We start from the raw sequence: 230686 nt of genomic DNA on the forward strand, positions 1-230686 counted from the left end.
GATCACCATCGCGATCGGCGCGGGCAGTTTCTGGCTGATTCGTGCCGGAGATGATGCCGCTCCGGACATCACATTGAAACAGCTGAAAATCTCAACCCGATATGAAGACTCGATGATGAATAACCCGGCCGAACAAGGCACATATCCCGTCCAAAGCCTGTTATACGGAAGTCCTGACAACTATCGGACAGAATTTAACCAAAGCGGTTCCCTAACCACCCAAACGGTGGATGCGTCCAGGTATGTTGAGAGATGGTCGTCTTTGCGCACGAAGTCGCTTGGATTCGGACCCGAGGCCATGCCGTTAAACGGAAGAGTGTGGTATCCCGAAGGGGAGGGCACCTTTCCGCTTGTTTTGATTGTACATGGTAATCACTTAATGAATGATTATTCCGATCCGGGTTATGAATATCTCGGCAGGCTGCTCGCGAGCAAAGGGTATATATTTGTTTCCGTGGATGAAAATTTCCTCAATTTCTCCCCATATGAGGATCTATTCCTGATCAATCCGCTGCTAAAGGAAAACCCGGCAAGGGGTCTGCTGCTGCTGGAGCATTTGCAAACCTGGAAGGGCTGGAACAGCGATCCGGACAACCCGTTTTACCAAAAGGTCAATATGGAACGAATCGCCCTCATCGGTCATTCCCGAGGCGGCGAAGCGGTCGCGATCGCGGCAGCGTATAACAAGCTTAGCCGTCATCCGGACCATGGGGATATCAAGTTTGATTATAACTTCTCGATCCGCTCGCTCATTTCCATTGCGGGAACGGACGGGCAATATAAGCCGCAAGGCAAACCTTTGCCGCTGCAAGACGTAAATTATCTGGCTTTGCATGGAGCTCATGATATGGATGTCAACAGCCTGGACGGTGCGAAGCAATATCACCGGATTCGTTATACCAAGGGCACAAATTACATGAAATCGCTGATCTATATCTATGGAGCCAACCACGGTCAGTTTAACGGAGGCTGGGGCAGAGGGGATGGGGCAGGGTTGGGGAACCAACTGTTTAACCTACGTCAAATTATGCCACGGGATGAGCAGGAAACCATCGCAAAAGTGTTCATATCTTCGTTCCTGGATGCCACGCTGAAGGACCAAAGGCAATACAGGGAGGTGTTCAAGGATTTGGGTTATGCCAAGGAATGGATTCCCGACAATCTGTATGTGGGCAATTATTACGATTCGCAGATGACTTTGATCGCCAATTTTCATGAAGACATCGATTTGCAGAGCACCACACTTCCTGGCGGCAGCTTGCGGGGCGAGAACCTGCAGCAATGGAAGGAAGAAAAGGTTAAGACAAAATTAGGCGAAGCGGATTACAGCGCGGTTCGCTTAGGCTGGAATTCGGACGGTTCGTCCGAGCCTGCGTCCTATACGGTTACTTTGCCGGATAACGGGGTGGAAACAGGGAGGGATAGCTCGATCGTATTTTCGCTGGCAGATGCACGCAAAACAGAAGAAAGCGGCGACCCGAACGAGCTTATCAATTTTACGATTACGGTTGAAGATAGGAAGGGCCATCAGGCAAGTCTTCCCCTCAGCCACATATCCAAGTTGCCGCCTGTTATTGAAGGTAAACTGCTGAAATGGCCATTTTCGAATGCAGGCAATACTTCAGAACCCGTATTTCAAAGCTATGATTTCCAGTTAGACGATTATCACAAAATGAATCCGGACTTCAACCCGCTGCAGTTGAGCAAGATTCGCATCGAGTTCAATCTAACCAAGCGGGGAAGCATTCTGCTTAGTGATGTAGGCATTCGATCATAACATGTATGGTCTGATAGGATGACTTTGATGACTGCCAGTCGACAAGAACTCTATACGATGAAGAAGCCGCCATACTGGCGGCTTCCTTTGATTTAGGTTGGGTAGCGGGCTCAAACCGTTACAGCAAGCTGTGATACGTATCCGTTTTAGGAAAATGGATCGTGACCTTGGTATAAGCTCCCGCCTCCGATTGGATGGATAAATGATGGCCCAGCTTATGCACTAATTGCTTTGCGAGGTAAAGACCCATGCCGGTCGATTTGGCATGGCTTCTTCCGATGGAACCGGTAAATCCTTTTTCAAAGACTCGATGAAGATCTTCCGGCTGAATTCCGATGCCCGAATCTATAATATGCATCCTTTTTTCCTGTCGGTCCTCCTCGACCGTGAATGTGATGGTTCCGCCTTCATTCGTATATTTCAAAGCATTCGCAACGATTTGATCAAGGATAAATCCGAGCCATTTCCGGTCGGTATGAACCGATTGCCGAATGTCCTCCATATGAAAGCGAATCCGCTTGTTGATAAACGTTTTTGCGAATTTTTTCGCACAGGTTTTAATGATCGCGTCTAATGGTTCTTCCGTGATGAAGTAATCTTTGGAGAAGGAATCAATTCGAGAATAGTATAATGCCTGCTCCACATAATTTTCAATTTTGTCGAGCTCATCCTCAAGTTTATCGGCTAGGGAATCTGCTGTTTCCCCGGTGCTATTCTCCATTAGCAGACGACTTGCCGCTATCGGAAGTTTCACCTCATGAATCCAGGACAAGATAAATTCCTGATGATCGATCTTCTCTTCATTCAGTTTCCGAAGGTCGCGTTCATGTTGGCGATGCAATTTGGTGAAAAGCTCGAGATACAGCCGTTGTTGCAAGTTTTGTGGTTCAGGGGCAACGACAGTCCAATCTTCCCGGTCCAGATGGATCAGTTGCTGAAGCTTCAGGTAATAGGATCTTCGATAATAATAGCCAATTAGCAAGTAAGCTGCGACCAAGGCAAAGCAAACGATATGAATGTACAGCAAGTTGCCTGACACGAGGGCCGGGTTGAAGGATAAAGTCATGATTATTGAAATAAAGCCCATCATACCCGCGTACAACATCAAAAAATAACGTTTGTCCTTTATGTATTGAATGAAACTCATGGGACCATATAACCTTGCCCTTTCTTGGTAACAATCCAGTTTTCCTTTCCGATGCCGGCCAGTTTTTTACGCAAGCGGACGATGTTAACGGTTAACGTGTTTTCGTCCACGAAGCTTTCATCCTGCCAAAGATGACGCATGATTTTCTTACGGTCAACAACCTTTCCCTTTTGCTGCATGAGGATTTTCAGTATACTGACCTCCGTTTTGGTAAGCTCCGCTTTCCCTCCTTCATACGAGAGAATACCTTTCTCCGGATGGAACATGACCCCCTCATGTTCGAGCACATCCGATTGCATGTCCGAATAGGAATAGGTTCGGCGCAGCAGCGCATTAACTTTAGCGGTCAACACATCCATATGGAACGGCTTCTGAATATAATCGTCCCCGCCCATATTCACTGACATAACAACATCCATGGGCGAATCGCGGGAAGAAAGAAAGACCACCGGTACATTGGAAATTTCTCTTATCTTCTGACACCAGTAAAATCCATCATACGAAGGCAGGTTAATATCCATGATGACAAGATGGGGTTGGTTATGAATAAAGCACTGTACGACATGGTCAAAGTTTTCGACGATTACCGTTTCCAAGCTCCATTTGGTTAATGCTAATTGGATCATCCCCCGAATGGTCGGGTCATCCTCTACGATCATGATTTTCATAAACGATCCTCCCGGGCGTTACGAGCGGCAAATTAAACACATTGTATACGATCTTCCCGCGGCAGACAAGCAAGTATCCGGGGGTTCTTCCTTTGTCTAATGTGACAGGAATGTAAGGTAGAGGGGGAAGTTGTAAGCTAAAGTAAAGGTGAACTGTATTAAGATCAGGATAAGAAATACATGATGTCGAAATCGTGCTGATTGTTTCTATATTGATAACCAGGAAGGATAGATCAACATGAAAATGGTAGTGAACGCTTCTCAGATTAGAAAGGTTTATGGCGTAAAAGGAAATGTATATACCGCCTTGGATGATATCGATTTGACCGTGCAGGAGGGAGAGTTCGTGGGGATCATGGGGCCGTCCGGCGCAGGCAAGTCGACATTGCTCCATGTGCTTGCGACAATTGATCAGCCTACTTCGGGAGAGGTGATGATTGACGGGGTAGACGTACTGAAGATGGATGAGGAACAATTATCCGCTTTTCGCCGGGATAAACTGGGATTCATTTTTCAAGATTACAATTTGCTGGACACTTTAACGGTGAAGGAGAACATCTTGCTGCCCTTGGCGCTGGCCAAGATGAATGTCAAAGAACTGGAGCATAGAGTGGAGGAAATCGCGGACAAATTCGGCATCACCCCGATTCTGAACAAATACCCGTATCAGATTTCCGGAGGGCAAAAACAGCGGACTGCGGCTTCACGCGCCATGATTTCCGGCCCTAGTCTGCTGCTGGCCGATGAGCCGACCGGCGCTCTGGATTCGAAATCGGCGACCGCGCTGCTGGAGAGCCTGAAAGACCTGAATGAATATGATCAGGCAACGATTTTGATGGTCACTCATGACACGTTTGCGGCAAGCTACTGCACGCGGGTGCTGTTTATAAAGGATGGTCGCATTTTCACCGAACTGACTAGAGGAGATGCATCCCGCAAACACTTTTTCAAAAAAATATTGGATGTATTGACCGTTCTGGGAGGGGATGCAAGTGACCTTGTTTGACATCGTGAAAAAGAACATGAAAGGGAACTTCAAAAACTACACGATCTATTTCATTTCCATCCTGTTCAGCGTCATTATCTATTATACTTTTCTTTCTTTGCAATACAGCCAAGAAATTACGAATTCAATCGAATCATCGCAGAGCATGCGATCCGTTTTTATGATAGCATCCATCATTTTGATCGTATTTGTTACCGTCTTTATTATGTATTCCAACCGTTTTTTCTCCAGGCAGCGTAAAAAGGAAGTAGGCTTGTACGCGTTACTTGGTCTACCCAAAAAAAAGATCGGAAAAATGCTGTTTTATGAAAACCTGATCATTGGGGTAACTGTTTTAATCATAGGAATCTTGATTGGCACATTGTTGTCCAAGCTGTTCGCTATGATCTTAATCAAGCTGCTGGGGACGCCGGTACAGGTAGGCATGGCTTTCTCTCTTCGAGCTCTGATTCATACGCTCATCGTGTTCATGGTGATTATTTTGGCGACGTCGATCCAAGGCTATCGATTGATTTACAGCTTTAAACTCATCGAATTGTTTCGCGCGGAGCAGGAAGGGGAGCAAGAGCCGAAAGCGTCGTTTCTATCGGCAGTGGGTGCAGTTCTCTTTTTGACTGCGGGATATGGGTTCGCCTTCCGCGATTTTGCCGTCACCGAAGAAATTCTTGTCAATCTGAGCGTGATGACTGTTGGAATTATCGCTGGAACGCTTCTGCTCTTCTCCTCGCTGGTCATTGTCTTGCTGAGAACCGCCAAGAAGAGAAAACGAAGTTATTATAAAGGCATGAATTTGGTCATCACCTCTAATTTGGTGTACCGGATTAAAGGAAACGCTCGTTTGTTAAGCGTCATTTCCCTGTTATCCGCTGCGGCGTTGTGCGCCTTCAGCGTCGGTTTAGGCGCATACTATACGTTTGACAAAACATCGAAGCTTACCGCTCCATTTAGCTACATGTATATTGCCCAGGACAACGCCTTTAATAAAAAAGTAGACGAAATCATACGTGGAGATGAAGCGCATCCGATTATTGCGCAAATGACGATTCCGGTGCTGGAGACAAAAGGGGAGGCTTCCAATCCAGAGATCCTTCCGGAGAGAATGATCGAAGCAGACAAAACCCCGCTCAAAGTGGTCTCGATCGATCAATACAACCAGGTGGCAGCGGCGCTGCGCTTCCCTGTACTTGATCCGATCGAACAGGATGAAGCTATAGCGATCCGGCCCATGTACACGGACTATGAGTGGCCCGATTATGAAGGCGAAACGGTCGATATCGAATTGCCGGATCAACGGTTAACTCTTGCTTTTACGGGGATGACCGAAGAACGAATCATGAATTGGAGTTATCCGGATGTGATGATTGTTGTAAGTAACGGCACCTACGACAAAATGGAGGCGCAAGTTTCTCCGACCCGCTACGTCGGGTATGCCGTGCAGGAACAGAAGACGACGAAGCACACGGCTGATGCGCTGGCGTCGCTGAAGACACCGGAATCGAATTTATCTTCATATTATTCCGAATACCGTCTTGGAATCGAAGAAGCGGCCTTTAATGTGTTTATCTTAGGATTTCTTGGGCTCGTTTTTGTCATGGCAACAGGCAGCATGATCTATTTCAAGCAGCTGACTGAAGCAACAGCAGACAAACCACGGTACGATATTCTTAAAAAAATCGGTGTAAGCGGAAAAGAAGTAAGTGTGGCAATCATTAGGCAGAACGCATTTATTTTTGCTTTGCCGCTCATGATCGGCCTTGCACATTACATGGTCATCCTGCAATTGTTAAAAAGATTATTCAGCAATATGGCAGGCGCCAGTCTCATGCTGCCCATCCTGATCTGCGTTGCTGTGTTTTTCCTGATCTACACGGTTTATTATGTGCTCACGGTCAACTCCATCAGCAGGATCGTCAATGGAAGGTCTGCCCCCGTGGTTAGAATTGCGGCTATCGCAATCATGGTCTGTCTTCTGGTTCTGATTGGAATCTTCTTCAGCACGGAAACCCCTGCAACGCAGGATGAGAGGGGCCAGGCAGAGAAAATCCAATTACAGCTACCAGAACCTACTGGAGAATATTCTGTGGGGACGATGGAAATGCATTTCAAGGATGACAACCGGGTGGATCCATGGAAACAGGACAGAGACAGGGAACTCATGATCAGCATATGGTACCCCGCCACGGGAAAAAGCGAGCAGAAGGCAGTGTACATGCAGCCCGAAGCAGCAAAATATTATGATGAAAACACAATCTCGACGATCGGATTGGATCCCGGTCGGGTCGATCTCTCCGGTATCGGCACTCACGCTTGGTTAAATGCACCGCCGGCGAACAACGACGTTGGGTGGCCGCTGCTCATCTACTCACCTGGCGGGTCTGTTCCAAGAAACTTCGGGACGGCTGTAGTCGAAGACTTGGCCAGCAGAGGTTATGTGGTCGTTACAGTCGATCATACGTATGAAGCCTCTGCGGTCCAATTTCCCGATGGACGTGTGGCAACGGAGTCATTACCGCCTTTCAGTGCAGAGACGGTACTGAAGATGCTGGAGGTAAGAGTGGATGATATCCAATATGTGTTGGACCAATTCGAACTCATCAAGGAAAGCCGTCATCCAGGCGATCAACCATTGCCCGCTGGACTACAACAAACATGGGACCTGTCTAAGATCGGAATATTCGGACATTCCGCCGGCGGGGCTACTGCTGCTCAGGTGATGTACGAGGATGATCGCTTTGACGCTGGCATCGACATGGATGGAACGATGGGCCACATGCCCGATAATCCATTGCCGGTGGCGCAGCATGGTTTGGATCGTCCTTTCATGCTCATGAATTCAGGCTACAATAAGGATGGCGAGGTTGATTCCCATCTAACCGCGATGGACCGTCAATCGTTCTGGCAGCATTCGACCGGCTGGAAACTCGATCTAACTATTCCCGAGGGAGCACATTATACGTTTACAGATTATCAGACGCTGCTTCCACAGCTTCAAGATAAGCTGAGCCTATCGCCGCGAGTAGTCCAGCAATTTATCGGAACTGCCGACCCGAAACAGACAATCGCTGCCCATCGAGATTATGTCGCTGCCTTCTTCGATTTTCATTTAAAGGGTGCTCCACAGCCGCTGCTGACCTCTCCGTCCGCAGACTATCCAATGGTTGATTTGTTGAAGTAAAGACATGAAGATAAACCGCGACACAACAAAACAGGGATGATATCATCTCTGTTTTGTTCCCGTTCGAGATCACAATCATTACTTACAGTTATTGTTTTGTTTTTGCCACAATCTTGATCGCTTATCAATAGAAAAAACAGTATAATAAAAACAAACAAAGCTAAACAAAGACATTCGGATAAGGCGGTGGTAAGAATGAATCAGGAGTTTTTGCATCCGGCAGATCTGCTCCTTCAATTTATCAATCGTATTTATAACCATGGCATGACGACCACGTCCGGGGGTAATCTGTCTATCAGGGACGAGAACGGAGATATTTGGATAACACCCGCCGGGGTGGACAAAGGCTCCCTTACACGGGGAGATATGGTATGCGTGAAGGAGGATGGTACGGCCCTGGGAATTCACAAACCATCCAGTGAATTTCCCTTCCACAGGCTTATCTATCAAGCCCGTCCGGATTTGAAAGCAATCATTCATGCCCATCCGCCAGCGCTGGTTTCGTTCAGTATTGTCCGGCGCATTCCGGATACCAGGCTGCTTCCGAACGAACGGCAGATCTGCGGCGAGATCGGGATCGCACCTTATGCCCTGCCTGGAAGCGAGCAGCTCGGGGAGAACATTGCGGCTGTTTTCAAGCGCGGGATTGACACGGTCATGCTGGAGAACCATGGCGTTGTGGTCGGAGCCGGGGATCTTCCGCAAGCGTTTAACCGGTTTGAAACCCTAGACTTCTGTGCGAGATTGGAAATCGAGGCGCGGCGACTCGGAAATCCCGTCCTGTTGACCGATGAGGATTACGACATCGTCCGCAACAAAAGCACGCTGCAGCTGGATACGTATATTCGCGACACCTGCACGTCGGAGGAAAAAGAAATTCGCCGGGACATGTGCGCAATTATGCGGCGTGCGTATAAACAAGGTCTGTTTACAAGCACGCAGGGCACTTTTTCCCATCGTTTATTTGGTCATGATTTTATCATTACACCCTACGGCAAAGACCGCAACCATCTGGAGCCGGGTGACCTCGTTCGTATAGAGAACGGCAAAGCCGAGGCCGGCAAACAGCCGAGCAAATCCGTCTTTCTCCATGAAGCGATCTATAAAATGCAGCCGCATGTCGATTCGGTGATTATCGCGCACCCGCCTAACATCATGGCATTTGCCGTAACGGATACCGTATTCGATTCAAGAACGATTCCGGAGAGTTATATCTTGCTTCGCGGAATGCCCAAGCTTCCCTTTAATGCGGTTTACAATGAGCCCGAGCGTACCGCTTCGCTGTTTAGACCCGATACGCCGATCGCCTTCGTGAACAATAATTGCGTCATCGTTGCGGGCCAGAGCCTGCTCAATGCTTTTGATCGATTGGAAGTTGCAGAGTACAGCGCCAAGTCCATTCTGTCGGCCAGAACGCTTGGGAATGTCATACACATCGATGACGATCGGATTCGCGAGCTCGAATCAGCATTTAATCTGGAGTAGTATATGTATGGAAAATCTTCAGCTGTACCAAGGCTGCCGCAGGAATAGTGCGGCAGCCTTTCGTTTGTTCCGGCTTAGACATATCGACATCGGCCTTCACCGTTTTTTGGGGAATCCAGCCCCTTCTCGGAAACGATTCGATATGCGTGTTTTCAAGCTCCTGTTTACAACAATATTAATATTGTCTATTATATAGATAGATCGATCATGTTTATGTTTATTTATTAATTTAAATTAATGTGTTGAAACCTATAATAAATAGGCAGCTATGAGCACAGTTGGATTACGATTTAATTCTTTGGAAAAGAGGAGACGCAATGAATATACCTGCTTCTACAAATCATAAACCCGTGATTATTTCGGACAACTATGGGAAAGTGGATGGGCGATTCGCATATAAGACAGATGTAAGTGCACTATCTTTGGGATTGACCAAGCAGAACGGGGACGGTAGGGCGCATATTGCCGCCAAAGTATGGAGAGCCGCTGAGGAACAAGGGGCCGGTCCATCGGATGAGTTACCTCTTCATCGAATTCTGGATTTATCCATCCTCATTTGCAGTGCCCTGACACATTTTAGCGAAGCCTATAGATTTGAAGATTTATATGACCCGCAACATCCTGTGATCGACCGGATCGGATTGCAGGGGAACGCCATGACGGTAGCAGTATGCACGGATAATGAACAGATTCAGGAGGATATCAAGCTGTTCAACGAGGCATTGAGCGATAATGGTGAGATGATTGGTGAACGTCTGCGCACTTTGACGAGAATGTTAGAAGAATTGGGTTATGTACGGTGAGAAAGCTGCCGGATTGGGAGTGATGAACCCATTCCTGCGTTCAGAGTTAACGAGAGTTTGGAGGTGAGCGGTCATGAAAGACCAGCATGATAATGAATCTTACGTGCTGTCTCCTGGGAGAGTATTGACCGAGGAAGAAAAAAGTCTTGTCTGGAAAAAACCATTAACACATACAGCAAGCGAGGAAGAACGGCGAATCACGAATGAAATCAAGCGTAATTGGCACCGCGGCGAGATGAAAATCGCCACGATTTTATTGGAAGGGGATGCCGGCTCCGGAAAAACGCAGCTTGCCAAGGCGTTGTCCGCAAACTTCAGGTTACCCTATACCAAAGTAACTTGTTTTGCCGATATGGATAAATCGGATATCCTCGGAGCCATTTTGCCGGTTATTTCATCTGATCGAATGAAGCAGTTGGAATCAGCGGACCGAGCGGCCTTGAAAGCATTATACAAAAGCGACGGCTTTCGAAGCTCGACGGAGATTTTGATGGAGGCGCTGGAGATTACACAAGAGATGGCTTCCGCAAAATGAAGCAATTATTGAAGCTGGCCGCGAATATGGCTCAGGATGGAGCTGTAGAATATCGATTTTACGCTTCCGAGATCGTCCGAGCTTTTCAGAAGGGCTATCTGCTGGAAATCCAGGAACCGAACGTGATTCGGGATGCCGGCGTATTAATGGCATTGAATTCCGCATTGGAGCCGGGCGGCAGTCTTAATCTCCCAACGGAGATCGTGCAGCGGCATCCGGATTTCATAGCGGTGATCACGGCAAACCGCAGTTACGCCGGATCCAGGCCGCTTAACGAGGCATTGCGTGACCGAGTGCAGCATACGGAGAAGATGGACCTGCCGACCAAAGAGATTATGATAGAGCGAGCGATGGCCAAAACCGGCTATCAAAACGATGAAATGCTGGATGTGCTGGCAAGGGTCATTATCCTATTGGATAAAACAGCCCGAGCTAATGCCATTAAAGGCGTGGCTGGCATGCGCTCTTATTTCTATTGGGTGGATACCGTTTCGCAAGGTGCTTCTGCGAGGGAATCCCTTTATCATAAAGTGATTTACAAGATAACAACCGATTCGGAAGAGATCACACTGCTGGAAGAAGCGCTGAAAGGCGAAGGTTTGCTGGATATGTTGGAGGAAGTCCCGGTTGAAAAGAATAAAAAACGAAGCCCAGAGGCAGTGGAGATCGCGACATGGGAGAGCGATATAGAACTGGATTCCATGCCTGACGGGCAAGCTGAGGAAGAAGGGCTCCAGTTAAAGAAGTCCGCTGAAAGCGAAGACAGCACATCCATCCTCGCGGATGAGTCAGCGGATATGGAAAGCACGGATTCAGGAGAGGACGGATCACCGCAATATCATCAGGCCAATCCCGAACCCATGACAGAGGAGGAGAAACAGAAGGAGCGGGACTTCCGCAAAAAGCTGAATCAAGTCTCCAGGGCCATCGTGTCCGATTCGATTCATCAGGCTGTAAAGCTGATCGTTCACCGTCCTGATGTTGACCCGATCCAGCAGGAGGAATATCGGAGTCTGCGTAAGGACATTATGCCCATCGTGCGGGAAATCGCCAGACAGACGATGCCGCTGTTGGAGCACGAGATAACCACGGAATATGCCAAGAACCATTACTATGGTTCTAAGTTTCAGGCAGACAGCGTGGCTTACCGAGATTTCAGGTATTTTGCCAAGAAACGTCCTCCGACGGAATCCCCTGGTCTTGTCGTCGGTTTGAGGGTCGATGAATCAGCATCGATGGCTGCTTTCGGGAGACTCGAGGCGGCTAAGCGGGCGGTCATCGCGGTCTATGAATTCTGCCAAATTTGCCATATACCTGTTTTAATTTATGGGGATACTGCGGATGTTTCCCGTTTGGAGCAGATGTCCATCTTCGCTTATGCCGATTACGATCAACCGGATGTCCGCGACCGGTTCAGGCTGATGGGCATCCGGGCCAGAAGTAATAATCGGGATGGTATGGCTTTAAGAATTATGGCGGAACGGTTAGCAAATTCACCGAAACAAACGAAGCTGTTGATTAGCATCAGCGACGGGCAGCCTAAAGCCATGGATGACTATACCGGTAGTCTGGCGATTCAAGACATGCGGCAGACTCTATCCGAATACGAAAGAAAAGGAGTCAAATTTCTGGCGGCAGCCATCGGCCAAGACAAAGATGTCATTAGTCAGATCTATGGTGCCGAGAGGTTTTTGGATATGACCAACCTGAATGAGCTGCCAGCCAAGCTGGTGCGGATCATTTCTCGATACTTGTAACATCATCTTACCGAACAGCTTCAGCCTGCGTGTCATTGTGACATGCGGGCTTGTTTATTACTGATGTCTGTGAATACATGAACATATCTCCCCGTTCGTTCTTGGTAAACTGGACATGTGCCCTGTTCAAACATTATAGTTAAAAGAATGAAGAGCGCGTCGTTATGTCGGTTTTGTTCGGTGTCGTGAATCGATGCTCTGCTTTACAACTTGAATATGTATACATAAGTAAGGGAGGACATGTATGGAGCAACCCCGTATTTGGCCGGATCGGTTCAAGCGTTTTTTTCTGAACAATAAATTTGTGCTTCTTTTGCTTGTTCTGTTGCTGGTTGGACTCAATGTGTTGGTTCTAAGCAAAATTTCGTTTGTGCTGCATCCGCTCGCCGTGTTAATCAAGACGATCGTTTTGCCGATCATTTTATCAGGAATACTCTATTATTTACTGAATCCTCTGGTGGATGTGATGGAGAAATGGAAAATCAAGCGTGGATGGTCCATCCTGATCCTCTATCTGGTTATAGCCGGTATTCTAACGATTGTGGTGCTCGCGGTCATTCCGGTGCTGCGCAACCAGATTATGGGGCTGATTGATAACTTTCCGACATATAGCGAAAAGGTTAGACAGCAGTTTGAAGATCTAACGGGCAGCGAGTTGTATAACCAGATTCAAGAAACCATGAACATTAACTCCCAGGAATGGTGGACCACCGTCACGCAGAAGGCAACGGAACTTCTAAACCACACGTGGAGCAGAGTTGGCGGGTTTCTGGGTGCATTTACAGAGGTTGTGTTGTCGATCGTGACGGTACCTTTTGTACTGTTTTATATGCTGAAAGACGGCAAGAAGCTCCCTCTGAAAATATTGTCTTTCCTGCCGACGAAGAGTCGTTCCGGAATTTTGCATGTGCTTCAGGATATCAATCATCAGATCAGCTCGTTTATCCGCGGGCAGATTATTGTGAGCTTCTGTATTGGTATTCTGCTGTATATCGGTTACATGATCATCGGTTTGGATTACGCGTTGATTCTGGCGATTATTGCATCGTTCACCAGCGTGGTGCCTTATCTGGGACCCGCAATCGCGATTACGCCTGCGCTCATTGTAGCTCTGGTTACTTCTCCGGTGATGCTGCTGAAGATGGTGGCGGTATGGACGATCGTGCAATTAATAGAAGGGAAGTTCATCTCACCCCAAATCATGGGTAAAACGCTCAAGATTCACCCCATTACGATTATCTTTGTCATACTGACGGCCGGCAATCTGTTCGGTGTGGTAGGCATTTTGTTAGCCGTTCCCGGCTATGCGGTCCTTAAGGTTTGTGTATCGCATATCTTCGAATGGTTCAAGGACACGTCGGGATTATATGATCCTCGGAATAGCAACACGCCGAAATAGTCTTTTGGCTTGTGTCAATCCATATGATTAACTCTTGAAGTCGCCATGTTGGCGGCTTTTTTTTCAACCATATTCCTAATGAATCAGAAGGTAAGTGTAACCATGCTCCACCATGAAGCGTGGATTCATTGCAAAAGCAAATCCGAATTACTATAATGGATATCATAGGTCTATATAATTCGAATTTAAGGGGGGAACCGCTATACAGTTTTCCAAAAGCGTTGATTATGCTCTGCACGCATTAATCCACTTGGCTCATTCGGAGCGTGATCAGAACATCGGGATCAAGGAGTTATCTGCGACGCTGGGCGTCTCGGAAAGCTACTTATCCAAAATCATGTCTAAGCTGAGGCAGGATGGTATCGTGCGGGCTGTACCGGGAGTGAACGGAGGCTACGAGCTGGCCAAGCAGGCCGAGCAGATTACATTCCTTGAAGTGATACAGGTCATTGAAGGAAGACAGCAGTTGTTTGAATGCTCCAATCTCAATTCGCAGCAGCATCGCCTGCTAGCCGAAGAGAAGGCTGCCAAGATGCACGAGGATAATCCCCGTGAGTGCGTATGTCTGGTCAAACAGGTGATGGACGGCGCCGAACGGCAATTGTATCAATACTTGGAGGAGCAAACGATCCAGTCGGTATTGGATGCGGCATCGAAGCGTGGCAGCTGTGCGGAAAACAAGAAGTGATGAACTTCTTGTTTTTTTATATGAATAAGCCGAAAGTTTGGGAGGGATCGTAATCGATAAACTCTTTGAGAAATTAAGCGGGTTTGGAGAAAGAGAACATTGGCTTTTACTTCGTCAACTGCTAAATACTGCAATACACGATTCAACGAATGGTGAGCATGAAGATAGAGTGTTCGGTCAGAGATTGTATAATCTGATGGAAATGCACATAGATGCCGTTAACAACCAGCGACTGCAAGAAGAGGAACGTCAAACTCACGTCCATATTGTGTTCAGTCTCTCTGAAGCCGGTTCATTAAAAGTTGCCCTCAGTAAAGTTGGTAAACGGGAGGAATCTCGGGTAGGATTATCGCGCGTTTAAGAAGTCGCCATTGGCGGCTTTTTTGTTTTGATTTTGACCGTTCTTATCCCATCCAAGAAAAACAACTCGGATTTCATGCAATTTTATATTGACCGAATGTTCAGTCTTAAATTATATTAGAATCATAATCTGGATGTATCATCCATTGGAGAGAGGAGTTTTCAAATGGATTTAGCTTATCAAACTCAAGGCAGTGGGACACCTGTTGTGTTGGTACACAGTCCAGGTGTCGATTCAAGAGAATGGAACTATATTGCCCCGCATTTAGCCCGGAGCCATCAAGTCATCACGTATGATGGGCGGGGAACGGGAAAATCCCCAGCGCCGCAAAAACCAACGAGCTTGGTTGAAGACCTTCGGGCATTGCTCGATCATCTGCAAATTGACAGCGCTTCGCTTGTCGGTCATTCCATGGGAGGGCAGGCCGTTACGGATTTTGCCTTGACTTACCCTTCCAGGGTTGACCATTTAGTATTAATCGCACCATCGCTAACCGGTTTCGAGCACGCCCAGCCATTCATCGATTGGATGGCCCAAGTAAATGCATGCGCACCCGATGTCGACCGTCTGGTCGAACAATCGTTGAGCGGGCCTAATTATCGTGTGACGATGTCCAGCTCTGAACGGGACTTTTTGCGCGAGATGCACACGTTGTATATGACCAGAGTGTTTAGTGAGTGGAAGAGCTTCGAGGTGATATGGCCGATGCCGCCAGCGATCGAGCGGTTGGAGGAGCTTGCTGCAAGGGCGCTGTTTATTCAGGGAACGGTCGAATGGGAGGATATGCAACGAATTGCGGAACAGTTCAAGCGTGTGCAAGACATCCGTTTCGAGGTAATCGAGGGGGCTGACCATATGGCTACTCTGACACATGCAGACGAACTTGCCGGTTTGATTGCTGCTTTTTTAGCGAGAGGATAATGGAACACATCGCCGCATGAATTACAAGGGAATAAATAAATTTTTTGCTTGATATAGAGGCAAGGCATACACGCAAAAAGCCGCACAAATTGCGGCCTTTTTGATGATTTTATACAGTTAGAGTAGATGAAACGACATAAATTCATTGCGACTTGTTTTTCTCTAATAACGGTATGTGGGAGCGACACGGTTCCAAGCTCCCCGATCGCCTCGATTCCTCACTTTTTGTCTTTGTTCCCCGGTGCAGACGGTTGCTCTTTTTTAGGCGTTTCCTGGCTCGTCTCAAAGTTAATCGGAGGTAAGCCGTTTGCTTGCCACACCGTTCCTCTGCGCTCGTACTCGAATAACTTCTCTATAGCATTCGCAATCTGTGGTCCGACTTCACGCTCAACCAAATACAAGGCCACATCAAGTCCGGAAGTAACACCTCCGCCAGTTACCAAGCGTGGGCCATCTTCCACGATTCTTGCATCGACCGGAATTGCACCGAGAGCCCCTAACGCACCCATGCCTATCTGATTGGTGACAGCATATCTGTCTTTCAACAATCCATCCATAGCCAGCAGCAATGAACCTCCACACACGGTAGCCACCGTAACGTCCTTATTATTCATAGCTTGTTTCATCATCGTTGTTAACCCCGTATCCTTAGCCTGCCTCAATATGTTGGGAATAGCATCTGCGGTATTCCCCGCTGGCTTCCCCGAAGCACCAGGAACTACAATAATCCCGGGACGATTAGGGTCTAACATATCTTGCGCTTCGAGGGCAGGTCCATTCAGCCCGCTCGGTACCGAACGCTTGCCTTCTGCAGATACTAATTCTACAGTGATTTTTCCACCAGTGTACATTCCGGCAGCAGCAAATACTTCATATGGCGCTAAGGCGTCCAGCAGATCAAACCCATCGAATAATACGATTTGTACATGCACGCTTTTACCCTTGGATGGATCTGGGTTCTTGTTTCTTTCTGCGCTTGCTGCGGGGGCGAATAGACATAGAACGAGTGTTAACGACGTGAGTAAACTAAGTATTTTTTTCATCCTGATACCAATTCCTTTCGATTCGTTCTGATGATGATTTCAGGAATAACTAGCAGCAGCGCAATCGAGCCGTAAACGCCGATGGTGTAGCTAGTAGGGTAAACGTACCCGAATCCCTGATGAAAAAGAGAAGTAATGAGATGGATCAACATGTTTGTGAAGCAAAAGGCATAACTACGAATCATCCAGTTGCGATGTCGAATGATCCTTTTCCTCTTGATTTGCACGAGCGCCGTAATGGTGATAACCAGCCAGATCATATTCAGCAGATTGAATCCCATACTGCTTATTTTGCCGCCTGTCGCGTAGGGGGCCATATATCCGGAAGTTAACACAACCAGCAGTACGGATACGATATATACATAGCCGTTTATGCGATGCAGCCTGCGGCTTCTTTCAAATATTCGATTCGAAAAGTTAATCAGTCCCGATGCCATGGCCACACATGCGAATGCGACATGAACGTACATGACATTAAGCCAAACCGGGAGATTGAGCTCGCGCTTCAGCCCGGTCTTATGGCTTAAAAATCCCGAAGCACCTGGATCGATCCAATAGTTTTTCACCAAGGCGTGTAGTATAAATAGAATGCTGACACAGGCCAGCAATAGATATAACGATTTTCGTTTCTTCATCCGTTCGCAACTCCCGAAGCTCCATATTTGATACACACCATTTCTGAATACGGAAAAACACGATCGACATACATACCTGGAAGCCAGAGCGCGTGTATGCCGCGGATTTTCTTCTTACGATTAGGTAACCCGATTTCCTGTTAACTTGGATGCAGGCAGTAAGCCAGCTTTGGCTATACCGACCATGTGATCTCCATCGGCGACAACTTCAAACTTGAGATTCAAGCGCATGGGTTTCGTGATTCGTAGTGACCAGGCCAGCTTGTTATCCTGAATTACAGGGTTCATAAACTCAATGGTTTCATCGCCCTGCGTTGCCGTGCCCTGGATCAAATCGTCCCTTGTCAATATGGAGAGCTTGACCTCCATCTTCCCGACGGGCGTAGCGATAATGGTCTCCCAATCCCCGTCGAAGACCGATGCCTGTATGCTTTTGCTATGCTGGGAGCTGGGCGTGGGTATCATTGCTGTTTTGTTCACCGCGGCATTTGGTTCGTCGCTCGTCACTGATTTATTAACGTTAGGATTTATCCCTGTATCTTTCCAGACCGTGCCTCTTCGTTCATATTCGAATAATTGCTCAACCGCGTGGGCGATACGAGGCCCAAGTTCACGTTCCACCAGATATAGCGCTACATCGAGTCCTGAAGTTACGCCGCCACCGGTAACCAGATTACCGTCGTCCACGACGCGAGCCGAGACGGGAACTACCCCAGTTGCACTAAGTAAGGCCATGCCCAGATGGTTCGTTACCGCCGGCCGGCCTTCTAAGAGGCCTCCCATAGCAAGAATCAGGGAACCGCCACAGACCGTAGCGACTGTAATGTCTTTGTGCTGGAGAGCCTGCTTGATCAACCCGGTCAATTCGGTACTCATGGCTCGGCCCAGAATAGCCGGAACCGAATCGGGCCCATCTCCCTCGACGTCGCCGGACGCACCAGGTACGAGAATGATGCCCGCTCGTTCCGGGTCCAGTCTGCCACTCGCTTCAATCCTCAACCCGTTGATGCCGCTAGGCACGGATCTTGGTCCCTCGGCGGTGACCAATTCTACGTTTAACGCATTTTCAGCATTCATGGCTGCAGCACAGAAGACCTCGTAAGGCGCTATCGCATCCAGAAGGTCGAAGCCGTCAAACAACACAATTTGAACGTTAAGCATCCATAAATCCTCCTAGTCTCTATTTAGTCAAAAGATCTTTCAGCTTACGATATTCCTTCTCATCAATTTCACCATTGGCCATTCGGTTCTTCAGAATCATAGCGATGTCATTCTTTTGATGACCGTTTTTGTAACGATAACGAATCGCGTATACTCGAACCGCCAGGAAAGAAAACAGCGTGAGACAAAACAAAGCGCCGAAAGGAAAGAACGAGAAGGCGTTATTTTCCAAACCCATATGTATACCTCCTTTATCATGGTGTGCGGGACGATCACCCGAAGTTGGGGCTGGTCGTGTGCGCAAATAGAAGCATACCAAACGAATATCTCAAACAAAGATGAAAAAAGATCACAAAAGTATAAACAAAACATCACAATACATAAGCTCTCGTTAGTTCTTGTTAAAAAAAATGATAAACTAGGAAAGCAAAGGTGGGATAAACATGAGCGTATCAAAGACGATTCTGGTTGTAGACGATGACCAAGATATTGTTGAGCTATTAAGGGATTTTCTAGAGAATGACCACTTTCAAGTGAAAACCGCTTGCGACACCGCTCAAGCGTGGAACATATTTAAGGAAAGCTCTGTTGATTGTATTGTTCTTGACATTATGATGCCGGGACAAAATGGATTTGAGTTTTGCCGCCGGATTCGCGGGGAGAGCAATATACCAATCCTGTTCTTGAGCGCTCGCAGCGATGATGTGGATAAGATTCGAGGCCTTACCCTGGGAGGCGATGATTACATCGTCAAAACCGCTTCGCCGGGTGAGATCGTTGCCAGAGTAAAAGCCGTATTGCGGCGTTCCGCTTCCCCACAACAATTGGATAACAGGGTTTTGGATTACGGCCGCATTAAATTAAACCTGTCCACTAGAGAAGTACTAGTGGATGGAAACAACATCGTGCTCACACCCAGGGAATATGAGCTGCTGCGATTATTTGCCGAACATCCGAGACATGTTTTCTCCTATGAACAATTACTTTCGAAGTTTTGGGATGGGGTGGGCGACAGGCATACAATTCGGGTCCATCTTAGTCGGCTTCGCGAGAAAATCGAAGCTGATCCGAATAAACCGCTATTCCTGGTCAACGTATGGGGAGTAGGGTATCGCTTTGAGGGAGGGTAATATGAGGTCACTCCGCATTCGTACGTTTACCATGCTTTGCTTCTTCTTTATCCTCTTATTGCCATGGATCTTCTTTGTTACTGCGCACTTTATGGAAACCAAGACACTCAGCTTCGAACTAGGTCGGCTGCAAAACGAGACCCTGCAACGAAATATATCGGAAATGACGCAGCGAATTGAATCGGACACAGACCAATGGACAGATCCAGTCTGGCAAAACCAATTGTATTCCGCGCTGCGTGAAGCGAAGATGGATGTGCTCATTCAATCCGCAGAAGATCAGGAAATTTATCGTTCCAATCCTGACCGACGTGGCACTAATTTATCAACCGAGCGGTTCTCCGTCATCGAGGACGGCCAGTTGCTGGGAAGGGTTATTCTGTACTTACCTAAGTCTAATCAATTTCAAGTGATGTCGGCTTTTGTCGGGCTGCTGCTTGCGATCTTTGTTGTCGGCATGGAAATGAGGCGATTCGTTCTCAAACCACTCGAGAAGATGGGAAATGCAGCAAGACAAATTGCAACAGGGGATTGGGATGTTCGGTTACCCATGTCCAGGGTCACCGAAATCGCTGAAGTCCGCGATGGATTCGATGTTATGGTCAAGGGACTTGAGCAATCCTATCGAAAACAGGCTGAACTGGAAGAGGAACGCCGATTCGTCATTGCGGCTGTTGCGCATGATTTACGGACACCGTTGTTCGCTTTGCGAGGCTACTTGGATGGTCTGGAGCAAGGGATCGCTCAATCTCCGGAGAAAATAGCCCAATATGTTGCAGTCTGCAAAGACAAATCGGCCCAATTGGATCGTTTGGTAGAGGATCTTTTCACTTTTACAAAAATGGAGTATGTGGAGTCGCAACTGCATACTAAAACGGTGGATTATAACCAGGTCGTCCGGAACTCGATGGATAGTCTGAGTCCGCTGGCTCGGCAAAAAGGAGTTTCCATCTCGTTCCATGTAACGGATCGGTGCATCATCCATGGAGATATGCATTTATTAGAACGAGCCATGAACAATCTTCTGGATAATGCCGTAAGACACACATCTGCGGGTGGTGAAATCGAAGTCCAGTGTAATAGAGTTGGTGATAAAGTTAAGTTTACGATACGCGATACCGGGCCGGGCTTCTCTGGGGAAGAGCTTGAGCGTGTATTTGAACCTCTATATCGCGGGGAAGCATCCAGAAGTCGTTCAACCGGTGGCAGCGGATTAGGCTTAACCATTTCACAAAGAATTGTTAGGCAGCACGGAGGTGAACTTGCCGCAAGCAACCAACCGGAAGGTGGAGCACTGCTTGAAGGATGGTTACCTGCAGCAGCTTCAGGACAGTTGGAATCAAATGGTCTATAGTCGTTCATATTACTTATTGCACGTTGAAAAAGCCGCGAAAATGCGGCTTTTTTTTTTTGAAGAAATCAAATGTATGTTAGATCCGGATAATTCTCCCTTTACAATTGCAGCACCATGTTGTACAGTTGGTTATACGAGTAATCAACCTAACGACTAAGGGGATGATAACGGTCAGAAAGGAGGCTTCACCTTGAAAGCTTTGTTGGATGAATCCCAGCCCATTTTTCAACAAATTGCTCAAATGATTATCGATGATATTGTGGATGGTGTAGTGAAGGAAGGGGAGCGCGTCCCTTCTGAGAATGAATTGTCCCGATTTTATAACATTAACCGTGCCACGGCGCGTAAAGGGCTTCAAGCCTTGGTTGACCTGGACATCATTTACAAGCAGAGAGGAATAGGAATGTTTGTAAAGGAAGGGGCCAGGAAACAGGTGCTGCGTGACAAACAAAAGCATTATCGGGAGTATTATATTCGTCCGATGCTGGAAGAGGCGAGGCGAATTGGCATGACGGTCGAGGAGGTTATGGAGTGCATAGTGGAAGAGGAGGGGAACTTATGATTTCTTTAAAGCAGGTATCTTTTTCCTACGAAGATGTTCCTGTGATCAAGGAATTGTCATACGTTGAACAAAATCCAGTCATTACGGGATTATGGGGACGGAACGGTGTGGGCAAAACGACGTTGATGAAACTGATTGCGGGGCATCAGATTCCTAGTCAAGGCAACATTGAGGTTATGGGCCACCGGCCATACAATAACCAGGAAGCCCAACGACATTTGTGTTACATGCAGGAAGATCATCCGTTCAGTGATATTTGGACCATTCGCGATGCCTTGCGGTTTTATCAATATTTCAAACCGAACTGGAATCAGGAATTGGCAGAAGAGCTGCTGGAAACGTTTAAACTGCCGCAGCATAAAAAAGCCAAGAAGCTGTCGACCGGGATGAAAACGGCATTACAGGTTGTGATCGGTTTGGCCAGCCAGGCGGATGTTACGATCTTGGATGAACCGACCAACGGGCTTGATGCAGGAATGCGAAAAAAGTTCTATGAACGGCTGTTGGATAGCTATGATGCGTTTCCGCGCCTGATCTTGGTGTCGACACATCAAATCGAGGAATTACAACCATTGCTGGAATCCATCGTGGTTGTTCATGACGGAAAGCTGCTGTTACATGAGCCGATGGAAGAGGTGCGGGAACGGGGGATCTGGATAACCGGTGAACACGATCGAGTGAATCAATTAATCAGTAACCAAAAGATCCTAAATGAAAGCACCATCGGTTCCGTAAAGAAAGTTATGATTGATGTCCCGTTCTCCGACGAATGGAGAGAGCTAGGCCGCAGTAATGGAATTTCCGTGGAGAAAGCGCATCTTCAGGATTATTTGCTTCATATGACGGATAATGTGAAGGAGGGGGTACGATGAGCTCGACGCACGGCACGTTTCGTTTAATCTATGAAGATGCAAGCTGGTTCTTGGGGAAGCTGCTTCTGTTGTACATTACGCTGCCATTAACAGCAGCCTGGATTATGATCGGGACATCCTTTGATATGGATAAGACACTCAGTTCTATTTCAAGCCCCGCATATTTTTTCTTTATCCCGTTCTATGGGGTCATGGGGTTCAAAAGCCTTCTGCCTATTGCTGTCAGCCTTGGAGGCACACGAACTCAAATGCTGAAAAGCTTTTATGTCATCGGCGTTTCAAGTGTATTTGTGTATATGTTAGTCTTAAACCTCTTACAATGTTTATTATGGACATTATACGATCGCGGAGTCAGCTCGGTATCCATTACGCATGCGGGGATGTTTCATTCCAGTGAGTACCAATTTTTGCCTTACTTATGGATCGATCTCATGGTCGGACTAATCTTGTTCGGCGGCGCTTTTTTTATCTACTGCATAACGTATCGTGCGGGCATGACAAGGACATTAATCGGTATCATGATCATTGCCATCGCAGCCATGTTTCTCTACTACTCGGGAGTGCTTGAAGTACCTATAGCATGGTTGTCGACATTAAATATAAATGCAATGACCGGTTTCACGATAGCCGGAATCGCAGGTTTAGCAGCGCTGTTAACCACCTATCCGATGATGCGTAACGCCTCACTGCAACCGAAACAAAAGAGAGAGTAACTGCAGCAACCTATCCGTGAACATATCCGGATAATAAGGACGCGAATATGTTCCCCTTTAAGTAGACAGTGTGTGAAAGGCGCATCAAAGTCTATTGGAGGGGGTTTTTTCTATGAGTTCAATACAAATTCTTGTAATGTATTGAGTTCCCAATCAGCCGGATTTGGAAGAGCGAGGCCTTTTGATTAAAATAATCAACGCTAGAATCAAAGGGACCCAGATCTGGAAGATAGGAAAATGGTATTTCAAATTTTGAGCAAACCCGATCCAGATATGATAAATAAAGTTCGGAGAGACGAACGAAATGGTAAAGATGAAAGCACCCACGATCACGGTTGTTTTTTTATGGCTGACTTTGATCAGGCTGGAAAGACCGAGTACGGCGCCGAGGTAGAATGCGGTCATTTTAACGAATATGCCAATATAGATCAGCAAGATGATTAACGGGTCCAAACGCTCCAGAAAATCGGCGATTTCAATGAGACGAACCGACCGAAGCAGCGGAAAAGTCGATATGCTTGTTATGGTAGGATCCAGAATCGCAAGATTTAAAATATTGAATATCAATAAAAAGATACCTACGAATATATAGGAAGACAAGGATGCCTTGGACAGCGTTTTCTTGTCTTCGAGATGACTCCAAAACATGAGAAATACTACGACCTGACCGAACGGAAAACTAATCACCTCCGGCAACGATGTTCGCAGCACAGGCAGAATTCCGTTTTCTAATATAGGCATAAGGCGCTCAAGATGAATGATATTCGAACCGAGGAACATGAGAACGATCAGGATATACCCGATCAGCGTGAAAGGGAGCAGGAATTCGGTGACGCGAAAGAATACCTCAATGCCTTTCCATACGGCATAACCGGACAGCAACACCATTAAGAGAATCAGGAAGTACAGCGGTGTGCTGGGGAGAAAGGAGATATTGATAATGTCCGCGAACTCGCGGGTATTCCTCATGGATTCATACGCAAAATAAACGATATAGGCTGCAGTAATGATGGACCCTAAATATTTGCCGAAGTGCTGATTTAAAATTTGGGGAAGAGCATGCTCCGAATTTTGGTTCTGGATATATAAATAGATGAACAGCAGTAACATTCCCGTGATCATTGCAACCAGCACGACCAGCCACGCATCTTGTTTAGCTTCAATCCCCAGTTCATACAAAGGGGTGCTGCCGATCATAAACAAGATGGTCATGGCAATGATTTGGTATTTACCGATCTTCTCCATTTGGGACCTCCTTGTTATAGGTATCGATAGCGTTCTACTTATTGGGTTCAATCAAATTCGAGAAGGGTTTATTGATCATATTCGTGTGTTCAACGGTGACTTTTACATTCAGTTTGAGTTCCAGTTCCTGGAGCGGTCTCTCCGAATTTGTAAGGTGTTTGCTGGCTGCAGGATATTTTCTGTGAATCATATCCATGAAACCAACCACGTCCACATTCAAATCCTTCATGCTCTTCCACGCAGCCAGCACTTCATCCTTGATCTGCTCGGCAATCGTATCCTCGAGTTTCGAAATAACGTCCGGGTTCGTCAAATCCATCGTACAGCTGGTTTCATCAAGAGCCCCCACTGTTTGAATATGGATCATCATGTTGACCGAACCATTCACCATTTTGGGGTCCACTTGGGTCGATGATTGGATGACTCGGTAACTCGACAACCGGGAAGCGTCTCGATCGCTGCATGGGGTAACAATGATCAGGTTTTTGACGCTGTTCGAGAGCCAAGCGACGCCTCTGCTTTCTTTTCGCTTCATCCATCCCACCAGCTTGTCTCCTCGAAATACGCCCAAATCGCCAAGTTTGAGTACCGCTTGATTACGGGTTGACTTTAAGGCATCCAAGTTAGATTGTTCCGCTTGATTGCCGGACACCCGTAACTCTGGAGCCATGGCGCTTTTGTACGGATTGGCGACCATGGATGCAAAATCAATCAATTTAATATTTTTTACTTGGGACAGATTTTCTTGTCCTTGGGTTATGACCCGTTGAATCGCGTTTCCTGTTATTTTCTCTAACGGAATGAGCACTTCCAATAATTTGGAGGCTTTATCCTTGGTCAGGAGAACCGACATCGTTTCCCGACTTTCCACCGGACGGAGGAAAAAATCAAGGATTTGCCGTACGCCTTCATTCCGGACGACTTGTTCATTGATAATCAGTACGGAGTTATGGGCAAAAAACAGCGCACGCGGCGCTTCTAAATTCGCGTTCTGCATAGCTTCGCGAATGGTCTTGCCCCTGGTGGAGAAGATGGTGATCGGAGATTGGCTTCCCCCGGCTCCGCCGCCGGTCTGGGTGGCGATGGACTGCGGAATGACGACTTGGAAGGAGATGACCCATTCATCCTCGCTGCGGTCTATGGACGTCGCCGATACAATACTAAGCGAGTTTAACTCTTGACTATCCCAGCAACCATTGAGCAGCAGCGAGGCAGCCAACATGAGAATCAGGAGATTCAACTTCCGGTTCATCTGTTCTTCACCTCCAAGTTATACCGGTTAAATATTATTTCTTGCCATTGGAAGGCGATGGACGCTGGTTCATTTTTTGCCGTTTCGCGTTATTACGGTTGATAAGGGTCGGTCTTGTCAGCATGGCCCACCATGGAACACGGACCAGAACGTCTTTTTGGTCTGAAGGGATAAACGGAGCGAACGGAGTAAGATATGGCAAACCGAATGATCGCAAACCGCATAGGTGGATCAGCATGGCGATTAATCCTGCCATAATTCCAAAGAGCCCTAAAGTTGCCGCCAATATCATAAAACCAAAACGGAGCAGTCTGGCGGAGTTGGCTATGCTCACAGAAGGCGCAACAAAGCTTGCGATGGCGGTAAATGCAACGATGATAACCATGGCAGCAGACACTAGGCCTGCCTGTACAGCAGCTTGACCCAGAACCAACGCGCCTACGATGGAGATCGCGGAGCCCATCGCTCTAGGCATTCGAACACCAGCTTCCCTTAATACTTCGAACGTAATTTCCATCGCCAAGGCTTCGACAACGGCGGGAAAAGGGATGCCTTCCCGCTGTGCTGCAAGGCTGATCAGCAAGGTCGTTGGCAGCATTTCTTGATGAAACGTGGAGATGGCAATATATAGTGAAGGGAGAAGCATCGATACCATAAAGGAAATGATGCGCAACAGCCGCAAAAAGGTCGCGATATCGAACTTTTGGTAGTAATCCTCGCTCGATTGAAACAGTTTGAAGATGGTGATGGGGGCGATCAACACAAACGGTGTCCCATCAACCAAAACGGCAACTTTTCCTTCCAGAATTGCACCAGCGATAGCATCGGGGCGCTCCGTATTAGTCATGGTAGGGAAGGGGGTGAACGTTGTATCTTGTATAAACTCTTCGATATACCCACTCTCCAGGATGCTGTCGGTATCGATCTGGTCTAAACGATTCAATATTTCTTGCACGATCTTATCATTGGCGATGCCATTCAAATACATAACGGCAACATCCGTTTGGGTGACGCGGCCAATCTTGCGGTCCACGATCCAGAGGTCTGGGCTTTTAATCTTACGACGGATTAAGGCCGTATTCGTACGAATATTCTCGGTGAATCCTTCTTTCGGGCCGCGAACGACGGTCTGAGATTGGGGCTCTTCTACACCGCGTTCCTCTCCACCGATAGAGCTGGCGATAATGCCTCGGGATGAACCGTCTATGAGAATGACAGTATTGCCTTCTAGCATGGCGGAGATCAGGGATTCCATATGCTCCAAATCGCTAATGCTGCCTATGGATAAGAAACGGTTTTTGATGATGGACAAGATTTCTGCAGGGTTAGAGGCATGCAGTTTTTCTTCGTAATCCTTTGAGGTTAAGGAATCCATAATCGAGTGATTGATGGTGAGCGTATCAACCAGTCCATCGATATAAATGACGGCCAGGGTGCAATCGCTTCCGAACATATGACTTAGGGTCCGAATGATGATGTCCCTACTGTGGCCGGTTTGTTCTCTGATTCTATGTAAATTCTGATCCAAGCGGTCGGAGAGACGAGAGGATTCGGCGGTTTGCACCGTTTGCTCGTTATGATGAAGCAGTGCCGTTTTCGAATGGGTTCGCTTTGTTCGTTTAAAAAAGGGCATGGGATCAGCTCGCTTTGACAAGATTCATACGATCTAAAGTTCCCTATTTCGGGTTTAATATTCTTTGCATGGTGAGGACTTCATCCATATTTGGAGGGTAGGTTAGTTTAACTATAAATGTTTTGTAGACTGACAGATCGGCGAATCGGTGGTACCTTATAATTAGCTGATTTCTCGTTAATAAATGGATGAATGGCTTGGAGGCCTAGGGCAGTGAAAAATAAGCTTGAAACACGGATCGAAGGGGACCGCATTGTGCTCCGTCCCGTAAGGGAAGATGAATTTGATGCCTATTTCGGATTATTGCAGGATGCTGAGTCTAACCGATTAACGGGAACGCAGCAGGCGTTTACCAAGGATTCGATTGCGGCCTGGATTCATAAAATCGGATACGCTCATGAGGATCGACTGGATATGATGATTGCGGAGAAGGAAACGGACGGTTTAATTGGTGAAGTGGTCCTGAACGAAATCAACCCCAACAACCGCAGCTGCAATATCCGCATATCGATTTCCGGTCAGCACAGCAATAAAGGATACGGCACGGAGGCCATGAAGCTCATGCTGCGTCATGGTTTCGAAATTTTACGTCTACACCGTATAGAGTTAGGTGTATATGCGTTTAATCCTCGGGCCATACATGTCTATGAAAAGCTTGGTTTTAAACGGGAGGGCATTCTACGGGACTCGATATGTTGGGACGGAAGATTCCACGATATGATTTTGATGTCGATTTTGGAGGAAGAATATCGGCAACTGCCATAGTTATTCGTATATGCTTTATATCAACAGAACAAAATTACACAGGCTAAAGAAGTCGCCAATATCGGCGACTTCTTTTTTTGCTATTTTAAAAGGAGTTTCACTTTCTTAATGAAAGGTGACGAGAAACGAAACTTCATGGGGCTCAGCCCAACCAGCAGAATCAAGCTGTATGCCCAGAACAGCCAGGCTGCCAATAGGGGGAGGCTCTGCTCTGAGATTAATGGGAAAGCGACATCATGGAAAAGAATCGAAAAAATGTCTATGAACATACCAGGCAGAGCAATCTGGACGGAACGGCGGGTACGATCTGAATACGGAACATCAAGAAATGAGAACAACGGAGCGATGCATCCATAAATTAAAGGGATGGCGGCAGCAAAACTCAAGACGGTTCTAAACGGGTGCCTGATATCAATCAGCAGGTTCCCCCCATAATGAAAGATGATCGTGGCGATCAGCCAAAGGGCGAAACCCCATAATAAGAAGAGACCAGCATGCCGGTTTTTGATCCGTTGTGCGTTCATCGCTTCACCTCATTGGTCATGAAATCAAAAATCACCTGCAAAGCGGTAAAAACATCCTCCTTCGGAAACTCCTCGTCCAACAAAGCCTGCACGGCCAGCCCGTCTATTATAGCATTCATTAAAATTCCCCACTGATCCATGGATATGTTCTTTATGGGCGATTCCCCCCACCGGGCTGTAAGAATATCAGTCAGATGTTTGTTTTCTTCTTGAATCATGGAACCCATTCGATTGCGGTTCTCTTTGATCTGAAAGCTAGCAGCTAATGAAGAGAAAAACAATCGATGGTAAACAGAATGATAATCGCATCTTTCCTTGGCTTCTTGTATGGCTTCTTCAACTGATCGATTGTTTTGCTCCACTGAAACCCATGAAGCATTACATAGGCTCTCAACGAGTTCAATTATTAATTGCTCTTTGGTTCGAAAATGGTAATAGACCGTTCCCTGGCTGACATTTGCTTGATCGGCCACTGCTTTCAAAGTTAATTTATCCATACCTTTTTCTGCAACACACTTTTGGGCAGCTTCGAGCAGTTCTTGTTTGCTGATGACGTTCGGTTTCGCCATGACCGTTTCACCTTCCTTGGATGTGAGTTATTCAAACAACTAACTCTAATGTATAAAAAATAAACTCGATTTGTCAAATGGAGGAATCGGAATTCGCTCTGTCTATTCGGGCGGAGGGTACAACGATCATCACTTGTATATTGTCTGCAATCTTCATTAATTTGCTGTATAATAACGTTTCGAGTATCACTCGCATGGCAAAAGAACGAAGCTATCAGCTACCGTGATGACTCCTGCAACTTGGCTGAGCTTAATCTAAGAAGTCCAATACAGGATGATAAACTTCATCCTTTACACGATCGAGAATAAATAACATTACAATAAACAGTAGTCAAAGGAGCATTATATATGAAGCGTTATACTTCTGACCGAATTAAAATCCCGCCGGGATTATGGGAAGGAATACACCAATTAGGCATTGCCGCCCAAGACGTGGCTCGCAAAGCGGAATTGCCGCTCGCCGTCATTACTGAGCCGGAAGTCACCACCGCCCAATACTTCGCGATCTGGCAGGCCTATTCCGATCTCATGGGGGACACTGCCCAAGGCATCATCCAGCTTGCGACCGTCTTTGAAACGGCGAAGTACCCGCCGACCGTCTTAGCGCCTTACCACGCTCGTGACTATCGGGATGCTTTAAACCGAATGGCTCGGTATAAGCAGCTATGTCCACCCGAAGGCTTGCTAATCTCCGAGGAGGGCGAACGATGTACCATCGAGCTGGAATGGCTGAACCTAAGCGATCAACCTGGTCCGGCGCTGCTTGTTGGCATTACACTGGCATGTCTTCTGGAGCTTGGACGACGGGGCACAGGTCAACCGCTGACCGCGCAATTGGTTGAATTTTCGCAGCCTATGGGCGATGTACAAGCTCTTGAAGCTTATTTTGGCTGTCGCATCCGGATGGGTGCAAACCGTAATCGATTAACGCTCTATCGAAGAGATCTGGACCGACCTTTTATCTCGTATAACGAAGAATTGCTGGAGATTCTGACTCCAGCTCTGGATCGTTCGCTTGATGAACTACAGAGCCACCGCTCCATTACTGACCTGGTCAAATGGATCATGAAACGCAGTCTCACAGGAGGGCGCCCTGACATTCAGTCAGTGGCGAAGGAGCTTAATATGAGTGATCGTACGTTACAGCGCAGGCTGACGGATGCAAATGCAAGCTTCAAGCAATTGTTGACACAAGCAAGACATGAGCAGGCCATCGAGTACTTGGCAGACCCCTCGCTCGATATCAAAGAAATTGCCTTTTTGATTGGATATGAAGATCAGAACTCGTTCTACCGAGCGTTCCGTCTTTGGGAAGGAGATACTCCATCCCATTGGCGCACTGAACATTTTAATAGTCCTTCGCTGTCCGAACACCGACAGGAAATGTTGACCATGGGTTCATAGCGTTTGGACATCAAAACACAGGTTTCTTTGTCAATTACAATTGGCGTGTTAAACAAGTACTTTGGCGCGATAAACTAGTTACCCAGCTATCTATACAATGTAATATGAACACTATCCAGAGCACAAAGGAGATATGTTTATATTATGGATATGGGATTAAACAATAAAACAGCATTGGTTACAGGATCTACGAAAGGGATAGGCAAGGCTATTGCCATTGAACTTGCCAGAGAAGGTGTCCATGTTCTTATCAACGGACGAAATGATGAAGAGGTACAACGAACCGTTAATGAAATCAAGTCGGATTTCCCGAATACAAGTCCTCAGAATGCTACCGCCGATTTGGTGGATATCGGGCAAAGAGAGGCTCTATTTGATAAATACCCTCACGTGGATATTCTGGTTAACAATATGGGGATATACGAAATCATGCCGTACGAGGATGTTAACGATGAAGTTTGGGATACCTACTTCCGTACGAATGTGCTTGCAGCCAACGGATTAACCCAATTTTATTTGCCCGGCATGCTAAAGAACGATTTTGGACGTATTATCTTCATGGCGAGTGAAGAAGCCATGATGCCTTCTGGACAAATGCCGCAGTATGCCATGACAAAATCCATGCTGCTATCCTTGGCAAAAAGCTTGTCCAAATTAACGAAAGGTACCGAAGTAACAGTCAATACGATTTTGCCCGGCCCGACTCTCTCCGAGAACGTGCAGGATATTATCGAGGGAATATACGCCAATGAAGATATGACCTTTGCGGAAAAAGAGAAAGCTTTCATGAGTACAAACCTGCCTCAATCCGAAATTCAACGATTTATTAGGCCGTTCGAAATCGGTAGACTGGCTGCATTCCTATGCAGTCCTTATGCATCCGCGTTTAAAGGTTCACCAATCCGTATGGATGGGGGAATGGTGCCTACGATTTTCTAACCTTATTATATATATCTGCTTATATATTAAAAGCTTGGGATCTAAAAGAGATCTCCAAGCTTTTTTAGTATTCATACACAGCGTCCCTGATCCGAAGCTGGTTTTTACTCACCTATTAATTCCAGCCTGGTCAGTCTTTTCTGATATACAATTCGAGACAATCCAACGCTGATCTCATATAGAAGGAACAGGGGCACAATGACGAGGATGTCCGACACGAAATCCGGCGGTGTAATGGTTACGGCTGCAATCGTCAGCAGCAAATAGGAGATTTTCCGCATTTTAGCTAAGCGGAGCGGATTCAGAATGCCAATCGAGGTCAAGAACATGATAACGACGGGCATTTCAAACAGCACACCAAACGGTACGGTCATATGCACCATAAAACGGAAATATCTCTCGGCAGTATAAGCTGTTATGAAATGGTGCGACAGCGAATCCAGGAAGGACAGGACCATGGGATATATGACAAAGTAGCCAAAGGCCAAACCCAATAGAAAAAGGGCTCCGATCGCAGGGATGTAAGCCAGGGATGCACGCCGCTCAACAGTACTCAAACCGGGTACGACGAACCGCCATACCTGAAATCCGGCAACAGGCATCGTCACCGCAAGAGCTATAACGCCTGCAATCATGAAGTATACCCAAATCACGTCCGTTGGTCCCAGTATTTGAAGCTGACCCTCCACGTCGCGAGTCAGCATTTCATACAGCGGTTCAACATATAGAAAAGCGGCACAAAGGGCTACCAAAAAGGTGCCCAATGTGATGAGAATCCGCTTGCGGAGCTCTGTTAAGTGCTCTATTATATGCTGCTCCTGTTCTTGTCCCTGCTCGTGCTGGGTCATTTCAATTTATCTCCATCATGGATATCTTCGCTCGAAACCAGTTCACGCGTTGAGTTTTTGAACTCGCTTAGTGTTCGACCGAAGGCACGGCCCAGTTCAGGCAGCTTCGAAGGACCGAAAATAATCAAGGCGATCAACAGAATGAGGATCAGCCCTGTCACTCCGATGTTTCCCAGAGGCATATGATCAACTCCTTTATTTATTTTTTATCCGATGCCATATGCAGCAGCTCAGTAATATCTCTGGCGATCGACTCGTCGCGCGGCGCATCATGCAGCTTCGAGGCAATTCGGTCGATCAGCGCAGGAGCTTGAGGATTCGTTACCGTTAGAATTTGCACTTCTTCATTAAACATGTTCTTCACTTGCTCTTTGGCTTGCGACATATTATCGTTGTCCACGTTCTTTGCTCCGCTTACTCCTTCATCCGGCTCGCCTTTGCCTGACATTCCTTCCGTCTGACTTAACACCTTTTGCTGCATGTTGTCATAGTGGTTAGAAGAAACGCGTGATTCTGCACGTGCCAGAATAATCGTGTCATTGAGGACAAAAGCTTTCACTCCATCAATGCCCAGACCTGCAAGTCTTGACTGAACATGGGAAGAGACGCCGCCTTCATGCAGGCTGGATGAGCCGATCATGCTGTACACGGACATGCCCATCCCGCTTGTGGTATTGCCATGGACATTGGTTGTTTCGGTTTTCGGTCCATGATAGCTAGGGATCACGTCGGTGCTGTGCAAGTGAACGGCATCGGCATTATGCTGATCCACGGATTGCGCGTTTTGTTGATTGTCGTCGGTTTGATTTAAGCAGGCTGTTAAAGAAAGAAGCAGTGCCGAGCCCATAATCGGGCCTTTCCACCTGCTCCACAATTGATTCATGAGCATTCGCCTCCATATCGGTTAGTAATTTTATCATGCCCGGATGGAGAATAATGTATGAATGAAATTTTGATGGGGACAATACCCATTATTCAAAAATGAAGAAGAGTAGGGGTGCTGAGAGTTTGAGCGAACAAGACGAACAACAAACCAAACCATCGAAGCCTGACGGCTCGCAGACGATGACACGGCGGAAGTTTCTGAGAAACTCCGGTTATGCCGTGGGAGGTGTCGTGCTGGGCGGTGTACTCGGATATCTTTTGCCGAAGCGGGAAACCCCGCCTGCAGCACCGGCACCTGAACAGAATGATAACAACTACAACCAAGCATTAATGTTCTTTAACCAGGAGCAATACAGGATCACGGAAGCAGCCGTAGAGCGTATTTTTCCTGCGGATGAGAACGGTCCGGGCGCTAAAGAACTCGGCGCAGCCTTCTTCATCGACCATCAGCTGGCCGGTGATTGGGGGTTCAATGCAAGAGATTATATGCAGCCCCCATTCTATGTTGGAGAGAAAACGCAAGGTTATCAGGGCCGATTAAGACGACGGGAGATATTCTACATTGGTCTACGCGAGATTCAGAACTACAGCCAAAAGAAGTATCAGAAAGATTTCCCTAGCCTGTCACCAGAGGAACAGGATGCCGTGTTAACTGCCTTCCAGAACGATGAGGTCAAATTGACAACGATCTCGGCCAGCGGGTTCTTTAACCTGCTCCGCAGCAGCACATTGGAAGGGGTCTACAGTGATCCGTTGTATGGCGGGAACAAAAATATGCAGGGCTGGACGATGCGTCAATATCCGGGTAACCAAATGGCTTACACGAATATTATTGAGAAGAATTTCACCGTCATCCCGCCGAAGAGTTTAAAGGATCACCTATAACAGCTCATCTATAGCGAAAGGAGTACGCATATGGCCAAAAAATTACCGAAAACGGATGTTGTCATTATCGGCGTCGGCTGGGCTGGCGGGATTATCGCCTCGGAATTGACCAAGAAGGGTTTATCTGTCGTCGGTTTGGAAAGAGGTAAAGAAAGGGTAACGGAAGACTACTACATGGCTCACGATGAGCTCCGTTACGCGCTCCGGTACGATTTGATGCAGGACCTTTCCAAAGAAACGATTACATTCCGGAGCACCGAAAAAATACGTGCACTACCGATGAGGCAGTATGGATCGTTTCTGTTAGGGGAGGGACTTGGGGGAGCCGGCGTGCACTGGAATGGGCAAACGTTCCGTTTCCTTCCCTACGATTTTAAAATCCGGAGCATGACGGAAGAACGATATGGGAAAGATAAAATACCGCCGGAAATGACGATCCAGGACTGGGGTATTACCTACGATCAGCTCGAGCCGTTTTTTGATAAGTTCGAGAAGACGACCGGCATCTCCGGCGAGGAAAATCCCTTGGCAGGAAAACGTTCGAATCCTTACCCAACACCGCCTATGCTGCATACGCCATCCATGAAGATGTTTGCGGATGCTGCGAAAAACCTGAAACTCAATCCGTATACGGTTCCTTCAGCCAATCTGTCGGAAAACTATACGAACCCGGATGGCATTTCTCGAGCGGCTTGCCAGTATTGTGGATACTGCGAGCGGTTTGGCTGCGAATACGGAGCGAAAGCGGATCCTGTCGTTACCGTGATTCCTGTTGCGAAAAAAACCGGAAAGTTCGAAATCCGCACCCATTCCTATGTTCGTAGAATTCTGCATAAGGGTGGTAAGGCAACGGGCGTCATGTACACGGACCTAACGACCGGGGAGGAAATCGAACAGCCGGCCGATATCGTCGTCTCGACGGGATATGTATTTAACAATACCCGTTTGATGCTTCTCTCGAAAATCGGCAAACCATACGACTCGTCCAGCGGGACGGGCGTGATCGGCAAAAACTATGCCTATCAGGTGATCAAGGGGAATGCCGCCGGATTTTTTGAGGACAAATTCAATCTGTTTGCAGGTGCAGGAAGCCTAGGGATGAGCGTGGACGATTTTAACGGCGACAATTTCGATCACTCAGACCTGAAGTTCATTCATGGGGGGAATATTGCCCATACGGTAACCGGACAAAGGCCTATTCAAAACAATCCTGTTCCGGAGGAATCACCGCGTTGGGGCAAAGAATTTAAGGCGAATTCCTTGAAGTATGCCAACAGTGTACTGACCGTAGGGTCTCAAGGTTCTTCGATGCCTTATCGGCATCATTACCTGGATTTGGATCCCACCTATAAGGACGCATTCGGAGACCCGTTGATTCGAATCACGTTTGATTTCGAAGAGCAGGATCGCCAGTTGGCCAGGTATCTTTCCGATCGCTGCGCGGAGATTGTGCAGGAGATGGGGGGCCAGAATATCATGAAATTAAAGGAACTGGGACCTTACGAAATTACGACATACCAATCGACTCATAATACCGGCGGGGTGATTATGGGAGAGAACCCTGGCAATTCAGCCGTCAACAACTACATGCAAATGTGGGATATGGAAAACTTGTTTGTGGTAGGCGCATCCGCTTTCCCGCATAATAGCGGCTATAATCCGACCGGCACGGTCGGGGCTCTTGCTTATCGCACAGTGGATGGAATTATGGAATACAGCAAAAAGGGCGGGCTGTTAGTATAGCTTGCATTTTACAAAAGGAGGCAGTTTCAACCATGTTCAGAAAAGGATTACTGTTAGTATTGCTATTGACTTTTGCTCTTGCTGTGGTGGCATGTGGTGGTAATGATGCAGCAGATCCGGCTCCGGCTCCTGCAGAAAACGGCGGACAAGCACCAGAGGAAGGAGCAACCGGCGGGGATGCCAACAACGATGCAGCTATGACGCTGTACAATGCCAACTGCATGGCTTGCCATGCTACCGACTTAGGCGGGGGCGGAAATTTCCCCAGCCTTCAAAATGTAGGCTCCAAGCACGACGCTAGCGAAATTGCAGGTATTATTTCAAATGGGCGCAATGGAATGCCGGCATTCCAAGGCAGGCTGACGGAAGACGAAATTAATGTGCTGTCTCAATGGTTGGCTGCCAAAAAATAAGGTGAACCGGATATGAAATTAAGAGGACCCTCATGCTACAATGCAGATATAAATCGCGTTGTGGTTATGGGGGTTTTCTCACATGGTTACAGCGTAAGAATGGAATACTTTTGGAGGTGGATTGTGAAGTCATGACAGAAACGTTCGTATCCTCCTATAGCACATGCTCGATAAAGTGCCGGACGGTGGTGTGCTTTTTTGCCGGTGTCCTGACCTATCGAAATAATTTTGAAGATGCTGCAAGCGAGGTTGCCCGAAGATATCCGAATGCCAAAATCTTGATGATCTTTCCTTACGGGATGGCAATCGGCATATCGGGTTCCTCGTTAGTCCGTCTACTTGCCCGGCAGCTTACGCAAGTCGGCTATGATTTGGTTCGAGAGCAGTCTCAGCGGGTTATGGAAGCAGGACAGATCATCCATGAGCATGCAGCTGGTTCGGAGCAGCTGATCCTGATCGGGCACAGCGCCGGAGGCGTGATCGCTTATAAGGCAGGTCTTTATTTGGAGGAGAAGTTTAATTATCGGGGAATCCATGTGTTTGCTGTAGGATGTCCAAGGTTTTATTTGAAGGATATTCCTTACAATGACCGGTTTACATATATCACGGGTCAGAATCCGGACAGGATCACTAGAATTGGCAGTTGGCGCATGCCGGGTTCCAAGGTGTACCGTGGAAGGCCGGGGCGTGAGATTCAACTGGATTTTAATCCGGATCATCAAGGATGGCGGTTTCATGCCTCTTATTTTCTGAAATCAGCCTGGACGGATTCAAACGAAGCATTCCATACCAATTCAGTCGATCTTATATCCAAAATCCATGAATTGCACCCCGAAAGATAAACATCACGTAATAAATGTTATGTAAACCAAATGTACAAGCATCCACTGGCAGATAGAGTGGGTCCATGGTGTATTGTATGTACAAAAGAAACCGTTCCTCTCGTTAATGGTTTGGGTCGCCCCTCCATTTTACCAAAGAACGGTTTCTTTGCGTCTAGAAGTAAGCAATCTGCACGCGTAGCGGAGAGGACGAATCGATTCCGGACAAGCGTCAGCGCTCGCCTTTGCGCCCACATTTCATCCTTGCTCAGAACGTTGTTTACAGCTGTATATTCGTCTGATGAATTTTACGGAATTTCAGGGGAGTGAGACCGATTATGGTTTTAAACGTGCGACCGAAATGGGTTGAATTCTCGAAGCCGACGCTTTCGGCGATATCTGAAACTTGCATATTGGATTCTTTCAACAAATGACACGCTTGCTTGATCCGTACGTGATTCACATACTCGATCAGGGTAAACCCCGTCGATTCCTTGAAGGTTCGGCTAAGATGGGAGGGACTTACATGGAACCGGCTGGTGAGTTCCTCTAAAGTGAGGCGCTGGTCGTAGTGGTGATTGATAAAGTGAGCTATATGGGAGATACGCTGATGAACCTGGTTGGTAGAGATAGTTATGTATTGGCGGCCGCTGTTCAGAATACGGTGGATGAACACCAAAAGCTCGGATAACAGGATTTTGAGATAGAAATTCGACTCTGGGGATTCGTTAGCCGATTCGGCGGCCATCCTCGCAAAGAGCCCTTCGACATACCCCTGTTCCTGACCCTTTAAACGGATGGAACCGGAACCTGCTTGGAAAGGGGAGAGGGGATGAAAAGACGGATCCTCGGTCAACAACCTGCCTAAAAACTCTTCTTGAAAGAGCAGGGTTACTCTTTCGAATGGGGCACCGTTAGGATTGATCAGACGGTGTCCGTCGTTCTTGCGAATGAGCAGCATAGAACCGCCCACGAGCTGAAACGGCTGGCTTCCAATACAATAATGCAGCTCGCCTGAGACAATGTACAGAATTTCATAAGCGTCGTGATAGTGGAATGAAGGAATACTCGATCGGGATTTGCTCTCTCGACTGATATAAAAGGGATCGGAACAAAAAAAGTTGATGTCAAATCACCTCTCACGAAATCCGGTTAGGTCATGATGTCCTCATTGTACCCGAAGCCTCCTGAATTGTTAATCAAAATAACAGCAGGATATGTTGAAAATGGCCATTTTTAAATAAGATCCCGCGAGAATCCCGAGAAAACATGGGATATATTCAAGAAGGCGGGGTTCATATCGAATCCCCAAGCCAAACCGTTCATATTTGAACGGGAAAGGGGTTGCAAAGTCATGCGAATCAAGAAGAAAAGAGGACGGAATGCAAAGCGAATGTTCTTATTGTTTTTAGCATTATTGTTGATCCCCTGGACACTGCCGGCAAATTCTCATGCCGACTCCGTGACGTCCAAGCCCGAGCTAGCCTCTGATGGACCGGGGAAAGCGGCAGAAGCCATAATCGCCGAATGGGTCTTCAAGAACAAGGGAGAAGGAGGCATCCATCCTGCAACCGGAGGACTCAACAAGTCTTCCTCCATCCTCCAACAGGTCGGAGGATATTTTGAATACTACGACAGTAAAGCCCAAGACATCAGCTATCAGGGCTGGGACAATGGCCAGGGCAAGAAATATTGGTTGGCCATGGTTCCTACGTCAGCCTACAAGAATGTCAAACTATCCTCGGAGCAAAGCTCTTCGGGTTCTGCGCCTAACGATTTCAAAGTACAGGTAAGCACCGACCGAACGGTATGGACTGATGTTCCGGGAGGCACTGTACAGATGAATATCGTTTCGAGTTACAATTGTCCGAATCAAGCCTGCTTACTCCGCAACCTCCCCCTGCCGAATGCAGACGATAAGCAAATGCTGTATATCCGCTGGGTGGTTAACTCCAATAAGCCAACCAACCCCAAAGATAATCCGAATGGCATTGGATCGGGAGGTTCCAGTAAAATTCGGAACATTCGCGTAACCGGGGAACCGATATCCGGAACAACGCCTGAACAGCCTACCATCGACGTATCCTATGTGCCGGAACAAGGTGCCGAAAAGGTAGCCGTGACAACGCCGATTGAGGTTAAGTTCAACAAACCGATCACGGTAACGGCCAAACAGGACATCACGGTACGGGATGGCCAGAATCAGCCTGTTTCAAGCATTGCCGTCGAAGTCATAAACGAGACGACATTGCGTATTAGGCATAGCGGATTAGGTCAAGGGAAGAGCTACAGGGTAACAATACTCCAAACCGCGGTCCAAGGAAAAGACGGCTCCCCTCTGCTTCGAAATATCGAGTGGAGCTTTACGACTGTAGGAGCCGTCTCTCAGCCGAAACTTATTAACATGACCCTGAACGGAGATCCAAAAACGAGCATGGCTTTCGCCTGGTACACGGATACGTCGGCCGCAACGAAAGTCCAGGTTGCCGAATCAACGGGAACCGGAAACCTGTTTCCGAAAGAGGGATTTCTTGAATTCACCGGCTCCTCGGAGGAAATTTCGACGTATATGACCAAGAGCGACAGAACGACCGGAAAGAAGAAAAAGTTTTTCAGCCATAAAGCAAGCGCGAATGGATTAAATCCGGGAACGGATTATGTATTCCGGGTAGGCGATGGTTCAATATGGAGCTCCGTTGGATCGTTCACAACCGATACGGCAACACCGAAGCCATATCGGTTTATCGTGGGAGCCGACTCTCAAGCCTCAAGCAAATCAGGCTTTGAACCATGGGCGGATACCTTCAAGAAAGCCTACGAACATATGGGCAACCCCAAATTTCTGATCAATGCCGGCGATCTGGTCGATAATGGCGACTTGGAGGAGCAGTGGCAGTGGATGCTCGGACTCGCGCAGGAGCATCTGATGAAAGTGCCATTTGTACCCGTACTGGGCGGACACGAAGTATCGGATTGGGACGGGGATGCCACGACGCCGAATAATAACTTTTACAACCATTTCAATCTGCCGCGGAAAGTGGTGGATGCGACTCATGATGGGTCGGTTTATTCTTTTGAATACGGCGACGCGCTTTACATGGTGTACAACTCGCAGTTTGACGGCAAGCTGAATGAAGACGGCTCCGTCGATTGGGACGACGATCAGCATGAACAATTTTGGAACCAGATTGATTGGATGAGGAACACGGTGGCGAAGACCGACAAGAAGTGGAAGTTCGTCACGCTTCACAAAGCGCCTTATGCAGCCGGCGATAATTCCGCGCAATGGGAAGGGGATCGCGTTGAATTTTACCGGAAAAATCTGATTCCTGTTTTTGACGAGCTTGGCATCGATATGGTGTTCGAGGCTCACGATCATATGTACATGCGTTCCTTCCAAATGTATGGGGACAAGGTCATCGATCCGAAAAAACTGGAAAAAGACGAAGCAGGCAATGTCGTCAATCCTCAAGGAACGGTGTATCTGATGTCCAACGCGTTTGGAAACAAATTCTATTATAAAAACGAGCCGTATGACGACTACTTCGCAGCGATTAACAATCAGCCGAAGAAAAAAATGTTTACGGATGTGTCGGTTTCGGATCAAATTTTGAAATTCGATGCCTACACGGCTGCTATTGAAGATGAAGGAAAGAGCGGATATGGGAAAAATGGGCTGAAGGTGTACGATCATTACGGTATCAAACGAACAGACACCAAACCGAATCCGGTAGAGGGAGCACAGGTTAAGCTCCAAGGTGCCAAGGCTACGTTGACCTGGAAGACACCTTCTTCGAGCAATGAGCAGGTAAGAGGATTCCGCATTTATGAACAGGATGACAAGATCAGCAAACATTGGAGCCTTTATGTGCCAGTGAAGTCGGGAACGTCCCAGTACAGCGTCGTTATCGACAAATTGAATCCGGATATCCAATATAATCTGGTGATCAAGTCCGTTGGCAGAAGAGACAATTCAAGCCCAGTCACCGTAAGCACTTCGGATCATGCCGAGGGGAATGAACCTCCATCTGCTGTGGATGGTTTGGCGGGCAAAGGCGTGTCTCCTTTTCAAATCGACCTGACCTGGAGAGCACCTTCCGGCAAAGCGCCGGATCGGTATCATATATACCGCAACGATCGTCACGTTGGAACAACCAAGGAAATAACATATGCCGATACCGGGCTGACGCCCGAAACGGAATATCGGTACAAGGTGACTGCCGTCACTATGGGAGGCGTTGAATCACTGCCGACTGCAGAAATTCGCTTGAAAACGATGACTTCTTTGCAAGGCACCGGGCCTTACAAACCGTTCCCGCAGCATACAGCCTACAGCTCCGGCTCGATCAAGCCGAATCATGTGCAACAAGCGCAGCTGGATGCGACCGTTGCCCGGCTGTTTGATGAATGGAAGCAGAAATACTTGAAAAAGAAGCCGTATCTCCAATCTTCGGAGCCGGATCAGTACTACGTCTGGTATGCCGACGGGGACTGGTTTCAAGAGGAGTATGACGAGGAGCTGAAGGTCAATTATCAACCCATGACCGTTTCGGAAGCGCACGGATACGGGATGCTGATCACCGCACACATGGCGGGTCATGATCCTAAGGCCAAGGCTTATTTTGACGGACTATATCGATATTTCAGAGCACATCCGAGCAAGATCAACCCGGAGCTGATGGCTTGGAAGCAGGGCGACACAGGTCAGGCCGTCGTAAATGTCGGCGGTGTTGATTCGGCCACAGATGGTGATATGGATATCGCGTACGCTTTGCTCCTTGCGGATCGCCAGTGGGGAAGCGACGGTGAGATCAATTACCTGTCCGAAGCCAAAAAAGTAATCGATGCGATCATGAAGAGCGATGTCAATCACGCCGAGTGGACGTTGAAGCTTGCTGATTGGGTGAGCGACAACGATGCTAAGTATGGCAGCGCTACGCGTCCTTCCGATTTTATGCTTCAGCATTTGAAAGACTTCAAAAATGCGAGCGGTGACGCCAATTGGGATCGGGTCATCGACAAGACCTATTCCATCAGCGAAGGAGTATACAAAAAGTACAGTCCGAATGCGGGGCTGCTGCCCGACTTTGTGGAGAAGAAAAACGGCAGCTATGCACCGGCAGATCCGGAATTCCTGGAGTCTGAAACAGACGGGGATTTCAGTTATAACTCTTCGCGCATTCCTTGGCGGCTCGGCACGGACGCTCTTATGACCGGGGAAACCCGTGCGAAAGAGCAGCTAAATAAAATGACGTCATGGATTCGCCAAGTGACCGGGGATGATCCGGGAAAAATATATGGCGGCTACAAGCTGGACGGGTCAAAAGCACTCGTGAATTATACGGATACCTCATTTTCTGCGCCAATGATGGTCAGCGCCATGATTAATCCGGCGAATCAGCAGTGGCTCAACCGATTATGGGACCACAACGCCTCCATTTCTACGAACGATGACGTTTATTTTGGAAACACGCTGCGTCTTCTAAGCATGATTGTCGTTTCGGGTAACTGGTGGTCACCGACCATCGCGGATACCGAAGCGCCGATCCAGCCAACCATCGAAGAAGCGGTAGTCGTATCCGATTCATCCGTGGAACTGAAGTGGACGCCTTCATTCGATAATGCGGGAATTGCAGAGTATAAGGTTTATCGGAATAATACCGTCATTGGAACGTCGAATACGACGGATTATAAGGATAGCGGCTTGACGCCGAATACAACGTATCAATATTTTATCGTTGCGTACGATACCTCAGGTAACATGTCCAAAATCAGCAATGTCAGAATCGTCTCGACGGGGAAGCCATGAATGTAATGCGATGATGACCGTCCCAAAAGCACTGTACTCATATTAATCGCAAAAGCTGGCGGCAATCATATCGAGATGAATAAAGAGCCTGGGGCCACCCGGGCTCTTTATTGTCCGTTCTCGAAAACAATCTGTTAACCGTTGTTAAGGAATAAGAGGCATTAGAACGATCATGCTTCCTTCTTAACTTTGCGAATTTCTTAAGTTGTTTCCTTAGCAGAAAAGGTTATACTTATCAATAGGTTAATTTGAAAGTCATCAGGGGGATATGTTAATGGCAAAACAAGATGAAGTTTCATTACAGAAGAAATTGAGGCCAAGGCATATCAGCTTTATGGCAATGGGCGGTGTAATCGGCACCGGGATATTTAAAGGAAGTTCCGAGACGATCAGTCTCGCCGGTCCGGGCGTAATTTTCTCTTATATCTTTGCAGGACTGCTGCTTCTGGTGGTAATGGGAGCAATGACAGAAATGGCTACGGTGTATCCGGGCCGGAACATGAAAGATTTTGTACGGGAAGCCTTTGGAAAACGGGTTTCTTTTGTCATGGGCTGGATGTATTGTTTCATGTGGCTCTCGGTATGCGTGATTGAAGTGATTGCGGCAGGCAGCTTTCTGCAATACTGGTTTCCTGAGGTTCCGCTGTGGCTGCTCAGCCTAGCAAGTGCTGCGCTCATTATTTTAATTAATATGATGAGTGTTGGAAGCTTTGGCGAAGTGGAATTTTGGCTTGCCGGGATCAAAATCGCCATGATTATTAGTTTTATTGTGCTGGGAAGTTTTCTGATGTTTGGTATTATTCCGAGTTCAGACACCCCATACCTTCAAAATTTCACCGCTCACGGCGGTTTTTTACCAAACGGATGGTTCGCCATATTCTCGGCTCTGCTTGTCGTTACCTTTTCGTATGGCGGCTCCGAGCTGATCGGTCTCACATTAACCGAGACTGAGAATGCGGAGAAAATCCTGCCGAAAGTCGTGCGCAATTTTATTTTGCGGGTAATTTTGTTCTTTACGCTGCCGATTCTGATCATATGCGGATTGATTCCGTGGAATCAGCTCGGGGGAGAGGCAAGTCCCTTCGTTCAAGTGTTGTCCGCTACGGGATTGCAGGGAACAGCTCACATTATGAATTTTATTTTGGTGACGGCTGTGCTGTCGGCAGCCAACTCCGGTATCTATGGTGCGACGCGCATGATTTATTCCATGGCAGCTGCCGGGGAGGCTCCACGAAGCCTGGCCAAGACCACGAGCAAAGGCATCCCGCTTAATACGCTGAAACTCTGCGCGATCATACTATTAGCGGGTTCCTTGCTTGGATTGATTGCGCAAGACCAGCTGTTTCGGGTTCTGATGGCGGTGCCGGGGTTTGTCGTTGTGCTCGTGTGGATCTGCATTTGCTTCTCGCAGCTGAAGCTGCGCAAAGCTTATCCGATGCAGCCCAGCTTTAAGGTATGGGGGTTCCCCTATATAACCGGCGTAACTGCGCTCTGCCTGTCGGTGATCGCTGTCCTGTTTCTGATAGACGGACAGAACCGGGTCAGCATCAGCGTATGTCTGTCCGTCTTGCTGCTATTGGTTGTCTGGTCCCTCATGAAATTCAAAAAAGGGAACAGACGCGGATAACGGAGCGGATGTCGGGCTTCAACTTCACGGTCATCGGACAAGCATAAAAAAGTGTCATGATTCGATTGCAAGCCATATTGCAGCAATCAAGAAAAGAGAATATAGAAAGAGAAGGCGGCAGAGGAATCAATCCTCTGTCGTCTTTTTATATGCATGAGAACAAGTAAAGAAAGTGAAAGGAATGTAAAAAAGGAACAATTGATAGCGCTTTCTTATGGAAATTATAATGAATTATACATAAATTGGAGTCGCCTAGGTAGGGAGCGTGTTCATTAAATAAAGCTAATGATGAGGGTGCTGATGGGTATGATGGTACAGAAATTTTGCAGTCTGAAATGGCTGTACACAGCCGGAATCTTAATTTTGATCATCGTGACGGTCTTTTTAATCGCAAAGCCTGAATTTTCACAAACACATCCAGAGGACACTTATATCGCGACAGTTGACGGAGAAGTGATTCATGTGAGCGAATTTCAAAGAGCTATTCATGCCAATCGAGCTGAAATGATCAAGTATTTCCATGAAAAATATGATGCAGCGCAGTCGCCCGAATTTTGGTCCACGCCATACGGAAATGAAACTCCGCTTGAGTTGATCAAAAAGAAGGCGCTCGAAGACAGCATCCATCTTAAAATTCGACAGATCCTTGCCAAAGAGCAGGGCGTGCTTTCCGATATCAGTTACGACGGTTTTGTACAAAACCTCTTGCTTGAAAACGAGAGAAGGCAGCAAGCAATCAAGAACAATCAGGTTGTTTTCGGACCCGCTCAATATACGGAGGAAACCTATTTAGAATATGTGATGGGAAACACGGCCTTAGCGGTCAAAAACCATCTGATGGAGCAAAACTGGAAGCCGAATGAACAACAGCTGCTCACGTTTTACGAGGCGAATAAGAGACGGTTGTATCATGCGCCCGCAACCGTGAAGGTACGACAATTATCATTATCTTTTCTTGATGCCAATCGGAATGTCGATACCCTTCTCAAAACTCGGGAGAAAAGGAAATTGGAGACTGCTAGGCAGAAAATTTTATCCGGAATTTCATTTGAGCAAGCAGCAAAGGACATCCATCAAGATAGCCAGGTTACGGAGCAGTTATATAACTTGGATAGTCACAGGCACAACTCCAGAAGTCCGGTAGCTCTAGCTTCTGTCGACCTTCATCCAGGAGAGGTTAGCGAAATTATTGAAGAGAACGGCCGCTTCTATCTCATCCAATCCGTGGAGAAAGATCAGAGGGGAACCAAGTTTCTGGCATTTGACGGAATAAGAGAACAAGTGTTAAAGGACTACATCGATAACAAATATGAAGAGTACATACGTGAGCGAATAACCGATGCGCACGTTGTATTGAATGAGGAGTTGTACGGTAAATTTCAAATGTAACTGCCCATTTGGCATTACATAAATAAAAATGAAAGGAATGAAGATGATTGAGGCAATCGTTTATCAAAAAGTTGATCTGCATGGTTTCTATCTTTTCCTTGGTTTGCAATTGGGTTACCGCTTCACCGTCGGACGCTTTAGCTGCCGGAACCACTTATTATGTGGACAGTACAGGGGGCGATGACAGGAATAACGGCACAAGTCAAGACTCTGCGTGGAGATCGTTAGACAAAGTTAACGCGACTACCTTTGCCCCAGGCGACAAAATCTTGTTCAAAGCTGGGGAAATCTGGAATGGCAGGCTGTGGCCTAAAGGTTCCGGTTCAAGCGGAAATCCGATCATTATCGATATGTACGGTTCCGGAAGCAAACCATTAATCGCCGGGATTACGTCCGAACTGGAAGCCGTCTTTTTGAAAAACCAGGAGTATTGGGAAATCAACAACCTGGAGGTGACAAACAGCTCGCCGCTGCCTTTTGATCGAGATTGGGAGAATCCGCGGGGCCAAAGACGGGGTGTCTATATCTTGAATGAGGAAGCTGGTCTATTGAATCACATCTATATCCAAAACATGAACATCCATGATGTCGATGGATCATATACCACACGCTCCGGAGGCATTATTTTCGATTCGGTTGGTTCGACTACACCCAGCGCATTTAACGATATTCTCATTGACGGTAATATACTGACGGATGTGGATGCCTATGGCATTTACATTGGCTCTAATTGTATCTTGCGCTACGGAATGGGCGATTTATGGCCATGGGTACCTAAACCTTACGGGCCATGGACGCCGTCCACCCAAGTGAAAATATCCAATAATACCGTCATCAGAGCCGCAACCGGCGGGATCGCGTGGAATGTCACCGATGGAGCGGTGGTCGAGCGCAACACCGTCCAACAAGCTACCTATCTGGCAACCAATGCTTCCATTTGGTGGGCGTATGCGGACAATAACCTCGTTCAATTCAACGAATCGTTTGCCAGTGTGAACGGCGCGGAAGACGGGCATGGCTTCGACGTTGATGCAGGAAACATCAATTCGTTGGTTCAGTACAATTACAGTCATGATAACGCTGGCGGCTTCATGCTGTTCGTAAACGACACTTACAACACAATCAATACCATCGTCAGATACAACATCAGCCAAAACGACAGAAAAAGCATATTCCGATACAGCGGATCCATTGATAACGTCTACAACTACAATAATACGATATACGTAGGAAAATCATCAGGGAACCCGGTGATGAGCGATTACTTCACCAAGGCTTCGGGAGCCCCGCGCAACATTCATAATTATAATAATGTGTACTACAGCGTCGGCGATAAGGGATGGGACTTGACGGGTCAGACATTTGACTACAACGCATATTACGGAGGAAACACATTAGTGCAGGCTGATGCCCATAAGATAACGGACGATCCGAAATTGGTTGATCCCGGAAGCGGCGGCAATGGCATGGATACAGTGAACGGGTACCAATTGCAAGCGACTTCACCACTAATAGGCGCAGGCATACGCATAAACGATAACGGAGGAAGGGATTATTTTGGCAACCCGTTATATAATGGCGCTCCCGATATCGGTGCCCACGAATACGAGGGCAGTGTTCCACCAGCCGGGAACATGCCTGATCCGATCGTCATCGTTCCGAAACGGCCTGCCAGCACACCTGTCGACAATCTAGCTACGCAGGCAGCTGCAAGTACGACATTTCAAACGTCGTCTTCAGGACCGATTGAAAATATCATTGATAATGATTACGACACGGCATGGGAAACCGATACTTCGCCTTCCTTTCCGAACGATATCACGCTCGATTTTGGCGAGCAAACGCTTATGGCCAATCAATTGAAGCTTAATACAAGATACGGAAAGGATTTGGGTATTACGAACTTTGATCTTGAATACCGTAATGGTTCGGCATGGATTCCCTTACGCACCAATATCAATCTGACTTGGGATTTGAACACGGGCGCAAATGAGATCAAATCCGTGGAATTTCCACTTACTCGATTCTCTCAAATCAGATTGAAGGTCCATGACGGTGTTAACCCATCGGGGCGAATCGCACTGAACGAGCTTGAATTGTATAACAATCCTGAACTATCCAAAGATATGGTCACCACGACCTTTGCGACGGGGGCAGGCACCATTACTAACATCATCGACAACAATTTGAACTCTGCATGGGGAAGTACCGGAGATGTAACCTTTCCAGGTTATATTACTCTTGACTACGGCAATCATAGGGTACCGGTCAACAAGGTTACGTTAGTCACGTTTTTTGGGATCGGTCAGGGTATTACCAATTTTGATGTGGAGTATTTTGACGGTAGCCGTTGGGTGACGGCATTATCTGGCGCATCGGTGGAATGGAATCTGAACGACAGCACCAAAGAACGCCAGAGCGTTTCTTTCCCAACGGTAAACGCCTATAAACTTCGGTTAAAGGTGAATGACGGGAATCGGATATGGGGGAACATCGCGTTAAATGAACTCGTCGTTGAGCATATCGTTGATAACGTACCCGTTACTGGAATAATAGTGGATACACCGGAGCTTGTGTTTAATTCCTCTTCCGGCCGGAGTAGAGAGCTCCACGCAACGGTTATGCCGGATCATGCAACCAATAAAAATATTACATGGAGCACGAATCAAGGGCAGGTGGCAACGGTAGACGATCATGGCATCGTGACAGCCGTAGAGGAAGGAAGGGCTGTTATCACGGCAACGACGGAAGACGGCAATTTTCAGGCCTCCAGCCATATTACGGTGGACTGGACAGCTCCGGAGATCACGATATATCAAGTTGTAACATCAGAATATAACACGGGCGTGTTTCAACCCAAATTTGAAGTAGCGGACATTCTGTCAGGTGTCAACCATGCAAAAACCGAAGTCATCTTGGATGGAAACGTATTAACGGATTTAACTGATATTCCGTTATACAAACTTGAGCAGGGTACACATACGTTTACGATAAAAGCAATTGATTTAACAGGGAATTCATCTATACAATCAATAGACTTTCAGGTGAAAACAAGTTATGCCGCTCTTGAGGAGCTGGTTCAACGTTTCGCAGACGAGGGAACCATTGATAACAAAGGGATTGCTAACAGTCTGCTGAAAAAATTGCAAAAACAAAACCTAAGCAGTTTCATTTCTGAAGTCCATGCACAAAAAGGGAATCATATCTCCGCCGAGGTTGCGGAATATTTGTTACGCGATGCAGCGACGTTACAAGAGTTATAACCTAAACTTCCAATTGTTTATATCGCATTCTCACAGCTAGAACGGATTCATATAAAAAAGCCGGGTTTTCCTACATGAAGGAATCCGGCTTTCCTTGTTTGATCAGTGCGTTATTTCTTGGATGGCGTATCCGATTTGTATTCAATAACTTGTAATACTTTGGGTTCAATAGTTTTTAACATTTGTTCCATTGAAAGGTTGTTGCTTGGAATCTCCCCGTTAGCTTCACCTTGGATTTGTATATCAACCTGAGTTTTTGCAATGACATCCACAACTTGTTGTTTTGAGACATTTTTAGAGGCGGCGATCTCCACTACAGATCTACCTTTTGCTAATTCTTGTTTGAGTTCAATTGGGCTCATGTTTAGTAAAGAAAAGAGTTTGTCGTCATTCAAATAGGCATCTGCAAAATAATCTGGCTTGCCATTGATAGTGAAGAAACCTTCTACTTTATGGTTTGCAGATTTCGTTTCACCTCCAATTAGAGAAACACTGATTGAATTGCCCTGAACGAATACCTGATATAAGGGTGTTTCTGATCCCTTTTGGGTGTAATTCAACATCAACGTTTTCTGATCCGGATTCTCCATTTTCTCCAAAGCAAACTCATACTCTTCCATGTTGCCATACATTTTATTCAGAAGATCATCAACCTTCGACTTGATGTCCTGATCCGTTAGAGCCGTGAGCGGCTTATCCTTAGGCTCCCAATTCTCTTGAATCACGTGTTCAATCTTACCCGTCTTGCTGTTGGTATGAAGGGTGATTTTTTTGCCAATTCCCCCTTTTTCCTGGAGGATGATGCTGGTTTGGGTACCTTGAACCGTGCTTGCCTCGATAATCTCAAACGATTTAGTTTCGGGAAATGCGCTGTACAGCTTTTCGAGTGTTGCTCTCCCAACTACATCCGACTTGACTTGTTCAGCCGTCATCGGTGTTCTAGTCAGTATTTCAATCAGGGTAGGGGCAGCAAACGCTGCGGTTGGAATCAAAATGGCAGTAGCAACGATGCCAGCAATAAAACGTTTTTTCATGGTTTTTCCGCTCCTTTGTCGTAGCACATATTGTGAATAGGATTGCTCTATACGGTTGGAAATGGCCGGAGGACAATCCAACGTTTCTGCTTCTTTGCGCAGATGCTCTCGGATTTTACGTTCAATAGTCATTGATCTTTTCCATCCTTTCCGGGGGGAGATTCCATATGTTTTTTCGGAGCGCCTGGATGCCCGCATGATATCTGGACTTGACCGTACCCAGCGGAATATCGAGTATGGTCGCGATTTCCTCCAGCGTGTAGTCGTGAAAAAAGCGGAGGATAATGACCGCTCGCTGTTTATCCGTCAGTTTTTGGATTGCCTGCGATATGAGTTGGTTCGTGCCGTCCATCAACACCGAAGGTTGATCCCAATGCGATTCTTCCCGGGCAAAGTCACGGATGCGCTCGAAAATTCGAAATCTCCGCCAGCGCTTGACCCGAAATCTCTGCACTTGACGGATGACCAAGCCGTGCAGCCAGAAGTGGAAAGGTCGATTCGTGTCGTAATTGGCAAGAGACGTCCACATTTGCATATAAATCTCATTCATGACATCTTCCCGGTCCTGCGGATGATCCACCAGAAAGGAAACGGTCCGGTAGACGTCCTGATAGGTGGCATCATACATCGTACGAAACGCCTGTTGATCACCGTCTTTCATTTGTTTGAGTAATTGAAACATGTATTCACTTTGCATTCAGAGGGCCCTCCTGGGTAAGCGGCTTACACCCTATATTGTCTCTCTATCAAAAAAAGGTTCGGTTTCTGTATTAATTTTTTTCGAGAACGAGTAGGACAACCCTGCTACTTTAACAGTCCGACTGCGTATGTCTTTCATTCGACTGTTCAGCTAGGTGGCTATGTCACAAAAGCCTTGTTTAGTTAGGAATTCATATTTCATACATATTTAAAAGAATCAAGCAGATTGACGAATAATAGCGAAACTAAAAAAACTCGTATCCTTTCACGGATACGGGTTTTTTAATCATGGAGAGTTTTCGAGGTGTCAGATACCTTTCAAAATCAATTACGTCATGCAGGTAATGGCGAGATCATTGCAGATCTCGAAGAAGTGTGTAGATTAAACGTTAATGGTTAATATCGCATTTGTTCATAATGAAGGAGATTTGATTCTCCAATCGGTTGAGTTGTTCCTGTGTTTCTTGGCCTTCCGTACCCTGTTCCCGCAGAGTGGCAAGCTCTTGCTTGAGCCGATGGAGATCGTCGCCGGCATTCGCGCAGTTGTAGTCGCTTTCCAAAATGTCGAGCATCATGGTTCCTCCTTGGTTGTAAGATGTTGTTCATCACTAGTATGGAGGATACTTCCAAAGTTATTCATGGCCCTCCGTTAAACGAGCTTTTTTCGAATCGCGCCCGAAATCAAGTCGATCAAGGTAATCATGACAATAATTCCGAGCAAAATAATGCCGACGCGGTCCCAATTTCGTGAGCTCAGCGCGAAAATAAGCGGTGTCCCGATGCCGCCTGCGCCGATCACGCCCAGGATGGTGGCGGAGCGGAGATTGATTTCGAAGCGGTAGAGGATATACGACAGAAAACCGGGCAGTACCTGTGGCAATACGGCGAACCGGACGATTTGCAACCGTGTCGCGCCAGCAGCGATCAATGCTTCGGTCGGGCCCGTATCGATCTGTTCCACCTCTTCGGAGAACAGTTTGCCAAGCATGCCTACTGAATGCAAACCGAGTGCCAGCACACCTGCAAAAGAGCCGGGGCCCACTGCCTTGATGAACAACAGTGCCATTACGATTTCAGGAAAGACGCGGATCAGACTGAGCAGCACTTTGCCTGATCCGGAGGCGAATATGGACCCGGTCATGTTGGCCGCGGCCCAGAAAGCGAACGGGATACAGATGACCGCCGAGATGATCGTCCCCAGAATGGATATAGCCAACGTATCCAGCAAGCCTCGCAGCAAATCCTCTCCGTCTGGTAAATAGACAAAATCCCAATCGGGTGAAAGCAAACCTGAGAAAATAGCCTTTGTCACCTGACCAGCCGTCTCCTTTATGCCAGAGTACGGAATACCGGAGAAGGCCCAGACATAAACGAAGGCCAGTATAACGTAGATGAGCCAGCGGAGCCGGCTTTTTTTCGGTTGGGGAACGATGTCGTTCCATGATTGGCTCATAACAATTTCTCCCGCAATTTCGCACTAAGATAGTCGATCAAGAGGACAACAATCAGGGTGAAGATGATGATCATGCATGTCTTGTCGTACTCAAAAAAACCGAGTGTCACTTCATAATAATGACCGATCCCGCCAGCTCCCACCAGACCGAGCACGGCAGCGGCACGGACATTGATTTCAAACGTGTACAGCGTATAAGAAGCGAAATGCGCCCGAACCTGCGGGACAGCACCGTACACGATCAGCTGTGGCAGATTTGCTCCGGCAGCGGTCATCGCTTCCAGCGGTCCAGGATCTATCGCTTCCAGCGCTTCATAGGTGAGTTTAGCTATCAGACCCAGTGAAAAGACGGATAAGGCAAAAATCCCCGGTAACGGACCGAGTCCTGCTATGGCAACAAATAAGGCGGCGAGCAGAAGGTCGGGAATCGCGCGGAGCAAGTTTAGCAGAAAGCGAACCGGATAGGTGATCCACCGATTCTTGACCATGTTATCTGCACAGAGCAGCGCCACCGGAACGGCCAGGACGGCGCCCAGCGTGGTCCCGATCAGCGCCATGCGTATCGTTTCCAGCATGGCTTCCAAAATGTTGTCGAGATAGCTCCATTTCGGCGGGAACATTTCCCGCAGCAGGTCGAGCATATTTGGCAGACCTTCTACAAGCTCCATGAAGGAAGCGTCCGTCTGCTGCGCACTGCCCCAGACGAGAAGCAGCAGGAAAGCCGTAGTCATGTATTGCTTCAGTTTGCCAGGTGGTTTCGGGCGAAGGAGAGGAGATTGAGCTGATGGTTTAAACGGCCCCGTTTCCATTTCCATCTTCATACAGCCGTTTCCTCCAGTACCTCATTCTTGCCGAATGGCCGTCCGTATATTTCCGTAAACCGCTCATCCGTCGCTTCCGATACAGGTCCGTCAAAGACTACTTCCCCGGCGCGCAATCCGATAATCCGCGTAGCATACTGCCGGGCAAGATCGATCGAATGCAGATTCACGATCGTCGTAATTTCGGATTCCGCGTTAATTCGTTTTAAATCATCCATGACCTGCTTCGTAGTCAAAGGATCGAGGGAAGCAACCGGCTCGTCCGCTAGTATGATCTTGGCTTCCTGCGCAAGCACTCGGGCAATCGCGACTCGCTGCTGCTGTCCGCCAGACAGCTCGTCGGCCCGGGCATACGCTTTCTGGACGATGCCTACCCGATAGAGTGCCTGAAAAGCGAGATCTACATCGGCCATCGGAAATCGGCCGAGCAGGGTGCGCAGGGTGGAGTGGTACCCGACGCGTCCGGCGAGCACATTGCGGAGCACGGAGGAGCGCTTCACAAGGTTGAAGCTTTGAAAGATCATGCCGATATCTCTTCGGATGCGCCGCAGCTCTTTGCCCTTGGCCGCTGTGATCGATTTACCGTCGATCACGATGTTGCCTTCGGTAATGTCGTGAAGCCGGTTCATCGACCGCAGCAGGGTCGACTTACCGGCGCCGGACAGCCCGACGATCGCCACGAATTCGCCGCGGCCGATCGTCAGATTGATATGGTTCAGTCCTTTGGTTCCATTGGCGTATGTTTTCGAAACGTTGCGAATTTCAATCATGGCACCCAGTCCCTTATCGTTTACTCGGTCTTAACCTTGTTGCCATATTCACGGACAATCTCGAAACGACTGTCATCGGATTTGACATAACCTTCATGCGTGTAAATTTCCGAGATAATCTTGTGGCCTTCTTCGTCCTGGCCGATCTCGATAAACGCGGTTTGCAGCTTCTCAATCCATTCCGGGCTCATATCGGAGCGCACGGTGATCGTATCGTTCGGAATTTTCTCCGTATAAGTCAGTACGCGTGTATCTTCAAATACGGTGGGGTAATCGTTCTTGACAACATTGCGGGCATCCTGGAAAATGGCAGCTGCATCGACATCGCCGTTCAACACGGCAAGGACGGCTTGGTCATGGCCTTTTACCGTAATCGGCTCGACGTCCTTCATCGGGTCGATCCCGTTATCCATCAAAACCGCCGCAGGCCACACATAACCGGCAGAGGATGAAACGTTTTGGTAGGCAATTTTTTTGCCCTTCAGGTCGGCTACGGATTGGATGGCAGAATCCTTTTTCACGATCATCATCGCCTTGTAGAAATCCACAAGCTCATCCGTAGGCTCGCCGGTTTCATCCTTAACGCCATAACGTTGGGCCTGCAGTATAACCTCAGCAGCGCCTCTCTCTTTGGCAAGAACATACGCGGTTGGCGGCAGGAAGCCAACGTCCACCTTTTTGGATGCCATCGCTTCTACAATCGTGTTATAGTCAGTCGATACGCTGACCGCAACGGGGATACCGATTTTGTCGGACAGCAGCTTTTCGAGCGGCTTGGCTTTGGCTTCAAGCGTATCGGCATTCTGGGAAGGAACGAATTGGACCGTCAGTTTATCAGGGACATACCCGGTAGATTCTGTGGTCGCGCTGCTGTCTGTATTTGTGCCTTGCGAGTTCTCCTGCCCGGCGTTCGCCGCGGCTTTGCCGCCGGTGTCGGTATTTCCGCCGCCGCATCCGCTGATGACAGCGACGCACAATAACAGGGGCATGGTGATTTTCATCCATTTTTTCAAAACAATGACCTCCATTTATAAGTTAATGACATGTCTTACCTGCTCCACTATACGGAGGGAGTGTTAATGGTCTGTCAATGAAATGATAACTCTTTGTAAAGTTTTGGAATTTTAATATAAAACTGCATTTCAGTTGATAGAATGGCTTGAATATGTTGTGAACAGGAGAGATGGTATGAATCCGACGAATAAAATGACGATTACCGTGCTGGCCACCAGCGACTTACACGGACATCTGTACCCTACGGATTACCGGACACGGGACGAAAGGGATATGGGACTCGGCAAGCTGGCGTCCCTAATCCGTGAAGAGCGGCTCATCCATCCGGATCTGCTGCTGATCGATAACGGAGATTTGATTCAAGGCTCTCCGCTGGCTTCCTATGCAGTTAAAAGCAGAACGGATATCCATCCGTTGATTGGTGCGCTGAATGAGCTGGGCTACGATGCAGCTGTTCCGGGTAACCATGAATTTAATTATGGTATGGAGACGCTTGAAAAAGCGGTGCAGGATTCGAGGTTTCCTTGGTTGTCAGCCGGAATCCGGTTGCAGGATAGCAAGGAGCCCGCCTTTGGTAAGCCTTATCTAATCAAGCACATCGGCGGCATCCGGGTGGCGGTTCTGGGTGTGACGACACACTACATTCCGAGCTGGGAGAATCCGTCCCACATTCAGGGTCTCGAATTCCAAGACGCATTGGAAACCGTGAAGGAATGGGTGCCGCGCATCCGTCTGGAGGAGCACCCCGATGTGATGATCGTGGCGTACCACGGCGGATTTGAGTGCGATATGGAAACCGGGGAGCCGGCGGAAAGCATCACCGGGGAGAACCAGGCTTATGCCATGTGTGCCGAGGTGAAGGGCATCGATGTGCTCATCACCGGGCATCAGCATCGGCTGCTGGCCGCGCAGGTCCACGGAGTGACAGTTGTCCAACCCGGCTTCAATGGACAGGCCATCGGCAAGATCCGTGTGGATCTGGTGAAGGCACAGGAACGCTGGATGGTTGTGGAGAAACGGGCCGAGTTGCTGCGACCGGACACTGGGACAACGACTGACACAGTGGTATTAGCTTCCAGCCAGCAGTTGGAAGAACGGACCCAGGCATGGCTCGACGAGCCGATCGGACGAGTCGAGGGTGACATGGGCATGAACGATCCTGCAGCCTGCCGGCTGGCGGAGCATCCTTTTATCGAGTTTATCCATCGCGTGCAGATGGAATATGCGGGTGTCAACGTTTCATGTACGTCATTACTCAGTGAAGATTCCAAGGGGTTCGGAGAGATTATCACAAGACGGGATATCCTTACGAATTTCATATACCCGAATACGTTGGTCGTACTTCGTCTGACCGGACTCGACATCCGGGACGCGCTGGAACAGACAGCCTGTTATTTTACGGTCGGCCCAGGCGGGACTCCTGCCGTGAATCCGGCATATATGAAGCCGAAACCGCAGCACTATAATTACGACATGTGGGAAGGCATTGAATATACATTAAACATTGCATGCGCGCCGGGATCAAGGGTCAGCAAATTGAAATATAACGGCGCAGACTTGCCGGGCGGGATGGAGCTGGATGTGGTCTTGAACAGCTACCGGGCCAGAGGAGGAGGGGATTACAGCATGTTCCAAGGGAAGAGAGTGATGCGGGAGATACTGATCGACACCGCGGAGTTAGTGGAACAGTATATCTCGGAGCGCGGAAGCATCCCAGCTGCTTGTAATCACAATTGGAATATTGTCATTGAGAGGCAATAGCTTGCTGGTGATTGTTAACTTAAGGAGAGGCTTTAAATCGATCAACATGTGTCACGGAACAGTCCTTACCATCGCGGCTTGCGTACAAATTTATTAGCCCTCTTGACTTTATACCTAACTAGAGAGTTTATACTCTAACCAATAAATCAAGATAGAGGGTGAAAGCATTGTTTAAAATCAGCGAGTTTTCCAGGCTGAGCCGAATTCCGTTACAAACTCTGCGCTATTATGATCAGCTCGGAATCCTGAAGCCAGCCATGACCGATGAATCGACGGGATATCGGTATTATTTCGCCGAACAACTACTGGAGATCAACCGTATCGTCATATATAAGGAATTGGGATTTACATTACAGCAGATCGCGTTGCTCCTTCATGAAGATATATCAACAGAACAGATTCGGGGCATGCTGAGGCTCAAGGAGAGTGAAATCGAGCGGCAGCTTGATATGGAGCGCTCTAGGCTTGTCCGGGTAAAAGAAAGAATGCAGCTCCTGGAACGTGAAGGAAAAGTAAATAATAAACAAGAGGTTGTCTTGAAACGCGTTGAAGCCATGCACATGATCACGTATGCTTCCCATGGCACCGTTGAGGATATCCCAAGCCTTTTCGAAATGTTCGATGGGCTGCATGATGGCCGAGCCAAGTCTCTATTATACGGTCCGCAGACGTTGTTGTGGAACGTATCCGGCAGCAAGGAGCATGTGTTTGAGTTCGAAGCCGGTTATGCCGTGAAATCGGACACCTTCAAGCTGCCGGAGCATCTCCAGTATCGATCCCTGCCTTCTGAGACCATGGCCACACTGTTATTCCGCTCGGATTCGGCGTACTCCGAATCGGCCTGCCTGGATCTTGCCGAATGGATTGAGCAGCATGGTTATCTCGTTCGAAGCGACCAGCCCGGAAGAGAAACCTATGTGCCTTTATCAGGTGAGCCGGGGGTTTGTCTCATCGAAATTCAATTGCCAATTGAATACGAAGAGGAACGAGCATGAGTAATAAATGGATCGTTTATTTGCTTGCCCTGGCCGTGTTTCTCATTGGAACGATCGAGTACATCATAAGCGGAATTCTTCCAATCGTAGCGGAGGATCTAGGCATTGCGACGTCCACCGCTGGATCATTCGTAACGACATTCGCCCTTTCTGCAGCGATAGGCGCACCCGTAGTGGTCGCCGCAACCATCCGGGTGGACCGAAAAAAAAATGCTTCTCGTCATGCTCGGCATATTTATTTTCAGCAGCTGTTTCGTCTATGTTAGTGACTCACTTGAAATGATGCTGATGACTCGAATGATCCAGGGACTCAGTGGTGGAACAGCCACGGTCATTGCTATGGCCGTAGCCACGCGCATGGTTGAAGAACGGAATCGGGGCCGTGCGATCGGCACCATATTGATGGGACTTAGCAGCTCCCTGGTGCTCGGCGTGCCGATCGGCACGTTCTTGAGCGAAACCATGGGATGGAGAACCTTATTCGTCATTGCTGGCTTGCTGATGGTGATTCCGTTCTTGGCGGTCGTTTCCAAAGTTCCGTCCATTACGGAGCAAAAAGCCATTACACTTAGAATGCAGCTGTCGATATTAAAAGATAAAAAAATGGTGCTGGCTGTAGTCATTACGCTGTTCTATATCGGAGGATACTCATCGCTATTTACGTATATATCCCCCTATCTTCAGCAGAATAGTGAGTTATCCGCAACGGCGCTTTCCGGTATTCTATTGATCTCGGGGATATGCAGCTTTGTTGGCTCCAAATTCGGAGGGGGGATAGCGGATACGAAGGGATCCAGATTCACGATCTACGCCGGTCTGTCCATCCAAGCGGGAACGTTGCTGCTATTGTCTTGGTTCAACGGCTCGATCTACGCTGTTGTTCCATTCATCATGTTATGGATGGCCGCCACATGGGCGACATCTCCAGCACAGCAGTTGTACTTAGTTACCCTGGTCCCGCAATCGCCGGATATTGCCTTAAGCGTCAACACTTCGTTTATCCAATTTGGCTTCGCCCTCGGCTCAGGAATCGGCGGATTGGTGATCAGCAGCTCCTCCATTGACAATCTGGGTTGGTCCGGATTTGTCATGGTTTTGGTGGCGCTCTTGCTTGCAGTTCGGTTGTTCGCTAATGATAAAAATAACTATGACAACCCTTGTCACTATTAGCAGATATGATGAACTTAAGGATGATCATCTTACATCCTATCCATCAAATATTGAACTTAGTTTCTTAGAAAGGGATGAATCAATCATGTATACAACCGTTTCTGATTTTATTACAGAATGGAAGAGGGAAGCTGAATTAACACAAAAGGTGTTAGACAGTTTGACGGATGAATCTTTACAACAGCAGGTATATCCTGAAGGCAGGACGCTGGGGAGAATTGCTTGGCATTTCGTAACGAACACCCCTGAATATTTGACTGAATTCGGGCTTGTTCTCCATCAGGTGCAAGATTCAGATGATGTACCGGCCGCGAAACAAATCGCCGAAACTTTTAGAAAAATAAGTTCAGAGGTAGCGACGGTTCTTGAAGCACAATGGACGGATGAAAGTTTAAAACAAATCCAAAATGCCTTTGGACGTCAGGAATCAAATGCTACCATCTTTATGGGATTGATTAAGCACATTGCTCATCATAGAGGGCAGGTCACCGTTCTTATGCGTCAGTCGGGATTGAATATCCCTGCGGTATATGGTCCTTCAAAGGAAGGTTGGATACAAATGGGAGTCGCAAACCCGCCGCTTTGAACATGAATGAACTCGGATATTAAGAACAAACACGCAATAAAGTCGCGAACAAACGCGGCTTTTTTGTTTTAACGATGTAATGGCATGAACATTTTCATCCCTGCGTTGCAGTTTTTATAGTAAAATGGAATGTGCGGGTTTTACCATAGATGAGTGTCGTGACTTTATGGAAGAGGAGTTATTGAGGCAAGTGAAAAAGTTATATTCAACATGGTTCGGAAGTTATTGGAGCCCTTATCTGGTTATGGCTCTGGCCGGTATTCTCAGCGCGGTTTACTTCGGAATCACCCATACGGTGTGGGCGGTAACCGGTGAGTTTACCCGTTTCGGGGGACATATTCTGGAATTCATCGGGGTAGATGTGTCGGATTGGGCGTATTTCGACCTCGTACATATGAACGGAACGACTTGGACGCGGACCGACGGCTGGATCGTATGGGGCATGTTTATCGGAGCCCTCATTACGATTCTGCTGAGCAGCAATTTCAAGATCCGAATGCCGAGACAGAAACGGCGGTACGTTCAGGGATTTGCCGGAGGAATCATCGCGGGCTTCGGAGCCCGGCTGGCTCTGGGCTGCAATCTCGCAGCCTTTTTTACCGGCGTCCCACAATTCTCCCTTCATTCCTGGATCTTTATCGTTGCTACCGGCGCGGGCACATTCTTAGGTGCTCGGCTGGTTAACACAAGATGGTGGAAAGGGAAGCCTGTCTTGAAAATGGGCGGTACCGTGTCTTTCCTTAAAACGGGTAAGAACCGGCAACCCCTATTGGGGGGTATGCTAGGTCTTGCGTACATCGCGCTGATCGTATACTTCTACGCAACAGGTCGCACGATGCTTGGGACAGCCGCCCTTTTCGGAGCGGCATTCGGTATTCTGATCGAACGGGGGCAGATCTGCTTTACTTCCGCTTTCCGCGATCTGTGGATCAGCGGCCGGGCTACGATGACAAAAGCGATTGCCGTCGGTATGGCAGTCAGCTCTGCCGCTACACTTATCGTTATTCTTGTATACGGTCTGGACCCGATTACAAAAATTGCCGCCCCAAGCACCTTTATCGGCGGATTGCTCTTCGGCTTGGGTATTGTTATGGCCGGCGGTTGCGAAACCGGCATGATGTACCGGCTGATGGAGGGACAAGTTGTCTTTTTACCCGTGTTTATCGGCAATATAATAGGTGCAACTGCTTTGGCATATGCATGGGATCATATGGGGATATTTAACCTTCTCGTGAAGAGCGGCTCGCCTATCAACCTGATCACCGTCATGGGTCCGGCGGGTGCATTGATCATTACGCTGCTTGTACTCGGGGGTGGATTCGCTGTCGCCGCATACTGGCAAAAAAACTACCGCTTCGGCGTTGGATTCAAGAAAGGGGATGCAACCCATGTCCGTTGATTTCACACTGGATCTCCGGGGGGAATCTTGTCCTTACCCGGTCATCTACACACTCGAAACACTCCGTGATATGAAAAAAGGGCAGACGCTTCAGGTCATTTCGGACTGTCCGTCCGCTTTTCGGAACGTGCCGGAGGAAGTCGTTAAACACGGCTATACCATGGCACAGGAACCGGTCAAAAACGGCCAGGAATTCAGCCTGTTTATCCAGGCGTAATACGATGATCATAATCGCGAATAAAGCCTCCCTCTGACAGGGGGCTTTTTTATGTGAGACTGTTCTGCGGCAACTGAAAGCAACATGAAATGTTATCCTTAATTACTGGTTTACTCGGAAAATGACTTTATAATGAGAACAAAGGATGTGATCGATATGATTAATATGAATTTGAAGAAATTGCGAAAGATGCACCGATTCACCCAAGAAGAAGTTGCCGAAAAGATCGGCGTTTCAAGACAAGCCGTGGCGAAGTGGGAAAGTGGAGAGACTGTACCGGATATTCAACATTGTACAGCTCTTGCGGATCTGTATGGCGTGGTATTGGATGATCTGGTCCATTATTCCGATAAGCATTCAGAAATCGGCCTGCGTCCGAAGGGAAAACATATTTTCGGCATGGTACGGGTCGGGGAACGTGGTCAGATCGTAATTCCCAAAAAAGCCAGGGATATATTCGATATACGCCCCGGGGATAGTCTGGTGGTTCTGGGAGACGAGGCGCAGAAGGGAATTGCCATTATGAAAAGCGAAGGCTTGCTGCAGTTTGCAGAGGATATATTAAATGCACAGACATTCAAGGAGGAAGATGAGTAATTGCCATCCAAACGATGAACGTTGCACGGGTCTGGGTGTCATGTCAAGGCGTCAGCTTTGGCCGGTTATATAAAAACTCAAGGGAACATCGCCATTTCAAGCTGTAGAGTTTGAAAGGCTCTCCAAGTTATTTTGAATGACTTGGAGCGCCTTTTTAATGTGGAAGATTACGTTGAATCAGAACTTGATTTTTAGTGTGTCACCATCAAGATAAACTCCGTCGGAACGCATAATCGGCAGCTTCTGTTCCGCCGAAAAGCCGATGGTTTCCCCGTCCCTTAGTGTGACGTTCTGTTCAACGATATATAAAGAAATATCCATCAGGAATTCACGAAGCTCGGCAGGTGTTACCTGGCTGTCCAGCACTTCGATCTCGTCTTTACCAAAGGCTCTGAGTCCATAGGTATAACCATTGACTCCGGATTCCGTGCGTACGAGCCCGAAGTATACGAGATTTAACAGCGGAAACAGATCGTCGGATTTCATGGTTTCAGCCATTTCCACAAAGAGCTCGGGCTGAAATACCGTGCCGGATGAATAGAGACCGACGGCATTAGGCAGTTTCAAACAGCTTGCCGCCAGCTTGGTGTACATCCTGCCGCTATCAAGCGGGGAGGCAGCACGCGAAAACACAGCCAGAATAAGCTGACTGACATGGGTTTTGGTTACCTCTACTGCCTCTGGCCACAGGTAGTTTCCTTGCGCGTAATGCTCAGCCTCGCCATCCGGTACCGGAGCATCAACGAAGCTGACCGCGACCATGCAGCCGTCTGCTTCAAAGACCAGAATACCTTCCTTTTCCTCTTCGGAGCTGCCATTCTCCGGGGAAGAGGAAATATTCCAATCGTGCTGAAGATTTGCTTTGATCTGCTCCAGGTCGCATTCCGATGAGTTCAACAGAACGAAGCCGTTAAATATACCGGAAGATTCGTTGGAGTCCGTCGGGTTATTCTCTGGAGCTTCCCCTGCCTCATAGAGTGCCGCCTGTTTCATCCAATACTCACGAATCATGTTAACCATGGCTACAGCTTCCTGTTCCGCCGTGGCAGAATGATAGGGCTGCATCTCACTGAATACATGTCCGCAATGCTCGGTGTCTGACGGATTTTCATAACCGCCACAGACACCGACCAGCCATTTGCCAAACAGGGTCTTTTTATATTTGAAAATATAATAATGCATGCCGTGAAGATCAAATTCCCCCGCTAATTCGATTTTGCTGGGATTATGACCGAGCTCTTGTTCATTTGCCAGCCATTCGATCATGGAATCCATTGCTGCTTGTTGTTGAACTGTCATTGTGTTCCTCTCCTTGTATATGTACGATAATATAACTGTTATATTCTACCAACCATCATGGGGTTGAGCAATACTAGAAAAAGGCAAATCATTACCAATGAGAGAATGATCCTCGACTGCCTTATTCTCAAATATGGGCAGGATCTATACACACCATGTTGAATATATTTTTACATCCATACAGAGATCAAGGAGGTGGGCAGGTGGAACTTTTAAAGGTTTCATATGAACAGAAAACAGGATTACGTAACCTCATGGAACTCTATCAATACGATATGAGCCAATACGAAGTTGAGAGTGAGAATGACGTTAATGAATTTGGCTTGTACGATTATAAGTATTTAGACCATTACTGGACGGAAGAGGGGCGGTATCCTTACTTTGTAATACAATCAGGGAAGCTGGCCGGGTTTGTATTGGTGAGAGAAATAAAAACAGCAAGAGATTTCACTCGAAACTACTCCATGGCGGAATTTTTCATCTTAAAAAAATACCGAAAGCAGGCAATTGGTAAGGAAGCAGCCTTTAAAGTATTCGAAATGTTTAAGGGCAAGTGGAGTATTGCCTGGTTGGAAAAAAATCGGTCAGCCCAAGCATTTTGGACAAAAATCATCTCAGAGTACACGATCGGCGAATATTCCGAAACAACGTTTTCAGGTAACCCTGCAATTGAATTTTATGCCTAACAGCTCGTTTGAAAATACGACGCATCCGCATGATGAGCCATTCAAATAAAAATGAAGAAGCTCGATATAAATCCGATCGGGACGGTCGCCTAACCGTCCTCCACTGAATATATCTGAAGTATCAGATGATTCAAGAGAGGATGTTGGCCTTGCAAGCTGTTTCTCATGATCTAGATCAAGGGTGGATCGCCTATACATCGAATCGTGCCGGATCGTTCGACATTTGGCTGTACCGACCGCAGGATAGACTTCATGTTCAACTTACCCGGGGACTTGGCGCGGAATTCTCCGTTCCCTATTGGTCGCCGGACAGTAGGAGGATTGCATTTATCGGAATGGGAAATGTGGTCCACTTGCTGGATACCGCCACGCTTACCGCAGCCAGAATTGACCAAATCGAACCTTACACGCTGTTGGACTGGTCTCCTGACAACCGGTCGCTGGTGTATGTTAAAAACGGCCTGATCGTCGTCTATGATATGTTCACCCATCGGAGCTATACCATCTCAGAGCCTGGAGCTAGCGATGTTCAATGGTTCCCTTCGGGTACAGAGCTTCTATTTGCGGCTCCGGATGCCAGCGGCATTACGCAGCTCTTCCGCATGCGGAGCGATGGCGAAAATCGGAGACAAATCACACGGAATATGAATGGACCGCTCCATAACGTTCGGATATCCCCGGACGGTGCCTTCGCACTCTATACATTCCCCGGTGCAAGTATCTCCATGATATCAACGGTTGATTTGGCAACCGGAACCGTCTATACGCTGGAAGGCGGACCGCTCGCCAAAAACTATTTTCCGTCATGGTCACCGAATTCCCGGAACATCGCCTACAGTGCAACCGCTTATGAAGAGCCAAATTATTATTCTCTTATCCAGATTGACAGCCGGACCGGTCAGAATCAACGAACGCTTGCGGTTTCCGACTGTTTTGCCACCCCTGTCGGGTGGTCGCCGGACGGTGCGAAAATCGCGTATTTGTCGGGATGCGGAGGTGTTGAAAGCGCTAGTCAGCTCTGGATCGTGGATATCAGGGAGCAGATGCCGGTGAACGTTGTCAGCGGCGGGCGTATTACCGCCGTGCAGTGGTCTCCCCGCGCCAGAAGGCTTCCGGAAAACATTTTCACCAGCCTCGTTTATCGGGTATCCTTTCCATATCCCGCAAACTGGCGTCAGGTAAGTGAAGAAAGATACGAAGGGGCCGACGGTTTTTTTCAGGTATCCGCGATTTCCTCGAGTGACCCTATTACCGAAGTATGCCACGCCGAAGCTTTTCATCCATTAATGCCTTACGGCTCATCACCAACGATTATCCATGTGAAGGTGCAACATCAAGACGCGTGTTTCATCTTCCCGTCAGCCGACCAGCCAGCCGAGATGAATAAGCAGTCCGCTCTGATCGTAAGATACCCCCGCCCTGTCCAGATCGGGGAAACATTCTACAATTATTTTATCTTGTTTGCGGACGTCAACCATATCCGTCAAATGGGTGCGCGGTTGTCTTTTTTATAATGCTGCGCATTTCTCCCTGGATGAACTTTATTTAATTCCTACTTGACAGGTGGAATTAATTGGTTTAATCTAGCCACAGGTATCACCCTTCAGTCATCATTAAATGATCATTCATTATCTTAGCATTGAAGGATAATGTCAGCCGATTGGTCCACCAAAGGCTCCTGTTTACTCCTCTGTCGTAAGTACGACGAAAGGGGGAGACTGGGGTCTTTCTGTATTTTCAAGTGTTAGCAATAGGGGATAAGGACCGGAAAACGGAGGTTCATGACCCGAGAAAGGAGCGACATGGAAGATAAGAATTGGGACTTGTTAGAGGAGGCCGATTGGCATTTTCGCAAAGTGGTACGCAGATTTGTCAAAGAACGTGACAAGATTTCGGTGGAAGGCATATCCTTGCCAGGCTTGTTGATTCTCAACACGATATTCCGGAATGGAGAGCAGAGGCTTGGCGAGCTGGCGGAACAGCTCGACTTCACATCCGGAGCTGTAACGGCGATATGCGACAAGCTGGAGACTTCCGGGTTCGCGATCAGAAGGCGTAGCAAGACGGACCGGAGAGCGATTGCCTTAGATATTACAGAAGCAGGAAGAGAGATGCTGCAGCGTAATGAAAATGTTGGCGGGTATATGATTGACCTCATCTTCGGCGCATTCTCGCACGAGGAGCTCAGGGAACTCATTCATTATTTTAAACAGCTCCATGAACATCTTGAAGGTTTCTCGGATTCCGTGCTTCAACAGTGTGCAATATTTACCGAGCCAAACGAAAGGAATGTTCAAGGTAATCGCGGCTCCGTGAAACGTTCAAACGCCTTTATTTCTTACTAAAAATCAAATTTGAAAGGAAGTTGTGACGATGGGACATCCGACGATTTATCCAACAGGTACAACGGTTTATAATCCGGAGAAGACTTGGAGCGGTTACACGATATATCAAGCAGCGGATACAGGAGCTCTCCTCATTGACATGAATGGGAGAGAGGTTCATTTGTGGAAAGGGCTTCGAGGATTTCCCAACAAGCTGTTTCCGGGTGGTTACGTGCTGGGAAGCACCTCAGAGCGCGACCCGAAATACGGGTTTCAGGATGAAACCAATCTGGTGCAGGTCGACTGGGACGGCAATATCGTCTGGAAATTTGACCGTTATGAATACATAGAGGATCCGGGGCATCCGCCCCAGTGGATGGCACGCCAGCATCACGATTATCAGCGTGAGGGCAATCCCGTCGGTTATTATGTTCCAGGGCAGGATCCGAAGGTGGATTCGGGAAATACGCTCATTCTGGCCCACAAGAACGTGAAGCGTCCCGAGATATCCGACATCGAGCTGCTGGATGATACGATCATCGAAGTGGATTGGGAAGGAAATGTGGTGTGGGAATGGGCCGTCAGCGATCACTTTGATGAACTGGGATTTGATGAGGATGCAAAGCTCGCATTATCCCGCGATCCGAACACCCGCGGCTTTGGAGCTCATGCGGGCGATTGGATGCACATTAATTCGGCTTCGGTGCTCGGGCCTAACCGATTTTATGATGCGGGAGACGAACGCTTTCATCCCGATAATATAATCTGGGATGCCAGGGAAACGAATATTATTGCCATCATTGATAAAAAAACCGGGGACATCGTCTGGAAGCTTGGCCCCGATTATTCCACGGAGGAAACGAAGCATATCGGCTGGATTATCGGCCAGCATCATGCACATCTCATACCGCAGGGCCTTCCGGGCGAGGGTAACATTTTGATTTTTGATAATGGGGGTTGGGGCGGTTACGGAAAGCCGAATCCGGAAGCGGCGGATGGCTTGAAAATAGCTCGGCGTGACCATTCGCGCATCCTGGAAATCAACCCCGTTACTTTAGAGATTGAATGGCAATATACGCCGACGGAAGCCGGATTCCAGGCTCCGCTTGACTCTTACCGCTTTTACAGCCCGTATATCAGCTCGGCACAGCGGCTTCCCAATGGCAACACCCTGATTACCGAAGGGGCTGACGGGCGAATATTCGAAGTGACACGAGAATTTGAGCTGGTGTGGGAATATATTTCGCCTTATAAGAACAGCCGCAACTCCAATATGGTCTATCGCGCATACCGGGTTCCATATGAATGGGTTCCTCAGCTTGAATTGCCCGTTGAGACGGAGATTGCCCCGCTGGATGTTGCCGATTACCGTCTGCCGGGGGCCGCGCCGAGAGGTGCCGTTACAAGCGTGGAAGTCGAAGGTACAATCTCATATGGTGAGGGCGCGCTTTGCGTGGCCAGAACAGATGAAGTCGTGCATAAAGAGAGGGATCGGGATGAGTAGACATCAATCTTGGAAGCAATGGAGTTTTTGGATGCTGTCGGTGATTCTTATCATGAGTATGCTAAGCGGGTGCGGCAATGCTTTGGGTGAGCAGCAGGAGAATCGGCTCAAACTGAAAATCGCGGACATTTCCACCAATACCGTGTTTCGTGTGGCAAAAAGCAAGGGCTTCTTCGACAAACACGGAATTGATGCCGAATTGGTAAACTTCGCTACGCCGGCTGAAGGCGTGAACTCCTTATTCATTAAACAGGTAGACGTTGCGTTCGGAGCGGACTTCCCGCTCCTGAACGCTGTCAGCAAAGGCGATTACTCCATCTTTGCTTCCTCAGGAACGGCAACGGATTTAAGTGCGAGCGAATGGAAGCTGTTCGTTCGTAAAGAGATTGGAAGCGCTGCGGATCTCAAGGGGAAAAGGTTAAGTTTCTCAAGAGGCACTTTCATCCCCTATCTGTGGGATGTGTATTTGGCCGAAAACGGAGTTGCGCTCTCGGATGTGGAGCTGATCGGACAGGGAGGTTTCGACGAGGCGTATGTAGCTCTCAAAAAAGGCGACATTGACGCCGCTTGGGTATATGGAGCAGTGCTGAACGAGAAGTTCGGTGCGCTTACCGAAGCCAAAGAATTGTCGGATATGTCCAAGACACCGGTAAGGCTTGGTACCGGATTGATCGCATCGAATGAAGGGCTCAACAGTAACAAGAAAGGTTTCGTAGCGCTGCTGAAAGCGCTGGATGAAGCGTCAGCTTATGCCCAGGCGCATCCGGAGGAAACGGCGGATCTGATGTATGAAGAGGTCAAGCAGCCGAGAGAAGCAACGCTAAAGGATCTGCCGAAGAATCCATGGAATCTTGGTTTTACGGAAAAAGCCTACGAAGGATTACAGGGACAGAAGGAATATATGGTGGATAACGGGATCATCGAAAAGGACTTCGAGCTGAAAGAAAAATTGAATCTGGATTTGGTGAGGGAAGCATTCCCGGATCGAGTCCTTGAACTGAAGTGAGGAGATGAAGACGATGAGAGCAGCGTCAAGGCAGAATGAAATCCACATTGAACAGTTGAATAAAAGTTACGCACAGCAAACCTCGTCAGGTGACTTGCACTATATTATCCAGGACGTCAATCTGGCGGTAAAAGGCGGCGAGTTCTTTGTTCTGTTGGGTCCAAGCGGGTGCGGCAAGTCGACGCTGCTGAGTCTGATCGCCGGCTTTGTATCCAAAACTTCGGGTCAGGTGAGAGTAGGCGAGAAGGAGGTGGACCGTCCGGGCCAGGATCGTGCCGTCGTATTTCAGCAAGCCGACTCATCCTTGTTCCCATGGCTGACCGTAAGAGAGAATGTGGAATTTGGACTTCGGATGAAGCGAATACCTCCCGCGAAACGAAAGGACATATCCAGCCAGTTTATTTCGCTAGTGGGTCTTGCGGGGCATGAGAGCAAATATCCACGCGAACTGTCAGGCGGTATGAAACAACGGGTACAGCTGGCAAGGGTATTGTCCAATGATCCAGCGATTTTGCTCATGGATGAACCATTCGGCGCATTGGATGCGATGACAAGACGGACGATGCAAAGAGAGTTGGTACGCATATGGCAGGACACGGATAAAACCGTCATCTTCGTGACGCACGATATTCAGGAAGCTCTTCTACTCGGAGGACGTATCGGCATCATGTCAGCGGGTCCGTCCTCAAAAATAACGGATATCTACGAGGTGCCTCTCGCCTATCCGAGAGATATATCTAATCCGGCTTTCCATGCGCTGTACAACCAAATCCAATCGCATTTTGACGAGTAGAGAGGAAGGGAACCCATGAGCAAGAAAATTAAGAAATGGTCGCTTCATATCCTGGTGTGGATTGCTGGTCTTGGCGTCTGGCATTTGCTTTCCCTTGCGTATGGGCCCGAAATTCTGCCAGGTCCAATCTATACCGCCAAGGGCGGATATGAATTGTTGATGGACGGCACCCTGATTCAGTATATCGGGATTAGTTCGTACCGGGTGCTGCTCGGATGGACCCTCGGCAGCCTGATTGCAATCCCGGCCGGACTTATCATCGGGAAGGTAGGGCCAATTCGCGCTTTTGCTGAACCGTTCCTCAATTTCATCCGGTTCATTCCGCCGATTGCCTTCATCACCTTGTTTCTGGTCTGGTTCGGCATCGGGGAAACATCGAAAGTTATGCTTATTCTGTATGCAACCTTCTTTATTGTGGTAATAAATACGTTGACGGGTGTGTTATCCGTAGAAGAGGATAAGATCCGCTCCGCCCGCAGCATGGGGGCATCCGAGTGGCAGATTGTGCAACATGTCATCATTCCTGCAACGATCCCATTTATGTTCACCGGCATCCGGCTTGCCATGGGAACCTCGTTCATGGCGATTATCGGGGCAGAGATGATTGCTTCGAATGAAGGCGTGGGGTATCTGATCTGGAATTCACGTTTGTTCTTCCGTACGGATTGGATTTTTGTCGGATTGATTTGTCTGGGATTGATGGGGTTCGTAACGGACCGTGCCGTAGGTCTGCTCGGGCGCAAGTTGTTGTCCCGTTACGGGGTAGTCAGTACGAACTCACTCCGTAGATGAACGTAGTGCTGTTATACGAAGCCGCAGCTCCCTCTTATGGAGGGGCTGCGGCTTTTTCATTTGGAATAATGGATCACCATACTTAACCGGTTCATGGAGGAGCCGGAGTTATGATAAACATGCGGTTTATCGGCCTTAAACCGGATGGATTCCCCTTGCTTTACCGTATATTCCTCATGATCGATACGAATGGTGATCTCCCCTTCGAATACGGTAATAAACTCCTCCGTCCCTTCGATATGAGCATCTGCACTTAAATAACCGCCACAGTCCATTTCTAACGAATACATTTCAAATCGCCGCCCTTCCTCAAAAGGGAAAAAAGGATAAATTCGAACTTTTCCGTGATCCTCCACCAGCGCTTGCACCTCTTCTTGGGATACCACGACCGTTTCGGATTGAGGCTCATTAATCAAAGACGTAAAAGAAAGCTTTAACCCGTTCGCGATTTTCCAGACGGTTGTTATAGAGGGACTCGATTCTCCTCGTTCGATCTGGCCCAGCATCGTTTTGCTGATCCCAGTCATCTCCGCGACTTTATCCAGGCTTAGCTTCCTTTGCTCTCTTAGCAGCTTCATATTATTCGCCAATATTAAATGAATCGGCTTCAACATCATACACCGCCTTTTTTAGATTGTGCGTTATAACATACATATTGTATAATCATAACGCACGGACGTTATAACGTACAATTATCACTACTATAACATACGCGAAAGGAGGGAGCGCGTGTTCATCGTTTCGCTGTTGACCTATGCGATTGTCGCGTCATTTACGCCCGGACCCAACAACATCATTTCGATGACGAATGCACGGAGCCACGGATTTAAGAAAACGATGCGCTTTATCGGAGGGGTAGCAGCTGGATGCTTGGTCATTATGCTGTTGTCCAGCTATTTCAATCTGGTATTATATCCATTCATCCCGAAGATCAGGTTTGTTATGAATATCATCGGATGCTTGTATCTGATCTATCTTGCCATAAAAATCATGCAGAGCAAGCCCCCTCATGCAGATGATAAGGCACGTGGATTCAATACCTTTTATTTCGGGTTCATCTTCCAGTTCATGAATCCGAAGGTTATTTTATACGGGATAACAGCTGTATCGACCTTCGTCATGCCGATCTCTACTTCCCATGCACAGTTGATATCCTACTCGTTATTGCTCACGATTGTCGGCATTTGTGCCAACATGACCTGGGCGCTATTCGGTTCGCTGTTCCAGCATCTGTTATCCCGATATGAGCGCCCGTTTAATATATCGATGGGATTGCTTCTGCTTTACAGCGCCTTTTCTATTTATGCCACGAACTGATTTGCTAGCTACAACGTAATGTCATCGCTCCTCAGCCAAAAGAACAAGGCTTCCCGAATCACACATCCGGAAAGCCTTGTTTTGTATTACTCTAAAATGTTGGAGATCTGCTCTTTCAGTTTGTTAGCAGATGCATGAAATTGGGTTAGTTCCTCGTCATTAAACTCGAGATTCAGAATTTCCCGAACGCCTGTACGATCAACCACACAAGGTACGCCTAAGTATACATCAGACACACCGTGGTAGTCCGTGAGCAGTGTGGATACATTGAGAACGGAACCTTCGTTTTGCAAAATGGAGACGATGATCCGATCGAGCGCCAATGCGATTGCATAGGAGGTGGAACCCTTGGCGTTAATGATTTCATAAGCCGCATTCTTGGTGCGGTCGAAAATATCTTCTTTTTCACCGTCAGTCAGATCGATTCCGATCCCCGCGATGTTGGCAATGCTCCAGAGCGGCAATTCGGAATCACCGTGTTCCCCGACGATATGGGCGTGAATGCTGCGCGGATTAATGCCTTTGTTTTGACCAATCAAATACCGGAAACGGGCGCTATCCAGCAAGGTGCCGGAGCCGATCACGCGATTGACTGGGAAGCCGCTCTTCTTCAACGTGACGTAAGAGAGAATATCCACCGGATTCGTAGCCACAAGAATGATGCCGTGGTCATTGTATTTCACGATGTTTTGGATAATATCGTCAAATATCGCCGTATTTCGCTTCAATAAGTCAATTCGCGTCTCGCCGGGTCTTTGGTTGGAGCCTGCGGCAATGACAATGATGTCTGCATCCTTGCAATCGCTGTAATCTCCAGCCCACAGCTTGACGCCTCCGGCAAAGGGGAGGCCGTGATTCATATCCAAGGCTTCACCAAGCGCTTTGTCATGGTTCGCATCGATTAATACCAGTTCAGATACTCTTTCGCGTAAGAATAAGGTGTACGCAGTCGTTGCTCCCACAGCTCCTGTACCGATGATCACCACGCGGGACGGACGCTGAGCTTCATTTTTTGTCATAAGTGTTTCGCTCCCTTGTACTGAGTTAATGAAATTTGGTGAATGGTATACTTCTGATGAATTACCCTAATAAAAGGCTGCCGGAACAGTGAATCCCTAACGCTTCATCGATAGTAATGATAACATATTCAGGAAGATTTAAGCAGCGGGATTGTGATATATTTCATCCTGTGTGTTCATTTTTAACTTTGACACTGTCAGAAACCATACACCTTCATCAGGGGAGGAGGATCACGCTTATGCCAAACGCGGTCACAGGTTATTATCGGCAATTCTATCAGATATAAACGAAGTAAGCAGTTGCCTTATTTCCTGAATCATGACCCTCTGATATTCATTACCGTCATGGTAGAGCTCTCCGATCTTCTTGTACGTTTGGTCCAGTTGTTCTTGATAGGATGCAGCTTGTTTATCGGGGGGGTTCCTCTTGAACTCGTCCATGACGTTCTGGATATACGCCGGACGAGCGCCCCAAGTTCCGAGTACTTCACCTGTGCTTGCATGGAGGAAGACAGCAATCGGCTGTGCGCGTCCGCCATCCGTTAGAAAAAGGTCCATTGTTTCCATATGATCTTCCATGATGAGCACGTCGGACGGAATTCGGCTATATTCCAATATTCTAAATAGGACAGGTACATTCCATATGACATCCGGGCACCAATCCGTACAGAGAATCAGGCAGTGCAGATGGTTGAATGGGTTTCGCTCAGAAGTGAAGAATCCCTCAGTCTCTTTGTTCTCCCACTGGAAGCGATCATAGACTTGTCTGAATAATTCCTTCGTATTTGGGATTCTGCTCAATTTCATTTCTCGAATCTTCATATTCTCCATGAATTGGAGAGGCGTTAAACCCAGGCCGATTTTATGTTGGAGATGGAGGGGATGAGACATAGGATCATACGTCCTTTCATAACGTAATAGATTCATATTGAGATACATCCAAGTTAACGTTAGCTTAAGACAAAACTGATCATACAGAAATGGTCAGTTATTATCTGTTTATGAAAGTCAGATGTACTGAAGGTTGTGTTACCGAATGAAGCTATTCGTGAATAGGATGCGCAACATAGGCTGAGTTTCATGTATAATTCATTAAACATACCTGCCATTACGACAGTAAATTTTATTAATATAATGCCTGAGGTGGTCCCACTTGTTTGATATTCTTCTACCCGAGCAAAGCGAGTTCCCATTATACCAGCAGTTATATCTGCAAATTCGTGAGGGTATCCGTAATGGGGTCATTCCCGACGGACAACGATTGCCTTCTGTTCGTGCCCTCCAGCTTCAGCTCAATATAAGCAAAACGCCGATCGAGACGGCTTATCAAATGTTAACGTCTGAAGGGTATGTGATCAGCAAACCGAGGTCGGGGCTATATGTCATAAATCCATACAAGGAACTATCTCACCATCATCAACAGCGGACCCCCTCCATAACAACGATGTCAGTTATGCATTCCAACGGGCACTTGAATCAAGGTCAAGGTGTTATTGACTTTAATCCCACTCGTTTAGATCAATCGTCCTTTCCAGTACGAACCTGGAATAAAATGCTCAAGGAAGCGCTGGAACAGCATGTGAGTGAAATGGGAATGTATGGGGATCCGCAGGGCGAATACGGGCTGCGCACCGTAGTTTCGGAATATCTGCGAAATTCCAGAGGGGTTATTTCAACACCTGATCAAATTGTGATCGGCGCCGGCACGGCCTATAGCATGGGCCTGCTTACCAGAGTACTGCCAGGACTTAAGCACATTGCGGTTGAGGAGCCGGGTTACAGCTTGGTACGAGATCAATTTCACTTGAATGGCTGTGATTTACTTCCGATTACGCTTAGTGATAAGGGAATCTCGCTTGACCAGCTGGAGAGCAGCCACGCACAGCTTGTATATGTAACACCATCTCACCAATTCCCGACGGGAAGCATCATGCCTTATCCGGAGCGGGAACGATTACTGGAGTGGGCCAATACCAGAAATGCATACATTATCGAGGACGATTATGACGGTGAGTTTCGTTACCAGGGAAAACCGATTCCTTCCCTGCAAGGGTTGGATCATAACGGGCGGGTCATATACGCCGGCACGTTCTCGAAAGTGTTGACTCCGACACTGCGTATGAACTATCTCGTTCTGCCACCGGCGCTGCTGAATCACATATCCCACAAACGTCAGGAAGTATTCTTTGCCCCTTCACGCGTGGAACAGTGGGCAATGACCGCGTTTTTTGAACAGGGGCATTGGTACCGTCATATTCGTAAAGTACGTAATCTGTACAGGAAGAGACATCATCAGTTGATTGAGTTGATTGAGGCTTATCTTGGCAGGTTTGTTGAAATTACGGGTCAGAATTCAGGCCTCCACATTCAGCTGATCGTCAAAAAAGAAGTGTCCTCGGAGGAATTGATTCAGAGGGCGGCGAACGTCGGGGTTATCGTGTACGACCTGCGAAAAATGTGGATGAACCACCAGCAAGATGCAAACCAGTTCCCGAGGTTATATATGGGATTTGCAAGCTTGAACGCAGCTGACATGGAAAAGGGGATACGACTTCTGCAGAAGGCCTGGAACATGGATTGAACACGGCTTGTTTATGCCTGTCTTTTATAAAATATTGAAACTGACCATTTCATAAGGGTCAGTTTCTTGTTTATGATAAGAAAAAAAGTAGGAGTGCGTGCTATGATCACCCAAAGTGAGGTAAGAGCATATTTAAACCGTTTAGGCATTTCGGATATTCAGGAACCGACAAAGGAACATTTGTTCGAGCTGCATAAAGCCCACGTGGCACGAATACCTTGGCAGACCTTGGATATTTTTGCTGGGAAACCGACATCCATCGATATACAGGAATCCGTACAACTTATGATCCATCATCGAAGCGGTTATTGTTTTCATCTGAATGGAGCCTTTACCGCTCTTCTTCGAGCCTTAGGTTATAAGGTATATTGGCATCGGGCAGGAGTACAGCCTTTAGGGCAAGAACCACGGATTAACGGCTTCCATCTCGGGATAACGGTAAGTTTATTGAATGAACAACTTGGGGAAGAAGAGCGGTGGCTCGTGGATGTCGGACTTGGCGATATGCCATGGGAACCGATCCCATTGAAATTCGGGGAATACATACAGGGACCTTTTCAATATGCGATTGAGCCGTCTCGCATAACGGATGATGGCTGGAGGCTGATCCATGATCCCCATTATTCATATGTAGGCGTAGATTATGCCCCTGATGTTGTGAACAGCTTGGAACTATTTAAATCAAACCATGAATTTTATAGCCGATCACCGGAATCCCCGTGGATGGAGCTGTTCATTGTTAGGCAACGGCACGAGCAGGGCATGAACGAGCTCAAAGGCTGCATATGGAGAAAGTGGAGCGGCAATACCCTGGATAAGATAGAGATTTCATCGAAGTCGGAATGGTTCGAGATCCTGGCGGACATATTTAATGAGCCGCTCGTCAACTATTCCATGATCGAACGGGACCTGATATGGGATAAGGTTAACAGGCAGCATCAGAATTGGAGGAAGCTTATGGAGAATGAGCAAGTATAGAAGGAACCGAATGATTCACTTTATTTCAGTTCTCCAACTGATCCTCAGCGGCATAGAACACGCTAAACTAATCTATCACTTGAGTAACCGGAAACGCAGATGATAAGATGGTACATAAAATTCGTGTTGTGAAGCATCGTCTTATTGCTTCATAACCTAGCTGTAAGGAGATCTATAGTCATGGCAACCATCGAAGATTTTACCAAGCTGGATATTCGGATCGGGACGATCGTGGAAGCAGAGCCATTCCCGGAAGCGCGCGTTCCCGCCATCAAAATGAAGATTGATTTCGGCCCGCTCGGGATCAAGCGCACCAGTGCCCAGATTACGAATCGATATGATGCGGACACCATCATAGGTAATCAAGTCGTCGCTATCGTCAATTTTCCGCCTAGACGCATAGCTGGCTATCAATCCGAGGTGCTTGTCCTCGGCGGGGTGCCGGAGCAGGGAGACGTCGTGCTTCTGAGACCGGATGTTGATCTGCCGAATGGCACTCCCATCGCTTGAACCTATTTCATCAGTCGGTCCGGTCGCTTGCGGCTTGGACCGACTAGATGAACCTCACCTCGCTGCGTCTCTTCAACAATTTAGCGGCTCCTTCCGCAATTTTCTGAACACCGATTTCGATGAGTTCCTCCTTCACCTGAGATACGCTTAGTCGTATCATGGATTCGTTCTTAAACTCAGGCAAGAACATGCTGCTGGCATCCTGAGCATATACGTTCTCATTCTCCAGATAGTGAACCAATTGATATGCTTTTAATGGTTCTGGCAGCTGGATCGTGGAATAAAATCCGGAAGGCGAACCCGTATAGGATAAGAAGGGCGGCAGGTGATTTTGGTAAGCCTGCTGGAGCAGAGCCCCTTTTTTACTATAGGTCTGCCTCATCCTCTGAATATGTGCTCGGAACATCCCGTTCTTCAGATAAATTTCGAGGGCGCCTTGCATGAGCACCGGACTGTGTATGTCCGCCGCGTGCTTCGCCCGCTGGAATATTTCACTCATCGCTTCGGGGATCACAGCCAAGCCCAGCCGTAGTCCGGGGAGCATGACTTTGGAAAAGCTCTTCGTGTAGATCACCCTGCCAGAGGGATCGAAGGCAAACATCGGATCATGTTTCGAATCCGGATCCAAATCTCCCATGTAGTCATCCTCGATGATATAGACATCATACTTCTGCGCAAGCTCTACTATCCTCTTCTTCTCCACATTGGTATAACTGTAGCCTGTTGGGTTATGGAACCTTGAGACCGTATAGAAAAACTTGATATCCCGAGTTTTAAAAATGTCCTCCAACCGCCCAAAATCGATGCCGTTCTTCGTAACCTCTATCCCGTATGTCACGGCTTGATGAATCTTGAGGGAGTCCATCATGCTAAAGTGCGTGGGCTGCTCCACGCAAATATTGTTCTTTCCGTTAGGAAAAGGAAGGGAGACCAGCAGATGCAGCGCTTGTTGCGAACCGGACACAACAAAGATCCTTTCAGGAGCCGTGAAGACCTGCAAGTCGATTAAATGCCGTGCTAACTCAACACGAAGTGACTGCAAACCCGGAATTTGGGAATAGGTGAATAACTCTTCTTTATATATTTCAATCGCTTGGTTCATGCAATGCTGAAAGTCTCGGTAGGGCATGACCCTTTTGTCAGGTCCCGCAGATCGAAAATCGATCACTTGGTCCGCTGGGTTCGAGAGGTTTATGTTTCCTCTGCCCTCCACGACATAGTAACCACTCTTGGGAACAGCATAGATAATATGTCTCTTTTCCAATTCAGCATAGGCCCGTATGGCTGTATTTTTACTGCATGAATAGGATTCTGTCAAAGCGCGGATGGATGGCAGTTTGCTGCCGGGTTTCAATAAACCATCCAGTATTTGGCGTTCAACTGACTGAATAATGTCGGTGTATTTCATATCTCGTTATACCTCCATTCGATCTGTACGGGTACAGAGCCGGAAAACATGCATTCTCACAACAACATGCTATAAGTATACTCTACAATACAGCAGGGGTTTGGTTCGATATTGTTTTAATTGAGAAGGTAGGGATCATGATGGAGGTTTCTCTGTGGAGCTTACTTGCTATTGCACTCATAGAAACCGGGATTGCGATTCAAAGGAAACAACATGCCAAGCTGTTGATGTTGATTGGGATGGATTGTGTGCTGATCATGATCATTTTCATCGTTAGGAGAACGATGTAATGACGATTAATACGGGGGTTGAGGAGTGGGATCGATGCATTTTAAATGGACATGGCTCTTCTTGTGCCTGATTGTGATGGTAATCCTTACGGGCTGTGACCGCATCAAGGAATCGGATCCGGGAGAGATTGTGAAACAGTATGTGGAATGGTGGGAGCAGGGCAGCTACGAATCGATGTATGATGTGCTGTCACTGGAGTCTAGACAGAAGATGACAAAAGAGGATTTTATAACACGATTTCGGAACATTTATGAGGGGATTGGAGCAGAAGACCTCACCATCACGACAGACTTTACGGCTCAGGATGCAAGCGAAACAAGGGATGAGCGAGTGTTCTATCCCTATCAAATCCAATTGGAAACATCGGCAGGTCGGGTGCAGGCAGAAGGTTCGTTTGAGCTATTAAAAGAGGAGGATCCAACCGAGACTAAGAAGCTGTCTTGGCGAATGGTGTGGCAACCTTCCTTGATATTGCCGGCTATGGATGCCTTGGATAAGGTGAACGTGCAGACGTTACCATCCAGCAGGGGCGAGATTTTGGATCGTAACGGTCACGGTCTGGCCATTAATGGCACGATTGAGGTCATCGGTATCGTTCCGGGTAAGCTCGGTGACGATGGAGAACAGACCTTGGTTGAATTAGCAGAACGGTTGGGAATTTCAACCGAGGTTATGAGGCGTAAGCTTGATGCGCCGTGGGTGAAAGACGATCTGTTCGTACCCATCTTGAACCTGAATGCCCAGCAGGGCAGAATGGATTACAGTGATCTGCCAGGCGTTGTAAAGAAGAAGGAACGTGCTCGAGTCTACCCTTACGGCGCGGCGGCAGCACATCTGACAGGCTACATCCGACAAGTGACAGAGGAGGATTTGGCCCATGCGCCCGAGGCGCAGTATGGACCGACTGAACTTATAGGTAAATCAGGATCCGAGCAGGTATATAATGAAGTGCTGCGTGGCCGGGACGGTAAGCGGATCTCGATCGTGGATTCCTCGGGTAAGGTCAAAGAAATCGTAGCCGAGAAGGAAGCGGTAGATGGTCAGGATATTCGTTTAACCATTGATGCTGAACTTCAAAAATCCATATTTGCTTCATTTCGTGAGGATGCAGGTACCGCAGCAGCCATCAACCCCAAGACCGGAGAAATCTTGGCATTGGTTAACAGCCCGTCCTATGATCCCAATGCTTTCATTGTTGGATTATCGACAGAGCAGTGGGATGAGTGGAACCACAATCCGGATAAACCGCTATTGAATCGATTTACGAAGCTGTATGCTCCGGGCTCGGTATTTAAACCGATCACGGCTGCGGTTGGTCTGAAGCTTGGGGTTACTACCCCTGGAAAGGTCAGGGAGATCCACGGCTTGCGTTGGTCCAAAGACCCGAGCTGGGGAAATTATTACGTGACACGCGTGAAGGAAGTACCCGTCCTGAATCTGAGAGATGCTCTTGTGTATTCAGATAACATCTATCTGGCACAGGAAGCATTGGAGATGGGTGCGGATCCTTTTCTGAAGGAAGCTGTAAAATTCGGGTTCGAAGAGGGATTGCCGCTTCCATTCCCTTTCCCGAAAGCAAGCTTGGCTAATGAGGGGATCAAGAACGAAATTCAACTCGCGGACTCCGGATATGGTCAAGGTGAAGTACTCATGAGTCCTTTACATTTGGCATTGGCCTATACTCCCTTCATTAATGGCGGGAAGCTGATTCAGCCTGTACTGGATTTATCAGAGCAGGAGAACAAGCCTCAGAAGACAAGAGAGGTGTTGGATTCGGACACTGCCGGAATCATCAAGCGTATGCTCGTCGATGTGGTTCAGGATCCAAAAGGCAGCGGACACGGTGCTGATCTATCGGGCATTGAGCTTGCAGGGAAGACGGGAACCGCCGAACTGAAAATCAGCAAAGGCGAAAAAGGACAGGAGAACGGATGGTTCGTTGCGTTTGACACGAGGGAGTCCAAGCTTCTCCTTGCGATGATGATAGAGCATGTTGAAGATCGGGGAGGCAGCGGGTATGTCGTGAACAAAGTCGCGCCGATCTTGCAAAAATATTACGAAAAAAAATAGCCTTGAAAATAAGCTGACGAAAAGCTCTTGTTATGCGAATTGGACGGTTGTAATATGGAATAAAACTAGTCGGAGATGATCTTATGAGTAAGATTCAATTCTCAGTCCAAGTTCGATTGGTATCCGATCTTACCCGTTCCAAACAGTTCTATGAAGAAGTGCTGGGTTGCGAAGTGAATGACGTATGGGCGGTCAGGGATGATTTTGCGCTCGGATTCAAGCTGATTCAGGCGGAATCCCGCGCTGATGTCACACCCAATCCAGCGGGGAAGGACCATGCGACGCGCTGGGATACATACGCTTACGTGGGTACACATTATGATTTGGATGCGTTGTATGAAGAACTGACCTCCAGGGGGGCCGAAGTGGCACAGGAACCTGTATTCATGGAAGCGGACTGGGGCGTGTGGAAGGATTTTGCGATTCAAGATCCAGACGGCTACGTAATTGGATTTGGCTCCGGGATAAAGGACTAGGTGGGTGCGATGTCGGACATTGATATGAAGCAGGTCCTTATCAGCAGCGACCCTTTGCTGTTGGATTTGGATGCCATTGTACATTTTTTGCGGCGAAGCTACTGGGCTAATGAGCGTTCTGACCAAAAAATCAAAACATCGTTAGAAGGTTCTACGTGCTTCGGGGCATATTACGCCAACCGACAGATCGGTTTTGCTCGCGTGGTAAGTGATGGCGCAACCGTCTATTGGCTGTGTGATGTATTTGTGGATGAGGCATATCGTGGAATTGGCGTGGGGAAGAAATTAATCGAAACGATTACGACCCACGAGGATTACCGAAATGTATTCGGTATATTGGCAACGCGGGATGCCCATGGTCTGTATGAGCAATACGGTTTTGTCCGCGATCATGGAAAAACATTGACTCGTATGCCGGATTTTCTGCGGAAGGATTAGTTAGAAGGGGGATTCCTCAATGATTATATGGGTTAACGGCGCATTCGGTTCGGGGAAGACCCAGGCTGCGCATGAGCTTCAGCGAAGAATCCCGAACTCGTACGTGTACGATCCGGAAAATGCAGGTTACTTCATTCGCGATAATGTGCCAAGAGATGCCAAACGCGATGACTTTCAGCATTATCCGATGTGGAGGGAGTTTAATTACTCCATGTTTAAGTATATGGACCAGGAATCGGATCAATTGATCATTGCTCCGATGACCGTTACAAACGCGGAATATTTCGATGAAATCGTTGGTAATTTGAGACGTGATGGCGTGAAAGTAGAGCATTTTACATTGTGCGCTTCCAAGGAAGTGCTCCTTAGACGGCTGCGGAGCAGAGGGGAAGGTTCGAATTCATGGGCCGCACAACAAATTGACCGGTGTATCAGCGGATTCTCGAATGAAGTGTTTCAGCATCATATCGACACGGATCATCTATCGATCGATGAAGTGGTCGAAACGATCGGTGCTTTGGCAAATGTGAAGCTGTTGCCTGATCATCGCAGCTCCGCCAAGAAGAAACTCGATCGAATCAAAACCAAATTTGCGCACATCCGATTTTTTGGATAACAAGTGGATGGATTTTCACATTTGAAGGTTTATTCGAAAGTTCGTAGTGTAGAGTTTTAGCGATAGCGGGAATATAACTAAAGAAAAGGCGATTTCTCATATTGGGAAGTCGTCTTTTTCTGTCTGTAAGGTAACAGAAAATCTAACCGCCAAAATATTTTATATGCAGCTAAATATTTTTCCTTAATGAAAAACAAGCTATATATATACGAATATTCTTAATGAAATCAAGAAAAATGGAGAAATTCATTAGAATGAGATCTGCGAAATTATAAAATTCCATTGACAAAATCCTGAAGATGGATTATTTTTTGTACATAGGAATTAAAGTTGCATTAGAGCAAAATAATTGGATCGCGGCAGGACGAGGTTTGAGAATGTCCGGGATCGTCTAAGGATTGAGCAAACTCATTATTGATGTGGAGTGGAGGAGAAGAAGAAGATGAAGAAGAGGACGAATAGAAACAGGATATTATTAGGGGCAGCCGCCATTCTGAGTTTGCTGCTGGTATTAACCGCTTGCGCTACGGGAGAAGTGAAGCAGGAAGGAACAGCCGGTGAACAAGGGGATAAGAAAATCCGAGTGGTTACAACCATTGGACAGATTGCGGAACCCATCTCCGTTATTGGGGGAGATCGGGTCGAGGTACTGAGCTTGATGGGGCCTGGCGTCGATCCGCATTTATATAATGCTACCCAAGGCGATATCAAGAAACTGGATAGTGGCGATGTTATTTTCTATAGCGGGCTTCATCTCGAAGGCAACATGACGGAAATATTCGAACAGATCGGTAAGAACAAACCTGTACTGGCGATTGCAGATGCCATCCCGAAGGATCAATTGCTGCAGGATGATACGCAGGCCATTGATCCCCATGTGTGGTTTGACATCGATTTGTGGAAAGTGTCTTTGGATTCGGCTGTAGAGGAGCTGAAGTCCCTTGCTCCGAATGACGCTGACTATTTTGAAGAGAACAAGCAGAAGTATTTTGCCCAGCTGGATGAATTGAAAGCCGAGGCCAAGGATAAGTTGAGTCAAATTCCGGAAGAACAGCGGGTGATGGTTACCGCTCATGATGCCTTTGGGTATTTCGGCCGTTTGCATGGTCTGGAGGTAGTTGGACTGCAAGGATTGAGTACGGAGGATGAAATCGGCCTCTCGGACATTAACGGAACGATCGATATCCTGCTGCAGCACAAGGTGCCTGCCGTATTCGTTGAGAGCAGCGTCAATCCAGCATCCATTAATGCCGTTATTGAAGGTGCTGCCAAGAACGGGCTGGATATAAAGCTTGGAGGAGAGCTTTTCTCCGATGCCATGGGCGAAGCGGGAACAACGGAAGGAACTTATATCGGAATGTATCGTCATAATGTCGAAACCATCTATCATGCATTAACAGGAAGTGGTGAATAAAATGTCTGTACTTCAAGTTCAAGACCTCAATGCATCCTATCGTAAAAATAAAGTGCTCCACCAAGTCTCCTTTCATGTGGAACAAGGCTCTTTAACCAGCATTGTCGGGCCAAACGGCGCCGGTAAATCAACGCTGTTAAAGGTCATGCTGGAGCTTCACCCCAAGCTGTCCGGGAATGTGTCATTCTTTGGATCAAGCTTAAGCAAAACCAAGACCCGTGTCGGCTATGTGCCGCAGCGCGGATCCGTGGACTGGGATTTCCCGACCGATGCACTGGATGTTGTCATGATGGGTCTATACGGCCGGGTGGGCTGGCTGAAACGACCGAACAAAAGCCATAAGGAAAAAGCGATGGCATCGCTGGATCAAATGGGCATGGCGGACTTTGCCGACCGCCAGATCAGCCAGCTCTCCGGCGGACAGCAGCAGCGCGTATTCCTCGCTAGGGCGCTTGTCCAGGATGCCGACCTCTATTTCATGGATGAACCGTTAGCTGGTGTTGATGCGGCAACCGAGCGGGCGATTATGACCACGCTGAAGGATCTAAAAATGGCCGGTAAAACGGTCATGGTGGTCCATCATGATCTGCAGACGGTTGAGGATTATTTCGACCATGTGCTGCTTCTGAACCGTACGGTCATTGCACATGGGAAGACGGAAGATGTATTCACGAAGGAACATGTATATCGCGCCTACGGTGGTTCGCTTCGCTGGATGAAGGAGGCGTAATTCATGCTGAATTCATTATTATCTCCGAACACGCAATGGGTGCTATTGAGCACATTAATTCTGGGCATGGCAGCCGGCATGATCGGCTGTCTCGCCTATTGGAAGCGGCAAAGTTTGATGAGTGACGCATTGTCTCATGCGGCTCTTCCGGGTGTCGTGGTTGCATTTGCATTGACCGGAAGCAAGAATCTGCTGGTGATGATACTCGGAGCTGCTGTCAGCGCCTTAATCGGAGCCTGGATGATCCAGTGGATCCGTACTTCCAGCCGCATTAAGGAAGATACGGCCATGGGCATGATTCTATCCGTATTTTTCGGACTGGGCATTATGCTGCTTACCATTGTGAACCGAACAGCGGGCGGGAATCAGAGCGGACTGGATAACTTTATTTTCGGTCAGGCTGCATCCATGGTTCGCAAGGATGTTTTTACGATGCTCATTCTGGCTGCTTTAGTTATTCTGGTTGTCTCGATTGGCTTTAAGGAATGGAAGCTATTCCTGTTTGATCCCGATTTTGCCCGGGGATTAGGGATGAATAGCCGTCTGATGAATTCCCTCTATATGGGGGTGCTTGTTCTTGTCATTGTCATTGGTATTCAGGCCGTTGGCGTCATTTTGATGGCGGCCATGCTGATCATACCTGCCGTAAGCGCAAGATATTGGACTCAATCCTTCAGAATGATGGTCATTTTGTCGGCAATATTTGGTGGCGGCTCCGGGTTTGTCGGCACCTTGGTCAGCACGATCGGAAAAGGATGGCCTACAGGACCGTTTATCGTTGTCGCCTCTTCCGTATTGTTCACGGTTTCTCTGGTCTTCGGTGCCGAGAAAGGACTGCTAATCCAGGCGCTGCAGCTCCGCTCTCAGAAAAAAGAACATATGGACTCCAATAACCCATCGGTTCTAAGTCCGCGGTTGTCCGAAAGGGGGAGCAATCAATGACCTATACAGGATGGATATTGCTAACGGCTTCTCTCGTCGGATTATCTTGCGGTATCGTTGGCGTGTTCCTGATACTGCGCAGAATGGCGATGATGGCCGATGCTATCAGTCATACTGTGCTGCTTGGGATCGTAACGGCTTTTATCGTCACAAGAGAATTAAGCGGACCTCATATGCTGATCGGTGCGATTATTGCCGGATTGCTGACAGCGGTTCTCGTTCAATGGTTTCATTCCCGGGGCGTTCAGCAGGATGCTTCCATCGGTGTTGTATTTACAACCTTGTTTGCGATTGGCGTCATCCTGATTGCAACCCAGGTTGGCAATGCCCATCTGGATACCAAGCATGCCCTCATGGGTGAGATTACGTTTGTGCCTTGGGATGTGATGTACGTTCCTCTATTAGGGGAGGTACCCAAAGCTACCTTTATGCTGGCAGCCGTACTCCTCGCTGTACTGATCGTCATCCTGGCGTTCTATAAGGAATGGAAGATTACGTCCTTTGATCCGGCATTGGCGGCCAGTATCGGCATTCCTGTCGTGCTCATGCACTATGTATTTATGTCGCTGGTCTCCATCACGACGGTTGCATCGTTTGATGCCGTGGGAGCGATCATGGTGGTGGCTATGCTTATAACACCTGCCGCAGCAGCCTATCTATGGACGGATAAACTCTCCATCGTGCTGGTGTTAAGCGGAGCCTTCGGCGTCATTTCTGCATTCATGGGTTACTATGTCGCGTTATGGCTGGACACCTCCATCTCAGGCTCTATGGCATTTGCTACCGGAATTGTATTTATTCTCAGCTTCCTGTTCTCTCCGAGACATGGCGTGCTTTCCCGTTATCTTCATAAATTTAATACACATGGCAGTGAAGAGAAACTGGACGGTGTATCCTGAAATAAGGGATGCTGCATGAAGCTTGGGCGATGAGATGCCCAGGCTTCTTTTTGTCTTCCAAAACATGGGGTGTGTTATAATCAGGAATTAATGCCGTGGTGTGAAGAAGGTTATTTCAAAGGAGTGAGTACATATGCAGATGGAGTCGACAAGACTGGTGATCCGGGATTTTGAGGAGGAGGATTTTGCTAGTATTCATGCCTATGCCTCTGACCCATTAGTGACCGAGTATACGATGTGGGGACCGAATACGGAAGAGGACACTTTAGAATATTTAAAGGAAATCCACCAAATGAAAGAGCAGAGCCCCCGTGACAGCTATGAACTGGCGATCGTGCTAAAAGATAACGGCCAGTTAATCGGCGGTGTAGGTCTTCACCGATCCAAGACAAACGCAGAGCTTGGGTACTGCTTGAATTCCGCCTATTGGCGACAGGGTTATGCTTCGGAAGCTGCTAGCGTGATGTGCCGTTTTGGTTTTCAGGAGCTGGGAGTTCATCGGATTTACGCCACCTGCAGGCCGGGAAACATCGGGTCAGCTGCGGTTATGCGCCATATCGGAATGAAGCAGGAAGGGCTTCTTCGTCAGCACCTATGGTTTAAAGGGGCTTACCATGATTCCTATTTATTCTCCATCCTCAAAGATGAAATCGAAGTTTAAATCTATCACATGGTTAAGGAGCTTCTGCCTGTATGGATAATACCCTATTGTTGATCCGTCATAACGGAATTTCGATTTACGAGGAAGCGTCAGGTAAAGTGTATTATACGAAAGAGAATCATGTGTCCGTTGTTGTTCTGGCTAAGCATGGCGATCAACTGCTGTTGATCCGTCAATATCGCGCCGCCGTGGATGACTACGTCATTCAGTTACCCGGTGGTGGCGTAAGCGAGGAGGAGGATCTGGAATCGGCAGCACGCCGTGAGATGCTGGAGGAAACGGGCTGCACCTGCGGCAAACTTCATTATCTGGGCAAGCTCTATCCGGCGTCCTGGAGATGCAATGAGATTGCCCATGTTTATTATACGGATGAGGTAATCAGTCAAGCGGATCAGCAGCTCGAGGGATACGAGAACATCGACGTAGTAAGAATGAGCGTAAAGGATTGCCTGCACCGGATTAAGGAGAATGAGCTTCAGGACTCCGAGCTGGTCTTTGCGATGATGCAAGGTCTGCTCAAGGGATTCATTCAGAATAATTAATGGAGGTTTCATATTAAATGGAGTTTGTTGTGATTTTCATGACCGTGTTAAGTATCATCGTTGCCATCATTGTCATTCGTTACGCGATCAATTCATCCAAAATCATCATTAGAATGGATGCCATGATACAAGAGATGAGAATGCTTCGAAAGGATGTAAATGAGCTTAAGGAGAACAAGCATATCGTGGATAAAAGAGTATAAGTCGATCTCGATCCACCATGAACTATAATCCGTATGAAGAGCCGTGCCGATACAGAACTTGTCTGTATGGGGCGGCTCTTTTTTTCGTGAATGATGGACAAATTCATCATTTATGCCGCGGTGACAAACTTGGCGGCCTTGGAACGAATATAATTCACTATGAGCATAAAGGAGTGTTCGACCCATGGGAAGGCATCTGCTGATCTATGATGTGGAGTGGTGGATTTTAGGTAAACATGCAAAGGTCATTCAACAGTTTCACCCATCCCTGGATCTGATGTCCATCGGGGAATTGGATCGGTATCTGGAACGGCACAGCAGTGAGGATATGAATCAGGCCTATGACCGAATCGGTGCAATGTGCTTGGGAATCGCAGCCTATTGTATTTTCAAGCATATTCGTATCGACGCCTCGGCAGCGGTCTCTTATTATTATTTCAGTCAGAATTACGAAACCTTTCGCGAATGGATCGGTGACGAACTGATCCCCGACCCGGAGTTTCTCAGGCTGGTCATTCCCCGAATCGGCGTAATCGGTGCGATGAATCAACAGCTGACCCAAGCGCTTAGACAGGTGGCTCCGGAGGCTAACGTGGAATATATCGGGCATTTTGTAGACCATCGATTATTCCAACCATGCAAGATATTGAACAGGGGTAGTGCTCCGTTTGTCATAGGCTGGGCTGGAGATCCTGCGAAACGATCCAAAAATTACGCTACATTATATAAGCATATCCGTGACCATTTCCGCCAAGATGAACGGATTCGATTTATTGAAACAGCCGGAGCTTACTCCTATGAAGAGATGCCTAAATTTTATCATCAGCTGGACCTGCTGCTCATCACTTCGGCAAATGAGGGCAGCGCAGCTCCTGCACTGGAGGCCTACGCATGCGGGGTACCCGTGTTAGGAACAAATGTGGGTAATATTAAAGCTGCGGCTCATCCGGATGCGCACGGCTTGATCTTGGACAGTGACAATCCGGAGAATTTTATCAACATGATCGATCAATGGATGGGAGAGCAGCGTAAGCTGGCTGACATCGGACAGCAGTGCAGACACTACATTGAGTCATATTGGACAATAGAACAAGTAATAGAGCGCTGGTTAAGGGTGTTATTCCAATGGGAGAAGCAGCCGTGAAGGAGGGGAGCCTGTGTTAGATCGAGTATCCGTGCTGATTCCGTATCAATCGGATGGAAACGGACCCAGAGATACAGCGTTTGAGTGGGTATTGGGCTTCTACGCACGGATGATGCCGGAAGTCGAGGTATGTGTAGGCGAAATAGCGGACGCAAGGGAGCTCTTCAGCAGATCCAGGGCGATCAATCGTGCGTATCACCAGTCTACCAAAGACATTATCGTGATTGCGGATAGCGATATCGTCTACGACCCGAATCTGTTGAAGGAATCCATTACTTACGTGAACAGCGGGCAGTGGGTGATTCCCTTCAGCCGGATCCTTCGTTTATCCAAAGAAATATCGCATTTGCTGCTGCAGCAAGAAAACATATGGCCATTGACCGTTAAAACTGAAACAGCCGCGGAGCAGGCGACCGCATTTGTTGGCGGATTTAATGTGCTTGGCCGCGAAGCCTATGAAACGGTAGGAGGATATGATGAACGATTTGTCGGTTGGGGCGGGGAAGATGAGGCTTTTGCCTATGCGCTGGATACTTTGGTCGGCAGCCATATCCGCCTGGAAGGGGAAATGGTTCATTTTTGGCATCCATTCGTAGGACCTGACGGGAATCCCAATTACGATTCCAATTATGCGCTGTATCTGCGCTATCTAAAGGCGCGCGGCAATCAGGAAGAGATGCGGCTATTGATTCAGGAAGCATCTTCTCAATAAGGAGGGGTGAATAGCTTATGAGGCTGTCAGTAATTGTACCGGTATTAAATGAAATCACCTTCGTTCCATTGTATATAGAAAGTGCGATCCGTTACGCGGATGAGATTATCATTGCCGACGGTGGCAGCACCGACGGGACCATTGAGGAGATCGAGCGCCTTCAGCAGCGCTATGCGATTCGACTGTTCCATGTCCAGCAGAGCGGAATGCCATACACCGAGGATTGGAACGAATCCGTGGTCCGTAATTTTTTGATTGATCAGGCCCAAGGAGACTGGATCATGAATCTGGATATCGACGAGCTGATGGATGATCGATTCGCTGATGTTTTGCCAGAGCTCGTGAACCGTCAAGACGTGGATATCTATCAGTTTCCCTTCGTTAATTTCTGGGGGGATCCGTGGACGATTCGGATGAATAGCCCTGGCGATGAGCGCTGGTCCAATGATATCACCCGAATGTGGAGGGCCAAGCAAGGAATACGCTATCGTGATGAGAAGCATCACTGCACGCTGGAAGCTGCGGATGGCCGGAGTATATGGAGTATCCCCCGCGGGCGATGCGATGTGAACGTGTATCACTACCACTATGCACTTGGCAACAAAATCAAGTACAATGATAACCGCCGAGGAGATGTCAATGTGCAGATGAATCTCGGACAGCCGGATTGGACATTCAAGCCTGAAGCCTATGATATCGTCACACAGCCTTATGAGGGCAAGCATCCTGAGGTTATCATGAACTATCTAAATCGGCGGGATGCTTTAGGATCTTAACCGAATAATCAAGAAATAACCCCTCCAAGACCTGATTGTAGAATCAGTCATCTTGAAGGGGTTACTTTTATTATTCCGTTGTCATATTGTTGAAGCGTGGACAGACGAGCATAAGTGGCTGACAGCTTGAGTTACCCCGACCCGGTCCAATACCTGCAGATTGGATATTTGAGTTAGCAAGGAATTGAGCTGCTGTTCATGATAGCTTAGGGAATCCACCCAATAATGATCGGAGTGGACCTGCGGGTGGACATCTGTAGAGCCGCAATATACGACTTGATCAAATCGAACCTCCGAGAACAGATCAATCCGGTTTGTATGATACAGCCGCGGGCCTATTTTTCGGGTTCCTACGATGAGATGGCCATGATATACATGGGTGTACACAATTACTAGCAGATTCTCGTTCTCGCTCAAACCCTTCACAATCTGCTGCCAGCGTCTGGAATTGGTCTCCCAAACGGTAAGACCGAGCACCAGCACCACTTTTGTTCCGGCTTGATTGACTCTAGATGCGATTTCATCCGGACGATCTACCATATGAAAAATGCTATCCGGTCCTTTTGGCGACCTCCACGGTTTGTTCCATTTTTGTTCATAATAGGCTTTATTCTTATTCCATAACTCGTTATAGACATGATTCTTAAGCTTCTTGATCGTAACGCTCCCGTGATGATAAACAAAGGCGTCTTCCACGATGGCCAGGCGGTACCCTGCGTTCCGGACACGTTCACAATAATCATCGTCTTCAAACATCCCGAGTCCATAAGCGGGATCCAGTGCCCCTACACGTTCCCATACATTCCGCCTAATGGCTACACAGAAAAATCCAAGCAGATCGGTATAACGGTATCTTCGCCGGTAATGCTCGTAGAATTCGCTAAGCCAGCGGGGGTGAGCGCCTTGAACAGCATCCCCTATAAAATGATCCAGCGCTTGATCGTTCCCCACGTGATTAGACATCGGACCCGTCATAGCTAACATTTCGTCTTTCTGAAAAGGTCTCAGCAGGCGCGAGATCCAGCTTCCATCCGGAACAAGCGTATCATTATTGAGCAGAATGATAAATTCTCCGCTTGATTGCGCGCATCCCAGCGTGTTGCCAGCGGCAAAACCGAGATTCGTAGGCGAGGTGATCACTTTGATCAGCGGATGATTTTGACTCCTGAGATAGGCGGATGTCTGATCATTTGAGGCATTATCTACGATGATTATCTCCAGGTTCGGATAATGACCCGGTTGAAGGAGTCGATGAAGGCATTGCTGTGTATAAGACCAGTTATTATGAACAACCAGGATTACACTGACTTTGGGGAACAGGTACTGCACGATATCACCATGAAGCACTTCATATCGATGATCCCAGTTGTTGAGCTCGGCAAACTGCTGGCGCTGTTCAATGACGCTATGCTCGGACTGTAGAAGGGCAGCTTCAATTGCCTCTTCAAATTGCGCGGGAGTATCCGCAATCGTGACCAGGTGATCTGCAACGGTTTTCACTTCAGGAAGTTCCGTTGAGATGACCGGCTTGCCTGCTGCCAAATATTCGTACAGCTTAACTGGATTGGTAGCTTGCGTCAGCTCGTTCTTCTTGAACGGAATTAAAGCGACCTGGAAGCGATGCAGATAAGCAGGGAGTTCATGGTACGGCTTCTCACCTAGCAATAATACGTTACTCAGTTCCTCGATCCCCGAGGTGTCACAGCCGAAAGTATTTCCAATGAGGACAAACGTCCAATCCGGCCGACTTCTGGCGAGTGACTCCATCAGCTGAATGTCAAACCAGTCGGATATTGCCCCGTAGTAACCAATTATCGGCTGATGAATAGACTCAAGCTCTGGCAGCGCCTCATCAGGCGGCTTCGAGAAGTGAGCAGTATCTGCTGCATTGCGGATAAGTACAGCCGAAGGATTGTACTGGGAGGCCCAGTCATGCAGATGCTGGGAGGTTGTTACCACGAGCCCCGCTTCTTGCAGCAGCTGTTCTTCCAGCAGAAGCATTGTCTTGTCGTTCGTTGAGAAACCTGCATGATGATCCATGCAGTCGTAGACGATATGATGCTGATCCATAGCGGTAACGAGTGGAGTCCAGAATGGAAGATCCACGATGGAGACCAGTTGGGATAATCCAAATTTATCCCTTACATGCTCTACCGACCACTTCAAATACTGGATATCCCAGTATTCCATTCGATCCCGGTACAAATTCAAAGGCTGATTGGCGCACAAGGTAACCAGCCATATATTACGATCAATATTTTTAACCTTAACCTGACGGCTGATTTCTTCTCTTGACGCTTCCTCTTTTCCTAACCCTACAATCTCGGGATTTACGTAGAACACTCGATGCCCCTGCTGAGCGAATTGCTCTGACATCTGCTGGGGGCGCTGCCATCGGAACTGCCAATCAATGACGGGAAACCGCATGATGTCGTACAACGGCATCGTACCAGGCTCGGGCTGCTCCCCAGCGGGCATGCTTACGTCCACGGCCTGGATAGGTGCCTGATCCATAAGTTGTATGGATCGCGGGTATGTCATTGGTAATGTGTACGCGGGAGTTGGAGGTGGAGCGGATCGCTTCCTTCGGATATATTTCAAAGCAAGTTGGCGCTGTTTCCATTGACGCAAGGCCGAGCGATGGGTTGAAGATTTACGTCGGCGGTAAGGCTTGATTTTATTCAAGGTTAGCCTCCTCTCTGGTGCAAGGGTCTATTTAACAAACTATGTATCATTCCAAATATCTGTATGGGTAGAACACCAGATGAAGGGGAAATACCGGGAAAGATTGGAAAGGGCACCACTGATTGCAGGCTTCCGGTGTCCAGGAATTTAGGCCATTTCCTTATCTTTGACCTTCCAGGTAGCCATTGTCCCGGCATTCACATAAGGTACCAATGACCAAACAAAGGGAGGGGCACTTGTGAGGAGATACTGGAACAGGAGTCTTGATGAGGGATGCAAAGAAATCACAGTCCGAAAAAAGAAAAAGCGTAAAAAGACCTCGTATTCGATATGGAGTAAATTTTTATCTCTGCGTCGAAAGCTCATCCGCAGTATTGCAGGAATCCGAATGCAGATTGCTCGATTGAATGAACGGCTAAATGCGCTTCAAGAGCAGGTGAACGGTTTACGAGGTGGAGCAAGTCCAGGTGCAGGTCCAGGGGCAGGTCCAGGAATAGGTCCAGGAGTAGGTCCAGGGGTAGGTCCAGGCAGCATCATCATTGCTTTTTTAAGAGGCAGGTTGAACAGCCGGGTTACAGTGGAAACAACGGCAGGTACCATATTCGGAACGCTGATCGCGATTGGAGAAGATTATGTTCAGATTGCAGAGCCGAGCGGTAGTATCGTCATAATCCCGCTCCGCAGTTTCTTGTCTATCGCTTGATAAAAGATGGGAGGAAGCAGATAGTATGGACTTTTCAGAAATTCTGGCTACTTTCGTGGGCAGAACGGTAGAGGTTGTTCAGGTCAATCAATTTCTGCAAGGTCAGTTACGATCCTCAGCAGACGGATTAATTACAGTGGAAGTGGTAAGCTCGAATTATATCCCTACCTCTCAAGTGGTCACTGTGCTTAATGAGAGTATTTCATTCGTGCGCATTCTGCCTCTCTGAAGGATGGCCATGTTTCAGTGTTTCGGTCTCGTCAATCATGGAATTCCTCCATTTCAAGTAATGATGGGGGTGTCGATGCGTCAAGCTGGTCATTCGTAGTCTTCGGTGGTATAGCGCCTCCGCCACGTGGCATAGCTTGTGTGTACCGGATAGCTTCATTAATTGTCCGATATCCTCATACAATCTCCCTTCAAAGAGAGTATGAGGATCCCAGCCGTCGACCTGCTTAAGTATGGGAACATTGAACATGCGCGGAGCTACGGCTGGGGCCTCGTGCAGCAGCACATAAGGAGACAAGGAAGAGGGCGCTGCTTTAACTCCTTGATACACGAGCTGTTTATTTGCGCGTTCCAGCCACTCCGTATGATTAGCATAAACGACGGCCGTATCCTGTTGGCTGCCAGCCTCCCTCAGGAGGATCTCCAGCGCATCAGGAGCAAGCCAGTCATCGGCATCCAGCTCCAATAACCAGGGGGCTTTTGCTATTTTCAATATTCTGTTCAGAGCTCGTGATTTGCCTTTATTCTCTTCTTGCCGAATCAGCTTAATGCGTGGATCCTGAGGCAGTCTCATCAGATAATGTGCGGTCTCTGCATCGGTTGACCCGTCATCGAGAATCACAAGCTCCCATGCCCCGAGGGTCTGCGCTAAAACGGACCGCACAGCCCAAGGAAGATATGCGCCATCATTATAGGTGCACAAAGCAATAGTCACCAGAGGAGGGCAGTCAATATCCGGTGGCTGTGATTGAGCTTGGGCACCAGCTTCGAGAAGAGGGAATAAGGCCTGCCATTCCTCAGCTTCTTTCATCCAGGAGGGCGTCTGGCGTTGAAGGTACAAGAATCCATCGGAATCAACTTCCGTCCATTCATACCGCGTGGATAACTCGAATTGTTTATCGATCAATACGTACCTCTGGAATGGCAACTGCTCTCTAGTTCTGAAACCCGGTGTCTGTCCTGTCATGACAGTCTTCGTGCGCCATAACAGCGGACCACGGGGAATGCGTAAAGGTGAAACGTATCTGTTCCTAGATGGTGACAACTGATCTATACTCGAAGCTGGATTCATGATATAGCCGGCAGAGTACTCGCTACAGGACCTTAGCCAACGTTCAATCTCTTCCTTGGCATGAGGCTGGACAGTATCTCCGGCATGGAGCGTTATGAACCACGGCTTAATCTCCCGGGCAAGTGTCTCATTTAGGATCGATGCGGTCACTTCTTCGCTAGGAATTATCACAGGAAGGGCATCGGGGCAAACGCGTTTTATCGAAGCTGCGGTATTCTCGCTTAAATGGGGATATAAACCTGGAAGAATAAACACCAGCATAACCGTTCAGTTCCTTTCTATCTTGTCTTGGCCGTTGTTAAACCCAATTCGTCAACCCAATCCTGTTTATCGTATGCCCGCAAGCGCTAGGCGGATACAACAGCCTATAACATTCTCTAAGTTGCGACGCTCTAGTAAATCGGGAATAATAGAACCTAGAGGCAAAAGCCGGAACCTTTAGATGGGGGAAAATAAATCAGATGAAATCGACTCATAGTCATATCATTCAGCAAGCTCAAGATTTTGCACGTTCCGTGCATGGACAAGATTCCAGCGGTCATGATTGGTGGCATGTTCAGCGTGTCACCCGCATCGCCCGACTCCTAGCTTATCTTGAAGGGGCGAATGCATACATATGTGAGTTGTCAGCCTACCTGCATGACGTTGCTGATGAGAAGCTGAATGAATCAAAGGAAGCGGGTTACGAGCGGGTTCAGCAATGGTTGAACCAAGCCGGTGTTGAAGCATCTGACCAGGAGAACGTGTTGGAGATTATTAGTACGATGTCGTTCTCAGGCGGAACGGGGAGCGCCATGCGTACATTGGAAGGGCGAATTGTACAGGATGCAGATCGTCTGGATGCGATTGGTGCAATCGGGATTGCCCGTACTTTCGCTTATTCCGGATGGAAGGGTCAAAGCATGTACGATCCATACATTTCCCTTCGGGAGCATATGACACAAGAGGAATATCGAAAAGGCAAAAGCACGGCCGTTAACCATTTCCATGAAAAGCTTCTGAAGCTGAAGGATAAAATGAATACGGAATCGGCAAGGCTGCTGGCAGATGGCAAGCATCAAAGTCTCGAGCTCTTTCTCCAGTTATTCGATAAAGAGTGGGCGTTGGGGAATGAAGCCTACCTGCACGAATCCCCGATTCATCGCCGGAATGTATCACGTGTCCATATTGCCTTCGATGATTCAACGGCAGGGTCGTTAAAGATGATGCTGCGCTCGAAACCGGGAGAGATCGTGGTTACATTGGGCGATAACCTTATGGTAGGGCCGCTTCCCAAAGACCATGATTTCTCCCGTTCGTTCTCTACCCGAAATAAGTGGTTTCAGGAACGATACAGCATTGCGCATGCGGAAGATAGAAAATTAACAATGCTGCAAGCCGCCTTCGATTGGCTGACCTGGCCCCAGCAGCTGACCGAGATGCCGTGCTTGATATGGGCTGGCGATTCCGCTTCGGAACAGCTAGGCTTACGCAGGTTGTTGTCTTTGATACCAGATCATCCAGATGTCATATTGGTAAATGCGACAAGCGTTCATCGTCAGCAGGATCCAAACAGTTGGTATCGGGGAACGTTTGAGATGACTTCAGATAAACTTCAAATCGTGCTGGATACAGCCGAGCAAGTTCCATTATCGCCGCAGGATCAGGCTGGCTATCGTGCGGATTGGCAGCGTCTCGTAAACGACGATGGGTTCCTTCGCGTCCTTCAAGGCGAGCGGCTGTGCACCGTTCCTGAATCTTACTATGATGCAGATATACTGCAAGCCGCTTATCGTCTTGAGGCCAGACATGGGTTCTTCAAGAAATCAGCCCGTATTATTGGCGAGGTGATCGGAATGGGTGAATTAACCGTTTCCGACTCTTTTATCGAATATCGGGTTCGTCACCTGATTCAGGAAGGCGCATTAACCTACTCCGGCGAGCTGGATGCCATGCGAAATTACAGCATATCACTAGTGGATGCATCGACTTCCGAGGAACACTGGAGCCATGAACAACGCTTGGCTAAGATCGTGAAGCTGAAGTCGCTGCTGCATGAGATGATGGAAATTAACATTGCAGAGAGTGGATTCATGGAAGAACTACGCCAATTGGATGCAGAGGGTCTGGGAGCATCTGTTTCCTCCAACCAGGAAACTGTTACGACCAGCATACAATCTCAAATCGAGGACTTTATGAGTTCGTATCAACATCATCAAGAACAACGTATATCCTTGATGGGTTCCCTGGAGAAGGTGTTAACCCAGATCGATGAAACGGCTCCGATAGAATAGATGAAACACATTCGAACAAGGCCTTAATTGTTATATCATTCAGACCGAGAAATGAAAGTGGAAAGCGGTGGAGTTATGTTATTTACAGCACAGCAGATTCAAACCATACGAGAACAAGCGCTTGGGATGGACAAGCGTCGACAAGTAACACCCGAAGTGTTGGCAGCAATATATGATCATCGTTTGTTTCACTTGTTTGTGCCCGATGAGCTTGAAGGAAGAATGACATCGCTGCCGGAGGCTGCGCGCATTTTTCAGGAGAGTGCCAGGATCGACGGCAACCTGGGATGGCTGGTTACGATTGGTGCAGGTGGAGGATTCTTCGCTGCGCTGATGAGCCGGGAGGTGAGCCGCCGCGTATTCGCGCACCGCGAAGCGGTGATTGCGGGCAGCGGGATGCCAACAGGTACGGCAAGACAGGTAGATGGCGGATATATTGTGAACGGCAGCTGGAAGTATTGCAGCGGTTCTACCTATGCTACGACCTTTACAGCCAATGCAGTTATTGAACCGGCTTCCACGGTAAAAGATGCAGCTGATGTACCGAATGCGGACCAGGACGAGTCTCATATTCGATCCTTTATTCTGAATCCTGATCAAATCGAGATTCTGGAGGATTGGAATGCCTTCGGACTGCGGGCAACGGCGAGTCATACGATATCTGCTGTGGAGGCGTTCGTGCCGGTGGAGATGACGTTCTCCCTTACGGAAATCCAAGCGTATGAGAACGAAACGATCTATCAATATCCCTTCCTGCCGTTTGCCCAAGTATCTTTTGCTGGCGTCGCAGCGGGCATCGCCGAGCATTTCCTTGAGGCCGCGGAATCGCTTGCGACACAGCGAGGAAGCTCTTCTCATGTGTTCAGCAAGCTGGAGGAGCGTAAGGCTGCTTTGGAGCTATCTGTTTCGGATTTTTATAAAACGGTGGAAAGCTCATGGGAGGAGCTGCTGCGTAATGGTGAAATATCAAATGCAACGGAAGTAGAGGTAACCGCCCGCAGCATAGCAGCAGCCCAAACCGCGTTATCCTGCGGCCAGCAGATGTTCCCGCTGTTGGGTTTATCCGCTGCGATGGAAGACGCCGATATCAATCGCTGCTGGAGGGATCTTCAGACGGCATGCTCGCATTCGCTGCTAAGAAACTTCTGATGGAGAAAAAAACCATGAGCTGCATACCAAGCAGCTCATGGTTTTTATGTTTCGGCATTGCCAGAGATATCTACATTCGCTTCATTTGATAGGATTTTATTTCGCTTATTCGTTAAACCAGGAAATAACGCTGCGATAAAGGCAGGTGGGAGGATGGGGCGCTTGTCAGCCTCTCGCCGTTAACGGTTACCGCATAAGTCACCGGATCGACCATAATTTCTGGTGTCTCACCATTGTGAACCAGATCGGCCTTTCTTACGGTTCGGCAGTTTCGAACAGGCAGTAGCTGTTTGCGCAATCCTAATGGATCAAGCGTACCCAGCTGCAGGGAGGACTGGGAAACGAATGTTGCGCTTAGTGCAGCCTGCGCTCCGCCATAGCTGCCGAACATCGGCCGATACATATAAGGCTGTGGTGTAGCGATGGAAGCGTTCGGATCGCCCATGACCGCGTGTACAATCATGCCGCTCTTCAGTACGATCTCCGGCTTGGCTCCGAAGAAGGCGGGTTTCCAGAGTACGAGGTCGGCCATTTTCCCGACTTCGATGGAGCCAACGTAATCGGATATGCCATGGGTCATGGCAGGGTTAATGGTGTACTTGGCGATGTAGCGCTTGATTCGGAAATTGTCCGATTTCGTATCAGATCCTAGCGAACCGCGCTGTTGTTTCATTTTGTCCGCCGTTTGCCATGTACGGATAGCGACTTCACCAACACGGCCCATCGCTTGTGAATCGGAGCTGGTCATGCTGATTGCGCCAATGTCATGGAGAATATCTTCAGCCCCAATGGTCTCTGCTCGGATCCTTGATGCGGCAAAGGCAACATCCTCCGGAATACGCGGATCAAGATGATGGCAAATCATCAGCATATCCAGATGTTCGTCAACCGTATTTACCGTATAGGGCATGGTCGGACTGGTCGAGGAAGGGAGGACATTCGGCATGGATGCTACCCGCAGCAGATCAGGGGCGTGACCGCCTCCCGCACCCTCGGTATGATAGGTATGAATCGCCCGGCCGTTAAAGGATCGCAAGCTGTCTTCAACAAAACCCGCTTCATTCAGTGTATCAGTATGGATGTTAACCTGCACATCCAGTTCTTCGGCAACATTTAGACATTTGTCAATCACATAGGGCGTGCTGCCCCAGTCTTCGTGAATTTTGAGTCCGGCCGCACCTGCATGGACTTGTTCCGCCAGCGCTTCCGGACGGCTGCTATTCCCGCGGCCCAGAAAAACCATATTTATCGGAAGAGCATCCGTCGCCTGCAGCATCCGCTGCAGATTCCATACCCCGGAAGTACAATTGGTTGCCAGAGTTCCCGTAGCAGGCCCGGTGCCTCCCCCAACAAAGGTAGTGACACCGCTTTGGAGCGCGATTTCGACTTGCTGTGGACTAATGAAGTGCACATGCGAATCCACACCGCCAGCTGTTACGATCATGTTCTCGGCGGAGATAACTTCGGTGCCCACACCGATAATCATACCTTCGGTGACCCCATCCATCATGAGTGGATTTCCCGCTTTTCCGATACCGCAGATGAACCCGTCCTTGATCCCGATATCCGCTTTAACAATTCCCCAAGTATCGATAATGATGGCATTCGTAATGACCAGATCCAGTGCGCCTTCCGCGCGGGTCGCGAGGGGATGCTGCCCCATGCCGTCACGTATCACTTTACCGCCGCCAAACACACATTCATCCCCGTAGACGGTATAATCCTTCTCGATCTCAAGCCAGAGGGAGGTGTCGGCCAGCCTAACCCGATCCCCAATTGTTGGCCCGTACATGCTGGCATAGGTAGCACGATCAATTGTTGTCATAAGCTCACCACCCCATTGATTTTCCCGTTCGTTAACCCTGCAAAACCGTGAATCTCCTGGGTGCCGCCAATTTGAACAAGTGTGACCTCCAAGGTTTCCCCGGGTTCGAACCTGGTCGACAATCCGGAAGCAATATCTAGCCTGTATCCCTGCGTGCCGTTCCGCTCGAATAACAAGGCGGGATTGCATTCGTAAAAATGGAAGTGCGACCCTACCTGAATCGGTCGGTCTCCACTGTTGGTGACTTCACGCGTAATGCGAGGGCGGCCGGGTACCAGCTCAATCGGCTCATCTCGCAGGTCGTATTCGCCTGCAATAATGCCGGGTGCGTCTGACGCGCCTTGAATCGGGTCATGAACGCTGACCAGCTTGGTACCATCCACAAAGGTGGCTTCGACCTGGACTTCCCTAAGCAAGTGGGCGACGCCGTCCATCACTTGATCCGCTGACAGCACATGACGCGCTTCTGCCATTAATTCGGCTACAGACTTACCATCACGAGCTCCTTCAACAACATAACCTGAAATGAGTGCGGCCGCTTCAGGGTAGTTCAATTTCAACCCGCGGGCTAACCTTTTCTGCGCTAATTCCGACGCGAGGAAAAGCAATAATTTGTCTCTTTCCTGGTAAGTGAGATGCATCCTGGCCACTCCTTCACATTGAATTTGTTAGAATACATTACACACAGAGTAGTGTGTATAAAGATAATGATGCATAATGGTGTTTATTTTGGATAAATGTAGCACTACCCAAATGAATAGTCAATATTAATGTAAGATATTATTACATAAACTTCACTTCGCGATCAGATTTACTCCAAGCGGGATAGAGGATTTCTTATAAGCACAAAAAAAAGACCCTGTTCGGGCCCTTCACAATTTATCGAAACTTGCCATAATCTTTAATATGCACTTCAACCAAACATTCCACCGGCAGCTTCTGAAGCTCCTGTCGCCAGTTCATCTTTTTCCATTGCGCGTAACCAACACGGTTACGGACAACCGTTCCTATTCCGAGGCTATCTACCTGATGCTGTTTCATGAGCGTAATGATGCGATCGCCTTTTTTCGAAATATATTTACTGATCCGCTTCTCCAGCTCATGCCGTTCCCGATCATTGCTCAACCTGGCATCGCCGATGTATTCCAGAACAGTGCCGGTCACTTTAATATGATACGTCACTTTGTCAACGCCCTGAGCTCCACGGGTGACTTTCACTTTACGTGAGCTGATCAATGAACTGAACATGACGTTTTCCTTCGTGTCACCGGGCTCCGCTAGTTCAATATTTATTTGGCCATCTCTGAATTTGCCTTTCAGAAAAGCGAAGATCAATGCATCCTGAGGTTCGATCTTCGTTACATAACGATCATCTCGAAATAATGCGATTCCATTCGTTGTAATGTAATTATTCTCATGCTTCTTAATAATCGGAGCAACGGGGTCTACACCCTGATCGAAAAAATCCCTGGCAAAGCTGAATAAAGTTACCTTTGGAATTGTCTGCCCCAGTGCTTCTTTTTCAAGCAGCATGTCGATATATCGCCCTGTACGCGGATGCTGCCTGTAATCGTCGATCAATAGCTCGCCTGCATGTCCTTCAACCACACTCACTTTGACCTGTGATGAAATGGAGGGATCTCTGAACAAGGTGTCCAGATGTCCATGAAGTCCATTTTTCGCCATCGAAAGGCCGAACAATACGTTGCGGATTTGTCCGCTTACCAGCAGCATCCCCGTTCTCCTGGACATGATCATTTTCGCTTCTTTGCTGCTCTCGGCGGTCGCCGTCAATACCTCCCGTTTAGCGGTGGTTTCCGGATCCGCTTGGGGAATCGAGACCGAGATGGCCAACTTGCCATCCGGCAGCAAATCATAACTGGTGGTCTGGATGAAACCCAGATCTTCCAGAATCCGCTGATCTCCGCAACCTGATAGAGGGATGATACACAGCAGGAGGAGCAAGCATGTACATTTTTTTAACATATCACATCACGCTGCCTTTTTTCGCCGCTGCCATAGCAGCAGAATGATTAGTATCACCGGTACAATATAGGCGAATCCGATCTGGATATAACCCAGATACAAAATCCATTCTCGGATGGTATTCAATACGGTTGGAATGTAGGATATGAGCAAGGCAAAAAGAATGATAAAGAAATAGTGAACATTGATTTTGATCTTCGGGAAAACTCGTTGGGTGCTCTCACCGGCTGCCCAAAAGTAAAGGACGAGGGTGATGATGGTGGTGAACAGAAAGAAGCCGTAGAAGAGATTCTCAATTCGCTCCATGAACGGCAGCTTGATATAAGCCAATAAATCGAGTAATGGAAACAACATAACCTTCAGCATATCGCTGCCAATGACTCCGAACGAGACAAAACCCAAGAGAACGTAGGATACTGTACGAATAAGATGACCGTAAATAACGGCCCTGAACAATTTCGTCTTCTTATCGGTGTAGGGAAAGAATAGTAAACACAGCTCATATCCCATAAATGCCAAATAGATATGAAAGAATCCTTCGGTCATATTGTAGCTGTCTTGAAAAATATAAGGCGTTAATCGCTCGAATCTGAATTCCCCAGAGTAGTAAATAAGCAGCAAACTCATCCAAATGGTGCACCAGAAGTAAACGGTCGAAGCCTTGGAGATGTTATAGAGCCCTTTGGTCAGCAGCATAAAGGCTAGAACATCGATCGCAATCTTGAACACCATCGGGTCGGTTGTCGGGAAGGCAAACATCTGAAAGATCAGCACATATTCCTTGGCAACAAGACAGCCGATTAGTGCCCATACCATGCTAAAAGCCAGATAGAAGGGGACCAGGATGAACTTGGGAATGCTTTTCTCCAGTATTTCAAAGATCGATTGACCTTTGCCCAGCCGATACACCCAATACATTAGGTAAATATTGAGACAGACCAGAATGGATATCGGGATCACAACAAGCCAGCCATTTGTCCCGAAATACTGGGCTTCGATCTGCGCGATGCTGAATACGTAGACGCCCGTTTGAATCATATAGATGAGGATCGCTGTATGAAATTGGGATAGTTTTTCTTTCAATTGTCCTCACCTCTTCATTTTTAACTTCACTTTGTTTCTCGCTCTAACTTGAGTCGGCCGCTTGGCCAGGGTGGAAAAAGGAAATCTCATAAATACGTCTTTCCAGTCATAGGGCTCAAAAGGAGCAATTGGCGACAAATAAGAGCTGCCAATACTCGTCAAACCGCTAAGGTGAACGACGATATACGCCAGTCCAAAGGCCAAACCCAGATTGCCCCAAAATCCTGCCATAATAATGAGTCCGAATCGGAGCAGGCGAAAAGAAGCGCTCATGACATAATTGGGAATAACAAAGGAGGCAATTGCTGAGGAAGCGACGGCGATAATCAGAATGTTACTGGTTAATCCTGCCTGCACGGCAGCTTGTCCTATGACGATACCGCCTACGATACCGATGGTCTGGCCGATCTTGGTGGGCAGTCTTGCCCCGGCTTCCCTCAGAAGTTCAATGGTTGTCTCCATCAGAAGCGCTTCAAAGATCGGGGGGAAAGGCACTCTGCTTCTGGACTCGGTTAATGTAAGGAGTAGATTCTGTGGAATCATTTCATAGTGAAAAGAGGTCACCGAGACGTAAAGGGCCGTCAATGTCACCGTGATGATGAGCGCTGCAAACCTCAGGAACAAGGTCGCTGTACCAATGCTCCATCTCTGGTAATAATCATCGGAGGATGAGAAGAACTCAAAAAAGTTGACCGGAGCGCTGAAGGCAGTCGGACTCCCGTCCATAATCCCGACGACTCGACCTGAAACCAGCTTGGATGCAATCGTATCCGGGCGCTCGGTGGTCAGAAATTGGGCGAAGATCGAATAAGGAGCATCATCAATGCACTGAATTAGCATATTCGTATCATGTATAGCATCGATTTCAATATCCTTAATTCGCTTTATCACTTCATTTACGTACTTCTCATTCGTGATGTCCTTGACGTACAGAACATACACATCTGATTTCGTGACTTCTCCCACGGAAAGTTTAATGACTTTGAGATGAGAACTCTGAACTCTCTTTCGAATTAAAGACAGATTCGTATAAGCCTGTTCGGTAAACGCCTCGTGCGGCCCGATAATGATGGATTCCGTTTCGGATTCTGCAACCGTACGGGACACCGGGAATATGACATCGATCATGAATGCATTTTCCTCGTAAAAGATAGCTGCCATGCCGCTAAGAATGCCTTCAACACATTTTTTGGTATCCGTTACTGGTTTAAATTGGGATTGCTCCGTTAACAACGCAAGCGGCGCTTCAGCGGTCAACACAGGGGGAAGCAGATCACGCTCCAGCCGATCCTCATTGACTAAATGACTGAAATACAGAACATGCAGACGTTCATTAAGATAGGATTTATGGACAAAATCGGCGGCATGATCAAATTGATCGATGATATGCTGCAGTGTCAGCGTGGCTCCCTCCTGGGGATGAGGGTCCTGTTGATTTTCTTGAGCCGGACCTTTATCGGCTTGCTCATGGTTGACCAGAAAGATGGATTTTAACTTCTGTTTCATTCCCACGTCTTTACACCTCGGATTCCTGCATAGTCTGTCATAGTGTGCGTACTTTGCCTTGGATCTATCCAACGAATCCCATATCGAATTAGGAAGACCGTTAGCGGGAAGCTTAGGCTTGAGAGACGAAGCGAGATTTTATCTAGAGGTGTAAAGAGGAGGTTTACTATGCTGGGCAGTATCTTAATGGCCGGGGTTATATCGCTTGGGATTAGTCCTGGTAATGATCAAGGCATTAACAATCTTCAGGATTCTTATGTTCAGCAGGGCATCTTTGAATCCGGTGGTGAGCTTGTGGAGGAGGCAGTGAGGGCGTGTGCGAAACATTTCGGTACAGCCGTCTACTTACCGCCGCAGTTGCCGCCCGTCGCTTTCACGCATCAGTATGGCCGCTGTTATGACATGGATGGGGGATTGGACGAGCATTTGGAGATTCATTATCTTAACCGATATAAACTTGATAATGACTACAAAATCGAATTATATCCGCTAGAGAATAAACAGCAGTTGAAACATCTATCATTTCAGGAATTGATGCTGACAGATCATACAACCGCAAAGTTTTACAAGGGGTCGACTAATACGCTGCAACTGTTCGTATTCGAAAAGGGGAACTGGCAATACCTTTTAACTGCTGCAAATGGTGCTTCTTCAGAAATCAGGCAGCAGGAATTGACAGAAATTGCAGAGTCCTTGATCCATGCGGTGAACAGCAAAGACCCTGCTTACGCCACGTGGGGAACTCTTGCCGTCACGGAAGCAAAGCGTAAATACAATATGGATGTAGTCGACTACCTCTACATGGGAAGAACCACGATCTCTAGTGAACTTGCGGAGGAGAAGTTTAAACTTTGGCTTAAGGAGGGGGCTCTTGAATTCGGCGTATATGTAACCGTTGCGTTTCATCCAACAACCCATCAGTTCATATCGATTCGGTACGAGGAAATCTAGCCAAAAAAACGAGCTTGTTAGCAGGAATAAACACGATTTCCTGAAAGAGAATCACGGTTTCTTTTTTTGAAAGTCGTGTTTTCCTGCTGTTCAGACGCATACATATGGTGTACCATATTTGGTGAAACTTGCCTCCGTGATTTCTACATTTTGCGCCAGTAATAGTGGTTTAGGAGTGATTCGCTTTGTCTTTTATAGTACTTAAGCTCCTATTTGTTCCATTGATATCGGTTTTTATTATGGTGTCATCGGTTTATCTTGGATATCAAACGTCAATCCCTATGATGCTGCTCACGGCATCGTTACTGTATGCATCCGTTATTTTTGATCGAAAGTTCGAATGGCTTCGCAATATTCAATTTCTCTTTCTCGGGGCGTTTCATTTTGTCAGCCATTTGAATTGGTGTATCTTGTTGTATTACATACTCATCATCAACCTCATTCATAAAAAAGAGCGTTTCATAGAATCGTTGCCGCTGTGCCTTCTTATGATCCTTCAATATTCCATCATTCGTCTGACTTATGTGCCGATTACAAAGTACAACATACTGGTCGCTGTATTTGATTGTTTGTCTTCCTTTGTCATCGTGGTTTCATTTCACTTTGTTAACTTTCTCGAATCGGAGAAGAAGAAGTTATATAAGCAAAACGATTATTTGACCTATCACGATCCCTTGACGGGGCTTCTGAATTATGATGGATATTTGCATAAAGTCCAGCATCTTGTTGAGTTGAACAAGCCTTTCCAGTTGGTGCTGCTGGACATCAACAATTTTAAATCGTTAAATGCGAAGGACATCTCCACAGCCAATGAGATTCTGATCAACTTCTCTCGTGCGCTGCGCATGCTGTTCCTGAGTGATATGCTGGCAGCCTCCCGATATGCAGGGGATCGCTTTGCTGTGCTGCTCCCCGAGCATGTCAACATCGACAGCAGCCTGTTCAATTTTGAAAGTATCGGCGTACAGGTGACCTATAGCATCACTTGTTACCCGCACGAAGCTTTAACTTATCAAGAGATGATCAGCACGGCAGAAGACCGGATATTTCAAATGCGGCGAAATTCCTGGATGCGAGGCCAGGAGGAAATGATCCGAACGGAAAAGATGAAGATGGTTGGGGAATTGGCTGCCGGAATGGCCCATGAAATTCGGAATCCGCTTACCTCTATTAAAGGTTTCATCCAACTCTCCAAAAATCAAGGTTATAACATTCAGCCGTGGTATGAGGTCATTATGGGGGAAATCACGCGGGTAGGGGAGCTGACGGCAGAATTTTTGCACTTTTCCAAGCCGCATGCCAGCAATATGAGGGTTGAATCCCTAACGGATTGTTTGACCCGGGTCTATTCCTTGTGTGAATCCGAAGCAGCTTCGCGCGGTCATTTGTTTAGGCTGGACTTACGTGATGAGCCGATTCAGATTGTCATGGACCGTGATAAGATCATTCAGGTGCTTATCAACCTGATCCGTAATTCTTTTCAAGCGATGGAGCACACCGGTACTGTCCGACTTTCGCTCAGGGCGGAAGAACGAATGGCTGTTGTGGAAGTTGAGGATACCGGAAAAGGCATTCCCGATGAAAATCTGGTCAAGATTTTTGATCCGTTCTATACAACCAAAGAAGAAGGGACCGGCCTTGGGCTGTCCCTGTGTCAAAAAATTGTAGAGGACCATGGCGGCAGAATAACGGTTCACAGCGAGCTAGGGATCGGCACGACGTTTACCTTGCGGATTCCACTGGCTTAGAAAATTTGGATGGCAATCGACCGAAATATATCCTATGATAGGATAGTTGTTTAGCAAATCCAACATGGTTTTGCAAAAATTTATACTCATGCATCAATGTGTTGCAAGAAAGGAAGTAACAGATCGTATGTCGATGTCCACGAAAGAAGCCGGTTCAACCATGGTTCTATCCCGCAGGAAGAGGCTTCAGTTTGCCTTGATTCTCGGATCTCTTTCGGCTTTCGGGCCACTTTCCGTTGATATGTATTTACCTGCACTGCCTAAACTCTCCGAGAGTTTGGGATCGCCAGCATCGTTGGCCCAATTAAGCCTGACGGCATTTCTACTTGGTCTTGCACTAGGACAGCTTGTAGCAGGCCCACTCAGCGATATTCGGGGGAGAAGAGCACCACTCATCATATCCTTGATTATTTATTCGATTACCTCTTTGCTGTGTGCGTTTGCCCCAAGTATATGGGTTCTGGTTGCGCTTCGATTTGTACAGGGAGCAAGTGGAGCAGCCGGTATTGTCATATCCAGGGCTGTCGTCCGGGATTTATACACCGGTTCGGAGCTGACCAAGTTTTTTACATTGCTGATGCTGATCAATGGTTTGGCACCCATTATCGCTCCAGTATTCGGTGCGTTTATCCTTGATTTTGTCTCTTGGCGGGGGGTTTTTGTTGTCCTGTTCCTGATTGGACTGCTTATGCTGCTCGCGGTATGGTTTGGTCTTCCGGAAACGCTCAATCGGGAGAAAAGGGCCAATGGAGGGATCAAACAAACCTTCCGTACCTTCGGTACGCTGATTCGGGACCGCGTATTTGTCGGTTATGCGCTCTCTCAAGCGTTCGTATCAGCCGCGATGTTTGCGTATATCTCAGGGTCACCATTCGTGCTGCAGGATATCTTCGGCGTATCCCCTCAAATGTACAGCCTGTTCTTTGCCGTTAATGGGGTTGGCATTGTGCTGTTCTCTCAAATCACGGGTAGATTGGCCTCTCGCACAGGGGAGTCCAAATTGTTGACAACGGGTCTCATCATTGCGGCCTTTGGCGGGACTTCGCTGTTCGCGATCACCTGGCTTGGCGGCGGACTGCTGCTGATTGCCCCGATGTTATTCCTGATTGTTTCTGCCGTCGGCATGGTCAGTGCAACGACAACATCACTGGCGATGCAGAAGCAAGCAGCCCATACATCAGGCAGTGCGTCCGCGCTTCTTGGATTACTGCCTTTGCTATTAGGCGCAGCCGCAAGTCCACTGGTGGGCCTGGGAGACGGAACGACTGCTGCACCTATGGGAACGGTCATCGGGATTGCAGAATTACTGGCTGTAAGCTCGTTCCTGTTCCTTGTTATGCCCTTTAGTCATAGGAAAGAGACGCCGGTCTCCTTGTAAAATAAAGACAGAACATATAAAGAAACTCGCACATACATGGTGCGGGTTTCTTTGGTTTATAAAACAATCTGAATGAATTACCTGTAATGCAATCATAATACCAGAGAGTAAACGAAACCGGACATATCACACGTAAACCGAAAGTAGAGAAAAACACAAGATAAAGCAGGTGAACCAGCTTGAGATGGATGTCAGTCTTCGGTCTATTGTTTATGCTCCTGCAAGGGGATGAACCGGAAAACAACAATTTAATGATAACGCAAGAAGGCAAAGTCATGGCCAGCGTGAGCCGAAGCGAACATGCACTTGATGTATTTCCGCTGCTGGATATGGATAAATACAATCAATGGGTGGATGCGCTTGATCGGAAAACCTATCTGGAAGCCAGGAATGCCCGGATTGGCAGCAGCGGCCAAATCATTCCGGGGCAGAATGGTCATAGACTGGATCGACGCAAACTGCTGGAACGATATTATTCGTATTGGTACGGGACTGGGGGCGCTACCGTCGAAGCGCCGAGGTATCCGATATATCCGAAGGTGGATACCGAGCTTCTTGCCTCCATTCGGGTTAAACCGATAGGTTACTATGTCACCTATTTTAATTCCAACAACAAAAATCGTTCCCATAATATAGCATTAGCTGCCCAGGCGATTGACAGTGCAGTCGTGTTCCCCGGAGAAACCTTCTCTTTTAATCAGGTGGTTGGCATGAGAACAGTGGACAGAGGTTACAGACGTGCCGGCGTTATCGTCAGAGGTGAGTTATCAGAGGGAGTAGGAGGAGGGATCTGTCAGGTTTCTTCTACATTGTATAACGCCATTGACCGTGCAGGCTTGCAGATTGTAAAGCGTTACTCTCACAGCCGGAACGTCCCTTATGTGCTGCCGGGGCGCGATGCTACGGTGAGCTGGGGAGGTCCGGATTTTGTTTTTGAGAACGCCTATAATCAGCCTATCCTCATCCGGGCATTCGGTAATGGAGGAAGAATGACCGTTGCCATCTACTCTTCCGAACTCATAGAATATAAGCCGCGCAATGTACCAAGCATATCTAACATGCTGCCGGAGGAGACGAGTGACACCAAGCACAATCCGGTAAACGGTGATTAATCCAAGGCTTGGAGGATGGATGCAGCAGGTCGCGGGCGCGCCGACTTATACCATTGCATACACAGCCAAAACACTAGAATGAGCTCAATCGCGTCGCCGCCGTAATACATCAGCATTCCGCCGAGCTTGGCCTGTTCCGAAGGGACGCCGTCTGGCGGATGGGCGTATATGTATTTGGAGAGTATTCCATGTCCGGCAATGGCGATGATCAGGATGATCGCACGAGCCTGGAAGCTGTGACGGTGCGGAGCCACATCTACGTAAATCATAGATACCGTAAATATATACCCGGCTGCAAAAACATGAAAATGCACCACGATATGAAGCAAAAGACTATGATGCATATCCATGAATAGGCCGGTTGTGTACAGGACCCATAGTCCACCGATATTCAACATGGCCGCTACTGCTGGATGAGCAACGATTTGAGCTGGCTTGCTCTTCAGCAAACGAGCGATCCGTCTAGCGAATAGTAATGGGGTAGACCTGAGCAGCAGCGTCATCGGAGCGGAGAATGCAATCAACAGCGGCCCCAGCATACCAAGCAGCAGATGTCCGAGCATGTGGATCGTGAAGTTCGCAGGGGCGAGTCGCGCCAGCGGACCGATCAGCGGCAAACCAACGCAAAGCATTCCCGCAACCCAGCACAGATAACGATAGACCGGCCATGTTCGGTAGTTTCGATTGGAGACTCTAGCAGCAACCATATACAGAAGAATGAGAAACGCGAAGATCAAGCCACCTATGATTAAATCCCAGGACGTCCATGAAGCAGAGGCTCCGGACATTCCAGCCCCATGATCAAACGAATGGTTACTCACCATAAGATCAGGCCTCCCTGGAAAGAGCACGGTTTTGAGTTCGCACGATGAGAATCACACCCACTATGATCATGCCCGCAGCAATCAGGTTCCAGACCCAATCGTAGGGACGGATATCGACGTTATAACGAATCTGGTGCAGACGCATCCATTTATGCTGAATGATGCCGTCATACAGCTGGAAGGCGCCGCCTCCAAGCAGGATACCTCCAATCCACCGTTTCAGCCAGAACGCATTTCGGCGGTGAAGATCGGCAAGCATGAACGAGGATCCGATGGTGGCGAACCAGCTGAAAGCGTGAAACAGTCCATCGGAGACAAGACCGATATCGCTTGTAGATTTATCATAGAAATGATGCCAATGCAGCAATTGATGAAACACAGCCTCATCGATAAAACCGACTAGACCTAATCCGAATAAGATGCCGGCCCATAAATTACGTGCGGAGTAACGTCTGCGCTGTAATTGGTGTTCTTTGGATTTTGTAGACTTCATTCGGTTCATCCTCTTCCATTTCATAAAAATTCGAAGTGTATTGTTTTAAAAGGGTTCTACTAACTAAGGTTACCCATTTTTACCATTTCAATAACTCCTGGGGCTTGGAATGAGGATTCCTTATTGAACTAAAAGATAAACGGCAATACGGTGAATAGTTTACATAATGTATAATATGTAATCTAGTGGATAAATTCTAACGATGAATTCCTGCCCGTTAGATGACTGTATCAAAAGTTCCTACTTCAATACACTTTGGTTGTCTTCTAAAAACACATGAAAAAGGCGAACCCCTAACAGGATTCGCCTTTTTCATATTGGCATTTATGTTGTTGAGCATCAGGCATGAAGTGAAATCGGAATCTCCTTCACACCGCGAACAATCATACCCGGTCTCCATTCAAGCTCATCGATGTCCCGTTGAAGCTCAAAATGGGGGTAGCGGCGGAGCAGCGTGTTGATTGCGATTTCACCCTCCAGTCTGGCGAGCGGGGCTCCCAGGCAGAGATGAATTCCTTTGCCGAAGGCTAAATGCTGGCTTTTCTCCCGGGTAATATCAAAGATATCCGGATTCTCGAATTGTGAGGCATCCCGATTTGCGGAGTTCAAAGCGATGACAACCAAGTCGCCTTTTTTCATGTGAACGCCATGAAAATCCATATCCTCCGCTGCCCAGCGGGATGTACTGAATTCAACGGGACCGTTGTAGCGAAGCATTTCCTCAATTGCGCCATGAATGAGTTCGGGTTGTTCCTGCAGAAGCTTGCGCTGCTCCGGATGCTCCAATAACGCAAGCACACCATTGCCGATCAGGTTCACCGTCGTTTCATGACCGGCTATGATCATCAGGGTGACGACGCCATATAACTCCTGTTCGGATAAGCGATCACCCTGATTCTCGGCAATGACAAGCTGACTGATCATATCATCGCCCGGTTGTTCGCGAACCTTCGCGAACCAATCCTTCAAATAAGCGATAAATTCATTCATATGCTGGACCACTTGCTCGTTCATTTCCTGGTTGGAGGCGCCGATGATGGAGTTGGACCATAACCGGAACTTGTCCTGATCCTCCGTAGGCACGCCAAGGATTTCACTTATTACGATAATGGGAAGTTTAAAGGCATAATCGTCAATGAGATTTATGGTGTCTCTGGAGGAGACAGCATCCAGCAGGTTGTCCGCGATCTCTTGGATATGGCCTCGCATATCTGCGATTCTCTGTGGCGTAAAGCCCTTTTGAACCAAACCGCGAAGCCGTTTGTGATCCGGTGGATCGGAGAACAGCATGTTGGTGCTGAATACGCTGGTCTGTTCCTGACCCATTGCTTTAGCGATGTCTTTGCTAAATCGGCCATCCTTGAGCGCTTCAACAGCTTGCTCGTAATTGCTGATCAGCCATCCGAAACGTCCATCGGGAAATTGCAGATTCAGAATGGGATCGCTCTGCCTCAATTTCTCGTATACCGGATAAGGGTTATGGGTAAATTCCTTCGTAAACAATACATTTTTCAGAGATTCGTTCGCATTTGTCATATAGGGGCTCCTCTCGAAAATGATAGGTTCATCTCCAGTATAAGGGAAGGAGGAGGAGATAACCAATTTACGGATGAAATGCCGACAGTATCCAAATGCTTGATCATACCAATTTGCGAGAAAATAGAACCCTGATTGACTCTTAAAGAGTGCCATTTGGTCTACTGACTATCCGTCGTTTTCTTTGTTATATTGGATCATATCTGAATAGTTGAAAGGGGGAATCAAGCGGTGAAATCCGTTTTCGGGGAGAAGGCAGCGCTGCTGGTTCGATTTTTTATACCGTATGCTGTCATTTTGGTGGGCTCCCTATTGGTTGGATGGTTTGCTTATGGGAAGACCGCAGAGCTTATCGAAAGCGAGACGGTGAGAACCACCTCCGCAGCTCTGCAGCAAATCCAGGAAGCGCTGGATCAGAGATTTGCTGAAATCGAGAACCTTGCACGGCAGATGTCGAGCGAATCGAAGGTGCTCTCTTTTCAATTTGAGAAAGAACCGTTTGCCGGTACGGGTCCCTATCGTCTATGGGATTTGGAAAAGAGTTTGTTTAATTACAAATTGTTCAATCACTTCATTGTGGATTATTACATCGCTTACAGAAACAGCAACATGATCGTATCACCTCGCAAGGTGTATACGGTGGACCAGTATTATCGAATGCAGCTGCACTATGACGACCAGCCATTAAGCGAGTGGAAGCAAGCCTTGTTTGGGCAGTATCATTATAAAACGTATGCCCCGGGCCATTCGGTTGTATATGAAGGGAAACCTTACTCGGTTGTCAGCTACATGCAATCCTTCGGGAATAAAAGGAGCAGCGGAGTGGTCACTGTACTGATTAATAATATGCAGATCCAGGACATGCTTCGTAAAGTCGATCCAGAACAAGAGGGTTTTGCCTACATTGCAGATCAGAACGGCAACCTGATCAGCTCCATTGGTTTGAAAGAACCGGATGTATTGAAAGCGCTTCCTAAAAAAGGAGGCTACTCCCATATTCGATTAGGTGGTCAAGAAATGCTGGTGACGCAATCCACGTCCCAATACAATGGCTGGAGCTATGTATCTGCCCAACCGAAATCCGTGGTTCTGCAAAAGGTAAATTATATCAAACAGCTGACATTGGCGATCTTTATCACGGCTCTTCTCCTAGGGCTTGGCATAGCCGGCTATCTCGCGTATCGAAGCAGCAGGCCATTCCTGAAGATTCTCCAGCTTCTACCCTCATCGCGCCGGGATGTAAAACATGCTATTGCTCGTAACGCTGTCGATTATATCGGTCATTCCGTGTCCGAGCTGATCGAAAGCCATCATACGCTGAAGGAGCGGTTGGAAGAGCAGATCCCGATGCTGCGAAATGTCGTAGTTGACAGGCTTCTGAAGGGAGGTTTCACCTCGATGCAGGAGATCGACGCTGCCATGGAACATGCACAAGTCCAACTTCGGGGCTCTCACCATGCGGTTGCCCTGCTTCATATTCGGGGATACCAGGAGCCGTTTATGGAAGAGATGCTGATGGAACTTGATATTGTAAAAATCAACATCCGCGACCGGATTCAATCGTTATGCGGGGAGGAAGTGCTGCTGCATGATTTTGGTGAAAACCAGTTGGTCCTGATCCTGTCCGGAACGGCGGCAGACAACGCGGATTTTACGACAAGGATGCGAGCGTATATACAGGGAATTTATGAGCATTTGAGCGCAATCCCGGATACGGGCTTGTATATAGCTGTAGGTGAATGCCAGTCCAGCATTGCTGAGCTATACCGTTCTTATGGAGAAGCCAGGTTTGTGCTTCATCACGCTGGATGGAGCGAGAAGACGCCCATCTTATTTCATGCGGAAATGGAAACGCCGCCCTTCACCTATTATTATCCGGCCGATGAAGAGATGAGATTGATTCAGCTTGTAAAAGCAGGCAATCTGGATGAGACCAAGCAGCTCTTATTGCAGATCAAGGAGAAGAATAGATCGGAGCGGCAATTGCCGATGGCTGTGGAGAAGCTCCTTGTTCAGGAGCTTAGCGGTACCCTGATGAAATGCTGCGAACAGACAGGAGATGATGGAAGCGGCAGAACGGAGGAAATGGATGCCGTCATCAGAGCTCTACATCCGGTGATGTCCCCGGCGGAAGCCATGAATATTCTTCATACCGCTTTCATTCGGCTCTGTCGGAAGAACGAAGAGAGGAAGAAGAGTCACAATGATCATTTAACGAACCGACTGCTAACCTATATCAAGGGACACTTTTGGGAAAGTGATCTCAGTTTGACCGCGCTTGCCCGGGAAACGCGCACCTCCGAAGCCTATGTTTCTTACTTTTTTAAGGAGCAAACAGGCTTGAATTTCTCGGATTACCTGGAGCAGCTCCGAATGGATGAGGCGAAGCGGGAATTGTCGTCTGGCGATAGGCCGGTAAGCGACATCGCTGCTTCTGTTGGCTATCTCTCACTCAATACCTTCAGCCGTGCGTTCAAACGAGTAAATGGCATTAGTGCTACCGAGTATAGACGCCTTCAACGTGAAGGAGAACATGCTTAATCTAAAGAAATGCGTAGTGCCTAATTGATGAATAACAGCCCATTCTAAAATTCTGAATAATGGACCGGAAACATGAAGATTTACGCAGATCCGCCCTTCTGTATATACTCCAATCACGAACCGCACCCGGGACGAATCCATTGAAGATTGGAGTGGTAGCCGCTGAGTGGCTGGAAAAGTTTCATCCGCAGCTGGCAGTTGTATGCGCTTTTTTTACTTCCGCTGCTGTACATCATTATTTTCAAGTATGTGCCGATGTACGGAGCGCAAATTGCGTTTAAAGAGTTCAACGTCACGAAGGGGATCAACGGAAGTCCATGGGTAGGATTTGCCCAGTTCGAACGTTTCTTTCAATCGCATGAATTCTGGCGATTGCTGAAGAATACGTTCTCCATCAGCTTGTATACACTGATCGCCAGTTTTCCGTTTCCCATTATGCTGGCGCTTGGACTGAATTATGTAAGGAACCGGCGATTCAAGAATACCGTCCAGATGGTTACATACGCGCCGTATTTCATCTCTCTGGTCGTGCTGGTGGGCTTGATGCTGCAGTTTATGGATCCCAGAACGGGACTCATCAATACGATGCTCGGCTGGATCGGCATCGGTCCGTTTCACTTCATGGCGGAGGCGTCCTGGTTTCAGTCGATCTATGTGTGGTCCCATATCTGGCAGAATGTCGGGTTTTCCTGCATCATTTTTTTGGCAACGCTTTCAGGTATTGATCCGGCACTTCATGAAGCAGCCGTCATGGATGGGGCCACGAAAATGCAGCGGATGCGCCACATTGACCTTCCGGGCATTATGCCCATCGCCATGATTTTGCTCATTCTGAATACGGGGCAAATGCTGGAGACCGGCTTCGAGAAAATTCTGTTAATGCAGAACGCACTGAATTTGCGTTCATCCGAAGTCATTGACACGTATGTGTACAAGGTGGGATTGGTATCCCAAGCGATGAATTTCTCATATGCCACGGCGATTGGATTGTTTAAAGCGATCATCGGTTTCGTGCTGCTGTTGATCGTAAATCAAACGGCCAAAAAGCTGAAGCAGGAGAGTCTATGGTAAGGAAGGGAGGAATCGTATGCAATCACCTGCCATGAAGGAATCCGGCTCGGATCGCGTTTTTACGGTGGTCAACTACGCGATGTTATCCATTTTCCTAATCGTTGTGTTATACCCGCTCATTTATGTAGTCAGCGCCTCATTCAGTTCCAGCAGTGCGGTTTTGTCAGGAAAGGTATGGCTGTGGCCCGTCGAACCGACGCTCGAAGGCTACCGTGCGGTATTCAAAAATACGATGGTTGCCAAAGGCTTCATGAACACACTGTTCTATACGCTGGCAGGCACTGTGATCAATCTCATTCTGTCCGTCATGGCGGCGTACCCGTTATCACGCAAAGATTTTCGGGGCCGCAGCGTGTTCATGCTGTTGTTCGTGTTCACGATGCTGTTTAATGGGGGGCTGATCCCAACCTATCTGCTGGTGAAGGACCTCGGCATGATTGACACGATATGGTCGATGCTGATCCCGGGGGCGCTGTCGGTGTGGAATGTCATCATCATGCGCACTTATTTCCAGACGACCATCCCACAGGAACTGCTGGAGGCTTCCCAGCTGGACGGCTGTACCGATTTTCGCTTCCTGTGGCGCATCGTACTGCCGCTTTCGGGTCCCATCTTGGCCGTTATTGCTTTGTTCTATGCCGTTGGACACTGGAATCAATATTTCAACGCCATGATCTATTTAAAGAGCGCGGATTTGTACCCGCTCCAGCTTGTGCTTCGCGATATTCTGGTTCAGAACGAGGTGAATATCGAAATGCTCGGCGACGCCAAAACCGCTGCGGCCCGGCAAGGGCTGCGGGAGCTGTTGAAATATTCGCTGATCGTCGTGACCTCGGTTCCGCTGTTGATCGTATATCCGTTTTTGCAGAAGTTTTTTGTTAAAGGAGTCATGATCGGTTCGTTAAAGGGATAATCCATCCATTATTCAGGAGGGCGGGACGTTATGAGAAAAAGAACGCGAGTTATTATGGGTGCTTTCACCGCATTCAGCATCCTTCTTGCAGGCTGTACGGGTTCACAGAGCCCGAAGGGCTCGGATGAAGCGCCAAATGCGGGTACCGAGCCAATCGCCTTATCCGAACCGGGGACCTATCCGCTGGTTCAAGAGAAAACCACTTTAAAGGTGATGGTGCGGGGAAATCCGCTGGTCGAGAATTTCGAAACGAATGATTTTACCAAGTGGTACGAAGAAAAAACGAATGTGCACATCGAATGGGAGGTCGTTCCGGAGCAGAGCATACAGGAGAAGTTGAATCTTGTTCTTGCCAGCGAGGATTATCCCGACGTCATTATGGGTTTAAATATTTCGCCGGCGCAGCAGATGATATACGGCTCGCAGGGTGCCTTTCTTCCGTTGAACGACTTGATTGAGAAGCAGGGGACGAATACGAAGAAAATGTTCCAGGACAATCCGGAGATCCAATCCGCGATCACGGCGCTGGACGGCAACATCTATGCGCTTCCGGAAGTGAATGAATGTTATCACTGTTCCATGAGCCAGAAAATGTGGATTTATGAGCCTTGGCTGAAAAAACTCAATCTGAAGATGCCGGAAACCACGGATGAGCTGTACGAGGTGCTGAAAGCTTTCAAAGAGCAAGATCCGAACGGAAACGGCATGCAGGACGAAATTCCTTTGTCGATTTCTCCGAAATCCTGGAGCTCCTCCATCGATGCGTTCCTATTAAATTCATTCATCTATAATCCGGTTTACGGCTCGAGTTATAAGCATATATTCATAAAAGACGACAAGCTTGACGTGGCCTTCAACAAACCGGAGTGGAGGGAAGGCTTGCGGTATATGAATAAGCTGTACGCTGAGGGGCTTCTCGCTCCGGAGTCGTTCACGCAGGATGACAATCAATTGATACAGATCGGCGAGAATCCCGATACCGTGCTTCTTGGCGCTTCAACAGGCGGCCACCAGGGTATATTTACCCAACTCCTCGGCGAAAGCGGAAGATGGTTGGAATATAAGACCGTGCCGCCGCTCAAGGGACCGAATGGCGTTCGATACGCTGCTCTGGATTCCACCGGAATGAATCCGGGTGCATTTGTCATCACGAAAAAGGCGAAGCATCCTGAGCTCGCCTTGCGATGGGCGGATGGCCTGTACGAGCGGGAGCATACGCTGCGAAGCGTGTATGGCCGCCCGGACCAGGAATGGCGTGAAGCGAAGGACGGAGAGGTCGGCATCAACGGGGAGCCTGCGGTCTGGTCTGAGCTAAAGTCTTACGGCACGGTGCAGAACATCGCCTGGATTCAAACCGGCCCGAGCTTGCGGACGAATGATTTCCGTCTGAGCGCCGTTGCCAAAGGGGACGACGATCTGGAGGTCGTTTTGTACAACGAGACGAAGAATAAATACGAACCTCACAAACCTACCGATGTCAGCACCGTGCCGCCGTTATTTCTGACCAACGAGCAGGCGTCCGAGGTTGCGGATCTGTCCAAAACGATCAATGATTACGTGGATGAAATGATGGCCCGCTTCGTGATTGGCGATGCCGATCTGGATAAAGACTGGGATGGCTACGTTCAGCAATTGGAGGCCATGAATGTAGCCCGCTATCTGGAAATCTACCAGGAAGCGTATGATGGAAGAAGCAAATAAAGGAGGGATCCTAGAATGAGGGTTGGTGTGAGCACCTACAGCTTGCTGCCGGCTATTCGAGCAGGTGAGATGACGGTGCTGGATGTTGTGGAATGGATCGCCGAGAACGGAGGACAGCACATGGAGATCGTACCCTATGGATTTACGCTGGAGGACAATCCCGAGCTTACTGACGCAGTGCGTGAGCGGGCGGCGGAAGTCGGCATCGCGTTGTCCAATTATTCCATGCCCGCTAATTTCGTCCAGGAGAGCCGGAACGACTTTGATTCGGAGGTGGAACGAATCAAGCGACATGTGGATACGGTCAACCGGCTGGGAATGAAGCATATGCGTCATGACGTGACAGCTTTCACGCTGCCGCCTGAGAAGATGGGCATTGATTATGTGGAAACCCATCTGGATAGGATTGTAGAAGGGTGTCGTCTTATTGCAGATTACGCAGCCGGGTACGGTATTACGACTACGATTGAGAACCATGGCGTGAGCGTACAGGCGAGCGACCGTGTACAGCGTGTGCTTCAGGCGGTCGACCGACCGAACTTCAAGACAACTCTGGATATCGGGAACTTTCTATGCGTTGACGAGCAGCCGCTGGTTGGCGTGAAACGCAACCTGCCGCTGGCCTCGCTCATCCATGTGAAAGACTTCTATTATCGTCCGTTTGATCAGGACCCGGGTGGGGGGAAATGGTTCAGAACATCCCATGGCAATTACCTCCGAGGCTCGATCTTCGGCCAAGGTGATATCGATGTTCGCCGGATTCTGCGTCTCATTAAGAACGAGGGTTATGACGGAGACATTACGCTGGAATTCGAGGGTATGGAAGAATGCCGGGAAGGAACCCGGCTGGGTCTAGACAATCTGAAGCGGTTATGGGACGAAGCGTAGAAGCTTCCTCCGAATCCATTGGATATTGAGTTGCTTCATAGTATATTGAATGCACAAAAGAAACCGTTCTTTTCGTAAATGGTGTGGGTAGCCCCGCCATTTTACCAAAGAACGGTTTCTTTACGTCTAAATAAGTAGCATTCTGCACGACATAGCGGAGAGGACGAATCGATTCCAGACAAGCGTAAGCGCTCGCCTTAACCCCGTTTTACTTTCCGTTTGAAATGATATAATATATAACGTGGATATTGTTTATCCGATTTAATCACGAATGGTTATATGAGTGTGTAGTTTAGATAATTTTCCTGAATGAGGTGCTGTTTATGCATATGAAAACCGGCGTGGAACAGTCGGTGTACGCCCTGGTTCTGCTGAATATGCTGCCGGACAAGGCCGTGCTGCCCGGGGAAGCGATCAGCCAACAGCTGGGGACATCGGCAACCTATTTTCAGAAACTGTTAAGGAAGCTGGTAACAGCAGACATCATCACGTCTGTTCCCGGTATCAAGGGTGGTTTTAGATTAAAGAAGAAACCCGAGGATATCCGTGTATACGACGTATACCTCGCGGTAGAAGGGCAGCAATCCCTCTATTCATCCCACGGAATACTGGTAGACATGCTGGACTTGGAAAAGGAAGAAAGCTGCTGCCTGTTATCCGATTTAATGAAAGAAGCAGAGTCATCCTGGAAGGCTGTATTAAAGCGAGAGACCATCGCTTCGCTGACGGAGGAGATGCGCGGTGAGCGCTTTAAGGACAAGGTGGCGGCTTTAGAGGAATGGATCAACAACAAAATGGTCATTTGACCGAGGAAGGGATGAACTCTCATGAGATTAAGCGTATTAGATCAGGCACCCGTAACAAGCGGCAACACAGCGGAAGGCGCCTTGAATAAAGCGGAAGAACTGGCTGTCTTGGCAGATGAATTGGGATACAGCCGAATGTGGATGGCCGAGCATCATGGCGGGAATACCTTTGCCAGCTCCGCACCCGAAGTGACGGCAGCCCGGCTTGCAGCCAAAACCGACCGGATTCGCATCGGCACCGGGGGTGTCATGATGATGCATTATTCGCCCCTTAAACTTGCGGAAGTGTTTAAGACGTTGAGTGCTTTTACCCCGGGAAGGATTGATTTTGGTGTAGGACGAGCGCCAGGCGGTGATACGAGTGCCATGTACGCTTTGTCTGAAGGACGGCAGCTGATGCTTCATAACATGTATGATAAGCTGGCCGTTACCATGCAGCTCCTTCGTGACGAGATCCCGGAAGATGAACTCTACGCCAAGAACGCCGCTGCTCCAACCGGAGTTGCCCTGCCTGAAGTGTGGCTGCTGGGCTCCAGCGGCAATAGCGCGTTAAAAGCGGCTCAGATGGGAGTCGGCTACTCCTTCGCGCAATTCTTTAACGGAGCGATGAGCAGCGAAATATTGGATCATTACCGCGATAACTACCAGCCGTCCATATTCATGGAAAAGCCTGAGATTAATGTATCTTATATGGTGACGACGGCCGAAACGAAGGAAGAGGCCGAGTATGAAGCGCTGCCGCAGGATATTTTCCGCTTGATGATGAGCAAGGGCCGGATTACGCAGGTGCTGACGCCCGAAGAGGCTCAGAATGTGTCCTTAACGGAAATCGACCGGATGGCTATCCAGGAAGGCCGCAAGATCCATCTTGTGGGAGCGGTAAAGGATATTGCGGCACGCTTACAGGAAGAGCAAGCGAACTACGGATTCCAGGAAGCCATGATATGCAGCATTCCGCATTCGCAGGAGAAACGGCTGGAGGTTTACCGACTGCTCGCACGCGAATTGCTGTAATATAAAGTAGATGAGGGATAGGCGGATGCCTGTCCTTTTTTTAAGGTGAAATTTCTTTGCCTCTTATGAGTACGAATCTGTTAGAATAGTTAAAAATTAGCTATGTTCAACATTCGCAGCAGTTAGGAGATCTTATGCCGTTTACGTTCGCTCATCCTGTCATCACGATGCCTTGGTGGAAGAAGAAATCGCTGCCGGTATCAGCCCTAATAATCGGCTGCATGGCACCGGATTTTGAATATTTCATCCGATTTCGGGCGTCTGGCTTATGGAGCCACGAGGGTCCTGGCATCTTGCTGTTCAACCTTCCCATGATCTTGCTCCTGTACGTTATTTTCGAGACGGTGGTACGACCCGTTCTATTCGTATATTTGCCTTCATGGTTTCCATACCGATGGGATCGGGCAGGGAAGGTGCCGGCCACTTTTAAAGGTTGGCTTGTCGTAATGATCTTGGGATTAGTGGGCGTTGGCACACATCTATTATGGGATCAGTTTACGCATAAAGGTGCCTGGATCGTGAATCAGATTCCTTTTCTTACCCATTGGATACATATCGATTCCGTACAAATTCCGGTATATAAATTATGTCAGCACGGCAGCAGTCTGATCGGGCTGGTCCTGATCGTATGGTGGATCCATCGCCATTTATATGTAGCACCAGCGCAAAGAGAACATTCAAATTCGGTTCTACCATTTTGGTGCGTATTTATAGTGATCTATATTCTGGTTATGCTCATGGCCATGCTGCCGGTTGTTGATGGTGAAGGGATGACGTTTGTATTACAGCTTGTCGTTCCGGCTATCAGCAGCTTCATGCTGGCCCTGCTTGTAACATGTCTTGCCTTTTGGCGGGCTGCAAGGGTCAAGTTGCAAAGCTAGTAATTAGAATCGGAATCGACAGGAGGAGCGTTATGGTAACCGTTGAGCAATTCACGCATAGGGGAATCCATTTCTTAAACGAAGATGCACTTGTCATAAACGAACGAGCCTCATTGTATGGCGTGTTAGATGGAGTTTCATCCATCGTTCCATACCTCAGCGACAAGAAGGAAACCGGAGGTTACATCGCTGCCCAAACCGTGAAGAAGTACTTCGAATCACTGGACCGGGTTGTACAGCTTACGGATCATGTTGCGGAAGCGAACCAAAAGCTAAGAGAACTTATGCTGCAAGCCAATATTAACATGAAGAATAAAGAGGGCCTCTGGGGCACTGCCCTTGCTCTTGTTCGAATTCAAGAGGACCGTATGGAATTTATTCAGACAGGCGACTGCATGATTCTTGCCGTCTACCAAGATGGGGAGGTTCGCCCGTTAACCTGGAGACAAGTCGCTCATTTGGAATCTCCGGCCATCGCAAAATGGGAGGAGGGCGTGATTAAGGGATTAACCAATCAAAAAGACCTCCACGGGACGGTTATTGATATCATCAGGGCGAATCGCTTTCAGAGTAATACGAATGGAGGCTATGGCGTATTGAACGGAGAAGCCCAAGCTGCCCATTTTCTCGAATACGGAAAGATCAACAAGTCACGCTTAAAACACGTGATCTTGTTAACGGATGGTTTATTTTGGCCTGAACGCGATGTCCCGAGTGATCGATCCTATTGGAGTTATATGGCGCAGTGTATACTCGAAAAGGGGCTTGAGCAGTATGCACATGAATTACTTGAGGTCGAAGAGGCTGACCCTGATTGCTTAACTTATGCAAGATTCAAAAAATCCGATGATAAAACAGGCATGGTGATTCACTTTAACAACTCCTAAATGGTCAATCGATAAAGCTTTATGACTTAACAGAACCCGTGTATATCGCGGGTTCTTTCTTTACTTCTGAGTGACTAGGCACCCTCACAATATGAGAAATCTTCCACCAAAACACTGACACATTGTCGTCAGTGTTTCGCTCTTATAATGAAGAAAAAATTGAGAGCGAGGTAATCCGATGGCTAACAATCATCAAGATACCATGTACCAAGATTCCGAAATCTTCATCCGCCCCTTTCACATCGACATTCCTCAACAAGACATTGACGATCTGCGAGCACGTATAGCTCATACCCGGTGGCCTTCCCAGTTACCTGGCGGTGATTGGAGTCGGGGAATTCCTGTTTCGTATCTTAAAGAGCTGGTGGAATATTGGCAGAATGAATATGACTGGCGTGAGTATGAGCAAAAACTTAATGCATTTCCGCAATTTATAACGGACATTGAGGGTCAGCAGATCCACTTTCTTCATGTACGATCTCCCGAGCCACATGCCTTACCGTTGATCATGACCCATAGTTGGCCGAATTCCATCGTTGAATTCATGAACATCATTGGACCACTAACCAATCCACGAGCCTATGGTGGAGATCCAAGCATGGCTTTTCATATCGTGGCACCTTCGCTTCCAGGATTCGCCTTTTCCACTTTTCCGGAGCCGGCAGATGAGACACCGTGGAGCATCAAGCGCGTAGCCAGTGTGTGGGCTGAGCTGATGCACAGACTCGGTTATGAAGCTTATGGAGCACATGGCAACGATGCAGGCGCATTAGTTTCCCCCGAGCTGGCTATCCTTGATGCTGAGCATATGATTGGTGTTCATATTACAGGAGGGCTGGGTATCCCCATGGGAGATCCGAGTGAACTGGAAGGGTGCAGCGAGGAGGAAATGGCCGAAATTACTCATCTAGCCGAGCTGTTTGAAGGTGGGAGCGGTTATGCACCGTATCTGTCCAACCGACCGCAAACACTCAGTTATGGGCTGCTTGACTCGCCGGTGGCTGGACTTGCTTACCTTGTTGAGCGGTTTAAAGAATTTGACGGATGGCCTAAAAACACGGAAGAGATTCCTCTAGAACCGATCCATAAAGATCTGCTGCTCACTAACGCAAGCGTTTATTGGTTAACGCAGACATTTGCTTCCTCGGCCTGGACCTATTATGAAGGAGCAGCTGGGATGCCAACCAATCAGATGAGAGTCCCGACAGGGGTTTCCCATGGGGGAGGTTCTGTATTCCGGCGTATTGCAGAAGCCAAAAACAACATTATCCACTGGTCGAATCGCGAAAGTGGCAGTCATATGGTTGCCATGGCAGACCCGGAATCACTTATTGAGGATATAAGAGCATTTTTTAGCAAGCTTACCCGATAGGACAAGAATCACGAATGCGATATAACCGTACTTTGCCTAACAACATTTTCATGTCGAATTCATATTTTATGGTAATGGCATGGAGTGGGAGGTATGTCGTATGGGCCAAGGAACGCAAAGAAAACGCAGACAACAAGCAGCTTCAAAAAAAGCTACGGTTAAGCAATTGGCGTTCATTGCAGCTATCTTAGTATTGATTGCCTCAGCTATAGGCCTTTACGTCGCATATGATGACTTGTTTGAGGATGACGATGTGGACGTTATCATCTAACCAAGATGTTATATACCAATATCAAAAATTCGCTTTATCATATATGCCATATGGAGCTTCCTCCAAATCAAAGGCAGCCGTTCTTGACGTTCTTTTATTAAAGAGTGTCAGGAGTCTGCTTCGTCTTTAGTCTTCGGTGTAATCGGACTATTATGATGAGGGAGCAGCTTCATGCCGGCGTGATCCAGATGGATTTCGACGTGAACTGTCTCCAGTGCGCTTGGATCGATCGCTTGAGCAGATGACTGATTGACTTTTTTCCAAAGCCGGGTGTTCCTCCTGAACAACACGTGCTCCAAGCTGAATAGGTCCGTTTTTGAAGCAGCCCCATTTTTAAACGTAGTCAAAATTTCCTCGCGTACCCCCTTAGCTGCCTGTAATTCAAAATCCGTTTTGTTCATATCATCGAGTGCTTCCACTACGTTTCCACTTAACTTGACGCTAACGCGGTATTTGGGCATGCCGTTGACAATGTTTAGTTTCACGCTGATTTTAGGGTTGGATAATACCGCGACTCCTGCTAATTCACCGTTCTGATTGGTAATCGGGATGTGGGAACGCTTAGTATCGGCTTCCAGCCAGCGCAAACCGGTAAGCTTGTCATTGGTGAATAAGCCATTGGATACCCCTTTGGATATAGCAAATACTCCGTTAATCTCTAACTTCGGATCTTCTTTTTGGTTACGGCTCCATGTCTTTGTATCGATCGTCAGATTTGGAAGCAAAACCGTCCAGCCTGGTTCTGTCATCAGTGCCATGAAATCGAAATATCTAATCGGTTCAATATAGGATCTCTGTTTATATTCCTCAACAGGTTCATGGGCTAATGTATTTAAAGGGGAGAGGTTGAAAAATGCCGGGATATTCATCAATTGCTCGATCGAATCCTTTGTGCCGAATACCCAAGGCGTCATGCGAACCTCCTGGTAGCGACCGATGGTATCCAGTTTCGATAGGACATTCGATTTCAACACATTTTCACTAATGATAATACAGGAAATATGACTCCAGATCGTACGTTCCTGCGCAGAGTCATAAATGCCATTGATCGCCAAGTCCAAGGTTTTTCCTTTTGTTTTGGACGTCCATATTTGTGAGGGTTTATCAGACTTTCCTGAATCAATTTTGGCTACGGAAGTGAAATCCATCAGCTGGGTGTAAACGACAAAGTTTCCGTCTTCTTGATCGATTCCGATGGCAGTAATGTAATTGATGTCTTGAATCTCTTTAATGTCCCAGCAGCCGGTTAACAAATGGAGTAATACGATTAACCACATTAATTTTATGATTCTGACGCAGGTTGTCATTTCATTCAGGTTCCCTTTCTTCAGAGGAGTCATCTATCGTTTGAAGCATTTGCGGTCGTTTTTTGTTGAAAGCCCATGGTTTTTTTAGGAGGGAACTCATCAGATCTTTGAACGTTAATGGCGATAGGGGAGCTAAGTACGGAAGTCCGAAGGATTCGAGAACAGAGAGGTATGCGACAAGGGTTAATATGCCAATGAAGAATCCGAGCATACCCAGCAAGGCAGACCAGATGAGCACATAGAGTCGAATAATGCTGACCGTCCCGCTTAGCGTCTGATTGACTAAAGTAAAAGTCGCGACCGCGGTTGTTGCAGAGACAACCAGCATGGTTGGTGAAGTAAGGCCCGCACGGATGGCAGCATCACCGATAATGAGACCGCCTAAAACCGCGATGGTTTGACCGACTGCTTTGGGCAGCCTGATGCCAGCCTCTCTGAAAAGCTCGAACATACCCAGCATCAATAAGATCTCCATGGGAGAGGAAAGCGGAAGCCCAAATCTGGAAACAGTGACGGTCGCAAGAAGTAGAAAGGGGAGCTGATCGATGTTATAGCTTGTGAGGGCAATCCAAAATCCCGGTAGCATAATGGCGAGAAAGAGACCCAGCAGCCTGAGAAGCCGTTCAAAGATTACAAAGTAGTAGGGGAAGTAGGAATCTTCAGGCGTTTTTAATAATTCCATCAAATTGCATGGTGCAATTAACGCCATTGGCGAGCCATCCACAAGTATAACAAAACGTCCTCGAAGCAAACACTCCACTACAAAGTCCGGTCTGCCTATATAGTCCATCAGCGGAAACAGGGAGAGGGTGGAATCGGAAAGAGCCTCCTCCAGTTGGCCACTGGTAATGAGTGCATCGACATGGATGCCTTTTAATCGCTCTTTAGCCTCGTTGACGACTTCAGGGCGTATGATATCGGAAATATATAGAAGTGAAACCCGGGTCTGGCTGCGCTCTCCGATGATCATTTGTTCATTATGGAGTGTGGCCGTGCGCAGCCTTTTTCGGACAAGTGCCACGTTCGTGGTGATATCCTCCGTAAAAGCGTCCCTAGCCCCTTTGATGGCCACCTCGGTATTGGATTCATCAGGCTGTCTATTTGGGCGTGCGGCAATATTGATGGAATAACAGCATTTTTCTGTTGTAAAAAACAGGATCATGTGCCCTTCGAACAAAAGCTTTACAACGTCGGCATGCTGGTTAATTTCACTCCATTCCATCGATTTATCCAATTCTCTGGTCAGTGCTTCCCACTCATTGAAGTGCTCCAGCTTTTCTTCCAGATCCGGCAGCACATATTGGGTCATCAGCGTGGGATCAACCATACCTTCGCAGTAGATGAGCAATGCAGGAAACGCACTAACCTTCTTTGCCGGAAAGGATTGGATGACAACGTCTGCGGAAGAGGCAAACATGGAACGCAGGGTGTTCTCATCCAATGTATCGAGAGCAGGCTTGCGGCGGTCAACTGCAAACTGAGCTTGTTTCGATTGTCGACGGAACATTCGATTTCGAGGTCTGTGATGTGTCATCGTCTACCCGCCCCTTTTGGTTTTAGGTTTAAATGTTACTAGGATCGCAATGAATAGCGTTAGCCCAGACAGGAAGCCAAGGAATGCAGCAGAGTATTTGCCGAGAACGAATAACTCGATTTGTCGATCGATTACCGGTATTAAAGAAAAGACAGTCAGTGCGGTACCCAACCCTAACAAATACCAAAGGCGTCGCCTGGATTTTTTAAATGAGATACCATCGGCCATAATAAGCAGGAAAAGAGAGATGCGGATTAATGTCCCTGATATCCATTGGTATAGAGCCAGAAAATCGACATGGGTTATATATTTCGTAATGGTGACCAGCATCCACTGTTCGTAGGCAGGGTAGCGGGATTCCATCGCGGGAACAGGACCGAATGTGGCGATCGCTCCCATCAATGGTCCCAGCGTGAGCCCGCCGAGAAGAACCGATAAAATAACAATCGAGAGGTAATTCATCTTTCGTTTCATATGATGCTGAAGAAAGATCAGCACAATCATCTCCATGAACCCGCCACCGGCTACGATCATGCTCTTGAGCATAGGAGTGTAACCTTCAACGAATAGCGGAGTTAACAATGAGTAGTCCTTATATTGAAGATTCGACACAGCTACAAAATGGCCCAGTACCCACACAACGGGGAGCAAAATGCCGGATATGATCGCTATCGAGCGAATCCCGTTATTGGCCACATATACGCATAGCAGAATAATGGTCAGCGAGACGACCGTTTTCGGCGTTTGCGGCAGGTAGGTAACCCGAATCCATGTCACCGTTTCTCTTAATATGACTATGGACATCCAAAAAAAGTAGAGTGACATGATGCATATAAATATCCAGCCGATGATCGGACCAAAACCATCTTTGAACCAGGCGAATATCGATTGTTGCTGCGTTCGTTTCATGATAAAAAACAAAATGTAGACCCAGCCTATATGCAGGATCATGGTCAGCAGGGTGCCCATCCATGCGTCGCGACCCGCGTACTGCAGAATAAGCGGAATCAGGATGACATGATTGGTGATACCCAAGGACAACAGCATGATGAAGTAGACCTCAATCAATGATATCTTTTTGCTAGTGGGCATTATACTAATCTCCATATGAGGGAATACATGCTAATCGATATAGTGAGTATTCACCATTTGCCGCATTTTATGTATAAGGGGAAGAGTTCGGTCTTCTGTCGAATGGATGTGGTTTTTGCGATTACCCAAGAAATAATCAGGAGAAATCATCTGGATGCAAGCTACCGAGACTGCGGAAATCGGGTGAGCTGTTGTGTGGAGGGAGAGGAAATGTGCTGGTTACGGAGGATGCATGGTGGAGATCATGGAGTGGTGAGTTTCTATTGCTTCTTGAATTAGGAGGATGATCGCATTTAATTAATGCTATTAATTAAAATAGTTAACTACATTAAATGCATACAGCGAATAGTGACCGTAAGATTAATTAACGGCATTAACTAACTATATTTAATGTCGTTAATTATCCCTCCTAAATCCCGTAACCACGGGGTGGGGAAGGATCTCCATTCCATCATAAAAAACATCGCAGATCCCAAGAAAATCGGACCTGCGATGCCCTTAATACATCTGTCACTTGTTAATCGAAAATCGTCATTTCTTGATTGGCAAGTTGTAGCTTTCGCGGATCAAGGAGAAATAATGATCCGCGCGAACGACTTTGAAATCTGCCCCGAGCTGTTCGGTCAGCGCCAGCGCATCGGACGGGGTCATGCTCCATGCGAGCATACCGAGCGAGACGAACAACGGTGATTTACCATCCCAATTCGCTTTGGCTTCATTGAGCACCTGCAATCCGTCTTGAACGGTGCTGATCCCCCGGATCGTAGACACGGGCAGGCTGTCGCCGATAATTTCAACCCCGTATTTGTCTTCATAACTAATAAATAAACCAGGTACGTTATATTCCTCCTCATAAGCTTTTGCTTTAAACGGTGATAACGGCACATTTTCGCTGTCGATTCGGTTCAGTACATAAGGGATTGTCATTCCTGTCTTTTTCATATACTTCTCGGTTTGCTGCAAAAATTCACGGAAGCTAGCGTCAGGCCATGGACTCGGATAGAAGTAACCGGCACCGGAAGGTCCGGCAATGAGCAAATCGTTCTCTGTTGCCGTGTTTAGATAGTAATTCAATATAGCAGGGGCACCTTCATAGAGCAATGGGCTTGAAGTCCAGTTTATCGGAACCTTGCCTCTGGCCGGGTCATCCCACATGACGCGCATGCGATGCTGGTTATATTGAAAGTTGTCGCCTTCCGTAAAGGTATAGGTCACATAAATTTTGTTCTCAAGCGCCGGTTGTGGAGGTGTTTTCGCCAGCTTGAACTTCGGCTTGGTTCCCGAAAAAACGGTCAGATTGCTGAACCAATCGGCTGCCAGCACATAGACGCCGTAACGGGAGGCTATCTCGACCGAGCTGAACTCGCCTTCCACATCGTTGCTGAACCAGCCGAGGTATGGGGTGCCCGGCTCCACATCGGACATGATTTTCTCGAAAAGCGCTTTTTGTTCAGGTACATTGGAATCGAGCCAGAATACCATCGCTTTATTGGCAACGGCATAATCTCTTAAATAGCCATAGGGCTCCTGCTGCTCTGCAGAAGGCGGACGGATATTCCCCGCCGAAACCTTGTACTGGTTCCACATATCAACTTCTGCGGTCAGTATCTCGGTTCCCGCAGGCGGAGTGAATTCATATACAAAATAACTGCCGTTATCGGCAAAGCGGTGACCGCCTTGGCCTTCACTGAACTTGGAGTTTTGCCGATCATAGAGATAAGACTCTTCTTCAGGCGTTCCTGCGATGAAGCTCGCTATCTCTTTGTCGTCAGCCTTGATCGTTATTTCATGAACCGCGGGTCCCCAGCCATCCTGGGTAAAAGCATCATCAAAGCGCAGATAAACGGATGCTTCTCCCAAGAGGGAGGAGAGGTCGAGGTTATAAGTATCACGGTTGCTCGCATCCCGCACCTGCTGCTTCTCTTCCGCAATCGTCACGAACGATTCAGGCATTCCGGAAGGAATACGAATCGCTGTATCCGGATCCAGCCCGATCAGCATCTGATGAGTTGTCTGCTCCCACAGATGCTCATATTGCCAGGTGTATGCTTCAAGTCGATTATCGAATTTACCGCGAAGATCGTCGAGGATCTTCAAGTCGAATGGAGCTTTAGACAATTTGTCGGCCAGCTCAGGGCTGGCAACGACCGCATTCTTCAAACCTGCGAGCGTGGTGGCGACATTAATCGTATCAGGAACTTCCGGATCATATACAATCATGCCTTTCGCCTCGCTGCGATATGCGGAGAACACGTCCCAATAGTCTTCATGAAGCGTGTAAGGAACATTGATATCGTTAAGCCAGGTCATTTTCCCTTCTTCCTGGGATTCAATCAAATAGATTCGGGGCTGTTCCCTGTTTACGATTCCCTGCAAGGTCCCTAACAACAATTTGATGTCACCTGGTGCATCATAAATATCTGCGACGTCCAGATGCTTAGGCTTCTTGAAACTTGGCAGTTCACGATGATTGGAGCTGTCAGTTTGCGCTGACTGTGGATTCGTTTCCGAAGCATAAGCTGCGCTGGTCGTTAATGAAAAAGCACATAGGATAGCTAAACAGAGAATCGTGAATCTACGAGCCATGGCGAATTCACTCCTTGTTATGATCTATGGTCAGAAATCAAAGCGTGTGTTCATCCGCAAACATCGATCCTCCTTTTTCGGCCCAATAGCCGGTCAACACTCCGCTTATCAACACATATTTAATATATTCAAGTATGGTTTTACAAGTAGTTCGACAAAACTTCCTATAATTCTTGAAAATCAGGCAAATTAAACATAGGTGTATCAAGAGTTTGTCGTTATAGTCTGGTGATCGACTCATGCTTGTTTATTGCGCTTGTATGTGTAAGGATATATTATATATTTCAAATATCATGAATGAATTGGTGATGTGATTAGAATGAGTGCAAACGATCGAATTCCGTTGTATCAGCAAATCCAGGACTATATAAGGCACGTCATAACAACAGAAAATATGAAGCCTGGGGACCGCATTCCGACAGAGAAGGAGCTGATGGATCAGTTTCATGTCAGTAAAATAACGGTTGCCAATGCCCTAACCGGATTAGCGAATGAGAAATTAATTGCCCGGGTGCCGGGCAAAGGCAGTTTTGTAGCAGAGGAGGCCGATTTCTTAACTGCGGGCCAGTCATCAACTGCGAAGCTTAAGGGAAAAGAGGGGAAGCTGGCTACGGGCATCATAGGCGTGATCATGCCCACCATCCATGATTATTTCGCCATCAGGCTCATTGAGGGAATCCAAGCTGCGCTGAATGACGAAGGTTATCGCAGCATGATCATGCTGACCGACGGCAAGCTGGAAAAAGAAAAGGATGCCATCAAAGAGCTGAAGGCTCTCGGAGCCGAAGGCCTGTTGATTTTCCCGGTAGACGAAGAGAACTACAACGAGGAAATACTGGGTATGAAGCTATCCGGGTTTCCTTTTGTGCTGATTGACCGGTATTTGCCAGGGGTCGAGACGCATTATATTGCGGCTGATGGAAGGCGCGGTACGAGGCTCGCCGTTGAACATCTATGGGAGTTAGGACATCGGGACATCGCCATATGCTCGGATTCTCCCCTGCAAACCGTCACGGTTCAGGAGCGGATCGAAGGCTATATTGATGCATTAAAGGACAAGGGCGCATTAATCAATCCGGCGCATATGATTACGGATTTCAAACCGCTGAGTGTGCTCAAGGATGCCGAAGCTCATCCATTGTACCGATATATCCGAAATCGCATGGTTACCGCCTATATCTCGCTAAACGGGAGATTGGGCGTCCAAATCTATCAGATGGCCAAGCAAGCGGGACTTCGCGTGCCCGAAGACGTTTCGATCGTCAGCTTCGACGATCCGACTTCTATCGTGGAGGAATTCAGCATATTTACCCATGTCAAACAGTTTGAATGGGATATGGGATACCAGGCTGCCGGTAAACTGCTCGAAGTATTGCGCGGTCATGGAGAAGTGAAGAGCTACAGCAAATTGCTGATTGAGCCGGAGCTGGTCATTCGCCAAACGTCGGGTCATGTTCCACAAACGTAATACTTACGCTAAGGAAAAGCCTTTTCCGTTAACTAACGGAGAGGGCTTTTTTTATTTCTCACTAAAAAACATATTGAATATATTAATATTATATATTATATTCTAGAAAATGATGGATACCCAAGAAGCAAGAGTGCATCTAACCAGAGCAGGGAGGTTTAGAACGTGCCAAGAGACCGCAGAGAAGAACGAACCGGTTTTCAGGAATCGGCCCCTTATCATCCCGACTATGATCTTCAGACTGACTTTGTGATGGTCTACGGAATTGATAAAACGATGCCGGAGCGCATTCAGAAATGGAAGGACAAAGGATATATCGTCCATCTGATGACAGGAGTCGCATGGGGGACATACAACAACTACCTGGACGGGGAGGTTGACGGCTTATCACATTGGGATGAAGCACAGACCGATCGTCACGGAGAGATGATCCTGCATGGCAAACAACCGGTTATTCCTTACATGGTGCCAACGATTTCCTTTGGGCGCTATCTAGCGGATCGAATACGCATTGCGGTTGATGCGGGCGTAGAGGCCATTCATCTGGAGGAGCCCGAATTCTGGGTAAATGGCGGTTATTCGGAAGCATTTAAGCGAGAATGGCTGCTGTATTACAAAGAGCCATGGATTCCACCGCACGTTTCCCCAGACGCACAATACCGGGCTTCCAAATTGAAAGCGTATTTATATACACGCGTGCTGGACCGGTTATGTGCAGAGATGAAGGATTACGCGCTGCATCGTTATGGCCGAGTCCTTCGCTTTTACGTTCCGACTCATTCCCTGATCAATTACACGCAGTGGCGAATTGTCAGCCCGCAATCCGGGCTCGTTGAGCTTCCGTCCATTGACGGGTACATTGCACAGATCTGGACGGGGACGTCCCGAACGCCGAATGTGTATGAAGGACTGCGCAAGGAACGGACGTTTGAAACTGCTTACCTTGAATATGGCGTGATGCAGGAGCTGGTCCGCGGAACCGACAGACGCATGTGGTTCTTGCATGATCCGATTGAAGATAACCCGAACCACACTTGGGCGGATTACAAACAGAACTACTTAAAGACCGTGGTCGCCTCACTGCTGCATCCCGGAGTGGCCCATTACGAAGTTTCACCCTGGCCGCGAAGAATCTTTAAGGGAACTTATCCATCTGAAGACGGCTCGGGTAAGGAGTCCATCCCGTCTGACTATGCAACGACGCTGCTCCAGGTCATGCACACGCTGGGTAACATGGACCAGGAAGTGATCGAATCGGCAGAAGATGAGTTGCAGGTTGGCGTTCTTATTGCCGACTCCGCGATGTTTCAGCGGATGAAGCCGGATCCGGAAGCGCCCGATGCCGGTAAATACGACGGTACGGACCCTGAAGGATTTCAGGCGGAAGGGGACACCGAGCTTCTCGATTTTTCCCCTTTCTACGGTCTGTCACTGCCGCTGCTGAAACATGGAATCCCGGTTCGTCCGCTTCAGCTGGATAATGTAAGGCGGTATCCGGGTTATTTGGCTCCATACCGCGTGCTGGTTCTGAGCTATGAGTTCATCAAACCGGAGTATCCGGACATTCATAATGCTCTTGCCCAGTGGGTGCAGGATGGCGGGGCGTTGATCTATGTTGGCGATGACAGCGATCCATATCACGGTATTCGTTCATGGTGGAACAATGACCGCAAGGATCAACCGTTTGGCTCGAAGTATAACTCGCCGCGGGAGCATCTGTTTGAGCAGCTTGGCCTGAAGGGGAAAGCGGAAGGCGTCCATCCGGTAGGAAAAGGCATCGTGTGCTGGTTGGATCAGCATCCGGCTGAACTCACCCTATCCAAAGCGGGGGCAGACCGGCTGCGGCAAGCCGTCCAATCCACGCTGGAAGCACATCATGGCGCAGAACGACCGTGGAATTCCAAACATTATTTCAAGCTCAAGAGAGGCCCTTATCTGATCGCTTCGGTTCTGGAGGAATCGATCTCCGCTGAGCCGTTGAATATCTCGGGCCCGATTGTGGACTTGTTCGATTCGAAGCTATCCGTTCTGGATCAGGTTACGTTAAGCCCCGGGAAACAGGTGCTGCTCTATGATGTTGAGGCCGGACGTCCTTCGGACGGCAAGGTGTCCGTCATTGCCGCTTCCTCCCGAATCGAGGATCTTGTCCAGACGGAATCAGGCTTCCGATTCATCGCGAGAGGGCCGTCCAATCTGCAGGCAAGCGCGAGATTGTATTGCCAAATGGAGCCGAAATCTGTACAGTACGTTATTCAGGATCAAGCCGTACCTGCTGAATGGGAGTGGGATCCGAAGTCGCAAACCGTGCTGCTGCAGTATGAACATGGCAGCGTGAACCATGCAGAGATCCAGGTGGATTGGACAGCAAGGAAAGCGAAGTTCATATCTGACTCTGCAGCCGATTGACGCACTAGAGAGGAGCAAATCATCATGCCATACGAACCGATAAGGCCGGAACGGTTAAAACAAATGTTAAACCAGCTTCGGGAAGCGATATATGAGCCGGTTGCCGAGTTGGAAGTGAAGGCATGGGTTACGCCCGAGCCCGTATCGTTCATGGATCGAATGACGGGTGCGCCAATGACGCTTGTCCACGGAGAACGATGGGGCAACCTGTGGGACTGTGCCTGGTTCCGATTTACCGGCAGCCTTCCGGAAAATAGCTGTAAGGAAGACCACGTCCTTTTACTGGACATTAACGGCGAGTTGTGTCTGGTGGACCGGGAAGGATCTCCGGTCCAGGGATTGACTACCGTGAATTCGGAATTCGATTTTTCATTAGGACTCCCCGGCAAGCGTGTTGTCCGGCTTCATGAGATGTACATGAGCGGATCTGACATTGAAGTATGGGCAGATGCAGGCAATAACGATCTCTTCGGCAAATACCAGGGAGGCTCTTTGAAAGAGGCTGTCATCGCAGTCTGCCGGGAAGACATTCGAGGCCTATATTACGATGTCGAAGTCCTCTTGGAAGCTGCCGAGCAGCTCCCTGCCGGAACCGCGCGCAAAGAGAAAATCTATCAGGCCCTCTATGACGTATCACTGAAGTTAACGGAATTCTCGCCGGAGCAGGTCAAACAAGCGAAGAAGCAATTGGATAAACAATTAAGCTTGCAGGGAGGCGATCCGGTCTTAACGATCAGCGCGGTGGGTCATGCGCATATCGATTTGGCCTGGCTGTGGCCCATCCGCGAAACGATCCGGAAAGGCGCCAGGACGTTCTCGACCGCGCTTCGCATGATGGAACGCTATCCGGAGTATGTATTCGGCGCAAGCCAGCCCCAGCTGTACGACTGGATGAAACAGCATTATCCCGCGTTATATGAACAGATCAAGGAGCGGGTACGCGAAGGCAGATGGGAACCGCAGGGGGCCATGTGGGTGGAGTCGGATACCAATGTGCCGGGCGGCGAATCTCTGGTGCGCCAGATCCTGTATGGCAAGCGGTATTTTCAGCAGGAATTCGGTTTGGAGATGAAATCGCTCTGGATGCCGGATGTTTTCGGTTACTCCGCTAGCCTGCCACAGCTGCTCAAGAAGTCGGGCGTGGATTACATGATGACCCAGAAGCTTTCCTGGAGCGAATATAACCGGCACCCTCACCATTCCTTTCTATGGGAAGGGATTGACGGCTCCGCCGTATTAACGCATATGCCGCCTGAAGATACGTACAACAGCCCGGCAGCCCCGCGTTCCATCGCCAAAGCGGAGCGGGAATATTTAGATAAAAATGTATCCAGTCATGCCCTGATGCTCTTCGGCATCGGGGACGGCGGCGGCGGTCCTGGTGAAGAGCATTTGGAGCGGCTTGCACGCGAGAAGAACCTGCTTGGTCTATCCCCTGTCATTCAGGAGCCCTCGTGGAAGTTCTTTGAGCGATTGAACGAAGAACGCGATTCATTCCAGACGTGGCGCGGTGAGCTTTATCTGGAAAAGCATCAAGGCACCCTGACCAGTCAGGCGCGAAGCAAGCGGTACAACCGGAAGATGGAGAAAGCGCTGCGTGAGCTGGAGTTTGCTTCCGTGCTGGCAGCCCGGTTAGGCAGGACATACCCGTCCGAGACGCTGGAGACGATCTGGAAAGAAGTTCTGCTGTATCAATTCCACGACATTCTTCCGGGCTCTTCCATTAAGCGGGTGTATGATGAGTCGTTAGAACGTTATGAAGAGCTGCTATCAAACACGGAAGCTATGATTGCCGAGACCTATCGCTATCTGGCAGATCACATTTCACACGATGCCAAAGCTTCTCCCGGAACGGTCGTATTTAATTCGCTGCCTTGGGAACGCCGGGAGTGGCTGCGCGCGAAAGGAAGATGGCATCACGTTGTGGTTCCATCGATGGGCTACACCGTCATATCGAATGACGCCGATACCGGAGCTGAAGATGAAGTAGCCTCAGGCATTGAAATGCTTTTGGAAACACCGGAAGCGGAATTAGACGTTACAGTTTCCGAGCGAAGCCTGGAGAACGACAAACTGATCGTGAAGTTTGATCAAAACGGGGGCATTCTATCGATCCTGGATAAGGCGGAAGCTCGCGAAGTCATCCAGCAAGGCCACTCGGGTAACGATCTTCGCGTGTACCATGACGAGGGGGATGCATGGGATTTCCGTCATGACTATTCGGCGAATCCGGGCAAGCCGTTAAACCTCCTCGCGATACAGAAGCTGCGGGACGGCCCGCGAATCGGGCTGGTCTTCGAATACGCATATGGCGAATCTGCGCTGACGCAGACCGTTGTGCTGACGGAGGGCAGCCAGCGTATCGATTTCGAGACGTCCGTCGATTGGAGAGAGAACGGCAAGATGCTAAGAACCTCGTTCCCGGTCAATATACGTACGGATCAGGTTCATTGCGAGATCCAGTTCGGCAGCTTGAGCAGGCCGACCCACCGCAATACGATGTGGGATTTTGCGAAGGACGAGATTTGCGCCCATCAATGGATTGATTTATCGGAGCCGGATTATGGGGTCGCGCTGCTCAATGATTGCAAATACGGCCATCGGGCGATCCATAACGTGCTGGATCTGCATTTGCTTCGCAGCAGCTCTTATCCGGATCCGGATGCAGACCGTGCGGAGCACCGATTCACATATTCGTTATATCCGCATCAAGGGAACCATGTTCAAGCCGAAATCTATCGACGAGGCAATGAGCTGAATATCCCGCTTCGGGCGATATCCTTGCCTTCCGTGCCTGACCAAGCGACAGGAAAGCTTCCGTCTTCCCAAGCATTTCTGCGGCCGGATCATCCGAACATTATGGTGGAATCCGTCAAGAAAGCCGAGGATGGCGACGACATCGTGGTTCGTCTGTATGAAACATCGGGAACACATGCCAGCACGACACTTCATTGTGGATTTGAAGCGGCCGAAGCCTGGACTACGGATCTGATGGAAAACATCCTTGCAGCGCTGCCGCTTGGCGAAGCATCCAACAAAATTACGCTATCCTTTACGCCATTTGAAATCATTACGCTGCGTTTGAGATTACCGCTAGGATAACCCGGGGCGGCGCGTCCGCCCCACTGAAAGGAGAGGTGGGAATGTGAGCAAGTCACGATTAACCAACAACCGATTCATGAAACGAATCTGGCAGCACAAGCTCTTTTACTTGTTCATGCTGCCAGGCATCGTCTGGTTTTTTCTATTCTCTTACGTGCCCTTATACGGAATTCAAGTTGCTTTCCGAGACTATACCTTCGTTGGCGGCTTCACCGGGAGTCCCTGGGCAGGGTTCAAGTACTTTGAACAATTCTTCAATTACTATCAGTCCGGTGACATCATTCGCAACACGGTCATCATCAGTCTTATGAAGCTGTTGATCGGATTTCCGATGCCGATCATTCTTGCGCTCCTATTGAATGAAGTTCGGAAGATGAAATTCAAGAAGACGATTCAAACGCTTTCTTATTTACCTTATTTCGTATCCTGGATCGTGGTTGTCACGCTGATGCAGCGTTTACTGACTCCATATGGCGGTCCGGTCAATGACTTGCTGGGATCGTTTGGGGTCGAATCGATCCAGTTCCTGAACAATCCTACCTGGTTCTATCAGATGATTGTCGGGTCCGATATCTGGAAGAACATCGGCTGGAATTCGATAATCTTCATGGCCGCCATTGCGGGTATCGATCAGCAGCTGTACGAAGCTGCCAAGATCGATGGCGCAGGACGCTTCAAGCAGATGTGGCATGTGACACTTCCTGGTATCCGCAATGTGGCCATCATCTTATTTATTCTCGCCGTGGGAAATCTGATGAGCGCCGGGTATGAACAGCTCCTTCTCTTGAATGGTCCTGCGACTGCCAGTATGGGCAGCGTGCTGGACGTGCACGCCATCAATTCCGGTATCCGGGAAGGGCGTCTCAGTTACGCCGCTGCGGTCGGCCTATTCCAAAGCATTATCGGGCTCATCCTGGTTCTGACCGTCAATCGCATCGCCCGTAAAGTCAGTGATGTATCCCTGTTCTAAGGAGGTGACGTAATGAAACGTAAATGGTCTTTTTTCTCGATGTTCAATTACACCGTTCTCGCCATCATCGGATTTTCGATGATCTATCCGTTTATTTACATTTTGGCGTATTCCCTTAACGACGGGAAGGATTCGATGATGGGGGCGATCTATTTTTTGCCCCGTAAATTCACGCTGGAGAACTACGCCCAGGTATTCGATAACGCCCGCATCTGGAAGGCGTACCAAATTACGCTCATGCGCACCGTGCTGGGTACATTCCTGCATGTTGTGCTGTGTACGCTCATGGCTTATGCGCTTTCCAAAAAGACATTGCCGGGCCGCTCCTTTTTCACCTTTTACATCTTTTTGCCGACGATTTTCAGTGCCGGGTTCATCCCGTTCTTCATCACGCTGCAAAAGCTGCATCTGATCAACAGCTTTTGGGTGTATGTGCTGCCGATGCTGTTCAATTTCATGCATATCGTCATCATCCGAACCTTCCTGCAAGGTATCCCCGAGGAGTTGGAGGAGTCTGCCCGCATTGACGGGTACGGCGATTTTCAAATCTTCGTGCGGATTATACTGCCGCTATCGGGGCCGGTGCTTGCCACTATCTCCTTGTTCATCGGGGTGGCCCATTGGAATGATTGGTTCTCGGGTGCTTACTATGTATCCAACAAAGATTTGATACCGGTGCAGACCCTTTTACAAGAAATGCTGACGGAAGCTGAAGCGCTGTCGAATTCGATGCAGCGAGCCGCGCAGCAGGGCGGACAGACGATTGGCGGAACCAGCGGTGTTGGCGCAACGCCGGAATCGCTCCGGATGGCCTTGCTTGTCATTACGGTCTTCCCGATCTTGTGCATTTATCCGTTCCTGCAGCGATATTTCGTAAAGGGGGTTATGATCGGTTCAGTTAAAGGTTAGGTCATCCTGACCCGGAATTTGTCCAAAGATTTACAAAGATCATTGATATCCATATTCCAGGAGGCGATTGGTTTGAAGAGGATTTGGTCGAAAGGCGTATCCGCATTGCTCGTGTCCATCATGGTTGGAGGTTTGCTGATCAGCTGCACGAATTCATCAGGGAACGGAGATAACGGAGAAGGGGCAGAAGGAGAGAATTCATACAAACTCAAAATACTACACAATTGGAATGGTTCCAACGGTTCTGATGCCATAACGCCCGTGGAGGAAGTCATCAAGGAGAAAACCGGCGTTACCCTCGAGTGGGAATATACAAAAGGCAGTGAGACGGAGAAGGTTAACCAGATCTTCGCCACGCAGGATTTGCCGGACATTTATACCGGGCCAGCCTGGGGCGGGGAATTGGATGGCATCATTAAGGCTGCCAAAGAGGGACAATTGGTGGATATATCGGACAAGCTGAAGGATTATCCAAACTTGTCCAAATCAATTGCGGAAGAAAATGTGCCGCCGGCATTATATGAGAAAGCGATAGACGCCTACGACGGTAAAAAATATTTGCTGCTGCAAAATCAGCCGGCCACGAACGAAGACGGCATGGATTGGCTTTATGGTTTCTATGTGCGCAAAGACATCGCCGAGAAAGTCGGCGTCGATCCGCAATCCGTTGTGACGAAGGAGGATTTCTACAACTTCCTCAAAAAAATCAAGGATGCCAATCTGCAGGAGAACGGCCAGCCGGTCTTTCCGCTGGGCGGTTTCAGTAACGGCTGGGCCGTTGGCATCGGCAACACCATGTTTTATTCCGGAGCGAGTTACGTCGACAAAGGCGACGGCACGGTTGAACATAACTTCTTCACCAAAGGCTATGAAGAATACACGCTGTTTTATCGAAAGCTCGTTGAAGAGGGGTTGATGGATCCTGAAGCCTTCACCCAGACAGACCCGATTGCCAAGGAAAAAATCAATCAAGGCCGCATCGCCATCCTGGCCGCGCACTATCCGGCCATCCTGGATGCTTCCAAGGAGTATGTCTCTTCGCATCCGGGCAGCGACTACATTCCTCTCGGCCCGTTGGAGCGCGCTGACGTTGAGCCGGACAGGCCCGTCGATCTGGGGATTCAGGGAAATAACGTAACGGCGATCACGAAGAACTGCAAAGGCGCTTGCGTTGACGCTGCATTGAAGTTCCTGGATTTCATGGCTTCCGATGAAGGCTTTATGCTGGCCCGGTACGGGGTGCAGGGTGTTCATTGGGACATGAAGGACGGCAAGCCTGTTGCCAATCAGGAATGGTTTGACAAATTCAGCACGGACACCAACATGAAGCTGCGGAAGAACGAAGGCATCAGCATCGGTCTGGAATCGCTGACAGGGCTTGACCGCATCAATTCCGCTGCGGGAGGAGACATCTGGGCGGAACAAGAAAGGCTTGAAGCGATGGAGAACGCTCGCAAAATCCTCCGTCCGAACGGCATTCACGTAATTACTGCTTATAACCCGGGTGATGTTATCACGAAGGCGCCGGAATGGGAAATGCTGAAGCCATCGATGGATCGAATGGGAGATGCGTGGAAGGAAGCGGTATTTGCCAAATCGGATGAAGCGGCGATGAGCATTATCAATGAACTACGGGAACAGCTCCGTAAAACCGGATATGAGAAAGCGATGCAGTTCACGAACGAAAATCTGAAGGGGAAAGACGTGGTAACCGTTCAGATGCCGAACTGATGACTTCCATCGTCAAGGGAGCCCGGTAAAACGAAAGGCTTCGCAGCACCTTGGCCATCAAGGGGGCGGAGCCTTTTGCTGTTCTCCTTGGTTTTTGTTTCCCCATCACAAGGATATAGAAGGCATTATCAAGAATAAACAAGACATGAAGGAGTTGATGTCAGATGACAACGAAATTCAGACCTCCATCCGTACCGCTGGTCACCGTAGATCCTTACTTCAGCGTATGGTCCGCTGCGGATCATCTCTACGATGATCATACCCGGCATTGGACGAACAAGATCCAAGGTATGGTCGGCCTTGCGATCATCGATGGCTTGCCCAGACGATTTATGGGGAGGGTAGCAGCAGCGGATTCAGCAGAGCATCCCGAGCTTGAAGTTCTTCAACAAACCGATTTGACGGTTGAGCCGGTAACTACCCGTTATACGTTCCAAGGGGAAGGCATTGAGCTTCAAGTTGAGTTCACCACGCCTTTATTACTGAATGATTTTGATCTGTTGTCCCGGCCCGTAACGTATGTGACAGTTCAGGTTCGTTCGATGGATGGGCGTGAACATGATGTCAAGCTCTACTTCGATGTTACAGGCGAATGGTGCGTAAATACACCGGATCAGCAAGTGACCTGGGAGCATCGCGTTATCGATGGACAATTGAATATGATGGCGATGGGTACTGTCGAACAGCCGATTCTTCAGCTTGCCGGAGATGATACCCGAATCGATTGGGGGTATATGGTGCTGGCGGTTCCCCGTACGGAACGTATCCAGACGGTGATTCATTCTGTGTCAAGCCGTGAGTTATATGTACGAACCGGTCAATTACCCCCGGAAGATGATCAGCAGAAGCCGCGGGCCGTATCCAATCATACCCCCGTTATGGCAGCCGAAATCGATCTGGGCCCAGTACGGGATGAATGGGTATCTGAGTATCTGATGCTTGCGTATGATGATATTCATGCCATCGAATATTTTAACCAGCCGCTGGATGCTTACTGGAAGCGAAACGGATTGACGTTCCATGACATGCTGTTACAATCCGCCGCCCAATATGAAGTCATCATGCAGCAATGTGAGAGCTTCAATCGCGAGCTGACGGCGGAGAGCCTTGCCGCAGGCGGTGAAAAATACCGGGATATCCTGGCCTTGACGTATCGACAGGCGGTAGCCGCGCATAAATTGGTTGCCGATGAAGCGGGACATGTGCTGTTTTTTTCCAAGGAGAATTTCAGCAACGGATGCATCGCTACGGTCGATGTCAGTTATCCGTCGATTCCATTGTTCCTAAGATACAATCCTGAGCTGGTCAAGGGGATGATGCGCCCGATTTATAAGTATGCCATGAGCCCTGATTGGCCGTTCGATTTTGCGCCTCATGACGTGGGAACATACCCCAGAGCCAACGGGCAGGTGTATGGCGAGAACAAGCTGGAATACCAGATGCCGATCGAAGAATGCGGGAATATGCTCCTAATGGCTGCCGCGGTTTGCAAATATGAAGGGAATACGGATTTTGCCCGGGAGCACTGGGAACCTCTTACTTCTTGGGCGGGATATCTACTGCAGCATGGACTCGATCCGGATAATCAGCTGTGCACGGATGATTTTGCCGGACATTTGGCGCATAATGCGAATTTGTCCATTAAAGCGATCTTGGGCATTGCCGCGTATTCATACATGTGCGACCTGCTGGGCTCACAGGAAGGGGCATCTTATCTTGCAGCCGCTCGGAATATGGCGAATGAGTGGATATCCATGGCCGATGCAGGTGATCATTATAAGCTTACGTTTGACAGCGCAAACGATACCTGGAGTTTGAAATACAATCTGGTGTGGGATCGCCTGCTGGAATTAAACCTGTTTCCAAAAGAAGTTGCTGCCCAAGAGCTGGACTATTATAAGTTGAAACAGAATCGTTACGGCCTTCCGCTGGATAGCCGCGATACGTATACAAAAGCGGATTGGCTGGTATGGTGTGCCTCCATGAGTGCCAAGCAATCCCAGTTTGAAGCCATGATTGCGCCCTTATGGGATTTCATGAATGAAACCTCTGCTCGCGTTCCGGTGACCGATTGGTATGACACGCTTAGCGGCAAACAGATGAACTTCCAGAATCGCTCCGTTGTCGGTGGTTTTTTCATCCAGTTGCTTATGTCCCGGTCTGAATGAAATCTGTGATAAGACAGGTGATGCATGTTGAATAACGTTAATGTTCAGGCAGAAATAGCCCACAAGGATCTAATGCAACTGAAGCAGCAATTCGAGAATCCGGATGCCACGTATCGCCCGCAGCCGTTCTGGTTCCTGAATCATGAGCTCACGAGGCCGGAGCTGGAAAGCCAGATCCAATCGATGTATGAAGCGGGTGTCGGCGGTGTTGTTCTGCATGCGCGCCATGGGATGCAGACCACGTACCTCTCGCCGGCATTTATGGAAGCGTTGGAGTTCTGCACCCTGGAGTGCAAGAGACGTAATATGGTCGTCTGGCTGTACGATGAGGACAATTGGCCAAGCGGAACGCTGGGCGGCAAACTAACACGTCAGCATCCGGAGTATCGCATGCGTTACTTAAGGGTTGAAGAGCAAAGATATATGCATGACGCACAGCAACAAGGATTGAAGCTGGATTTTGCGCGTTATGATCACAATGAGCTTATTGCCATCCTGGCTTATCGCGCTGCCATGCAGGACGGGGAATGGCTGCTCTGTGATGAACCGGAGGATCTTACGCATGTATGGGGTGGGGAATGGACGCCGACTACGGAGGATCCTTATATCGTGCTGGCCTGCTGGTCCTGCGAGATCGCGGAAGGGATCACGTTTGCCAATGGGTACTACTTGGATACGTTGAATCCGGAAGCCGTTCAGGCCTTCATCCGAATGTCCTATGATCCGTTTCAGTCCTTGCAGGAATACTTCGGCACAACGATACAGGGCGTTTTCACCGACGAACCCGGGCTAATGATCCACGATGGTTTCTTTGGGGTGGAAGCGATCCGGACGGCAGTTCACGATGTAGGCGCTACCCTGCCGGGCATGGTCTTCGCTTGGACGGAAGGGATGGCGGAGCGATATCGGCAAGAGAACGGCTATGATCTCATCCCGCGGTTAGGCGCCTTGTTATATAACATGGCTGATGGCAGCCGGTCAACGAAGCAGCAGTATTATGATACGATAACACGCTGGTATGTTGAGGGCTATCATCAAGCGATTCGTTCATGGTGTGAGCGGCATGGACTGCTCTACATTGGTCATACGCTCGAAGAGCCGGTCTGGGGACAGGCTAGATCGCAAGGCAATCAGACCCGGGTGCTGCAGCAGTTTCACTACGCTGGCGTGGATTATTTAACGCCCGGAATCGGCACGAAGGAGAATCCGCATCGGATCGTGTCGGTGAAGACGGCAGCTTCTGTCGCTCAGCTGAACAGCAAGGAACGGGTGATCTGCGAATCGTTTGGCGCAAGCGGTCACGGCTATTCCATGCGAGAGCGGCGACTGGATGCCAATTTCATGGCATTTCTGGGCGTTAACCTCTTCATCCCGCATGCGTTCTATTACTCGTTTGCCGGGTATCGGAAGACCGATTTCCCGCCGACGGAATTCAAGCATGCGCCTCACTGGCCGCATTATCGTGCTTTTGCCGACTATCTCGGTCGACTGAGTCTGCTTGGCGCGAGCGGTAAACGTACACCGGAGATTCTTCTGCTGTCACCTATCCATACGGTATACGAAAATATGTTCGTATCCGGTCAATCGAATAAATATCCCGCTTCCGATGCTCTATTCTCGCTCCTGTCGGATCGGATGCTTCGCAGATCCATTGATTACGACTATGTAGACGAATCTCAGCTTCGCGAAGCAAGCCTTATGGATGGAGAAGGGGTGCGATTTAACGGGTGTGCGAACATATATTCGGTTTTGATTATGCCGGAGATTGAGGTCATGTCGAAGGACATAGCCGAACAGCTCGTTTCGTATGTTAAGCAAGGCGGTACTCTCATTGCTGTAGGAGCGATACCGCGGCATAGCGAGTGCTTGCATCATGATCCGGAACTGGCGAAGCATATGCATGCGCTGTTTGGTTCGACTCCGCAGCATAATGAATTACGATCCATCGGCAAGGGGTATACTCTGTTTTATTCCCTGGAGAACTTGCCACTTGTTGATCCGATTGATTCGTTGTGTGAACGTGTAAGCGGGTTATTAAGGAAAAGTCCTGTTTTACGATGGAAGTTGATCGAAGGACAACATGAGGATTTGATTAGTGTAGAACGTGTGTTCGGGACTCGGGTATATGTGTGGCTGATGAACTGGTCGGAGAATCTCGTTTCCATGAAGCTTGATGCCATTGAGGCGAAGTACCGAATCGAAGAATGGGGCTTGGAAAGCGGGAAAATACGCCGGTTAGCCAGCGATTCCGTTCTTACCTATGCACCTGGGGAGCTGCGAGTGCTATCGGTTGTACCTGAGGAGAGCACAATTGGTTCAACGGAACAAATGTTCGATATGAAGCGGGATGCAGAGGATGTAACCCTTCTTGATAATCCATGGCGTTTCCAGACACTCGAACCTAATGTTTTATTACTCGACCAATGGCAGGTCACGCTGAATGACCGACAGTCCAGGATGAACGCTACGATGCCTGGGCAAGTGAACACGTATCGTACAACGTTTACCATGACGCAGGAACTGATCGAACGCTTGCAATCACCGAGCGGTAGGGGGCTTCCGGATCAATCCAATAACAACCCATCACCGAAGATCGAGCTCATTCTGGACGATGTGGAGCAGAAAATCCCTTCCCATATCGGCTTCCTGCAGCGCCGGCGTAACCTTGAAATCTTCGTGAATGGCGTAAGACAGAATGCGCTGCAGCCCTCTACTTGGCAGGATCAACACTATGCTAGCGTGGATATCACGCCGCATTTGTTAGCGGGCGAGAACGAACTTGAGATTCTGACGGTTTCATTGCTGGAGCCGATGCCGGCCATTTCATTTCCTGCATTTTTGATCGGACCCTTTGTTATAGAAGATCGGATGAGGCTAAACGCGAGTCCGGAACATATGTTTGGTTGTTGGGCTTCTGCCGGCTATCCTTATTATGCGGGAGCGGGAGAATATTCACAGCAAGTGGATCTGACCCAAGTTAGCTTGGCTCCAGATGAGGAATTATGGCTGGAGGCTGAAGATATAAGGGAGACAGCTTCTTTATATGTGAATGATATGGAGGTAGGGATTCGATTGTGGCCTCCTTATCACTGGGACATCACGCCATATGTTGAGTTGGGGAGCAATTGGATTACCATCCGGGCAGCCAATACGCTGGAGAACTTATATGGAAAGACTGCATTGCCTTCCGGGATGAATGGAAGGGTGAAGCTGGTGCGTCGAACTTTGTCTAAAAGATTGTAATCTTAAATGGATAGCTTTGAAAATGACTGCAGCCGAGGTTAGGTTGTAGTCATTCTTTTTAAAAGGTTTACATAATATTAAATATGTAACCAATAAAGTGTAGAACTTGTGTATTTCATGTTTCAAGGGTGATATTTTTTCATAGAGACATATTGAATAGGGAGCTTCATTCTTACACAATCAACGATTTACGATAACATTCTCTTCATCATGGAGGCTTACACTTAAGAAGTTTGACGAACGATATCAATTTGGAGGTGCCATGAAGTGCAGCTAAAGAAGAAAACCATCATGGTTTTGGCGCTCAGCTTGTCCATTTTTTCGCAAGGCATGATCGTTCATGCAAAGGAAGATGGGGCTAGGATTAGGCCGGAAGGAAGCGGCAAATGGATGACAGGGGAGTATCACTCGCATACGTATCAATCCGATGATGCCAGCCAATCCCTGCAGGAACTGCTGGACAACGGATTCCAGAAATATGGCTTGGATTGGATCGCGGTCTCCGACCATCTTAGAGTTTCTAAACGGGACGACGAGGGAAATCCTCTTGCCGGCGAATCTATTCCGTTCTCCATGGGAATGGCTCAATACCAGATTCCCAAGATTCAGCAGCTTCAGGAAGCAGGGAAATACAAGAACAAGATTATCTTCTCAGGCTTTGAGTGGGACATGCCTACATATGAACATGTGGGAATCGGTATTATATCAGGTAAATACGGTTCAGAATCGAGCCTCAAGGCAGCCCGTCAGTTCGAGTATCTGTTCACCGATCGGGATGAAGCGATGTTCGATCCCAAAGACGTAGCCGATTGGAATAAACAAGACAGCCGGGCCTATACGACTCCCGAAGATGCCCGAGCAGCACTGGCATGGCTTCAGAAAAGCTATGGAAACCGCAGTTATGCATTGCTCAACCATCCTTCCAGAAAAACCGTGTACACCATCGCGGATATCCGGGATTTCAACAATATTGCGCCAAACGTGGTGTTCGGAATGGAAGGCATGCCGGGGAATCAGATGGAGCCTGACCGCGGCGGACTAAACTTAACCACGCCGGAAAACAGAACGTACGGCGGCGCTGATTACATGATTGCCAAGGTTGGCGGCGTATGGGATGCGCTGCTTGGCGAAGGACGCGAATTTTGGAACTTTGCGAACTCGGATTCTCATTTTGAGATCAGTGAAAACCGTTTGTACTCCAGTGGATATTGGCCCGGGCAATACGCTAAAAATTACACTTGGGTGAATGGGGACGACATGCAAAGCGTACTTAACGGTATGCGTTCGGGTAAATCGTTCTCCGTCTACGGCGATTTAATTAACGCGCTGGATTATCGCGTTCGTCACGGGAACAAGCAGGCCGAAATGGGGAGTAACCTGCAAGTGAAGAAAGGGAACCCGATTGAAATTACGATCCGATTCAAAAGTCCGAGCAAAAATAACAACGGTGATCCTGTAACCGTAGATCATGTCGATTTGATCTCAGGCGACGTAACAGGTAAAGCGCAGCCAGGTACGGCGGCTTACAGCAGGAGCACTAACGATTCGACGAAAGTGGTTAAACGGTTTACGAGCAAGGATTGGAAGACCGATCGGGATGGATACAACGTCATCACTTATCGGACGACCGCAACGAAGGATCAATACTTCCGTTTAAGAGGGACTAATCTTGGCGTGAATGTTGCTGGAGAAACCAGCAATGGCGACCCACTCATAGATCCGAAAACGGACATCGAAGACAATGAGCAGCGGTTTGCGGAAATTAATAAACGAAACTACATCGACCTGTGGTTTTATTCTAATCCGATCTTTGTCAGCGTTGACGACAAGCCGGTTAAAGGCCCTAACAAACAGAGAAAGCATCAGTAGGATGCGAATCGCACTCGATTTATTTAGAAGACTGCCGGTGGTTCGGTAGTCTTTTTGTTTTTTTACACGAAGTATAATGATGCATTTCGTAATATAGCTGATGAGAAGTTGGTTGTATTTTGCTGCATATCCTATCATTTTATTGTGCAAATTTAACGAAGGGTATAGGCTGTTAAGGAGAGGAGAGATGATATGTTTACGATCGGTGAAATATCCAAGCTTTTTCAGATCGATATCCGCACCCTCCGGTATTACGACGATATTGATTTATTTAAACCGGCAACCGTGGATCATCTGACAAATTACCGTTATTATTCGGTCGATCAATTCGAGCAGCTGAATACCATTCTGTATCTCAAGGCGCTTGGCATCCCTTTAAAGGACATTAAGCTTTTTCTGGATGATCGGGAGATTGACAATATACTAACCCTGCTCAAGGAGCAGCAGCGCAGAACCGAAGAGAAAATTGAGGAATATCAAAGAATCCGGGCGAAGATCAAAAGCCGAATTGAGCAGATCGAAGATGCCTCGAATAAGGAAGAGCTCTACAAAATTCGGGAAGTCGAGTTTCCCGAGAGAGTGATGGTTTTGCTCAAACAGAACATACATAAAAGCGACAATCTGGATATGCCGATCCGATTATTGGAGAACAGCACCAAAATGAAGTCCACCATTTTCCTTGGCAAAGTAGGATTATCGATCTCGATTAATCGTTTAATGCAAAGTAAATTTGATGAATATGACTCCATTTTTGTCATTGTAGAGCAGGAAAGTGCGCGCAGCAGCACTGAGGTCGAAGAGAAGATATGGCCCCAAGGCACTTATATTACGATTCGGTTTGCCGGGACACACGAAGATGCAGCGCCTCATTATAGAATGCTCCTGGATTATATCGAGGAAAAAGGATACAGCCTGATCGAGGATGCGTTGGAGATCACATACATTGATTACGGGCTTACCGGTGATCCCTCTCAATTCGTAACCGAAATTCAAATGCTTGCTAAATAAACGATTGACCCTCCAGCTGCTGGAGGGTTTATTCTTTGTATCAAAACATATTTAGTAGGAGAGAACGACTGTGATTGGAACCATTGTAAACGTAACAACCATTGTTGTAGGCAGCACGATTGGAAATGTATTTAAGAAGGGGATGAGCGAAACCTATCAGGACATCCTGATGCAGGCGATGGGTTTGGCCGTCATGGCACTTGGTGTGAATTCAATCGTGAAGTATATGCCGGATAGCCAATATCCCGTTTTATTCATTATAAGTCTTGCCATAGGCGGTCTGATCGGGGAGAAGCTGAACCTGGAGCAGGGATTTAAAAAAGCGGTGTCGAGGTTCACCAAGGGTAATTTGGCTGAAGGATTAACAACGGCCATTCTGTTGTTCTGTATGGGAACATTGTCCATTATCGGACCGATCGAGAGCGCTTTGAATAATAATCATACCTATCTGTTCACCAATGCCATTCTGGATGGCGTGACGTCCATCGTACTGGCTTCAACCTTCGGCATTGGCATTGTTCTATCAGCCGTGGCCACATTTTGTTGGCAAGGGTTATTGTACGTGATGGCCGGCGCAGCCTCTGGCTTTATTACAACGGAGCTGTTAACCGAAATATCGATTATTGGCGCCATTTTAATTTTTGCTTCAGGCTTAAACATTTTGGGTATACGGAATTTCAAAACCATGAATCTCACGCCATCGCTGTTGATCCCGGTCGTATTCATTACGCTTAAAAACCTGCTCGGTTTTTAATACGAAACCCGGATTCAACCTTATCTTCATTTCAAGGATAGCCCGCCTACAGATGGCGGGTTTTTTTGCTGTTCTTCCATACCACGCTCGCGGAATGAACCATTGTTTACCTTGGCGCATAAGTTTTGTGACAATTTCAATAATATAGGAGAACCGACAGCAACGAAGAATTGGACTAGGTGGATAGACAGAAGGAGGCTTCATCGTTATGAATATAGCTGAACATAGACTGCTGGTCGCAGCCCTAGGCGGCGTTAATGAAATCGGAAAAAACATGTACTTCATTCAGTACGATCAAGATATCGTGGTCATTGATTGCGGCTCCAAATTCCCTGACGAAAACCTGCCCGGCATCGATTTAATTGTGCCTGACTTCACCTATTTGCTGGACCATGCGGATAAAGTCAAAGCTCTTATCGTCACCCATGGTCATGAGGACCATATCGGAGGGATACCTTATTTACTGAAGCAGCTCCCGATCCCTGTGTATGGGACGAAGCTCACGATTGAGCTGATTAAAATCAAGCTGAAAGAGCATCGCCTTCTGCGTGATTCCGAGCTCCACACGATTGATGCAAATTCCACCATTGAAGCGGGCGCCATCCATGCCTCTTTTTTTTCGACCAGCCACAGCATTCCGGACTGCGTGGGTATCGTCTTTCAGACGCCAGAAGGCAATGTTGTCCACACGGGGGATTTTAAATTTGACATGTCTCCTGTGAAGGGACCATATCCGGATCTGCATCGGATGGCTGATATCGGCAAGCAGGGGGTAAAGGTGTTATTATCCGAAAGCACAAACGCCGAGAGACCGGGATTTACGCCTTCGGAACGTCTCGTTGGCGGACATATCCTGGAAGCATTCGCACAGGCAAAACAGCAGGTATTCATCTCTACGTTTGCGTCGAACGTGAACCGTGTTCAGCAGATCATCGATGCCGCCGCTGAAACAGGGCGAAAGCTCATTCTGCTCGGCCGCAGCATGGTGAATGTCGTCACCGTATCCAAGGAGCATGGCTACTTAAATATCCCCGATGACTTACTGATTGATGCAGGCGACAGCGAGCGTTATCCACCGGACAAAATTGCCGTGCTATGCACGGGGAGTCAAGGGGAACCAATGGCAGCTTTATCACGATTAGCCAACTCCAAGCATCCCCATATTGAGATTTTGCCTGGCGATACCGTTATCATAGCTGCAGGGGCCATACCGGGAAATGAGAGGAACCTTGCTCATGTGATCGATAATTTGTATGTGCTGGGAGCCCAGGTCATCTATGGGTCCGGTTCTGCTTCAGGGATGCACGTATCCGGGCATGGCAGCCAAGAAGAGTTGAAATTAATGCTCACCTTGATGAAACCGGATTATTTGATTCCTGTTCATGGTGAATTCCGAATGCTGTATCAGCATCGTCAGCTGGCGGAATCCGTGGGGATCCCTAATGAGAATGTGTTCATCATTCAGAATGGCGACACGATCCAAATCCAGCAGGGAATGGCCTCCTTAGGTCCAAAAATCCCTTCAGGCAACAGCCTGGTGGACGGATTGATGATCGGGAACGTGGGCAACATCGTTTTGCGAGACCGTAGACAGCTGTCTTCCGACGGGATGCTTATTATCGTAACCACGCTCAGTAAAACGGAAAAGCAGATGGTAGCGAAGCCTGAGCTCATATCCAGAGGTTTCATCTTCGTGAAAGATTCGGAGGAATTCATGGGTCAAATCCACGATATCGTCATGTCTTCCATGAAGGATTTAACGGAAACCGGGTCCACCCAATGGAATCTGATCAAGCAGACCTTGAAAGATCATGTCGGGAAATTCATATACAGCGAGACAAAGAGAAGGCCGATGATTCTGCCCATCATTATCGAGGTATAAGCCTTTTGAATTATAAAAAAGCACAGCCTATTTGAGGCTGTGCTTTTTTCAGTGAGATTCGAAACATGGTCGTTGTAGGCATACACCCGGATGCGGGCCGCTGCATACACTGCCGATAAGGAATCGCTGAAGGTGTTGTTCTTCCATTCACGTCTGTGAAAAAAAGAATAACACATAATCCGGATTCGTCCACATAACCATTTACAGAATGGACATGAACGTCTTGTCCGATTACCGGAATGGATCCGGTTATTAACGAAAGGAGGAGGATCGGTTTGTCATCCACCCCAGAAGGGAAATGGACAGCGGAGCATGGAAAATGGGCTAAACGAAAGTTCAGATTTACGCGCAATGACTGGATGGGCTATCTATTCAGCGCCCCTCTCATTATCGGAGTCATCGTGTTTGCCATTTATCCTATGTTCGCCGCACTGTTTATGAGTTTTCATCAGACATCCGGGCTCAATTTATCCGGCACCTGGGTGGGCCTGAGCAACTACCAATACGCATTAGAAGATTCCTTATTTTGGCAAGCGCTTTCAAATACGTTTGTCATGGGGATATGGTCTGTACTGCTTGGAATCGCACTATCATTTGTTTTAGCGAGCTTAATTAATAATCTGAAATGGCATCTGGGACGTAATTTTTTCAAAGCGGTATACTTTCTGCCCAATGTCGTGTCAGGCGTTGCTACAAGCTTGTTGTTCTCCTTCTTGTTTTTTCCGTCCAAGGAAGGGCTGATCAACTTTGTGATTGGTTTGTTCGGCCTTGATCCAGTCGGGTGGTTCACGAACCCGGAAGTGGCCCGTTACAGTATCGTGCTCATGAGTTTATGGGGCGCGCTTGGGTATAACACCATTATTTTTCTGGCTGGTTTGCAGAGCGTTCCGCGTGATCTGTATGAAGCTGCAGAGGTGGATGGAGCCGGCACCTACCGAAAATGGTGGTATATTACGATTCCATACTTGCGTCCAATCTTTGTGTTCATGCTCATCATGGGAACCATCGGCGGAATGAAACGGTTTACGGATGTATGGTTAATCGGCGGAACCGCTGGCAATCCGGGGGGAAGCCTGATGACCGTGGTGCTGTATATTTATCGAAATGCGTTTCTCTCTTCGCAGATGGGGCTGGCTACGGCCGTATCCTATCTGTTATTCGTCATCATACTCATCCTAACCGTGTTCCTCATGCTGCTCAACCGCCGCAAAGACAGTTTGGACTAACGCCATTATCCATGATTCGTTCGTCGGGCCCGTAGGGGAACCTTATTCCAGAAGACAGGAGGTTAACTATGAGCAGTTCTGCCTTACCCAAAGAGCCTGTGCGCCGTAAACGAATTACGCTTCAACAGCTGATCCTAACGCTGGTTCTGTTGGTAGGTTCATTCATCATGATTGTGCCATTCTTATGGATGCTGGTAACGAGCTTCGATTGGGCTGCACGATTAAATATTTCATTCCCACCGAAAATATGGCCGGAGGAGCCGTCGATTCGAACATATGAAGCCGCCTTCACCAACATCAATATGTTCAGATATATCGGCAACTCCACGCTTGTAAGTGCAGGGGTCATCATCATCAGCTCGTTGTCTGCACTATTATCCGGTTATGCCTTATCCAAGCTTCGCTTCAAAGGAGCAAACTTCGTCCTGCTGCTGGCGCTAAGCACGATGATGATTCCGTTCGAAATGACGATGATTCCGCAGTATTTGCTGTTCAGCAAACTCGGACTGGTCGACAACTACCTGGCTTTTTATTTGCCGGCCATGAACTATGCGTTCGGTACCTTTTTAGCCAAAGCCTTCTTCGATCAATTACCCAGCAGTCTAAGGGAGGCGGCCGTTCTGGATGGCGCCAAGGAAATCACCGTATTCAGCCGGGTTTATCTGCCTCTGTGCACGCCCATTATCGCCACCATGGTCATTCTGCTGTTCTTAGGCGTATGGAACGATATGCTGTGGCCGCTGCTGATCCTGAAATCGGCTGCCAAGTACACCATCCAGATTGGATTGGCCATGTTTACGTATAACAACGGTATTAATCAACAGCCATCCATTATTATGGCGGCCACGACTACGAGCCTCATTCCGGTTATCGTCGTTTATATGTTCCTGCAGCGTTATATTATCGAGAGCATTGCGCTATCCGGTATCAAGCAATAATTCAGAATAAAGCTAAATTTATGCGGGGGTGTTGATGTGATGAAAAAAGCTGTACTGCTAATCCTGTCATTCGTGCTGGTGTTTACATTGGCCGCTTGTTCAGGCAGTTCGGGAAAAGATGTAACAGGCGGCGTTACAATTGAAAAAGTATCGGATATGAAAGGAACGGTTCGCGTTGCGCTGGCAGGTTGGCAGCTGGATAACGGAATTGATGCGCTGACAGGTAACCCGACCATCGGACTCAACGAATATTTGGATAAAACGTTCAAAAAAATGTATCCGAACATCAAGCTGGAGGTTTATCAAATTCCCTGGGAGAACGTAAAAGCCAAACAAACGGCCATGCTGCTCTCCGGCGATGCGGATGTCTTGTATACTGGCGGAGCCTTTGCATCGCAATGGTACCAGGAAGGGCTTCTGCGTGATCTGGACGACTTGATCGAAAAGGATACTTCGTTTGACCCGAGCATTTATCTGGAAGGCATTATGAACAACTCCTACAGCACCAAGTCGCCCGATGGAAGCAAGCAGTTTGGGATTCCTGCCGTTCTTGGCCGCCGGATGACCATTTATGATAAGAAGCTGTTTGAAGACTGGGGTGTTGAAACACTGTCGGCACAGCCAGGACCGGATGAAATTCTGGAGAAAGCCAAGCAAATGACCGGCAAAAACCCGAAAACCGGTGAAGACAATTTCGGTCTGTATTGGAGCGGCAATTCATTAAATGGTTCCACCTTTGTCGCATTAACCCTTGCTTATGGCGCCAAAGGAGCGGAAGGATCGCTGAAAGATATCAAGAACATTAAATGGCACTTGAATTCACCGGAGATGGTCAAAGTGCTGGAATGGCTGAAAGAAGCCGCACAACTGCCGCCGGCAGGATTCGTGAATGCCCAGGGAGCTGAGAACTTCGGTCTGGAGAAGAACAATATCGCCATTGCTCTTGATTCCACCGGCGGCTCTACGATGAGTGAATACCGATCGAAGCAGAATAAAGAGCTGCTGGACCGATTTGAGCCTGTGCTGAACATGGGGCCTAAAGGCGAAGGCTGGGTTGCGGTTGACCCGTTCATCATGGCGAAGAATGCGAAAGATGTGGATGCATCATGGGAAGTGTTAAAGTTTTTGACCAGCTACATGACGCAAAAATATATGTATGAAAACTTCTCCAGTACTCCGACACTTAAAAACGCTGATTTCGTAACGCCGGAAGACAAATTTGTGAAGAAAGCACTCGAAATCGCAGATGTTGGCCACTCGGAGCTCATGGATGAAGCCAATCCGTTCTATATGAGCGATATCGCTCCAGCCATTAACGGATTTATAAGCCAGGCTGCATCCGGAAACGCACCGGATATTCAGAAGTTTCTGGATGATCTGCAGGCTCGTGCTGAGAAATGGTCGGCAAATCTGAAGTAAATCAGGAGGGGACTGCACTGGGTGCGAATTGGCGTGGTTGTAACGTAAAGTCTACGGAATCGCGGGTTTTCCACCGCATGAGAAGACTTTAGAAAACCTTAGGTAATCCTATCCCTGCAGAGACGGGCCTAATCATGATGATTATATGAGTCAAACAACACAATATATTCCAGTATTATGTAAAACGTGCATGATCTCGATGCTGCCCGGAAAAAAACCGACCTATATGGCCGGTTTTTTTTGTGATATTTGGTATGTAGATTATTCCGGAATAAGGCGATCATGGAGTTCAAAGCGAATAAAATAGATATTGAAATCACACATGAAATAACAATAAATGGTAAATGATAAGAATATAGAAGGGAGGCAACGTGAAAATAACAAGGACAACAATGTCTAGGAAGTGCTAGGGATGAATTGAGTTCAGGGTTAACATGCTTATGGATTCAAGTTTGTAAGAAACCAACAATAAATAAACATCAAATCTAGATGATCAATAAATAAATAAATAAATCCATAAACGGTGTAAATGATAAACTTAATGTGAATGAATCTGGATGATCAGACGAATTAAGATTTTGTGAAAAATGTTTAAAATGACCGATGCGATGATCGATATTTATGATGATTGATTAAACCTAGGATTCAACCAGCAATTCAAATGAGACTTAAACGAATGAACTGAACGACAACAGATAGTGGATTAAAAACGAAAGAGAACGATGACTTAGGATGAGTAAATCTAATAATTGTAGAATAAGCAATAAATCAGAAAAATCAGTTAGAAAACCATTCTAAGGAGTTTTTACCTAACGTCTGTTTCACAAAACTCGTATTTTGTACATATGTATCTTAAAGGGTACTACCGCTGTCGCATGAATAAAATAAATCAATCATCCATATTTTAAGTGAGTCCCTCCACTTTCTTATTTAAGCGAAGTATGTCTCCACGGTCACCGTAAAAACAGATTCGCAAATACTCTCCAAACACTCTCGAGCGACCTATTGAACTGTGCATCCAGTTTTCTCTGTTAATCGTTTGGCCATTATAACTTGAATCAAAGCCATATGAAAAATAATTAATGTTTGGGGGCAAATGCTTCGCTAATGTACGATATTGTCTGCCTGCACCATGAGATTTGCATACAATTAGAAGTGACTCGATAGCGTCGAAGTTAAATACTTCTTTAGCGAATAAAACATTCTCTAACGTGTTCCTTGAGCGATCTTCGTACACGATTACATTTAAAGGAATACCTGCCTCAGTTAGTTTATTAACAATGACATGCGCTTCTGGTACAGTTTTATCTACCCAATTCTCATGCTTGATTCCTGTAGGGCTGACTCCTCCTGTGACAATAATAGTTCTTCCCAAGCCTCTTTTATAAGCGTCAATCGCGGCTTCCCAATGCCCTGGATGAGTACCTCCAAAAACAAAAATAGCATCGCAAGGTAATATTTCCTTAGATAAGAAAACGATATCAGTTAATTCTGTTATCTGTACTTCAGTTAATTTAGGGACTACAGGATCTTTAGGTATTTGAGGTTGCATATAACACCCTCCTTAATTCAAATCATTATTCTAATATATGCGTCGTATCTAATTAACTACTGACAATTTACATATTTCTGCCTTTAAAGTGAGCAATGACGCTTTTCAATTATCGATTAATATTTACTTGTGCGTGCAACCCTGTTGGTTAGATTAAATAAAAAGAGCAGCCATTGTTTCTGTCGGCTGCTTTCGTGCTTATTCATCAATAACAGGCTGTCTTCTAGTCTTTAATGAGCTGCCGTCTTCAGGAGAGTATCCAAAATCACTTCACTTTGTTTAAAGGAATCTCAGCAAGTGAATGTAACAATTTAATTTGGTGTATTATGCCCTGCTTATTATTTTTTATTAAATGGATAAGAGGAAGTGAGTTTTCTATAGCTAATCAGCCGCTAACTCTGGCCGGCAGCTTTTTTGTCATTATTGACCTATCGTTCTCCGTTAGCGTAATGCATTACGCTACTGTTCTGATTCAATCGTTTCCCATAACGAATCCCGTGACACATTTAAATATTTCAATTGCTTCATACCATAGAGGAAATCTGGCTTTCGATTGATCATGCTCATTCCTAAGTCCAAGATTCGCAGGTGCTTCAGCTTCTCTAGCTCGAGGGGTAGCTCATGGATCGAGGTGTATTGAATCGTAAGCTGCTCCAGTTGTTCCAACTTTCCAATCTCCGGTGGGATGCTGTTTAGGCTGATCTCTTCCTTCGGCTTAACCCGATACCCGGGAGCCGGCCGATCCGAGCTCGCACATTGGATGCAAAGCTCTCTCAGGTTCTTCAGTCTGGCTATTGATGCGGGAATACTCTCCAAATCAGCCGTCATGATTTTCAAGCGTTCAAGCTTGCTTAATTCGAACAGCCCTTCGGGTAGACGATAAAGATCCTGTTCAAAAATTTCTAGATCACGCATCTCTGTAAGCTCCCGGATTCGCTCAGGCAGCTCTGTCAGCCCATGTCCGCTTATATACAGCCGGTCGGTTTTATGCTTAATGGCATCATCTAGCAGACGATTCAGGTCCCAGTGAGAATTTAATTCCAAAAAAAGCCCTGTAATTCGATCCATCAGTTCGATTGCTTCTTCCTCAGTTACTTCCATACCATACATATGTTCATGGACAACCGAGTAAAGGTAGTCTCCGCCACCTTCTTTCAAGAAACACAAGTCTTCCGGCAAGCTAGGGTAAATCCAATCCGACAGGCGGTTTGCCATTTGCTTCAGCAAGTACCCGGTTTCTTCGCAGCATCTATAAAAATAGTAGGTTCCTGCAGTATAAAAGGCATTACTGCGATAGGTATTTCTTATTTGTGTAAACTCATCCCTATTATCACCTTGGATTATGATTGTTTTCACCAGATAAGGTTCCAACGCTTCCAATACGCTTGTGTAATGGCTCCTTACCGCATCACCCGGAATTTTCTCCCCAAGTACAAAACATTCCGAGTTCCGTATTGCCAAATCTATTACCTGCTCGTAAGCTTCACCTTTAGGGTCTGTATACATTCTCATCCCATAAGTCTCCATTCCCATTCAAAGTAATAATATTTCTAATACATAATACCATAAATTGGAACTATCCTGCCCGTTAGCTTAATGAAAATGGCAGGGACCTCTTGGCCGAACTGCCGTTGTGTCTATTCAGCTATAGTTTCCCGTTAGCGTAACAAAGGCAGGATTGTCACCCGACACCGATGTTTATATATATAAGTTAATTCTGTAAAAAATGCCCATGATCCCTTCTTTCTTGCGGATGAAAAAGGAGCTGCCTTAGGAAGCTCCTTCTCCTTCAACCTATTTTGAGTTTCTCATTTTGCTTCTGTATAAACTCATCTTTGGTTAAACCAAACAAAATAAAATCTAAATATTGACCATTTATATATACCACCTGTCGCCGTATACCTTCTTGAATGCAGCCAAGTTTTTGCATCATTTTCGAAGAACCTTCATTTCCTTCAAGAACATAGTCATTAAATTTATTAAGTCTTCGTTCCAAAAAGGCATATTTTAAGAGAATTTCCATAGCCCTTGTACCGTAACCCTGACCACGATACTCTTTATCTATCACTATTCCAATACTAAATGTCCCGTTTCTCTCGTCGATACTGTTTAAATTGATACCGCCTATACTTTCCCCATTCAGCTTATCAATGGTAAACATGATCCGTCCGTTTGTAGAAGAGAAATTAGCATTTTCCTCTACAAATTTTTTTGCCCCAGAAATTGTTGGTGGTAATTCAATAGCACATTCTAAAAGACGACGTGCCGGAGTATCAAAGTCGCTTATGTAACAACTTTCCCAATCTTCGGCCTGTATGGCACGCAATCTAACTTCATCATCTTGCCAGTAATAATTGCTATAATCTATACTTCTCATTATACCCACCCTCTCAAGAATAAAATGTGGTTCCAGTTTTCTAAAACCATATATTAATTTACTAAGCGGAGTTACAACCACATTGCTGTCTGTCAGCTAAACATCAACAGCGTTTTTAATTATGTATCTATACTCTGAGGGGATTAAACCATAGACCAATCACCTATCTAATCAAATCCTATCCACATCGAGAATTAGGTGCAAATACCTTCAAATCCATATTATCAGAAGGTCTCCTTATTCCGGGAATAAAGAATTTTTTAAATCAATTATTATCATCAAAACCTTAAACCCGTATTATGCAAATCTGCCCGTTAGAATTCCTGTAATACGAATATTTTGGAGATTGAACAAAAACGAGCGCCTCGGTACGATGGGGTTACACACGAGGTCATTGCCTCAAAAAGCCCATCCAGGAGGTCGCTCTACTATGAAGTTTAAAGCACAAGATAAGCAAAATCAACTCATTGAAAACATTACCGCTCATCATCTGGTCGTCGGAGTAGACATTGCTCAAGATACTCATGTTGCCCGGGCCGTCAGCTTTCGCGGGATTGCTTTAGGTGCACCGCTGGAATTCGGTAACCATCTTGAGGGTTTCAAGCTATTTGGACGCTGGATCCAGGATCTACTCCAAACCTACAAGCTTAACAAAGTCATTATAGGCATGGAACCTACAGGTCATTACTGGCTGAATCTTGCGCGCTGGCTCTCTTCTCAGCGCATTGAAGCCGTTCTCGTTAATCCCCATCTCGTTAAAAAGAATAAGGAGAACCGTGACAACTCGCCATCTAAAAGTGACCGCAAAGATGCTCTTGTCATTGCAGACATGGTCAAAAACGGGTACTACTCCCCTGTTCGTTTTCATCCAGAAGCCTACGAAGAACTGCGAATTCTCATGGCTAACCGAGACACGGTTACAAAACGGCTCAACAGTGCTGTTAACCAAATTCATCGATGGGTTGATATCGTGTTCCCTGAGCTGCGCCAGGTCTTTAAAACCCTTACCTGTACCAGCTCTATTGCTACGCTCAGACTCTTTCCCTTACCGGAGGAAATTAGTAGATTAACCACAGAAGAGGTTCTTACCGGTTGGAAACAATATGTAAAGCGTCATGCTGGAGTTAAACGAGCGGAACAGCTCATTGAACTAGCAAAATGCAGCATTGGCGCCACGCAGGCACTCCAAGCCTACAAGCTTCATCTGAGTCAACTACTAGAGGAATATGACTTGGCTCAGCGCCAACTTGAACAAATTGAGCATGAACTTCATCTCATCTTGAGGCGTATCCCCTATGCACAGAAACTGCTCGATATTCAGGGTTTGAATGCAACGAGCTTGGCTGGCATTCTAGGAGAAGCTGGAGATCTGAGCGGCTATGTACATGGAAATGCTTTATTACGACATGCCGGCCTCAATTTAACTGAAGCCAGTTCCGGAAAGTGGCGTGGTAAAATGGCGCTTAGCAAACGCGGCCGCCCTCGTCTCCGACGTTTTCTCTATCTCATGACGATGTGCATGGTCATGACCAATCCGGATATTAGAGCCCTGCACCACCATAATGTCGATGTGAAAAAACTCAAGAAAATGAAATCTATAATGAAATTGTGCGGTAAAGTCGCCCGTATGCTTGTTGGTCTGGCCAAAAGCAGTGAAGCTTACGACTCGACTAAAGTGTTTCCGCAAGCAGCTTAAGCAGTTTTTCTCACCAGCTCATGCATTCGCAGGATGACAAGAAGCACGAGGTATCGGGAGATATTAAACAAAAGGGCTCGGACCCGTTCCGTTAGAAAGACCGACCTCCACCCCTTAGTTAGATGTGACGAAGGAATGAAAGGGCTAAGACCCGTTGAGACATGGGAGTGAGAATCACTAGGGCAAAGTGGAGACGTGCATGATATGGAACAAAGTGGGTATTGGACACAACACCCTTGTTCCCGCATGCCCTTTCTACTGTCCCCAGCCACCGACTCCCCTGGATTCTCTTCTTTCATGTTTAGCTCAGGGTGAAATCCTGCGAATTCATGAGTTTGAGTGAGGAAATTGAATCACTTCGAGGGAGCTTAATGAAATAGCTGCAGAATTTTAATTAGATATGTATCTAATCGGTAATCGGCTCATATTCTTGTCCTTTACGGCAATCGGTACAAGTTCTTGTCCTCGACTCGGGACAAGAACTTGTGCCGATAAAACAAAAAAGCCGCTAAAGTAGCGACTTTCAATGTGACCATGTTCTTGTCCCTCGACAAATGCACTCATTCTGAATGCTGATTTTATTAAAAGTTATTGTTATTTTCTTCCGGATTTTAGGGATCCTCTTACAGTTCGTTTTTGAGCAATGGTTTCATTTCTTTTCATTAAGTACAGTCCTTTCTTTTTTGTTTTACTGTATAAACAAAAACTCGATATTTTATACACAATTCTATGTAGCGAACATGTGCAACAATTTGCTGATCATCTGAATTTGTCCAGAAATTTGCAATACAGTTCTCTGGCCCGTAAATTTCGCTCACTATTTAGCTATTCTTCCCAGTTAAACTCACCAAGAGCTCAATTCTCCGCTTTACCACTACTTGTGATACGGTTCTCCGCTCTATCTGTAACGCAAGTATTACGAAAAAGAGGGAGCGCTGTTATGCTCCCTCATATTCTTCAACTCATTCCAATTCCAAAATTGACTCACCACTAATTATTGTGCCATTAACTTTCCCCTCGCAAATTTCTTTCATTGAGCCCGGCTTGTCAAAATTAAACACATGCATTGGCAGATTGTAGTCTCTAGCTAAGATGAAAGCTGATTGATCCATTACCTTCAAGTTGTATTTTAAAACATCGTTGTAGTGAAGTGACCTGAACTTCCTTGCTTCTTTGTCGAACTTAGGGTCTGCATTGAGAACACCGTCCACCCCTTGTTTTGCTACTAACAATGCTTCACAATTAACTTCGATTGCCCTTTGAACGGAAGGGTAATCCGTAGTAACGTAGGGTTGCCCGTTTCCTCCTGCAAAAATTACTATGTAGCCCTTTTCCAGATGGTGAACTGCTCTTAGTCTGATGTATGGTTCTGCAACTGATGTAATAGGTATTGCTGTCATTACACGAACTTCTTTGTCTGTTTTGGCTTTAAGAACTCCTCGAAGCATCAAGCTATTAATAACAGTAGCAAGCGTCCCGATGTTGTCAGCTTCTTCTCTTTCTATTCCCCAGCTTTCCGCCATATTGCCGCGAAAAATATTCCCTCCACCTATAACTAATGATACCTCAACACCTAGATTTACAACTGACATAATTTCATTAGCAATATGGTCTAACGTTTCGGACTCAAAACCAAATTCCGTGTTTCCGGCCACTGCTCCACCACTTAGTTTAATAAGAACTCTTTTGTACCTTGTCAAATTAACACCTCCGCGCAAATAAAAAACACTAAAGCAACGAATGCTTTAGTGTCTTAATGGAACGTGAATATGAAATTGTAACAATCGACTTATCATAAGCCTTCCGTTTCCTCCTCATATTCCCACCCCTTCCAGTAATTTTTCATCAATTCATTCTATACTGTGTGAGGGTAAAATGCAACCGAAAGCGACAGGATTTCAACCATATATTAATTCCATGAGCACCTGATCTACGGGGCTATTTCTGTATCTTGAGGAGGTATTTATTTTGCGTATCATCGTTACGTGTCAGGATTTAAAATTGCTTCGGCACGCCAAAGCAATTCAACTAGTGCTCCTCGATCTTGTCCAAGAATACTTCAACCAACTAAGGGTCGAACTCGAAGACAAAGCTAAGGGCGAATTCCGCTTCTGCTTACATAGTTGTTCTTTTTGATTTTATGTAGTTCTAATGTGCTCGACTTTGCTAATTCTCTCTGAATAATTCGCAAGCAATAGGTCCAATAATCCATCCGGTACTAGTTTTTCCTGTTCATTATTTTCGAATCCATTAATTGATTTCCAAACTGCTTTATATGGAGTTATTCCTTCTATGCCTTCGATAACTTCTCTTTTGTATAAGTCATGATCAACAAGATCAGCTTCATAAATGAAATCTACTTCATGACCTATCTGATCCAAGTATGAAAATAGGTTTTCAATGACAAACTTTAGCTTGGGTTCTTGTATTTGGGAATCTAATTCTTCTTTTACTTCTCGAATTATCGTCTCTTTACTATTCTCTCCATACTCAACCGTACCACCAACCGGTCGATAAAAAGTCTTGTTTACTGCTTTATCATATGATTCTTCAACTAATATTTGATCGCCTCTTCGAATTAGACACAATGAAACGGTCCTAATGATCATTCAATGATTCCTTTCTATGTTTTTCTATGTATTATAGAGACTGTCGTATAACGTCTTATTCACTACTTCGTAAATAATTCCATATGAAGGGTATTCTCTAAACTTTTGAAAATATCCTGCCCGTTAGTTGAGAAGAAGCAGACGACCAAAAAGCCGGCTGCCTCTATATGTCTTCATTGAGCTATCGTTTCCCGTTAGCTTAACGGGCTACCGATCACCCCCACCACTTTCCCCACACATTATCCGTTGTTCAAATTCAATTATTTTATCTTCACAGCGTTTTGTAGCAGCATGATGATTAGTTTTCATTCTGTCTTGCTTTAGCCACTCTCGGTAATTGTTTTTCAAAAATGGATAATACATTTGAAATCAAATGTTCGCTCGGATTTTTGTTGTCTTTTAAAAGTGCATATATAAGGTTCAAGAAAGTCTTGGCATCTTTCTCTGTTAAACTTTTGATTGATTCCATGGTGCTATCACTTGGAAAATTTTCTTCCTTCGTCTCCATAACTATTCCTCCATCTTTAAATATCATTTATTCTTCCGTTACAAATCGTTGTTTCCAAGCCACCTCCCTTGATTAAAACGTTTCCAGTGGTTGAAAAGTTATTTTATGGTTTCCCGTTAGAATTCCTGTAATACGAATATTTTGGAGATTGAACAAAAACGAGCGCCTCGGTACGATGGGGTTACACACGAGGTCATTGCCTCAAAAAGCCCATCCAGGAGGTCGCTCTACTATGAAGTTTAAAGCACAAGATAAGCAAAATCAACTCATTGAAAACATTACCGCTCATCATCTGGTCGTCGGAGTAGACATTGCTCAAGATACTCATGTTGCCCGGGCCGTCAGCTTTCGCGGGATTGCTTTAGGTGCACCGCTGGAATTCGGTAACCATCTTGAGGGTTTCAAGCTATTTGGACGCTGGATCCAGGATCTACTCCAAACCTACAAGCTTAACAAAGTCATTATAGGCATGGAACCTACAGGTCATTACTGGCTGAATCTTGCGCGCTGGCTCTCTTCTCAGCGCATTGAAGCCGTTCTCGTTAATCCCCATCTCGTTAAAAAGAATAAGGAGAACCGTGACAACTCGCCATCTAAAAGTGACCGCAAAGATGCTCTTGTCATTGCAGACATGGTCAAAAACGGGTACTACTCCCCTGTTCGTTTTCATCCAGAAGCCTACGAAGAACTGCGAATTCTCATGGCTAACCGAGACACGGTTACAAAACGGCTCAACAGTGCTGTTAACCAAATTCATCGATGGGTTGATATCGTGTTCCCTGAGCTGCGCCAGGTCTTTAAAACCCTTACCTGTACCAGCTCTATTGCTACGCTCAGACTCTTTCCCTTACCGGAGGAAATTAGTAGATTAACCACAGAAGAGGTTCTTACCGGTTGGAAACAATATGTAAAGCGTCATGCTGGAGTTAAACGAGCGGAACAGCTCATTGAACTAGCAAAATGCAGCATTGGCGCCACGCAGGCACTCCAAGCCTACAAGCTTCATCTGAGTCAACTACTAGAGGAATATGACTTGGCTCAGCGCCAACTTGAACAAATTGAGCATGAACTTCATCTCATCTTGAGGCGTATCCCCTATGCACAGAAACTGCTCGATATTCAGGGTTTGAATGCAACGAGCTTGGCTGGCATTCTAGGAGAAGCTGGAGATCTGAGCGGCTATGTACATGGAAATGCTTTATTACGACATGCCGGCCTCAATTTAACTGAAGCCAGTTCCGGAAAGTGGCGTGGTAAAATGGCGCTTAGCAAACGCGGCCGCCCTCGTCTCCGACGTTTTCTCTATCTCATGACGATGTGCATGGTCATGACCAATCCGGATATTAGAGCCCTGCACCACCATAATGTCGATGTGAAAAAACTCAAGAAAATGAAATCTATAATGAAATTGTGCGGTAAAGTCGCCCGTATGCTTGTTGGTCTGGCCAAAAGCAGTGAAGCTTACGACTCGACTAAAGTGTTTCCGCAAGCAGCTTAAGCAGTTTTTCTCACCAGCTCATGCATTCGCAGGATGACAAGAAGCACGAGGTATCGGGAGATATTAAACAAAAGGGCTCGGACCCGTTCCGTTAGAAAGACCGACCTCCACCCCTTAGTTAGATGTGACGAAGGAATGAAAGGGCTAAGACCCGTTGAGACATGGGAGTGAGAATCACTAGGGCAAAGTGGAGACGTGCATGATATGGAACAAAGTGGGTATTGGACACAACACCCTTGTTCCCGCATGCCCTTTCTACTGTCCCCAGCCACCGACTCCCCTGGATTCTCTTCTTTCATGTTTAGCTCAGGGTGAAATCCTGCGAATTCATGAGTTTGAGTGAGGAAATTGAATCACTTCGAGGGAGTTGAATAAATAGCTATTCAACCCACTTCGGTATTTGTCGCCTAAAATACTTCCCAACCTTCTCTAACTCATCCATAACGAGCTTTATTTTATCGTCTTCTAGAAACCAGTTCTCTTTAGTTGTCCCTGATTTATCAATTATTGGACTAACATAAAAAATAGTCTCTCTAGGAAAATGAAATTGATAAGTTAGTAGTGCTCTTCGTGCATGATAATTTTTACAGACCAATAAAATTTTTTTAGGGTGAATCCCTTGTTGCTGTAATACTTCCAAAGAGAAGCGAGCATTCTCAAAGGTATTCGTTGCTTTATCTTCTTTAAGTATTGCTTTAGGATTAACCCCTAACGAAACACCCACATTTTGTAGATATTCCCATTCGGTTGTTTCTACATATGGGGTGGAACCTCCAGAAGGTAATATCAAGGAAGAGAGCCCTTGATGGTATAACGTTGCGGCTCTTTCCATCAACTGAGGTTGACTCGCGCCTGGGATTAAAATAACATCTGCGTGTCCGATCTCCGTTTCGAAAAACATAAAATCACTGATGCAATCAAATGGAAAAGACATTGAACCTCCTTACTGAATTGACATATGTATTCGCCGTTGTATCCCACCATCCTGCCCGTTAGCTTAATGATAATGCATGAGAACAGTTAGATACTTATCTAATCGGTAATCGGCTCATGTTCTTGTCCTTTACGGCAATCGGTACAAGTTCTTGTCCTCGACTCGGGACAAGAACTTGTACCGATAAAACAAAAAAGCCGCTATTTTAGCGACTTACAATGCGACTATGTTCTTGTCCCCCGACAAAACCATACTTTTGTTAAGACTCCGTTATCCATTATTTCCCAAAATGCACTAGCGCTTTTACCCTGCAGAGTACCACATGGGTTGGTTTCTCCTCTATTTCGTCCTGAGATACACACGACCTCACCTATAACATCATTACCTGGAACTTGCAGAGCTGTTAACCTTGTGGTTTCGTTGTAGACTTGATTACTTAGAAGATTGGTTGAACTAACACGTATCGCCGCAGCATCTACGTTATTCCCATAATGGGCTATACTACTAAAGGTACCAATATACGCATCGGACTGATATATTCCTGTACCCGGTTGTTTATACCAACAATGTGCTGCAGTCATAATATACGGGTTACCTGAAGAATCTAAGGCAGAATAACCTGTTGAACAATTTCCAGCTGTAGATGGTGCCGAATCAATAGTTAATCCCCCCTGTAAGGGTCTAATGCGATCCCTACGTAAATTATCCTCTGTCTTTGAAGTTGGGTCTGTAACTATTTTAAATAGGTTTTTATTTTGTCTAGTAATCTCACTGATTTTTTGGACTATTAAACCATCGGCATCATTAACTTCCTCTATAGTACCTATTTGAATTTCTTGATTAATAAAGTCAACATTAATATAAAGAAGGCTTGGGATTAATTCAGTTACTATTGAAAGATTGCTGCGTAGGAGATTGGCTGCATCCTCCATTTCTTTTTCAGAATACTCAGCTTCAAAAGTTTTAATTGGCAGAAAGCTATTAATGGAACTAGCCTCCAACATAGAAGTTGTATTTTCCTTGAATCCTATATTAATTGTACCTCCTGAAGCTTGGTCTATATACATTCCTAAATAGTTTTCGTCGAGGCTGTATAGGTTTCTGATTTCATCAGTCTTAACATCTTGTTCTTGTATTCTATTTATTAATTCTTGCTCTTCTTTTTGAAGGAGCTCGTATCTTTCATATAAGCCTGATCACCATGTCGGTTGAGTGTGCTATCTTGTGGGGTAATATTATATGCATTCGATACCCCTCCGAGAGAATCAGCAATGATATGTCCTTCATCTAAAACGTCACTTTCGACACCAGGAACCTTTGCCTCATCAGGGTAGTATCTGCCAGACGATAGTACAAGTTCGTTACGGTCGTCTTGTAGAATAATTTCATCAGCAATGACACGTACTAATTGCCCATCTTCATTAGTAAATGCCCAATATTCACGGTCTCCGTATCCAATGTCAACAACAACGTTAGGTTCACGATGCCCAGACAAATCACCACCATCGACTTCGATAAGCTTGTATCCTAAAAACAATTCGTTATTTGGTTGTGTTGATGTTTCCTCTCCTACTGGTTCATCAACAACCGCTTTGACAGCTGCTTTTTTTTCACTATTCTTAGTTGTTGTATCTGTGGTTATTTCTTGTGAATCTGTTTCTACATCTGTATTGGATGTATCTTCTATGTTGGTACAACCAACCATAAAGATGATCGTTAAAATTAAAATTAAATAGTTCATTTTCTTTTTCATTTTAGGACTCTCCTATAATTTCATACTGTTCATTCTAAAAACGACGACTTTAACTATATTTTCTTGTTCTATAATCTTACCATAAAAGACTAATATCCTATTGTATTACCCTGCCCCCGTTAGCGCAGCGAAGGCAGCCGATCTTAGTCGTCGGCTGCCTTCGGGTCATCATTAAGCTATAGTTATCCGTTAGCTTAATCATGACAATAGATCTCTTCGTTTAAAACGACCTCTCTTGAAATTTTGGGTTCCATAGGATAGCAGTGGATTTAATCTTGAGCTTCTGCGAATAACTCTCTGAGCATCCTATCCTTGTTATTCACAAACTCTTTCATAATCATAAAATGGTCGGTCTCTTCCAATACTTGGACCTCGATACCATTCGGCTTTAGATTGTAAATAATCGAATCTGGATATGCCATAAGGATTGGGGAATGAGTCGCAATAATAAATTGAGAGTTTTGCAAAACAAGTTCATGGATTCGTGTCAGCATCGCCATTTGGCGAAGGGGAGACAATGCAGCCTCAGGCTCATCAAGTATATATAATCCATTCTCCCCGAATCGATGAATGAAAGTGGAAAAGAACGACTCTCCGTGCGATTGCTCATGCAAGGACTTGCCACCGTACGAATCTTTAATAGGGCGACCGAATGAAGGTTGGCTGTCCAACTCATCGATCGTCGTGGCTAAATTATAATAACTTTCTGCCCGGAAGAAGAAGCCATCCCTCGGGCGTCGCGGACCTCTGATCAATTGTATATATTCATATAAGCTGGAGTGAGTAGCCTGGGTTGAGAAGGAAAAGTTGATCGTCCCACCCTCCGGGTTAAATCCCCATGCGACAGCAATGGACTCCATCAGTGTTGATTTGCCCATCCCATTTTCACCTACGATATAGGTTACCTTGGGGTGGAAATCAAGAGTATTTAGGCTTCGAATGACCGCCAAATCAAAGGGGTAACGATTATAAGCGGGTACTTGGTGCCTCTTGAGCTGAATTTGTCGTAAATAGGAATGCTGTACATTCAATATAGTTCACTCCCTTTTAAGCCTTTAATCGTTATCCTTTCCTTTGTTGGCCAACGCTGACTCATGTCTCACCCTTTAGTTTACTCCATCAATCAAATAATACCACATACCGAAACTATCCTGCCCGTAAGCGTAAGGAAACTGCAATCGATCAACTGGTCGGCTGCAGTTTTATCATTAGTGAGCTATCGTTTCCCGTTAGTTTAGCGAAGTTCCCACCACCATGTCCAAGTATTTCCTTAAGTCATCTTTGGCGTGTGAATTATTAGTCCAAGCTCCTAAATTCCAACTCATATATCTAAGTCCTAGGTAGCGAGAGGCGATTGCATACATTTGATTGAAATGATTATCTGAAAACTCCATAGTATTAGCAGCCAGTAACCCCCTATATTCCTCAATTTGTTCCGAGGTACCGCAGCGAAGAGGAATGTCTAGAAATAAAGAGCCATACCTAGCTTCTTCCCAATCAATAAAAATTACATCCGTATTGTTATGGACTAACACGTTTCCTGGATTAAGGTCGTTATGAATTAATGTTTGACTGCTCTCATCTTTTATTACGTATTGTATATCCTCGGAAATCGTATTTGCCACATCTTCTACTAAAGGTATGTATTCTCCGAAGGTTGCTCTAAACTGTTCGTTCCCCTTAGCTGCATGCCATTGGGGTTTCCACCGCTCGTATAACATCTTTTCAATATGGGAGCTGTCTACCTCAGGTAACCATGAAAGTTCTTTTTTTTGACCAAAGTTAGAGATGTGAATATGTGATAGTACACTCGGTTCACTTTTCTGAAGCAACCTAATATTTATAGTTTTATAATCCGTTTGATAATCAACATCCTGTAAACAAATAAGAGACCTTTCATCTACTTCAGAGCCATATGACAGAGAAAAAGGCACACTTGCTTTTTGTGAGTAAAGCCTTGTTAGTACCAGCCGTTCTATCCTGGTAGCATGTTTTGAAACAAGAGACAACTTTGAGGTTTCGTTAAGTATTTTTATTAGTACACTATGTCGCATTAACTCAACTGCTTGTAATCCCATATTAATCGCCTTGCTTTCAATGCTTAAAACTTCTGCTTTAGGATCTATAAATTTCTTCACAGTCTCTTGTACCAATTTTTGGACATTATTATTTATTAACGTCAAGTTACTCACCCACTCATGTAATACTTTACCGAATTATACCGCAGTTCTAAGCTTTAGTGTGAAAAAGAGTTTTAGACACTTTGTTCGACTATCCTGCCCGTTAGTTGAACAAAAGCTGCCGATCACATTGATCTGCTGCCTTCTTGTTTTTATTGACTTATCGTTTCCCGTTAGCTTAACGATACTGTTGTTCGTTTATTTCAAATTATTCCAGATTTAATCTTTCCGCGGTGCTTTCCAAACTACAAATAGAATCAATGACTGCGGTGTGCTCAGCTAATATTTGCAGCTTCAATATGTGGACTCCCCATCCCCTCTCTTAAAGGTCCCACTTGATTATTTAAAGTAAGTGCGTTTATTATATAAATAATTTCTTCTACATTACATAAGATTTTCAAAAAATCGATCTTCAATCACCGTTAATCTGAAGGAACTTTATTCAAATAACCTATACATTAAAAGGAAGCGATAATGTGGATCAGATCGATAAAAACATCCTGTTTCATATGGAAAACCAAGCCAGATTGTCCATGACCGAATTGGGAAAGTTGGTGGGACTATCACAGCCAGCCGTCACGGAACGAGTGAAGCGACTGGAAGAAAGCGGGGTGATTGAAGAGTATCGTACCGTTATAAATCCCAAAAAAATAGGAAAACAAAGTACATCCTATCTACTTTTTCGGACCAGAGAATGCAATGCTTTCCTTGATTTCTGCCGTTCTTCCCCCGAAGTTGTGGAATGTTATCGCGTAAGCGGGGAACATAACTATTTATTAAAAGTCATGACAGACTCCATCGCGGACCTAGAAGCGTTTGGAGATCAGTGTGACAAATTCGGAACCTACACTACACTTATCGCGATGTCTTCGCCTATTGCGCATAAAAACCTGATTGAAGGAACCAACCTCCTCATCTGAGTATTACGCATTTATTTAAAGACCGCCCATCTATCGGTTACATGGATGGGCGGTCTTTCGTATAAAGAATGAAGCCGTTTTAGAAGGGATTCCTAACAACTGATCTTTTCCGATATAAAAATCCGCTTTTAGCGAGATCTAGGAAATCCGTGATTTTGGGCGGTCCAAGCTATAATAAGGGTAATTAGCAACAAGAGAACCAATGAACCTGGTAGGAATCTGGCCCCGATCCAATCAAGCAGGATAGCCCCAACAATTCCTCCTGCACCGATTCCGAGATTCCACGCCGTTACTAGCATGGATTGAGCGATATCCGCACTTTGGCCACCTGCATGTGCAATGGCTGTCTGTAGTAATGTGGCTGCTCCGCCAAAGGTCATTCCCCATGCGATGACACCGAAGATGATGACGACCGGCTGATTTATCCAGATTTCCATTGCCGCTGAGGCAAGGGCAAATATCGCAATGCTTGATAAAACCAGTATTCTCATATAACGATCAATCAGCAACCCAATGATCCAAGTGCCGATTACTGAAGTCACACCGAATAATAGCAGAATCAGATCGACTCTATGGGCCAGTGCCGTGTCGGCCAGAAAAGGGGAAATGTAGGTATACAAAATATTGTGAGCTAGCACCCAGGCGAGAACCACAAACAAAATGGGCCGAATTCCAGGTATGAAAAAGATTTTATGCAATGGGAGTTGATGCTGAGCGGGCTCTCCTTCATAATCCGGCATATTCCAGAGCACCCATGCAATGAGGGCTAGCGTCAATATGGATACTGTTCCAAAGATCAGGCGCCAGCCTGCATACGTTCCGAAAAATGTTCCTATCGGAACCCCGAGCGCCAATGCCAAAGGTGTGCCTACCATAGCGACGGCCATGGCTTTTCCTTTTAACGACTCAGGCACCATGCGGCGTGCATAACCTGCAGTCATTCCCCACAACACCCCCGCTGCTACTCCTGCACAGAAACGTGCGATTAGCGTTATAGCATACACCGAAGATAAGGCAGTCACCGTGTTAAATACCAGAAAACCTATGATACATAGCAGCAAAAGCGGTTTGCGTCTCCACTCTCGTGTCGCCGTGGTCAGCGGAATGGCAGCCAGCAGGGAGCCCACTGCATATAACGTAACCAGTTGTCCGGCCAGCGCCTGCGTTACGCCAAGATCACTCGCAATCTGGGGTAGTAGCCCAGCAGGCAGACTTTCCGTAAGTATGCAGATAAATCCTGCCATAGCTAACGCCAGTAGACCTGCCCATGGAAGACTTTCTTTTTTGACATCGGTGTCATTTGTGGCAGAATACATTTCGTTCGAAATCACAAATAATGCTCCTTTATTCTGTATTTTGAGATAGCTAAAATGCTCACTTGCTATCTTTGATAAGCTTACAGAAATAAGCTCTCATTGTGCATACAGGATTAAAGGTAGTGGAACTTTATCACAAAGAAAATCCATTTATTTCGGAATGTTTACTTTTAATTTTAATGGTCATCTTATTCTAGCCACTATGACTGCACTAACCTGCCCGTTAGCTTAATGAATTGCATGGAAACCTAGTTAGATATTATCTAATCGGTAATCGGCTCATGTTCTTGTCCATTACGGCAATCGGTACAAGTTCTTGTCCTCGACTCAGGACAAGAACTTGTACCGATATCTTGTATCTCGACAATTTTGGCTTTCTCAAATATTAAAACCATTAATAAAAATATTGAACAACTATAAGACCGACAATAATAACAATAGTTAATACTAAAGTGCCTTTCCAACCTAAATCGACTATACTATACCGAGCCCTACTATTTCCGTGATTCATATGACCAAATGGATTATTTTCCAATTCTTCTTGTCTTAGTCTTTCTCTTGTTCTTTCAGGAGTTTCATAATCTTTGCTCATTGTTTACCTACCCCTAGGTTAATAATTTTAATTAGATATCCAATACCAATTTATTGATGCAGTAGTATAATAATAACATTTTTATGTATTCCACAACCTTCTTGCACTACCCTGCCTGTTAGTTGAACAAAAGCAGCCGATTACGTTGATTGGCTGCATTCTTGTTTTTATTGAGCTATCTGTATCCCGTTAGTTGAATTGTTTTTTATGAAAAATTGGATAGTATCGTTTTATTCCTAGGTACTGTACTCAATAAAAAGTCTTCTTTAGGTGCTTCTTTTAAGAGATTTTCTCCACGTATTCTTAGTTCCTCGTGTTGATTCCGTACGCGTTTAACATGCTCTTCATCACCTTTAACCTGGTTTTCTATATTTTGATATTCCTCAAGGCTCTTATATTCCCAAATCGCAAAGACTTCAATAGCACCTTCGATTTCTTCCGTCATCCACCGACCAACTAAACTTGCCCCATATTTGAGTTGTGTAGGTAAAAGAAATTCATTAAATAAATGATTAAATTCATCTATTCTTTTTGAATCTATTTTGTATGACTTCCTTCGATATATACTCAATTCTTTATCTTCTCCTCTGCTCGAAATGTCACTAAGTATTTATTCTTTAATGAACTTTATATCCCTGTTAAAACAATCCTGGAACTTCAACATTATTAAGCTAAACTGCCCGTTAGCTTAGTGAAATTGCATGGAAACATAGTTAGATACTTGTCTAATCGGTAATCGGCTCATGTTCTTGTCCTTTACGGCAATCGGTACAAGTTCTTGTCCTTGGCTCGGGACAAGAACTTGTACCGATATAACAAAAAAGCCGCTAAAATAGCGACTTTCCATGGGACAATGTTTCTGTCCTCCGACACTTCTTTATGGGTTGTGTCACATAAACGGCCGGTCAATCCGGACGTTTATTGCGGGAAACGTTAGCTCAATAAAATAGCGACAGTCAATTTTCTCGTCCTTGGCTGTCGCTGTTTCTTTTTCAAATTTAGTCTAAAACATACCCTGCTTTCAATCTTCAACTTTAGAAAACTGATGTTTAAAGAATTCCTTATATGTCATTGGTTTTCGGCCAATTAGACTTTCAAGATCCCCGGATGTCTCCGAAAATTCTCCAGTGTTGACTCCTCGCACCCAGCCTAATAAAAAATCAGTCATGAAAACAGGCAAGCCATTTGCTACCATAGAGTCTATATATTCTTTTTCGCTAACTGACTCATAAGGGATATTCATCTCACTAATCTCCGAGAGGGCTTCAGCGATGTCTGCAAAAGAGCTCCCCTCGCTGCCACTTAGAGTGTATGTCTTATTTTCGTACCCGTGTTGAGTGAGAACGGCTACGTTAGCTGCCGCCAAGTCATCCAGAGATGCAGCGGCAACTTTGCCGGAACCCTCTGGTACTCGCACGCCGGCTTTAAGCGCATCTCCGAAATACATATGCAAGGTTTCAAGGTACGGTGGATTCCGCAGAATGGTATAGTCTAATCCGGATGCTCTAAGCGTTTGTTCAGCAAATAAGTCTGACATCGTTACTTCGGGCAAAATAAGATTTGAATTTTCTTTTCGAATGATCGACGTGTAGATCACTTGTTTAACACCAGCCTCCTTTGCAGCTGCGATGACATTGAAATGTTGCGTATTACGGTCGGTAAATGCTTGCGCGGAGATAAGCATGACTTTGTCAACACCATTAAAAGCTCGCAGAAGGGAGTTATAATCGAAATAGTCGCCCTGATGGGCCTCCACACCTTCTTTAACAAACCTTTCGATTTTTTCAGATTGCGGATCACGTACCAATACAGCGGCCTGATTTGCCGGAACCTTTTTAAGAAGAAGGTTTAGCGTCCTGCTGCCAAGATTACCCGTTGCTCCAGTAATAAGTATTTTACCCATATTAGTAACCCCTTTGAACTTTTATTGATAAACCAGTTGCAGTATAGGATAACGTTATCGTACAGTGTATTGATCCAGCAGATTTAAATTCAATCCGGCGAGAGGTCCTCCTATTTGCTGCAGCAGACCGCCCTGGCTCAAGGATCCAAGATCAATACAGGCAAAGCCAATCTTCTCCCAAATTTCTTTCAAGACTTGTTTTACCTGGATGTCGTCACCGGACATGAACAGGACAGTCTTCGGCTTCTCTTCCGTGTAATCCTTAATCCATTCCATCGGAACACTGTTAAAAGCTTTAATTACATGAGCACCCGGAGCATATTGGGCTACGATTTCACTTGAATTCTTTCCTGACCATTCGCCAAGTAGAGGTTCCGTATTTTCAAAACGGTTGGTAGCATCAATAAGAACACGGCCTGTCCAGTCAGGAACCATTGACAAAGCAGCAGGCATTTGCGCCCACGTCACGCATAATATTACAAAGTCCTGCTCAGCTGCTTCTGACGGTGTTCCGGATTTTGCGCCAGCACCAAGCGAGCTTACCAGATCTGAGAGCGTTTCGGGACCACGACTATTACTGAGAATAACTTCATGACCGTGAAGCAATAGATGTTTCGCCAGCGTTTGAGCAACTGTTCCAGCACCAATAAAGCCAAATTTCATAACGCACCTCCAAAAACTTATCGATCTACATACGACTCCTTTTATTAATTCTTTGATTTTCTTCATGGCCATAAGTCTTATTATGATCCATCCATAACTTTTAAAATAGTACGTACTTTTATGTTATATAGTAACTAAAAAGTGATAATTGTGATGAAGTGCAGAATAAATGGATCAATGAAATTACTCTATTCTACATTTAATCTCCGATATTCATCCTTACTCAAGTTCTTCTCTGCATAATTTTGGCCCCAATCACAAAGAGCTCGCAAAGTGGGTTCAAGTGACATACCCATTTCTGATATTGAATATTCCACTTTTGGTGGTACCTGATTGTACATTTTTCTTATAATCAAATTAGCACTCTCCAACTCCCGCAACGACTGGACTAACATTTTCTGAGATATTGTGGGTATGAGCCTTCTCAATTCACCGGTCCGTTTAGGACCTTTTATTAAATAATACAGAATAAGAGGCTTCCACTTCCCGCCAATGACATTTAAAGTGATTTCCAGATCACAATAAAAAGTTTTCAATTTAAAAAACACTACCCTTCATTAAATTTCCATTATTATAATACATGATAACCCTATTACTTGTTGATCTAACGGGAAATGATAGTTGAACATAAAGGGTTTCACATATTAGTCATGACTAATATGTGAAACCCTTTAATATATCTATCTTTCTTAAATTTAGGTCTTGATAACCTAGTAAAATTAAGTATTAGACTGACGCTGCCTCACTAAGGATACAGGTAGGATAGCGCATAAGCCACTGGTATGTTCAGTACCTTACTCTAGATGCTAATTGCTCTTGGGCTTTTTCGATGGGCAACATTTAATAAAATAGGTCGGGCTCATCTGAGCCTGGCAGCCGGTACATACATAGACTGTTTCACCGTTATGTGTAAGCTTCCGAATTGGCTGGGTAGAGAAGAGGTTGGGCTCATCAATAAACTCTAGGAAGAATTGTTTTTGTAACTGCTTCCGGGTCTCCCATTCAATTTCTTGCCCAGGTAAGTAATTGTGCACGTCTCGAAGCCAAATCTCAAATCGGTGCATGATCTCGGTATAAGGACCTTCTCCATTCTTGATGCTTCCTTTTGTAGGATATGCAATGCCAAGCGAATCTGACCACTTCAGATTACCGTTTCTTCTGGCATAAAGACGACTACTCTTCTGACTCTTTCTTTGTATATCTTGACACAGGTTGCAAAGCTGCAACGAGCCATTCCGTTCAGCAAGCGCAATATCTTGGGGAAGTCTCGCGTAAGATTTCTTGCAGGCGGTACAATCCAATATATGTACGATCGGTGGGTCAGACTCTCTACGCTGTGAAGTGTTAATGAGATGAGCGGCTGCTCGAAGGTCCATCGTAACTCCTCCTAATGTGTACTGTCTACATGACACATTTTACACACCGGGGATTAAATGTGTCATGTCGATTGTACACAAAACTGCCGCGACTCAGATTTAGTCTATTTAATCTCTTCTTCAACCTCCACTTGCTAATAGTTGAAAGTCCTACAAATGATATTTTCTTTATATGGTCATTTGCTTTTCGTTAGTCTTCTCCGTTTACCTGGCGATTCTCTATTGTTTTATAGTAACTTGAATACGTTCGATCGCTATTCGATGATTTGAAACTCCGTAAACAATCATCTGCAGCCTGCGCTTTGCTTTTGATCAATAGCTTTAGACAGATACCAGTCACGAGCTCTCTCGTAGGGTAGTATGTGCGCTTATTCTAAATGATTTGATTTTTGGGGTTCAAGGTGTAGGATTTCTTTTGATAAGTAACGGTAATCTTGCCGGTCTTGCATCTTCGGTTCCGCCCAACAAGGCCATCAACTCTATCGACTCGCACAGGTTTTCAAACAAAGCCTCGGGTCAAGCCCGGGTCAGACGCTGCTTAAGCAAGAGGCTGATACTCCAGCCGACAGCTAGTGCGGTGGAGCTGTCTCCGCGCGCCAGCCGTTCCTGGGCCAGCACCATTTCATAGACGGAGGCTTCCTCTCCGCCAAATCGCTTGGGAACGGTTAGTTTTAAATAGCCTGACGCCTTGAGATCTTCAAAGTTCTCGTACGGAAACGATCCTTCCGAATCATGCTTGGGAGCTCTCTCCGCGAATATGGCGGCCAGCCGGTCTGCCCTCTCCGCAATGTTCACCTCGTGTTCATTTCGTATGAATGGATCTGCGACATAAGATCGGTTCAAGCTCGCCCCCTACTTTTCAATACCGTGTATTTTGGTAGTAATATAGAAATTGTTAGCAATCCGGATTTGGGGTCTCGATGAAGGGACGTTATGGCAAGTGAAGCTCGAAAACCTGCTCGACGTGGCTTACGCCCCACGCTTCGTTCGGACGCTCGCCGGTCTTGCGGAAACCGACGTTCTCGTACATCCGAATCGCATTTTCCTGATCCTCGGTCGTTTCCAGGAACACGTTCCGGTAGCCCTTTTCCCGGCAATACTTGACGGCCTCGTTCAATAACGTCTTGCCAAGTCCCCTTCCCCTGAAATCGGGGTGCAGGATGAACCATCTGAGCTGTGCTTTGTCCGGCGTATGCCCGACAATGGCGATAGCGCCGACGATGTGGCCGTCCGCCTCCGCCAGCCAGAACCGATCCTTCTCCCGGTCATAATGTTGGAAGAACTCATGAAAGGTCTTGCAAACATAGCCCTCAAATCCATGATTATAACCGCACTCCTCCGCGTACACCCAGCCGTGCAGATGGATCAGGACGCCAACGTCCCCCGACCGCAGCTCGGTGCGGATGACCACGCCCAGACCGCGATCCTCTTCGGTGGAGAGGGAGCTTTCAATGGCCGTCATGCTCTTCGCAATCAGCCCCTTTCTGTGCTCCGGTAGTCCCTCGATTAACCGGCGGATTTGCTCGTCGGATAGCGCATCGAGCTTGTGCAGCATTTCACGGCCCTGATCGGACAGGTAATGATAGTAGGATCTGCCGTCTTTATCGGATTGAACGCGGTAGGTCAGCCCAAGCTTATCGAATCGCTTTAAGATGCGGCTTAAATATCCGGCATCGATGCTCAGCTTGTCGATCAGCATTTTGGCTGTGCAATGCTCCGTATTCTGAATTTCGTAAAGCACCCTAGCCTCGGAGAGAGAAAAATCGCTGTGCAACAGATGTTGATCGAGGAGTCCGAGCACATTCGTATAAAAACGGTTAAAGCGCCGGATCGTCTGAATGATGGTTGCATCTGACATGATGAGTGAGCCCCTTTCTTTTTATTCGGATAGCAAAAAATTAACATTAATATTTGACTAAGTCAAATATTAATTTGACATAGTCAACTAAATGAACAGCGAAAAACACGGAATCCGCTTATTCCGTGTTTTTCCCATGGTAACCCATTACAACCACCTTGCTTAGTTGTGCAGGTCGACGGTTTTATTCAATTCGGAATCCTCTTCCTGACGCTGGCCGTTCATTTTCCGGAAGGCGCTGACAATGCAGATTTCCGTCGGGGTCCTAATTTATCAAAATAAGTGGAACACTCGAAATTTCCCAGTGAGATTAATACCCATCATTCTTAGGTCACATCCTTCTGTGCTAGCCTTCGAATGTCTTTGTAGCGTAGTAAGGCCCTTCAGTAGAGCAACACTCATGTATACATATGATTTGCCTCCTGTCCGTTTGTGAACAAAGGCAGCCGATCTCTTAGCGGTTGCCTTCGTGGTAGTGCCCAGAATAAACTGTTAGGATGGGTTTATCTAAGTATGTTTCTGTAGTAATAACCCAGGGGCCTTTAGTTGGTGTATAGAAATACGTTGCACTTGTAGTGTACGACTTTCTACCCTTAACATTATCGTCAGCTCTAATTCGTGAAAGTTCAAAATCAATACGCTTATCACTATAAAATTTTACAGTAACATTTAAAAGGACTTTCCCATTTACTTAATTCAGGGAATTTAAAGTGATTGTTACATCGTTACGTGCAATAGTAATTGGAAGTTTTTCGTAATTATCGATTTGAATATAGCGCCACATAAAAATGCGGATACGATTTTCAGTTTTTGTTTCATTATTTAATCCTCCAAATTAATATTCACCATCAACCTATCTGCTATATTAGCATCGTAGCATTACAAAATAGCAGTATGAATCATGTTCTTACGAATCACCACCCATTATATTGGACAGGAGCCACTGGAAAAACAACCTTCTACTATAACCTTGCTATAAATGATGTCCGAGCAAGAATTATTTCAATTGTTAATGCGAATAGAAGTACAATTATTAGCGGTAACGGTTATGCTACAATAAATGTTAGTATAGATGGACAAATGTACAGGTTGGTTGTAAGTAATTATAGAATAAATACATTTTACCTTATTGATTAAGTTACAACATACCTTTAGTTATTGGAGTAGTTTATGCTAAATATAACCACATACATTGAAAAGAAGACTATAGATTCTTTTTACTTTAGTCAAGATAATATTGAAGACTATTTTATTTCATTGAAAGATAGTTTATCAATCCAGGTGGCTAACAGACAATTAAACAAGCATAAAGGCCATAAGTTAGATGGTGTAGTAAATATAAAAACGTCTGATACTACAATCACCAACTTTATGGATTGGGATGATATTGACTTGATGTGGATCGGTGTTTTAGAAATGACTTTGGAATATAAAAAAACAGGTTTTGGAGAGCACATTATGGCCATGAATAGCCATGAGTGGAGTGTCAAAAGAATCATTACAAAACCAGAGAACAAGATATTATTTAGAGTAAAAAGAAATCCGTTGATTTTTGAAGGTACAAACCTTTACGAAGCTTACAAAGAGACGAAAAACATTGTTGTTGAAGAAGAATTTTTATCTGAAATTCTTAAGGCGGCTAATGAGTTTATTTCTTTTAGAGAAAAACTATTTAAAATTGATAATCTAGGCAGATTAAAAGCAGTATTGTCTGAAATACAATCTTATTAGGCCAACTAGTAGTTTTAATTTAACAAGTGGCATAAAAAGATCTCCCAATCTGAGCAATTCGGATTAAATCCGAATTGCTTTTTCTTATGGCTTTAGCCAGTTGAGTGCGTGAAACGCGCGAAACAAAAAACCACCCGCTATGCGGGTGGAGGGATTAAGGGTTTGACCACTGAGACCATTCCAATAAAATTGAGATGTTCAGGCTCAAAGAAAGGAATGGTCTCAAATGGCAACCAAGAGCTACAGCCTAGCTCACACAAAGTGGATGTGCAAATACCACATTGTATTTACCCCGAAGTATAGACGGAAAGAGATCTATAATCAAGTAAGAAGAGACTTAATAGAAATTTTCAAACGCTTATGTAAGTACAAAGGAGTAGAAATTATAGAAGGCCACATGATGCCCGATCATGTCCATATGTTGGTGGCTATCCCGCCGAAAATTTCAGTCTCATCATTCATGGGATATCTAAAGGGGAAAAGTTCGTTAATGATCTTCGAGAAGCATGCACAACTAAAATATAAATACGGGAATCGAAAATTTTGGGCAGAAGGATATTATGTGAGTACAGTAGGTTTGAATGAAGCAACAGTAGCGAAGTACATTCGTGAACAAGAGGCACATGATCAAGCCATGGATAAGTTGAGTGTAAAAGAGTACGAAGATCCATTCAACAGCAACAGGGGCAAAAAGAAATAAACCAGTTTAACTGGTAAGTGAAAGTGACAAATAACAATGAGCCTGAACAGAGTTATGGTCAGGCTAGCGTCTTTAGGCGCAGTTTGGCAACAAGGGGTTATACCCCAAGAGCAAACCACCCGTTGGACGGGTGGTCATGATTTTAAAAACTGTTCTCCGGTACCGCCAACGGAAAGGCCAAGCGATGTCAAACCGTCTTCATTTGCCGGATTTATCATTCATCCTGGATTCCCGGCAACTCATAACGTTGTTACAAATGGCAATCCTAAAACATCAGCTATTGTTCAGCGTTTTTATTAATTACTCCTTTAATCCTTCTAACTCCAGCAGCAGAAGATTGTTCTTTTTTAATACTGAACTTTCCTATGTTTGTTGTATCCTCTACATGAGGTCCTCCACATACTTCTCGACTCCAAACTTTCCCTTCATTATCTTTGATTGTATACACCTTAACGATATCCGGATATTTATCCCAAAAATTCCCTACAACATTACTTTCTTTTGCTTCAGTTTTAGGCATCTCTGAAATATAGGTAATTGCTTTTGACGAAATCGCATCATTCACATACTTCTCCACCGCAGCTATTTGCTCTGGCGTAAGTTTTTCATCATGGTTGAAGTCAAACCGTAATCGCTCTGAGGTAATATTACTTCCTTGTTGATGAACATGATCACCTAAAACTTCCCTTAAACCAGCAAGTAATAAATGAGATACCGTGTGCAGCGCTGTTGTTTCTGTTGAATGTTCAGCTAATCCACCTTTAAATTTACCCACAGAAGCAGTTCTGCTCTTTTCAGCATGTTTCTTTGCCGCCTCTATATAAGACGCCTTGTCCTCCATGCTATATCCATTTTCAGTTAGAAACTCTTCCGTCAACTCCAAGGGAAACCCATATGTTTCGTAAAAATAAAAGGCATCTGCACCTGTAACTTTACCCTTATTCTTAAGATGTTTTTGTATTTCAAATTCTCCTTGCTGTAAAGTTCTATAGAAAAGATTTTCTTCCTTATTTACTGTTTCGATAACTTTCTTTTTATTACCGATCAAATCTTCATAAGCTGTTGCTTCATCTATATAAACTTCAGACAACTCACCCACAAAACTTCCTTGTATACCTATTTTTTTACCTGCACGAATCGCCCTTCTTAATAACCTTCTTGTTATATACCCTGCATCACTATTAGCTGGCTCCGCACCATCATTAATTAGAAAAGTAGCCGCTCTCACATGATCAAGTATGATTCTAAACAACTTTAAATCGTCAGTATATTGTTTACCACTTAACTCCATCAATTTTTTCTTGGGATTAAGGAAGAAAGCCGTATTATAAATATCCTTGTCACCATTAAGGGCTGTTGCAACCCTTTCTAATCCGCCTCCATAATCCATATTGGGATTTTGCATTTTTACAAATCCTGTGCCTTCTTTTTTGTAACACATAAATACGTTGTTCCCAATCTCTAAAAACCTCTCGCTTTCAGAAGCAGGATGATCCAGTGAATCACCGCCTGGTTCAAGATCATAGAACATTTCACTATCAGGCCCACCCGGTTCACCAACAGGCATATCCAATGGACTTCCGGCTCGACTCCACCAATTTTCTTTTTCATCGTATAAGAATATTCTTCCACCTCTAGATGCTCCATATTGATAGGGATCATCTTCAATGATAGGTTCTACACCAACTGATTTAAATTTTTCTGACCAGATTTGAATGGCTTCCGTATCTTTCTGTATATTCAAATCATCACTTCCTATAAAAGCACTGATATACAGCCTGCCAGGATCAATTCCTAATTCGATAATATGCCAATTCCAAATGGCATCGATTTGCTTTTTCTTATAGTTATTTTCATTTGCTTTAAACTCCCATCGACCTATCATTTCAAAAAATGTCAGATGCGACGTATCTCCTACTTCATCAATATCCACTGTCCTTAAACACTTCTGAATATTAGCAATCTCATTACCTATCGGATGCTTTTCCCCCAATAAATATGGAACCATAGGTTGCATTCCACTTCCTGTAAACAACGTTGAGGAATCATTTTCTGGCAACAAGCTAGAAGAGGGCACTTGGCTAGCCCCTATTCCTTTCATAAAATCAATATATGATTTTCTTAACTCATCTGGTGTCATTTTCACCATGCTCAATACCTCCATTTCAATTATTAATTATTCTCGGAAATTACTTTGCAAATATTCAAACGAGAAGAAATAAAACAAAAAAGCCCTAAGCTGACCTATTTCTTGTCAACTTAGGGCGAACTATGATGTCCGTGTTACCACCTAATTTCAGATTTCTCTGCACTCTATCAATACGGGATATCTCCGATATTGTTTCCTGAATAACGGTGGAACTCCGTTGAAGCCTACTTAGATTCCTCTGTTCGGTTCACAGCTCCGAGACTGCTTCACTATTAGATCAATGAAGATTCGCACCAACCATCTTCTCTCTGTGAGATCCCTAATAGCTACTATTTCTCATCATAGCCTTTTCGTTTTAAGTTGAACCAATGCTATCACACTCAACTTGTTCTGTCAATTAATTCCACTATTTTTTATAAGGTATAAGTCTGTCGATTCTACCATCAGCTTTGGCAATTCGGTTGCTTCGCATCCTCTGACTTTAGCCAAATTATAATTCTCCCCAACCTCAATTCCACATTCCTGTTTACCCTGTGAAATAATCAGGAGGTACAACAAACTTGGGTGGGGAAGTATCGCTTCCGGAGCGGAGGTGATAACCCTTATGATATCCCTCCATACTTTTTGGGATAGTATGCCCATTGGAAATTGAACTATACTGCCCGTTAGCTTAACAAGACAGCTGATCGCTTAGTCGTAAAAGATTAAAACAAAAATTAACGTGAATAATCTGTCCTGATGGTACTATTTCCCAGCTCAAATGTACTTTTCATAAGTCTCATCTGTGCAGGATTGCCTAATGGGCTAGCGATTTGCATTGGCAATATTTACTCATTAAACTGTGTTCTCATCTTTGTTAAAGTGGATAAGCATTATGAAGACAAAGACGGGAGTTTTAATAGACATGAGCGTTCTCACCAAATCTATCATTGGTCTGCTTTGCGTGACGACATTAGCGGGCACCTATTTCAGTTATACGGAGCATCAGAATAATCGGCAATGGGAGCAGCAACAACAGCACAATACGCAATACTGGTCACATATGCAATTGATCTACCTGCGTGATTTCGACTATGCGCTTGCGGAGTCCCTTGCGGCATCTACGATTTCAGATCGGCAAGCAGCACTTCAATCTGCGATTGAAAATGCCAATTTTATCTTGCAATCTGTAAGGATCGGATCCGTTACAATGAACTTTCAATCTTGGTCATATGAGTCGTTTATCACAGAGGGCAGCCGCTACTTGGCCTATCCTGCCAGCGAGAAGGAAATCTCGCTTAACCCGGATCAATTAGAACAAATTCAGCGTTTGAGAACGTTCGCGAGGACCGCCCTACCTTATCTCGATCAGATGAGAAAGAAAGCTGTTGATTCCTCTATATCGGATATACAACAGATATCAACTGAAATGGAAGAGGCTTTGTCTCAACTCGACTCGGTCTCCACCTATGGAAATAAAGCCTTTAACGAGTTCCTGTACAACCAGAATCCATACATACCTCCGAAGCCAGGAACCGTTTTCGCCGGTGAAACCACTTATACGGCTACGGAGCTTGCGGCCAAAGCGAAAATTTTCATGGGCGAGGCTTGGAATAAAGGAGCAGGTAAGCAAATTGTCCACATCTCAGGCGGGAGCAGCCCCCAATTCGGAGAAGTCTTGGATTTCAAGTTATCGGACACCGATGGAAAATCAACCAACTCCTATATTGCAACACTAAGTAAAAGCGGACACGTGCTCCAAGTGAGACGCAAGAGCTCGATCTCTGAGAAAGGAGATGTAGAGCAAACTATCGACTTAAAGCAGGTTGTCGCGGTTACGGACACCTGGATGGCTCGCTGGTCTGACGAACGTCTGACATTAGTAGCGAAAGAGATAAACGATACTTCCATTTATCTCACGTATATTCCGGTCCGGGAGCAAGTTTCCATTCCGCAAATGAAAGTCGTATGGCGATTTGATCGCCGTACCGGTACGTTGAAGAGCTTTGATGCGTCTAATTATTATTCCCATTACAATAAAACCTTCCCCGTTCACCCGAGGCTGACAGCGGAGCAAGCCTCCGCGAAGCTTGGCCCAAAAGTAACCCCCTCGGGCAAGCCAAAGCTGGAAATCCACAACAGCCAGCTCGTATACGCATTTCCCGTCACTGGGATCGAAGGCGTTTCTCACGTATACGTAAACGCCCGCACAGGTGCTGGCGAAGGCATTAATTACAACCTGTAACCACAACAAATTTAGGCAGCCCCACGAACATCCTCGCTGCGGGCTGCCTAGATTTTGCGTGCCAACGTTGGGTCACCACTTTCCTTTTTAGTTTCTTACGTTTCTCCGTGACTAAAATTAAACTAACCTGCCCGTTAGTTGAACAAAAAGCAGCTGATCATGGCCAGCTGCTTTTCTATATTTATTTAACTATCGTTTCCCGTTAGTTGAGTGGCTTTACAACCATGTTTGAAAAGGCTTCAGTTTTTCTTGAGTTAGGAACTAGGGTTGCTCTTAACGTTTCGTTAACGTGGAGTTTTACATGTTCTTGTTTCTCGACAGCTCAAGTTTTCGGCTTAACTGTTATGCCCAACTTCTTAAAAAATGGTTGTATCTGCTGGAACATATAGCAAACAGATTTATTGATAATAGACAATACAGCAAATGATTAAATCATATCCAACTGTTTTGAAAAAGCGAGAGCAGGAACTAATCGCCATTACTAATTCTAAACATCGGAAAAGCAATAGAAGATAATATTACCGGATCTTCTGTGATGGCCAGCAATCGAGTTATATCGAACCTGACCGACGAGGTAAAATACGGGATGCAGTTTTCACTTACTACAATTCTTCAGAATAAAAAGCTTTAGATACGGATTCCGTAGCTTTATCAATAAAAGCTGCAATTTTATTGGGGCTTTCCTTCAGACCACTACTCACCCACTTTTTAATAATAGCTATACTGCCATGAGCGGTGAACGTATACCAGGACTCAAATAATTGTGGATCAAAATCTTTTAATTCCTGCTTCCATCGCTCAATAGTTAAATCGTGACTGATATAAAGGATTCGTTCTAGTAATTCTTTATCGCCATGCTCTGAGAACAGAACCTTACATATCGTTTGATTCGCTTTTATATACTTACATAATTCATAAGATAGCTTTTGAGGGTTTGAAGAACTCATCCCAACTTGCTTAATGTCTTCGTAAAGATCATTTCCAATCGTTGAAAGAAGCTCAAACTGATTCGCATAGTGTGTATAAAAGGTGTTGCGATTAATCCCTGCTTCTCTGCAAATGTCGGTCACTGTCACTTTATTGATAGACCGTTCTGTCAAAAGCTTCAGCAGGCTTTCTTTTACAACCATCTTTGTATATCTCACTCTGTGATCTGTTTTTTTGTCTGCCATAATATCCTCCAATTAGAAATAGCGAACAAATCTACTGTGGTTTGTATGATAACTAACATATCTCAATCGAACAGCCTGTTGTTTAAGTAACACAGTGAAATTATAATTTATTTGAACGTTCAATTCAATTTCAACTTAAATGGAGGGTAAAATGTGGGTGATATAACTGTGGTGCCTGTATGGATAATTCAAGATATTATAGTCTTAATTGCTGCTGTTCTAATGGTTTTCTATATCCTTGATAAGGAAACACATCCCAAAACGGTTCTACTGCAATTTATAGGTTTTGTGTTTTTTTACGCAGCTGTTTTTGAAATTACTGCTTCATCGCTTGGGGAAGGTTTTTACGCCTATGGGCGGAGTATTTTAATGTTATTTAATATACCGATTACTGTCCCTATTATTGAGTTTTTGATCATTTATTCCACTTTGCGTGTTCTAAAATCTGTAACTATACCGTCCTGGACTAAACCATTTATTACGGGATTAAGCGCTATGGTGTTTGACTTTTCATTGGACCCGGTGGCCGTTAAACAGATATTTCAGACTACGGATGGACTCATGGCAAGATGGACTTATTATCCGCTAGCCGGTGAACCTCAAATCTATGGGGAACCCGTGATGAATTTTACAGGATGGATTTATATAGCGGGATATTGGACAGTCTTTATACTAATTGGTGAATGGTGGCACAAAAAGAAAGGCTACAGTCAATCAATTGGTTATATCTATCCGTTTCTGGCGGCAATTGCGTCATTGGCTTGCATGTTCTCACCTTTATCTAACTTCTTTAATTATATGGGGCCGTTCTTCGCCAGAACCTCTAATATGCAATGGGTGATGTTGATTGCACTTTCTGTAATTACAGCAGGAGTTTTAGCATTAGCTTTTATAAAGTTCTGGGACCGGAAGGCTATTTATTCAATCACTCCCAAAAAAGATTTTCCTATCATGTTTACTTTCTTGGGGTTCCCCCTGGTGAATACTATATTTTGCCTTATAGGAGGTTACACAGAAGTATTGTGGCTGGTCGTTCTGGCTCAGATCTTATTAATGTTAGCCTGGATCGGAATTAATATTATGGGTAAAAAAGCAAGACCAATCACGAAATAACCATAAGCCTAAGCATGGAGGCAAAGACGCACTTTCATTAATATTCTTGTTAGGCATTTTTATTTTGGCGCTTCTTGCTTACATTGAAAAAATAGACCGCCCTCCATAAGGTAACGGTCCCGTTTGCTAAATTATTTGGAAACATATTTAGATGCTTATCTAATCGGTCTGTTCTTGTCCCCCGACATTTTCTTATGAGCGAATTGTGATGTGATCCCCGTTACTTCATCGAATTACTTAGAAGTCTGTTTTAATATTTTCATACATTAAATTTAGCCCTTCAAACTTCCTAGTGGGAGTCGAAGGGCCAAAAAGTTTGCTCTCTAGTTATCTAGGAGCTGTATAGAACTTTTAATTGATTCTTGGCGAGTTGCCTTTCCATGGCGAGCATATTAAACGATGATGAAGGTTCGTCTGACACTTCATGTCCATTGACACGAATTCCCCTCATGATAAATACAATTTCATCTCCCCTATATATTTCTTTACACGTTTAAGGTCAATCCCAGCCCCGATTTAGGGAAAACGGAGCTTTTCATTAAGTAACATTGTGACCACTCGTCCGGTTGAACTTCGATTGAAAGGGAAGGATCGAGCTCACCAGTGACTTTACATATTCGCTCTTCGCACACATAAAGTGGTTGCAATCAAGCTCTTCAATAATGACCCCATCCCTAAGAAAGGCTAAGCGATTACATAAATAGGCTACGGCTTGCAGATCATGCGCTATGAATAAATATGTTAATTGAAACTCCCTCTGGAGCTCCTTTAAGAGAGATAAAATTTGAGATTGCACAGAAACGTCGAGCGAGCTAATGGCTTCATCCAAAACAAGATAGCGCGGCCGCGTGGTCAAGGCACGCGCTATGCATACGCGTTGCAACTGTCCACCGCTTAGCTCATGCGGATACTTCTTTAGATAGTCAAGGGGCAACTCTACCCGCTCCATCAGCTCTGCAATAATCGCTTCATGGTCGGCATGAGCGTTTTTGCCGCTCCGTAGCATATAGAGTGGTTCCTCGATAATTTGCCGCAAGGTCCAGTTCGGGTTGACAGAGGTGCGATAATCCTGGAACACGACACTGAATTTCCCTTTGTTTTGCTTAAGCCACTTTTTATGTGGCACGCCATCTATCCGAATGGTCCCGCCGTCACTGGTTTCTAATCCAAGTAGGATCCGGGATAACGTGCTTTTACCGCTGCCGCTCTCCCCTACAATGCCCAGACAGTCTCCATCGTTCAAATGAAAGCTGACGTCGGTCAGTACATGCTTTTGGGTGTGATTCCGCAGCCCACGGTCAGCCTTATAGCTTTTCTGAAGATTCTCCACCGTAATCATACTCTTGGATCCCCCCGCTATGCATTGTGTTCATAAAGCTATCTGAAAGCTGCAGGCGCGTGCTAACTAAATATTGGGTGTAGGCATGTTTAGGCTCATTAAAAACATCAGTGACCGAGCCCTGTTCCAACACTTCTCCTTCTTTCATGACGATAACGCTGTCGGCCAACCGCTGCACAACTCCCAGGTCGTGGGAGATGAGGATCAGTGTGGTACCCGTCATTTCCTTTAAGGACTGAAATTGATTGACGACTTCCAATTGATTAATGGAGTCTAGAGCTGTTGTAGGCTCATCCGCAATAATAATGTCCGGCTTCAGCACAAGAGCAATCGCAATCATACAGCGTTGAAGCATCCCACCGGACAGCTCATGAGGATAACTCTTATAAACGGCAAGCGAATCCGGGAAATTCAATTTTTTCAAGCTTTCCAAACTCAATCGCTCAGCTTCTCTTCTGGATACCCTCAATACCTGCATAAAAGTTTGTTTCATCTGGAAGCCCATTTTCTCAATAGGATTGAAAGCCGTCATTGCATCCTGAAGAATCATATTGATTTTTTGACCCCGAATGGACCTCCGCTGTTTTTCGTTGTCCTTCAAAATGTTGCGGCCCTCGAAAATAATCTCTCCTTCAGATTGTATCCAGCGGGGATTTACACCTAAAATTTCCCGAACAGTCATCGTTTTTCCACTGCCGCTCTCCCCAACAATACCAAGGCAAGAATTTTTTTGCACCGAGAAGGATGCATCTTTTACAATTCTTCTTTGGGTCTTGAGATCAACAATATTAAGATGCTTAACGGTCAGTATGGTCACTTACCATCTTCCTCCCTTCACCCAAGCGGAATAGCTTGCGTTGTTGCTTCGGGCTTGCCATGTAGGATTTCGAGTTCATGGCCTGCTGCAGACTGTCACCGAGAAAATTTAGCGCGACGATGACAAGCAGAATGGTAATACCGGCAGGGATCATCTGCCAGGGATGGGTGAACAACACATTCTTCGCTTCATTCAGCATCATTCCCCATTCAGGAGCAGGAGGTTGCACGCCCAATCCAAGAAAGGAAAGAGACGAAATACTTAGAATCACCCAGCCCATCTCTAGGGTCGAATGTGTGGTTACTTCACCGGAGATCCCGGGAACAATATGCTTTCTCATAATATAGATTGGAGAAGCCTGATGGACTTGAGCGAACTTTACATAGTTTTTTGATCGATACTGCTGAACGCTGCTATAGATCATCCGTGTATACCAGGCCCACTTGGACAAAATATTCGCAATCACGATATTCATAATCCCGGGTCCCAATATGCCGATAATAGCCAGAATCATCACCTCTGACGGGAAGGACAGCATAGCGTCGCAGAAACGCAAAATGACTTCCCGGACTCTTCCGTTCGAATAGCCGGCTAGAATTCCAAATGCGACCCCGGAAAAAATCGTCACACTCATAGCGAGTAGAGCATAAAAGAACGTGGTGCGTATGCCGAATAAAACCCGTGAATATAAGCATCTTCCCAGATGATCAGTCCCGAGCGGGTACTCTGCGCTTGGCATGGCAAGCTTCATATCCACCTGAAGTAAGGTCGGATCATGCGGAGCAATTAGAGGGGCAAAGATCCCTGCAAGGGAGACCACGCCCAAAAATATCAAGCAAGTGATACCCAGCTTATCCTGTTGAAGACGCTTGAAAAAACTCATTTGGCTTCCCTCCGCAAACGTGGATCTATCATCACGACCACAATATCTACCAATAAATTGCAAACGATAAATAAAACGGCCATCATCAGAATATAAGCCTGGATCACAGGATAATCCGAGTTAAAAATAGCCTTGACGCACAAACGACCAATGCCGGGCCAGGCAAATATATTTTCAACAACAACAGTCCCAGCAATCAGACGCGGAATAGACATGCCGAACGCGGTAAGAGCCGATTGGATCGAATTGGAAAACACTTTCCACATTACAGTGCTCTGTTTGAGTCCGCGCAGCTTGGCATAAAGAATGAAATTTTCTTGCGTATTTTGAATCATATTATTGCGTATCAGTCTGACATAGGTGGATAAAAAGGTTAGTGACAAGGTGACGGCCGGCAAGATAATGGATGAAGGACCATTCTTCCCGCTTGTCGGAAGCCACCCCAGATAAACCGAAAAAGACCACATGAGCAGCAAGCCGATCCAGAAGCTTGGCATCGCTGACAGCAAAAAGATGAAGCCCCGCAAAAAACGATCCTGCCATCTATTCTCGAAGATGCTGCAGATTATCCCGATGGAAACGCTGAAAAGGACAATAATTATAAGTGTAGCCCCCGCTAATTCAAGCGTTGGAGGAATCGCTTGACGCATCTCTTCCAATACAGGCTTTTTATTGACGTAGCTGGTACCCAAATTCCCTTGAAAGCTGTCCATAATCCAGTTTTTATATCGGATAAGAAAAGGATCGTCAAGTCCGAGCTCTTCGCGCATGCTCTGGACCACTTCCTCGGTCGGGGTAATCTGATTTACACGCAGAGCAATCTCTGCCGGATCACTAGTTCTTAAATTAATTAGAATGAACGCCATGAAGGTAACCAGCAGCAGGAGCGGAACGGTACCTGCTATGCGTTTTATTACATACTGTCTCATAAAGGACTCACTCTCTGCTTACTCAAAATACATGAGCTCAAACGGGATTTCATATTGCGATACATTGAAGGAAACGCCCTTAAGCTGTTCGGCATGAATCGCTTTGACAACTGAATAAGTCAACGGCAGATACACAGCCTCTTCATTCACATAGCTGAATATTTGCTCATATTTCTCCGCCCGCGCAGTTTCGTCCTGCTCAACGAGAACATCACTGATCGTTTGGTCCAGCCATTTCTTCTTTTCCAGACCTGCCTGAGCCTGATAATCACCATGCGAAGGCACACGCCAGGTTGACACATAGGTTTGTGGATCATAAGGCAAGCCCCAGGATAAAGAGTATTGCAAATCGAAATCACCGGATTTTTGACGGTCGAAATAGGCTTGCTTTTCTTCACCCAACAGTTCAAGCTCAACGCCAATCGCTTTGAGATCATTTTGCATCGATTCCCCAATCGTTTTCTCCTGCGCATTATCAGAATTATAGGACAGCATCAGGTTAAGCCTTTTCCCATCCTTATAACGGTAGCCATCGTCTGATTTTGCCCACCCTGCTTGATCCAGCAAAGCTTCGGCCTTCTGGGTGTCGTAGGAACGAACCTTAAGCTCAATGTTGGCGTACGGAGTGGATTTAGACATTAGGACATCCGCAATTTGCTCCGTGTCGTTGAGAATGCCGGTCGCGATCGTTTGTTTGTTAATGGCATATTGCAATGCCTCGCGAACCAGTTTGTCAGAAGTTGCTTCTCGCTTGCTGTTCAGCAATATCGAGCGCGAACCGGATGGCGGACTGATCTTCGTTACATACTTGCCCTCGTCTTGCAGGGAGGAGAAGGCATTAGCATCTAGCATGTCGCCGTCCGCGCCAAATATGAGATCAATCTCGCCGTTCTGCAGAGCAAGTAGAATCGTCTGGTGATCCGGCATGACCTTCCAACGAACATGCTGAATCTTCGGTTTATCTCCCCAATAGTTCTCATTGACACTAAACAACGCGTATTGATTGTCTTTATGCTCGGCCAATATATAGGGTCCCGTGCCTGCATAACCATTGACGCCATTCGCTGTTGTTCCGTCGATGAAACATTTAGGGGAGATCATTCGGAAAGGACGCGTAAGCCCCAACTCCTCCAACGTCGGATAATATGGTGTTTTTAGTGTCAAGGAAAACGTATATTCATCGACAACTTTAGTTGAATCAATAACCTGCACCAGATTCAGCCAGGCATTCTTCTCATAGTTGGCTACGACGACATCAATATTTTTCTTGACGGCCTCCGCATTGAACGGTTCACCATCGCTGAATTTGATGTTTTTTCTTAAATGGAACGTATAGGTCAAACCATCCTCCGAGATCTCCCATTTCTCAGCAAGCTTGGGTTTAACGCCCTCCGGTGTATTCATGACCAGAGATTCAAAAACCATATTTTGTGCAGCGAGTTCGCCACCTGTCAGATGCGGATTAATATCGCGAATATCTTTGGTGCTGGCAAAGACTAGTTCGTTCTTGTCCACTGCTGCAGGGTTGCTCTTGGTAGCCTGGCTGCAGCCTGTTAATACAATCAGTAACGTAAACATAGCAAGTAAAAGTTTCTTTTTCATGAATCCTCCTGAATATAATTGTAGTAGATGTAATTAAGATGAGTATATCGACCGCTGTACTCTCCCGGTGTACATGGAGGTACAAACCGTACGCATCAAATGAAAGATAACGAAAGACAGCCATATGCCGTGACTACCCCACGACAACCCTGCTATCCAGTTAACGGGAATGTAGATGAGCAGCGATATAAAGATGCCGTTGCGAATGGCCCAAGCCTGTGTTACCCCTGAAAATATGCCTTCCAGTTGCAACCCCCAAACACCGGCTATACTGTATAGCGCGATCCAAAACATATGTTCCCGCACGGCCAACCGTACCTGTAGGTCGCCCGTAAACCATGACACAAAGTCTAACGGATCAACGATGAGCACAAGCCCCATCAACACGGCAAAGAGCGCTCCCCAGACTGCTGATAATTTCAACGCATTCCGATAACCATTAATATTTCCTTCACCTGCAGCCTGTCCAGCAACAATGCTGGAGGCATTAGCCAAGCCACTGAACACATAGGCTAGCAAATAATGGAGCTGCAGCAATATGGCGTTGGCTGCCAATACGGTTTCATCCATTCGAGCCGCTTGAACCATAAACAAGCTGGTCATCACCAATAAGCAAATCGTACGTAGGAAAAGGTCACGATTCACGATCACCATTTTTTTAATATGGCAAAGATCAAACAGTTCTCTGATCTGGAGATGAACTAGTGCGAATTGCTTGCTGTATCGAATGATCACGAAGCCAATTGCTACACTGATTATTTCTGACACCAAGGTGGCAACTGCAATACCCGCAACTCCCCAGTCCAACTGCAAGGCTAACCATATTCCAAGGAGCATATTTAGCACATTTGCGAACAATTGAGAAACCAAGGTCAATTTAACCTTCGACACCCCAATCAGCCAACCCGTAATGGTATAATTCAGAAGCGCGAAGGGAGCTCCCCAGATCCGTATGTCAAAATAGATTCCAGCTTGCTGGAGCACTGCATCGCTGCCCCCAATGAGGTGCATGGCAGCCAGCAAAATGGGCTTTTGTGCCGCGATGAACACCACGCCTAACAAAATCGCGATCAGCAGAGGTCTGATGAAGGCATATGCAAGCTGCTCGTCGTGCTTGGCTCCAGCCGCTTGAGCCGTAAACCCGGTGGTGCTTACTCTTAAAAAACCGAATAGCCAATACAGGTTGTTAAATATTAATGTTCCCACAGCTACTCCACCAATATAGGACGGATCCCCCAAACGACCTGCAACGGCTGTATCAACCGCTCCCAGCAAGGGGACGGACAGACCGGTTATAATGAGAGGAATGGAGAGCTTAAGGTACTGCCTGTGTGTCATTTTAGCTCCTTTATATGTAATTATTACGAAATTAAACACTGATGAATATCTATAGCCTTTACGCAAACCGTACAACCAGAAACTATACATATTTATCGTAATTGTTACGATTAGGATTATAATTTAGCTTTCTTTGAAATGTCAATGGAATAAAATAACTAAAATGGCCCACTCCGATCGACAGTGTTACCTTTTTCCCGTGACGAGCGGAAATGAACAGTGTATCCCCTTTTATTCGTACATTTTCAGTAAAAAAAGACAGCGTGATAATTCACTTCACGCTGTCACATATAGGCAGCCCTTTACGACTACTTTTTATAACCTAATCGTTTCTTGAACTTATCGACGCGACCGCCGATCTCAGTATTTTTCTGTTTGCCTGTGAAGAAAGGGTGAGACGCGGAGCTCGAATCTACGCGGATCACAGGATAGGTATGACCGTCTTCCCATTCCATGGTTTCTGAAGAAGTCTTTGTGGAGGCGCTAAGAAATGTATAGCCTACGCTTGCGTCCAGAAATATGACTTTCTGAAAATTGGGATGTATCCCTTTTTGCATCTGATGTCCTCTTCTTTCCGAGTCATTTGACTCTTTGCTATTGCTTATTCGTAAAAATTACGAAATGCTTCATAAATGAATAATAAAGTATTCATTTATATCTGTCAACTTTCAGGCTCGATGGTGATGGGAAAAACAACAACCTTAATATTTCACCCCGCCATCTAAAAAATAAGACTGTTCCATTACCCCCATCTCACTTAACTAGCGCAAATTACGATATGCCGTATCAAAAACTTGCATCCATTTCACACAACATAAAACGGCGCTTACCACAAAAAGTATTTATTACACTATAAATCGAGAGAAACCCAAATGGAACGAAAGATGTTGTCAATTGACTGCCATTCATGATTTAATGATAATTATTACGTATTAGGTGAAATACATATATGAAAATCGGTACATTATTACACTTCTCCAGCAGCTGTCTATAAATAGGAGGAACTGTTTTGCGTAAGTGGCTTTCAAAGTCCGGACTCAATCTGGTATTTGTCGTAATCGTTCTAAGTATCATCTATGTTGCATTATTTCCAGACGTCATCTCAAACTTAAGTTTTCCAGTCCCCAATATGGACAAAATCCAGACATTTAAAACGATGCTGATCAGCATCGTATTGGAGGCATTGCCATATATCCTGATCGGTGTATTTGTTTCGTCACTCATGCAGCTGTTCCTGTCAGAACAATGGATCGCTCGGTTCTGCCCGAAAAATCCGGTCCTCGGCATTATATTCGCCTGTACGCTAGGCATTCTCTTCCCGGTCTGTGAATGCGGCATGATCCCTATTGTGCGTAGACTCATGGTGATGGGGATGCCGCTTTATATCGGGATTGTTTTTATACTGGTTGGACCGATCGTTAACCCTGTTGTTTATGCCTCAACGTACCAAGCCTTTCGTTTACAGCCAGAGATCGTCTATTCCCGAATGGGCCTGGCTTTGGTCGTTGGTTTGATCATAGGGCTTGTCGTCTATAAATTTGTATCGGGCAATCCATTGAAAAATGCTCAAACCGCCCGTCTCTCCAATGCAAATGACGCTTCACACGGACAGTCCCAGAACAAATTCCTCTCCATGATGGATCATGCCGCTCACGAGTTTTTTGACATGGGGAAATATCTGATTATCGGCTCTATTATAACGGCAGCTATTCAGTCATTTATCCCCAGAGAACTTCTCATTCAACTTGGACAAGGTGAGTTAAGCTCCCATCTGTTCATGATGGTATTTGCCTTTATATTGTCGATTTGCTCTACTTCGGATGCTTTTGTAGCTTCTTCATTCCTGCAGACATTCTCCGCATCCTCTATCATCAGCTTCCTTGTATTTGGGCCTATGGTAGATTTCAAGAGTACATTGATGCTGCTGTCTGTCTTCAACAAACGCTTTGTCATATTTCTGATCGTTCTTACAAGCGTTATCGTATTTATTCTCTCGATTGCGCTTGGACAAATGATGTTCTGAAGGAGAAGTGTATTAAGTGAAACATCAGCGAAATGAAGCCGTCCATTATTGGATACGGGCGATCATCCTGCTCAGTTTTTTATGTTTTATTGTCTATCTCGTCAAGACGGGGACGTTAATGTATTATATTGCACCCAGAATGAAAATCTTTATCCAGTTAGCTGCAGTCGGGCTTTTTCTTCTCAGTGTTAGTCAATCATACCTGGCCATGCAAACTGCCCGAAAACGCAGTGTCATGTGTGAGTGCCAATGCAATCCGCCGAAATCCCTTAAATGGAATGTTGGGATTTATTCATTGTTCATCTTTCCGTTGCTGCTGGGAGTTCTCCTTCCCAATACCATCATGGCTAGTAATGTCGCTTCGATAAAAGGGATGAATTTAACCCCCGCTCGACTGGATGCGGAGTTGCAAAAAGACGTTCCGTCAGATGAACCCGAAGGAATGGATTCGTTCGATGCTGAACAAGAAATTCCGATGGAACCTGAACCGTTTCCCGAATATGAGCATTTAGAGGACTTTGCGGAGTTTGGCAAGAAAATCAACGAGCTTCCTTATATCACCGTAAATGACACTGGTTTTATGGAATACCTAACAACTTTCAGTCTATACGCTGACGCTCTTACCGGAAAGAAGGTTGAGCTTACAGGGTTTGTCTATCGGGAACCCGATATGGCCGCTAATCAGTTTATCCTCTCCAGGTTGGCCGTCCAATGTTGTTCTGCTGACGCCACTCCCTACGGGATCATCGTTGAAGATGATGCTGCTGCCACTTTGCAGAAAGACACATGGGTTCAAATAACGGGAACAATCGGAAAAACAAACTACAATAATCTTGACGTCGTGAAAGTGGATGGAAAATATATTCAACGGATCGATGCTCCGGAGACTCCTTATGTCTACCCTTACGTTGACAATTTTAACAACCTACTGGATTAGTAATACCGGTAAGTTGATCATCTATCATTTGAAATACACTAAAAACGAGCCCTTAGAGAATTTCTCGAAGGCTCGTTATGCGTTTATTATTTGAAGGAAGGTTGGTGCCCGGCCACAACCTTTCAATAAAGCACAGATATAATATATTCTATCTACTCTGTATTGACATCCCACATTTCCGCTGTTTTTTTGCACGTTTAAGCCTATAACCTCCATTAACGCCAGAAGTCAATTCAACCATTCCGGCCTTAACCAGGTTAGATAGTATTTTAGATAAGTATGATGGTGATACTCGCTGCTTTTCAGCGAGTTGCTGAACCCCTACTGGTTTGTCTAGAGGTGATATACTTAGAAACAACATCGTATGAAGAGCATAATTCGTCGCCTTGGAAAATTTCATTTAATCACCACTGGTTTCGTATTTGACGAAATCGCATCAGATTCAGACCCTGTCCTCTGGATGCATCACCAACATTGAATTAAGCAATTTTAAAGCAGCGGGGTGTGAAAACTGTTCGATTTTTTTGGCGTCTGCCTCGTCAACAATTGTACCTTCCTGCATAACCAGCAAACGGTCGCAGAAAAAACACGCGGCCTTAATATCATGAGTTATAAACAGATAAGAGATACCGAAACTATTTTTCAATTCATTCAACAAAGACAAAATCGCGGATTGCGTAATAACATCCAGGCTACTGATGGCTTCATCCAGTACGATTAATTTTGGGTTTACTGAGATCGCACGTGCGATCGCCAGACGCTGTTGCTGTCCACCACTAAATTGATGGGGATAATGATCAATAGACACAGGATCAAGACCTACTTTATCCAGCAACATGCGAGCATGCGCCTTTGCTTCTTTTCTATCCATTTTGACAAAGTTAAGTAAGGGTTCGACTACAATGTCTCCCGCCTTTAACCTCGGATTCATGGATGACAAGCTGTTCTGAAAAACGGCTTGCATGTATCTACGATATGGAAACCGCTGCTTTTGACTCATTTTGTTCCATTTTTTACTCATGAAGAATATTTCGCCGGAGTCCGGCTGGTCCAGTGCCAGAATTAATCTGCTTAAAGTGCTTTTACCGCATCCGGACTCACCCACCAGACCGACACATTCCTCCTCTTTAATCGTGAGCGAAGCTCGGTTAACCGCACAGAATCGTTTTCCATTGCTCCAAGGGCTTCTAGATTCCAGCTGATACGTTTTAGAAACTTCACTTACTTCTAAAACATTCATTCGTATCTTATATGCCTCCTATCTAAAGGTTAACAATCCAGCGAAGGCCTAAAGTCTATTCTGGCATGCAATAAACGTCGGGTGTATTCATGCTTAGGCGAATCAAACAGCTGTTTGCAAGGTGCCAATTCAACAACTTCTCCTTTCTGCATAACTGCCACCGAATCAGCCATTTCAGCAATTACGTCAAGATCATGCGTAACGATTACAATGGCCGCCCCCGTCTCTTGCCTTAAGACTGTCAACTCATTCAAAATAAGCTTGCGATTGCTTGCATCCAAACCGGTTGTCGGCTCATCGGCAATGATCAATTCCGGTTTCATAGCCATCGTTATTCCGATCATCACTCGCTGCAGCATGCCCCCGCTCAACTGGAACGGATACAGCTTCAGAATCTGCATAGGACGAGGCAGGCCGACCTTAATCAGATACTCTTCCGCTAATTGGGAGGCCTCTCGTTTATTCAATTTCATATGAGTCCTAAACGTTTCGATCATGTGTGCACCTATGGTTCGTAGCGGATTAAACGCAACCCTTGGATTCTGCATGATCATGGAGAATGTTGTTCCTCGAAGCCTTCGGTGTTCTCTAGCTGAGAGCGCAACAATATCCGCTTCCTTGAACCAGATATGACCTTTCGTAATCCGAAATTCTTCGGGCAAAAGTCCCATAAGCGCCATGCATAATGTGGTTTTACCGCTGCCGCTCTCCCCCACAATACCAAGTACGCTGTCCGCGGAAATTGATAGATTGACGTGATCGACAACCCGTTTGTGATATCCCTTCTTCATTTCGACGGATAATTGCTCGATTTTAATGGATGAAGCTGTTTCTCTTGATAAACCGTTTTGTATCATAATTTCTCCTTGGGATCGTACAACGTTCGAAGTCTGTCCCCGATTAGGTTAAAGGCAATAACAGAAAGCAAAATCGCTAATCCGGGATACATCATAAGCAAAGGATGGCGCCACACATAGTCTTTCCCTTCATTGATCATCATGCCCCATTCCGCTTGTGGTGCTTGTATTCCCAGCCCCAGAAACGTTAGTCCCGTCATGTCGAGGATGACGCCTCCCGTCTCCAGCAGCGCCAGCACTGATACAGGAATAACGATATTCGGAAGGATATGTTTCAATAGTATTTGCAGATAATTGGAACCAGACACGATGGCTGCTTGGACGAAATCGCTCTCTCTCAACGACAGAACAATCCCCCGAACGAATCGTGCATAGTAAATCCACTGTGAAAAAATCATGGCTATCAGCAAATTTGAGAACCCGGAACCCAACACGCCTACAAGTGCAAATGCTAACACTAGTGTCGGGAAGGCAAGAAAAATATCGCAACACCTTATGAAGGCACGATCCAGCCACCCTCCTTTTAAAGAGAAAAAAGCACCCATCACCGTTCCTGAAACAACACTGCATGTTACAACAATGAGTGCTCCACCCAAAGAATAACGTATCGCAATAAGAAGCCTGGAAAGAATGCATCGGCCCAAGTGGTCTGTCCCCAAAGGGTATGTCCAAGAGGGCGGGCTAAACTGGATTGATAAATCAACCAGATAAGGATCATGGGGGACAATCCAAGGAGCCAATGCTCCGGCAACCCCCATGAAAATCAAGAATAAAAATCCTGCACCAGCAAGTCCCAGGCGGATCCTTAGAGAAATGCGAGTTCCCGATGTAATCGAAATCATCTGTCAATCCCACGCTCCTCGCTTTGTTCCAATCTTGGATCAATCCATCGTTGTAGTAAATCGACCAATAAATTTATAAAGACATAGACAACAGCCATAAGCAAAACATAACACTGGATCACCGGATAGTCACGATTAGAAATGGATTCAATCAAGTATCGGCCCATGCCTGGCCAGCTAAACATTTGCTCTACGATAACCGTTCCCCCTAGCATATTCCCCAGGCTAATTCCCATTACTGCAAGCAAAGGTGAAAACGCATTACGTAACACATGATGAATAAGAATGAAGCCTTCCTTCAGCCCACGTACTTTTGCGTATAGCACGTAAATCTCTCGCAATTGATCGAGTAGCCGACTGCGTAACAAACGGGTGAACACTGCAGTTTGGGCAAGCGCGAGCGTAATGGATGGAAGAAGTAAATGCATTAAACCACCTTTTCCCTGGAAAGGCAGCCAGTCCAGCTTGAGCGAAAAAAAGTATATGAGGATGAAGCCTAACCAAAACCGCGGGATGGCAGTCCCGACATAGATAAATATGGCGGTAGCTCGATCGATCCAACGATTGGGAAACAATGATGATAGAAGGCCGAGTGGTAAACTGATCATCACCGTAAGTAGCATGGCCGACAACGCCAATTGTATCGTAGCTAGAAATTTCTCTGCGATTTCTGAAGAGATCGGGAGTTTACTTACATAAGATACTCCAAAATCCAGTTTCACTATATTAGAGATCCACATCCAGTACTGGATATATAAAGGTTGATCCAATCCAAGCTGGGAACGCACCTCGGCAATCGCTTCTTCAGTTGCATTCAGGTTAGATTGTCGAAGGATGACCTCAGCAGGCTCTACCGGTACAAGTCGGACAAGCAGAAAAGTTAGCACAGATACCCCTATGAGAATTAAAGGGAGTGCAGATAGTCGTCTCCAAACAAATCTCCGCATTAACTTCTCCGTCTATGGCCGCAGATCAATGGATTCAAAAGGAAACTTGTACTTTGAAGCGGTTGGTTCAACTCCGATCCATTTCTTTTGGTAAAGTGCAATATTGGCCTCATACGAAATAGGATAAAATACTGCTTCCTCGTGAATCTGGAATAAAATATCAGCATACATACTTCTTCGTTCTTCTTCATCTTTGCTTATAAGAACCTTATTAATCTCTTGGTCCATTTCCTGTTTCTGAGGCAGGTTTGAGAAGGCTTCAAAAATTCCGTCAGCCGTTGGATTCGCGATTACAGTAACAAAATTATGTGGATCGTTAGGCGCTCCGTAGCTGGACCAGAAATTCATATTGGCTTCTCCGCTTTTAAGCATTTGCAAGCCAAGCATGACTTCAACGCCTTGAATCTCCACCTTAATTCCTACCTTAGCCAAATCACCTTGGATTACTTCAGCCATCTGCTTCTGAACCGCTTCCGTGCTAATATAAACAAACTTCAATACCAATGGCTTCCCGTCTTTCATTCTCACTCCCGATGATGGATCAATTATCCATCCAGCTTCATCCAATAAATTGCCCGCTTTAGCCGGATCGTACTCAATCGGCTTCAGATCCAGGTTAGCATACGGAATATTTCTCCCGAGAGCTGTTTCAGCGTTAAGCTCCGTTCCCTTCGTCACGCTTTCAATCATCGAAGCCTTGTCAATTGCGTATTGAATGGCCTGGCGAACTGGCAGTTCCGAAGTTGCCCCTTTCAGCGTGTTTAAAATAATCGCACGGGTCGTCAGGCCATCCGAAAGAGAGACGCCGTACTTGCCGGATTCTTTCAAGTGAAGGAAGCTGTCTCTGCTGATGACGCCTCGTCCGTATATCAAATCGATATCCCCTTTTTCGAAAGCCAGCACAATGGATTCCTGATCCGGAATAATTTTGACCGTTATTTGCTCCAGCTTAGGTTTTTGTCCCCAATAATGTTCATTGCGCTTGAAAACCGCATATTCATCTTTTTTGTACTCTTTTAACGCCCATGGCCCTGTTCCTACCGGCTTAACAATGGTTTCGGATGTTTTCCCGTCAGCGGGGAAACCAGCCTCTCCCAGGAAACGAAACGGCCGAACAAAGGACAGATCCTGAAGAACAGGATAATAATAATCCTTCAAGAGCAGACGTACGGAAAGATCATCTACTTTTTTAACGTGATCGATATGCTTCATGATACCGATCCAACTGTGCCGACTTTTATTTGCCATTATGGCATCAAAATTACGAATGATATTATCGGCTGTCAGACTTGTGCCATCGGAAAACTTGACCCCTGGGCGAAGATGGAAGGTGTAAGTCAGTCCATCTTCGGAAATGTCCCAGCTCTCTGCTAGACTGGGTTTGATTTTTCCATCTTCACCATAAGTAACTAGCGAATCATAGATCATGGACTGAGCAAACATCTCGCTTGGTGCATATAAATGCGGATTGAGCGGACCAATATCATTAGGCCATGCCAAAGTAAGCGCTTTGTCGGACGATGTGGCTCCCTGACTTACAGATTGGGTTCCAGTGCTGGAACAGCCCGCCAAGAATATGACAGCGAGGAACAACACCAGTTTTTTCTTGACTCCTAACCCATGGTTTTTCATTTGATCAAAAACGTCCTTTCTTTCTTCTAGATTGGTGCTACAAAGCGAAATAAATAGGCCTCTTCGTATTCATATTGAATTCGGTCCCGGACGTTTCTGAAAAAACGTTCCTTGTTGGAAAGCTGAACATACATGTCGGGAGTCAGCCGTGTAATACCTACTTCAAAACCTTCTGAAAAGAAGGCTGAAGCAATATCATCCAGTGCATGAAGATTCATAGGTAGCATACTGTTACTGTCAATTTTCTTGCGCATATAAGGGAGGCTTGGATTCTTGCTGTAATCACTATAGCTAGCATAGTAGACTCCCCCGGGCTTTAAAGCAGCTTTGATTTTATATGCATGCTCCTGAAGGTCGGATATTAAGTAAATTACAGCTGTGCTGACGGCAAGATCAAAGCGATGACCCCACTGCTCAGGGGATGCCGTAGCTTCATATTGAAGGGGTAAATCCCCTTTGCGTTCATTAGCAACCTGAATTGATTCCTTTCCTAGATCTGTACCCACTCCTTCCCTGAAAGGATACTGTGAATAAAGATACCTGAGAAATCCTCCTTGATTACACCCGAAATCCAACACCGAAAAATCGTTGATCTTTTCCTTCTCAAGAATTTTATCGATTATCTTATTCCAGAAGGTTCGATGACTTTCTTCCATCAGTTGTTCGCTCTCGGTTGGCGCATTCCACCATTTGTTATACAACTGTTCCTTATTCAACACTCTCTCCTCCTTAATAGGCACTTAAATGTAATTATTACGATTATAGGCGACAACATATGCTTACATGGTGAGGTATTACGGAGTATGATCACCATCAAACTAATTTCGCTAGTATTATTTCGTCAACTATAATCACACCTCGTTGCTCTCATACGTTTTCAGTGTCAGGGTAAACTTTAATTTGCTTGAGTTTGTCAAACACAATACGCGCTACTGCATCGTGTTGATGAATGGATTCCTCATTACGGCAATCGATACTAAAATTACGAACCCAGTCCTTTTCATAAAGATCCGCCGCTACAAGCCGAACAATATCTTCCACAAAACGCGGATTTTCATATGCATGCTCTGTAACATGTTTCTCATCTGGGCGCTTTAAAATCGGGTGTAGGCAACTACTTGCATTGCTCTCTGCTGCTTCCAAAAGCTCTTCTTTCCACTGTTCGGGAAGTGACTCACCATCGTAGCCCTCCACCTCAATGCGTAATAAACCACGTTGGTTATGGGCACTATACTCGCTAATTTCTTTTGAGCAAGGACATAATGTCGTAATTTGTATCTCCAATTGGGCTTTTAGAACAGCTACATTGCCAGTCTCCCATTTCACAGTAACGGATGCTTGGGAATGGCTTAAACCCATTAACCCACTTACTGGTGCCTGACGTTCATAGAACCATGGATATGATACTTTCAATTCAGCTTTCCTTTGGTCCATTCTCTTCGAAAGACGTTTCGTCAACTCAATGAGATCAGGAATTTTGTCACTGAGTCCCAATTCTCTACTGTTCTGAAGTTGTTCAATGAGCCGGCTCATATTAATTCCTTTATTCTCCCTTTCGAGAGATGTCGAGAGTCGAAAATTTCCAATACTCGAAAATCTTTGAGGAGTTATGGAAGACACAACTTCAATAGGATATTTCAAATTATCGATTCCAACCTGCTCCAATTCAAACAAAAAATCGTTTCTGCTATTCTGTATATCCTGCATTTCTTCCTTGACCACGGGTTTCTTTCCTTTGACCGGATCCACTGTACCAAATAATTGAAGTCGTTCATGTTTCGATGGAAGTAAAAGAGAATCTCCTTTTTTATTCATTGTCATAATATCCCTACCTGGTTATTTATTTGGCACTGCAGGTTACACACTGTTCCAACAGCCCTTTTAGCTCATTCTTAGGAAACTGCTCTCCTATAAATACAGCTACATCTTGAACCTTTCCTTGCGGATTAATCGGAATAAGTTCTAACTGCCTGTATGCGAATTGAAACAACATACGCTGTCCGGTACCTGCCTCCGTAAAAATGCCTTTTGCACGGTAAACGCTCTCTGGAAGTTCTCTTATGATTTGTTCAAAACCACTCCTGTCTATGTAATTTTGAAAGTAATGCGTATAAACCATAACGTGATCGTAAGAATGATGATGCACATGAGCGGCATTTTGAGAATGCTGATCATGGTGACTATGGTTACATACAGATTGCTGATGTGTATTCTCTTGATATGATTCCTCAAGAGAAATAGGAAAAGTATCTTCTAGAAAAATTGTATCCAACACGGAATAATCGATTTGACAATGAACGGTATCATATAGTAATGCATTAGGATTTATTGATTCAATAATCTTTCTCAGCTCGTTCAAGTCTGAAATATGAATAAGATCCGATTTGTTGAGCAGTAAAACGGATGCACATCGGATTTGATCTCTCATGAGATGATAGGTCTTTCCAGACCCTTTCCGATACCAATGTTGAAAATGTCCGGCATCTAGCACTGTAATCATCGCGTAGATATCAATTGGAATCAATAGTGCTGCCTCTGTTACCGCCTCAAAGATATCGATCGGGTTCGCCACACCAGTAGCTTCAATGATGATTAGATCTGGCGACGATTCCTGCACCAGTTTTTGGATTTCCATTCCCAAATCACCACTTATTGTGCAGCAGATACAACCACTTAACATTTCTCGCAACGGAACATCCTCATTTACAAGCTGACCATCCAGGTTGACATCGCCAACTTCATTCATGATGATGGCAGGACGCACTCCTTTTTTCTCATAAAAATTTAGCAATTTAGATAGTAATGTCGTTTTACCGCTCCCCAGAAAACCAGACAAAACAACAACAGGAACCTTTTTCACCCATATCACCTTCTTAAAGTCATTATATTTTTTAATTATCAGCCGCTGGAGCTTTATCTTTACCTTTAACGGAAAGACCAGACGCAATGAATTTGCTGTCAAACGAATATACCTTGAGCTCCTCCAAACAATCTCCTGAAAGATGTCTTCGCACAAGCTCTCTGCCAAGGTCAGGGGTTATAGATTTATACCATGTTCCTTCTGGGTAAGCAATTACGACACAAGCGTCCGCACATCGACCATTACACCGAGTACGTGTAGTATGAATGAAATTGTCAGCTCCTAGCGTAGTAATTTCATCCCGGATTGCTTCCGTCACTTCTTCGGCATTCAGCTTCATGCAACTACCGCCATTACATATAAGTAAATGACAGCGAGTCTCATTTAAATTCCAAGTCGTCATAGAACATCTCCTTCTCTAGCGATACATATTACTGAGGAGGTTGAACACCTACCCTGTCTTAATTGTAATTATTACGATTATACACACGTATAAAGTATGTTTCAATCTTTAATTGGATCTTGTTATGAATCTGAAGAAGTTTTCAAAGTGCTGTTTGACAAAAGAAAAACGGAGTTCTATACTTGTCTTAATTGTAATATTTACAATTAAGATTTCTGTCTCGAGGAGTGATTCTTATGTCAATTCAACAGACCGACCCACGTATTCCCGTCACGGTACTGACAGGTTTTCTCGGAGCCGGTAAAACGACCTTACTAAATCATGTATTAACAGCGGAGCATGGCGAAAAAATAGCGGTCATTGTCAATGAGTTCGGTGAAGTTGGTATCGACAACCAACTTGTTGTAGGAGCGGATGAAGAAATCTTTGAAATGAACAATGGCTGTATCTGCTGTACGGTACGAGGTGATCTCATTCGTATTCTTAATCAGCTTAGGGATGCGAAGCTGGGTAATGGTGATCGCAAAGCAGATTTTGAACGTGTGCTCATCGAGACGACAGGTTTGGCAGATCCTGGCCCGGTTGCGCAGACCTTCTTTGTCGACCCTGAAATAGCTGATTTTTATAAGCTGGATGCGATTGTTACGGTTGTGGACGCAAAGCATGTTGAGCAGCATTTGGACGACGGACATGAAGCTCAGGAACAAGTCGCCTTTGCTGACGTACTTTTGCTGAACAAAACGGATCTTGTTTCAGAAGACGAACTACAGAGGTTGGAACGTCGCCTTCGTACCATGAACTCGGCAGCCAAGCTATATCATACCCAGCAGTCCAAAATTGACATTAACCAAATTCTCGGGATAGGTGCTTTTGATTTAGAGAAGAAGCTGGAGATCGAACCTGGATTTCTGGAAGAAGAGCATGATCATGAACATGACGATGAAGTAACCTCTATTTTCTTTCGGGAAACTCGACCTCTCGACTTAAAGAAAGTCGAACGTTTTCTCAATGAATGGTTGGTAGACCATGGCGTAGACACATTCCGATATAAAGGCGTTTTCAACATTAAGGGAGTCAAGAAACGAGTCGTTTTTCAGGGCATTCATATGCTGTTCAGTTCATATCCTGACAGGGACTGGAGACCAGATGAAGTGCCAACCAGCGAATTCGTGGTGATCGGTCGAAATCTTGACGAGAACTGGTTCCATGAACAGTTTGCTGGTTGTGTAGCCACTTAAGACATAATCGATTTAACCAAAAAGACCTCTCAGCCGTAGGTCTGTGCCATTTCCAGCTGAGAGGTCTATTATATTCATCAGGTTTTTTGTTGAAAAATAATTAATCCTAATTGTAACTATCCAGGGAGAGTGATGGAATTGAAAATGGACGAACTTTATAAGCAGCTTATCATCGATCATTATAGACATCCCCGAAATTATGGTGAAATAAACGACATGTCTTCCATTCGATTATTTTATAAAAACCCCACATGTGGGGATACGATTGTATTATATCTACTAGTCGATCAAGGGCAGATCCATGATATTAAGTTTGAAGGTAACGGGTGCTCCATTAGTATGGCCTCCTGTTCCATGATGACATCAGCTGTTAAAGGACGGTCTTTAGAGGAGGCGGAAAATCTCACCCGTCTGTTCTCCTCCATGATCACGATCGGGATCTCCCCGGAAGATGAGGCCCTGGAAGAATCACTTTCGTTACTAGGGGTTCATTCGTTTAGGGCTCGGCATAACTGTGCGCTAATGGGATGGCAGGCATTGCGCAAAGTTATTAATCAGTATAAGAATGATGACTCCCCACCACAACAAGTTTAAAAGCATGGTTCCTCGGACGGGACCATGCTTAATGAATATCATTTCTTCTATTCCATAGTCTCTTCTTTCTCCAGTGCCTGGCATACTTCACATATCCCATAGACCTCAAATCGATGTCGCAAGACTCTGTAGTCCCCAGGTAATTCAAGACCATGATCCATTGGGCAGTAGTCAAAGGGAAGCGTTTTTTCACAATTGACGCAAATCAGATGATGATGGTGGTGAGTCAGGCAGTTCTCTTTGAATTTTAAACCTCCGTCCATAAAGTAGAAATGTTCCAAAACCCCCATCTCACTTAACATACGAAGATTACGATAAACTGTATCCAGACTCATGCTTGGGTAATGAACGGACATTTGATCGTAGACATCTTTGGGCGATAAATAGCCATCGTGATCGGCGAAAATTTGGGCTAATGTTCTTCGTTGTTCCGTCACTCTCCATCCATTTCGCGCCATGGTATTCAACATATCTTTAACTTTGGTTTTGTTCTCCTTCATAAACATACGTTCCCTTCCTCAGTATACAAAACATCCAGCAAAATACCGTCGCTCCGTTTTGAAAAAGACTTATCTTTTTATTTTAACAAGAAAGAAGGAAAATGTCATATGTAGTGATTGGAGTGCAGGTGAAATTAGCCCCTCAGTGAGTTTATAACCAAACCACATGCGCTAATTTTTTTTGAAAATCATCTCTTCGGGCCTCCAATAGAGAAGCGCTGCCTTAAAACGATGTTTGTACAACAAAATGCCGTTCTCTTCCGTAACAAACTGTCTGAGAATCTTTTCCGTTGCTTTTCGGTCATAGTTAGCTTCCAAAATAACGCCTAAATTGTCCTTCAGCAGCTGTTCTTCATTCTCATAGCGATAGATTCTTTCCAAATTTACAATTTTGCAATTTACATCGATACCAAGTTCATACAGAAGATTGGTTAAATAGATATAGTCCCGTCGCTGAAATTTGACTTTGTAACCAAGCTCTTGATGGATCTCCCACAAATGTGGTTTTTCAGGCCCGGTTGTCAGCCCGATAATCGCCCACCGTTTGGAAGAGTTATTCATATTTAGAAGCGCCCGATCGATCTCCTGCATCCGATAATAACAATTGATCCCAAAAACAACATCAAACTGTTTTTTTGGTACAGAGTCTTCCCATTTAGAATGAATGAACCGTATATTTTGGTGACCTTGCCGCTTGGTATCCTTCTTTAAATGATTGAGTACACTACGTGAACTGTCCACGCAAACAAGCGAGGATGCTTTATCAGCAGCAGCAAAGGTATAGTTCCCCCATCCCGGTCCAATCTCCAAGACGTCATCGGTAGGCTCGATAAATTGAAGAAGCTCTCGCCGAATATCAGCTGCATAGTCATCCAATGCATCTGTTTTTTTGGGAATAAATCCTTCCCAGAAGGATTCCTCCTTGGCATCGTCGCTCATTCGCTCCGGCAGATTGCCGTTCCAATCCTTCATCCCTTCCAGCCATAGCTGCTTAAAATTCATATCAAAGCGGACGCCGTGATACATATTTAGTTTCCCCCTCTATTCCTCACTCGGTTAAGTCCATACCGGCTCAACCGCAGTCATTTTCAATCCGTATTTTGCAGAGGCAACCTCCACTTTTACGCCGTAAACCGTCTCCATATTTGTACAGGTAAACACCTCCTCAGGTCGACCGGAAGCATACACTTCCCCGTCCTTGAGCATGTATATTTCATCCGAATACCGAGCAGCCAGCTCTAGATCGTGTAAAATCAGGATCACTAGGATGCCCGAATGTTTTGAGAGCTTGCGTACTAGCTCCAACACTTCGAGTTGATGGCGAATATCGAGTGCTGAAGTCGGCTCATCCAGTAATAGCAAATCCGGCTGTTGTGCCAACGCGCGGGCTATCCAAACTTTTTGCCGCTCTCCCCCGCTTAGCTCGTCCAGATAACGCGTTGTATAGTGATCCAGATGAAGGTCGGACAGGAGGGTGCCCACAATATGAAGATCTTCTGATGACACTCCCCATCGAATGTACGGCTTTCGCCCGAGCATGACCGTTTCCATGACAGTCAGCGGAAAACCGGATGCCGTATGCTGAGGAACGTAAGCTTGAATTTTAGCCAAATCTCTGGGTTTGAGGGAATATACGTCTTTTCCCCTAAGCCAAACCGTTCCCTTCTTAGGCGGAAGAATGGAAGCGATGCTTTTGAGCAATGTCGTCTTCCCTGCGCCGTTAGGACCGACAATACTGACCACCCGGCCCTTTTCCAGATTCATGTGAATATTTCGTAATATGGAGTTTGAACGGTATCCAAATGACAAACCCGTTATTTGTAAAAACAAGACTTCCCCCTCCTAGGTCCAATACTCCCGGCGCTTCTTGACCAGTAAATAGATGAAAAATGGTGCGCCGAAGAAGGATGTTACAATTCCAACGGGGATTTCAATCGGCGTAAGGAGCAGCCGCGCCACCGTATCCGACGTAAGCAAGAGCAAGGCGCCGATCAAGCAAGAGCACGGTAATAAATATCTATAGTCGGTACCGATTATCATTCGGCTGATATGCGGGGCAACAAGCCCGATAAAACCGATAATGCCTGTAAAAGCAATGGTTGTTGATGCCAGAAGCGTCACCGTCACCAAGCAAACCCAGCGTATATGCTTCACTTTCACTCCGAGCGTGAGTGCTACCTCCTCCCCGGAGATGAGAGCATTCAAATCCCATGCATATTTCATCAAGACTAATAGCGCAAAGGCGGACAGCGGCAAGAGAATTTCCAGCACATGCCAACCGGAGCCCCAGAACCCCCCCATTAACCAAATAATCAGATCTTTAAGCGCATCGTTGTTGGAAAAATACTTAAGAGCCGATACGCCGGCCGAGAATAATTGACCAATCGCTACACCCGCGAGTAGCAAGACCGTAGTTGAGCTGTTTTTCATACGAGCAATACCGTATACAACTCCTACTGCCAAACACCCGAAGAGAAAAGCGTTAAAAGCAATCAGCCATGGTCCGCTGTGAACGAGGTTCATACCGAATACGCTAGTGCCCGCCACGATCGCAAGTGCGGCTCCGAAGGCTGCTCCACTTGAAACCCCCAGGGTAAACGGATCGGCTAGAGGATTACGCAGCAATGCCTGCATGATCGTACCCGCTGCGGCCAGCGATATACCGGTCACCACAGACATCAGGACTCGGGGGAGCCGAACCTCACGTACGATATACACATTCATTTCGTCAGCACCGGCGCCAGTCATCATTGCCCAGAGCTCTTGAAGGGGCACCGTCGCCGAGCCTTTGGTGATCGCTGCTCCTGCTGTAATGATCAATAAGATCAGAAGCAATATGAGCAGCAAGAGCTTACGTAATGATCTACCACGGTAAATCGATTCCATTTGACGATCTGAGGACATCGACTCCAATGGGATATCGTTGTGATGGATTGATTTTTCCATCATTCCGTCTCCTTAAACGAGTAGTACCAAATCCCTTGATAAGGAACATCCAGCCATTCTTCAAAATATTCCTTGGCATATGCTTCAGGATTAACATCTTCAAATAGGTCAGGATACAGCCACTTGGAAAGTTGCAAAACACCGATATATCGTTTGTCTGAACCAATAAAATTAGTATGAAAAAAATAAACTTCCCTGTCTTTGCCTGCATTCAACTTCTTCAAGGATGAAATTTTCATGATATTGGCGAACGCCTCATCAAGCGGTTTGGCATCCATCGTTTCGTACCCACCTAGCCAAGTACCATGTAGTGTAACGACATCAGGATTTCGTTTGAGCACATATTCTTCATCGACCATGATCGTTGTGGAAGCCTCCGCAGGATTCCATTGTAGATCGGCTGCATCTTTTCCACCCGCCAAAATTGTGGCGTAACCTTCACCTACGCCGGTCTTACCATCCAGTGACTGGCTTGGAAAAACTCGATAGCCGCCATTGGAGTTGAGAAAACCGGCTGACAGTGCCAGAACACTTTTTTTCTCACTTGTATCTATAGATTGAATTCGTTTTGCCGGAATACTTTCAATTTCATGCCTCCATTCCAGAAATTTAGCGGCCCTTTCTTCTTTACCGAACAGCTTACCCAGCAGTTTCCATTCTATATCCGTCTGCTCTGGCAAGTAATTGTTCATGCGTACGACCTTAATGCCAGCCGGCTCCAACTTTTCCTCCAGTTTTTGATCAGGCCGATTCGTGTAGGTGAATACCACTTCAGGCTTTAAGCTAAGTATCGCCTCCAAATTTACCTGTTCCGTTTCTCCAATGTCTGGCAATTTGTCAAAGCCAAGATAAGGATTGTGTTTGATCGTATTGTCACCAGTGGCCACTACGCGGTCTTCCGCTCCCAACAGTTTAATGGCTTCTGCTGTATTTCGATTAATAACGACGGTTTTCTGAACCGGGATATTTAGTGTAATTTCTTTGCCACTTGTATCGGTAAAGGTCCAACTTTTTAGTTCCGTATCTTTTTGTGAACTCAGCTGTTGACTTTCTTGATTTGTTACAATTGCATCATCATTATTGGTTGTCGAACATCCCGCTATAAGCAAAGTTAGAATCATTGCAAATGCGAGTCTAATGATAACGTTCGACAAGAATTTTATTTGAATAAACAAAGTGTGTCTCCTCCGGAATTTTAAATGTAATATTTACGATTAATGAACATCTAGCATGAAAAATAAATACTCTTAAGCATTCCTTTAACCTACGCTTTCCTTTCGATGACCAACCATAATCATTCGCGGTGAATGCCTCTTATCATAATGTTGTCCATCATAATTTCCGTAAATTATATCCAATGTAAGACCGACTTTTTTTAGCATATCTTCCAATTTCTCTGGACCATATAGCTTGACGCGTTCCGAATATCGACGAGTAAGATGGTTAGATCCTTGAACTACAATTTCCTTCATAACGAAACCGCTTAAAATGCGGCGGGTTTCCGAGATGAGGTTTCCCTCCTCTACCCGCTCCGAAAAAGGAACCAGGTGATCTGTTGTGTATTCTGCGTTTATATAATCGATAATGAACCGCCCTCCCGGTTTCAATGCCTTATGGATTTGCCGTAACACCGTTAACTGCTCGCTGTCCTCTTCAAAATAACCAAATGAGGTAAATAAATTGACAACGGCATCAAATCGCTCCTTAAACATCTTACTTTCTGGTAAAGCCCGCATATCGCATTCAACCCAATTTACAAGTTCATTAGGGTCGGAGGCCCTAGCTTCCTGGAGCAGCTCCGAGGAAAGATCCACACCTGTTACGCGATAGCCTGCACGTGCAAGTGACATTGCATGTCTCCCCATACCACAACATAGGTCGAGGATTTTACCTTGAGATGGAAGCTTCAGCCACTCCATCATTCTAAATACTTCTTTTTCAGCCTGGCGTCTATCCCTATGACGGTATATTAGCAAATAATCCTTGCCGAAACTCTCTTCGTACCATTTATGTAACGTCTTTTCCATTTATTCACTCTCCCTTGAGATATCAAAGTCACTTGTCATCCATACAAGGCCCCTTTATTCAGGCTAAACAAGATATCAGTTTCCTTAATTGTAATAATTACGATTAATTATCGAAAAAAGAATCGAGAAGACCTTGATTAATCGTAATATTTACAATTAAAGTCTACTTGCAATTTTATAATATGTCAACACTTCCCCCCTCATGAACACGTAGGGATTAAAAAAGCCTCCAAGCAGACATTCACATTGTCTGCCCGGAGGCGTTAGTATACAAACAGTTTGCTATAAGTCATTCTTCTTAATCGTGAGGACCCTCAAGTTCTCCTTCAAGCTCCAAAAAACGATCCCGTAACATGTTCAATTCTTCCTCTGTCGCCTTCCAATAGTTCCGTTGATGACTTTCTAGCAGCGTTTCCAACATACCAGAGTAGGCCCAGCTGTTATTTTCAGACATTTGCTTGCTGCGTTGTTCGTTGGCCACATATTCATGATGAACCGCTGAGAAAATCCAGGAGTCTACTTGGTTGGTCGTCGCTGCAAGCCCCAACAAGTTTTCTACTCGGTCTGCTGCTTTCTGGGCTCCATGATAATCATGCTTTAGCAAACCGTCTATCCATTTGGGATTGAGCAGACGGGTTCGTACTCCACGATGGACAGAGTTTCTTACTTCTTCAGTTAAGATTTGCTCCCGCGTGGTATCGCTAATATATATTTCCGCCTTGACGCCTTTGGTGATTTCTACCGATTTCGCCAAGCCTCCAAAAAACTCATAATAATGATCCAGATCGGTAATTTCATGTTCATGGTTGCTCCGAATCTGTGAAACAATATCAACGGCAGCCAAGTTCGCCGCATACAAATCATACATATCCTTGCCCCTGTAATCGGAGCTGTACACATGCTTCAGGCTGTTCATGAAAGCTGCGCCCAATTGGTCTTCTTCTTCCCACTGCTTGGTCTCGATCAGCTTTGTGACCGAGGTTCCATATTCTCCTGCGGCAGGCCCGTATATGCGGGCACATGCCAAGTCCCAAGCCTCGTCATGCTCTGCCCCGGCGCTGCGTAACTGCTGATACAACCTCTCCGAATGCTTTTTGAACCGGTTTTGATCAACCGGCTCCTCCAGCTCAGAAATTTCTTTAAAGAGACGGTGAAGCGTTGATAGCTGGTCCGGGAACATGTCGCGGAAAAATCCACAGATATGGACCAGGACATTCAGTCGCGGCCTCTTCAGCTCTGATAGCGGAATAATTTCATATTCCACCTGCTTATGGTGATCCTGGTCCTTAACTCTAACGCCTAGATAAGCCAGAATCTGCCCCAACGTCTCCCCTTGTGTCCGGGACGTTTCCAAGCCCCACATAACCAGCGCGGATGTTTCCGGATATGACTTATGCGCTGCATCATACAAATTCAAGGTGTTCTCCGCAATCCTCCAACCACTCGCAACGGCTGCACGGCTTGGTATGGACCTTGGGTCAAACTGTACCAGATTGTTTCCGGACGGCAGAACCTCGGGATTCCGAAAGCAGTCGCCTGCAAGACTAACCGGCATATATTTACCGTCCATGGCCCTAAGAAGATTCGTAAGCTCCAGATCTGCCTTCGTAGACTGATAAGCCTTTAAGCCGAGCTCCCAAATGTTCTGCCATTGTGATTGTTGATCGGCTGATCCTTGCGGTGGTTCAGGAACTTCCCGGGTTTGAACAAAGGTTAACACAGCTTTCTCCACATACTCATCCAGCGTTCGCAGCCTGCGGATATCCTGGGCTTCCAGCAGCTCATCATAATCCCAGCCCATCGAATGCGCATATAATCTCTGCAGCGATCCGTAGGTTCCCCGTTCATGGCCAAAAATCATGCTCATATGCTGCGCCGCCTGCTCATGTGTATACCCCTCGCCTAATATATGCAGGCCATCAGGAATCATGGATCTTTGGATTCGGTACAGCTCGGATTCCAGCGATTCAAGACTAGAGGATTCAAGAAAAAGCGCAGCTGCCTGCTCCTGCAACATCTCCCACAGATCAGGAAGTCGTGCAGGATTCAGCTGTTCCGCTTCCCGATACTGATGCAGCAGTGTTTCCAGGCCGGCGTATTCTCCGTATAACCCGGATACTGTGAATGGAGGGGATTGGTATCCTATCAAGGTAGCATGGGATCTTCGCTTCGCAATCATGGCTTCGGAGGGGTTGCCGACATAATACGCGTAAAAATGCGGAATATCCCGAATCAATGCATCAGGTAAACAATCCCCCGACATGCCGCTTTCTTTGCCTTCCAAAAATTCAAGCGTACCATGGGTTCCCACATGCAAGATCGCATCAGCCTTGAACTCATCACGAAGGTATTGGTAAAAAGCCAAATACTGATGGTGCGGAAGGAGACTTTTATCATGGTAAGCAGCCTCCGGATGCTCATGTACGCCCCTGCTAGGCTGGATACCGATGAACAAGTTGCCGATCCGAAGGCCGGGAATTTTGAAATCGCCGTCCTCGGTCGTCATGATGTCGCCTGGCACTTCGCCCCACTGTTGAACAAGCTCTCTCTTCCGCTTATTCAAGACCTGATTGCTCTGCTCATACGATGTATTTTTATAAGTCGGAAGATGATCGGGCCAGTTGTCGTTGGACCACACTGCGGAATTTATGGTTCCATCCTGTATGAAACGCTCTTTCAATTCGAAACCAGAGTATGTCTCGGTATCATAACCATGCGCCTTCATCGCCGTGAGGATGCGGGATATCGATTCGAAGGTATCCAGAAAGGAGGCCTGGAACAGATGTCCTTCCCCTGGAGGGTAGTTATAGCCGATAATGGCGATTCGCTTCTCGGATTGCTTCTTGGATCGGAGATTCAGGTACCGCTTTACACGACCGACCACCCGCTGCGCTCGATCTTCGATCATACGGAGCTCTTTGGCATCAAACCGCATGTCCTCGTCATATCCAAGGCTGGATAACGCGGCAACCGGATGCGTCTCAATGCTCCCGTCGAGCTCAGGCAGCATCATTTGAACCAGAAATTCGGAAGGCGTCAAGCCTTGTCTGGAGCTTTCCCACTCCTGCCGTTCCCGGCGCGTCAGGAAAAACGGATGGAACATCGGAGCGTCCACTTCTTTTAGTAACGCCAGGATTTCATCGCTCTTTCCCCCCGTAGGTCCGGCACCCAGGCGGAACGGAACAAAGTTTACGATCAAGTCTACCTTGCCTCCATGAACGCCCCCATGCATCAGCAAGGTTCGCAGCCGATTCGGTTCAACATCCGACAAAGAAGTGAATACGACAGGAAGAACATTGGCAAACTCTCGAATGCTCTGCATCATGCTGCTGACGATATCTCCGGTGTGGAGCGGGTAGCTGTGACCCATAAAAAGTATGGCAACTGTTGGATCATCCTCACGGGCCGGCATGGACGCCCGATAGGCCTCCAAGGATTCAAATGACTGCGGGTTAGAGGGATCATAGATGCTCAGCGACTTCAGGGCAAAGGGCGGCTCGACCGGCGGCCAATCCGTTTCCTTTCCGAAGCAGGTGGCAATGTAGCCAAGCATATGGTGTAAATTGGGAACCCCTGCATTTCTCCAATATGCGACCAAGGTCCGGTGATGCCTGAGATTATCTTGCTGCTCGGTCGATATTGAAGATGTAGAAGGATGTCCACTTGAGGTTGTTGACGGATGTCCACGATGGCCTGCGCCGGCAAGATCGTGATACCTCAATGAACCCAGCCTATATAAATCCTTAAGCCGCTCCCCTTCCCCTCCTACAATCACTTGCTCCGCTTTAAGACCGATACAAAGGTCATGAATACGGGAAACGGTCCGGGCAGGGCTGCCGTGCGGATCGTGGATGATAAAATCCGCTTGATTTACGGCTGTCTCGAGCCAGCTCCACTGTGCCTCCGACAAGGTTCCTTCTATATTAAATACAGATAATGAAAGGCGACTGCGCAAAGATGCATCCCACTTCTTCTTATATATGAACGATAAATCCTTCATGGCCGCATGGGATGTCGTTAAGACCGTGATCTTCATTCTGTTTTCCTCCTCCTATCCAAGAACGATAGAATCATGCTTGATTAGGGTTATCTAACCCAATATGGTTCGAACCGTGCCAGTAAATCCATCTTCGTTCAAGTGTTCGAGTACTCGATACTCAGCACCCAATGCTTCAGCCAATTCTTTAGAGCGTCCCAATTTAACAAAGCCCTGCTCCGTATCAATGACCAGACAGGAGATCCCGGCAAGCCGGATCCAGCTTGCGGCCTCCAGGCATTCATTCCAAATGTCCGAATAAACCGACAATCCTGAAGGACTTTGGTTCGCTCGGCCATCCGTAACGAATATCAACGTCGGTATCGTATCATGATTTCTTCGTTTCTCCGCTTGAAGCACCTTATAGGCCAGGTTAAGCCCGGCTGCCAGAGGCGTCCTTCCTCCAGTCGGAATATCGCGGAGATGCTTTGACGCTGTATCGATGCTGCGTGTAACCGGAAGCACAAGCTCAGCCTCGTCCCGTCTGAACGCGATCATGCCAATTCGGTCTCGCTTCACATAAGAATCCCGGAGCAGATGAAGGATGCCTCCTTTGACCGCTGTCATGCGCTTTCGGGCCAGCATCGAACCGCTGGCATCAACCACAAACAATAACGTAGACCCAACGCGATTCTCTCTTTTCTTGAGACGCAAATCATCGAGTTCAATGGCAAACGCGACGCCGTCCTTTTTGGTACGGATCAACTGATAGGGAGCCGCTGCGCGGATCGTAGCATCAAAAGCCACATCGGTTCGCTGCTTCCTGTTCGGGTATACAGCCCCTACCGATCTGCCTCTCTTCTGAACCGTACGCAGATCATGTCGCTTTCCCGAGCCCTCATATTCTAACTTACGCTTCATGTTCAACTTCAAGGGCTCGATTGGATACGCCTCGTCAGGAAACAGCACCTGATCATCCATTCGATCACTGGATACATTCTGAGGATCATTAGGATCCTCCACAACCAGCATTTCTGTTCTGCTTTGTTTGAAGGCGTCTCCCGCCTCATTCGTATTGGTCCTCCCATCCCCGTGATCGGGATGCTCTGCAGGGGAGTGGGAAGAATTCGTTTGATCGGGTGATGGATTCGTCTGATCGCCTGCATCCGGTTCAAGTGGATGACTCCCAGGGGCGTGGGGGTTCTCGAATGCAATTCGCATTCGATGAGGAAGAACATACTCGGCGATCTCTCGGATATCCTCCATGGTTACTTTGGTGCGCCCATCCCAGGCGGCTGCCGCTTTAGCCCCTTCAACAAGAGAGAGCTCGGCACGGGCGCTTGCAATCCCCGCTTCATATGCGGTTGAGGAGGCTAGCTGAATCATTTCAGCGCTTACCTCCATGTGAGGAATCAATTGTCCGGCCGCTTGGATTTGCAACCGGAGTGCATCTTCCTGACGCTGATATCGGCTACGGAAGGCATAGGGGTCCTGCTCGAATTGTAATCTTCGGCGTATTACCTCGGCTCGATCCTTGTGATCTATCAACTCGGCCAACGTTACACAGAATCCAAAGTGATCCAGCAGTGAAGGCGAAAGAACGCCGTCTCCCAAATCCATTGCCGCAAGCAGCATAAATCGGCTTTCTCGAATTTCTGATATCCCTTCTCGCTGCAGATAAACCCAGCCGCTCGAGCGTGTATTGACAATCTCTCTGATGAGCACTTCGGGCACTAGATTCATATGATCGGCCAGCAGCAGTTGACCATCGGCAATTTCTAACAAACCCGGGGAACGTACGAGCCTGCCGCGGTCGATGGCGGCCGTCATATCGAATGAGCCGAGAAGCCGATCCGCTGTGATGTTGACAGGTACGGATATTTTCAGACGGTCAGGGATCATCGAAGAAACTGCATGCAGCAGATGACTTTTACCTGATCCTCTAGAACCATGAATAAGAACTCCGCCAATCGCAGGATTCACAGCATATAGCAGAAGCGCCCGCTTCGCTTTCTCTTGTCCAACGATTCCGCTGAATGGATATACTGAAAGCTGCTCCATTTCCCCCACCTTCATCATGCCTGTACCATTGCTGTTGAACGCAGTAACGCATGTAATCGCTGTTCGATACCGCCGGACTCTTCAAACGGCTGCCGTCTCATCCGATGAGGCAAGACCAGGTATGCGACTTCCTGCATATGTTCATGGCTAATTGAATCTTGGCCCTGCCATGCTGCCAGGGTGAGCGCTGTTTTGATCAGGGTAATGTCGGATCGATGCCCCTCAACTTCCAGCGCAATTCCGATTTTTGCTGCCAGCTCCAGCATGTCGTCTGTAACGTCAATCTGATCCAATCGCTCCCTTGCCTGAAGGATCTGATTCAGAACGCGCTCCTGTTCGGCCTCATAATGCGCTGAAAATGATGCAGGGTCACGCTCAAAATCCATACGTCTGCGGATGACAAGGGCACGCTCGCGAACATCCTTCTCTCCGCCGATGTCGACCGACAGCGCGAAACGGTCCAGTAGCTGCGGCCGCAGGTCACCTTCTTCCGGGTTCATCGTCCCCACCAACAGAAATCGCGACGGATGAGAATAGGATATCCCTTCTCGCTCTACCGTGTTGATTCCCATTGCAGCCGCATCCAGCAATACATCGACAATATGATCGTCCAACAGATTGATCTCATCGATATATAAAATATGACCATGTGCCGCAGCCAGCAGACCCGGTTCGAATTTCTTCTCTCCTGTCTTGATTGCGTGCTCAATATCGAGAGCACCAACGACGCGGTCTTCCGTTGCACTTACAGGCAAGTTAATGACTTTTAGATCAGGCATGAGCCCAGCCAATGCCCGTACAGCTGTAGATTTTGCCGTTCCTTTCTCACCTCGGATCAAAACCCCCCCAAGCTTCGGATTTACGACGTTCAAAATGAGCGCCAGTTTCATTCTCGATTGACCTACAATGGCTGTAAATGGATATTGCTGCTCTACGTCTTTCAAACATCACAACTCCTTATGGCTTCATTAATCCCGATACTCGGGCCGTGACACGTTGGCGAAAGGTCCTGTGTCTCAATCCGATTCATGCCTTTTTCCTCCTTAACAGATACAGGAAAAAGGGCGCTCCCAGCACACCCATGATGATTCCGACCGGTAGCTCCATCGGGGAGAACATAATTCTTGCCAGCGTGTCGCAAATCGTCAGAACGGCAGCCCCTAACAGCGCTGTGGAAGGAATCAGAAACCGGTAATCCCCTCCGACAAGCAGCCGGGCGACGTGCGGTATGATCAGCCCGACGAATCCCAGAAGGCCTGCGATGCTGACGGCACTGGCTGCAAGCAGCGTTGCGATCGCAGTTATCCATAATCGGGAAAGTTCCACCCGTATCCCTAAACTCCGAGCCGTGGCATCTCCGAGCATCATAATGTTCATTTGCTTGGAGAAGAGCATCGAGAGAGCTAGACCGATTAAAGAGTATGGGAGGATGGTCGATAGGTCGGGCCAGCTTTTAGCTGCAAGTCCGCCTACCATAAAGAGCAAGGCCCCTTGCACCCTGTCGCTGTAAAAGGTAAGCATTGCTGATATCCCGGATCCCAAAAAGGCGGAGACTGCCACACCTGCAAGGACAATTCTGAGCGGGTTTACTCCGTCTTTCCAAGACAGCAGATAGATGATGAATGCGGCAAGCGTCGCTCCGATGAATGCGGCAGGCGTCAACAGATAATCATACTGCGGCATAACGACAAGCAGGAAAATTCCGAACAGCCCGGCCCCGCTAGAGACCCCAATTATATGGGGATCTGCCAGCGGATTTCGCATAATTCCTTGCAGCAAAGCTCCTGAAACGGCAAGGTTCGCTCCAACAAGCATTGCAACAAGCGTTCGTGGCAGTCGGATATTCCAGATAATCTCCCGGTTCACTCCGGGCAGATCATGTTGCAATACGGCCGCAGCAATATCTCGAAGCGGAACCATAACAGCGCCGGTGGCTATGCTAAAAAGGGAAGCTGCTATCGCTAAAACCATGAATATGATGATCACGGACACAGAGCGAATGGATTTATTCGGCATCACCGAAGATCTCCGGATACACCAGCTTGGCTAAATACTTCAGCGATTCATCATAGTGAAGGCCTGGATTCGTGAGGAATAAATCGGATGGTACGACAATCACTCGCTGTTCTTTGACAGCTCCTATAGAAGCCCATGCAGGATTGCTCTCGAGTTCCTCCTTAATTTTCTTATCCCCCACAGCCTTTTGTCCGTGGATGATCATAAAGATATAATCCGGATTCTGCTTCGCAAGCGTCTCCATGCTGTAAGGGGACGTGGTTGGACTGTCAGGCGATGATGCTAGAGTCTCTGCCACGTTGCTCAGGCCAAGCATTTTAGCTATCTCCAGTCCTGTTGTTCCGTCCTTCTGAATGGAAATTCCACCGGGGGTGACGTTTAGATTGATAAAGGTACGATGATCTCCCGGCAATTGCTGCAGAACTTCATTCACCCGGTCATCTAATGTCTTCAGCTTTTCCTGCAGCTGTTCTTCCGTCCCGGCAATCTTCGCCATCCATTCCGCCTTTGACTTCATATCCTCGTAGCTGGACATGCTCATTAGCGCCACGTCAATGCCACTGCTCTCCAGCGACTTTACAAGCTCCTTATGAAAACGTGCTTGCCCGATGACCAGATCCGGTTTTAAAGCCACCACCTGCTCCAAGCTAATCTGACTTACGGTTCCGACAGACGCTACCGCTTCTGCTTCTTCAGGGATCGAAACGCCCAGGGCTTCCATCCGCCCTACCGCTTGTCCTCCCACAGCATACAGCAGCTCAAGGAATTCGGGTGACAGCACGACGATTCGTTCCGGACGCTGTTCGAGCGTAATCGTACGATTCGTCGCGTCTTGGAAAGTGATATAAGCTTCGTTGACTGCTGGGGGCTCAGTTTCTGTTTCCGATGACTTCAGTTCTTTTTGGTCATGAGCTTCTGTCTCCTGGCTGCCTGAAGTTTCGGTTCCATTGCACGCTGACGCAACAAGTGCGAATACGACGATAATACAGATCGTCAAGATGTAATGTGTTTTTTTCTTGCTTAATTGCAAAGACATGGACTCGTTCTCCCCTTATGACTAAATCCTTTGATTTAGCAGCTAGTAACGACATTCTATGTAGAATGTAATTTTTACGATTATAGAAGATGCTTATTTGCTTACCGTATTAATGCAGAATTCTTTGGCATAATGATTCATTAAAGTACAGAATCTCCGATTGTGCCGAATAAAAAAGGAGGACAGATCATAGCGGTTCCTGGATGGCTCGTAAGTAACAAGCAAACGGTGTTTCATTCGCTCCATTGCGAACTCGATAAATGACTTTGCCTGCACCGAGGAGATGAAGGTGACATACGCATAGAGCGAGTGGTCTTCCGGCTCATCCAAGAGGCTGACTCCCGCGCAGGAATACTCTGTCTGTATCCCTGCTCGTTTGAAATACATATACGCAGGAAGAAGTTCTGCGTCAAGTTCTATGTTACCTAACCAGACTGTCTGCTTTTCCCGCATTCGCTGCTTGGACAGCTTCGCCCATTTCCCCAATTCCATCTCCCGGCGGTTCCACTGATCTTTGCTGTGCGTACTTATCACTCGTTCTGCTTCTTGATCGAAGATCCTAACCCTGTCCGCCATCTCTGTCCTCCCTGTCGGCCATGATGCTTGCTCAGTCATTCCATTCCGGTCTAGCGGGAGCATGTGTTTCTAATGAACTTTCACAATCCGTGCAGTAACCGAAAATATCAATTTTGTATTTCAGTGATCGAAACTGCTGGGGCTTGGGTAACTCCATCTCCTCTGGATCAAAGCTCATCGGAATGGTTTGTTTACAATCCATGCATATAAAATAAAGCTGCGGCTGAACATGATCGATTATGCGATACCGCAATTCATTATCCAACACGAAAATCTCAACGATCCGCAATTGCCTAAAAAGCTCAAGATTCCGATATACTGTACCGTAACTCAATCCATGAAAGGTTTTCTCCATGGCTTGGTATATCTCTATGGCTGAGAATGGACGGTTTAATCCTAAAATCAGATCAACAAGGAATCTTCGCTGCGTTGTAATTCGCACGCCATGCTCAACCAGGTAGTCAATCATTTTATCGAGCTGCATGCCAGGATTCAACCTGATCACCTGCCTGCTACTATCATGATATGATTTATGTTAGACAACTTTAGTACACAGCCCACGATCCTATACCCAGATGTTGCGTCTTACCAACTGGACTTTTTCACGCCTGGAATTTGTCCTTTGTGGGCTAGCTCGCGAAAGACGATCCGTGACACGCCAAACTTGCTAATATAGCCTCTTGGTCTGCCGCTAACCGCGCAGCGATTGTGAAGTCGTGTCGGGGAGGAGTCACGAGGAAGCTTCTGCAGTCCCTCATAGTCCCCTTTTTCTTTTAGCTCCCTGCGTTTTTCAGCATATTTGGCCACGACTTGCTGTCTTTTTCGTTCTTTAATGACTTTGGACTTTTTTGCCATCTAAAACAATCCTCCTCTATTCTTAAGATTTATTCATTTAAAGCAGCTTGCAAGGCTTGGAGATTTTGATGCATGATTGCAATGTAATCAAGTTCTTTTGCGATATCTTCCTCCGTCAAGCCTTCAATCGGATTCAGCACGGCTGTGGATGCTCCGATTTCAGTTGCGATCGTCTCTGCAACGTTTGAGGCGACGAGCGTTTCAAAAAATATAGTTTTTACATTGTTCTCCTTGGCAAATTCAATGATCTTCGCCATTTGCGAAGCCGACGGCTCTTGATCCGGAGACAACCCCGCGATCGGTACCTGGGTTAAACCATATTCATGGGCTAAATACCCGAAAGCAGCATGCTGGGTGATGAAGTCTTTTCTCTTGGAATCCTTCAATCCTTCGTTAAACTCCTGATCCAACGCCTCCAGCTTGCTTACGTAGGCATCTGCATTCGCTTTGTAGGCATCCTTATGCTCAGGATCTGCTTCAGCCAGGCCTTGTTCAATATTACGCACTTGCTGAATAGCAAGAGCAGGCGAAAGCCACACATGTGGGTCAAGACCACCGTGATCATGATGATGCCCACCTTCTTCGCCATGATCATGGGCATGTTCATCTTCGTGGCTGTGTTCATCCTCTGCACCATGGTCATGGGCATGTTCATCTTCGTGGCTATGTGCACCCTCTGCCCCATGGTCGTGCGCATGTTCATCCTCGTGGCTATGTTCGCCCTCTATGCCATGATCATGGGCATGTTCATCTTCGTGGCTATGTTCGCCCTCTGTGCCGTGGCCATGGGCATGCTCCTCTTCATGGCTGTGTTCGCCTTCCATGATCTCTATTCCTTGACTAGCCTCAATTACCTTTAGATCACGATCTTTGACGCTATCCAGTACCTGATCAATCCAACTCTCCATACCTGCACCGTTATACACAATCACGTCAGCATCAGCAATGCCTGCCATATCCTGCGGCGTAGGTTCCCAGTCATGCGGTTCAACCCCTGCCGGTACCAAATTCTCAACATCCGCCAAATCGCCGGCAACTTGGCGCGTAAATTCATACATCGGATAGAAGCTTGTTTTAATCTTTAATTTTGTTGCTGTCGATGTATCTGTTACTTGGCTATCTGTTGTATTCATGCTTCCATTGGATTCACTTGGCTTGGCAGAGCCGCAGCCCGCGACAGCCAATGCTGCGGATAATGAAAAAGCGGCAAAGATTCGTTTATAACTCTTAATCATGATTAATAACTCCTCTTACTTTCGGTTTGTTTATTTGTACAGCTCTTCGATTTCGCAATTGCAGCAGCTTCTGAATGAATACGGCTATGAGCAAGAACCCTAACAAAATGAGTGCAATCGTGCCACCGGGTGGCGAATTCAAATAGTAGGAGGCGGTTAACCCCGAGAAAACGCCAAACAATCCTGTAAGGACGGCTACTCCCATGGCAGCTAAAAATCCGGGAGCAATCCGGAGCGCTATCGAGGCTGGAAGTACAATAAGTGCCGATACTAGCAATACACCAACGATCGGCATGGAAGCAGCGACCGTCATGCCTGTGAACACGGCGAATGAAAACGATAGAATCGAAACCCGAGTTCCTGAAATTGCAGCAGTTTCCTCATCAAAGGCGAAGTTATACAGGGGCCGGCGTAAGGCAACAAAAAACACCAGCCCTAATGCGGTTACGATGGCAATCAGTCCTAGTTGTGTATCACTGACCGCAACGATGGATCCAAAAAGGTAGGAACTGAAGCTTTTGTTCAAATGCGCATTCAAACTCATCAGGACGACGGCCACTGCCAGTCCGGAGGTCATGATAATGGCTACCGGCACCTCGGTGTAGGTGCGGTATACCCTTCGAAGCTGTTCAATGACAAGAGCTCCGATAATGGCGATCACAAATCCGCTTATCGTCGGATTGAGTTGCAGGAACGATCCTAATGCCACCCCTGCCAACGATACATGGGAGAGGGTGTCAGCCATAAGCACCTGCCGACGAAGCATTAAATATACGCCGAGGATCGGAGCGATTACACCGATCAGGCCTCCTGCCCAAAACGCGCGCTGCATGAATTCGTAACCGAGCATCGCCATCCCGTATCCTCCTTTCGTTCCAGATGGACGACCCGGTCCAGGTAAGGATCGATTTCCTCCAATGAATGGGTAACCATGATAACCGTTTTGCCTCTATGTTTCACATAGTGATCCAGCAGCTCGTATAACTCTTTACGGCTCGCTTCATCCATCCCGGTTGTTGGTTCATCGAGGATCAGCGCCTCCGGCTCCTGAGCCAATGCTCTGGCAATACAAACCCGTTGCTTCTGCCCCCCTGACAATTCGCCAATCTTATGGTTGCGATATTCCCACATCCCCACTTCAATCAAGCTTTGCTTGACGGCCTCATGATCGCTGGCTGCAAACCGTTTGAACAACCCGAGACGATGATAACGGCCTGAACGAACGAGTTCGATGACTTTACTGGGGAAACCGGCGTTAAACGAAGCCACAAGTTGAGGAACATAACCAACCGTTATTGGTGATCCGTCCTCCGATACACGATTCATTTCAATCGTTCCGCTCCACGGCTTGATCAAACCCAGCATCAATTTAAGCAAGGTCGATTTCGCTGCACCATTGGGGCCTGAAATAACGATAAATTGCCCGGTATGGATATCCAGTGACAGGTTCTCGATGACGGTTCGATCTCCGTATCCAAACACGACGTCGCGCATGGAGGACATAATCATTTCTATCTCTTCCTTCCTCATGACAGAACATTCAACACTGTCTTGCGTAATAATTACGATTAATGACGCTGCTTATATTAACGTGTCTCACGATGTAACGTATATCTTTTCAATCTAGGGCAATACTTGCGCATTTCCAAACGCTCTGGATGATTTTTCTTATTTTTGGTTGTCGTGTAATTGCGATCTCCCGTTTCGGTGCATGCCAATGTAACGATGACTCTCATATTTTGCATCCTCCTTATTAGTAATGTTTACGATTAGTAATACTACCCTCTATGTGTATCTTTTGTCAACCCATCTATCGGATTTATGACATCTATTAATGAGCAGCGACGGTTATTGGATTATACTCTTCAATAGCGTTCTGCATATGCTTCATCTGAAGAGGCATTCGCTCAATAATCGCTTTTCGTTTTGCTTTTAGTACAATTTGTTCAATATCAGCAAAGCTGCACCTTGCAAGCTGCTGGCAAGTTTCAGTGAGAATTGACGGATCATATTCAAATTCGCCAATGAGAATTTCAATGTATAACTTCCTTTGCTCCAGCTCAGGCACGGTATAGATTAACTTCGTATCGAATCGGCGCCATATAGCCTGATCCAGATCCTTTTCTAAATTGGTGGCCGCCATAATAATGCTCCGGTCTCCAAAGTCATCCAAGCATTGGAGCAACGTATTTACAGCACGCGCCATCTCCTTGACTTCATCGTTGTTATCTCGAGTCCGGGCAATGGCATCGAATTCATCCAGGAACAGAACACACGAAAATGTGTCGGCATAATCGAATATTTTACGGATATTGCTTCCGGTTTCCCCCAAATGACTGTGGATGATCGCGTCCAAGCGAACCAAGACAAGTGGAAGTTCAAGGACCTTAGCCATGTAAAAAGCCGTTAAGGTCTTTCCTGTTCCTGGAGGGCCGTACATGACAATCTTGTTTGGAACCGGCACGCCATGCTGTTCAAACTCCTCCCTCATCCCTAAAATTTCAACAAATTCATTCACAATTCTTTGATTGATTTCTGGCAAAATGAGATGCTTTGCCTTTTTGGCACAGTCCTTGGGAGAATATAGGCTTGCCATGTCAATTCCCTTCGCACGAGGAAGACGCTGACTCGTATTACTTTTGCTCATCGATAGTTGTAGCTCCTTCAGTGTGTATATAGATGGATGTAACCCGGTTTAAGTAACCCATATAACCTCTTGGGCATCAATTTCTACCTGCTCCAGCACCTCTTCAAAATCATTGCTGGGATTAATAGACGAAACTGGAATCCATTCATTGCCGTTCGGCTTGGCATAGACTCTCCATGTACCTTTGTGGAAATGAAATTGCACTAGCTCGGTAGACATCCATTCCCGTCGATCCCAATCGGGTCTTTCTTCCGAAAGGATGACGGTATCTTCAAGAGTCCGATATGTTAGCCGAACAGACGCTCTAAGATCCGCAGGTACTTTCACGGCAATGTAACCCTCAAGAATTGCACAGATCCTTTTGTACGTAAATGGGTCCACGCTAAAATACCTCCTATTCCTCGGTTTATTCTTCTAGCGCGCTGTTCACGTAATTTTAAATCAATAGCCGCTCTATCAGTTATGCAATCCAAGGCAATGGATTCTCAAAGCGCGCCCAATTCAAGCTCATTTCCTCATCGGTAAGCAGACACTGATCCAACGCATCCTCAACATTCTCTCGATCCATGTCGATCCCGATCATCACCAACTCGGTTTGCCGATCTCCCCAATCGGTGTCCCATTTCGACCGAACATCCGCCTCGGTTCGTAAAATCTCTTCTCTTTCGGCTGCAGGAAGAGCGGCAACCCAATATCCAGCTGGTCCAAACTGAATCGAGGGGCCGGCTTGGCTTAAGCTTGCCGCAACATCTCCATCGGCAGCCAACCACACCAGTCCTTTCGCACGCACTACCTGTTCAGGCCATTCCCCCATGAATTCAGCCAACCGGGAAGGATGAAAGGGCCTTCTGCGACGATACACGAAGGAGCTTATTCCATACTCTTCGGTCTCCGGGACATGCGTTTCTTTTTGCAATTCCTGGATCCATCCGGCTGACATGCTTACCCGTTCAAAATCAAACAATCCCGTATTTAAGATCTCAGACGGATCGACTTGCCCATTCCGGGTACGAATGATCTTGGCGCTCGGCTGCAGCTTCCGAAGGACAGCTTCCAGCTTGTTCAATTCCTCGTCATCCACGAGATCACATTTATTTAGCAGCAGTACATCGCAAGTTTCGATCTGATCGATAAGCAAATCCAC

204 protein-coding genes, 4 pseudogenes and 1 other annotated feature (2 of these 209 running past the window's edge) are annotated in these 230686 nt (G+C 46.6%); of the genes and pseudogenes, 107 read left to right on the forward strand and 101 right to left on the reverse strand.

The genetic code is table 11. The features are described from left to right. Positions 1–1777, forward strand: partial view of a bacitracin amidohydrolase BahA gene (bahA, locus tag MKX98_RS15015; protein WP_339223844.1) — the 3' portion only. The gene continues 482 nt to the left of window position 1, outside the view; the window shows 1777 of its 2259 coding nt (coding positions 483–2259); the start codon falls outside the window, past its left edge; its stop codon occupies positions 1775–1777. 118 nt (positions 1778–1895) lie between these two features. Here the strand turns inward: bahA and MKX98_RS15020 are convergent, their stop codons facing one another. Both MKX98_RS15020 and MKX98_RS15025 read right to left on the reverse strand, forming a co-directional pair. Then, a complete protein-coding gene (locus MKX98_RS15020) occupies positions 1896–2924 on the reverse strand; it encodes a sensor histidine kinase (RefSeq protein WP_339223847.1) in 1029 nt (342 codons plus the stop codon). After that, positions 2921–3592, reverse strand: a complete 672-nt coding sequence (locus tag MKX98_RS15025; RefSeq protein WP_194542477.1) for a response regulator transcription factor — start codon at positions 3590–3592, stop codon at positions 2921–2923. Before MKX98_RS15025 ends, MKX98_RS15020 begins: the two co-directional genes overlap by 4 nt. Before the next feature lie 238 nt (positions 3593–3830). Between MKX98_RS15025 and MKX98_RS15030 the strand changes: the two genes are divergently transcribed. The 10 genes from MKX98_RS15030 to MKX98_RS15075 all read left to right on the forward strand — a co-directional run bounded on the left by MKX98_RS15030 (position 3831) and on the right by MKX98_RS15075 (position 15722). Beyond that, positions 3831–4598 carry an ABC transporter ATP-binding protein gene (locus MKX98_RS15030; protein WP_194542478.1) on the forward strand — a complete coding sequence of 256 codons (768 nt, stop codon included), beginning with the start codon at positions 3831–3833 and terminating at the stop codon, positions 4596–4598. Further along, positions 4579–7773 carry an FtsX-like permease family protein gene (locus tag MKX98_RS15035; RefSeq protein ID WP_339223848.1) on the forward strand — a complete coding sequence of 1065 codons (3195 nt, stop codon included), beginning with the start codon at positions 4579–4581 and terminating at the stop codon, positions 7771–7773. The genes MKX98_RS15030 and MKX98_RS15035 overlap by 20 nt, the downstream gene beginning before the upstream one ends. 195 nt (positions 7774–7968) lie before the next feature. Next, complete coding sequence (locus tag MKX98_RS15040; protein WP_339223849.1) at positions 7969–9258, forward strand: class II aldolase/adducin family protein; 1290 nt, start codon at positions 7969–7971, stop codon at positions 9256–9258. A 317-nt stretch (positions 9259–9575) separates the two neighbouring features. Next, a complete protein-coding gene (locus tag MKX98_RS15045) occupies positions 9576–10061 on the forward strand; it encodes a DUF6530 family protein (protein ID WP_194542480.1) in 486 nt (161 codons plus the stop codon). Positions 10062–10134: 73 nt separating this feature from the next. Then, on the forward strand, positions 10135–10596 hold the full coding sequence (locus tag MKX98_RS15050) for an AAA family ATPase (RefSeq protein ID WP_339223851.1): 462 nt from the start codon (positions 10135–10137) through the stop codon (positions 10594–10596). Next, positions 10593–12353 (forward strand): ATPase, encoded by a 1761-nt coding sequence (locus MKX98_RS15055; RefSeq protein ID WP_339223853.1) that lies wholly within the window; start codon positions 10593–10595, stop codon positions 12351–12353. Before MKX98_RS15050 ends, MKX98_RS15055 begins: the two co-directional genes overlap by 4 nt. 244 nt (positions 12354–12597) lie before the next feature. Next, positions 12598–13752, forward strand: a complete 1155-nt coding sequence (locus MKX98_RS15060) for an AI-2E family transporter (RefSeq protein WP_071221663.1) — start codon at positions 12598–12600, stop codon at positions 13750–13752. Between the two features lie 202 nt (positions 13753–13954). Continuing rightward, on the forward strand, positions 13955–14440 hold the full coding sequence (locus MKX98_RS15065; RefSeq protein ID WP_113060199.1) for an Rrf2 family transcriptional regulator: 486 nt from the start codon (positions 13955–13957) through the stop codon (positions 14438–14440). Between the two features lie 37 nt (positions 14441–14477). After that, entirely contained in the window at positions 14478–14801 is a 324-nt protein-coding gene (locus tag MKX98_RS15070) for a hypothetical protein (RefSeq protein WP_339223856.1), read from the forward strand. Positions 14802–14966: 165 nt separating this feature from the next. Beyond that, positions 14967–15722, forward strand: coding sequence for an alpha/beta hydrolase (locus tag MKX98_RS15075; RefSeq protein ID WP_339223858.1), 756 nt, complete (start codon positions 14967–14969; stop codon positions 15720–15722). Positions 15723–15940: 218 nt separating this feature from the next. Here MKX98_RS15075 and MKX98_RS15080 read toward each other — a convergent pair whose 3' ends face one another. From MKX98_RS15080 to MKX98_RS15095, 4 genes are all read right to left on the reverse strand, one after another. Next, on the reverse strand, positions 15941–16654 hold the full coding sequence (locus tag MKX98_RS15080; protein WP_339223860.1) for a DJ-1/PfpI family protein: 714 nt from the start codon (positions 16652–16654) through the stop codon (positions 15941–15943). Between the two features lie 107 nt (positions 16655–16761). Then, positions 16762–17400 carry a DUF2306 domain-containing protein gene (locus MKX98_RS15085; RefSeq protein ID WP_194542484.1) on the reverse strand — a complete coding sequence of 213 codons (639 nt, stop codon included), beginning with the start codon at positions 17398–17400 and terminating at the stop codon, positions 16762–16764. 120 nt (positions 17401–17520) lie between these two features. Beyond that, positions 17521–18561 (reverse strand): DJ-1/PfpI family protein, encoded by a 1041-nt coding sequence (locus MKX98_RS15090; protein ID WP_339223863.1) that lies wholly within the window; start codon positions 18559–18561, stop codon positions 17521–17523. A 19-nt stretch (positions 18562–18580) separates the two neighbouring features. Next, the gene (locus MKX98_RS15095) at positions 18581–18799 is read right to left on the reverse strand and encodes a hypothetical protein (protein WP_339223865.1); all 219 of its coding nucleotides are present in this window, start codon (positions 18797–18799) and stop codon (positions 18581–18583) included. A gap of 205 nt (positions 18800–19004) precedes the next feature. Between MKX98_RS15095 and MKX98_RS15100 the strand changes: the two genes are divergently transcribed. The 5 genes from MKX98_RS15100 (at position 19005) to MKX98_RS15120 (ending at position 23192) form a co-directional block, all read left to right on the forward strand. Then, on the forward strand, positions 19005–19691 hold the full coding sequence (locus MKX98_RS15100; protein WP_220685410.1) for a response regulator transcription factor: 687 nt from the start codon (positions 19005–19007) through the stop codon (positions 19689–19691). A gap of 1 nt (position 19692) precedes the next feature. Continuing rightward, positions 19693–21045 (forward strand): HAMP domain-containing sensor histidine kinase, encoded by a 1353-nt coding sequence (locus tag MKX98_RS15105; RefSeq protein ID WP_339223867.1) that lies wholly within the window; start codon positions 19693–19695, stop codon positions 21043–21045. Positions 21046–21235: 190 nt separating this feature from the next. After that, positions 21236–21607 (forward strand): GntR family transcriptional regulator, encoded by a 372-nt coding sequence (locus MKX98_RS15110; RefSeq protein WP_339223869.1) that lies wholly within the window; start codon positions 21236–21238, stop codon positions 21605–21607. Beyond that, entirely contained in the window at positions 21604–22479 is an 876-nt protein-coding gene (locus MKX98_RS15115) for an ABC transporter ATP-binding protein (protein ID WP_194542490.1), read from the forward strand. The genes MKX98_RS15110 and MKX98_RS15115 overlap by 4 nt, the downstream gene beginning before the upstream one ends. Then, entirely contained in the window at positions 22476–23192 is a 717-nt protein-coding gene (locus tag MKX98_RS15120; protein WP_339223870.1) for a hypothetical protein, read from the forward strand. Before MKX98_RS15115 ends, MKX98_RS15120 begins: the two co-directional genes overlap by 4 nt. A gap of 153 nt (positions 23193–23345) precedes the next feature. On the opposite strand, the gene MKX98_RS15125 is transcribed toward MKX98_RS15120, so the two are convergent. From MKX98_RS15125 to MKX98_RS15135, 3 genes are read right to left on the reverse strand one after another with little or no spacing between them, the layout of a single operon-like run. Beyond that, a complete protein-coding gene (locus MKX98_RS15125; protein WP_339223872.1) occupies positions 23346–24437 on the reverse strand; it encodes a GerAB/ArcD/ProY family transporter in 1092 nt (363 codons plus the stop codon). Positions 24438–24471: 34 nt separating this feature from the next. Next, a complete protein-coding gene (locus tag MKX98_RS15130) occupies positions 24472–25689 on the reverse strand; it encodes a Ger(x)C family spore germination protein (protein ID WP_339223874.1) in 1218 nt (405 codons plus the stop codon). A gap of 34 nt (positions 25690–25723) precedes the next feature. After that, on the reverse strand, positions 25724–27322 hold the full coding sequence (locus tag MKX98_RS15135) for a spore germination protein (RefSeq protein ID WP_339223876.1): 1599 nt from the start codon (positions 27320–27322) through the stop codon (positions 25724–25726). Between the two features lie 213 nt (positions 27323–27535). On the opposite strand from MKX98_RS15135, the gene MKX98_RS15140 reads away from it, so the two are divergent. Then, positions 27536–28087 (forward strand): GNAT family protein, encoded by a 552-nt coding sequence (locus MKX98_RS15140; protein WP_339223878.1) that lies wholly within the window; start codon positions 27536–27538, stop codon positions 28085–28087. A gap of 80 nt (positions 28088–28167) precedes the next feature. Here the strand turns inward: MKX98_RS15140 and MKX98_RS15145 are convergent, their stop codons facing one another. Together MKX98_RS15145 and MKX98_RS15150 are read right to left on the reverse strand one after the other, a co-directional pair. After that, positions 28168–28611: a DUF5367 family protein gene (locus MKX98_RS15145; protein WP_339223880.1), complete on the reverse strand. Its 444-nt coding sequence runs from the start codon at positions 28609–28611 to the stop codon at positions 28168–28170. Further along, the gene (locus MKX98_RS15150) at positions 28608–29180 is read right to left on the reverse strand and encodes a TetR/AcrR family transcriptional regulator (RefSeq protein ID WP_194542497.1); all 573 of its coding nucleotides are present in this window, start codon (positions 29178–29180) and stop codon (positions 28608–28610) included. The genes MKX98_RS15145 and MKX98_RS15150 overlap by 4 nt, the downstream gene beginning before the upstream one ends. Before the next feature lie 348 nt (positions 29181–29528). On the opposite strand from MKX98_RS15150, the gene MKX98_RS15155 reads away from it, so the two are divergent. Both MKX98_RS15155 and MKX98_RS15160 read left to right on the forward strand, forming a co-directional pair. Next, a complete protein-coding gene (locus tag MKX98_RS15155) occupies positions 29529–30584 on the forward strand; it encodes a helix-turn-helix domain-containing protein (protein WP_339223882.1) in 1056 nt (351 codons plus the stop codon). Between the two features lie 144 nt (positions 30585–30728). Continuing rightward, a complete protein-coding gene (locus tag MKX98_RS15160) occupies positions 30729–31523 on the forward strand; it encodes an SDR family oxidoreductase (RefSeq protein ID WP_194542499.1) in 795 nt (264 codons plus the stop codon). Between the two features lie 104 nt (positions 31524–31627). Here MKX98_RS15160 and tatC read toward each other — a convergent pair whose 3' ends face one another. From tatC to MKX98_RS15175, 3 genes are read right to left on the reverse strand one after another with little or no spacing between them, the layout of a single operon-like run. After that, a complete protein-coding gene (gene tatC, locus MKX98_RS15165; RefSeq protein WP_339223885.1) occupies positions 31628–32371 on the reverse strand; it encodes a twin-arginine translocase subunit TatC in 744 nt (247 codons plus the stop codon). Next, complete coding sequence (gene tatA, locus MKX98_RS15170) at positions 32368–32553, reverse strand: twin-arginine translocase TatA/TatE family subunit (protein ID WP_071221680.1); 186 nt, start codon at positions 32551–32553, stop codon at positions 32368–32370. The genes tatC and tatA overlap by 4 nt, the downstream gene beginning before the upstream one ends. A gap of 17 nt (positions 32554–32570) precedes the next feature. Next, on the reverse strand, positions 32571–33254 hold the full coding sequence (locus tag MKX98_RS15175; protein ID WP_339223889.1) for a hypothetical protein: 684 nt from the start codon (positions 33252–33254) through the stop codon (positions 32571–32573). Between the two features lie 182 nt (positions 33255–33436). Between MKX98_RS15175 and MKX98_RS15180 the strand changes: the two genes are divergently transcribed. The 4 genes from MKX98_RS15180 (at position 33437) to MKX98_RS15195 (ending at position 37139) form a co-directional block, all read left to right on the forward strand. Further along, entirely contained in the window at positions 33437–34141 is a 705-nt protein-coding gene (locus tag MKX98_RS15180; RefSeq protein ID WP_339224449.1) for a gluconate 2-dehydrogenase subunit 3 family protein, read from the forward strand. Between the two features lie 30 nt (positions 34142–34171). Further along, positions 34172–35884, forward strand: coding sequence for a GMC family oxidoreductase (locus tag MKX98_RS15185; protein WP_113060162.1), 1713 nt, complete (start codon positions 34172–34174; stop codon positions 35882–35884). Between the two features lie 32 nt (positions 35885–35916). Beyond that, positions 35917–36297, forward strand: a complete 381-nt coding sequence (locus MKX98_RS15190; RefSeq protein WP_071221684.1) for a cytochrome c — start codon at positions 35917–35919, stop codon at positions 36295–36297. 131 nt (positions 36298–36428) lie between these two features. Beyond that, positions 36429–37139 (forward strand): alpha/beta hydrolase, encoded by a 711-nt coding sequence (locus tag MKX98_RS15195; protein WP_339223891.1) that lies wholly within the window; start codon positions 36429–36431, stop codon positions 37137–37139. Between the two features lie 259 nt (positions 37140–37398). Here MKX98_RS15195 and MKX98_RS15200 read toward each other — a convergent pair whose 3' ends face one another. Continuing rightward, positions 37399–38244 (reverse strand): AraC family transcriptional regulator, encoded by an 846-nt coding sequence (locus tag MKX98_RS15200; RefSeq protein ID WP_339224451.1) that lies wholly within the window; start codon positions 38242–38244, stop codon positions 37399–37401. 267 nt (positions 38245–38511) lie between these two features. On the opposite strand from MKX98_RS15200, the gene MKX98_RS15205 reads away from it, so the two are divergent. From MKX98_RS15205 to MKX98_RS15220, 4 genes are all read left to right on the forward strand, one after another. After that, the gene (locus MKX98_RS15205) at positions 38512–42927 is read left to right on the forward strand and encodes a glycosyl hydrolase family 8 (protein ID WP_339223893.1); all 4416 of its coding nucleotides are present in this window, start codon (positions 38512–38514) and stop codon (positions 42925–42927) included. A gap of 274 nt (positions 42928–43201) precedes the next feature. Further along, positions 43202–44554, forward strand: a complete 1353-nt coding sequence (locus MKX98_RS15210; RefSeq protein WP_339223894.1) for an amino acid permease — start codon at positions 43202–43204, stop codon at positions 44552–44554. Between the two features lie 306 nt (positions 44555–44860). Further along, positions 44861–45943, forward strand: a complete 1083-nt coding sequence (locus MKX98_RS15215) for a peptidyl-prolyl cis-trans isomerase (protein WP_339223895.1) — start codon at positions 44861–44863, stop codon at positions 45941–45943. A gap of 80 nt (positions 45944–46023) precedes the next feature. Next, entirely contained in the window at positions 46024–49206 is a 3183-nt protein-coding gene (locus tag MKX98_RS15220; protein WP_339223897.1) for a discoidin domain-containing protein, read from the forward strand. 110 nt (positions 49207–49316) lie between these two features. Here MKX98_RS15220 and MKX98_RS15225 read toward each other — a convergent pair whose 3' ends face one another. From MKX98_RS15225 to MKX98_RS15255, 7 genes are all read right to left on the reverse strand, one after another. Then, positions 49317–50372: a hypothetical protein gene (locus tag MKX98_RS15225; protein WP_339223899.1), complete on the reverse strand. Its 1056-nt coding sequence runs from the start codon at positions 50370–50372 to the stop codon at positions 49317–49319. Then, positions 50362–50937 (reverse strand): sigma-70 family RNA polymerase sigma factor, encoded by a 576-nt coding sequence (locus tag MKX98_RS15230; protein ID WP_220685390.1) that lies wholly within the window; start codon positions 50935–50937, stop codon positions 50362–50364. The genes MKX98_RS15225 and MKX98_RS15230 overlap by 11 nt, the downstream gene beginning before the upstream one ends. Positions 50938–51328: 391 nt before the next feature. After that, positions 51329–51511 carry a DUF2524 domain-containing protein gene (locus tag MKX98_RS15235; protein ID WP_339224453.1) on the reverse strand — a complete coding sequence of 61 codons (183 nt, stop codon included), beginning with the start codon at positions 51509–51511 and terminating at the stop codon, positions 51329–51331. 77 nt (positions 51512–51588) lie between these two features. Next, positions 51589–52392 carry a phosphonate ABC transporter, permease protein PhnE gene (gene phnE / locus MKX98_RS15240; RefSeq protein WP_339223901.1) on the reverse strand — a complete coding sequence of 268 codons (804 nt, stop codon included), beginning with the start codon at positions 52390–52392 and terminating at the stop codon, positions 51589–51591. After that, a complete protein-coding gene (gene phnE / locus MKX98_RS15245; RefSeq protein WP_194542515.1) occupies positions 52389–53213 on the reverse strand; it encodes a phosphonate ABC transporter, permease protein PhnE in 825 nt (274 codons plus the stop codon). The genes phnE (MKX98_RS15240) and phnE (MKX98_RS15245) overlap by 4 nt, the downstream gene beginning before the upstream one ends. Beyond that, the gene (phnC, locus tag MKX98_RS15250) at positions 53210–53983 is read right to left on the reverse strand and encodes a phosphonate ABC transporter ATP-binding protein (protein ID WP_339223903.1); all 774 of its coding nucleotides are present in this window, start codon (positions 53981–53983) and stop codon (positions 53210–53212) included. Before phnC ends, phnE (MKX98_RS15245) begins: the two co-directional genes overlap by 4 nt. Before the next feature lie 20 nt (positions 53984–54003). Beyond that, positions 54004–55011, reverse strand: a complete 1008-nt coding sequence (locus MKX98_RS15255; protein ID WP_339223905.1) for a phosphate/phosphite/phosphonate ABC transporter substrate-binding protein — start codon at positions 55009–55011, stop codon at positions 54004–54006. Positions 55012–55171: 160 nt separating this feature from the next. Here MKX98_RS15255 and MKX98_RS15260 point away from each other — a divergent pair, with 160 nt between their 5' ends. From MKX98_RS15260 to MKX98_RS15290, 7 genes and pseudogenes are all read left to right on the forward strand, one after another. Continuing rightward, entirely contained in the window at positions 55172–56758 is a 1587-nt protein-coding gene (locus MKX98_RS15260) for a bifunctional UDP-sugar hydrolase/5'-nucleotidase (RefSeq protein ID WP_339223907.1), read from the forward strand. Positions 56759–56925: 167 nt separating this feature from the next. Then, positions 56926–57753: a MerR family transcriptional regulator gene (locus MKX98_RS15265; RefSeq protein WP_194544773.1), complete on the forward strand. Its 828-nt coding sequence runs from the start codon at positions 56926–56928 to the stop codon at positions 57751–57753. After that, positions 57750–58923 (forward strand): annotated as a pseudogene (locus MKX98_RS15270) (MFS transporter). Before MKX98_RS15265 ends, MKX98_RS15270 begins: the two are co-directional and overlap by 4 nt. 85 nt (positions 58924–59008) lie before the next feature. After that, entirely contained in the window at positions 59009–59509 is a 501-nt protein-coding gene (locus tag MKX98_RS15275; RefSeq protein ID WP_339223909.1) for a DinB family protein, read from the forward strand. A 166-nt stretch (positions 59510–59675) separates the two neighbouring features. Continuing rightward, positions 59676–60908, forward strand: a complete 1233-nt coding sequence (gene yedE, locus MKX98_RS15280; RefSeq protein WP_339223911.1) for a selenium metabolism membrane protein YedE/FdhT — start codon at positions 59676–59678, stop codon at positions 60906–60908. Further along, positions 60898–61125 carry a sulfurtransferase-like selenium metabolism protein YedF gene (yedF, locus tag MKX98_RS15285; protein ID WP_015735163.1) on the forward strand — a complete coding sequence of 76 codons (228 nt, stop codon included), beginning with the start codon at positions 60898–60900 and terminating at the stop codon, positions 61123–61125. The genes yedE and yedF overlap by 11 nt, the downstream gene beginning before the upstream one ends. A 156-nt stretch (positions 61126–61281) precedes the next feature. Then, positions 61282–61722: a helix-turn-helix domain-containing protein gene (locus MKX98_RS15290; RefSeq protein ID WP_339223914.1), complete on the forward strand. Its 441-nt coding sequence runs from the start codon at positions 61282–61284 to the stop codon at positions 61720–61722. Positions 61723–61899: 177 nt separating this feature from the next. On the opposite strand, the gene MKX98_RS15295 is transcribed toward MKX98_RS15290, so the two are convergent. Further along, the gene (locus MKX98_RS15295) at positions 61900–63021 is read right to left on the reverse strand and encodes a DUF4261 domain-containing protein (RefSeq protein ID WP_339223916.1); all 1122 of its coding nucleotides are present in this window, start codon (positions 63019–63021) and stop codon (positions 61900–61902) included. 203 nt (positions 63022–63224) lie between these two features. On the opposite strand from MKX98_RS15295, the gene MKX98_RS15300 reads away from it, so the two are divergent. The 7 genes from MKX98_RS15300 (at position 63225) to MKX98_RS15330 (ending at position 70126) form a co-directional block, all read left to right on the forward strand. Next, positions 63225–63707: a GNAT family N-acetyltransferase gene (locus tag MKX98_RS15300; RefSeq protein WP_339223919.1), complete on the forward strand. Its 483-nt coding sequence runs from the start codon at positions 63225–63227 to the stop codon at positions 63705–63707. 140 nt (positions 63708–63847) lie between these two features. Then, positions 63848–65221 (forward strand): hypothetical protein, encoded by a 1374-nt coding sequence (locus MKX98_RS15305; protein ID WP_339223921.1) that lies wholly within the window; start codon positions 63848–63850, stop codon positions 65219–65221. 288 nt (positions 65222–65509) lie between these two features. Then, positions 65510–66052, forward strand: coding sequence for a MarR family transcriptional regulator (locus tag MKX98_RS15310; protein ID WP_220687433.1), 543 nt, complete (start codon positions 65510–65512; stop codon positions 66050–66052). A gap of 28 nt (positions 66053–66080) precedes the next feature. Further along, positions 66081–67535, forward strand: a complete 1455-nt coding sequence (locus MKX98_RS15315; RefSeq protein WP_339223924.1) for an aryl-sulfate sulfotransferase — start codon at positions 66081–66083, stop codon at positions 67533–67535. Next, positions 67528–68541, forward strand: coding sequence for an ABC transporter substrate-binding protein (locus MKX98_RS15320; protein WP_339223927.1), 1014 nt, complete (start codon positions 67528–67530; stop codon positions 68539–68541). The genes MKX98_RS15315 and MKX98_RS15320 overlap by 8 nt, the downstream gene beginning before the upstream one ends. 13 nt (positions 68542–68554) lie before the next feature. Continuing rightward, complete coding sequence (locus tag MKX98_RS15325; RefSeq protein WP_339223929.1) at positions 68555–69334, forward strand: ABC transporter ATP-binding protein; 780 nt, start codon at positions 68555–68557, stop codon at positions 69332–69334. Positions 69335–69349: 15 nt separating this feature from the next. Beyond that, positions 69350–70126 carry an ABC transporter permease gene (locus MKX98_RS15330; RefSeq protein WP_339223931.1) on the forward strand — a complete coding sequence of 259 codons (777 nt, stop codon included), beginning with the start codon at positions 69350–69352 and terminating at the stop codon, positions 70124–70126. Positions 70127–70182: 56 nt separating this feature from the next. Here MKX98_RS15330 and MKX98_RS15335 read toward each other — a convergent pair whose 3' ends face one another. Further along, positions 70183–70737 (reverse strand): XRE family transcriptional regulator, encoded by a 555-nt coding sequence (locus tag MKX98_RS15335; RefSeq protein ID WP_339224455.1) that lies wholly within the window; start codon positions 70735–70737, stop codon positions 70183–70185. Positions 70738–70855: 118 nt separating this feature from the next. Here MKX98_RS15335 and MKX98_RS15340 point away from each other — a divergent pair, with 118 nt between their 5' ends. Then, positions 70856–71443 carry a LysE family transporter gene (locus tag MKX98_RS15340; protein ID WP_339223932.1) on the forward strand — a complete coding sequence of 196 codons (588 nt, stop codon included), beginning with the start codon at positions 70856–70858 and terminating at the stop codon, positions 71441–71443. A gap of 86 nt (positions 71444–71529) precedes the next feature. On the opposite strand, the gene MKX98_RS15345 is transcribed toward MKX98_RS15340, so the two are convergent. Next, positions 71530–72462, reverse strand: coding sequence for an L-lactate dehydrogenase (locus MKX98_RS15345; protein WP_339223934.1), 933 nt, complete (start codon positions 72460–72462; stop codon positions 71530–71532). A gap of 252 nt (positions 72463–72714) precedes the next feature. Further along, positions 72715–73293, reverse strand: coding sequence for a thioredoxin family protein (locus MKX98_RS15350; RefSeq protein WP_339223936.1), 579 nt, complete (start codon positions 73291–73293; stop codon positions 72715–72717). A 322-nt stretch (positions 73294–73615) separates the two neighbouring features. Between MKX98_RS15350 and MKX98_RS15355 the strand changes: the two genes are divergently transcribed. The 3 genes from MKX98_RS15355 to csaA all read left to right on the forward strand — a co-directional run bounded on the left by MKX98_RS15355 (position 73616) and on the right by csaA (position 76531). Continuing rightward, positions 73616–75043, forward strand: coding sequence for a PLP-dependent aminotransferase family protein (locus MKX98_RS15355; RefSeq protein WP_220685369.1), 1428 nt, complete (start codon positions 73616–73618; stop codon positions 75041–75043). A gap of 102 nt (positions 75044–75145) precedes the next feature. Beyond that, positions 75146–76021 carry an arylamine N-acetyltransferase gene (locus MKX98_RS15360; RefSeq protein WP_339223939.1) on the forward strand — a complete coding sequence of 292 codons (876 nt, stop codon included), beginning with the start codon at positions 75146–75148 and terminating at the stop codon, positions 76019–76021. A 180-nt stretch (positions 76022–76201) separates the two neighbouring features. Continuing rightward, entirely contained in the window at positions 76202–76531 is a 330-nt protein-coding gene (csaA, locus tag MKX98_RS15365) for a chaperone CsaA (protein WP_339223941.1), read from the forward strand. A 43-nt stretch (positions 76532–76574) separates the two neighbouring features. On the opposite strand, the gene MKX98_RS15370 is transcribed toward csaA, so the two are convergent. Beyond that, positions 76575–77939 carry a PLP-dependent aminotransferase family protein gene (locus MKX98_RS15370; RefSeq protein WP_339223943.1) on the reverse strand — a complete coding sequence of 455 codons (1365 nt, stop codon included), beginning with the start codon at positions 77937–77939 and terminating at the stop codon, positions 76575–76577. 137 nt (positions 77940–78076) lie between these two features. Here MKX98_RS15370 and MKX98_RS15375 point away from each other — a divergent pair, with 137 nt between their 5' ends. The 15 genes from MKX98_RS15375 to MKX98_RS15445 all read left to right on the forward strand — a co-directional run bounded on the left by MKX98_RS15375 (position 78077) and on the right by MKX98_RS15445 (position 89853). Beyond that, positions 78077–78229, forward strand: coding sequence for a hypothetical protein (locus MKX98_RS15375; protein ID WP_194542536.1), 153 nt, complete (start codon positions 78077–78079; stop codon positions 78227–78229). A 34-nt stretch (positions 78230–78263) separates the two neighbouring features. After that, positions 78264–80300 carry a penicillin-binding transpeptidase domain-containing protein gene (locus tag MKX98_RS15380; RefSeq protein WP_339223946.1) on the forward strand — a complete coding sequence of 679 codons (2037 nt, stop codon included), beginning with the start codon at positions 78264–78266 and terminating at the stop codon, positions 80298–80300. Between the two features lie 83 nt (positions 80301–80383). Beyond that, a complete protein-coding gene (locus tag MKX98_RS15385) occupies positions 80384–80776 on the forward strand; it encodes a VOC family protein (protein ID WP_194542538.1) in 393 nt (130 codons plus the stop codon). A 9-nt stretch (positions 80777–80785) separates the two neighbouring features. Continuing rightward, on the forward strand, positions 80786–81214 hold the full coding sequence (locus tag MKX98_RS15390) for a GNAT family N-acetyltransferase (protein WP_339223948.1): 429 nt from the start codon (positions 80786–80788) through the stop codon (positions 81212–81214). Between the two features lie 19 nt (positions 81215–81233). Further along, complete coding sequence (locus tag MKX98_RS15395) at positions 81234–81830, forward strand: AAA family ATPase (protein WP_339223950.1); 597 nt, start codon at positions 81234–81236, stop codon at positions 81828–81830. Positions 81831–82272: 442 nt separating this feature from the next. Beyond that, positions 82273–83244 carry a zinc ABC transporter substrate-binding protein gene (locus tag MKX98_RS15400; protein ID WP_194542541.1) on the forward strand — a complete coding sequence of 324 codons (972 nt, stop codon included), beginning with the start codon at positions 82273–82275 and terminating at the stop codon, positions 83242–83244. A 1-nt stretch (position 83245) separates the two neighbouring features. Beyond that, a complete protein-coding gene (locus MKX98_RS15405; RefSeq protein ID WP_194542542.1) occupies positions 83246–83974 on the forward strand; it encodes a metal ABC transporter ATP-binding protein in 729 nt (242 codons plus the stop codon). A 3-nt stretch (positions 83975–83977) separates the two neighbouring features. Next, positions 83978–84916 carry a metal ABC transporter permease gene (locus tag MKX98_RS15410; RefSeq protein WP_071220638.1) on the forward strand — a complete coding sequence of 313 codons (939 nt, stop codon included), beginning with the start codon at positions 83978–83980 and terminating at the stop codon, positions 84914–84916. Beyond that, positions 84913–85815, forward strand: a complete 903-nt coding sequence (locus MKX98_RS15415; protein WP_339223953.1) for a metal ABC transporter permease — start codon at positions 84913–84915, stop codon at positions 85813–85815. Before MKX98_RS15410 ends, MKX98_RS15415 begins: the two co-directional genes overlap by 4 nt. A 133-nt stretch (positions 85816–85948) precedes the next feature. Beyond that, a complete protein-coding gene (locus MKX98_RS15420) occupies positions 85949–86476 on the forward strand; it encodes a GNAT family protein (RefSeq protein WP_339223954.1) in 528 nt (175 codons plus the stop codon). 32 nt (positions 86477–86508) lie between these two features. Beyond that, positions 86509–87018, forward strand: coding sequence for an NUDIX hydrolase (locus tag MKX98_RS15425; protein WP_194542546.1), 510 nt, complete (start codon positions 86509–86511; stop codon positions 87016–87018). 17 nt (positions 87019–87035) lie between these two features. Further along, positions 87036–87221, forward strand: coding sequence for a hypothetical protein (locus MKX98_RS15430; RefSeq protein ID WP_194542547.1), 186 nt, complete (start codon positions 87036–87038; stop codon positions 87219–87221). A 184-nt stretch (positions 87222–87405) separates the two neighbouring features. Further along, positions 87406–88365: a glycosyltransferase family 4 protein gene (locus MKX98_RS15435; RefSeq protein WP_220685359.1), complete on the forward strand. Its 960-nt coding sequence runs from the start codon at positions 87406–87408 to the stop codon at positions 88363–88365. 13 nt (positions 88366–88378) lie between these two features. Further along, positions 88379–89077 carry a galactosyltransferase-related protein gene (locus tag MKX98_RS15440; protein WP_339223957.1) on the forward strand — a complete coding sequence of 233 codons (699 nt, stop codon included), beginning with the start codon at positions 88379–88381 and terminating at the stop codon, positions 89075–89077. A 17-nt stretch (positions 89078–89094) separates the two neighbouring features. Next, positions 89095–89853, forward strand: a complete 759-nt coding sequence (locus tag MKX98_RS15445; RefSeq protein ID WP_339223960.1) for a glycosyltransferase — start codon at positions 89095–89097, stop codon at positions 89851–89853. An 81-nt stretch (positions 89854–89934) separates the two neighbouring features. Here the strand turns inward: MKX98_RS15445 and MKX98_RS15450 are convergent, their stop codons facing one another. Beyond that, entirely contained in the window at positions 89935–92367 is a 2433-nt protein-coding gene (locus MKX98_RS15450; protein ID WP_339223961.1) for a glycosyltransferase, read from the reverse strand. A gap of 20 nt (positions 92368–92387) precedes the next feature. Here MKX98_RS15450 and MKX98_RS15455 point away from each other — a divergent pair, with 20 nt between their 5' ends. The 3 genes from MKX98_RS15455 (at position 92388) to MKX98_RS15465 (ending at position 93470) form a co-directional block, all read left to right on the forward strand. Then, positions 92388–92528 carry a hypothetical protein gene (locus MKX98_RS15455; protein ID WP_259445292.1) on the forward strand — a complete coding sequence of 47 codons (141 nt, stop codon included), beginning with the start codon at positions 92388–92390 and terminating at the stop codon, positions 92526–92528. A gap of 413 nt (positions 92529–92941) precedes the next feature. Then, positions 92942–93241 carry a hypothetical protein gene (locus MKX98_RS15460; protein ID WP_339223964.1) on the forward strand — a complete coding sequence of 100 codons (300 nt, stop codon included), beginning with the start codon at positions 92942–92944 and terminating at the stop codon, positions 93239–93241. Between the two features lie 25 nt (positions 93242–93266). Then, positions 93267–93470, forward strand: coding sequence for a hypothetical protein (locus tag MKX98_RS15465; RefSeq protein ID WP_071220647.1), 204 nt, complete (start codon positions 93267–93269; stop codon positions 93468–93470). Here MKX98_RS15465 and MKX98_RS15470 read toward each other — a convergent pair. Then, the gene (locus MKX98_RS15470) at positions 93444–94376 is read right to left on the reverse strand and encodes a glycosyltransferase family 2 protein (RefSeq protein WP_339223966.1); all 933 of its coding nucleotides are present in this window, start codon (positions 94374–94376) and stop codon (positions 93444–93446) included. The two genes, MKX98_RS15465 and MKX98_RS15470, sit on opposite strands and share 27 nt — an antisense overlap. A gap of 626 nt (positions 94377–95002) precedes the next feature. Between MKX98_RS15470 and MKX98_RS15475 the strand changes: the two genes are divergently transcribed. After that, positions 95003–96814, forward strand: a complete 1812-nt coding sequence (locus MKX98_RS15475) for a DUF3658 domain-containing protein (protein WP_339223968.1) — start codon at positions 95003–95005, stop codon at positions 96812–96814. A gap of 75 nt (positions 96815–96889) precedes the next feature. Further along, positions 96890–97963 (forward strand): acyl-CoA dehydrogenase, encoded by a 1074-nt coding sequence (locus tag MKX98_RS15480; RefSeq protein WP_339223970.1) that lies wholly within the window; start codon positions 96890–96892, stop codon positions 97961–97963. Between the two features lie 112 nt (positions 97964–98075). Here MKX98_RS15480 and ureC read toward each other — a convergent pair whose 3' ends face one another. The 5 genes from ureC to MKX98_RS15505 form a co-directional block, all read right to left on the reverse strand. Continuing rightward, positions 98076–99788: an urease subunit alpha gene (gene ureC / locus MKX98_RS15485; RefSeq protein WP_194542554.1), complete on the reverse strand. Its 1713-nt coding sequence runs from the start codon at positions 99786–99788 to the stop codon at positions 98076–98078. Further along, positions 99785–100429 (reverse strand): urease subunit gamma, encoded by a 645-nt coding sequence (ureA, locus tag MKX98_RS15490; protein ID WP_339223973.1) that lies wholly within the window; start codon positions 100427–100429, stop codon positions 99785–99787. The genes ureC and ureA overlap by 4 nt, the downstream gene beginning before the upstream one ends. 238 nt (positions 100430–100667) lie before the next feature. Next, the gene (locus MKX98_RS15495; RefSeq protein WP_194542556.1) at positions 100668–101774 is read right to left on the reverse strand and encodes a Ger(x)C family spore germination protein; all 1107 of its coding nucleotides are present in this window, start codon (positions 101772–101774) and stop codon (positions 100668–100670) included. 6 nt (positions 101775–101780) lie between these two features. Further along, on the reverse strand, positions 101781–102857 hold the full coding sequence (locus MKX98_RS15500) for a GerAB/ArcD/ProY family transporter (RefSeq protein ID WP_194542557.1): 1077 nt from the start codon (positions 102855–102857) through the stop codon (positions 101781–101783). Positions 102858–102863: 6 nt separating this feature from the next. After that, positions 102864–104363 carry a spore germination protein gene (locus tag MKX98_RS15505; RefSeq protein ID WP_339223976.1) on the reverse strand — a complete coding sequence of 500 codons (1500 nt, stop codon included), beginning with the start codon at positions 104361–104363 and terminating at the stop codon, positions 102864–102866. A gap of 168 nt (positions 104364–104531) precedes the next feature. Here MKX98_RS15505 and MKX98_RS15510 point away from each other — a divergent pair, with 168 nt between their 5' ends. From MKX98_RS15510 to MKX98_RS15525, 4 genes are all read left to right on the forward strand, one after another. Further along, positions 104532–105314, forward strand: a complete 783-nt coding sequence (locus tag MKX98_RS15510) for a YqzG/YhdC family protein (protein WP_339223977.1) — start codon at positions 104532–104534, stop codon at positions 105312–105314. A gap of 185 nt (positions 105315–105499) precedes the next feature. Continuing rightward, positions 105500–107062, forward strand: a complete 1563-nt coding sequence (locus MKX98_RS15515; RefSeq protein WP_339223978.1) for an ATP-binding protein — start codon at positions 105500–105502, stop codon at positions 107060–107062. Positions 107063–107189: 127 nt separating this feature from the next. Next, entirely contained in the window at positions 107190–108440 is a 1251-nt protein-coding gene (locus MKX98_RS15520) for a multidrug effflux MFS transporter (RefSeq protein WP_339223980.1), read from the forward strand. Positions 108441–108619: 179 nt separating this feature from the next. After that, complete coding sequence (locus MKX98_RS15525; protein ID WP_194542562.1) at positions 108620–109552, forward strand: VanW family protein; 933 nt, start codon at positions 108620–108622, stop codon at positions 109550–109552. Here the strand turns inward: MKX98_RS15525 and MKX98_RS15530 are convergent. The 3 genes from MKX98_RS15530 to MKX98_RS15540 form a co-directional block, all read right to left on the reverse strand. After that, positions 109549–110373 carry a cytochrome c oxidase assembly protein gene (locus tag MKX98_RS15530; RefSeq protein ID WP_339224457.1) on the reverse strand — a complete coding sequence of 275 codons (825 nt, stop codon included), beginning with the start codon at positions 110371–110373 and terminating at the stop codon, positions 109549–109551. The two genes, MKX98_RS15525 and MKX98_RS15530, sit on opposite strands and share 4 nt — an antisense overlap. Before the next feature lie 7 nt (positions 110374–110380). Next, positions 110381–110869 carry a DUF2243 domain-containing protein gene (locus tag MKX98_RS15535; RefSeq protein ID WP_339223982.1) on the reverse strand — a complete coding sequence of 163 codons (489 nt, stop codon included), beginning with the start codon at positions 110867–110869 and terminating at the stop codon, positions 110381–110383. 339 nt (positions 110870–111208) lie between these two features. Next, positions 111209–112405: a cytochrome P450 gene (locus tag MKX98_RS15540; RefSeq protein WP_339223984.1), complete on the reverse strand. Its 1197-nt coding sequence runs from the start codon at positions 112403–112405 to the stop codon at positions 111209–111211. 231 nt (positions 112406–112636) lie between these two features. On the opposite strand from MKX98_RS15540, the gene MKX98_RS15545 reads away from it, so the two are divergent. The 11 genes from MKX98_RS15545 (at position 112637) to MKX98_RS15595 (ending at position 124750) form a co-directional block, all read left to right on the forward strand. After that, positions 112637–114946 (forward strand): helix-turn-helix domain-containing protein, encoded by a 2310-nt coding sequence (locus MKX98_RS15545; RefSeq protein WP_339223986.1) that lies wholly within the window; start codon positions 112637–112639, stop codon positions 114944–114946. Positions 114947–115144: 198 nt separating this feature from the next. Beyond that, positions 115145–116017 carry an ABC transporter permease subunit gene (locus MKX98_RS15550; protein WP_220685343.1) on the forward strand — a complete coding sequence of 291 codons (873 nt, stop codon included), beginning with the start codon at positions 115145–115147 and terminating at the stop codon, positions 116015–116017. Between the two features lie 16 nt (positions 116018–116033). Next, the gene (locus MKX98_RS15555; RefSeq protein WP_194542567.1) at positions 116034–116930 is read left to right on the forward strand and encodes a carbohydrate ABC transporter permease; all 897 of its coding nucleotides are present in this window, start codon (positions 116034–116036) and stop codon (positions 116928–116930) included. 30 nt (positions 116931–116960) lie between these two features. Then, entirely contained in the window at positions 116961–118631 is a 1671-nt protein-coding gene (locus MKX98_RS15560) for an ABC transporter substrate-binding protein (RefSeq protein WP_071220663.1), read from the forward strand. A 15-nt stretch (positions 118632–118646) separates the two neighbouring features. After that, complete coding sequence (locus MKX98_RS15565) at positions 118647–119519, forward strand: sugar phosphate isomerase/epimerase family protein (RefSeq protein ID WP_339223988.1); 873 nt, start codon at positions 118647–118649, stop codon at positions 119517–119519. Between the two features lie 323 nt (positions 119520–119842). Beyond that, positions 119843–120325, forward strand: a complete 483-nt coding sequence (locus MKX98_RS15570; protein ID WP_194542569.1) for an Rrf2 family transcriptional regulator — start codon at positions 119843–119845, stop codon at positions 120323–120325. A gap of 21 nt (positions 120326–120346) precedes the next feature. Next, on the forward strand, positions 120347–121339 hold the full coding sequence (locus tag MKX98_RS15575) for an LLM class flavin-dependent oxidoreductase (RefSeq protein WP_339223989.1): 993 nt from the start codon (positions 120347–120349) through the stop codon (positions 121337–121339). Between the two features lie 134 nt (positions 121340–121473). After that, positions 121474–122220 carry a DUF4184 family protein gene (locus MKX98_RS15580; RefSeq protein WP_339223991.1) on the forward strand — a complete coding sequence of 249 codons (747 nt, stop codon included), beginning with the start codon at positions 121474–121476 and terminating at the stop codon, positions 122218–122220. Positions 122221–122252: 32 nt separating this feature from the next. Further along, positions 122253–123107, forward strand: a complete 855-nt coding sequence (locus MKX98_RS15585; protein ID WP_339223993.1) for a protein phosphatase 2C domain-containing protein — start codon at positions 122253–122255, stop codon at positions 123105–123107. A 178-nt stretch (positions 123108–123285) separates the two neighbouring features. Beyond that, on the forward strand, positions 123286–124479 hold the full coding sequence (locus tag MKX98_RS15590; RefSeq protein WP_339223995.1) for an epoxide hydrolase N-terminal domain-containing protein: 1194 nt from the start codon (positions 123286–123288) through the stop codon (positions 124477–124479). 100 nt (positions 124480–124579) lie between these two features. Further along, the gene (locus MKX98_RS15595; RefSeq protein WP_194542573.1) at positions 124580–124750 is read left to right on the forward strand and encodes a hypothetical protein; all 171 of its coding nucleotides are present in this window, start codon (positions 124580–124582) and stop codon (positions 124748–124750) included. Between the two features lie 107 nt (positions 124751–124857). Here the strand turns inward: MKX98_RS15595 and MKX98_RS15600 are convergent, their stop codons facing one another. The 4 genes from MKX98_RS15600 to MKX98_RS15615 all read right to left on the reverse strand — a co-directional run bounded on the left by MKX98_RS15600 (position 124858) and on the right by MKX98_RS15615 (position 131269). After that, positions 124858–126027, reverse strand: coding sequence for a Ger(x)C family spore germination protein (locus MKX98_RS15600; protein ID WP_339223996.1), 1170 nt, complete (start codon positions 126025–126027; stop codon positions 124858–124860). Between the two features lie 31 nt (positions 126028–126058). Further along, positions 126059–127591 carry a spore germination protein gene (locus tag MKX98_RS15605; protein ID WP_339223998.1) on the reverse strand — a complete coding sequence of 511 codons (1533 nt, stop codon included), beginning with the start codon at positions 127589–127591 and terminating at the stop codon, positions 126059–126061. A gap of 3 nt (positions 127592–127594) precedes the next feature. Further along, positions 127595–128683 (reverse strand): endospore germination permease, encoded by a 1089-nt coding sequence (locus MKX98_RS15610; RefSeq protein ID WP_339224000.1) that lies wholly within the window; start codon positions 128681–128683, stop codon positions 127595–127597. Positions 128684–129214: 531 nt separating this feature from the next. Then, positions 129215–131269 (reverse strand): GxGYxYP domain-containing protein, encoded by a 2055-nt coding sequence (locus MKX98_RS15615; protein WP_339224003.1) that lies wholly within the window; start codon positions 131267–131269, stop codon positions 129215–129217. A 319-nt stretch (positions 131270–131588) separates the two neighbouring features. Here MKX98_RS15615 and MKX98_RS15620 point away from each other — a divergent pair, with 319 nt between their 5' ends. From MKX98_RS15620 to MKX98_RS15690, 15 genes are all read left to right on the forward strand, one after another. Next, a complete protein-coding gene (locus MKX98_RS15620) occupies positions 131589–132737 on the forward strand; it encodes a GntR family transcriptional regulator (protein ID WP_194542577.1) in 1149 nt (382 codons plus the stop codon). Positions 132738–132902: 165 nt separating this feature from the next. Then, positions 132903–135143 (forward strand): hypothetical protein, encoded by a 2241-nt coding sequence (locus tag MKX98_RS15625; RefSeq protein ID WP_339224005.1) that lies wholly within the window; start codon positions 132903–132905, stop codon positions 135141–135143. A 24-nt stretch (positions 135144–135167) separates the two neighbouring features. Next, complete coding sequence (locus tag MKX98_RS15630; protein ID WP_339224008.1) at positions 135168–138245, forward strand: glycoside hydrolase family 38 C-terminal domain-containing protein; 3078 nt, start codon at positions 135168–135170, stop codon at positions 138243–138245. Positions 138246–138288: 43 nt separating this feature from the next. Further along, positions 138289–139215: an ABC transporter permease subunit gene (locus MKX98_RS15635; protein WP_113059944.1), complete on the forward strand. Its 927-nt coding sequence runs from the start codon at positions 138289–138291 to the stop codon at positions 139213–139215. Positions 139216–139227: 12 nt separating this feature from the next. Then, positions 139228–140124, forward strand: a complete 897-nt coding sequence (locus tag MKX98_RS15640) for a carbohydrate ABC transporter permease (protein WP_339224010.1) — start codon at positions 139228–139230, stop codon at positions 140122–140124. A gap of 72 nt (positions 140125–140196) precedes the next feature. After that, on the forward strand, positions 140197–141855 hold the full coding sequence (locus MKX98_RS15645) for an extracellular solute-binding protein (protein ID WP_194542580.1): 1659 nt from the start codon (positions 140197–140199) through the stop codon (positions 141853–141855). 164 nt (positions 141856–142019) lie between these two features. Continuing rightward, positions 142020–144023: a DUF4965 domain-containing protein gene (locus MKX98_RS15650; protein ID WP_339224011.1), complete on the forward strand. Its 2004-nt coding sequence runs from the start codon at positions 142020–142022 to the stop codon at positions 144021–144023. A gap of 24 nt (positions 144024–144047) precedes the next feature. Then, positions 144048–147266: a glycosyl hydrolase gene (locus MKX98_RS15655; RefSeq protein WP_339224012.1), complete on the forward strand. Its 3219-nt coding sequence runs from the start codon at positions 144048–144050 to the stop codon at positions 147264–147266. Between the two features lie 267 nt (positions 147267–147533). Then, entirely contained in the window at positions 147534–149135 is a 1602-nt protein-coding gene (locus tag MKX98_RS15660; RefSeq protein WP_339224013.1) for an S-layer protein, read from the forward strand. A gap of 192 nt (positions 149136–149327) precedes the next feature. After that, positions 149328–150143: a MerR family transcriptional regulator gene (locus tag MKX98_RS15665; protein WP_339224014.1), complete on the forward strand. Its 816-nt coding sequence runs from the start codon at positions 149328–149330 to the stop codon at positions 150141–150143. Positions 150144–150213: 70 nt separating this feature from the next. Further along, positions 150214–150897, forward strand: a complete 684-nt coding sequence (locus MKX98_RS15670) for a DUF554 domain-containing protein (RefSeq protein ID WP_339224016.1) — start codon at positions 150214–150216, stop codon at positions 150895–150897. A 208-nt stretch (positions 150898–151105) separates the two neighbouring features. Further along, entirely contained in the window at positions 151106–152779 is a 1674-nt protein-coding gene (locus tag MKX98_RS15675; protein WP_339224018.1) for a ribonuclease J, read from the forward strand. A 275-nt stretch (positions 152780–153054) separates the two neighbouring features. Then, positions 153055–154005, forward strand: a complete 951-nt coding sequence (locus MKX98_RS15680) for a sugar ABC transporter permease (RefSeq protein ID WP_216531627.1) — start codon at positions 153055–153057, stop codon at positions 154003–154005. 68 nt (positions 154006–154073) lie between these two features. Beyond that, positions 154074–154943: a carbohydrate ABC transporter permease gene (locus tag MKX98_RS15685; RefSeq protein ID WP_071220686.1), complete on the forward strand. Its 870-nt coding sequence runs from the start codon at positions 154074–154076 to the stop codon at positions 154941–154943. A 39-nt stretch (positions 154944–154982) separates the two neighbouring features. Beyond that, positions 154983–156362, forward strand: a complete 1380-nt coding sequence (locus MKX98_RS15690) for an extracellular solute-binding protein (RefSeq protein WP_339224021.1) — start codon at positions 154983–154985, stop codon at positions 156360–156362. A gap of 904 nt (positions 156363–157266) precedes the next feature. Here the strand turns inward: MKX98_RS15690 and MKX98_RS15695 are convergent. From MKX98_RS15695 to MKX98_RS15705, 3 genes are all read right to left on the reverse strand, one after another. Next, complete coding sequence (locus tag MKX98_RS15695; RefSeq protein WP_339224023.1) at positions 157267–157914, reverse strand: YdcF family protein; 648 nt, start codon at positions 157912–157914, stop codon at positions 157267–157269. Positions 157915–158373: 459 nt separating this feature from the next. Beyond that, entirely contained in the window at positions 158374–159426 is a 1053-nt protein-coding gene (locus MKX98_RS15700) for a leucine-rich repeat domain-containing protein (protein ID WP_339224024.1), read from the reverse strand. Between the two features lie 277 nt (positions 159427–159703). Beyond that, complete coding sequence (locus tag MKX98_RS15705; protein ID WP_194542618.1) at positions 159704–160291, reverse strand: GNAT family protein; 588 nt, start codon at positions 160289–160291, stop codon at positions 159704–159706. Positions 160292–160721: 430 nt separating this feature from the next. Between MKX98_RS15705 and MKX98_RS15710 the strand changes: the two genes are divergently transcribed. After that, a complete protein-coding gene (locus tag MKX98_RS15710; RefSeq protein ID WP_063477462.1) occupies positions 160722–161987 on the forward strand; it encodes an IS110 family transposase in 1266 nt (421 codons plus the stop codon). Between the two features lie 962 nt (positions 161988–162949). Here MKX98_RS15710 and pyrH read toward each other — a convergent pair. From pyrH to MKX98_RS15725, 3 genes are all read right to left on the reverse strand, one after another. After that, on the reverse strand, positions 162950–163687 hold the full coding sequence (gene pyrH / locus MKX98_RS15715) for a UMP kinase (RefSeq protein ID WP_194542619.1): 738 nt from the start codon (positions 163685–163687) through the stop codon (positions 162950–162952). Between the two features lie 438 nt (positions 163688–164125). Continuing rightward, complete coding sequence (locus MKX98_RS15720) at positions 164126–164596, reverse strand: NUDIX domain-containing protein (RefSeq protein WP_194542620.1); 471 nt, start codon at positions 164594–164596, stop codon at positions 164126–164128. A 298-nt stretch (positions 164597–164894) separates the two neighbouring features. Beyond that, a complete protein-coding gene (locus tag MKX98_RS15725; protein ID WP_194542621.1) occupies positions 164895–165104 on the reverse strand; it encodes a hypothetical protein in 210 nt (69 codons plus the stop codon). A 232-nt stretch (positions 165105–165336) separates the two neighbouring features. Between MKX98_RS15725 and MKX98_RS15730 the strand changes: the two genes are divergently transcribed. Beyond that, positions 165337–166602: an IS110 family transposase gene (locus MKX98_RS15730; RefSeq protein WP_063477462.1), complete on the forward strand. Its 1266-nt coding sequence runs from the start codon at positions 165337–165339 to the stop codon at positions 166600–166602. A gap of 379 nt (positions 166603–166981) precedes the next feature. On the opposite strand, the gene MKX98_RS15735 is transcribed toward MKX98_RS15730, so the two are convergent. The 5 genes and pseudogenes from MKX98_RS15735 to MKX98_RS15755 form a co-directional block, all read right to left on the reverse strand. Beyond that, the gene (locus MKX98_RS15735) at positions 166982–167536 is read right to left on the reverse strand and encodes a YdcF family protein (protein WP_194542622.1); all 555 of its coding nucleotides are present in this window, start codon (positions 167534–167536) and stop codon (positions 166982–166984) included. A gap of 224 nt (positions 167537–167760) precedes the next feature. Beyond that, entirely contained in the window at positions 167761–168603 is an 843-nt protein-coding gene (locus MKX98_RS15740; protein ID WP_339224027.1) for a S1 family peptidase, read from the reverse strand. A 110-nt stretch (positions 168604–168713) separates the two neighbouring features. Continuing rightward, positions 168714–169289 (reverse strand): annotated as a pseudogene (locus tag MKX98_RS15745) (hypothetical protein); the annotation flags it as partial. A gap of 269 nt (positions 169290–169558) precedes the next feature. After that, a complete protein-coding gene (locus tag MKX98_RS15750) occupies positions 169559–170320 on the reverse strand; it encodes an AAA family ATPase (RefSeq protein ID WP_194542624.1) in 762 nt (253 codons plus the stop codon). 198 nt (positions 170321–170518) lie between these two features. Then, complete coding sequence (locus MKX98_RS15755; protein WP_194542625.1) at positions 170519–171481, reverse strand: phosphotransferase; 963 nt, start codon at positions 171479–171481, stop codon at positions 170519–170521. Positions 171482–171945: 464 nt separating this feature from the next. Between MKX98_RS15755 and MKX98_RS15760 the strand changes: the two genes are divergently transcribed. After that, on the forward strand, positions 171946–172389 hold the full coding sequence (locus MKX98_RS15760; protein WP_194542626.1) for an Lrp/AsnC family transcriptional regulator: 444 nt from the start codon (positions 171946–171948) through the stop codon (positions 172387–172389). Positions 172390–172517: 128 nt separating this feature from the next. Here MKX98_RS15760 and MKX98_RS15765 read toward each other — a convergent pair whose 3' ends face one another. From MKX98_RS15765 to MKX98_RS15805, 9 genes and pseudogenes are all read right to left on the reverse strand, one after another. Further along, positions 172518–173705 (reverse strand): MFS transporter, encoded by a 1188-nt coding sequence (locus tag MKX98_RS15765; protein ID WP_194544782.1) that lies wholly within the window; start codon positions 173703–173705, stop codon positions 172518–172520. 394 nt (positions 173706–174099) lie between these two features. Further along, entirely contained in the window at positions 174100–174297 is a 198-nt protein-coding gene (locus MKX98_RS15770) for a DUF6366 family protein (protein ID WP_036662945.1), read from the reverse strand. A gap of 205 nt (positions 174298–174502) precedes the next feature. Further along, on the reverse strand, positions 174503–174868 hold the full coding sequence (locus MKX98_RS15775) for an NIPSNAP family protein (protein ID WP_233354872.1): 366 nt from the start codon (positions 174866–174868) through the stop codon (positions 174503–174505). A 450-nt stretch (positions 174869–175318) separates the two neighbouring features. Then, on the reverse strand, positions 175319–176200 hold the full coding sequence (locus MKX98_RS15780; protein WP_194542627.1) for an SDR family oxidoreductase: 882 nt from the start codon (positions 176198–176200) through the stop codon (positions 175319–175321). Positions 176201–176254: 54 nt separating this feature from the next. Then, positions 176255–176863: an NAD(P)-binding domain-containing protein gene (locus tag MKX98_RS15785; RefSeq protein WP_009594196.1), complete on the reverse strand. Its 609-nt coding sequence runs from the start codon at positions 176861–176863 to the stop codon at positions 176255–176257. Positions 176864–177051: 188 nt separating this feature from the next. Next, positions 177052–177399 (reverse strand): helix-turn-helix domain-containing protein, encoded by a 348-nt coding sequence (locus tag MKX98_RS15790; RefSeq protein WP_194542628.1) that lies wholly within the window; start codon positions 177397–177399, stop codon positions 177052–177054. Positions 177400–177669: 270 nt separating this feature from the next. Then, on the reverse strand, positions 177670–178239 hold the full coding sequence (locus MKX98_RS15795) for a hypothetical protein (protein ID WP_194542629.1): 570 nt from the start codon (positions 178237–178239) through the stop codon (positions 177670–177672). A 519-nt stretch (positions 178240–178758) separates the two neighbouring features. Next, positions 178759–179082: pseudogene (locus tag MKX98_RS15800) on the reverse strand (acyl-CoA dehydrogenase family protein); the annotation flags it as partial. Between the two features lie 88 nt (positions 179083–179170). Then, positions 179171–180097 carry a helix-turn-helix domain-containing GNAT family N-acetyltransferase gene (locus tag MKX98_RS15805; RefSeq protein ID WP_194542630.1) on the reverse strand — a complete coding sequence of 309 codons (927 nt, stop codon included), beginning with the start codon at positions 180095–180097 and terminating at the stop codon, positions 179171–179173. Positions 180098–181267: 1170 nt separating this feature from the next. On the opposite strand from MKX98_RS15805, the gene MKX98_RS15810 reads away from it, so the two are divergent. From MKX98_RS15810 to MKX98_RS15820, 3 genes are all read left to right on the forward strand, one after another. Next, on the forward strand, positions 181268–181828 hold the full coding sequence (locus tag MKX98_RS15810) for a hypothetical protein (protein ID WP_194542631.1): 561 nt from the start codon (positions 181268–181270) through the stop codon (positions 181826–181828). A gap of 226 nt (positions 181829–182054) precedes the next feature. After that, positions 182055–182528 (forward strand): IS200/IS605 family transposase, encoded by a 474-nt coding sequence (tnpA, locus tag MKX98_RS15815; protein WP_339217207.1) that lies wholly within the window; start codon positions 182055–182057, stop codon positions 182526–182528. A 54-nt stretch (positions 182529–182582) separates the two neighbouring features. Then, complete coding sequence (locus tag MKX98_RS15820; protein WP_339224032.1) at positions 182583–182828, forward strand: hypothetical protein; 246 nt, start codon at positions 182583–182585, stop codon at positions 182826–182828. On the opposite strand, the gene MKX98_RS15825 is transcribed toward MKX98_RS15820, so the two are convergent. Continuing rightward, positions 182806–184677, reverse strand: coding sequence for an alanine--tRNA ligase (locus MKX98_RS15825; RefSeq protein ID WP_339224034.1), 1872 nt, complete (start codon positions 184675–184677; stop codon positions 182806–182808). The genes MKX98_RS15820 and MKX98_RS15825 overlap by 23 nt on opposite strands. 108 nt (positions 184678–184785) lie before the next feature. After that, positions 184786–185029, reverse strand: a binding site (T-box leader). Positions 185030–185581: 552 nt separating this feature from the next. Between MKX98_RS15825 and MKX98_RS15830 the strand changes: the two genes are divergently transcribed. Then, entirely contained in the window at positions 185582–186901 is a 1320-nt protein-coding gene (locus MKX98_RS15830; protein ID WP_194542633.1) for a hypothetical protein, read from the forward strand. A gap of 602 nt (positions 186902–187503) precedes the next feature. On the opposite strand, the gene MKX98_RS15835 is transcribed toward MKX98_RS15830, so the two are convergent. Continuing rightward, positions 187504–188073, reverse strand: a complete 570-nt coding sequence (locus tag MKX98_RS15835) for a TetR/AcrR family transcriptional regulator (protein WP_199341197.1) — start codon at positions 188071–188073, stop codon at positions 187504–187506. A 153-nt stretch (positions 188074–188226) separates the two neighbouring features. On the opposite strand from MKX98_RS15835, the gene MKX98_RS15840 reads away from it, so the two are divergent. Beyond that, positions 188227–189186 carry a carotenoid biosynthesis protein gene (locus MKX98_RS15840; RefSeq protein WP_194542634.1) on the forward strand — a complete coding sequence of 320 codons (960 nt, stop codon included), beginning with the start codon at positions 188227–188229 and terminating at the stop codon, positions 189184–189186. Between the two features lie 538 nt (positions 189187–189724). Here the strand turns inward: MKX98_RS15840 and MKX98_RS15845 are convergent. The 7 genes from MKX98_RS15845 to MKX98_RS15875 all read right to left on the reverse strand — a co-directional run bounded on the left by MKX98_RS15845 (position 189725) and on the right by MKX98_RS15875 (position 196651). Next, on the reverse strand, positions 189725–190525 hold the full coding sequence (locus MKX98_RS15845; protein ID WP_339224037.1) for a dipeptide/oligopeptide/nickel ABC transporter ATP-binding protein: 801 nt from the start codon (positions 190523–190525) through the stop codon (positions 189725–189727). Continuing rightward, positions 190491–191342, reverse strand: coding sequence for an ABC transporter ATP-binding protein (locus MKX98_RS15850; protein WP_339224038.1), 852 nt, complete (start codon positions 191340–191342; stop codon positions 190491–190493). The genes MKX98_RS15845 and MKX98_RS15850 overlap by 35 nt, the downstream gene beginning before the upstream one ends. Continuing rightward, positions 191323–192225: a nickel/cobalt ABC transporter permease gene (opp1C, locus tag MKX98_RS15855; protein ID WP_339224040.1), complete on the reverse strand. Its 903-nt coding sequence runs from the start codon at positions 192223–192225 to the stop codon at positions 191323–191325. Before opp1C ends, MKX98_RS15850 begins: the two co-directional genes overlap by 20 nt. Further along, positions 192222–193154: a nickel/cobalt ABC transporter permease gene (gene opp1B / locus MKX98_RS15860; protein WP_220685296.1), complete on the reverse strand. Its 933-nt coding sequence runs from the start codon at positions 193152–193154 to the stop codon at positions 192222–192224. Before opp1B ends, opp1C begins: the two co-directional genes overlap by 4 nt. Before the next feature lie 18 nt (positions 193155–193172). Further along, the gene (gene nikA / locus MKX98_RS15865; protein WP_339224043.1) at positions 193173–194756 is read right to left on the reverse strand and encodes a nickel ABC transporter substrate-binding protein; all 1584 of its coding nucleotides are present in this window, start codon (positions 194754–194756) and stop codon (positions 193173–193175) included. 33 nt (positions 194757–194789) lie between these two features. Then, complete coding sequence (locus MKX98_RS15870) at positions 194790–196094, reverse strand: MATE family efflux transporter (RefSeq protein ID WP_220685294.1); 1305 nt, start codon at positions 196092–196094, stop codon at positions 194790–194792. A 308-nt stretch (positions 196095–196402) separates the two neighbouring features. Next, positions 196403–196651: a type B 50S ribosomal protein L31 gene (locus tag MKX98_RS15875; protein WP_113060141.1), complete on the reverse strand. Its 249-nt coding sequence runs from the start codon at positions 196649–196651 to the stop codon at positions 196403–196405. A 452-nt stretch (positions 196652–197103) separates the two neighbouring features. Between MKX98_RS15875 and MKX98_RS15880 the strand changes: the two genes are divergently transcribed. Further along, on the forward strand, positions 197104–198117 hold the full coding sequence (locus MKX98_RS15880) for a permease (RefSeq protein ID WP_339224045.1): 1014 nt from the start codon (positions 197104–197106) through the stop codon (positions 198115–198117). A 16-nt stretch (positions 198118–198133) separates the two neighbouring features. Further along, positions 198134–199054 (forward strand): TIGR03943 family protein, encoded by a 921-nt coding sequence (locus MKX98_RS15885; protein ID WP_194542642.1) that lies wholly within the window; start codon positions 198134–198136, stop codon positions 199052–199054. A gap of 193 nt (positions 199055–199247) precedes the next feature. Here MKX98_RS15885 and MKX98_RS15890 read toward each other — a convergent pair. From MKX98_RS15890 to MKX98_RS15935, 10 genes and pseudogenes are all read right to left on the reverse strand, one after another. Next, a pseudogene (locus tag MKX98_RS15890) lies at positions 199248–199454 on the reverse strand (Rrf2 family transcriptional regulator); the annotation flags it as partial. Positions 199455–199496: 42 nt separating this feature from the next. Then, positions 199497–200294 carry a dipeptide/oligopeptide/nickel ABC transporter ATP-binding protein gene (locus tag MKX98_RS15895; RefSeq protein WP_194542644.1) on the reverse strand — a complete coding sequence of 266 codons (798 nt, stop codon included), beginning with the start codon at positions 200292–200294 and terminating at the stop codon, positions 199497–199499. 29 nt (positions 200295–200323) lie between these two features. Further along, positions 200324–201151, reverse strand: a complete 828-nt coding sequence (locus tag MKX98_RS15900; protein ID WP_339224047.1) for an ABC transporter ATP-binding protein — start codon at positions 201149–201151, stop codon at positions 200324–200326. Further along, a complete protein-coding gene (locus tag MKX98_RS15905; protein WP_339224048.1) occupies positions 201148–201993 on the reverse strand; it encodes an ABC transporter permease subunit in 846 nt (281 codons plus the stop codon). Before MKX98_RS15905 ends, MKX98_RS15900 begins: the two co-directional genes overlap by 4 nt. Then, positions 201990–202880 carry a nickel ABC transporter permease gene (nikB, locus tag MKX98_RS15910; protein WP_339224050.1) on the reverse strand — a complete coding sequence of 297 codons (891 nt, stop codon included), beginning with the start codon at positions 202878–202880 and terminating at the stop codon, positions 201990–201992. Before nikB ends, MKX98_RS15905 begins: the two co-directional genes overlap by 4 nt. A 72-nt stretch (positions 202881–202952) precedes the next feature. Beyond that, entirely contained in the window at positions 202953–204572 is a 1620-nt protein-coding gene (nikA, locus tag MKX98_RS15915) for a nickel ABC transporter substrate-binding protein (protein WP_339224052.1), read from the reverse strand. A gap of 26 nt (positions 204573–204598) precedes the next feature. After that, a complete protein-coding gene (locus tag MKX98_RS15920; protein WP_233354874.1) occupies positions 204599–205291 on the reverse strand; it encodes a class I SAM-dependent methyltransferase in 693 nt (230 codons plus the stop codon). 148 nt (positions 205292–205439) lie between these two features. Further along, a complete protein-coding gene (gene folE2, locus MKX98_RS15925; protein ID WP_339224056.1) occupies positions 205440–206387 on the reverse strand; it encodes a GTP cyclohydrolase FolE2 in 948 nt (315 codons plus the stop codon). Positions 206388–206412: 25 nt separating this feature from the next. After that, positions 206413–207441: a GTP-binding protein gene (locus MKX98_RS15930; RefSeq protein ID WP_339224460.1), complete on the reverse strand. Its 1029-nt coding sequence runs from the start codon at positions 207439–207441 to the stop codon at positions 206413–206415. A 22-nt stretch (positions 207442–207463) separates the two neighbouring features. After that, a complete protein-coding gene (locus MKX98_RS15935; protein WP_259445283.1) occupies positions 207464–207835 on the reverse strand; it encodes a (2Fe-2S) ferredoxin domain-containing protein in 372 nt (123 codons plus the stop codon). Positions 207836–208071: 236 nt separating this feature from the next. On the opposite strand from MKX98_RS15935, the gene MKX98_RS15940 reads away from it, so the two are divergent. Together MKX98_RS15940 and sufU are read left to right on the forward strand one after the other, a co-directional pair. Next, positions 208072–209073: a GTP-binding protein gene (locus MKX98_RS15940; RefSeq protein ID WP_194542653.1), complete on the forward strand. Its 1002-nt coding sequence runs from the start codon at positions 208072–208074 to the stop codon at positions 209071–209073. Between the two features lie 144 nt (positions 209074–209217). Next, positions 209218–209667: a Fe-S cluster assembly sulfur transfer protein SufU gene (sufU, locus tag MKX98_RS15945; RefSeq protein ID WP_233355104.1), complete on the forward strand. Its 450-nt coding sequence runs from the start codon at positions 209218–209220 to the stop codon at positions 209665–209667. 47 nt (positions 209668–209714) lie between these two features. Here sufU and MKX98_RS15950 read toward each other — a convergent pair whose 3' ends face one another. The 21 genes from MKX98_RS15950 to MKX98_RS16050 all read right to left on the reverse strand — a co-directional run. Then, positions 209715–210173 carry a Fur family transcriptional regulator gene (locus MKX98_RS15950; RefSeq protein ID WP_194542655.1) on the reverse strand — a complete coding sequence of 153 codons (459 nt, stop codon included), beginning with the start codon at positions 210171–210173 and terminating at the stop codon, positions 209715–209717. Positions 210174–210338: 165 nt separating this feature from the next. Beyond that, positions 210339–211193: a class I SAM-dependent methyltransferase gene (locus tag MKX98_RS15955; protein WP_194542656.1), complete on the reverse strand. Its 855-nt coding sequence runs from the start codon at positions 211191–211193 to the stop codon at positions 210339–210341. A 30-nt stretch (positions 211194–211223) separates the two neighbouring features. Continuing rightward, positions 211224–211931 carry an ABC transporter ATP-binding protein gene (locus MKX98_RS15960; protein ID WP_339224058.1) on the reverse strand — a complete coding sequence of 236 codons (708 nt, stop codon included), beginning with the start codon at positions 211929–211931 and terminating at the stop codon, positions 211224–211226. Positions 211932–212009: 78 nt separating this feature from the next. Then, a complete protein-coding gene (locus MKX98_RS15965) occupies positions 212010–213116 on the reverse strand; it encodes an iron ABC transporter permease (protein WP_233354876.1) in 1107 nt (368 codons plus the stop codon). After that, a complete protein-coding gene (locus MKX98_RS15970; RefSeq protein ID WP_233354877.1) occupies positions 213113–214288 on the reverse strand; it encodes an ABC transporter substrate-binding protein in 1176 nt (391 codons plus the stop codon). Before MKX98_RS15970 ends, MKX98_RS15965 begins: the two co-directional genes overlap by 4 nt. A gap of 84 nt (positions 214289–214372) precedes the next feature. Beyond that, positions 214373–215140: a methyltransferase domain-containing protein gene (locus MKX98_RS15975; RefSeq protein WP_339224061.1), complete on the reverse strand. Its 768-nt coding sequence runs from the start codon at positions 215138–215140 to the stop codon at positions 214373–214375. 298 nt (positions 215141–215438) lie between these two features. Beyond that, positions 215439–219176 (reverse strand): cobaltochelatase subunit CobN, encoded by a 3738-nt coding sequence (locus MKX98_RS15980; protein WP_339224063.1) that lies wholly within the window; start codon positions 219174–219176, stop codon positions 215439–215441. 54 nt (positions 219177–219230) lie between these two features. Beyond that, positions 219231–221177, reverse strand: coding sequence for a VWA domain-containing protein (locus MKX98_RS15985; RefSeq protein WP_339224064.1), 1947 nt, complete (start codon positions 221175–221177; stop codon positions 219231–219233). A gap of 14 nt (positions 221178–221191) precedes the next feature. Continuing rightward, complete coding sequence (locus tag MKX98_RS15990) at positions 221192–222121, reverse strand: AAA family ATPase (protein ID WP_339224066.1); 930 nt, start codon at positions 222119–222121, stop codon at positions 221192–221194. Between the two features lie 82 nt (positions 222122–222203). Next, complete coding sequence (locus MKX98_RS15995; RefSeq protein ID WP_233354888.1) at positions 222204–223148, reverse strand: iron ABC transporter permease; 945 nt, start codon at positions 223146–223148, stop codon at positions 222204–222206. 34 nt (positions 223149–223182) lie between these two features. Next, positions 223183–224229, reverse strand: coding sequence for an ABC transporter substrate-binding protein (locus MKX98_RS16000; RefSeq protein WP_339224069.1), 1047 nt, complete (start codon positions 224227–224229; stop codon positions 223183–223185). A 93-nt stretch (positions 224230–224322) separates the two neighbouring features. Beyond that, on the reverse strand, positions 224323–224805 hold the full coding sequence (locus MKX98_RS16005; RefSeq protein ID WP_339224071.1) for a hypothetical protein: 483 nt from the start codon (positions 224803–224805) through the stop codon (positions 224323–224325). Positions 224806–224836: 31 nt separating this feature from the next. Next, positions 224837–225289, reverse strand: coding sequence for a transcriptional repressor (locus MKX98_RS16010; protein ID WP_194542664.1), 453 nt, complete (start codon positions 225287–225289; stop codon positions 224837–224839). 101 nt (positions 225290–225390) lie between these two features. After that, complete coding sequence (rpsN, locus tag MKX98_RS16015; protein ID WP_113059885.1) at positions 225391–225660, reverse strand: 30S ribosomal protein S14; 270 nt, start codon at positions 225658–225660, stop codon at positions 225391–225393. Positions 225661–225689: 29 nt separating this feature from the next. Continuing rightward, on the reverse strand, positions 225690–226895 hold the full coding sequence (locus MKX98_RS16020) for a metal ABC transporter substrate-binding protein (RefSeq protein WP_339224074.1): 1206 nt from the start codon (positions 226893–226895) through the stop codon (positions 225690–225692). Next, positions 226888–227751: a metal ABC transporter permease gene (locus MKX98_RS16025; RefSeq protein WP_220685272.1), complete on the reverse strand. Its 864-nt coding sequence runs from the start codon at positions 227749–227751 to the stop codon at positions 226888–226890. Before MKX98_RS16025 ends, MKX98_RS16020 begins: the two co-directional genes overlap by 8 nt. Beyond that, positions 227697–228404 (reverse strand): metal ABC transporter ATP-binding protein, encoded by a 708-nt coding sequence (locus tag MKX98_RS16030; protein ID WP_194542667.1) that lies wholly within the window; start codon positions 228402–228404, stop codon positions 227697–227699. Before MKX98_RS16030 ends, MKX98_RS16025 begins: the two co-directional genes overlap by 55 nt. 77 nt (positions 228405–228481) lie before the next feature. After that, positions 228482–228631 carry a 50S ribosomal protein L33 gene (gene rpmG / locus MKX98_RS16035; RefSeq protein ID WP_007127873.1) on the reverse strand — a complete coding sequence of 50 codons (150 nt, stop codon included), beginning with the start codon at positions 228629–228631 and terminating at the stop codon, positions 228482–228484. Positions 228632–228726: 95 nt separating this feature from the next. Then, positions 228727–229542, reverse strand: coding sequence for an ATP-binding protein (locus MKX98_RS16040; RefSeq protein ID WP_220685271.1), 816 nt, complete (start codon positions 229540–229542; stop codon positions 228727–228729). A gap of 48 nt (positions 229543–229590) precedes the next feature. Then, entirely contained in the window at positions 229591–229923 is a 333-nt protein-coding gene (locus tag MKX98_RS16045) for a DUF3024 domain-containing protein (protein ID WP_194542669.1), read from the reverse strand. A 79-nt stretch (positions 229924–230002) separates the two neighbouring features. Next, a protein-coding gene (locus MKX98_RS16050; RefSeq protein ID WP_339224080.1) for a GTP-binding protein crosses the window boundary here: on the reverse strand, positions 230003–230686 show its 3' portion. The gene runs 504 nt beyond the window's last position; 684 of the gene's 1188 nt are visible here — the last part of the coding sequence; its start codon lies off the right edge, out of view — the gene reads right to left on this strand; its stop codon occupies positions 230003–230005.

This window comes from Paenibacillus sp. FSL W7-1332 (assembly GCF_037969785.1).
Lineage (GTDB): Bacteria > Bacillota > Bacilli > Paenibacillales > Paenibacillaceae > Paenibacillus_AQ.

What these genes read in the sequence shown, in the direction of transcription:
- MKX98_RS15560 (WP_071220663.1), top strand. Translation starts at nt 116,961, where the DNA reads ATGAGAAAAAGAACGCGAGTTATTATGGGTGCTTTCACCGCATTCAGC.
- MKX98_RS15575 (WP_339223989.1), top strand. Translation starts at nt 120,347, where the DNA reads ATGAGATTAAGCGTATTAGATCAGGCACCCGTAACAAGCGGCAACACA.
- rpmG (WP_007127873.1), bottom strand. Translation starts at nt 228,631, where the DNA reads ATGAGAGTCATCGTTACATTGGCATGCACCGAAACGGGAGATCGCAAT.
- MKX98_RS15195 (WP_339223891.1), top strand. Translation starts at nt 36,429, where the DNA reads ATGACAGAAACGTTCGTATCCTCCTATAGCACATGCTCGATAAAGTGC.
- MKX98_RS15395 (WP_339223950.1), top strand. Translation starts at nt 81,234, where the DNA reads ATGATTATATGGGTTAACGGCGCATTCGGTTCGGGGAAGACCCAGGCT.
- MKX98_RS15765 (WP_194544782.1), bottom strand. Translation starts at nt 173,705, where the DNA reads ATGTATTCTGCCACAAATGACACCGATGTCAAAAAAGAAAGTCTTCCA.
- MKX98_RS16000 (WP_339224069.1), bottom strand. Translation starts at nt 224,229, where the DNA reads ATGTCTTTGCAATTAAGCAAGAAAAAAACACATTACATCTTGACGATC.
- MKX98_RS15980 (WP_339224063.1), bottom strand. Translation starts at nt 219,176, where the DNA reads ATGAAGATCACGGTCTTAACGACATCCCATGCGGCCATGAAGGATTTA.
- nikA (WP_339224052.1), bottom strand. Translation starts at nt 204,572, where the DNA reads ATGAAAAACCATGGGTTAGGAGTCAAGAAAAAACTGGTGTTGTTCCTC.
- MKX98_RS15380 (WP_339223946.1), top strand. Translation starts at nt 78,264, where the DNA reads ATGCATTTTAAATGGACATGGCTCTTCTTGTGCCTGATTGTGATGGTA.
- MKX98_RS15950 (WP_194542655.1), bottom strand. Translation starts at nt 210,173, where the DNA reads ATGTTTATGAAGGAGAACAAAACCAAAGTTAAAGATATGTTGAATACC.
- MKX98_RS15725 (WP_194542621.1), bottom strand. Translation starts at nt 165,104, where the DNA reads ATGGAGACGAAGGAAGAAAATTTTCCAAGTGATAGCACCATGGAATCA.
- phnE (WP_339223901.1), bottom strand. Translation starts at nt 52,392, where the DNA reads ATGAGCCAATCATGGAACGACATCGTTCCCCAACCGAAAAAAAGCCGG.
- tnpA (WP_339217207.1), top strand. Translation starts at nt 182,055, where the DNA reads ATGGCAACCAAGAGCTACAGCCTAGCTCACACAAAGTGGATGTGCAAA.
- MKX98_RS15475 (WP_339223968.1), top strand. Translation starts at nt 95,003, where the DNA reads ATGAAATCGACTCATAGTCATATCATTCAGCAAGCTCAAGATTTTGCA.
- MKX98_RS15450 (WP_339223961.1), bottom strand. Translation starts at nt 92,367, where the DNA reads ATGGATCAGGCACCTATCCAGGCCGTGGACGTAAGCATGCCCGCTGGG.
- MKX98_RS15220 (WP_339223897.1), top strand. Translation starts at nt 46,024, where the DNA reads ATGGTTTCTATCTTTTCCTTGGTTTGCAATTGGGTTACCGCTTCACCG.
- MKX98_RS15410 (WP_071220638.1), top strand. Translation starts at nt 83,978, where the DNA reads ATGCTGAATTCATTATTATCTCCGAACACGCAATGGGTGCTATTGAGC.
- MKX98_RS15210 (WP_339223894.1), top strand. Translation starts at nt 43,202, where the DNA reads ATGGCAAAACAAGATGAAGTTTCATTACAGAAGAAATTGAGGCCAAGG.
- MKX98_RS15555 (WP_194542567.1), top strand. Translation starts at nt 116,034, where the DNA reads ATGCAATCACCTGCCATGAAGGAATCCGGCTCGGATCGCGTTTTTACG.
- MKX98_RS15235 (WP_339224453.1), bottom strand. Translation starts at nt 51,511, where the DNA reads ATGCTCGACATTTTGGAAAGCGACTACAACTGCGCGAATGCCGGCGAC.
- MKX98_RS15175 (WP_339223889.1), bottom strand. Translation starts at nt 33,254, where the DNA reads ATGAATCAATTGTGGAGCAGGTGGAAAGGCCCGATTATGGGCTCGGCA.
- MKX98_RS15505 (WP_339223976.1), bottom strand. Translation starts at nt 104,363, where the DNA reads ATGAAACAGAAGTTAAAATCCATCTTTCTGGTCAACCATGAGCAAGCC.
- opp1C (WP_339224040.1), bottom strand. Translation starts at nt 192,225, where the DNA reads ATGAGTTTTTTCAAGCGTCTTCAACAGGATAAGCTGGGTATCACTTGC.
- MKX98_RS15620 (WP_194542577.1), top strand. Translation starts at nt 131,589, where the DNA reads ATGAGTGCAAACGATCGAATTCCGTTGTATCAGCAAATCCAGGACTAT.
- MKX98_RS15955 (WP_194542656.1), bottom strand. Translation starts at nt 211,193, where the DNA reads ATGTATCACGGCGTCCGCTTTGATATGAATTTTAAGCAGCTATGGCTG.
- MKX98_RS15205 (WP_339223893.1), top strand. Translation starts at nt 38,512, where the DNA reads ATGTTCTTATTGTTTTTAGCATTATTGTTGATCCCCTGGACACTGCCG.
- MKX98_RS15740 (WP_339224027.1), bottom strand. Translation starts at nt 168,603, where the DNA reads ATGTATATAGACCAAGCTTCAGGAGGTACAATTAATATAGGATTCAAG.
- MKX98_RS16010 (WP_194542664.1), bottom strand. Translation starts at nt 225,289, where the DNA reads ATGCAGCTCGATAAAATGATTGACTACCTGGTTGAGCATGGCGTGCGA.
- MKX98_RS15640 (WP_339224010.1), top strand. Translation starts at nt 139,228, where the DNA reads ATGAAACGTAAATGGTCTTTTTTCTCGATGTTCAATTACACCGTTCTC.
- MKX98_RS15665 (WP_339224014.1), top strand. Translation starts at nt 149,328, where the DNA reads ATGTTTACGATCGGTGAAATATCCAAGCTTTTTCAGATCGATATCCGC.
- MKX98_RS15870 (WP_220685294.1), bottom strand. Translation starts at nt 196,094, where the DNA reads ATGACACACAGGCAGTACCTTAAGCTCTCCATTCCTCTCATTATAACC.
- MKX98_RS15350 (WP_339223936.1), bottom strand. Translation starts at nt 73,293, where the DNA reads ATGGAGAATATGAAGATTCGAGAAATGAAATTGAGCAGAATCCCAAAT.
- MKX98_RS15425 (WP_194542546.1), top strand. Translation starts at nt 86,509, where the DNA reads ATGGATAATACCCTATTGTTGATCCGTCATAACGGAATTTCGATTTAC.
- phnE (WP_194542515.1), bottom strand. Translation starts at nt 53,213, where the DNA reads ATGAAGATGGAAATGGAAACGGGGCCGTTTAAACCATCAGCTCAATCT.
- MKX98_RS15480 (WP_339223970.1), top strand. Translation starts at nt 96,890, where the DNA reads ATGTTATTTACAGCACAGCAGATTCAAACCATACGAGAACAAGCGCTT.
- MKX98_RS15400 (WP_194542541.1), top strand. Translation starts at nt 82,273, where the DNA reads ATGAAGAAGAGGACGAATAGAAACAGGATATTATTAGGGGCAGCCGCC.
- MKX98_RS15085 (WP_194542484.1), bottom strand. Translation starts at nt 17,400, where the DNA reads ATGAAGAAACGAAAATCGTTATATCTATTGCTGGCCTGTGTCAGCATT.
- MKX98_RS15025 (WP_194542477.1), bottom strand. Translation starts at nt 3,592, where the DNA reads ATGAAAATCATGATCGTAGAGGATGACCCGACCATTCGGGGGATGATC.
- MKX98_RS15650 (WP_339224011.1), top strand. Translation starts at nt 142,020, where the DNA reads ATGACAACGAAATTCAGACCTCCATCCGTACCGCTGGTCACCGTAGAT.
- MKX98_RS15095 (WP_339223865.1), bottom strand. Translation starts at nt 18,799, where the DNA reads ATGGGTTTGGAAAATAACGCCTTCTCGTTCTTTCCTTTCGGCGCTTTG.
- MKX98_RS15120 (WP_339223870.1), top strand. Translation starts at nt 22,476, where the DNA reads ATGAGCTCGACGCACGGCACGTTTCGTTTAATCTATGAAGATGCAAGC.
- MKX98_RS15260 (WP_339223907.1), top strand. Translation starts at nt 55,172, where the DNA reads ATGAATCCGACGAATAAAATGACGATTACCGTGCTGGCCACCAGCGAC.
- MKX98_RS15180 (WP_339224449.1), top strand. Translation starts at nt 33,437, where the DNA reads ATGACACGGCGGAAGTTTCTGAGAAACTCCGGTTATGCCGTGGGAGGT.
- MKX98_RS15985 (WP_339224064.1), bottom strand. Translation starts at nt 221,177, where the DNA reads ATGGAGCAGCTTTCAGTATATCCATTCAGCGGAATCGTTGGACAAGAG.
- MKX98_RS15040 (WP_339223849.1), top strand. Translation starts at nt 7,969, where the DNA reads ATGAATCAGGAGTTTTTGCATCCGGCAGATCTGCTCCTTCAATTTATC.
- MKX98_RS15430 (WP_194542547.1), top strand. Translation starts at nt 87,036, where the DNA reads ATGGAGTTTGTTGTGATTTTCATGACCGTGTTAAGTATCATCGTTGCC.
- MKX98_RS15360 (WP_339223939.1), top strand. Translation starts at nt 75,146, where the DNA reads ATGATCACCCAAAGTGAGGTAAGAGCATATTTAAACCGTTTAGGCATT.
- MKX98_RS15145 (WP_339223880.1), bottom strand. Translation starts at nt 28,611, where the DNA reads ATGAACGCACAACGGATCAAAAACCGGCATGCTGGTCTCTTCTTATTA.
- MKX98_RS15320 (WP_339223927.1), top strand. Translation starts at nt 67,528, where the DNA reads ATGAGTAGACATCAATCTTGGAAGCAATGGAGTTTTTGGATGCTGTCG.
- MKX98_RS15595 (WP_194542573.1), top strand. Translation starts at nt 124,580, where the DNA reads ATGGGCCAAGGAACGCAAAGAAAACGCAGACAACAAGCAGCTTCAAAA.
- MKX98_RS15995 (WP_233354888.1), bottom strand. Translation starts at nt 223,148, where the DNA reads ATGGTTTTAGCGATAGCAGCTTCCCTTTTTAGCATAGCCACCGGCGCT.
- MKX98_RS15630 (WP_339224008.1), top strand. Translation starts at nt 135,168, where the DNA reads ATGCCATACGAACCGATAAGGCCGGAACGGTTAAAACAAATGTTAAAC.
- MKX98_RS15030 (WP_194542478.1), top strand. Translation starts at nt 3,831, where the DNA reads ATGAAAATGGTAGTGAACGCTTCTCAGATTAGAAAGGTTTATGGCGTA.
- MKX98_RS15215 (WP_339223895.1), top strand. Translation starts at nt 44,861, where the DNA reads ATGATGGTACAGAAATTTTGCAGTCTGAAATGGCTGTACACAGCCGGA.
- MKX98_RS15020 (WP_339223847.1), bottom strand. Translation starts at nt 2,924, where the DNA reads ATGAGTTTCATTCAATACATAAAGGACAAACGTTATTTTTTGATGTTG.
- MKX98_RS15535 (WP_339223982.1), bottom strand. Translation starts at nt 110,869, where the DNA reads ATGAAGTCTACAAAATCCAAAGAACACCAATTACAGCGCAGACGTTAC.
- MKX98_RS15785 (WP_009594196.1), bottom strand. Translation starts at nt 176,863, where the DNA reads ATGAAATTTGGCTTTATTGGTGCTGGAACAGTTGCTCAAACGCTGGCG.
- rpsN (WP_113059885.1), bottom strand. Translation starts at nt 225,660, where the DNA reads ATGGCAAAAAAGTCCAAAGTCATTAAAGAACGAAAAAGACAGCAAGTC.
- MKX98_RS15255 (WP_339223905.1), bottom strand. Translation starts at nt 55,011, where the DNA reads ATGGAGGTCATTGTTTTGAAAAAATGGATGAAAATCACCATGCCCCTG.
- MKX98_RS15695 (WP_339224023.1), bottom strand. Translation starts at nt 157,914, where the DNA reads ATGCAACCTCAAATACCTAAAGATCCTGTAGTCCCTAAATTAACTGAA.
- MKX98_RS15060 (WP_071221663.1), top strand. Translation starts at nt 12,598, where the DNA reads ATGGAGCAACCCCGTATTTGGCCGGATCGGTTCAAGCGTTTTTTTCTG.
- MKX98_RS15185 (WP_113060162.1), top strand. Translation starts at nt 34,172, where the DNA reads ATGGCCAAAAAATTACCGAAAACGGATGTTGTCATTATCGGCGTCGGC.
- MKX98_RS15420 (WP_339223954.1), top strand. Translation starts at nt 85,949, where the DNA reads ATGCAGATGGAGTCGACAAGACTGGTGATCCGGGATTTTGAGGAGGAG.
- MKX98_RS15570 (WP_194542569.1), top strand. Translation starts at nt 119,843, where the DNA reads ATGCATATGAAAACCGGCGTGGAACAGTCGGTGTACGCCCTGGTTCTG.
- MKX98_RS15155 (WP_339223882.1), top strand. Translation starts at nt 29,529, where the DNA reads ATGAAGCGTTATACTTCTGACCGAATTAAAATCCCGCCGGGATTATGG.
- MKX98_RS15615 (WP_339224003.1), bottom strand. Translation starts at nt 131,269, where the DNA reads ATGGCTCGTAGATTCACGATTCTCTGTTTAGCTATCCTATGTGCTTTT.
- MKX98_RS15295 (WP_339223916.1), bottom strand. Translation starts at nt 63,021, where the DNA reads ATGACAGTTCAACAACAAGCAGCAATGGATTCCATGATCGAATGGCTG.
- MKX98_RS16030 (WP_194542667.1), bottom strand. Translation starts at nt 228,404, where the DNA reads ATGATTATGTCCTCCATGCGCGACGTCGTGTTTGGATACGGAGATCGA.
- MKX98_RS15735 (WP_194542622.1), bottom strand. Translation starts at nt 167,536, where the DNA reads ATGTCTTTTCCATTTGATTGCATCAGTGATTTTATGTTTTTCGAAACG.
- MKX98_RS15075 (WP_339223858.1), top strand. Translation starts at nt 14,967, where the DNA reads ATGGATTTAGCTTATCAAACTCAAGGCAGTGGGACACCTGTTGTGTTG.
- MKX98_RS15050 (WP_339223851.1), top strand. Translation starts at nt 10,135, where the DNA reads ATGAAAGACCAGCATGATAATGAATCTTACGTGCTGTCTCCTGGGAGA.
- MKX98_RS15690 (WP_339224021.1), top strand. Translation starts at nt 154,983, where the DNA reads ATGAAAAAAGCTGTACTGCTAATCCTGTCATTCGTGCTGGTGTTTACA.
- MKX98_RS15590 (WP_339223995.1), top strand. Translation starts at nt 123,286, where the DNA reads ATGGCTAACAATCATCAAGATACCATGTACCAAGATTCCGAAATCTTC.
- MKX98_RS15100 (WP_220685410.1), top strand. Translation starts at nt 19,005, where the DNA reads ATGAGCGTATCAAAGACGATTCTGGTTGTAGACGATGACCAAGATATT.
- MKX98_RS15795 (WP_194542629.1), bottom strand. Translation starts at nt 178,239, where the DNA reads ATGGACCTTCGAGCAGCCGCTCATCTCATTAACACTTCACAGCGTAGA.
- MKX98_RS15585 (WP_339223993.1), top strand. Translation starts at nt 122,253, where the DNA reads ATGGTAACCGTTGAGCAATTCACGCATAGGGGAATCCATTTCTTAAAC.
- tatC (WP_339223885.1), bottom strand. Translation starts at nt 32,371, where the DNA reads ATGACCCAGCACGAGCAGGGACAAGAACAGGAGCAGCATATAATAGAG.
- MKX98_RS15820 (WP_339224032.1), top strand. Translation starts at nt 182,583, where the DNA reads ATGGTCAGGCTAGCGTCTTTAGGCGCAGTTTGGCAACAAGGGGTTATA.
- MKX98_RS15370 (WP_339223943.1), bottom strand. Translation starts at nt 77,939, where the DNA reads ATGAAATACACCGACATTATTCAGTCAGTTGAACGCCAAATACTGGAT.
- nikA (WP_339224043.1), bottom strand. Translation starts at nt 194,756, where the DNA reads ATGAAAAAGAAACTTTTACTTGCTATGTTTACGTTACTGATTGTATTA.
- MKX98_RS15675 (WP_339224018.1), top strand. Translation starts at nt 151,106, where the DNA reads ATGAATATAGCTGAACATAGACTGCTGGTCGCAGCCCTAGGCGGCGTT.
- tatA (WP_071221680.1), bottom strand. Translation starts at nt 32,553, where the DNA reads ATGCCTCTGGGAAACATCGGAGTGACAGGGCTGATCCTCATTCTGTTG.
- sufU (WP_233355104.1), top strand. Translation starts at nt 209,218, where the DNA reads ATGGACGAACTTTATAAGCAGCTTATCATCGATCATTATAGACATCCC.
- MKX98_RS15125 (WP_339223872.1), bottom strand. Translation starts at nt 24,437, where the DNA reads ATGGAGAAGATCGGTAAATACCAAATCATTGCCATGACCATCTTGTTT.
- MKX98_RS15305 (WP_339223921.1), top strand. Translation starts at nt 63,848, where the DNA reads ATGTTGGCCTTGCAAGCTGTTTCTCATGATCTAGATCAAGGGTGGATC.
- MKX98_RS15655 (WP_339224012.1), top strand. Translation starts at nt 144,048, where the DNA reads ATGTTGAATAACGTTAATGTTCAGGCAGAAATAGCCCACAAGGATCTA.
- MKX98_RS15055 (WP_339223853.1), top strand. Translation starts at nt 10,593, where the DNA reads ATGAAGCAATTATTGAAGCTGGCCGCGAATATGGCTCAGGATGGAGCT.
- MKX98_RS15610 (WP_339224000.1), bottom strand. Translation starts at nt 128,683, where the DNA reads ATGCCCACTAGCAAAAAGATATCATTGATTGAGGTCTACTTCATCATG.
- opp1B (WP_220685296.1), bottom strand. Translation starts at nt 193,154, where the DNA reads ATGAGACAGTATGTAATAAAACGCATAGCAGGTACCGTTCCGCTCCTG.
- MKX98_RS15375 (WP_194542536.1), top strand. Translation starts at nt 78,077, where the DNA reads ATGATGGAGGTTTCTCTGTGGAGCTTACTTGCTATTGCACTCATAGAA.
- MKX98_RS15830 (WP_194542633.1), top strand. Translation starts at nt 185,582, where the DNA reads ATGAGCGTTCTCACCAAATCTATCATTGGTCTGCTTTGCGTGACGACA.
- MKX98_RS15130 (WP_339223874.1), bottom strand. Translation starts at nt 25,689, where the DNA reads ATGAACCGGAAGTTGAATCTCCTGATTCTCATGTTGGCTGCCTCGCTG.
- MKX98_RS15965 (WP_233354876.1), bottom strand. Translation starts at nt 213,116, where the DNA reads ATGATGGAAAAATCAATCCATCACAACGATATCCCATTGGAGTCGATG.
- MKX98_RS15540 (WP_339223984.1), bottom strand. Translation starts at nt 112,405, where the DNA reads ATGACAAATGCGAACGAATCTCTGAAAAATGTATTGTTTACGAAGGAA.
- MKX98_RS15465 (WP_071220647.1), top strand. Translation starts at nt 93,267, where the DNA reads ATGGACTTTTCAGAAATTCTGGCTACTTTCGTGGGCAGAACGGTAGAG.
- yedF (WP_015735163.1), top strand. Translation starts at nt 60,898, where the DNA reads ATGTCCGTTGATTTCACACTGGATCTCCGGGGGGAATCTTGTCCTTAC.
- MKX98_RS15940 (WP_194542653.1), top strand. Translation starts at nt 208,072, where the DNA reads ATGTCAATTCAACAGACCGACCCACGTATTCCCGTCACGGTACTGACA.
- MKX98_RS15720 (WP_194542620.1), bottom strand. Translation starts at nt 164,596, where the DNA reads ATGATCATTAGGACCGTTTCATTGTGTCTAATTCGAAGAGGCGATCAA.
- MKX98_RS15770 (WP_036662945.1), bottom strand. Translation starts at nt 174,297, where the DNA reads ATGAGCAAAGATTATGAAACTCCTGAAAGAACAAGAGAAAGACTAAGA.
- MKX98_RS15845 (WP_339224037.1), bottom strand. Translation starts at nt 190,525, where the DNA reads ATGATTACGGTGGAGAATCTTCAGAAAAGCTATAAGGCTGACCGTGGG.
- MKX98_RS15780 (WP_194542627.1), bottom strand. Translation starts at nt 176,200, where the DNA reads ATGGGTAAAATACTTATTACTGGAGCAACGGGTAATCTTGGCAGCAGG.
- MKX98_RS15605 (WP_339223998.1), bottom strand. Translation starts at nt 127,591, where the DNA reads ATGACACATCACAGACCTCGAAATCGAATGTTCCGTCGACAATCGAAA.
- MKX98_RS15345 (WP_339223934.1), bottom strand. Translation starts at nt 72,462, where the DNA reads ATGACAAAAAATGAAGCTCAGCGTCCGTCCCGCGTGGTGATCATCGGT.
- MKX98_RS15495 (WP_194542556.1), bottom strand. Translation starts at nt 101,774, where the DNA reads ATGTTAAAAAAATGTACATGCTTGCTCCTCCTGCTGTGTATCATCCCT.
- MKX98_RS15045 (WP_194542480.1), top strand. Translation starts at nt 9,576, where the DNA reads ATGAATATACCTGCTTCTACAAATCATAAACCCGTGATTATTTCGGAC.
- MKX98_RS15960 (WP_339224058.1), bottom strand. Translation starts at nt 211,931, where the DNA reads ATGAATCTGGAAAAGGGCCGGGTGGTCAGTATTGTCGGTCCTAACGGC.
- MKX98_RS15730 (WP_063477462.1), top strand. Translation starts at nt 165,337, where the DNA reads ATGAAGTTTAAAGCACAAGATAAGCAAAATCAACTCATTGAAAACATT.
- MKX98_RS15150 (WP_194542497.1), bottom strand. Translation starts at nt 29,180, where the DNA reads ATGGCGAAACCGAACGTCATCAGCAAACAAGAACTGCTCGAAGCTGCC.
- MKX98_RS15895 (WP_194542644.1), bottom strand. Translation starts at nt 200,294, where the DNA reads ATGAATGTTTTAGAAGTAAGTGAAGTTTCTAAAACGTATCAGCTGGAA.
- MKX98_RS15805 (WP_194542630.1), bottom strand. Translation starts at nt 180,097, where the DNA reads ATGTCAGATGCAACCATCATTCAGACGATCCGGCGCTTTAACCGTTTT.
- MKX98_RS15510 (WP_339223977.1), top strand. Translation starts at nt 104,532, where the DNA reads ATGCTGGGCAGTATCTTAATGGCCGGGGTTATATCGCTTGGGATTAGT.
- MKX98_RS15225 (WP_339223899.1), bottom strand. Translation starts at nt 50,372, where the DNA reads ATGACTATTGAACGTAAAATCCGAGAGCATCTGCGCAAAGAAGCAGAA.
- MKX98_RS16025 (WP_220685272.1), bottom strand. Translation starts at nt 227,751, where the DNA reads ATGGCGATGCTCGGTTACGAATTCATGCAGCGCGCGTTTTGGGCAGGA.
- MKX98_RS15115 (WP_194542490.1), top strand. Translation starts at nt 21,604, where the DNA reads ATGATTTCTTTAAAGCAGGTATCTTTTTCCTACGAAGATGTTCCTGTG.
- ureC (WP_194542554.1), bottom strand. Translation starts at nt 99,788, where the DNA reads ATGACAACAATTGATCGTGCTACCTATGCCAGCATGTACGGGCCAACA.
- csaA (WP_339223941.1), top strand. Translation starts at nt 76,202, where the DNA reads ATGGCAACCATCGAAGATTTTACCAAGCTGGATATTCGGATCGGGACG.
- MKX98_RS16005 (WP_339224071.1), bottom strand. Translation starts at nt 224,805, where the DNA reads ATGGCGGACAGGGTTAGGATCTTCGATCAAGAAGCAGAACGAGTGATA.
- MKX98_RS15700 (WP_339224024.1), bottom strand. Translation starts at nt 159,426, where the DNA reads ATGAGAATGTATACAGACCCTAAAGGTGAAGCTTACGAGCAGGTAATA.
- MKX98_RS15905 (WP_339224048.1), bottom strand. Translation starts at nt 201,993, where the DNA reads ATGATTTCGATTACATCGGGAACTCGCATTTCTCTAAGGATCCGCCTG.
- MKX98_RS16020 (WP_339224074.1), bottom strand. Translation starts at nt 226,895, where the DNA reads ATGATTAAGAGTTATAAACGAATCTTTGCCGCTTTTTCATTATCCGCA.
- MKX98_RS15710 (WP_063477462.1), top strand. Translation starts at nt 160,722, where the DNA reads ATGAAGTTTAAAGCACAAGATAAGCAAAATCAACTCATTGAAAACATT.
- MKX98_RS15455 (WP_259445292.1), top strand. Translation starts at nt 92,388, where the DNA reads ATGTCATTGGTAATGTGTACGCGGGAGTTGGAGGTGGAGCGGATCGCT.
- MKX98_RS15190 (WP_071221684.1), top strand. Translation starts at nt 35,917, where the DNA reads ATGTTCAGAAAAGGATTACTGTTAGTATTGCTATTGACTTTTGCTCTT.
- MKX98_RS15090 (WP_339223863.1), bottom strand. Translation starts at nt 18,561, where the DNA reads ATGCTTAACGTTCAAATTGTGTTGTTTGACGGCTTCGACCTTCTGGAT.
- MKX98_RS15160 (WP_194542499.1), top strand. Translation starts at nt 30,729, where the DNA reads ATGGATATGGGATTAAACAATAAAACAGCATTGGTTACAGGATCTACG.
- folE2 (WP_339224056.1), bottom strand. Translation starts at nt 206,387, where the DNA reads ATGAATAAAAAAGGAGATTCTCTTTTACTTCCATCGAAACATGAACGA.
- MKX98_RS15435 (WP_220685359.1), top strand. Translation starts at nt 87,406, where the DNA reads ATGGGAAGGCATCTGCTGATCTATGATGTGGAGTGGTGGATTTTAGGT.
- MKX98_RS15600 (WP_339223996.1), bottom strand. Translation starts at nt 126,027, where the DNA reads ATGTGGTTAATCGTATTACTCCATTTGTTAACCGGCTGCTGGGACATT.
- MKX98_RS15330 (WP_339223931.1), top strand. Translation starts at nt 69,350, where the DNA reads ATGAGCAAGAAAATTAAGAAATGGTCGCTTCATATCCTGGTGTGGATT.
- MKX98_RS15705 (WP_194542618.1), bottom strand. Translation starts at nt 160,291, where the DNA reads ATGAGAAGTATAGATTATAGCAATTATTACTGGCAAGATGATGAAGTT.
- MKX98_RS15405 (WP_194542542.1), top strand. Translation starts at nt 83,246, where the DNA reads ATGTCTGTACTTCAAGTTCAAGACCTCAATGCATCCTATCGTAAAAAT.
- MKX98_RS15835 (WP_199341197.1), bottom strand. Translation starts at nt 188,073, where the DNA reads ATGGCAGACAAAAAAACAGATCACAGAGTGAGATATACAAAGATGGTT.
- MKX98_RS15875 (WP_113060141.1), bottom strand. Translation starts at nt 196,651, where the DNA reads ATGCAAAAAGGGATACATCCCAATTTTCAGAAAGTCATATTTCTGGAC.
- MKX98_RS15565 (WP_339223988.1), top strand. Translation starts at nt 118,647, where the DNA reads ATGAGGGTTGGTGTGAGCACCTACAGCTTGCTGCCGGCTATTCGAGCA.
- MKX98_RS15415 (WP_339223953.1), top strand. Translation starts at nt 84,913, where the DNA reads ATGACCTATACAGGATGGATATTGCTAACGGCTTCTCTCGTCGGATTA.
- MKX98_RS15385 (WP_194542538.1), top strand. Translation starts at nt 80,384, where the DNA reads ATGAGTAAGATTCAATTCTCAGTCCAAGTTCGATTGGTATCCGATCTT.
- MKX98_RS15135 (WP_339223876.1), bottom strand. Translation starts at nt 27,322, where the DNA reads ATGCCCTTTTTTAAACGAACAAAGCGAACCCATTCGAAAACGGCACTG.
- MKX98_RS15825 (WP_339224034.1), bottom strand. Translation starts at nt 184,677, where the DNA reads ATGGTGAAAATGACACCAGATGAGTTAAGAAAATCATATATTGATTTT.
- MKX98_RS15390 (WP_339223948.1), top strand. Translation starts at nt 80,786, where the DNA reads ATGTCGGACATTGATATGAAGCAGGTCCTTATCAGCAGCGACCCTTTG.
- MKX98_RS15290 (WP_339223914.1), top strand. Translation starts at nt 61,282, where the DNA reads ATGATTAATATGAATTTGAAGAAATTGCGAAAGATGCACCGATTCACC.
- MKX98_RS15580 (WP_339223991.1), top strand. Translation starts at nt 121,474, where the DNA reads ATGCCGTTTACGTTCGCTCATCCTGTCATCACGATGCCTTGGTGGAAG.
- MKX98_RS15445 (WP_339223960.1), top strand. Translation starts at nt 89,095, where the DNA reads ATGAGGCTGTCAGTAATTGTACCGGTATTAAATGAAATCACCTTCGTT.
- MKX98_RS15975 (WP_339224061.1), bottom strand. Translation starts at nt 215,140, where the DNA reads ATGGAAAAGACGTTACATAAATGGTACGAAGAGAGTTTCGGCAAGGAT.
- MKX98_RS15230 (WP_220685390.1), bottom strand. Translation starts at nt 50,937, where the DNA reads ATGCAAAGTGAATACATGTTTCAATTACTCAAACAAATGAAAGACGGT.
- MKX98_RS16040 (WP_220685271.1), bottom strand. Translation starts at nt 229,542, where the DNA reads ATGAGCAAAAGTAATACGAGTCAGCGTCTTCCTCGTGCGAAGGGAATT.
- yedE (WP_339223911.1), top strand. Translation starts at nt 59,676, where the DNA reads ATGGAAGAGGAGTTATTGAGGCAAGTGAAAAAGTTATATTCAACATGG.
- MKX98_RS15315 (WP_339223924.1), top strand. Translation starts at nt 66,081, where the DNA reads ATGGGACATCCGACGATTTATCCAACAGGTACAACGGTTTATAATCCG.
- MKX98_RS15035 (WP_339223848.1), top strand. Translation starts at nt 4,579, where the DNA reads ATGCAAGTGACCTTGTTTGACATCGTGAAAAAGAACATGAAAGGGAAC.
- MKX98_RS15275 (WP_339223909.1), top strand. Translation starts at nt 59,009, where the DNA reads ATGTATACAACCGTTTCTGATTTTATTACAGAATGGAAGAGGGAAGCT.
- MKX98_RS15900 (WP_339224047.1), bottom strand. Translation starts at nt 201,151, where the DNA reads ATGATACAAAACGGTTTATCAAGAGAAACAGCTTCATCCATTAAAATC.
- phnC (WP_339223903.1), bottom strand. Translation starts at nt 53,983, where the DNA reads ATGATTGAAATTCGCAACGTTTCGAAAACATACGCCAATGGAACCAAA.
- MKX98_RS15685 (WP_071220686.1), top strand. Translation starts at nt 154,074, where the DNA reads ATGAGCAGTTCTGCCTTACCCAAAGAGCCTGTGCGCCGTAAACGAATT.
- MKX98_RS15325 (WP_339223929.1), top strand. Translation starts at nt 68,555, where the DNA reads ATGAGAGCAGCGTCAAGGCAGAATGAAATCCACATTGAACAGTTGAAT.
- MKX98_RS15935 (WP_259445283.1), bottom strand. Translation starts at nt 207,835, where the DNA reads ATGACGACTTGGAATTTAAATGAGACTCGCTGTCATTTACTTATATGT.
- MKX98_RS15810 (WP_194542631.1), top strand. Translation starts at nt 181,268, where the DNA reads ATGCTAAATATAACCACATACATTGAAAAGAAGACTATAGATTCTTTT.
- MKX98_RS15105 (WP_339223867.1), top strand. Translation starts at nt 19,693, where the DNA reads ATGAGGTCACTCCGCATTCGTACGTTTACCATGCTTTGCTTCTTCTTT.
- ureA (WP_339223973.1), bottom strand. Translation starts at nt 100,429, where the DNA reads ATGCATCTCACTTACCAGGAAAGAGACAAATTATTGCTTTTCCTCGCG.
- MKX98_RS15520 (WP_339223980.1), top strand. Translation starts at nt 107,190, where the DNA reads ATGTCGATGTCCACGAAAGAAGCCGGTTCAACCATGGTTCTATCCCGC.
- MKX98_RS15310 (WP_220687433.1), top strand. Translation starts at nt 65,510, where the DNA reads ATGGAAGATAAGAATTGGGACTTGTTAGAGGAGGCCGATTGGCATTTT.